Here is a 230,686-nt window from a genome sequence, read left to right on the forward strand (position 1 = left end):
ATGATTATCGGGCGTAACTTCCACGTGAAGGTTAATGCAAATATCGGAAACTCTGCTGTATCGTCTTCTATTGCAGAAGAAGTAGAGAAGATGACGTGGGCTACTCGCTGGGGTGCAGATACGATTATGGATTTATCTACAGGTAAAAACATTCATACGACGCGTGAGTGGATTATTCGTAACGCACCTGTACCGGTTGGAACTGTACCAATCTATCAAGCGCTTGAAAAAGTAAACGGAATTGCAGAAGATTTAACGTGGGAAGTGTATCGTGATACGTTAATTGAGCAAGCGGAGCAAGGCGTAGATTACTTTACGATTCACGCTGGCGTGTTACTTCGTTACATTCCGATTACTGCAAAGCGTACGACAGGTATCGTTTCGCGTGGTGGTTCAATTATGGCACAGTGGTGTTTATTCCATCATAAAGAAAACTTCTTATACACTCATTTTGAAGAGATATGTGAAATTATGAAGCAGTACGACGTTTCGTTCTCTCTTGGAGATGGATTACGTCCAGGTTCGATTGCAGATGCAAATGACGAAGCACAGTTTTCTGAGCTTGAAACACTTGGTGAATTAACGAAGATTGCTTGGAAACATGATGTGCAAGTGATGATTGAAGGACCTGGGCATGTACCGATGCATTTAATTAAAGAGAATATGGAGAAAGAGCTTGATATTTGTCAGGGCGCGCCGTTCTATACACTTGGGCCGTTAACAACAGATATTGCACCAGGTTATGACCATATTACATCGGCAATTGGAGCGGCGATGATTGGCTGGTTTGGAACGGCGATGCTTTGTTATGTAACGCCGAAAGAACATTTAGGTTTACCGAACAAAGATGATGTTCGCACGGGGGTTATTACGTACAAAATTGCTGCACATGCAGCTGATCTTGCGAAAGGGCACAAAACGGCTCATCAGCGTGATGATGCACTTTCAAAAGCTCGCTTTGAATTCCGTTGGCGCGATCAATTTAATTTATCTTTAGATCCTGAACGTGCGATGGAATATCACGATGAAACATTGCCAGCAGAAGGCGCGAAAACGGCTCATTTCTGTTCAATGTGTGGACCGAAGTTTTGTAGTATGAGAATTTCACATGATATTCGTGAATATGCGAAAGACAATGATTTAGAAACGACAGAAGCAATTGAAAAAGGGATGAAAGAGAAAGCGAAAGAATTTAAAGACACTGGTAGTCATTTATACCAATAATACGTTACACCTCTTTACTTGATTGATCACACTGTAGTACCTAACTTAAATATAGAAGGAGCCCCCTTTGCTACCGTCTTAGCAAAGGGGGCTTCTGTCGTTTATAAGGCGAAGAAGAGGTGTACCCAGTAGTATAAGAGGAATAATGTGACGACTGTTGTGAGAGGAATAACGATAAGGGATACACTTAAATAGTCTTTCCATTTTACTTTAATTTTGTTTTGTTTCAGGATATACATCCAAATGAGGGAAGCTAACGTACCGATTGGTAATAATAGTGAACCGATGTCACTACCAATAATGTTTGCGAGATAGATAGTTTTTAATGTGACTGGGTCTAATCCCATTTCTGTTAATGTAATTGTACCAATCATAAGTGCAGGATGGTTATTGAAGACGTTAGAGAGGAGGGAGACGAGTCCACCCATTGCAAAGCTGGCATAGAGTAGATGTTGACTTACAACTGGTTCAAGCCAATTTACAAGCGCAGCTGTTAACCCTGCGTTGTGAAGCCCGTAAATAATGACATACATAGAGAAAGCGAAAATTAAAATGTGCCACGGTGTCTTTTTCAAAATGTCGACAGGATTCGTTCGTAAGTAGTACCATCTCCAGATGAGAAGAATGAGTGAACCGAGTACGGCAACAATTTCAATTGGGATGGATAAGAAGGATGCAACGAATAGAAGACAGCGCATAAGGAAGACGAAGCCTAATACTTTTAGCATGAATCTTGTCCGTTTTTGTTTCGTATCAACTGAATTTTTTCCTTTTAACGGATGGAAGTTTTTTGTGAAGAATATTTCTTCGATATCATATGAAGAAACAGGTAATTTTTTTGGTAGCTTTTTCTTTAACACTGTATACATAAGCCATGACATAAACAATAGTCCTAATGTTGCAGGTACAAACATCATAGCAGTATGCATATAAAGAGTCATATTCACGATATTTAATGCAATTAAGTTTACGATATTACTTACACCAATTGGTGCACTAGATGCAGTAGCGATTAAAGCACCGCTTAATAAATAGGGGATTTGTTGATGCGGTTTTAATTGAAGGTTTTTTAGAAGAAGAATTAAGATTGGAGTTGTAATTAAAATACTACCGTCATTATTAAATAAAAGAGTCATAAGAAAACATAATAATTGAATATACCAGTATAAACGGCGACCAGAGCCTTTTGCTAAGTTTGCAAGTTTCGCTGCGGACCAGTGGAAGAAGCCGAAGCTTTCTAATATAACCGCCATAACGATGGTCGCTAATATTGTTATAGAGGCACCGCCAATTTTACTAATAATGTCTATGACGTCTGGTCTTGATACAAGTCCAGTAATCAAGATAATGCCAGCGCCAATTGCTGCCGGCCACGCCTCATTTAAACCACGAGGTCGCCAAAAGATAACAATCATCGTTAAGAAGAATACAATAATAGTAATCCATATTTCAATGCTCATATTTTACCTACCTTTCTACTTTTCCTTAAACCAATGTGGCTTGTCTCAAGGTTTGTATTAGTAGTATATTCAGCGAAAAATAGGAAGAACTAGACATATAATGGAATAAAGTGAATATGTGTTTTTCAAGCGAAAGGACAAGTGTCACGAATAGTGAAATAACTATTGTGAGAGGAGCCTATAAATTAGGGGGGCAGTAAGATAGTAAAGGAAATTTATATGGGCGATTATGGAGATATATTGGCGCAACTCAAAATATATCAGCGATTATGGAGATATATCGGCGCAACTTAAAATATATCAGCGATTTTTAAAATATATCGACTTATCGACAAAACATGACAAAAGGAGTCTGTTCCAAAATGCCTTTTGGAACAGACTCCCCCGAATAGATTATTTTTCCTTTAAAAAAGTTCGATCCTTCAAGAATAAATTCCAGAAGAAAATAAATCCTGGTAATAAAATTGCGATCCCAATTGCGTATAAAATAAGCAATGCATAGAATGTTTCGACCGTTGTAAAGCTTGTAAATACAGTTACATCAGGATAAATAATATAAGGTAAATGCGCAACGCCGTAAGCATAACTTGCAAATGCATATTGAGCGACGACTGCTAAAACGGCAATACGAGGGTATCCTAGTGAGTCATACTTCTTGTTTGTCCACCAAAGGGAAGAGTACCCGATAACGAATAAAACGATAGAAACTGTAAACCATGGGAATTGCTTTATTAGTCCTTGCATAAGCCAGTGTGTTTCCGGATCCATTACAACGAGGGCGATAATCGCCGTAACGAGTGTTGCAGGACCAAGGATGATGGCGTTTCTTCTATAAATTCTATACGAATCTTCTGAACCTTGCTCTCTCGCAAAATCAGCAAGAAAGAGAGAGGAGAGAAATAGTTCCGAAGTTAGCCCAAAGAGCATATAGCAGTAGATAACCGGGCTAGAAAGAAGTTTTCCATACAGGAGTACTTCTTTTCCTTCAGAGATTGTAATATAAGCCCCCTCTGTAACGGGTAAAACGGTAATTAATAAGGCTGGAATTAAGAGCCCAGTAATACCTGAAATCACCCGAAGGAGGAATTGATACTTTGGCAGAGAGTAAGCAAATACCATGAATGTACTGCGAATTGCAATGAGTATTAAAATTAACATAACTGGCACGAACATCACTGTCGCAAGGGTGAAAGCGGCTTTTGGAAAGAAACCGAGAAAAGCGACAACGACAAAGACGAGAAATGTATTTGTTACTTCCCAAGTTGGTGATAAGTATCGGTTGGCAAGCTTGGCAGCGAGCGTTGGATGTTTTGCGTATACCATGCCCCAAAAACCTGCTCCAAAATCGATGGACCCTAATATACTGTATACGAAAATAAGAGCCCATAAGATGATGATTGCAATACTTTCCTCATGCACGAGAACCGCCTCCTTCGTGATGTAAATCATTTGTAAGCGGATGTTTTTTAAAGAATGTCCGTAGTACAAAAACTGTTAAAATGCCGAGTCCAATATATAAAATGATGAATAGAATAAATAAAGGACCGACAAAATCAGCGCGTGTAGAAGCGTCGACTGTCCGTTGCATACCATAAATGGTCCACGGTTGACGACCACTACAGCTGAAAATCCACCCGAATTCAATACCGAGCATCATAATTGGTCCACATGCTGCAGCTCCCCAAAGAAGCCACTTCGGTAATTCTGCAACTTTTTTTCGGTAAACAAAGTACCAATATAAGAGGGCGATTGCTGCAACTACAAAAGTAAAGGCAGCGGTGCCGACCATTAAGTTGAATAGTGTATGTGTGTAAAATGGTGGCCATGTTTCTTGTGGGAATTCATTTAGTCCTTTTACGACGGTGCTAGGGTCTAGTCCTACTAGTAGGCTAAGCATGTTCGGAATTTCTAGTGCATAGTTTAGTTCAAGTGTGTTAGGATCCACAACGCCGCCAATTGATAACGGTGCATGTGATGTCGTTTCAAATAAAGCTTCAGCAGATGCAAGTTTTTCAGGAGAATGCTTATGTAAGGCAATTGCCGATTCGTGTCCCGAAAGCCACATCGTAGCACCTGTAATAAATGTCACGACGAGTCCTAACAGCAGTCCTTTTTTATGATACGCCACTTCACGTTCACTTAAATTTTTCTTTAATAATTTAAATCCAGCTATAGAGGCAATGACAGCAGCTCCAGTTGCGTAGGCTGTAATCACAACATGGAATGCGCTTGTGCCAAAACTCGGATTAAAGAAAGCTTTCCACGGATCAACATTAAAAACGGATCCATCTGGTCCCATTGAAAATCCTGCGGGTGTATTCATCCATGTATTTGCTGATGTAATAAGCACGGCAGATGCCGTGGCACCAATCATGACGAAGAATAGCGAGATTAATCTCATGAATGGAGGTAGTTTGTCAGCTGCATATACATAAATGGACATGAACAAAGCCTCTAAAAAGAAGGCGAAAATCTCAATTTGAAAGGGAACAGAAATAACCTGCCCAACAATTTTGGCAAAACCAGGCCAAAGAAGTGAGATTTGCACACCAACGATTGTTCCAGTCGGAATTGCTACACCGAGAAGAATGGCAAAAGCCTTCGTCCATCTTTTCGCCATAATGGCGTAATCGGAATCTTTCTTCCAGTGATAGAGTATTTCACTTATAAAAATCATTAATGAAAGTCCGACACCAAGTGTTGCAAAGATAATGTGGAATGCTAATGAAGAACCGAAAAATGCTCTTGCTAATGTTACCGTATCCATATGTAAACTCCTCTTCTTTTTTGCCATTATTTTCTGATTGAATTGGAAGATTTATTCAAAATAACTACCAAAAATATATATGTATTTAAAAAGTGGATATGGTAATATAATGTTTGAATATTCTAAATAGAAAGAAGTTAATGTTTAATAATATTTTGTTTGTTTTTTAGTAAGGAATATTTTATAATCTTTTATGCGAACGTAAGTTCTATTTTTCCAGGGTGAAGAAGTTTATGTGAAATGGAGAGGATGTTTTATGTATCCTGAAGTCATTAAAAAGATGGCATTTTCAAAAGAGCATAGAGATTTATTATTGAAGCTGTATAATAAAGAGATTACGCGTCGTGAATATGATCGACTTGTGGAATCGCTATATAGACCTTCTAACGAGGCTTGTGAGAGATAGAGGAAGGGAGACAATCTAATAGATTGTCTTTTTTAATTTTACGTATGTTCTGGTAAAATTAAGGCTAGCCTTATTAGGGAGGTGAATAGATTGCGGAAACGTTTATATATAGGGATTGGAGTTATTCTCTTAATCGCTTTAGGTGGCATTGTATTTTGGTCAGCTATACAAGGAAACCGTACAGAACATTTTATTTTGAGACATATGGTGAATGAAAATGGGACAATTGCTACATATCGTTTAGGGGATACAAAGGCAGGTACGGGTGAAGCGAAAGGCCATGAAGCTTTATCGGAATCAGCAGGACTATGGCTACAATATACACTCGATAAAGACGATCAAGCGTTATTCGATGAACAAGTTAAGGTTATTCAAAATAACTTTGTACATAAGGATCAAATCGTTGTATGGAAAATCTCTGAAAAGGGAGAAATACAGTCGGCTACCAATGCACTTATAGATGATCTTCGTATTATAGAGCAATTATATCGTGCTTATGAAATGTATAAGGAAGAGCGTTATAAAAACTTGGCAGATCAATTGAGTGACGCTGTAATTCGTTATAATAAGAAAGATAATTATTACGTTGATTATTATGATGCAGATGCAGGGAAACAAAATAATTTTGCAACGACATCATACTTAAATCCGCACGCATTCTCCTATATGAAGAAGTACGGCAAAGTTTCTGCACAGCAATATCAGGAAGTCGTTCAATTTTTAGCGGATTATCCAAGGCATGGCTGGGCATTCCCGAAAGAGTATAAAGAAGATGGTACATTTACGTACGATAAAGAAGTGAATCTAATCGACCAATCATACGTTGCATATCACCGGAGTTTAGGTGGTCTTTCATCAGATGCTTATTTGGAATTTATAAAGAAGAAATTCCAGGAGGACGGCAAGCTATACGGTCGTTACAATTTAGAAACGGGAAAACAAACTGTGAACTATGAATCGCCAGCCGCTTACGGACTAACGATTTTGTACGTACTACACACAGGTGATACAAAGTTTGCAAAGGAATTATATGATCATATGGCCACATTCCGAAATGACAACGTATTTAGTAGATATTACGGTGGATACGTAACAGGCGAAAATAACAATACGCATATTTTTGATAATGTACTACCACTTTTAGCGGAAATGGAATTAGAGAAGAGTGAACAATAAAAGGTGCCACCCTATGGGGATGGCATCTTTTATTTGTTGATATAATTTTACGTCCTAATATTGGAGAAGTAATCAATCACGAATTCACGGAATTGCTGAGCGGTTTTCGATAAGTAACGTTTTTTTGACCAGCTTAAGCCAATCGTTCGCTTACAAACGGGTTCAATAATACGCAACTTATTTAATGCTAAAGTAGAGTTTTTTAATAAAGTTAAACTTGGAACAAAGGCGATGCCGAGGCCTTGCTTAATAAGGTCGCTAATTACGGTTGGTTCATCTACTTCAAAAGCGATATGTGGAGTGAAGCCAGCTTCCTTACAAAATTCATCCGTTAAGTGCCGAAATCCGTAACCAGTGTTCATACTAATAAATGGTTCGTCTTTTACTTCATGCAGATGGATACTGTCGCGTCCTGATAAACGATGACCTGAAGGGACGACTAAGAAAATTTCTTCTGTAATAAGTGGTTCCCACATAATTCCTTCGCCTTCAATTGGCACAGAAGAAATGCAAAAGTCAATTTCTATATTATCTAGTTGTCGTTTCATAGAAGGAGTAGATGCGAGAAACTGCTGGAATCGAACGTTAGGATATTCTAGTAAAAAAGAACCGATTAGTTCTGGTAATATTCTCGGAATAGAAACTGCCAGTGTAATAGAGCTTTGTTGTAATTCAGCTAAATCTTTAATTTCTCGTTCACCTTCACTTAATTCATGAAAAATGCGCTCTACTCGTTTTAAAAATACTTTCCCAAAAGAGTTTAATGTAATCTGTCGACCTTGGCGATCAAATAGCGAGACGCCTAAGTCCTTTTCTAATCTAGCGATTGTTTTGCTGAGCGAAGGTTGTGCGATATGCAATTCTTCAGCCGCTTTTGTCATATGTTCTAATCGTGCGACTGTCTGAAAGTATTTTAGTTGAAGAAGTTCCATTTTGACTCTCCTTTCTATAGACCAAAAGGAATGAATTGATAATTAAAGATGTATTATACAGTATGAAAATGGGCGTGTATAGTAAATCTGTTAAACCATTGTAATGGTGTTAAATTAGGAGAAGGAGTATGTTTCATGAATGGAATTCAACTTATATTTAAAGATTGGAAAGCGATGTGGCACCATAAACATGGACGTATCGCTTTAATTTTTTTATTAATCGTTCCTTTAATTTATTCAGGATTCTTTTTAGCTGGATATTGGGATCCATATGGAAGATTAGATAAATTACCTGTTGCGATTGTAAATTTAGATAAGGGTGCTGCGATGGATGATAAAACAATTCATGCAGGAGACGATTTTGTAAAAAGTTTAAAAGAGAATAAGGAACTAGCTTTTCATTTCGTATCAGAAAAAAATGCTGATGAAGGGCTAAAAGAAGATAAGTATTATATGGTTGTTACGATTCCAGAGGATTTCTCTAAAAAGGTAAGTACACTTATGGATGAGAAACCAGAGCCAGCGCAGCTTCAGTACAAAGTAAATCCAGGTAAAAACTTTGTAGCAGCGCAAATTGGAACGACAGCTGTTGAAAATATGAAAACAAAAATTTCAAATAGTATTACGAAATCTTATACAGAAGGTGTCTTTTCAAAGTTTCAAGACTTAGCGCAAGGGTTGAGTGATGCAAGTAATGGCGCTGAGAAGTTACATGAAGGAACGATATCTGCAAGAAATGGGGCCAATCAGCTTGCAGATGGTATTCATCGTTTAAGTGACGGGACATCAAAAGTGAAAGAGGGAAGTGAAAAACTTGCTGCTAGCCAATCAACCTTAACTGGTGGAGCAAATGAGCTAAGTCAAGGAGCGATCTCACTTCATAGTGGGATGGAGTTATTGACGCAAGGTGAAAAAACTTTACAATCAGGGATTAGTGAATTAAGTACTGGTACAAACGAATGGGTGAACGGAAGTGAGAAACTTGCTGAAGGACAAGTGAAAGCGGACAATGCAGCAAATAGTGTAAAGCAACAATTAGAAGAGTACGTGGAAAGTCATCCAGAAGTGCAACAAGATCCTGCCTTTCAAAAGATTATTGCTACTTCTAATGGATTAGCTAAAGCAACAAACTCTTTAAATAATAGCCAACAAAAATTGACGCAAGGCGCGAAGAAGCTTGCGAATGGTCAGCATAAGATTGAAGAAGGCATGAATACATTTGGAGTTAAGTTAAATGAGGCTACTACTGGAACGAAAAAGATTGCAGATGGTGCTGCGAATTTAGCTAATGGATTTACGAAATGGGAAAATGGATTTAAATCATTACAAGAAGGTGTAAATCACCTTGCGAGTGGCGGAACAGAGCTGAATCATGGTGCTGGGAAGTTAACGAACGGACTTGTTAAACTTGACGATGGTGCGAAAGAACTTTCTACGAAATTGGGAGATGGAGCAGAGAAGATAGCGGATGTTCGCAATGATGATGCACGCAATACGATGTTCTCAGAGCCAGTTCAATTAGTAAAGTCAACAGTTTCTGACGTACCTAACTACGGTTCAGGTATTGCGCCATATTTCTTATCCCTTGCATTTTATGTTGGCGGAATTATGGCATCGAATATTTTACCGCTTGGTCGTAGACAAAATATGAAAGTAAGCGGAACGGTACACTTTATTAATAAACTAGGATTAGTATATGTAATTGGACTTATTCAAGCATTACTAGTGGATGTGGTTGTGCTAGGAGTTATGAAATTAGAAGTTGCAAGTGTGCCACTCTTTGTTTTATCAAGTATCGTTATTTCCTTTACGTTCATGACATTTATTCTTATGCTAGTAACGGTGTTTGGTCTTGTTGGAAAGTTCTTAGCAGTAACGCTACTTGTCCTGCAATTAGCGACGAGCGGGGGGACTTTCCCAGGAGAATTAAATATAGCTGTTCTTAGCAAAATCGGACAGTTTCTTCCAATGTCCCATTCTCTTAGAGGATTGCAAGATGTGATCTCTTTAGGGGATTGGTCGCAATTACAAATGCAAATTTTAATATTGTTATGCTATCTCGTTGTTGCGGGGGGAATTGCTTGGATTACGAGTCATATACAGCATAGAGAAACGAATGCAGAACAAGTTTCTTAAATTGAAAGAAGCTATCCGTTTTTTTTTCGGATAGCTTCTTTTTTATTTGCGTTCCATTACCGCAAAGTAATTGTTTTCATGATCAGCAAAGTTAAATGCTCTACCAGTAGGTAAATCTACAACTTGTCCAACTGTAACGTTTTTCTCAGAAAGATCTTTATACAGTTGATCCAAGTTATTAGCGAAGAACATAAGTGAAGGAGTACCTAAGTTTAATTCAGGTTGCATCTTCGCAATTAACGCTTTATCGTGAAGGACGATGCTTGTTCCTGCTTCTTTTGCTGGCGCAATTTCAATCCAGCGAAACCCTTGTCCGTTATTTTCTTCCGCAATAATTTGGAATCCTACTGTCTCAGTCCAAAATTGTACTGCTTCATCTTGATTATTTACATATAACATAATTTGTCCAATTTGATTAATCATAGGTGTGTCCTACTTTCTTTTCTTGTATGGAATTCTATTATATCAAAGATATGGTTTGAATACTTTTTCGTGATTTTTCCGAAGTACAATCTTCGCCCATTTCACATTCGTCGTAGGAGAAGGGCCTGTAATCCACGTATGAAGTGGTAGTGTACTGCAAATGACCATTGCTGAAATTGAGATTGTGGCCGTTATTGTAAATAATAATAGGCTATATAATACTGTGTTTTCTTGCAGTGTGAATAAAGAAAGAAATTTTGTACATAGTTGCAGGAAGAAAAAGTGAGCTAAATAAGCACCATATGTGTAATTCCCGATAAATCGTAAAGCTTTATATAAGAAACCGCGTCGCTGTACGATTGTAATAGATAACACGTAAAGTATGATAATTTCGCATACGATATATAAAAACATAGACGGTTTTAAATAAGTCGAAACGGTTAAATGAATAGAGTTTGCTCCGTAAAAACTAAATAACTCATAATTGATGAATAAAAATAAGATGAAAAATAATATTGTGATAAGCGGGATATGTTTCATGACAAATAAACGCCAAGTTTTTAGTGCGACAGCAGCGATTCCTCCCATGACGAAATAGAATGAGTAGAAGAAGAAGGAACGATCTGTATAATGTAAAATGGTTGAGCTAGTCAATTTCTCTCCATTAAAAATGTAGTGAGAAGAATACCACATTAAGAGAAAATATAGACAAGCAGAGATGGTCATATATTTATATATGTCTTTTTTATTTTCTGTTCGTTTTTGAAACCAATAAAATAGTGTGCACAGCAAAGGGAACAATAAGTGAATTTGGAACATCATAATCACGTACCAAAGATGGGGTGCGGCTGTTCCGAGTAATAAACTTTTGATTCCGCTTTGTAGTGTAATCATATCGTTTGTTGTTAATAAGTAAAGAATAGACCAGAAGAAATAAGGAATGAGTAAATGTGCGGCTTTTTCATAAATATATTCTGTGTAGGCTAGTTGCTTTGTATATTGCCGAATTAAATGAAAGCCAACGATAAATATGAATGCAGGTGCTGAAAATTTTGCAAGGTTGAATAGCATCCCCATAATGAGGGATTGCTCAAGTAAAACATTTCCTTGATTCATTGTATATAATAAGGAACTTTGCAAAACAACAGCAAGGAATGCAATGCTTTGCAAAACTTTAAATTCTGGTGCGCTTTGAGTCATTATGTCCATCTCCTTTTCCATACATGATTATAGTACGGAGTAAGGATAATGGATGTGGAATATTTGTGAAGATTTTAACAAATTTGTGGCAAGAGGAGATATCAACGATTTTTCGGATATACCGACGTGTCGACAAAGGATATCGACTTATTAACAAATAACGACAAAAAGAGGATGCTCCAAAATGAGCATCCTCTTTCTATTTATTAAGCAAATTTGTTTTTGATCCAGTTCTTACCTTCTACAAGGCGAGCTGTCATTACGGCACAAGCGTTATCTGCTGTTACGTTTAACATCGTTGCAGGAGGATCAATGATTGTACTAATTGCTGCGATAATTGGCAATGCTTCTGGCGGGAAGCCATATAAAGAAACGATTAACATTTCACCAATCATACCACCACCTGGAATAGCGCCCATTACTGTTCCTACTAATAGAGAAACAACAAGTGCAATTGCTAATGTTTTCGGTCCTTCGAATTCCATGTTGAAAATACCGAATAAGAAAGCAATTTTTAATACGCCACCTAAAACAGATCCGTCTTTATGAAGTGTAGATCCAAGAAGGACAACTGTTTCACGAACGTCAGAAGAGATACCCATTTTCTTCGTTGCTTCCAAGTTCGCTGGAATACTAGCAGCACTACTACAAGTTGCTAGTGATGTAACTGTAGGAGACACCATGTTCTTCCAAAAAATTTGTACACCTTGTTTGCGACCCGCAAGGTATGCATAGAACGTGAAGAATACAAAGAAGTAAATTAGAGACGCTGGATAGTATACCATTGCTGCTCGGAAGTAAGTTCCAAGAAGTTGTGGTCCGAATTCACCAACTAATGCTGCGAAATAAGCAGCAAGTCCGATTGGAGCGTAGTACATAATGAAAGATACAACTTTCATTGAAATTTCTGCACCAGCTTGTAAGAATGTAGCGAATGGCTTTCCTTTTTCACCAACTGCTGAAGTTGCAACCCCCATTAAAATAGAGAAGAAAATAAGAGCTAACATATTTTCACGAGATAGTAACTTCGAGAAATCAGATACTGTTATAATACCAACAATTTGATCCGCAACACTAACAGCTTTTTCAGCTTTATCGGGCTGCGTTAGTTCTAATACAACACCTTGTGCTGGCGGGAATACTTTCACGACAATAATCATAAAAATAGCAGCTAAAATACTTGTAAATAAGAAAGTTCCAGCCATACTAGACATAATTCTACCGAAACGTTTTAATCCATCCATATTAGCAATAGATGACGCGATGCTAAAGAACACTAAAGGTACAACAATCGTAAACATTAAGTTTAAGAAAATGTCACCAAGCGGCTTTAAAGCAACGGCATCGGCACCCATGAAATAACCAATGAAACCACCAATTAGGATAGAAGATAATAAAATAAGCGGAAAGCGATATGCCTTCATAAATATATCCTCCTATCAATTAAAAAAATCATACTGAATTATTATAGCGAGTTAGAGCCCTCTTTACTAGGAAAATACCGATAGATGGAATAGCGTGAAAACCGAGAAATTTTTGTTTTTAAGCTCGGCATACAGCAGGAAATCTAGACATATATATTTGTAACCTAGTGGTGGCAAAGGATGCACCGTAACTTAGGTTTGGAAAAAGGGGGAGGGGAGCGAGATGAATATTTTACTTTGCTGTGCAGCGGGAATGTCTTCCAGTTTGATTGTTACAAAGATGGAGAAAGCAGCAGAGGCAAAAGGGATAGAGGTAAAGATTTGGGCTGTATCAGGTTCTGAAGTAAATAGTCACATAGATGAAGCTGATGTACTTTTGCTTGGACCGCAAGTACGTTATTTATTACCGAAAATGAAAGAATTATGCAAGGAGAAGGGTATACCTGTTGATGTCATTCAATCCGTCCATTACGGACTTTGTAATGGAGAGGCTATCTTACAAGCAGCTTTGTCCATGAAACCATGAGGAGAGTGGGATAGATGATACAGTTTTTAGAGAAATATGTAATGCCAGTAGCGGGGAAGGTTGCAGAACAGAGGCATTTGCAAGCAATTCGTGATGGGATTATTTTGACGATGCCGTTCTTAATTATTGGATCATTTTTCCTTATTATTAGTGCTTTACCAATACCAGGGTATAATGATTTTATGGCAGGTTTGTTTGGAGAGAATTGGCAGAGGGCTTTAGGGTATCCAGTTAGTGCAACTTTTAATATAATGGCTTTAATAGCTGTTTTTGGAATCGCTTACAGACTTGGAGAATATTATAAAGTGGATGCTTTAGCATCTGGGGCATTGTCGCTTGTGACATTTTTACTTGCGACGCCATTTCAAGTTGCATATATTATACCAAGTACAAAAGAGAGTGTACTTGTAGAAGGTGCTATCCCAGCTGCACTAATGGGAAGCCAAGGGTTATTTGTAGCAATGATTATTGCACTTATATCTACTGAACTTTATCGGTTTATTGTACAAAAAAAGATAATTATAAAGATGCCAGAGACAGTTCCGCCAGCTGTGACACGTTCATTTGCCGCACTTGTTCCAGGATTTATTGTTGTAACGGTTATTTGGATTTTACGTTTAATTATAGAAAATACTTCTTTTGGTAGCATCCATAATATTGTGGGGCAAATTTTACAGGAACCACTTAGTGTACTTGGTGCTAGTCTTTGGGGCGCAATAATAGCGGTTATTCTCGTTCATGTCCTGTGGTCTTGTGGAATTCATGGTGCTACTATTGTTGGTGGTGTAATGAGTCCCGTTTGGTTATCGTTAATGGATCAAAACCGAGTTGCTTTCCAAGCAGGGCAAGATGTACCAAATACGATTACTGCACAGTTTTTTGATTTATGGATTTATATGGGCGGCTCTGGTGCAACACTTGCTTTAGTTGTCGGAATGTTATTGTTTGCGAGAAGTCAGCAATTAAAAAGTTTAGGGAGATTGTCAATTGCACCTGGTATATTTAATATTAATGAGATGGTAACTTTTGGTATGCCGATTGTAATGAACCCAATTTTACTAATTCCATTTATATTGGTTCCAGTTGTGTTAACAATTGTTTCTTACTTTGCAATGGAATGGGGATTAGTTGCTCGTCCGAGTGGAGCGGCTGTACCTTGGACGACACCTATTCTATTTAGTGGATATTTAGGATCGGGTGGAAAACTTTCAGGTGTTGTTTTACAACTTGTTAATTTTGCGCTTGCATTCTTCATTTATTTACCGTTCTTAAAAATATGGGATAAACAAAAAGTAGCGGAAGAAAAGGGGGAGTAAAGAACTAAAATGGATACGATAGAGACGAAAGCTTTTCATTTAATCTTGCATGGAGGAAATGCGAGAAGTTGTTCAATGGAAGCAATTGATTGCGCGAAGCGTGGAGAGTTTACAGAAGCAGAAGCTAAATTACAAGAAGCGTTAGAGGAATTAAAAGAGGCGCACCGTGTACAAACGGATCTCATACAGAAAGAAGCTGGTGGTGAAAAGACCGAAGTTACCCTTCTGATGGTACACGCGCAAGATCATTTAATGAATGCGATTACGGTGAAGGAATTAGCAAGTGAATTTGTAGAATTATATAGGAAGATGTCAGTAGCTGAATGAACCTTGCGTATGCAAGGTTTTTTTATGTATGTGTCTGTACCATCAGTGGAATGTTCGTTCCACTGATGGTATTTACACCCCTCCTTTTTACAAATGAGCTAGAGTAATATTTAATTGGTAGTAACAATCTCTCCTATACCACGGATTAGTTTTTTTATATGAATCTCATTTGGTTTTAATATACTTACGATATAATCAATCGCTATTTGCGGTTCAACGGTCGTACCGCACGTATAACAGTCAATGGCTGCAAAGTTTTTTTCTGGATAAGTGTGAATAGAAAGGTGGCTTTCGGATAGTAAAACTAAAACAGTAACGCCATGCGGATCGAATTCTTTTGTACTTACGTTTAAAACATGTGCACCAGAGCGATCAGCAGCGGTAACTAAATGATATTCTAAAAAGTGAACATCATCTAATAGGGAAAAGTCCACTCCCCATAAATCTACTATTATATGCTTACCGAAAGTAGAATATTCCATAAGGTAGCACTCCTCACTATAATATCGTTAAAACTCCATTTCTTTTTTATAACACTGATGTAGGATAAGGTTTGATTCTGAATTTAAAAGGGCAAGATTGCGCTGTTCAAGATGTTCTTCTTTAAATTGAAATAAAGGAAAAAGAAGAGAAGGTAATGTTCGAGGAGTTGGTACTACATATAATTGCTCAATTTGATCGAGTACATAGTTAGAATTAGCCGCAATATGAAATCCCCAGTCAGTTCCGAAAGAAGGAACGATTGTATGATAACTTTTCACAGTTAATCCAGCATGTTCAATTGTGTTACCGATACTCCAATATACAAGGGGTGCATCAGCAGGTGAATTAGATTGACAGACGAACGCGCCATCTTCTGTTAAGAACGTAGCGATACGAGCGAAAAGTTCACTTGTATATAAAGTACTTAACAACTCTGTCGCTGGGTCTGGAAAATCAATAATGATTACATCGTATAAAGAGGAAGGAGAATTCAGAAATTCCTTTGCATCGCATACGTGTGCATTCACACGATTATCAAAAAATGCGCTTTTGTTCAAAGAAACTAATTCAGGAACATTACGAGCCATATCAATCATCGATCCATCTAAGTCAACAAGGTCTACATGTAGCACAGTTTCATATTTCAAAACTTCTCGTAAGGCAAGGCCATCGCCACCACCTAATATGAGAACACGTTTTGGATCAATTACTTTTGACATAATCGGATGCACAAGGGCTTCATGATAAATTTGTTCGTCAACGGAACTGAATTGTAGTTGCTTGTCTAAATATAAACGGACATCGCTTACTTGTAGCAAAGTAATATTTTGATAATTACTTTGTTCTGCAAATAAACTTGTATGCTCGCCATTTTGTATCTGTTGTAGAGAAATTGCATCCCATACATCTAAGTTGTGTGAACTTGTTTCTATTATAGGTTCCAATTGTTCTTGTTTGTCCTGTTTATCTTGTTTATTTTGTTTGTCCTGATTGTCTTGTTTATCTTGCTTGTCCTGTTTGTCCTGTTTGTCCTGTTTGTCTTGTTTGTTTTGCTTGTCTTGTTTATCCTGCTTATTTTCTATTTCCTGTTGTTCTAGTTCAAATTTGTCAGAGTCTAATTCAGAACGCTTGTCTTTTTTATAGCTTGTTATTCTATAAATCTTTATTTTGTTCTGCTTTCTATGTTTTGGCATAGGAATCCCCTTTCGAATTGTGTTATTTTATTCTATTCTATGTAATTTAGTAGAGTTGGCTTGGACAATAGATAGAAGAATGTGTTCAAGAGAGGCTTATTTTTTTACTAGATTTTCACGCTAAAAAAATTTTTTAGTGTTTTTTTATTTTAAATACAACTAGACAACTAAACACTAATCTATTTTCATACAGTTATGTGTTAAAAGCGTGTTGTTTTATAACACACTGTGTGTTTTTTGGATGACACACTAATTGAAAGCGTTAACACACAAAGAAAACAGTCGAAAAAGTGCTGATTTTAGTGGTTTTAAAAAGTTGGCACGCTAATTGCATTAATAAATAGCGTAAAGAAAAATAAATAAACATAAATTTTTTATACTACACAAGGGGGATTTTCAAATGAATATTTTATTATGTTGCTCAGCAGGGATGTCTACAAGTTTACTAGTTACAAAAATGGAAGCGGCTGCAAAAGCTCGCGGTCTAGAAGGAAAGATTTGGGCTGTATCTGGGGATGCAGTAAAAACGAATATCGATCAAGCAGATGTATTATTACTAGGACCACAAGTTCGTTATATGCTTTCTTCAATGAAAACGCTTGCTGATGAGAGAAACGTTGGAATCGACGTTATCAATCCAATGCACTACGGCATGATGAATGGAGAAGCAGTTTTAGATCACGCGTTAACACTTAAAAAATAATTAGGGGGGAAGCGAAATGCAAAAGTTTATTGCATTCATGGAGAAATATATTGTTCCTGTCGCTGGTAAAATCGGATCGCAACGTCACTTAGCTGCGATCCGTGATGGATTTATTGCAGTTATGCCACTTATTTTAGTCGGTGCACTGGCATCACTAATTAATGGTTTTCCGTCTGAAGCTTTCCAAGAGTTCATGAAAGGTTTGTTTGGTGAAACGTGGAAACAAGTTGGCGGTGGAATGTGGACTGGTTCTTTCGCAATTCTAGCACTAATCATAGCATTTACAACAAGTTATAACTTAGCAAAATCTTACGGCGTTGATGGTTTGTCAGCAGGTATTATTTCATTTGGTGCGTTAATTATTCTTACGCCAACAACACCGAAAGAAGGCGGATTGAACTTAGCTTGGACAGGGGCACAAGGGCTATTCGTAGCAATTATCGTGGCACTCCTTGTTACTGAAGTATTCCGTTTCTTTGTACAAAGAAACATTACTTTTAAAATGCCTGATGGAGTACCGCCAGCAGTTTTAAGATCTTTCGCAGCTATAGTTCCAGCATTTGTTATCTTAACAGTAGTTGCAGGTATTCAATTAGCAGTGAAATTAGCTGGTACAAGTGTTCATGAATTTATCTTTAATACGATTCAATCACCACTGCAAAGTTTAGCAGGGACATTACCAAGTGCAATTGTCATTGTACTCCTTGTTCATCTTCTTTGGTTCTTCGGTTTACATGGGCCAAATATCGTTGGTGGTATTATTGAGCCATTATACTTACCGGCATTAGAGAAAAATATGAAGTTATTCCAAGGTGGTACATCTGCATTTGATGTTCCAAACATTATTACAAAACCATTCTTTGATACTTTCGTATATCTTGGTGGTTCTGGTGCAACATTAGCGTTCTTAGTGGTCGTATTAATTGTAGCAAAAAGTGCACAATTACGCGGTGTATCTCGCTTATCAATTGGACCAGGTGCATTCAATATTAACGAACCAGTAATCTTTGGTACACCAATTATTTTAAATCCAATTTTATTCTTACCGTTTATCATAACACCAATTGTATTAGTAATTACTTCTTATACAGCTATATCTATTGGTTGGGTACCAAAAACAGTTGTGATGATTCCATGGGCAACACCACCAATTATTAGTGGTTATCTTGTAACAGGTGGACATCTTTCAGGTGCAATTCTACAGTTATTCAACTTTGTAATTGCGATGGTAATCTACTATCCATTCGTTGTATTATCTGACCGTTCTGTTGTTCGTACTGAAAAAGCAGCAGCACAAGGAAATAACAACTCTGTACCTATGTAACATAGTAATTGTTCTCACAGATAACATTATCTGTGAGAACAATCACCTTTATATCATGTTCAGAAAGATGAGACCCATCTACAAGAACACCAAACTATCATTAATAAAATAATAATTTAATAGAAATGTTCAAACTGAAGGGGTATTCAAATCGGTTGAACCATAATAGAGAGGGCGGTAATTATGATGACTACAGCAGAACAAATTCCATTCCAATTAATTTTAAATAGTGGTAATGCACGAAGCTTTGCGATGGAGGCACTTCAATTTGCCAAACAGGGGAAAATGGCAGAGGCTGATGAAGCGATGGTAAAGGCGAAAGAAGCGATTAATGAAGCGCATCATTTCCAAACAGAGCTCATACAATCAGAAGCAAGAGGAGAAAAAACAGAGATTAGTGTTCTTTTAATTCATGCACAGGATCATTTAATGAATGCGATTACAGTAAAAGAATTAGCAGCAGAATTTATTGATCTTTATAAAAAGTTAGAAGCGAAAGGGGAATAAAGCATGACTGGAATTAAAATTGCTACAATCGGCGGTGGATCTAGTTATACACCAGAGTTAATTGAAGGGTTTATTAAACGTTATGATGAGCTTCCTGTTCGTGAAATTTGGTTAGTAGATATTGAGGCAGGAAAAGAAAAGTTAGAAATTGTTGGTAACTTAGCGAAACGTATGGTGAAAAAATCTGGTTTACCAATCGAGGTACATTTAACACTTGATCGTCGTGAAGCATTAAAAGATGCTGACTTCGTAACAACGCAGCTTCGCGTAGGTTTATTAGAAGCTCGTGCAAAAGATGAAGCAATCCCATTAAAATATGATGTAATTGGTCAGGAAACGAATGGTCCTGGTGGTTTATTCAAAGCGCTGAGAACGATTCCTGTTATTTTGGATATTTGTAAGGATATGGAGGAGCTTTGTCCGAATGCATGGTTAATTAACTTCGCGAACCCAGCTGGTATGGTAACAGAAGCTGTCCTTCGTTATACAAATATTCAAAGAGTAGTTGGTCTATGTAACGTTCCAATCGGAATCCGCATGGGTCTTGCAAGATTACTTGAAGTAGATGCAAGTCGTGTACACGTTGATTTTGCAGGTTTAAATCATATGGTATACGGACTAGACGTATATTTAGATGGCGTAAGTGTAATGGATCGTGTGTTAGAGCTTGTAACAGATCCAGAAAAGCAAATTACGATGGAAAATATTGCAGCACTTAACTGGGAGCCAGACTTTATTCGCGGTCTTCGTGCAATTCCATGTCCATACCATCGTTATTACTACAAAACACGTGAAATGTTAGAAGAAGAGAAAGAAGCTTCGGTTGAAAAAGGTACACGTGCAGAAGTAGTAAAACAATTAGAAGATGATTTATTCGAGTTATATAAAGACCCGAACTTAGATATTAAACCACCACAATTAGAAAAACGTGGCGGCGCTTATTATAGTGACGCAGCATGTAGCTTAATTACGTCTATTTACAATAATAAAGGTGATATCCAGCCTGTTAATACACGAAACAACGGAACAATTGCAAGCTTACCACATGACTCTGCTGTTGAAGTGAACTGTATTATTACGAAAGAAGGTCCAAAACCAATTGCGGTCGGAGATCTTCCCGTACCAGTTCGCGGTTTAGTACAACAAATTAAATCATTTGAGCGCACAACAATTGAAGCTGCTGTTACAGGAGATTATCATAAAGCGCTGCTTGCTATGACAATTAATCCACTTGTACCATCAGATAAAGTTGCAAAACAAATTTTAGATGAAATGTTGGAAGCACATAAAGAATATCTTCCGCAGTTCTTCAAAAAGGTAGAGAAATAAAGCGGCGCTATTTAGCCCGCTTTTTTTATTCTATTAGGAGGTATTACGATGATTAAGTTAATTGTAAACGCAGATGATTTTGGTCTTACAGAAGGTACAAATTACGGCATTATTGATGGACATATAAATGGACTTGTAAATTCAACGACGATGATGATGAATATGCCAGGAACAGAGCATGCGGTACGCTTAGCAAAAGAATATAACCTACTCGGAGTAGGCGTACATCTCGTATTAACGGCAGGGAAACCTCTTCTTGGAGACGTACCATCACTTGTAAATAGCGATGGATTGTTTCATAAACAAAGCGTCGTATGGGAAGGGAAGCTAAATGCAGAAGAAGTTGAGAGAGAATGGACTGCTCAAATTGAGAAATTCCTATCTTACGGATTAAAACCAACTCATTTAGATAGTCATCATCACGTGCATGGATTACCGATCTTGCACGATGTTCTTGAGAGATTAGCGGCTACATATAATGTTCCAATTCGTCGTTGTGAGGAAGAGCGAGCAGTACGCCCGTTTTCTGACGTGTTTTACAGTGACTTTTACGCGGATGGTGTGACGGAAGATTACTTTGTGAAGTTAAAAGAAAGAGTACAAGGTGAACAAACGGTAGAAATTATGGTTCATCCAGCCTATATTGATCCAGAGCTTGTGAAGCGTTCTTCTTACGTAATGGATCGCGTGAAAGAATTGCGTATTTTAACAGAGAGCGAGTTGCCTGAAGGAATAGAACTTGTGAAGTTTTAATAGAAAAACGACGGCTACATAATGCCGTCGTTTTTTTATTTACAAAATGGATAGAATATATCCGCCAAAGGCTCCGAGTATAACGATAACCCAAGGTGGTGTTTTCCAAAAAGCGAGCAAGCAAAATAGAAGAGATGCAAAAACAAAATCTACAGCGTTCATAATTGTGCTCGTCCAAATAGGATCATAAAAAGCTGCTAATAAAATACCGACAACAGCTGCATTGATTCCAAGTAGTGCGCCTTGTATGTAAGATATTTTTTTCACACTGTCCCAAAATGGTAAAACACCAATAACGAGCAAGAAAGCAGGAAGAAAGATCGCAATTGTTGCGAGTATTGCCCCAAGCGTCCCGTTTAACACAGCTCCTATATAAGAAGCGAATGTAAATAGTGGACCTGGTACGGCTTGTGTTAATCCGTATCCAGTTAGGAACTGTTCTTTCGTCATCATTCCGTTTTGTACGAACTCACCTTCAAGAAGGGGTAGCACGACGTGTCCGCCTCCAAATACAAGTGCGCCAGAGCGATAGAAACTATCAAATAAAGCGATGTAATATGAGAACGGTCTTAATATTGGTAGCAACAGTAATAGTCCGAAGAATAAGATGAGACAAGAAACTGCTATCGTTTTTGAAATAGGTACTTTTATATGTTGAGATTGACTAATTGGTTGGTTGCGATATAAAAACCAGCCGATAAAGCCAGATACTATAATGAGAATGACTTGTGTCCAGCTACTTGGCCATAATAAGGCGATTGCGGCAGTTACAATAGCAATCGTCGCACGATTTCGGTCTGGCGTTAATTTTTGCGCCATTCCCCATATGGCATGAGCAACAATGGCGACTGCTACAAGTTTTAGTCCATGAATCCAGCCAGCACTTCCAAGGGCGAATTGATTAAGGAATGAGGCGAAGAAAACTAAAACAAGCACAGATGGTAAAGTGAATCCAATCCATGAAATAATAGCTCCTAATAATCCACCTCTTAATAATCCAACCCCCATACCGACTTGACTGCTAGCAGGACCAGGAAGGAATTGGCATAGTGCTACTAAATCTCCATAGCTTCGTTCATCCATCCATTTTCTTTTTTGTATGTATTCGTGGTGGAAATAGCCAAGATGGGCGACAGGACCACCAAATGAAGTAAGTCCTAATTTAAATGAGACGAGAAAAATCTCTAATAATGTGTGAAAAGTATATTTGTTATTTTTCAAAACTACCTCCTATAATGCTTTCCTACGTGCATTATACAAGAGAGAGTAAAGAAAAAGGAACGATTCTAATGTAAAGATTGTGTGAATCTTTTCTTCGTAATTAAAACTTGAAAAAGTCATAAATGATTATGTATAAACCATAAAGTAGTAGAAGTAGTGCTGGGAAATTTATATAAGGAGAATGCCTGTATGACAACACATTTCTTTGCGAGGTTAACAGGGAAGAGGGAACTACCTCCTGTAAATACAGAAGCTTATGGTGTAACAGAGTTTATATTTAGTGATGATTTAAAGAAATTACAATATCGGATCATATTGAAAAACATCGAAAAAGTTACATCATGCCAAATTCATTTAGGAAAAGCGGATCAAATTGGTCCAGTGGTTTTAAATTTGTTTGGTCCAATAAAGCAAGGTATTAGTGTAAATGAAGGAGTCGTGACCGGTGTAGTCAATGTGGAGGATTTTGAAGGGCCTTTACAGGGGAGAGCGTTTGATAGCTTACTTCAAGAAATCATTCAGGCGAATGTATATGTAAATGTTTATACGAAGTCTAATAAGAAGGGCGAAATCAGGGGGAGAATCAGAAAAGTAAAGAAGTAGAAAAAAGGCTGTCCATATTTTGGAACAGCCTTTTTTCCTATAAGGTACAAATTTTAGCGGTTATTGTCGGTAAATCGATATATTTAAAAAACTGCTTCGATTAATTTTTTACAGGCTGATTTTTAATGAAGAAGTCCATGATATAAAACACTTCATCATCAGGTATTTGTATTTCAAATGTATTTTCAATTGGTTGTAATGCTTTTTTCACTTTCATATACATCCAGTACTCATCTTGTCTTCGTTTCTCTTTATCTGGATGAGGGAGGAGGCTTTCTCCTTTTTGAAGACGGTCAACCATACAGCTCATATGCAGAATCACACCCATTAAGCTGTCAGGAGTTAGCTGTAAGGAAATTAATTCTTGAATTGTATTTAATGCGTAACGAATTGTTTTAATAAGTAATGCTCCGTCGTTCCGCTGCATTTGTTGTTCCAGAATATCAGCCATTTTTGCATATGTTTCTTCATACGTAATTAATTCTTGAATTGGCTGAATCGCTGTGTAGTTTACAATGTCTTGGAAATGGTATGTTAAGCATGGCACTTGCACATCGAAATTTGTGACGATACAAATAATATTCCGCTCTTTTTTTATGTTCTCAATCATTTTCGTTAAATCTTTTTCATGGACGATACTAATCGGAATAATTTCAATTAAGTCTTTGTCAAATCGCAAATAGTTCTCTAACATTTTTTGAATAGCTAAAGCACTGCCTTCCCCAGTTAAACAAGCTGTTAAAATAACAGACTTCATTGGTGATAGTGGCTTTTTCTTTTCTTCTTGTACGTTTAAGTAAAACGGTGTTAAGTTCTTCACTGTCTCATACAATGCATCTAACGAGTAGCCAAGTTGAGCTTTTCGAGCTGCTTCTAGTGCATGTGGAGTGCTTGTCATGGAAAGAACACGTACCGGAATTTTGAACTCAGTTTCTAATATATCACCAATGTAAGCGAGTGAGCCCATATCGACGAGTAAGAGAAGTCCATTTACATTTTGGAGTGTTTTCATATACACTTTCACACGCTCTAAGAAATCTTTCGGCGATTCATGTAACGGCATATCGATACCGGTTACTTCCTCAATGCCGAGCAGTTCGTTTGCGACGTTTGCCATTTCTGTTGCGATGCCGTTGCCGTGCGCTAATATTAATACTTTTACTTCTGTTTGTGAGGCAGGAATTGGATCAACAACGAAGAACATTGTTAAAAAGCCTGCTTCATCAATAGGCATTGTTATTTGTAATTCGTCCTCCAGTAGTTGAATGCATTGCATAGCTACGGAAAAAGCGTCTTTATATTTCGTACGAATTTGATTTAATTGTGGGTGATGAATTTGTTTCCCAGCTTGCAAACGTTGTAGAGTTGTCTGTACATGTAAGCTTAAAGCGAGAAATACTTTTTCATCAAACGTCTTAGATAAATGCTTTTCAGCAAGTTCCGCAATTCTTTCACATACGGAAACGATATTACGATCCACGATTTTAAAAACATTTTCATGACTTGTTTTTTTAGAAATTTGGTTAAAATATTGTACGAAAAAGCTTTGAATATCATTTTCTATTAGTAATTCTAATTCGTCTTCTTCAATACCGCGAGCTTGAAGTTCTTCGTATTTATAATCAATATAATCGTAAATAGAAGAACGTTTTTCATTCTCTATTTTATGATTACTCCATCCTTCATCACCTGTAAATATAAATGTTTCATTTGGTATTTGGTATAGATGACGGCTCTTTCTTTCAATGAATAGCCCTTCTTTCATATACCAAGGTAAATCTGTACTTGAAACATAGACAGAATCACGTTTCTTTGTCACAAGGTCAGAATAGGCTTTCGCACAGGCAATTTGTACATCTGTTTTTAATTGCCCGATGTTATTGGGGCAATTGTAAAAGACGAAAGCGCGCATTGCATTCGGACTAACGTGAATTTCTTTTCGCAGACGGATTGCTTCATTTGTGAAAAATAGTTGCAGTAAAGCAAATCGTTCTTTATGTGTACGCTCACGAAGTGGTGGCAGCGTAACAGTCATTGGTATACGTCTTGTAAATGTTTTTAATAAAAATGAATTTGGTTCTTCTGTTGTTGCAGTAATGATTAATACTTGTGCTTTACGCTCGTTTTCTGTTTCTCCAAGGCGGCGGTATACCCCGCGGTCAATAAAGGTGAAAAGCATTTCTTGTCCCTCTGGAGGAAGGCGATGTACTTCATCTAAGAAAAGGATCCCTTCATGTGCTTTTTCAATTAACCCTTTTTGATCACTTGCCCCTGTATAAGCTCCTTTTTTAATCCCAAATAACTGCCCCAGTAGTAGCTGTGGATTATTTGCGTAATCGGCACAGTTAAAGACGATAAATGGTGCATTTTTAGGAAGCTGTTCAACTTCAATTGCATATTCGTGCATTAAAGAAGCGAACATAGATTTTCCGACCCCTGTTTCTCCTAGCAGTAAAGTATGCATACCGTTTGGAGGATAGAGAATAGAAGCTTTCGCTTTTTCGATTGCGATTTTAAGGCTTGTATTTTCAATTGCAAATGTATCTAATGAAGTCATTTCCTTTGAATGCGTTTCCAACGAAGCGTTCGTTTCTATATAAAAACGAACAGGGCGCGTATTTGTTTTTAATAAACGTTTATCTTTTACAAGTTTGTTTAAGTCGCTACTTACATTGGCACGATCTAGTTGCAACAGGGTAGCGAGTTCTGATGCGGTTACACCTTCTATATAATTGCCTTCTTGTATTGCGTTAAAAATGAGATCTATTCGTTTCATTTCTATTCACCTCGAAACTTCATCACTATTTAAAATTTTACACAAAAATGGGAAGAGTGGGAAGAGAAAAATAAAACAGCTTTAGCAAATAGGCACTAAAGCTGTTACAATCTTGTGTCTTTCCAAAAGTTCACTTCGAGGTGAGAAGATGGATTATAGGGAAGAAGTTTGTATCCTTGTGACTGTAAGTAATCAATTACTTTAGGCAGTATTTGTACGGTTACACTCGAATCATGCATTAAAATCACTTCGACTTGTTCGTCGCTCTGATTACGTACTCTTTCTAGTATGGCAGAAGGATTGTCATAGCTTTTCCAGTCATATGTATCGATTGTCCAATCCCACATTTTATACTGGGCGGATACAAGTGCATCACGGTAATTCTTTTTTAAGTAAGGCATGCTACCATACGGGACACGAACGAGATGTGAATTTAATTTTGTAACTTGCTGAACAATATTTTGTGTTTGTTCCATTTCTGTAATTAAAGCGGATGGATCACCAGTGTAAAGGCGTTTTACATCGTGTGACATACTGTGAAGTCCGATATAATGCCCCTCTTTAATTAATCGTTGCATTGTTTTTTTATAATGTGGTACTTTTCCACCAATAACAAAGAAAGTTGCTTTTCCGTTCTTTTCCTTTAAGATGTTTAAAATTTGCGTAGTATATTTGTTTGGTCCGTCATCAAATGTTAAGTACGCGATTTTTTGGATAGGAGAGGTAGTTTCAGTATTTGGATGATGTTCAGCAGGGGTCATTGTAGTTGCTCCTGCATGAGATGACGCGTACATAGTAATTGTTAAAAATAAAATAACGTATTGAAATACTCGCTTGATCATAACATTCACCCTCAGTTTGACAATCAAGATGTAAAAAAGAAAATATAATCTTTTTCTTATTATGTATATCTTTCTCCAATAGTGGAGCTCTCAAACAATCTATATTTTGGAAATATAAAATGATGAATAAAAAATAGCATCCTCTTATAAGAAAGAGGATGCTATTTGAATATTTCATAATTGTAAAGGCTATACTACAATTAGTCTTCGCGTTTTTTCACTTTTTTATAAAAGGAAATAAGTGGTTTGTAACGTTCATGTACAAGCCCAATTACTTCAGCAATGATTTCTGTAAAGAAGATTAAAACGAAAAGAAGAATAATGGATAACCATAATGTCGCACTAGAGAAAATGATTGCATTTACACTAAAGAAAATACCGAATGCGTATATAATTAGTACCGTTTTACGATGAGAGAAGCCCATTGCAAGTAAACGGTGATGTAAATGCGATTTATCTGGTGCTGAAATAGGTTTTTTATTTACGATACGACGGATAATTGCAAATGTCGTATCAAATACAGGTACGCCTAAAATAATAACTGGAACGATAAAGCTGAATAACGTTACACTTTTGTATAATCCAAGTAACGATATAACAGAAATACAGTATCCTAAAAATAGCGCGCCTGTATCTCCCATGAAAATTTTTGCTGGATGGAAGTTGTAGAATAAAAATCCAATTGTACTTGCTAATGTAATTAATGCTAGTGGTAAGATAATAGCGGCTCCAGTGCCCCATGGGCTAGTGAAGGCCATATATGCTAGCGTTGCAAGTACGATAGATGAAATACCAGCAGATAACCCATCTAAGCCATCAATTAAGTTGATTGCATTTGTAATACCTACAATCCAAAATACTGTAATTGGATAAGCAAGCCATCCAAGTTCAGTATCCCCGAGGATTGGGATATATAATACTTGCACTAATAATCCACTTTTTACAATCATCATGGCAACTAGTAGTTGTCCACCGAATTTTACCTTCGCAGATAACTCGTACATATCATCTAAAATACCGATGATTACAATGATAATCGCACCTAGCGTTATCGATAACATTCTTTGTTCGTATAAGCCGCCGACAACAAATCCTACAGCTACACCAATAAATATCGCTAACCCGCCAAGACGAGGCATAATCTTTTGATGCACTTTACGAGCGTTTGGCTTATCTGTTGCTCCTATTTTAAAAGCTAACTTAATAACTAAAGGAGTAACGACGAGTACAGTGATGAAAGATGCCAAGATGGCATAAATCACTTGTGAGTCCATTAATACCCCACCCTTTTATAGTCTAACGTAATTTTTTTTAATATATTTATCTGAAAATTATGATGTTTATTTACAGGCTCATAACATATGGTATCACAAAAAGATTAGAATTCAATCTTTTTTTCTTTGTGTGGTAAATGGAAGCGGATAGAATATATGACAATTGTATACAGAATGTTGAATCGTTTGAGAAGGTTAATTGTATTGGACTTTAGAATATGACATTTTCTCTTTTCTCGATAATGAATATTTTTATTTCAGTATTATAAGTGTTACACCTAGAAATGAGTAAGTTCCGTGTTAAAATGTGGGAATTTATCCGCATGAACGGGCAGTAAGGTTCGCACCTCAAAATTCAGTTGGAGAAAAGAAGTTAGGTGGGGATCTTAATTCCTGTAAAAGCCTGATTGGTTTAACTAATAATTAGTCGATGATGGATGCCCCTTACTGAATAAAGTTTCATTTTATATTCTTACATGTAATTTTACAAAAACTTAAAAAAGAATGGAAAAAGTAATTCATATAATAAAGAAGTAAAAGAGTTTTCTCATTTTTAATGTGAGAGGGGGAAGCACAGGGAGAATTCTATGTATTCGTATATTTTCTATTGTATATTCCTGTGCGAAAAGGAAATGAAAATTACGATAATAGGTACCGGATACGTTGGATTAATTACAGGAGTAGGATTGGCAATGTTAGGCCATTCAGTCACATGTTTTGATATAAATGATGAGAAAATTGAACGGATAAAGCAAGGAGATCTGCCTATTTATGAAGCGGGTTTATATGAATTAATAAATGATGCATGTGAGAATGATTGTTTAACTTTTACAACAAGTAGAGTAAAAGCATTTTACGATGCAGAATTTATATTTATTGCAGTTGGAACGCCATCTTTATTAGATGGGACAGCGGATTTAACATATATTCGAAGTGCTTGTGACGATATTGGAACATATGCGACGAATGACATTATTGTCGTTACGAAAAGTACGGTTCCTGTAGGTACAAATGATGTTATGAGGGGATGGATTGAGGAGAAATTACAAAATAGATATGAATTACATATCGTATCGAATCCGGAATTTTTACGGGAAGGTTCAGGGATTTACGATTTTTTTCAGGGAGATCGTATTGTAATTGGAGCAGATAATGAGGAAGCGGCACGAAAAGTGGAGAATTTGTATAGTGAATTACGCTTAAAAACGTATGTTACAAATATAAAAAGTGCAGAGATGATTAAATATGCATCGAATGCTTTTTTAGCGACAAAAATTAGTTTTATCAATGAAATTTCAAATATATGTGAGAAGGTAGGAGCCAATGTATTAGACGTTGCACAAGGGATGGGAATGGATAAGAGAATTGGAGCGTCTTTTTTAAATGCGGGCATTGGTTATGGGGGTTCGTGTTTTCCGAAAGATACGAAAGCCCTTGTGCAAATTGCAGGGAATGTGGCGCATGATTTTCGCTTGTTAAAAGCAGTCATTGAAGTGAATAATAAACAACAGTTGTTATTGATTGAGAAAGCGAAGAAAGTATTAAATATGAACAAGAAGCGGATTGCGGTGCTAGGAGCGGCATTTAAACCGAATACTGATGATATAAGAGACGCACCGTCCCTTATTATGATGCAAGAATTAATTCATATAGGTGCGGATGTAGTTCTATATGACCCAAAAGCGATTCCAAATATGAAAAATATCTTTGGAGAGACTATACAATATAGCGAATGTATAGATGAATCGATTAGAGGAGCGAGTGCGGCTTTTATCATGACAGAATGGGAGGCTATCCGAGCTTATCCGTTAGAAAAGTACGCACAACTTATGAGAGAACCTATTTTATTAGATGGAAGAAATTGTTATAATGTTGAGGATGTCAAGAAGCAAGAGATAGATTATTATTCGGTTGGAAGAGAAAGTATTTGTAAGAGGGACTTTTCCGTTATTCGTTAAAAAGGCATGTATTCATGTATATTCTTATATGTCATAATAGAAGTTGTAACTAGTGAAAGAAAAGAGGCAATGAAATGACTGAACGTTTAAAAGTAATGACAATTTTCGGGACACGTCCAGAAGCAATTAAAATGGCACCTCTTGTGTTAGAGTTGCAAAAACATCCAGAAAAAATTGAGTCGATTGTGACTGTAACAGCGCAACATCGTCAAATGTTAGACCAAGTATTAAGTATCTTTGGAATTACGCCAGATTTCGATTTGAATATTATGAAAGACCGCCAAACTTTAATTGATATTACAACGCGTGGTTTAGAAGGTTTGGATAAAGTAATGAAAGAAGCAAAGCCGGATATTGTACTTGTACATGGTGATACAACGACAACATTTATTGCAAGTTTAGCTGCTTTCTACAATCAAATTCCAGTAGGTCATGTTGAAGCAGGACTTCGTACATGGGATAAATATTCTCCATACCCAGAAGAGATGAATCGCCAATTAACAGGTGTCATGGCAGATCTTCATTTCTCACCTACAACAAAATCAGCAACGAACTTACAGAAAGAAAATAAAGATGAGTCACGCATTTTCATAACAGGAAATACAGCGATTGACGCACTAAAAACGACTGTAAAAGAAACATATAGTCATCCTGTACTAGAGAAACTTGGAAACGATCGTCTTGTACTTATGACAGCTCACCGCCGTGAAAACTTAGGAGAGCCAATGCGTAATATGTTCCGTGCAATTAAACGTCTTGTTGATAAGCATGAAGACGTACAAGTTGTGTATCCGGTTCATATGAACCCAGTTGTTCGTGAGACAGCGAATGATATTTTAGGCGATCATAGCCGTATTCATTTAATTGAGCCGCTAGATGTAATTGATTTCCACAATGTTGCAGCTCGTTCATACTTAATGTTAACTGATTCTGGTGGTGTACAAGAGGAAGCGCCGTCACTTGGTGTACCGGTTCTTGTTCTTCGTGATACAACAGAGCGCCCAGAAGGTATTGAAGCAGGTACATTGAAATTAGCAGGAACAGACGAAGAGACAATCTTTGGTCTTGCTGATGAGTTGTTATCAGATAAAGAAGCTCATGATAAGATGTCAAAAGCATCTAATCCTTACGGTGATGGCCGTGCATCAGAGCGCATTGTAGAAGCAATTTTACAACACTTTAATAAGTAAATAAAAAAGAGCCAAATCATATGCGATTTGGCTCTTTTTGTTATTGCTGATTTCTCATAATCCACTCTGCATGAGCATTCGTAGAAGGAGGTGGTTCAGTTGGTGTTTTGTTCTGATTCGTTTCTTTCTTTGCTTTTTCGTCAGAGTTAGAATTTGAAGAAGGATTTGATTCGGTTTTTGTAGTCGGATTTTCTTGAGTGTTTGCTGTTTCTCCTAATTCTTTTTTAATTTCGTTACGTACTGTCTCTACACCGATTGGATCTGGAAGGAAGTAATAAATACCACCTATTTTTTTGTCTTCTCCTTCAAGCTTGAATGTTTGCATTGTAGAAGGATCAAACCCAGAAAGTTTATTGTAAAGAGCAAGGCCATCTGAAATAGGAATGTCAGTTTTTATATATTTTCCAACTACTGCCGTTAAATCTTTAATTTTAAATACGGTAGAGGTGGAATTTAGTTTTTGAGCAACAGCAGCTAGTAGTTGTCTTTGTCTAGTAGCACGACCATAATCGCCATTTGGATCTTGCTTTCGCATACGAACGTAAGCGAGTGCTTCTTCACCATTTAATTCTTGTTGTCCTTGCTTAAATTCGATTTTTTTGTAGTAATCCACGTCTGAACGCTCCCAAAAATCGAAGGGGACATCAACAGTAACACCGCCAACAGCATCAACAATACCTTTAAATCCTTGGAAATCAATTTTAAGATAATGGTCTACAGGCACTTTTAGAAAACCTTCGACAGTTTTGATTGCCATTTCTTCTCCGCCGTAAGCGTGCGCAGCGTTAATTTTGTCCTCTTTGTTCTTACCAACAATTGGAACGCGACTATCACGAGGGATACTCATAAGCGAAATCTTTTTAGTTTTAGGATTGACGGTCGCAAACATTAATGAATCGGTACGACCGTTTTGACCGTCCGTTGCATAATCTTCTATACCCATAATGAGGAGTGTAAAAGGCTCCTTTGTAATTTCTACATCTTCGGTTCTCAAATCCGATTTTTCACGAGTAAAACCACTATACATCCCCATGAGAGAAGAGTAGGAATTTAATATATAAAGTCCTACACCACCAAATAAAAATACGAAAATAAGGAAGTAGAAAAACTTTCTTCTTCGTTTCTTTTTTATTCTGCTATTTTGGAGATGATAATAACGTTCTTCCATATATAATCTCCTTAGTTCATTTGTAGGAAAGTAATTCACTACATTAATCTTTAAAGGTGAGGATGTAGTTATTCTTAGATAACATTTTGTTCTAAGTACAACATATCTCCTTCTGTAATTGTACATTTCCCATTTGTTAACTCAATCATCCAATCTGTGAATGCTTGTTTTCCGTCTTCTTCTACATACGTATCAAATGTGACATTTTCGAGATAATGTATATCTTTAATGGCATATTTCGAATTACGTAATTCATTTTCAATTTTGCCAAGTAATGTGTAATCAATTTCGGTCTGCATAACACGCATCAGTTTTCGCTGAACAACACCGACATGATTAATGCCTTCGCTTGTACATTTTCCATATGCGCGAATTAATCCACCTGCGCCAAGTTTGATGCCACCAAAATAGCGTGTAACGACAACGACGGTATCTTTTAAACCGCGTTTTTTTAGTACCTCTAACATAGGTACGCCAGCTGTGCCGCTAGGTTCTCCATCATCATTTGCTTTTTGGATTTGATCTTGTTCGCCAATCAAATACGCAGAACAATTATGTGTGGCATTCCAATTTTGTTTTTTTATTTTTTGTATAAATTCTTGAGCTTCTGCTTCGGTTGTAGCTCTGCTAACATAACAAATAAATCTTGATTTTTGAATGACAATTTCGTGCTTACCGTAGTCTTTGATTGTTAAATATTGTAATAACACTCGTATACGCCCCTATCTACCAAAATGACTAGTACTTTACATTTTAAAAGCGAGCGTTTTTATATTCAAACATTTTTTATAAATAAGTTGAAATTTTTGGTGAGTATTTCACCTTTTTGTTGTAATTTGTCGAGATGGTAAGTATTATTTCAAATCGGCGTTTTCATGTATGGATGCACCATTTTTAGTTTTCGTGTAAACTTAGGGAATAAAAACTTTTTTATAAGGCAGGTACGCAAATGAAAACAGCTATTGTTACTGATAGTACAGCATATATACCGAAGCATATTCGTGATGAACTCAATATATATATGATTCCATTAAACGTTGTGTTTGGAACGGAATCTTATCAAGAAGAAGCTGAAATTTCAGTAGATGATTTCTATGTAAAAGTACGTGAGCAAGAAGAACTTCCGAAAACTTCTCAGCCAGCAATCGGAAAGTTTGTTGAGTTATTTGAAGAACTATCTAAGGATTATGATGCGGTTATTAGCATTCATCTTTCAAGTGGGATTAGTGGTACATATCAAACGGCAACGACAGCCGGGCAAATGGTAGAGGGTATTGATGTATATACGTACGACTCTGAAATTAGTTGTGAAGTACAAGGATTCTATGTACGTGAAGGTGCAAAGCTAGCAAGCGAAGGAAAAGATCCGAAAGAGATCGTTGCCCGTTTTGATGAAATGAAGAAAACGATGGACGCTTATTTTGTAGTGGATGATTTACATCATTTACAACGTGGAGGACGATTAAATAGTGCACAAGCTTTCATTGGTAGTTTGTTACAAGTGAAGCCCGTTTTATATTTTAGAGATAAAATCATTATTCCATTTGAAAAGATTCGTACACGTAAAAAAGCGTTAAAACGAATTGTTGAAATTTTTGATGAGCAAGCAAGTCAAGGTGTACCTATGGAAGCAGTTATCATTCATGCACAACGTGAAGAGGAAGCGAATGAATGGAAGGCAGAATTAGAAGCAAAATATCCTCATGTTACAATCCGCACAGGTTATTTCGGTGCTGTAATTGGTACGCATTTAGGTGAAGGTGCACTAGGTCTTGGATGGTATACGAAGTAATAAAATATAAAAAGCTCTCTTTTTGAAGAGGGTTTTTTTACGGATATTTTACGTGTAGTTGACAAGTTAATATTTGGAAATTATAAAATGTGCGTAAAATAAAATAATGAGGAAAGTTTTATAACTTACTTTTTACAAGAAACTATATTATAATAGAAGAGAGGTGAAACATATGGAGCATAATTCTTGTTTATGTCCAAAGTTTGAGTCAGCTTTTACTTTGCTTAGTAAAAAATGGACGGGCTTAATTATTAAATCTTTGCTTGAAGAGTCAAAACGTTTTAGAGAAATCGCAGATATTATACCGAATATGAGCGATCGTATGTTATCAGAGCGTTTAAAGGAATTGGAAAGCGAAGGCATTGTAGTTCGTAATGTTTATCCGGAAGTACCAGTTCGAATCGAGTACGGCTTAACTGAAAAAGGGAAAGCATTAGAAAGTGTTATGGATGAAGTCCAAAAGTGGGCTGAGCAGTGGATGAAATAACGTTTTGATTTCATTCGTATTAGTGTATGTAACAAAACGTAAGGGAAACCTTGCGTTTTTTCTTTGCTTATAAAAAGCTTTTAAAATTCTACACATATATACAAAAATATGCATATTTTGCGATAGAGTTACATATAATATTACATTTGTTTTACAATAGCGTAACATTAGCAAAAAAAATCCCGAATTATGGTATAAATTTTATAGGTTATATACGGAAAAAAGACAAAAGAAAGCGGTGTAAAAAATAAAATGAAAAAGCTAAAAATGGCATCTTGCGCATTAGTTGCAGGGTTAATGTTTTCAGGACTAACACCAAATGTATTTGCAGAAGATAAAATTTCTGACGTGAAATCACAAATTAATACACAAAATGACACTTTACATAAACAACAACAAGAACGTGATGTATTACAAAAACAAATGAATGACTTAAACAAAACAATTCAAGGTTTGGATAAATCTGTTCAAGAGAATGCTTCAAAACTTGATGAAACAACGAAAAAAGTTGCGGATACTGAGCAATTAATCGAAAATAAAAATAAAGATATTGCAGAACTACAAACGAAAATTGCAAAACGTGAAGAGTTATTAAGAAAACGTTTAGTTGCACTTCAAGAACAACCAAATACGAACGTTGTAACAGAAGTTCTTGTAAACTCTAAAAACGTTGCAGATTTAGTTGATCGTTTAACTTCTGTTTCTAAAATTCTTGAGTCTGACGAAGATATCATGAAAACACAACAAGAAGATCAAGCGAACGTGAAAAAAGATGTTGAAACGGTAAAAACAAAGCAAAAAGAATTAAAAGAAGCACAAGCTCAAATTGAAACTGCTAAGAAAGAACTTGACGCTGAAAAAGCGAAAAAATCAACAGCAGTAAATGATTTAAGCGGTAAAATGGATACAGTTGTAACTTCAATGACAAGTACGGAAAGTCAATTGAAAGATCTTGAAAAACAAGCACTACAATTACAACGTATTGCTGAACAAGAAGCACAAGAAAAAGCTGCACAAGAAGCTGCTGCTCAAAAACAAGCAGAACAAGCTGCTAAAGATGCGCAAGCGCCTACAGCACAAGCACCAGCAGAGCAAGCTGCACCTGCAGCACCAGCAAACAATGGTGGACAAGCTCAAAAAGAAGAGACTAAAAAGGAAGAACCTAAAAAAGAAGAACCTAAAAAAGAAGAACCTAAAAAAGAAGAGAAAAAAGCAGAACCAACACCAGGCCCAGCTCCAGCTCCTGGCGTAATTGGTAAAGCACAACAATACTTAGGTATGCCATATGTTTGGGGAAGTGCATCTCCATCAAACGGTGGTTTTGACTGTAGTGGATTTATTTCTTACGTCTTCGGTGTAGGACGTCAAGATGTTAATGGTTACTGGAATTCAGTTTCTAAAGTAAGTAGCCCACAACCTGGAGATTTAGTATTCTTCCAAGGTACTTATAAACCAGGTCCATCTCACATCGGTATTTACGTTGGTAATGGCCAAATGATTCATGCTGGTGATAAAGGGATTGCTTACGCTAGCTTAAGCAGTAGCTACAACCAAAAACATTTCTTAGGATACGGTAGATTCTAGGATTTATAAACGAATAAAACATGTGTATAAAGTCGATAGCTTACTATTTTATAAGTAGGTTATCGGCTTTTTTGATTTTTTACGAGATTATGAGAAGGGTTTATAGTAGTGATGGAGGTGGTTGCTGATGTTAGCAGGGAAACAGTTACTATTAGAGGAACTCTCTTCAGATTTACGGGATACATTACAAGATTTGAAAAAGAAGAGAGAGGTCGTATGTGTACAAGGTGTAAAAAAGAAAGCTTCTAAATATATGTGTCAGCGCTGCGGAAATATAGAGCAGCGATTATTTGCGTCATTTTTATGTAAAAGGTGCAGTAAAGTATGTACGTATTGCCGGAAGTGTATAACGATGGGAAGAGTTAGTGAATGTGCTGTACTCATTCGTGGGATCGCTGAAAGAAAAGGAGAAAAAGGTATAAATTCGTTACAGTGGAACGGGACCTTGTCTACTGGTCAGGATTTGGCAGCACAAGGTGTTATAGAAGCTATTAAGAAGAAAGACTCTTTTTTTATTTGGGCTGTGTGCGGGGCTGGAAAAACTGAAATGCTATTTTACGGTATGGAAGAGGCATTGCGAAAAGGAGAAAGGGTTTGTATCGCAACGCCAAGAACAGATGTTGTACTGGAATTAGCACCGAGATTACAAGAAGTGTTTCCACATATAAATGTAGCTGCTTTATACGGAGGGAGTGTAGACCGGGACAAAGATGCAGCGTTAGTCGTTGCAACTACGCATCAACTGTTACGTTACTATAGAGCGTTTCATGTCATGATTGTAGATGAGATAGATGCCTTCCCGTATTATGCGGATCAAATGTTGCAGTATGCAGTGCAACAAGCGATGAAAGAGAAAGCAGCGCGTATTTATTTAACTGCAACTCCAGATGAAAAGTGGAAGCGTAATTTCAGAAGCGGGAAACAAAAAGGTATCATTGTCTCTGGACGATACCATCGTCATCCGTTACCAGTTCCTCTATTTTGCTGGTGCGAAAATTGGAAGAAAAGTCTCCACCATAAAAGAATTCCTCGAGTGTTACTACAATGGTTAAAAATGTACGTAAGCAAAAAGTATCCCATTTTTTTATTTGTTCCTCATGTGCGATATATAGAAGAATTGAGCCTGATATTGAAAACTTTGGATCCTAGAATCGATGGTGTACATGCAGAAGATCCGATGAGAAAAGAAAAAGTAGCAGCTTTCAGAAAGGGAGAAATTCCGTTATTAGTTACAACGACAATTTTAGAGAGAGGAGTAACTGTGAAGAATTTACAAGTTGCGGTGTTAGGGGCGGAAGAAGAAATCTTTTCAGAAAGTGCGCTTGTACAAATTGCAGGCCGAGCAGGTCGTAGTTTTGAAGAACCTTATGGCGAGGTCGTTTATTTTCATTGCGGTAAGACAGAGGCGATGGTACGCGCGAAAAGGCATATTCAAAGTATGAACAAAAGGGCGAAAGAACAAGGATTAATCGATTAATGCATTGTCTACTTTGCGATGAGTATATGTTGGAAACAGTTAGTTGGTACACCTTCTTTGTAAAGTCTCACAAAAAATATATATGTGATAGGTGTGAGCGGAAACTTTCCTATATTATAGGAGAGATTTGCATGGAGTGTGGGCGACCTTTAGAGGACTTGACTTCCGAATATAAAGAAAATGATATTTGTGTGGATTGCGTAAGGTGGATAAATGAGGAGAATTATCGTCCTTTAAAAAATCGTTCTTTGCACGTGTACGATGATGAGATGAAAGAAATATTAGCACAGTTTAAGTTCCGGGGGGATGCGGAGTTGGTTCGTATTTTTCATCGATCCTTTCGGGAACTATTTCAAAAGTATTTTACGGATGTTTCAAGTGTTATTGCTGTTCCGCTTAGTAGGGAACGGGAATATGAACGTGGTTTTAATCAGGCAGAGTTATTAGCAGCTTGTTTGCCTGTCAAAATTTCTTATCCCTCATTAAGAAGAAGGGAAACAGAAAAGCAAAGTAAGAAGACACGTAAAGAAAGGCTTTCGGGAAGTAATCCTTTTTATTTTCAGGGAGAAGATATGTTTCATGATCAACATATCTTACTCGTTGATGATGTATATACGACAGGAATTACAGTTAGACAAATTGGAAGTCTTTTATACGATAGAGGAGCAAGGGAAGTTTCTAGTTTGACGCTTTGTAGAAGTTGATCTGTAACTGTCGAAAGGGATAATAAAAAGACGATAAGTCTTCTTTGACTTCGTAAGTTGTCATTCGTTATAGTCAAAGTATGGGGCGAATGCCCTGATTTTTAGAGTGAAGGGAATGGAATGAACATGCAAGGAAGAGTGAAATGGTTCAATGCAGAAAAGGGATTTGGGTTTATTGAGCGTGAAGATGGTGATGATGTGTTTGTTCATTTTTCTGCTATTCAACAAGATGGATATAAGTCATTAGAAGAAGGGCAACAAGTTGAGTTTGACATTGTAGATGGAGCACGTGGACCACAAGCAGCTAATGTTGTAAAACTGTAGGAATATTGTTTTTGGGAAGAGAGAGCTGCGTTTGTGGCAACGTTATATATATGGTAGAACCTCTTGTTTTTTGCAAGGGGTTTTTGTTATGAATCAAGTTGTCAAAAAGTTGTTTCTTTTCTGTAACGAATTGTCCACAGTTATATTCGTTATTCACGATGTTAATAGGATAAAATAAAGATAGAAACGATGCATCTTTTCATTTCAACAAAAAACGATAAAAAAATCGCAATTCCACTAATTTTTTTAAAAAAGTTAGAAGGAGTTTTTAAGCCAATGTCGAAATTATAGTACATAGGCTTGAAAGGAGGAATTCATCTATGAAATTCAACATTCGTGGTGAAAATATTGAAGTAACTCCAGCATTAAAGGAATATGTAGAGAAAAAACTAAGTAAGTTAGAGCGTTATTTTGATACATTCCCAGAGATTAAAGTTAATTTAAAAGTATACTCTGACAAGCAACGTGTCGAGGTAACAATTCCGTTTACTGATTTATTACTTCGTGCAGAAGAAACTAATAGCGATATGTACGCTGCTATCGATTTAGTAGTTGATAAACTTGAGCGACAAATTCGTAAACATAAAACAAAGGTAAATCGTAAGTTACGTGAGAAAGGTTCTATGAAAACGAACTTTATCCTTCCAGAAGCAGTAGCTGTTCTGGATGCGGTAGAAGAGGATGAATTAGAACTTGTACGTACAAAACGATTTGATTTAAAACCGATGGACGTTGAAGAAGCGATCCTACAAATGGATATGCTAGGACATAATTTCTTCGTCTTCACAAATGCTGATACAAATGAAACTAATGTTGTATACGGCCGTAAAGATGGGAAATATGGTTTAATCGAAACTAAATAATAATTCAAAAGCGCAGCCGAAATGGCTGCGCTTTTTTTGCTGAAAATAGATTTTTTTTAAAAGTTTTCTTAATTTAGAACGAGACATTCGGCCGATTGTTGTCATAGTTATAAGACAAGTGTTACAATTATCATTAGGTATATACAGTTTAGTTTTTTTAATTAGGAGAAAAATTGGCATAACATACATTTGATTTTTATAACGACTGATTGTAATAGAAAAAGAAAAAACAATCGGAAGTTTTATTTTAATAAAAAAGAGGAGCGTATTTCCTATGATCGGTATTTTAAAAAAGGTATTTGATGTAAATCAACGCCAAATTAAACGTATGCAGAAGACAGTTGAGCAAATTGATGCATTAGAATCATCTATTAAGCCACTAACAGATGAACAATTAAAAGGAAAGACGCTTGAATTTAAAGAACGTCTAACAAAAGGTGAGACAGTAGATGATCTACTTCCAGAAGCTTTTGCAGTTGTTCGCGAAGCTGCGACTCGTGTTCTTGGAATGCGTCCGTATGGCGTGCAGTTAATGGGTGGTATTGCCTTACATGAAGGGAATATCTCTGAGATGAAAACGGGTGAAGGTAAAACATTAACATCTACATTACCTGTATATTTAAATGCTTTAACAGGAAAAGGTGTTCACGTTGTTACAGTCAATGAATACTTAGCACAACGTGATGCGAGCGAAATGGGACAACTTCATGAGTTCCTAGGCTTAACAGTAGGAATTAACTTAAACAGCATGTCACGCGAAGAGAAACAAGAGGCTTATGCTGCTGATATTACGTATAGCACAAATAATGAGCTTGGATTCGATTACTTACGTGACAACATGGTTTTATATAGAGAACAGTGCGTTCAGCGTCCACTTCATTTTGCTATTATCGATGAAGTCGATTCTATTTTAGTCGATGAAGCACGTACGCCGCTTATTATTTCGGGACAAGCTCAAAAATCAACAGAGCTATACATGTTTGCAAATGCATTCGTTCGTACATTAGAAAATGAAAAAGAGTATTCATTTGATGTGAAAACGAAAAATGTAATGTTAACTGAAGATGGTATTACGAAAGCAGAGAAAGCTTTCCATATTGAAAACTTATTCGATTTAAAACATGTCGCACTTCTTCACCATATTAATCAGGCGCTTCGTGCACACGTTGTTATGCATCTTGATACAGATTATGTTGTACAAGAAGGCGAAATCGTAATTGTAGACCAATTCACTGGTCGTCTTATGAAAGGTCGTCGTTATAGCGAAGGTTTGCACCAAGCTATTGAAGCAAAAGAAGGCGTAGAAATTCAAAATGAAAGTATGACACTCGCAACAATTACGTTCCAGAACTATTTCCGTATGTATGAAAAGTTATCTGGTATGACTGGTACAGCGAAAACGGAAGAAGAAGAATTCCGTAGTATTTACAATATGAATGTTATCGTAATTCCAACGAATAAAGATATTATTCGTGATGACCGTGCTGATTTAATCTTCAAATCAATGGAAGGCAAATTCAATGCAGTTGTTGAGGATATTGTAAATCGTCATAAACAAGGGCAACCTATTCTTGTCGGTACAGTTGCAATTGAAACGTCAGAGCTTATTTCAAAAATGTTAACACGTAAAGGTGTACGCCATAACATTTTAAACGCGAAAAACCATGCGCGTGAAGCAGATATCATTGCAGAAGCTGGTATGAAAGGTGCTGTAACGATTGCGACGAATATGGCTGGTCGTGGTACGGATATTAAGCTTGGAGACGATATTAAAAACGTTGGTCTAGCAGTTATCGGTACAGAGCGTCACGAAAGCCGTCGTATTGATAATCAGTTACGTGGTCGTGCTGGTCGTCAAGGGGACCCTGGTGTAACGCAGTTCTACTTGTCTATGGAAGATGAACTAATGCGCCGATTCGGTTCTGACAATATGAAAGCGATGATGGATCGTCTTGGTATGGATGATTCACAGCCGATTGAAAGTAAAATGGTTTCTCGTGCGGTAGAATCTGCACAAAAACGTGTAGAAGGAAATAACTATGATGCACGTAAGCAGTTACTGCAGTACGATGATGTACTTCGTCAGCAACGTGAAGTTATTTACAAACAGCGTCAAGAAGTAATGGATTCTGAGAACTTACGCAGTATTATTGAAGGTATGATGAAATCTACAGTAGAACGTGCTGTTGCGCTTCATACACAAGAGGAAATTGAAGAAGATTGGAACATTAAAGGTCTTGTTGACTACTTAAATGCCAACCTTCTGCAAGAAGGCGATATAAAAGAAGAAGAGTTACGTCGTCTTGCTCCAGAGGAAATGAGCGAGCCAATTATCGCGAAATTAATAGAGCGTTACAACGACAAAGAAAAGCTTCTGCCAGAAGAGCAAATGCGTGAGTTCGAAAAAGTTGTTGTATTCCGTGTAGTAGATACGAAATGGACAGAGCATATTGATGCGATGGATCACCTTCGTGAAGGTATTCATTTACGTGCTTACGGTCAAATTGATCCACTTCGTGAGTATCAAATGGAAGGATTCGCAATGTTCGAGTCAATGATTGCTTCTATTGAAGAGGAAATTTCTCGTTATATTATGAAAGCTGAAATTGAACAAAACTTAGAGCGTCAAGAAGTTGTTCAAGGTGAAGCTGTTCATCCATCTAGCGATGGCGAAGAAGCGAAGAAAAAACCAGTTGTAAAAGGTGACCAAGTAGGCCGCAACGATTTATGTAAATGTGGTAGCGGTAAAAAATATAAAAACTGCTGTGGTATCGGGAAGTAATACAGGGCGGTAGCCCAGATTGCTTTGCAAAATTTTACATCAAAAATGTATAATTAAGAAAGTTTAAACTCTCTCCGTCATAAGTGGAGAGAGTTTCCCTTGTTTTCATAAGAAAGTAACAGCAATTACATAGAGGTGAAGGAAATGGAATTAGTAGAAATTAGACAAGAATTAGAGAAAATGGCTAAGCGATTAGCGGCTTTTAGGGGGTCTCTTTGACCTTCCTACTAAGGAGAAACAAATTGCAGATTTAGAAGAGACAATGATGGGTGCAGGATTTTGGGATGACCAACAAGGCGCACAAGCTGTAATTAACGAAGCTAATGCACTGAAAGAGATGGTTGGAAAGTTCCGTCAGTTAGATGAGACATTTGAAAATTTAGAAATCACGCATGAGCTTTTAAAAGAAGAGTATGATGAAGATTTACATGAGGAGCTTGAATCAGAAGTGAAAGGTTTAATTCAAGAAATGAATGAGTATGAGCTTCAGTTACTACTAAGCGATCCTTATGATAAAAATAACGCTATTTTAGAATTACACCCAGGTGCTGGTGGAACAGAGTCACAAGACTGGGGTTCTATGTTATTACGTATGTACACACGTTGGGCTGAAAAACGTGGGTTTAAAGTAGAAACGGTTGACTACTTACCAGGTGATGAAGCTGGTATTAAGAGTGTTACTTTATTAATTAAAGGTCATAACGCTTACGGTTATTTAAAGGCAGAGAAAGGTGTACATCGTCTTGTACGTATTTCGCCATTCGATTCTTCAGGCCGTCGTCATACATCGTTCGTATCTTGTGAAGTTGTACCTGAGTTCAATGATGAAGTTGAAATCGAAATACGTTCAGAAGACTTAAAAGTTGATACGTACCGTGCAAGTGGTGCAGGTGGACAGCATATTAATACGACAGACTCAGCAGTTCGTATTACACATACACCAACAAACACAGTTGTAACATGTCAGTCAGAGCGTTCACAAATTAAAAACCGTGAGCACGCGATGAAAATGTTAAAAGCGAAATTATACCAAAAGAAATTAGAAGAGCAACAAGCGGAGTTAGATGAAATTCGCGGTGAACAAAAAGAAATCGGATGGGGTAGCCAAATTCGTTCTTACGTATTCCACCCGTATTCTCTTGTGAAAGACCACCGTACAAATACAGAGGTTGGTAACGTACAAGCAGTTATGGATGGAGAAATTGATCCATTTATTGATGCTTACTTACGTTCTCGCATCTAATAAGCGAAAAAAAGCCAACAAAGTTGTCGGCGTATGCTGAGGATAATCGAGGATATAAAGAATTTGATTTTATTTCTATAGATGAAATAAAGGGGAAGAGAAGTTGGAAACGACAACTTCTCTTTTTGATGAGATTATATGTAGCATACAATGTTGTATATTGTATTGTAAAAAGTAGAGAATAGTAAAACAGAGCGCCAATAGAGTAAGACTTTAACAGAACTTTTCTGATTTTCTGTTCAACAAGAATTCTTTATAGAAGTTTTTACGTTGTTCACAGAATCGAAACAACTTATGAAAGCTTTATATTATCAGGGTTCTTACTGTATTTTTGAAAAATATGAAATATACCTTAGTTTTTCTATATAAAGATAATGCTTATAATGAAAATGAGTGTGTTAGGAATGAAAAGAATATCAACAATGGGGAGCGATAGAAGTGAAAAAGAAATTGTTGGCTATTGCGTTAGGAACATCAGTCGTTTTTGCTTTAGGAGCATGTGGAAATAAAGAAGAGAGTAAGCCTTCGAAACAATCTGCAAGCACAGATAGCGCAGAGCAAATTTACCAAAAAAGTTGTATAGGTTGTCATGCGAAAGATTTATCGGGAGCAACTGGGCCGGATTTACGAAAAGTGGGACAGAAATATGATGCAGCAGAGATTGAAAAGATTATTGAAAAAGGTCGCGGTTCCATGTCACCAGGAATTATTCAAGGTGCGGATGCGAAAAAAGTAGCTGAGTGGTTAGCTGAACATAAATAAAAAGGGTGAACTGGACGGGTTGGTTATATAATCTTATCCCAAAATGATTTTGGGTAAGAACTATGACGACTCGTTTCTTTTTTTTTGGTGTAACATAACTGTAACAAAAATGTATCCGAACTGGAAACCGTTTGATGTTACAATGAGGTTTGTAGAAATTTGCTGAAATATATTACATAGTAGTATTGCTTATAAAAAGATTGTAAGTAGACTACCTTCAACAAGAGTGGTTAAGCGAGAATAAAAGGTTATCTTTTATTTTCAGATGTACAGAAAAGTATTTCGAAAAAAATCATTAAGTATTGGGTGATAAATAATGATAAAAATGACGAATGTTTATAAGGAGTACCCGAATGGTATGAAAGCCATCGCTGGTCTCACAGTTAACATTAAACAAGGTGAGTTTGTATACGTAGTTGGACCGAGTGGAGCCGGGAAATCTACATTTATTAAAATGATGTATCGTGAAGAGAAGCCATCTACAGGATCAATTAATGTAAATGGGCTTGTTATTGAAACATTAGCAGAAAGAGATGTTCCATATTTCCGTCGTCAATTAGGCGTAATTTTCCAAGATTTTAAATTACTACCTAAGTTAACGGTATATGAGAATGTTGCGTTTGCCTTAGAAGTAATTGAAGAAGAAAAAGAAGCCATTCGTGAGCGTGTAACAGAAGTTTTAGGTCTTGTAGGTCTTGAAGATCGTGCAGACGCACTTCCAAGTGAACTTTCGGGCGGAGAGCAGCAACGTGTTGCGATTGCAAGAGCGATTGTTAATAGACCAAAGGTTGTAATTGCCGATGAGCCAACAGGTAACTTAGATATTGAAACAGCTCTTGATATTATGAAGATTTTTACGCGTATTAACGAGCGTGGTACAACGATTGTTATGGCGACACATAACTCAGATATCGTAAATACAATTCGTCATCGTGTAATCGCGATTGAAGGCGGAAAAATTGTTCGAGATGAGATTGAGGGAGGATACGGATATGAAGGCTAAGACCCTTAGTCGACATTTGCGAGAAGGTGTAAAGAATCTATCACGTAACGGATGGATGACGTTTGCTTCTGTTAGTGCAGTAACAGTTACATTATTACTTGTAGGTGTCTTTTTAACAGCGATTATGAATATGAACCATTTTGCGACGAAAGTAGAGCAAGATGTAGAAATTCGTGTACACATTGATCCAGCAGCAAAAGAAGCTGATCAAAAGAAATTAGAAGATGATATGAGTAAGATTGCAAAAGTAGAATCTATTAAATATTCTTCTAAAGAAGAAGAGCTAAAACGCTTAATTAAAAGCTTAGGTGATAGCGGAAAAACGTTTGAGTTATTTGAACAAGATAACCCACTTAAAAACGTATTCATTGTAAAAGCAAAAGAACCAACAGATACAGCGACAATCGCGAAAAAGATTGAGAAAATGCAGTTTGTAAGTAATGTTCAATACGGTAAAGGTCAAGTTGAGAAATTATTTGATACTGTAAAAACAGGACGTAATATCGGGATTGCGTTAATTGCAGGTCTTTTATTCACAGCGATGTTCTTAATCTCTAATACAATTAAAATTACAATTTATGCTCGTAGTACAGAAATCGAAATTATGAAACTGGTAGGTGCAACAAACTGGTTTATTCGTTGGCCGTTCTTATTAGAGGGATTATTCCTAGGAGTATTAGGATCAATTATTCCAATTGGCTTAATTCTAGTTACGTATAATTCACTACAAAGTGTGTTTAACGAAAAACTTGGCGGAACAATTTTCGAACTTCTACCATACAGTCCTTTCGTATTCCAATTAGCTGGTTTACTAGTGTTAATCGGGGCTTTAATCGGTATGTGGGGAAGTGTAATGTCAATTCGTCGCTTCTTAAAAGTATAAAAAGTTGCAAACATAATTCGTACAAGCTTATCATATAGTAGAAATAGGTAAAGGCATCACACACTGTGTGATGCCTTTTGCTACACCACCTGTGTGTTTTGGAAAGGGGAATTCCGCATTGAAACGTAGAGTTGCAATTATTGGAATGGTTGTTGCATTTTTAATTGGTGCTGGCGGAATGTTTGCAGGTATGTCTTTATTTGGGGTTAACCCAGCAGAAGTAACGCAAACAATTTCGAGTGGAAACGCTAGCACCTCACAAGGGAATTTGGCAAAAATTAATGAGGCGTATGCACTAATTGATTCACGTTATGTGGAAGACGTGAAGGATGACAAGTTAGTCGAAGGTGCAATACAAGGCATGTTGTCTATGCTGAAGGACCCTTATTCCACGTATATGGATAAAGAAACGGCTAAACAGTTTAGTGAATCACTTGATCCTGAGCTAGAGGGGATCGGGGCTGAGGTGAACAAAACGGACGGTAAGCTTATTATCGTATCTCCAATTAAAGGCTCACCGGCAGAAAAGATTGGAATTAAACCGAATGACCAAATTTTATCTGTAGATGGAAATAGTGTGAAAGATTTATCACGTGAAGAAGCAGTATTAAAGATTCGTGGTAAAAAAGGAACGACTGTCGCGATTGAAATTAAGCGTGCAGGAGTAGCTGATCCGATTGTATTTAAAATTAAGCGTGAAAAAATTCCAATCTTCACGGTGTTTAGTTCTGTGAAACAAGAGAGCGGAAAAGATATCGGTTATATGCAAATCACTTCTTTTGCTGAAAATACAGCGAAAGAATTTAAGGATCAGTTAAAAGAGTTAGAGAAGAAAAACATAAAAGGCTTAGTTATTGACGTGCGTGGTAATCCTGGTGGCTACTTAAATAGTGTAGAAGAGATACTAGGGGAAATTATGACGGATAAAAAGCCGATGCTACAAGTAGAGCAACGAAATGGTGAGAAAAAGAAATTCTCTACGGAACTGAAAGAGAAAAAGCCATATCCAATTTCAGTATTAATTGATAACGGAAGTGCTTCTGCTTCAGAGATTTTAGCGGGTGCGCTAAAAGAGGGAGAAGGATACGATTTAATTGGTGAAAAAACGTTTGGTAAAGGTACTGTTCAGCAAGCCGTTCCATTTAAAGATGGCAGCAACATTAAATTAACGATGTTTAAATGGTTAACACCGGATGGAAACTGGATTCATAAAAAAGGAATCGCGCCAACAGTAGAAGTGAAGCAACCAGATTATTATCATGCGACACCAATTCAAATTGAAAAGACACTTTCATACAATTCAAATGATGTGCAAGTAAAACACGCGCAAGAAATGCTTAAGAGTTTAGGATATGTACCGGGGCGTGAAGATGGATACTTTAGTAAAGAGACAGAATCAGCGCTGAAAGCATTCCAAAATGCGAATGAGATGGAAGCGACGGGACAGCTTGATAAAAAGACAGCTGAGGCGATTCAAACTAAAATTATTGAAAAAATCCGTTCTGGAGAAAATGATCTACAATTACAGTCCGCATTAAAATTAATAGTGAAATAAAGTGAAACTTTAATCAGTGGGGGTTTTCTTCATCCCTACTAATTATTAGTTGAACCAATCGGACTTTAATGGGCAGTGGATCCCCCACCTAAATTCTTTGCTTTCGCGGAATTTTGAGGTGGGGGTCTTACTGCCCATTAAAGCGGGATAAAAAGAAATACAGGCAGTTTGCTGCCTGTATTTCTTTGTGTTAAACAAACGTTTGTCCAGTTATGATAATATAAAAAGAAAGAATGATATAAATGGTGGTGAATGAGTTCGTGGAGGCATGGATTTTTGAAATAATGCGGGCAGTTGGACGTTTTTTCTTACACCCTGCTGTCTATGTATTTTTAATAAGTAGTATCTTCGTTGGATACTTACGTATGTTACGAGAACGAAAGGATTTTTCCTTTAAAGTTTATGATATTTGGTTTGAACTGCGAACATCTCTATTTGCAGGAGTTGGATACGGATTAATCGTATCTATTCTTACAATTGGACTTGGCCTTGTCGTTTCCAAAGCGAGCTTATGGGTCATCTTACTTTGGACGTTATTATTTGGATTAACGGCTATGTATCGATATTTATCAGCAGCTTATACGTTTAGTATCGCAATTGTATGCGTTCTAGTATCTTCTAAGCTACCAGTTTCCTTCTTACAGCTTGGAGAAGGGGAAGAGAGTACGATTGTATCTCTTGCTATTTTACTAGGTGTCATGCTCGTTGTAGAGGGCTTGTTGATTTCTAAAAATGCAGTAGGATATTCTACGCCGAAGATTAGGAAGGGTAAGCGTGGGCTAAAGATTGGTTTACACGAATCAAAGCGTTTATGGATCGTTCCTATTTTTATTCTTGTACCAGGTGATGCAGTAACGCAGTTTATTTCATGGTGGCCTGTCGTTTCAATCGGTTCACATACCTATTCTTTATTCCTCGTTCCATTTTTAATTGGATTTATGAGAAAGATTAGAAGTTATGAGCCAACAGAAGCTTTATTATTTACAGGAAGACGTGTCTACGGATTAGCAGGAATTGTACTTGTTTTAGGAATCGCAAGTTATTGGTGGCACGTACTTGCCATTATCGCAGTGGGAGTCGCAATGCTTGGGCGTTTCACAATTTCCATGCAAGAAAAAATTGCCGATGAGACGAGACCGGCGTATTTCGCTGCACGTAATGATGGACTTGTTGTATTAGATACAATCCCGAATACAATTGGGGCAGAGCTGAATTTACTGCCTGGAGAAGTGATTACGAAAGTAAATGGAGTCATTCCAAGAAGCGCTGAGGAATTTTATGATGCGCTTCAAACGAAGACGACAGGAGCATTTTGTAAATTAGAAGTATTAGATACAAATGGAGAGCTTCGCCTTGCTCAAACGGCATTATACGCCGGAGGACATCACGAATTAGGAATTGTGTTTGTTCAGCAGGAGCATGAGTGGGATTCGGAAGCGATGTAATAGAAGTTGGGGTGTCACCTTAAGGTGATGCCCTTTTTTGTTTGGACGGGATTAATAGTAAATGAAATTTATATCGGCGATTATCTAAATATATCAGCGCAACTGAAATTATATCGGCGATTATCCAAATATATGAGCGCAACTTGAAATATATCGGCGATTATTCAAATATATCGACTTTCCGGCAAAAAACGACAACTATCGCAAACATTCTTTTTAGTTTCATAGACGGATAACTTGAATAAATATTTGATAATGGTTATCATTTAGGGAGTCTTTTTAATTTTGGAAAATGGAGGTAAGATATGCTACGTAAATTTTTTTCTTACTATAAACCGTATAAAGGTTTATTTATACTCGACTTTTCTTGCGCAGTTGTCGCAGGGTTACTAGAACTTGGCTTCCCGCTTATCGTAAATCAATTTATTGATAAGTTATTGCCAGGACAAAACTGGACGCTTATTTTATGGGCTTGTTTCGGTTTACTTGCAGTGTATATATTAAATTCAGGCTTACAATATGTCGTTACATATTGGGGACATATGCTTGGTGTTAACATTGAAACGGATATGAGACAGAAATTATTTGATCACATTCAAAAGCTATCATTCAGATTTTTTGACAATAATAAAACAGGTCATTTAATTTCACGTCTTACAAACGACTTAATGGAAATTGGGGAAATTGCTCACCATGGGCCAGAAGATTTATTTATCGCTGTTATGACTTTAGTTGGGGCATTCTCATTTATGATGATGATCAACTGGAAGTTAGCGTTATTAACGTTCTTCGTTATTCCATTCCTATTGTGGTTGGCACTTTACTTCAATAAAAAAATGACAGGTACGTTTAGACGTTTATTCTCAGACGTTGCTGATTTCAATGCATGTATTGAGAACAACGTTGGCGGTATCCGTGTTGTACAAGCATTCGGAAATGAAAAGTTTGAGAAAGAGCAATTTGCTGTAAACAATGCTCGTTTCCGTACAACGAAATTAATGGCGTATAAAATTATGGCGTTAAATTCATCGATTAGTTATATGCTCATGCGTCTCGTAACGCTCTTCGTCTTAATATGCGGTACATGGTTTGTTCTGCAAGGTGAATTAACGTACGGTGGATTTATCGGATTCGTTCTATTAACAAATATTTTCTTCCGCCCAATTGAAAAAATTAATGCGGTAATCGAAAGCTATCCGAAAGGGATCGCTGGTTTTAAGAGATATGTAGAGCTTCTTGAAACAGAGCCAGATATTGTAGACTCTAAAGATGCGATGGAAGTTAAACATGTACATGGTGATATTCAATATAGCAACATTACATTCGGATATGAAAATAAAGAACCGATTTTAAATGATATTAGTTTGAAAATACATGCAGGTGAAACAGTTGCTTTCGTAGGACCATCAGGAGCTGGAAAAACGACGTTATGTAGTCTATTACCACGTTTTTATGAACAATCGTCTGGATCGATTCAAATTGATGGTATTGATACGAAAGATATGACGTTATCTTCACTTCGTAAGCAAATTGGAATTGTGCAGCAAGATGTGTTCTTATTCTCAGGAACAATTCGTGAAAATATCGCTTACGGAAACTTAAAGGCGTCAGAAGCTGAAATTTGGCAGGCAGTAAAACGTGCGCAGTTAGAAGACTTAATTTACTCACAACCAGACGGTTTAGATACCGTTATCGGTGAGCGTGGGGTGAAACTTTCTGGTGGACAGAAGCAGCGTCTAGCGATTGCTCGTATGTTCTTGAAAAACCCGCCAATTTTAATATTAGATGAAGCGACTTCCGCATTAGATACAGAGACGGAACTGGCGATTCAAAAATCACTTGCTGAACTATCTGTGGGCCGTACAACATTAGTTATTGCTCACAGACTTGCAACGATTAAAAATGCAGATCGTATCGTCGTTGTAAATAAAGATGGTATTGCAGAACAAGGTTCACATGATGAATTAATTGAACAAGGCGGAGGATACAGCAGGTTATACGAAGCACAGTTCAGTTCGTAAATATAATTTCTGCTGAATTAGTGCACCATAAGTAAGTGAAAATCTTATATGGGAGGCTATGAAGCATGATTGTAACAACAACGTCTACAATTCAAGGAAAAGAAATTATTGAGTATATCGATATCGTCAATGGAGAAGCGATTATGGGCGCGAATATCGTTCGTGACCTTTTCGCCTCTGTCCGTGACGTTGTCGGCGGTCGTGCGGGCGCTTATGAAAGTAAATTAAAAGAAGCGCGCGACATTGCAATGGAAGAGATGAAAACTTTCGCAAGACAAAAAAATGCGAATGCAATTGTTGGTATCGACGTGGATTACGAAGTAGTTCGCGAAGGAATGCTAATGGTTGCAGTGAGCGGAACTGCTGTCCGTATTTAAAGTCAAAAGCCGTGCTGATGCACGGCTTTTGACTTTTATTCATGCTATTTTATGTCGAAGTTCCAATATTTCTTGGGAAATGCGGAAGGCCCCGTCGATATATAGGGAAGACATTAGAGCGCTTCTTGGCATTTCCGGATTTGAACTAGTAATGTTTCATATTCTTGTTCGAGAGATGAGATATCATCGTGATGATTTGGTATGGAAATTCGGCCAATGATTTCTGTTAGTTTTGTTTGTAATCGTAATAGTTCTTGTTCAGTAACGTTTACAGAATCCCCAGTTGTTCTTTTTGTGTATTGCTCGTAATTACCGTGGAATATTCTTGGTGCACTCTCATCTACTTGTAGAATATGGTCTGCAACAGAGCGAATAAAGGCACGGTCATGGCTAATGAAAAGTATTGTGCCAGGATATTCTTGTAACATGATTTCTAATTCTTCTTGCGTCGCTAAGTCTAAATAGTTTGTCGGTTCATCGAGCAGAAGCATATTATAGTTTCCTAAAAATACTTTTGCGAGTGCGACCTTCATTCGTTCGCCGCCACTTAAGACGTGCACAGGTTTATGAACATCTTCACGGCGGAATAAAAGCCGTGCAAGTATTGTTCGAACGAATGCTTCTGTATAGTTGGTTTCTTCTAGAACGTTTTCTAAAATGGTTTTATTTGTTTTTAAAATTGATAGTGTTTGTTCAAAGTATCCAATTTTACAACTTTTCGAAAGCTGAATGCCACGCTCGTTTGCGAGAAGCATGTTGAACAAAGTTGTTTTGCCGCTTCCGTTTGCACCTAAAATAGCAAGTTTTGCACCAGGGGCAATAGTTCCATTCATATTTTTAAATAGTGTGCGGTCGCCTATTTTCTTTGTTGCTTTATTGAACTGTATTGCCACTTTACTATGAATGGGTGTATGGTATTGCACGTCAAACTGAGTCTGAGAAAGATCCTTTGGCTTTTCTTTCTTTTCTAGTTTTTCGAGACGTGTTTCTAATGCTTTCGCTGCTTTGCTAACCTGTTCTTGGCCATGAGCCCCGCTTAACTTATAAAGTTTAGATTCAGATGAACTGAAGCGAGTTGGGATTTTTGTCATATTAGAAGCACGTTGCTTTTTTTGTGAAATTGATTGCTCTAAACGATTTTTTTCTTGTATATATTGATCATATTCTGCTTGTTTTTGTGTTCGTTCACGTTCTTTTTGCTTTCGATAGTTGGAATAGTTTCCTTTATACTCTTGAATCGTCCCGTCTTCAATTTCAATAATTTTTGTACATATATTATCTAGAAACTCACGATCATGCGATATTAAAACAAGAGCCCCTTTATAAGATAAAAGTGCCTTTTCTAATTGCTCTGTACCAACCATATCTAAGTGGCTTGTTGGTTCATCAGCAAATAAAATTCCTGCATCTTGTTCGAGAGCATGAGCAATCTTTAGCCGCATTCGTTCACCACCGCTCATTGCATCTGTAACGTTTGAAATACTCCATTTTCCTTTTGCGAGAGCAGAAGTGGTTTCCGGTAGTTCCTCGCTAAGTTGAGGAATGATGCTGATAGAACTATGATGAGTTACTATGCCTTTGTCAGCTTCTATTTCTTTACTTAATATTTGTAATAACGTAGATTTACCAGCTCCGTTGACTCCGACAATCCCTATGCGATCCTGTGCTTGAATTTCCAGTGACGGTAACGTAAATAGTGTGCGATCACCAAAGTTCTTTTCAATATTGCGTGCGAATAAAATAGTCATAAAAAAACCTCCCTAGTTTCACTAGAGAGGATAAACGTCGCCCTTGCATGTAAAAAATCGTACATAAATAAACGATTTTTTTACATGATCGTTTCGAAAGAAAGTATCGACAAATGGACAGACTAATCCCCTGCTAGTTTTCATCATTTTTTGTTCACTATTTGTGATGGATGAAATAAATAAGAGAATTAGAACTTCATTGGTCAAAGTACCTTCCTTTCATAATGTTACTTTTATTGTATGCGCATACAAAATGATTTGTCAAACTTATTTCTATTTACTATTTTTGAACTTATTATTATACAATTGAACTTTTGCTAGAGCCTCAGCATCATTTTTGATTTCATCCAATCCATTCGCATCCCCAATAACATACCCTTCAAATGATGAACCAACAAAATCAAAGATATATTGGAACTGAGCAATAAGCGGTAATGCTTTCAGCTTTGGATTGTCTCCGCCAACGATGACAACGTACATTTTTTTACCTTTCATTTTTTCTTTGAAATGAAGAGCTGTATCGCGTAAGCTTTGTGACCAGCGATCGACGAAGTTTTTCATATGACCGCTCATTCCATACCAGTATAGCGGTGTAGCAAAGATAATTGTGTCGTGCTCTAACATACGCTCGATTAACTGCTCGTAGTCATCATTTACAGGTTGGAATCCTTCTGCATCATGGCGCTGATCTATGATTGGGTGGACGATATGATCACGCAAGTAAATTTGTTCTGTTTCAATTCCATCAATCACCATATGTGTTAAAGCTTCTGTATTTCCGTTTTGTCTTGAACTGCCATGTATAACAAACATGTAATCATCCCTTTTCTTTTGTTTGCTTTAGGAGTGAAACGTGTTTTTGCAAATTCGTTTGAATGCTAGAAAGTAATGAGATTTGCTTCGTTACTTCATTAAGTTTATCTTCATAAAGCGTAAGGATACTGCTGCAAGGATTTTCGTACAGGTGCGGCTCCATTTCGAGGCAGCGCAGCATCCTTGCCGTCTCTTCTAAATTTAAGCCAATTTGTAAGTACATTTGAATAAGCTCCACTTTTTCGATGGCACTTTCATCAAAGTCACGGTAGCCATTTGCGAGGCGCTTAGAAGGGAGTAATCCCTTTTCTTCATAATGTCTTAGTGATCTTTCGCTAACCCCGGTTGCTTTTGATAACTCTCCAATTCGCAATGTATTTCACTCCTTGTACATGTATTGTAAACCTTCACACTAATGTGAAGGTCAATGCTGTTTTTTCGCAAAAGAGTCTACATAATTTAAAAACACTTGAATAGCTTTAGACGGGATGAAGTATTTGCCGCGCACGATGGAGAATGGACGGATGAGTTGTTCATTTGGAACTTCGACGTGGAATAGCTCTTTTGCCAGTAACTCTTTCCGTACAGTCCAATCAGAAAGTATAGCGATGCCAAGCCCGGCACTAACTGCTTCTTTCACGCTTTGGATACTACTGAATGTAAAGAAGCGCTTCAATTTTAAATGGTGTTGATGAATAAAGCGGTCACTATAAGCGCGTGTTCCAGAACCACTTTCTCTTAATACCCATACTTGATCTTGGAGTGTGCTTTCATTTATTTCATTTGTGCGGAGCAGTGGATGATTTGGCGGGACGACGAGCTTCATTTCATCTTGCATAAACGTTTCAACGTCCACGTCGGCGTATACGACTTGCCCTTCCACTAAGCCGATATCGATTTGATTAGAGCGAAGGCTTTGCAGAACGTCTTCTGTATTTGAGATAAAGGTATGAACTTCGACGTGTGGATTTTCATTCGCATAGTTAGCCAGTATTTTTGGAAGTAAGTATTCGCCAATTGTGAAACTAGCACCGATGCGAAGAGTTCCTGTTACAACGTTATGTAGTTCGTTAATTTCTTGTTTGGCTTCTTCGTAAAGAGAGAGCATTTGCTTTGCATGTATATATAGTATGTTTCCAGCCTCCGTCACTTGGACGTGCTTTGGGGAGCGCTGAATAAGAGTAGTGCTAAATTCGTTTTCTAAGTTGCGTATATGCATACTTACGCCAGGCTGTGAAAGGTTTAATAATTCTGCTGCACGGGAGAAGTGCTTCTGTTCAACGACAGTAACAAATATTTTTAAAATGTCTACGTTCATGTAATGGGCTCCTTTCTTTTTCTATCATCTTATCATAAGTATTTCTGATGATAGAGATTCAATATTGATATTAAACTTATTATAGAAACTCTCTTATAATATAAGTAGATAGAACATGCATGTTCCAATACGATTATTGGAGTGGTACAAAGTGGAACAAACACTTGTCATACAAAAGAAGAAGGGCTTTGGGTTTTCGCAAGGTATTGGGATTACGTTATTAATCGCAATTGCCGCGAAATATTTAGCAGAGCTTCCATTTTTAAATATTATGGGACAATTAGTAATTGCTATTCTAATTGGGATGGTTTGGCGCGCAGTCATTGGAGTTCCACAAGAAGCGATAGCTGGAACGAACTTTGCGAGTAAGAAGTTGCTGCGCTTTGGGATTATCTTACTTGGAATGCGGTTAAATCTTGTTGATATTGCGAAGGCAGGGCCGAAAGTATTGGTCATCGCTGCCGTTGTTATTACATTTACGATTTTCGTTGTATATGGGCTAACGAAAGTATTTAAGGTAGAAAAGAAACTCGGAATTTTAACAGCGTGCGGAACAGCAATTTGCGGCGCGGCTGCGGTCGTGGCAATTGCACCGCAAGTGAAAGCGAAGGATGAAGAAACGGCAGTTGGGGCAGCAATTATTGCAATTTTAGGTACAATATTTACACTTATTTATACGCTATTATACCCAGTGCTTGGCTTCTCGCCGTACGGTTACGGTGTATTCTCAGGTGCGACGCTGCATGAAATCGCCCATGTCATCGCAGCTGCGGCACCAGGAGGAAGTACGGCTGTAGACATCGCAGTTATCGTGAAATTAACGCGCGTTGCAATGCTTGTGCCAGTAGCGATTTTAATTGGATTATGGTTTGGTAAGAGTGAAAGTAGCGAGGAAAAAAAATCGTGGCGCGACCTTCCAATTCCGTGGTTCATCTTCGGGTTTTTAGCAATGAGTGCAGTGCATTCGCTCGGGATTATACCAGAAGTTGTTGCTGGATATATTGTTGTTCTTGCTTACATGCTTATTGCAATGGCGATGGCGGGGCTTGGTTTAAATGTAGAGTTTAAAACGTTCCGTAAGTTAGGAAGTAAGGCATTCGTGGCGGGGCTGATCGGCTCGGTTTTCCTTTCTATTCTTGGATACGTTCTTGTATATGCATTAGGATTTATGTAGTAGGACGAAGAAGCTGTTCCAAAAGATATTTTTGGACAGCTTTTTTTATGTTTATAGTGCTACGGGTGTCGATATATTAAAAAAATAGCTGATATAAATTTAATTACGCTTGTACTTTGTTAGAGAAGGTGATCAGTGAAACGTTTTTCTAAAAATTGTAAAGATATCTTTACTTATAACTGGAAAATATTTATAATTAAAGTAAAGATATCTTTACTTTCGAAGGTGGAGCCTATGGGTGTGAAAAATAAAATAAAAGAGTTAAGAAAGCAACATCATATAACGCAAGTTGAAATGGCAAAGGCGATGCAGGTGACGCGGCAGACGATTGTGGCGATTGAAAACCATCATTATAACCCGAGTCTAGAGTTATCCCTAAAAATCGCCAAATATTTTGGGATGAAGGTGGAGGAAATATTTACGCTAGAGTAAGGGGAGAAAAAATGAACGATACTAAAAAGTTATTTATCGGTGCGACTTTTGGATTGTTTTTGGGAGACATTGTAGTTCATATTATGAATCCGGCTATACCAATTTTACCGCTCGTAGTGAGTAACGTTTTAGCAATTGTATTTTTGATGGTGTATTCGTATTTCAAAAAGCGTAAGTACAAAAAAGAAGAACTTCCAGATATAGATGAGCGAGTTGTGAATAAGATGAAGTCATATTTTACGATTAGTATTACAAGCTTCGTGTTCTTGTTCATTATGTATCTTTGTTTAAATAAGTATTTAGATAGGCAAGCAGTACATGTAAATGAGTTGTTATATATTGCTATTTTTGGCTTATTAATAAGTATGGCATCGACGAGTGTGTTAGCAACAAGGAATAGATAGAAAAAGGGGAACTGGGATGGGATTACCGGTATTATGTGTCGCTACGGCTATTTTTGCTTTGTTTTGGGGAATGCAGAACTTCTCTCGTTATCCAGTGCCAAGCATTTGTATTATGATTGGCACTGTAGGTTTATCATATTATTTATTAGTTTCAGCTCATTATCATAAAACAGCAACGAGTGTTGTTGTTGGAGCACTTATTTTATTTTGTGGGCGCGCTATACAAAAGGGATTATTTCCGTAAAAGCTGTTTATACAAAGAGTATAAACAGCTTTTTGTATTTTTTTTACAAAAGTCTTGAAAGTTACGTAACGTCATCTTTTATAATGAAGGGGAAGAGGTGATGGTAGTGATTTCAATACAACAATTGACGAGAGAAACAGGGGTAACGGTACGTACATTACGTTATTATGATCAAATAGATTTATTAAAGCCGAGCGGGAAAACAGAAGGTGGGCATCGTTTATATAGTGAAGCTGACGTAATACGGTTGCAGCAAATTTTATTTTTAAAGGAAATGGGCTTTTCATTAAAAGAGGCTGCGAATATGTTAGTAAAAGGTGACCTTAACTTAAAGGGTTCTCTTGAAAAACAACTTCGGTTTGTACAGGAAGAACAAAAGAAATTTAATCGAATGGAGCGTGTTTTACAAGCTGTTGTTTATTCGGTAGATGTGGAAGGGGAACTTGATTGGAAAGTTATGTTTGAACTGATTCAGCTTTCGAAACAGTCGTCTCGTATACGTGAAATATTTCAAAATGAAGTATTTTCAAAGGAAGAACAAAAATTGCTTCATAACTTGCCAAATATGAGTGAAGAAGATCCGAATGTTTTAGAATGGGTAGATTTATTAAAGCAATTACGTACTTTTATGAAAGACGGCAAAGAAGCAGCGAGTGATGAGGTACAAGGGGCAACGAAGAGATTAATGCAGAAATGTTTAGAAATGGCCAATGGTGACGAAGCGTTTTTAGATAAGTTATGGGAAGTTAGAAAATCGAAGGAAGATTCACAGAAAATGAGCATGTATCCAATTGAAGAAGAACTTTTATTATATATGGAAGAAGCTTTTCGTATATATGATGAAAAGGAGATGGATAAATGAGTATACTTGCAGAATATCGTTGGTATTTTTTAATTGGGGCAGAGATTGTATTTTGGTTATCGGCTATCGGCTTCTTTTTACTTCGTTACGGATTCCGTTTGAAGAAGGCGAGCTTTATTATGGGGATTGTACTCCTCGCAAATGAAGTGTTTATTTTAACCTTAGGGGTAGTGGACTATTATCAAACAGGGAAGTTCTCTAACTTTCAAATCATTACGGTAATTATTTTATTGTATGCAGTTTTCTACGGGAAAAAGGATTTGAAGAAGCTTGATATGTTTGCGCAAAAGCTAGTTGCGAAATGGCGGAATGAACCAGCGCCAATTATGGAAGAGCACGTAGAATTAACAGGTATGGCCTATGCGAAACAGGAAATAAAAAATTGGTTATTACATCTTGTTTTATTCGTTGTTGTGCATATTTTCTTTTTCTTTCTGTACGGTTTTGTCCCGTTTGAACAATGGCATAATTGGTTAGAAACGGGGATTGTTTTAAATGAAAAAGCAAGTCGTGTTAGCCAAGTTTGGGCGATTATACTTTTAGTGGATACAGTTATTTCATTTTCATATGTTCTTTTCCCGAAGAAGGAAAAAGAAAAAGAGAAGCTACTTTCATAGAGGAAAGTAGCTTTTTCTAGTATACCAATAGTTTGTATAGGAGAGGATAACAATATGGAAAACAGGTTTTATATGCTTATTTCTCTTTAGTTTAGTAGCATGCTCACAACCTAACATTGACATTGATAAGAAGAATGATGTCATTGTAAAGAGAGCAGGAATTTCCAATCTAGATAAATTTGAAAAGTTCGTTTTGAATGTTGACCAAGGGAAAGTTGATAAAATAAGAATTGTGCAGTATACCCATGAAGGTGATCCGATTTTTCAAACGGTAGAGCATAGTGAGAACGATATACTTTATGTGTTAGATAATAGAAAAGACCAATTTGCTGGTGAGCATAAAGGATTACATAAAGATAGTTGCAAAAGTATTGTTAAAGAGCAGGGAGAATTAGAAATCACTTATAGGTTAATAGATTGTACGAGTAAAAATGGGCGCAATGGATATGATTTATTATATGTACCTAAAAAATAGAGTTAGTAGAGGAAGGAAGTTTTTACTCCTTCCTTTTTCTATGTATATATTGTCGAAAATTTTACCGAATATCTGTTCGTTTTCTTGGTTTTTTTATGAGCATTCGTGGTAAAATGGGAATACAGATTTTTTACGAGGAGGTCGGTTTTGTTTGGAACATCAATTTGAAATTATCTCAGCTTATTCCCCGCAAGGTGATCAGCCGGTAGCTATAGAGAAGCTTGTGGAGGGAATTAATAGTGGGAAGAAAAAGCAAGTGTTGCTTGGAGCAACAGGAACGGGTAAGACATTTACGATTTCAAATGTCATTAAAGAAGTGCAGAAGCCAACACTTGTTATGGCTCATAATAAAACGTTAGCAGGACAGTTATATAGTGAGCTGAAAGATTTTTTTCCGAATAATGCAGTTGAATATTTTGTTAGTTATTACGATTATTATCAGCCAGAAGCGTATGTGCCGCAAACAGATACGTTTATTGAAAAAGATGCGCAGATTAATGATGAAATCGATAAATTGCGTCACTCAGCAACGTCCGCATTATTTGAACGGGACGATGTAATTATCGTTGCGAGTGTTTCGTGTATATATGGTTTAGGTTCTCCAGAAGAATACCGCGAGTTAGTTGTTTCACTTAGAGTTGGTATGGAAAAGGACCGCAATCAATTGCTTCGTGAACTCGTTGATGTGCAGTATGGACGTAATGACATTGATTTCAAGCGTGGTACATTCCGTGTGCGCGGAGATGTAGTTGAAATCTTCCCAGCATCACTTGATGAGCATTGTATTCGAATTGAATTTTTCGGCGATGAAATCGATCGTATTCGCGAAGTAAATGCGTTAACAGGTGAAGTATTAGCAGAACGTGATCATGTAGCAATCTTCCCAGCATCTCACTTCGTTACACGTGAGGAAAAAATGAAGGTCGCTATTGAAAATATAGAAAAAGAATTAGAAGAACGTTTAAAGGAATTAAATGATAATGGCAAGTTATTAGAAGCGCAGCGTATAGAACAGCGTACACGTTATGATTTAGAAATGATGCGCGAGATGGGCTTTTGTTCAGGGATTGAAAACTATTCCCGTCATTTAACACTTCGTCCGGTGGGTGCAACGCCGTATACGTTATTAGACTATTTCCCGAAAGATTTCTTAATTGTTATGGATGAGTCACACGTATCAGTACCACAAGTAAGAGCGATGTATAACGGGGACCAAGCACGTAAGCAAGTGCTTGTGGATCATGGATTCCGTTTGCCATCAGCTTTAGATAATAGACCGCTTACGTTTGATGAGTTTGAAGGGAAAACGAATCAAGTTATTTACGTTTCAGCAACGCCAGGACCGTACGAGTTAGAGCAGGCACCGGAAGTAATAGAACAAATTATTCGTCCAACAGGGCTTTTAGATCCACCAATTGATATACGACCAATTGAAGGGCAAATTGATGATTTATTAGGAGAAATTCAAGATCGCATTGCAAAAAATGAACGTGTATTAATTACGACTTTAACGAAGAAGATGTCAGAGGATTTAACAGACTACTTAAAAGATGTAGGAATTAAAGTGAACTATCTTCACTCTGAAATTAAAACGTTAGAACGTATTGAAATTATCCGTGATCTTCGCCTTGGTAAGTTTGACGTACTTGTCGGTATTAACTTATTACGAGAAGGATTAGATATTCCAGAAGTATCACTTGTAGCTATTTTAGATGCTGATAAGGAAGGATTCTTGCGTTCAGAGCGTTCATTAATTCAAACAATCGGTCGTGCAGCACGTAATGAAAACGGCCGCGTTATTATGTATGCAGATCGTATAACAAGATCAATGGGAATTGCAATTGAAGAAACGCAGCGTCGTCGTACTATACAAGAAGCTTACAATAAAGAGCATGGTATTACGCCGAAAACGATTCAAAAAGGCGTGCGTGATGTTATCCGTGCAACGACAGCTGCTGAAGAGCCGGAAATGTATGAAGCGGCACCAGCTAAGAAGATGACGAAAAAAGAGCGTGAAAAGACAATTGCGAAGATGGAAGCAGAGATGAAAGAAGCAGCAAAAGCGTTAGATTTCGAGCGTGCAGCTGAATTAAGAGATTTACTATTAGAATTAAAAGCGGAAGGGTGAACAGAGTGAGCATAAGCAAGGATTTTATTGTCGTAAAAGGTGCTAGAGCACATAACTTAAAAAATATTGATGTAACCATTCCGAGAAATCAGCTTGTTGTTGTGACGGGATTGTCTGGTTCAGGGAAATCATCATTAGCGTTTGATACGATTTATGCAGAAGGGCAGCGCAGATACGTAGAATCGTTATCTGCGTATGCGCGTCAGTTTTTAGGACAAATGAATAAGCCGGATGTAGATACGATTGAAGGATTGTCACCAGCGATTTCAATCGATCAAAAAACAACGAGTCGTAATCCACGTTCAACAGTTGGAACGGTCACGGAGATTTATGATTATTTACGTTTATTATTTGCGCGAATTGGTACGCCAATTTGTCCGAATCATGGTATTGAAATTACGTCACAAACAGTAGAGCAGATGGTAGACCGTGTACTTGAATATCCTGAACGTACGAAATTACAAGTGTTAGCTCCTATCGTTTCTGGGCGTAAAGGTGCACATGTGAAAGTGCTTGAAGACATTAAGAAGCAAGGATATGTTCGTGTACGTGTTGATGGTGAAATGCTTGATGTATCTGAAGATATTGCATTAGATAAAAATAAGAAGCATTCCATTGAAGTTGTAATTGATCGTATTGTTGTAAAAGAAGGGATTGCAAGCCGTCTTGCAGATTCACTTGAAAGTGCATTAAAGCTTGGCGGGGGCCGAGTGTTAATTGATGTAATGGGAGAAGAGGAACTTCTATTTAGTGAACATCATGCTTGTCCGCATTGTGGTTTTTCAATCGGAGAATTAGAGCCGCGCATGTTCTCATTCAACAGTCCATTCGGGGCATGTCCTTCTTGTGATGGACTTGGTTCAAAGTTAGAGGTAGATTTAGAACTTGTCATTCCGAATTGGGATTTATCATTAAATGAACATGCGATTGCGCCTTGGGAACCGACAAGCTCACAATATTACCCGCAGCTTTTACAATCTGTATGTAATCATTACGGCGTTGATATGGATATGCCTGTGAAAGATATACCGAAAGATTTATTTGATAAAGTGTTGTACGGAAGCGGTGAAGAGAAAGTTTATTTCCGCTATGTAAATGAATTTGGTCAAGTAAAGGAAAATGAGATTTTATTTGAAGGTGTTATTCCAAATATCGAACGTCGTTATCGTGAAACGAGTTCTGATTATGTTCGTGAGCAAATGGAAAAGTATATGGCAGAGCAAGCTTGTCCGAAGTGTAAAGGTGGACGCTTAAAGCCAGAGAGTTTAGCTGTTTTCGTTGGTGATAAAACGATTGCTGATGTAACGAAGTATTCTGTTCAAGAAGTACAGGAATTCTTCTCGAATGTGGAGCTAACGGAGAAGCAACAAAAAATTGCTCATTTAATTTTAAGAGAAATCCAGGAGCGCGTTGGATTCTTAGTGAACGTCGGTTTAGATTATTTAACGTTAAGTCGTGCCGCAGGAACTTTATCAGGTGGTGAGGCGCAGCGTATTCGTTTAGCGACACAAATCGGTTCTCGTCTTACTGGCGTACTTTACATTCTTGATGAGCCTTCAATCGGCTTGCATCAGCGCGATAACGATCGTCTTATTCGTACGTTGCAAGAGATGCGTGATTTAGGGAATACGTTAATTGTCGTTGAACATGATGAAGATACGATGATGGCTGCTGATTATTTACTTGATATCGGACCTGGTGCAGGTATTCACGGTGGCCAAGTTGTATCAGCGGGTACGCCAGCTGAAGTGATGCAAGATGAGAATTCGCTAACAGGGAAGTATTTAAGCGGTAAAGAGTTTATTCCGGTTCCACTTGAAAGACGTAAAGGTGACGGACGTAAAGTGGAAATTGTCGGTGCAAAAGAGAATAACTTAAAGAATGCAAAGATGTCATTCCCGCTTGGTACGTTTGTAGCGATAACGGGTGTATCTGGTTCTGGTAAAAGTACGATGATTAATGAAGTACTATATAAATCATTAGCGCAAAAGTTATATAAAGCGAAAGCGAAGCCAGGTACTCATAAAGAAATTAAAGGTCTTGAGCATTTAGATAAAGTAATCGATATTGATCAATCGCCAATCGGGCGTACACCACGTTCTAATCCAGCGACGTATACAGGTGTATTCGATGATATTCGTGATGTGTTTGCACAAACGAATGAAGCGAAAGTGCGTGGATATCAAAAAGGACGTTTCAGCTTTAATGTAAAAGGTGGACGTTGTGAAGCGTGCCGTGGTGATGGGATTATTAAAATCGAAATGCACTTCTTACCAGACGTATACGTTCCGTGTGAAGTTTGTCATGGTAAACGTTATAACCGCGAAACGTTAGAAGTGAAGTATAAAGATAAGAACATTTCTGAAGTGTTAGGGATGACAATTGAAGATGGAGTAGAGTTCTTCGCTAATATCCCAAAAATTAAGCGTAAACTTCAAACGCTTGTAGATGTAGGTCTTGGTTATATGAAATTAGGACAGCCAGCTACGACGTTATCTGGTGGTGAAGCGCAGCGCGTGAAGCTAGCTTCTGAATTACACCGTCGTTCTACTGGGCGTACGTTATATATTTTAGATGAGCCAACGACTGGTTTGCATGCACATGATATCGCGCGTCTTCTAGAAGTGCTGCAACGCCTTGTTGAAAGTGGCGAGACAGTTCTTGTTATTGAACATAATTTAGATGTAATTAAAACAGCTGACTATATCGTTGACCTTGGACCAGAGGGCGGAGATAAAGGTGGGCAAATCGTTGCTTCAGGAACGCCAGAGCAAGTAGTAAAAGAAGAACGTTCGTATACAGGTAAGTATTTAAAAGAGATTTTAAATCGCGATAAAGCAAGAATGAAAGAGAAAATAAAAGAAGTAGAGTTATCTCAATAAGTGTATTACGAAAAACCGAGTGGAAATGACACTCGGTTTTTATTTTATCCCGCTATTTGTGGGCAACCTGATTGGTTTAACTAATAATCAGTGGGATGAACAAAATCCTCACTGATTAAAAATTCGCTTTATAGGGGGAGAAGATGGAGTTTATCCCGCATTAACGGGCAGTAAGATCCCCACCTCAAAATTCAGCGGAAGCCAAGAAGTTAGGTGGGAGATCAACTGCCCGTAAAAGCCCGATTGGTTCAACTAATAATCAGTGGGGGATGAACAAAACCCCCACTGATTAAAGTTTCACTTTATAGATGTTTTAAGAAAGAAAAACATGAAGGTAAGGGAGTTTCAAAGTTGGGGTGTTTATTTTCGGAAGCGCTGGGAGGATAACTTTGCAAATCATGTAAGTGATGAGGAAAAGGAAGACATCTTTCTGTATGGTGATAAGTATGCATGTGGGTTTCTTTGGCACATATTTAGTTATGAGAAAAAGAAGTGTTTAGAGGGTGAAGAAGCGGAAAATGCGTTTCATAATGAAGCGAAAAAGGAGTACCATATATTCTATCAACATTGTGATGACGTACTACTAATAAAAGATGCGAGTTTATTACATATCGAGGATATATTACGGGAGACGTATGATGCGTATAAAGGCGATATCTATATTGTAGACAAAGATTTTACTTGGACTTTTGTAAAAACTCATGAACATAGATGGTATGGCCCTTATTTTGCGAGGAAATGTTAGTAGGTATACAAGCAGGAAGAGTAGAATAAGTTGATATAAGTGTTTGCATGATACTTGCGTTTATAATCTATTAGCGTATGATGAAATATATATGTCAAAAGGATGTGTAAGAAAATGAGATGGATTGTATCACTTCTTGTAAATAGCGTTGTGTTAATCGCTGTATCGGGACTTTTAAAAGGGATTGCGCCAGACGCGTTTTACGTAGCAAATATACAGACTGCAATTATTGCGAGTATTATCTTAGCTGTTTTAAATGTGTTCGTAAAACCGTTTTTAATTTTAATTACGCTACCAATTACTCTTGTCACTTTCGGGTTCTTCTTAATTGTTATTAATGCGATTACGTTAAAAATAGCAGATTCATTATTAGGAGATGCGTTTAATATATCAGGGTTTGGTGTAGCAATCGTTGCGGCAATTTGTATTTCAATTTTTAATATGATTATTGAAAAGGCAATTGTGGAACCTTTATATGAAAAAAAGAGAAAATGACAAAAAGAAAAACATTTCATGATGTGTATGAAATGTTTTTTTCTATTTATTAGAAACCGTATTTCTTGTTTCCAGAAAAAAATGGTACAATATCCGGTAGAATGGAATTTTACATCAAATGAGACTGAACCCGCAGCGGAGTGGAGGTTTATACATATGCCGAAAGTAAGGACAAAAGATTTAATTGAACAATTTCAATTGGAGTTAATAAGTGGTGAAGAAGGAATTCATCGTCCGATTGATACAAGTGATTTATCACGACCTGGAATTGAAATGGCAGGATTTTTCACATATTATCCAGCTGATCGCGTGCAGCTTCTTGGAAAGACGGAGCTTACGTTCTTTGACACATTAACGTCAGAGCAAAAGCAAGAGAGAATGAAAGCGCTTTGTACTGAGGAGACGCCATGTATTATTATAACTCGTAATCAAGATGTACCAGATGAGTTATTGCAAGCATCACGTGAATCAGGCATGCCTTTATTACGTTCTGCTCAAACGACAACAAGATTATCAAGTCGTTTAACAAATTATTTAGAAGGTAAGTTAGCACCAACAACAGCTGTACATGGTGTGTTAGTAGATATTTACGGTGTTGGTGTTTTAATTACAGGTCAAAGTGGTGTCGGTAAAAGTGAGACAGCTCTTGAGCTTGTAAAACGTGGTCACCGTCTTGTTGCGGATGATAGTGTAGAAATTCGCCAAGAAGATGAAGACACATTAGTAGGAAGCTCGCCAGATTTAATTGAGCATTTATTAGAAATTCGTGGTCTAGGTATCATTAACGTTATGACGTTATTCGGTGCAGGGGCAGTGCGAAATTATAAGCGTATTACACTTGTTATTAATCTTGAAATTTGGGATCAAAAGAAAAATTACGATCGCTTAGGTCTTGATGAAGAGAAGATGAAGATTATTGATACAGAGCTTACGAAGATTACACTTCCAGTTCGTCCTGGTCGAAACTTGGCTGTTATTATTGAAGTAGCAGCGATGAACTTCCGTTTAAAACGTATGGGAGTCAATGCAGCACAACAGTTCTCTGAACGATTAATGAGTGCGATTGAGTTAGGAAATCAGGAGTAAACTTTGGAGAGGGAGGTCATACATATGCTGTTAGGTTCTGTACCACAGCTTGACCGTGTAGCGATCCAACTTGGGCCGTTTCCTGTATATTGGTACGGGATTATTATCGGTACAGGCGTGCTATTAGGTCTTTGGCTTGCAACTCGCGAGGGAGAAAGACTAGGTATTCCAAAAGATACATTTGTTGACCTTGTATTAATTGCAGTACCGATCGCTATTCTATTTGCGAGAATGTACTATGTTATTTTTGAATGGGAATATTACGCGCAAAACCCGAGTCAAATTATTAATATTCGTCAAGGTGGCTTGGCGATTCATGGTGGTTTAATCGGGGCTATTATTACAGGGATTCTTTTTGCGAAACGACGCGGGGTTTCATTTTGGAAGTTGGCTGATATTGCTGCGCCAAGTATTTTACTAGGACAAGCAATTGGTCGATGGGGAAACTTTATGAACCAAGAGGCGCATGGTGATGAAGTAACGAGACAGTTTTTAGAAGGACTTCATTTACCGGATTTCATTATTAATCAAATGTATATTGAGGGTGTGTACTATCACCCAACGTTTTTATATGAATCATTATGGAATTTTGCAGGTGTCATTTTATTACTTGCATTACGAAAAGTGAATTTACGACGCGGGGAATTATTCTTCACATATTTAATTTGGTATTCAATAGGGCGCTTCTTCGTAGAAGGCTTACGTACAGATAGTTTAATGTTAGGACCACTTCGTATCGCACAAGTAATGTCAATTGGACTTGTTGTTATTTCTATTATTTTCATTATCGTGAGACGAAAAATGGGGCAAGCTGATAAAAGATATTCGGAAAATTAGAGAAAAGTAGCATCTTATTATAAGGTGCTGCTTCTTTCATATCTAGGAAAGCGAAAGGACTAAGGAAATGAGAATAAATACAGTGTTATTTGATTTAGATGGAACTTTAATTAATACAAACGAACTTATTATTTCTTCTTTTTTACATACGTTACATACATATTATCCAAGTCAATATAAGCGTGAAGATGTATTGTCATTTATTGGCCCTTCTTTACATGATACTTTCAGCAAGATTGATGAAAACAAGGTTGAAGAGATGATTACATGTTATCGTCAATTTAACCATGATCATCACGATGAATTAGTGGAAGAATATGAAACTGTATATGAAACAGTTCAAGAGTTGAAGAAGCAAGGCTATAAAGTTGGTATTGTTACAACGAAAGCGAGACAAACAGTTGAGATGGGATTAAAGTTGTCAAAGCTTGATGAATTTTTTGATGTGGTCGTGACAATTGATGATGTAGAGCATGTGAAACCACATCCAGAACCACTTCAAAAAGCGCTTGAGTTATTAGATGCGAAACCGGAAGAAGCATTGATGGTTGGGGATAATCACCATGATATTGTTGGCGGACAAAATGCGGGCACGAAAACAGCTGCTGTCTCATGGACGTTGAAAGGTAGAGCATATTTAGAGGCTTACAAGCCGGACTTTATGCTAGATAAAATGAGTGATTTGCTACCGATTTTGTCTGATATGAACCGTTCATAAAGGTCCAAGTAAGTTAGTAGGGGTCTGTTTCCCTACTAACTTACAGTTTCACTTTTTAGTAGAGGAGCGAGTTAAGTGCGACGGACAACGCGCTATCCTGTTTCGGGAGAAAATTCATTATGGAATGTGTATAAAACAGTGTCTTTTTGGAAGGTAATGAAAAACTTTATTATTATCCAAATTGCGCGTTATACACCATTTTTATCCGTCAAGAATTGGTTGTACCGTACATTTTTACGGATGAAAGTCGGAAAGAAAACATCATTTGCACTTATGGTAGTGCCGGATATTATGTTCCCAGAAAAGATAACTGTGGGAGAGAATTCAATTATCGGCTATAATACAACGCTTTTAGCACATGAATATTTAATTCGCGAATATCGACTTGGAGAGATCGTCATAGGAAATGAAGTGATGATTGGAGCAAATACGACTATATTACCAGGTGTGAAAATTGGGGATGGCGCGATTGTTTCAGCTGGCACACTTGTTCATAGAGATGTCCCAAGTGGTGCTTTCGTGGGTGGAAATCCAATGCGTGTTATTTATACGAAAGAAGAAATGGATGCTAGAGAAGGTTGATGCTAAAAATGTAACATTTCTCTTCTTTTTTAATGAATAAAAAGGAAATAATTGAGTATAATATACTGTTTTGTTTTTTACGGAATCGTTTATACTTATAGATAGAAGAATGTGTGAACGAAGAAAACAAAAAACTGGAGGATATATGGGGAAAAATCAAGGAATATATAAGGAGAACGGACAAGTTATCTCTTTTAATCAATTATCGGACTTCTTTTATAAAAAAGGGATGAGGGCTTACAAAGGACAGAAATTGCAAGATGCAATTAAATATTTTCGAAGAGCGGCACAAAGTGAGAAGGAGCCGTTTATTTTATGCCAATTAGCAACAGTATTATCTGAGGCTGGTGAATATCAAGAGTCGAATCAAATCTTCTTTAAGCTTGTTAGAACTAATCCAGAACTTGAACAATGCTATTATTTTATTGCAAATAATTATGCATATATGGGGCTATTTCAGCAGGCGAAAAAGTATGCGGATCGCTATTTAGAAGTTGCAGAAGAGAAGGAATTTGTAGAAGATACATTAGAATTACTTGAAATTATGGAAGAAGAAGCGATGGGTGAGGAAGAGATTGAGGATGAAGACGATCTAATTGTTATGCAAGAAGAAGCGAATCGTTATATTCGTAACGGACAATTGGAAGAAGCAATTGCTACATTGGAAATTGTTACAAAAGATTATCCGGAATTTTGGTCGGGTCATAATAATTTAGCCATTGCACATTTTCAATCTGGTAATGTAGATAAAGCTCTGAAGTTAACGGAAATGATTTTAGAGAAAAATCCTGGTAATATACATGCGCTTTGTAATACGCTTATTTTCCTATATTCAATTGGAGAGCATAAACAAGTAGAAGCGTTAGCGGAGCAGTTAGTTTCAGTATATCCGATTTCGTTCGAGCATCGTTTGAAACTTGGAACGACACTTGCAACAATTGGTCATTTTGAGCCTGCATATAAATGGTTCAAAGTATTAAAGCGTCAAGGGTATGAGGGAGACGTTAGTTTTTATTATTGGTTTGCATATTCTGCTTATATGGTGAAAGATCAGCAAGTAGCTGAAAAAATGTGGCAGCATGTTGTAGAATTGCACCCTGATAAAAAGGGAAAAGAACCGTGGAATGCGCTGAATTTAGCAGATGAAGGACAAAACGTATTATTTGAAGAATTACGAAAATCATTTCAACAAAGTGCGACGCTAGAGGAACAAATGCTAGCTTTATATTTAATGAATGAATTGTCAACGCCAGAGAAGGTGGGATTCTTCTTTGATGTAACGCAGGCGAAGAACGGTGTTCCAATCGTATCGCAACTTGCAAAGTATTTCTTTTTACTTAATAGCCATAAGAGCATTCCAGCTGATTTACAGCAATTTGAACAGTGCGCGCAAATTGCGGATGCTTTATATAATTATACGAAAAAAGATGATGAATTAATCGAAGAGTGTTTACAATTTTGGTTTTGTACGTTCATACGTTTATATACATCTGGGGCAGTTTTTACAAATGTATACGGCTGGTCAGCTGCTGTTGAATATATTGTACGCAGCGAACAAGGAAATAAGATGACACAGTCGGAGCTTGGGGATGTATATAATGTATCTGTAGCGACTGTTCGAAAGTATGTGCAGGCTGTTAAACGTACGCACACATAGGGTAAGCAAATCATTGGGAAAAAAATGATGCTAACAGTATAATGAGGGTAACTTAATTGTGTAGGAATGAATAGGAGTGAATAGTGTGTCAGAAGAAAAAATTTATGATGTCATTATTATTGGTGCAGGACCAGCTGGTATGACAGCTGCAGTATATACATCTCGTGCGAATTTAAGCACATTAATGCTTGAGCGTGGTATCCCAGGTGGCCAAATGGCAAACACAGAGGATGTAGAGAACTACCCAGGTTATGAGTCTATTTTAGGACCAGACTTATCAAATAAAATGTTCGAGCATGCGAAGAAATTTGGTGCTGAATATGCATACGGTGATGTGAAAGCAGTCATCGATGGTAAAGAATACAAAACAATTATTGCTGGTAAAAAAGAATATAAAGCACGTGCAATTATCGTTGCAAGCGGTGCAGAGTATAAAAAAATTGGTGTGCCAGGCGAAACAGAACTTGGCGGCCGTGGTGTATCATATTGTGCAGTATGTGATGGGGCTTTCTTTAAAGGAAAAGAACTTGTAGTTATTGGTGGTGGAGATTCTGCTGTTGAAGAGGGTGTATTCTTAACACGCTTCGCATCAAAGGTAACAATCGTTCACCGTCGTGACACTCTTCGTGCACAGAAAATTTTACAAGATCGTGCTTTCCAAAACGAGAAAGTTGATTTCATTTGGAATCACACTATAAAAGAAATTAACGATGCAAATGGTAAAGTGGGAAGCGTAACACTTGTAGACGTAAACAGTGGAGAAGAGAAAGAAGTCAAAACTGATGGCGTGTTCATATACATCGGTATGTTACCACTATCAAAACCATTTGTTGAACTAGGTATTACAAATGAAAATGGTTACCTTGAAACAAATGAGCGTATGGAAACGAAAGTTCCTGGTATTTTCGCAGCTGGAGATGTTCGTGAAAAAATGCTACGTCAAATTGTAACTGCAACAGGTGATGGTAGTATCGCAGCACAAAGTGCACAACATTACGTAGAAGAATTATTAGAAGAACTAAAAACAGTATCAGAAAAATAAGGGATAATATGCCTTTTGAAAAGAAAGCTACCGATAGGAGCTTTCTTTTTTTTATGAAAATGTCAAAGTTTTGTCAAAAAATATTGGGATTATAAGCTTTCTTATTGATATACTGGACTTTACGGAAAAATCACTATAAGAAATGAGGAATTTATTCAGTATGGAATGGCGTAATATATATCGTGGATTTTGTATGGGCGTTAGTGATTTAATTCCTGGTGTGAGCGGCGGTACAATCGCTGTTGTGTTAGGGATTTATGAACAATTGCTTGCGGCAATTAGTGGATTCTTTAGTCGCGAATGGAAAAAACATTTAGGATTTTTAATTCCCCTTGCAGCTGGTGTGGCAGCAGCGTTTTTAACGTTAAGTCACGTTATTAAATATTTACTTGCAAATCATTATGAACCGACTCAATTTTTCTTCCTCGGTTTAATTATTAGTATATTACCGATGTTAATGAGAGAAGCTGATGCAAAGTCGTCGTTTAAAGCTAAGCACATTGTTTTATTAATAGTTGCAGCAATACTTGTTGCGATCACAGCTTTCTTTAAACCAGATAAGGCAGCAGATCCAATTACGACGTTAACAATTTTAAATGCAATTGGTTTATTTTTCGCGGGCTGGATGGCTAGTATGGCTATGTTGCTTCCTGGAATTAGCGGATCATTTATTTTATTAATTATTGGTGTGTATCCGACAGCAATTAATGCTTTAACTACACTGAACTTACCTTTAATCGTAGTTATCGGTGCTGGTGTTATGGCGGGGTTTGTTGTAAGTAGTAAAGGAATTAGTTTCTTGTTAGATCGTTATAAAAGTATGACATTTGCGGCAATTATTGGACTTGTTATCGGCTCGATTGTAATTGTGTTCCCTGGTATTCCAACTGGAGGATTTTCAATTATAAGTTCAATTATTACCTTTATTTTAGGATTTGCGATTGTTACTTATTTCGGTAAGAAATAAGGACTTTAATCCCCTTGGCGATAAAAATCGTTAAGGGGATTTTTCATGCTATTCATTGAAAGTCTAGGCATTTACATTGCTTGTTCTAGAAAGCTTTTTTAAAATTGTTGAGTAGCATGTGCTTAGCGAAAGAGGACTGGCTCCTTCGTTGTAGCAAACTGTTTTTGATAGTATAATGAAATGAGTATGCAGTGAGAAATTTACTGCAAGTAGCTGAGGTGAAGAAACATGCAAAGAGTGACAAACTGTGTGTTAATTAGAGATAATGAAGTACTCTTACTCCAAAAACCTCGCCGAAATTGGTGGGTTGCACCAGGCGGGAAAATGGAGCGTGGTGAGACAGTAAGAGATTCCGTTGTTCGCGAGTATCGTGAAGAAACAGGTATTTATTTAAAGAACCCAGCGTTAAAAGGGGTCTTCACCTTTGTCATCCAAGAAGGTGATAAAGTTGTTTCTGAATGGATGATGTTCTCCTTTTTAGCGACAGATTTTGCAGGAGAAAACAAACTAGAGAGCGAAGAAGGCATCATTGGTTGGCATACATTTGACAAAATTGATGATTTAGCAATGGCACCAGGAGATTATCACATTATTGATTATTTAATTAAAGGAAATGGCATAATCTACGGTACATTTGTATATACCCCAGATTTTGAGTTGCTTTCATATCGATTAGATCCGAGTTAAACCGTCAAGGAGAGGATAAGATGACAGAGAATAATGATATAAAAATGGTAATTATTACAGGAATGTCTGGAGCTGGAAAGACAGTAGCTTTACAAAGTTTTGAAGATTTAGGATATTTCTGTGTAGATAATTTACCACCGATGTTATTGCCGAAGTTTATTGAGCTTATGGCGGATTCAAAAGGGAAAATGAATAAAGTGGCACTTGGCGTTGATTTACGTGGCCGAGAGTTTTTCGAACATTTATGGGGAGCACTTGATGATTTATCAGAACGTACATGGATTATTCCTCATATTTTATTCTTAGATGCGAAAGATGGCACGCTTGTAACTCGTTATAAAGAAACGAGACGTTCGCATCCACTTGCACCAACTGGTTTGCCGTTAAAGGGAATCGAGATGGAGCGTGGCTTATTAACTGATATGAAGGCGCGAGCAAATATTGTGCTGGATACATCGGATTTAAAACCGAAAGAATTACGTGAAAAAATTGTTCATCTGTTTTCAACTGAAACTGAGCAAGCATTTCGTGTAAATGTTATGTCATTTGGATTTAAGTACGGTATTCCAATTGATGCAGATTTAGTATTTGATGTTCGTTTTTTACCAAATCCATATTACATTCCACATATGAAGCCATTAACAGGACTAGATGAAGAAGTTTCATCGTATGTGCTGAAATTTAATGAGACACATAAGTTTTTAGAAAAATTGACGGATCTTATTACTTTCATGCTGCCTCATTATAAAAGAGAAGGCAAGAGTCAACTTGTAATTGCAATTGGATGTACAGGTGGACAGCATCGTTCTGTTACGCTTACAGAATACCTTGGGAAACATTTGAAACCAGAGTATAGCGTTCATGTATCTCATCGTGATGTGGAGAAGAGAAAGGGCCATTAAGGGATGAAAAAAGAGAGAAAACCTAAAATTGTTATCATGGGAGGCGGTACTGGACTCTCTGTTTTATTACGAGGATTAAAACAATATCCAGTTGATATTACAGCAGTTGTTACAATCGCTGATGATGGTGGCAGTTCAGGTAGATTACGTGATGAGCTCGAAATTCCACCCCCAGGTGACATTCGTAACGTACTTGTTGCGTTATCAGATGTAGAGCCGCTGGTGGAAGCTTTATTTCAGCATCGTTTCACAACGGGAGACGGGCTGAAAGGTCATGCGTTAGGAAATTTATTATTAGCGGGTATGACCTCGATTACAGGAGACTTCTTCCATGCGATTACGGAAACGAGTAAAGTGTTAAATGTCAGAGGACGTGTGTTACCGGCAGCTAACCAAAGTGCGGTACTTCATGCGGAACTAGAAGATGGAGAAATTGTAACAGGTGAATCAAAGATTCCTTATTCCGGGAAGAAGATTAACCGCGTCTTTTTAACTCCAGAAGATGTAGAGCCGTTACATGAAACGTTGGCTGAGATTAAACGAGCTGATTTACTTGTTTTTGGTCCAGGAAGTTTGTATACGAGTATATTACCGAATTTAGTTGTTAACAAAATCGGGGACGCTGTTCTTGCTGCAAAAGCGAAGAAGGTATATGTGTGTAATGTTATGACGCAAGCTGGTGAAACGATGGGATATACTGCGTTTGACCATGTGCAGGCGTTACATGATCATTTAGGTAAACCATTTATTGATACTGCAATTGTAAATAACCGTGATATTCCTTGTGAATTACGTCAGTTATATGAGGAAGAACTGTCGGCACCAGTTGTAGTAGATGAAGAGCGTTTTACAGAGAGCAATATTGATGTCATTCAAGATCAATTAGCGAAGTATGATGATCGTGTTGTAAGGCACGATACATTAAAACTAGCTTCTATTTTATATTCACTGTTGTAGATGTGCGTTGCCTCGTTTGAGGTAACGCTCATCATTTCATATAGGACAAGATTTTTGTTCCAAAGTAATCGTATAAGGAGGTGTTGACTGTGTCATTTGCATCAGAAACAAAGAAAGAGCTAACGAATCTTGAGGTGAAGGAATGCTGTGAGAAAGCAGAATTATCAGCGTTACTTCGAATGAACGGATCGCTTTCTTTTTCAAACCGTCGTCTATCTATCGATATTCAAACGGAGAATGCGGCAATCGCAAGAAGGATTTATACGCTTTTGAAAAAAGGATATGACGTGACGGTAGAATTACTTGTTCGTAAAAAAATGCGATTGAAGAAAAATAATGTATATATTGTGCGGCTTGTTGAGAAGTCTCGCGAAATATTAGCTGATCTTCATATTGTTCGAGACGACTTTTCGTTAATTCGAAATATATCCCAGGAATTAATCGAGAAGAAATGTTGTAAACGATCGTATTTACGAGGTGCATTTTTAGCAGGTGGTTCAGTAAATAACCCAGAAACATCATCTTATCATTTAGAGGTCTTTTCGTTATATAAGGAACATAATGATGCTATATGTGAATTGATGAACGGATTTGATTTAAATAGTAAGACGTTGGAAAGAAGAAAAGGGTACATTACGTATTTGAAAGAAGCAGAAAAGATTACGGAGTTTTTAAATATTATAGGCGCTCATAATGCACTTTTAAGATTTGAAGACATTCGAATCGTTCGCGATATGCGTAATTCAGTAAATCGTTTAGTGAACTGCGAAACAGCCAATTTAAATAAAACAATTGGTGCAGCGCTAAGGCAGATTGAAAATATCCGTTATATTGATGAGACAGTTGGTCTTGATATATTACCAGATAAACTGCGAGAAATTGCACAATTACGAAGAGATTATCAAGATGTAACATTGAAAGAGTTAGGCGAGATGGTATCCGGGGGGAAAATTAGTAAATCGGGTATTAATCATCGTTTGCGTAAAATCGATGAGATTGCAGAGAAATTACGCGCGGGGGAAGCGGTAGCAAAAAAATAAGAGGTTAAAGGGGAAATGGAGCTGTGGTTCAAAAACGAGTTAAGGTTTCATTAAAAAACGGTTTACAAGCACGTCCGGCTGCGTTGTTTGTACAAGAGGCCAATCGCTTTCATGCGGATATCTTCATCGAGAAAGATGGAAAGACAGTGAATGCAAAGAGCATAATGGGGATTATGAGCTTAGCAATTGGAACTGGTAGCATGATAACAATTACAACAGAAGGTTCAGATGCAGAAGAAGCTTTAGAAGCATTAGCTGCATATATACAATAAGAAGCTATCGCGCATGTGCGATAGCTTTTTTGTTTTGTTATTTGGTGTTGGGAGTCGGGTATGTAGGGGGCGCGTGCTTGTCGAGGATTGTCGGTAAGTCGATAAGTTGTGTTGAATCGTCGATATATTAAAATAATCGCCGATATAATTGGAGTTACGGTCGATATATTTGAAAAATCGCCGATATATTTAGGGGTATACTAGGTGGGGTATGTGAGCGGGGAACAATATATAAAAGAAGCGCCCAATTATAGGGCGCTTCCGCTTTTAATCTATCCAGCTCCAGCGGCTAGAATCTCCGGTTGTTTCGCTTTTACATTCGAGGCAAAAAGCGCCTCGAATGTAAAAGCTCCAACACCCTGCGATTCTGAACGAGCCGCTTCCGCTTTTAGTTATTAACGATTTGTAAAGATCTTATCGATTAAGCCGTATTCTAGAGCTCTTTCAGCTGTCATGAAGTTGTCGCGGTCTGTGTCGCGTTGTAGTACTTCAAGTGGTTGACCTGTGCGGTCAGCAAGAATTTGGTTTAGTTTTTCACGTAAGAATAGGATACGTTTTGCAGCGATTTCGATTTCAGTCGCTTGACCTTGTGCTCCGCCAAGTGGTTGGTGAATCATTACTTCACTGTTTGGAAGTGCATAACGTTTTCCTTTTTCACCTGCTGCAAGTAAGAATGCACCCATAGATGCAGCCATACCGATACAGATTGTTGATACTTGTGGTTTAATAAATTGCATTGTATCGTAAATTGCCATACCTGCTGTGATAGAACCACCAGGGCTATTGATGTAGATGTGAATATCTTTTTCTGGATCTTGAGATTCCAAGAATAAAAGCTGGGAAACGATTGAGTTAGCTACATTGTCATCAATTGCACTACCAAGCATAATGATGCGGTCTTTTAATAGTCGAGAGTAAATATCGTAAGCGCGTTCTCCACGATTTGTTTGTTCAATTACTGTAGGAATTAAATTCATCTGTTATTTCCTCCTTCTAAAGCTTTCTTAGTCTTATAATACAATTATGGTCAATAAAGGTCAAACGAAACCACTTTAAATCAAAAAAATATGTAGTTGTACCATGAATTATTCGCTATGTTTTTGAAATTCCCTGCTTATGTATCTTCAACATCATAACCGAATTACATAAATTTAAACGTTATAAAAACTGTAGAAAAAAAGAAAAGAACGCCTTTTTATTGAAGCGTTCTTTTGATAGTTATTCTTTTAAAAGATAGGTTACTTTATTTAAAATCTTTTCGATTTGTTTCGCGTTTTTACTATACATTTCGCTCGCTGATTTCGACTTTGTTTCTAGGGAAAATAGTTCAAGATCAGCATGACATTTTTTTAAAGATGCTAATAATAAAGGCTTATTTTGAGGAGAAGGCATTTGTAGTTTGTCATTATAAATGTCGATAGTAAGTTGTCCGTATGAATCCACTTGACCGAGAAAGACATTTTCAATAACAACACCGAGCTTTTCTAGCTCAGAATGTAACCAAGCACGGTTATGCCCACTTGCTGAAAGGGGGCCGTCTAGTACATTCCCATCCATAATAACAGTTTGTGGTTCTTTTTCATTTGGTACTTTTAAACCGAGATCTTTTGCAGTAAGTGGTTGAGCATCTTTCTTTAATAATACATTTAATTCTCCGCTCGGTTCTAAGACAGCAAATTCAACTTCAGCTATACTGAATGTACCATTTCCTCTAAGAAGTTCAAGTAACTCATCACTTGTGTATTTTTCTTTCTTTAAATTATCCTCAAGTACTTTGCCATCTTTTATTAACACTGTAGATTTTCCTTCAAAAAAATCTCTAGCAGTTTTGTTTTTCAAGGAAAGAATTCCAACGAAAAAAGGTACCGAGGCGAAAATAAGTATTGCAAAGACACCATGGAAAAACTTTTGATCAAGCCCTGTAGCTATTTGAGCAGCGATATCACCGATTGTCATTCCCGCTATGTATTCAAAAAAGGAAAGCTGAGAGATTTGCCTTTTTCCTAAGCACTTTGTAATAGTGAATAAAATAATTAATATGAATACAGAGCGAAGGATGACAAGTGTCCATTCCGGTAGGTGAGACATAGTCATTTCCTCCAGTCTACTTAAAACCCTCTATATTGAGGTTCTTCACGTTCTAATACTGAAACTCTATCCTGTAAATCAGCGATGACACTGTCCATTTCTAACATACATTCATGAAATACACGTTTTGCTTCGTTATCTGTAGAATTTAGTGAAAGGGAGCTTAAACTTGCTTGAGCGCCCCTTACACTAGCAAGGCAAGTTTTAACGCTAGCGATAACTGTCATACGAACACCTTATCCTTTCGGTTTGAATAGCAAAGCTCCAATGAAGCCGAAAATAATAGCTGCGGATACGCCGGCGCTCGTTACTTTAAACATGCCGGTAATGACGCCAACGATGCCGTGTTTTGCAGCTTCTTCCATTGCGCCGTGAACGAGGGCATTACCGAAACTTGTAATAGGTACAGTTGCCCCGGCTCCAGCAAAATCAATTAATGGTTCATACAAATTGAATCCGTCTAATATAGCTCCGGCAACTACGAGTGTTGCCATTGTATGAGCGGGTGTAAGTTTTACAACATCAAACATAAGTTGGCCGATTACACATATGAGTCCGCCGATGACGAAAGCCCAGAAAAAAATCATTGCGTTGCACCTCCAAATTCAATCGAAACGGCGTGAGCGATACACGGAATCGTTTCTTCTTGTTGGAATGTAAGTGGAGATAGTAAAGCGCCTGTCGCAACGACAAGTATTTTTTTGAACTCTCCTCTTTTCATTCGGTTTAATAAATGACCGTACACGACTGTTGCGGAACATCCCGGTCCGCTAGCACCAGCTATGACAGGTTGCCCTTCTCTATAAATGAGTATGCCGCAATCTTGAAACTGTTCGCTCGTTACTTTTGTTCCGTGTTTATGTAGTAGGTCATAAGCAATTTCGCGACCGACATGTCCAAGATCACCTGTTACAATTAAATCGTAATAAGAGGCGTCAATTTGTCGTTCGCGTAAATGGGCTTCAATCGTATCGACAGCTGCTGGGGCCATCGCACCACCCATATTAAAAGGATCTGTTAATCCCATATCAATCACTCGCCCGATTGTGGCAGAAGTTACCCTAGGACCATGTCCAGTGTCGCTTAAAATAGCCGCACCTGCCCCGGTTACTGTCCATTGTGCGGTAGGCGGTTTTTGACCGCCGTATTCAGTTGGATATCGGAACTGCTTCTCTACAGCAGCGTTATGACTAGATGCCCCAGTTAATAAATATTTTGCACCTTTTGCATTTACAATGCTTGCCCCGAGTGCTAATCCTTCCATAGAAGTAGAACAAGCGCCAAATAATCCGAGATATGGTGTGCCGAGTGTGCGGCAGGCAAAGCTTGTTGGAGTGATTTGATTAATTAAATCTCCTGCAAGTACGAATTGAATATCGTCTTTACGAAGTTCTGCTTTTTCAGTAGCGCGGCTACAAGCTTCTTCGAACAAAATTTTATGTGCTTTTTCATAGGAATCCTGGCCGAGCCATAAATCTTCATGAAGGATATCGAAGTCTTCTGGAATGTTTCCTTTTGCTTCAAATGGCCCGCCAACGACTCCTGTCGAAATAATAACTGGTTTGTTTTCAAATACCCATGTTCGGTGTCCTTGTAACATTTATAGCCCTCCCCATTGAACGAGAATCGTTTTAATAAGTGCGATGACGAAAGCTGAAAATACACCAAACAAAATAACGGAGCCGGCTAATTTAAACATATTTCCTCCAACGCCGAGTACGAACCCTTCTGTTCGGTGTTCGATACATGCGGCAATAACAGAGTTACCAAATCCAGTGACGGGTACAGCTGTGCCTGCTCCAGCAAACTGCCCAAAGCGGTCATATATACCGAAACCAGTTAGTAACATGGAAATGAAAATGAGAGTTGCGACTGTTGGATTTCCTGCTGAACGTTCAGTGAAATCAAAATATGTGATATAAAACGTAGAAATGAGTTGTCCGATGAAGCAAATAAAACCACCAACGAAAAAGGCTTTAATACAATTTTTCAAGACAGGGCGCTTCGGTTCGCGTTCTTGCTCGAATTTTTTATACTCTTGTTGCACAGGGGTTAAGTTCTTATCTTTACTAGACATTGCGATCCTTCCTTTTCTATTAAAAAGCGTTAAGTGTTAGACTCCATTTTTTTCCCAATGAGTTTTAATTGCTTATTGATCTCGTTTTTAGATACTTCTTTTTTCTTAATTTTGCTCTCAAGCTTTTCGAGTAACATAAAGATTTTTTTATCAGTACTTACACGAACATCGAAAGTAGGATGCTCATCACTTAGCTGCTTTTGAAGCTTCTTACGCAGAGGTTTTAATCCAAACCTTTCGTGATGCTCCGGTGTCACTGCTATGTAGAGATCTAAATTTGAATTTACTGCTGTGCTTTTTATAATTTCTTCCATAGCGAGAGCCGTTTTCTTGGCTCCTTGTGATATAGATTGATTAAAGGATTCCGTACTCGTCTTTGTTAGCTTGGGACCTTTTTCTTTCTCCGTTCGTTTTGCTTCTTCTTTCACTTTTTTATCTAAGGGACTAGTATCACATCCGGTAAAAGAGCTACATAGAAGGGCAAATAATGCGGTTATGAGACCGAGTTTTCGCATGATTATCATTCCATTTCTATTGCAATATGTAATGTGATAGAAAAAGGATGACTGCATATCATCCTTTTTCTATTTCACAGCATGACTAATCCGTTATTGCTGTGAGTATTGTGGTTCTTCTTGTTGGACTTCTTCAACGCGTGGGTTTAAAGAATCGATAATCGTTTGCGTTTGCTCTGCAGCTGTTTGGAAAAGTTGCTTTGCTTGTTGGTTATCCGTATCAAGAGCGAATCCCTCTAAGCTAGCTTGTGCACTTTTTAATCCAGAAACAGTTTGCTTTAGTTTTGTAATTACAGTCATTGAATGAAGCCTCCTTTGGAATATCAATTCAAAGGTTATAATTTGTGAGTTGGGGTGAATTTATGATTGGAAAATTTAGGGGGTAGTACTTTGTTAATATATTCCTAACTAAGGTGCATAAAGGATTACAGGGATATTTTTATTGATTTAGATGGATTTTATTGCTATTATTATGAAAAGAAAATGAAGTATTTTCTATAATCATGCGCCCATAGCTCAGTCGGATAGAGCGGTGGTTTCCGGTACCACGTCTGCCGGGGGTTCGAATCCCTCTGGGCGCGTCAAAAAGTCCTAACTTACGTTTTGTAGGTTAGGATTTTTTTATTCCCCTCTTGTTATATCTAGTAATAAGATTTACTATTAGTACTTGATAACAATTTAGCAACTTATTATTTTCTTTCAATATTATTCAAATTTCGGTTGTAAGTTGTAAATCTCATTAATACATATAAACTAATAATATTTTGGAATGGGTGTCTGTGATAGCATTCTCCTTTTACCAAACTTATTGTACAATAGAAACAAGGGGGAGATTAGTTTGAAGGCAAGTCTTTTACAAGAACAAAGCTTACGTTTGGCAATGACACAAGAGTTAAGGCAAGCGATTACAATGCTCCAGTATAATGTACAAGAATTATCGGAGTTTTTGTATGAGCAATCGTTAGAGAATCCCCTTATTGAGTTAGGTGGTTTTGAGAGGGAGAAGAAAAAGAGCTCTAACAACAGTAAAAGTACCAGCAAACAAGTCGAGAATCAAATGGAAATCTACAGTGTGGATTCAACAACGATTCAGCAACATTTATTAAATCAAATACAGTATTATAAAATAGATGAAGAAGAGCGAAAAATAGCTTCTTTCATTATTATGAACATGGATGGAAATGGGTATTTACAAGAAACGAACGAAGAGTTAGCGGATCTCCTTTCCGCACCGATTCATGAAGTCGCCCGCTTTGTAGAGCTTGTCCAATCACTCGAGCCAGCAGGGGTAGGAGCGCGTAATATTCAGGAATGTCTAACTTTACAATTGAAGCGCTTACAAAGACGGAATGGATTAGCGGAAGAGGTTATAGAGGATCACTTCGCTTATTTCGTGAAGAAAGATTGGCGAAAGCTCGTTCAAGTGTTGAAGTGTAGTAATGAAGAATTGCAATCGGCGGTGAACTGTATTACGTCATTACAGCCGAAACCAGGTCTTGCGTTTTCTTCTGATAAACCGCTTTATATTGTGCCTGATATGGCGGTGAAAAAAGATGGTGATCGTCTCGTTTTACAAATGAACGAGAGAAATATGCCGAGAATTGAAATTCATTCTGAGTATAGTGCGCTTCTGAATAATAGTGAAAGTGAAGTAGCATCTTATGTATCAGAAAAGTATCAGCATGTGCAGTGGATTATGCGCAGTTTAAAACAGAGAAAACAAACGCTTCTGCAAGTGATGACTATTATTATGGAAAAACAACGTGATTTCTTCTGGGAAGGTCCAGAATATTTAAAACCGCTTGCTTTAAAAGAGGTAGCGGAAGAGTTAAGTGTGCATGAATCTACAATTAGTCGTGCAACGCGAAATAAATATGTGCAAACACCACATGGTTTATTTGAGATGAAATCTTTCTTTAGTAATGCTGTTTCGACTACTGAAGATGAAGCAGTTTCTACAAAGCGTGTGAAACGATTTATCCAAACGCTTGTTGAGGCGGAGAATAAGAAAAAGCCACTTTCAGATCAAAAGATTTCAAAATTATTAGAAGAAGAGCATGAAATCGTTATTTCTCGAAGAACAGTGGCGAAGTATAGAGAACAAATGCACATTCCAGCGTCATCATTACGAAAAACGATCGGATAGGTGAAGAATATGAAAGTTGTACTGTATACAAAAAAAGATTGTGGCCTTTGCGTGCAGGCGAAACAAGTTTTAGAGGAAGTACAATGTGAATATTCTTTTCAAATCGAGGAAATAAATATATATGAAGATAATGACCTTTTAGAAAAATATCACCTAATGATTCCGGTGGTAGAAATAGGCGGAAAACAAGTAGAATATGGTAACATTCACAAAGGTGTCATAATAAACTATATAAAGAATGCAGTTAAGAGTTGAATAAGTTTCTATCTCCTGTTACAATAATACACGTAGCAGGGATTATTTTTTTAACCTATGTGGGACACAAAATGTCACTACGGGACGTAAAGTGACCACGAGGAAAAATGAACCAATGTAGTGAGGAGAAAAGATATGCGCTCATGGATTCAGAACACAAAAAAATTATTACCTGATCTGCTACCTGTTATGCAAACGAGAATGCAAATTCTTCAATACATTAGGCTCATGCAGCCGATTGGAAGAAGAAACTTGTCAGCAAGTCTCGGTATGACAGAACGAGTATTGCGAAGTGAAGTTCAAGTTTTGAAAGAACAAAACTTAGTTCACGTCGCTTCTTCTGGAATGACTTTGACAGAAGAAGGAACAGCTTTAGTTCTTGCTTTGGAAGACTTTATGAAAGAAATTTCCGGGTTAAAGGTTTTAGAAAAGCAACTTAAGGAAACATTAGACTTGGATGAAGTTTTCGTTGTCCCTGGTGATAGTGATGAATCACCTTGGGTCAAACTGGAGATGGGCCGTGCTTGTGTGACTTGTATAAAAGACCGTCTGACAGCGAATAATATCGTTGCTGTGGCTGGAGGAACTACGCTAGCTGCTGCTGCGGACATGATGCAGCTTGATTGCAAAGATTTACATATGCTATTTGTCCCAGCGCGTGGTGGAATTGGAGAGGGTGTCGAATTAGAAGCCAATACCATTTGTGCCAAGATGGCACAAAATACGATGAGTAATTATCGCTTATTGTATGTTCCAGACCATGTTAGTAGCGAAGCATATGCGTCTATTGTGACAGAGCCTTCCGTGAAAGAAGTTCTTGAGTTGATTCGATCTTCCAATATCGTCATTCATGGAATAGGTGATGCGTTAACAATGGCACGTCGCAGAAATACTTCAGAAGCAGATTGGTTAAAGATTCAAGCAAGCGAAGCAGTAGGTGAAGCTTTCGGTTACTACTTTAATGAACAAGGAAATGTTGTTCATAAAGTAAGAACAGTTGGTATGCAACTTGAGGATTTACAACATGTATCTCACGTTGTTGCAGTCGCTGGAGGTTCTTCAAAGGCAAAGGCAATACAGGCTGTAATTAAACAAGGGCACACTTCAATTCTAATTACAGATGAAGGTGCAGCAAAACAGTTAACAAAGGGTATTACCCTTTAATATAATCCCCCAAGGAGGAAATTCAAATGACTAAAATTGGTATTAATGGATTTGGACGTATCGGACGTAACGTATTCCGCGCAGCTCTTAACAACTCTGAGGTAGAAGTAGTAGCAATCAACGACTTAACAGATGCTAAAACATTAGCTCACCTTTTAAAATATGACACAGTTCACGGAACTTTAAATGCAGAAGTATCTGCTAACGAAAACAGCATCGTTGTTAACGGTAAAGAAATTAAAGTTATCGCTGAGCGTGACCCAGCTCAATTACCATGGAGCGACTACGGAGTAGAAGTAGTAGTAGAATCTACTGGCCGTTTCACTAAAAAATCAGACGCTGAAAAACACTTAGGTGGATCAGTTAAGAAAGTTATCATCTCAGCTCCAGCTTCTGACGAAGATATCACTGTAGTTATGGGTGTTAACCACGAACAATACGATGCAGCTAACCACAACGTAGTATCTAACGCTTCTTGTACTACAAACTGTCTAGCTCCATTCGCTAAAGTATTAAACGAAAAATTCGGCGTAAAACGCGGAATGATGACAACAATTCACTCTTACACTAACGACCAACAAATCTTAGACTTACCACACAAAGATTTACGTCGTGCTCGTGCAGCAGCTGAAAACATGATCCCAACATCTACTGGTGCAGCTAAAGCTGTAGCATTAGTATTACCAGAACTTAAAGGTAAATTAAACGGTGGCGCTGTACGTGTTCCAACTGCTAACGTTTCTCTTGTTGACTTAGTTGTTGAACTTGACAAAGAAGTAACAGTTGAAGATGTAAACGCAGCATTCAAAGCAGCAGCTGAAGGCGAATTAAAAGGTATCCTTGGATACAGCGAAGAGCCATTAGTATCTATCGACTATAACGGATGTACAGCTTCTTCTACAATCGATGCATTATCTACAATGGTAATGGAAGGTAACATGGTTAAAGTACTTTCTTGGTACGATAACGAAACTGGTTACTCTAACCGCGTAGTAGACCTAGCAGCATACATGACTTCTAAAGGTCTTTAATTCTTAATTATATAAGTAATCAATGACAAAACGAGGGAGAGGGTTTGTTCCCTCTCTCTCTTCTTTCGTTTTAAAAGCAAATGTGTTAAGCTTTTGAGTGGGTTTTGTCAATCCTAACTAGTAGTCGGAGGGAAATCCAATGAACAAAAAATCAATTCGTGACGTAGATTTAAAAGGTAAGCGTGTATTTTGCCGCGTTGATTTCAACGTACCTATGAAAGAAGGCAAAATTACAGATGAAACTCGTATCCGTGCAGCTCTTCCTACAATTCAATATTTAGTAGAGCAAGGTGCGAAAGTTATTTTAGCAAGTCACTTAGGCCGTCCAAAAGGTCAAGCAGTAGAAGAATTACGTCTTACTCCAGTAGCAGCACGTTTAGGCGAGCTTCTTGGTAAAGATGTTAAAAAAGCAGACGAAGCATTCGGACCAGTTGCACAAGAAATGGTTGCAGCAATGAACGAAGGCGACGTATTAGTTCTTGAAAACGTACGTTTCTATGCGGGCGAAGAAAAGAACGATGCAGAACTTGCGAAAGAATTTGCAGCTCTTGCTGATATCTTCGTAAACGATGCATTCGGTGCAGCTCACCGTGCTCACGCTTCTACAGCAGGTATCGCAGACTACCTACCAGCAGTATCTGGCTTATTAATGGAAAAAGAGTTAGATGTACTTGGAAAAGCACTTTCTAACCCAGAACGTCCATTCACAGCTATCATCGGTGGTGCGAAAGTAAAAGATAAAATCGGTGTAATTCGTCATCTATTAGACAAAGTAGATAACTTAATCATCGGTGGCGGACTTGCTTACACATTCGTTAAAGCTTTAGGTCATGAAATTGGTCTATCTCTATGTGAAGACGACAAGATTGAACTAGCAAAAGAATTTATGCAACTTGCAAAAGAAAAAGGCGTAAACTTCTACATGCCAGTTGATGTTGTAATCACAGAGGAATTCTCTGAAACTGCAACAACTCAAATCGTAGGTATCGACTCTATCCCTTCTAATTGGGAAGGCGTGGACATCGGTCCTAAAACACGTGAAATTTATGCAGATGTAATTAAAAATTCTAAGCTTGTTGTATGGAATGGACCAATGGGTGTATTCGAAATGACTCCATTCGCAGAAGGTACAAAAGCAGTAGGACAAGCATTAGCAGATGCAGAAGATACATACTCTGTTATCGGCGGTGGTGACTCTGCAGCAGCTGTTGAAAAATTCGGTATGGCTGATAAAATGAGCCACATTTCTACTGGCGGCGGTGCGTCATTAGAATTCATGGAAGGCAAAGAGCTTCCAGGTGTAGTTTGTCTTAACGACAAATAAGTAGCAGCCAAAGAAAAAGGACGGTGCAAAGCATGCGTAAACCAATTATCGCAGGTAACTGGAAAATGAATAAAACTCTATCTGAAGCAGTTAGCTTCGTAGAGGAAGTTAAAGGCCAAATCCCAGCAGCTTCAGCTGTTGATGCAGTAGTTTGCTCTCCAGCTCTATTTTTAGAGCGTTTAGTAGCAGCAACTGAAGGAACTGATTTACAAGTAGGTGCACAAAACATGCACTTCGAAAAAAATGGTGCATTCACTGGCGAAATTAGCCCAGTAGCACTTAGCGACTTAAAAGTAGGCTACGTAGTACTTGGCCACTCTGAGCGTCGTGAAATGTTTGCTGAAACAGACGAGTCAGTAAACAAAAAGACTCTTGCAGCATTTGAACATGGTTTAACACCAATCGTATGTTGTGGTGAGACTTTAGAAGAGCGCGAAAGCGGAAAAACATTTGATCTAGTAGCAGGTCAAGTGACAAAAGCACTTGCAGGTTTAACAGAAGAGCAAGTTAAAGCAACTGTTATCGCTTATGAGCCAATCTGGGCTATCGGTACAGGTAAATCTTCTTCTTCTGCAGATGCAAACGAAGTATGTGCGCACATCCGTAAAGTTGTTGCAGAAGCTGTTTCTACAGAAGCTGCAGAAGCTGTTCGTATTCAATACGGCGGTAGCGTAAAACCAGAAAACATTAAAGAGTATATGGCACAATCTGACATCGACGGCGCTTTAGTTGGCGGTGCTAGCTTAGAGCCTGCTTCGTTCTTAGGTCTTCTGGGGGCGGTAAAATGAGAAAGCCAACAGCTTTAATCATTCTTGATGGTTTCGGACTACGTGAAGAAACTCATGGGAATGCTGTAGCACAAGCTAAGAAACCTAATTTTGATGGTTACTGGAACAAATTCCCTCACACAACGCTTACAGCTTGTGGTGAGGAAGTAGGTCTTCCAGAAGGTCAAATGGGTAACTCTGAGGTTGGTCACTTAAATATCGGTGCTGGCCGCATCGTATATCAAAGCTTAACACGCGTAAACGTTGCAATTCGTGAAGGTGAGTTCGATCAGAACGAAACTTTCCAAAATGCAATTAAAAGCGTAAAAGAAAAAGGTACTGCTCTTCATTTATTCGGTTTACTTTCTGATGGTGGTGTGCACAGTCACATGAACCATATGTTTGCTCTTCTTCGCTTAGCAGCAAAAGAAGGCGTGGAGAAAGTTTATATCCATGCATTCTTAGACGGCCGCGATGTTGGACCACAAACAGCAAAAGGTTATATCGATGCAACAAATGAAGTAATTAAAGAAACAGGAGTAGGACAATTCGCGACTATCTCTGGTCGTTATTACTCCATGGACCGTGACAAGCGTTGGGATCGCGTGGAAAAATGTTACAGTGCTATGGTGAATGGTGAAGGCCCTACTTATAAATCAGCAGAAGAGTGTGTAGAAGACTCTTATGCGAACGGTATCTATGATGAATTCGTATTGCCGTCTGTAATTGTTAACGAAGATAACACGCCAGTTGCAACAATCAATGATGATGATGCAGTTATCTTCTATAACTTCCGTCCAGACCGTGCAATTCAAATTGCTCGTGTATTTACAAACGAAGACTTCCGTGAGTTCGATCGTGGTGAAAAAGTACCTCACATTCCTGAATTCGTTTGTATGACACATTTCAGTGAAACTGTAGATGGTTACGTGGCATTCAAGCCAATGAACCTTGATAACACATTAGGTGAAGTTGTTGCGCAAGCGGGATTAAAGCAACTTCGCATCGCGGAAACTGAAAAGTATCCGCACGTTACATTCTTCTTTAGCGGTGGTCGTGAGGCTGAATTCCCAGGAGAAGAGCGTATTTTAATTAACTCACCGAAGGTTGCAACGTATGACTTGAAACCTGAAATGAGCATTTACGAAGTAACGGACGCTTTAGTAAATGAAATCGAAAATGATAAACATGATGTTATCATTCTTAACTTTGCAAACTGTGATATGGTTGGCCATTCTGGGATGATGGAACCAACAATTAAAGCAGTAGAAGCAACTGACGAATGTTTAGGAAAAGTTGTAGAAGCGATTCTTGCAAAAGATGGTGTAGCACTTATTACTGCTGACCATGGTAATGCTGATCAGGAGTTAACTGCTGATGGTGGACCAATGACAGCTCATACAACTAACCCGGTTCCTTTCATCGTTACAAAAAATGATGTAGAGCTTCGTGAAGGTGGTATTTTAGGAGATATCGCTCCAACAATGCTTACGCTTTTAAATGTGGAACAACCGAAAGAAATGACAGGTAAAACAATTATTAAATAATTTGCTTATATAAAAAGGAGAGAATTTATTATGTCAACAATTATTGATGTTTATGCTCGCGAAGTCCTTGACTCTCGTGGTAACCCAACTGTAGAAGTAGAAGTTTACACAGAAAGCGGCGCTTTCGGACGCGCTATCGTACCAAGTGGTGCATCTACTGGTGAGCACGAAGCAGTAGAATTACGTGACGGTGACAAATCTCGTTACCTTGGTAAAGGTGTTCTAAATGCAGTAAACAACGTTAACGAAGCAATCGCTCCAGAAATCGTTGGTTTCGACGTAACTGACCAAGCTGGTATCGACCGTGCTATGATCGAATTAGATGGCACTCCAAACAAAGGTAAACTAGGCGCTAACGCTATCCTTGGTGTATCTATGGCAGTAGCTCACGCAGCAGCTGACTTCGTAGGTCTTCCATTATACCGTTACCTTGGTGGATTCAATGCAAAACAATTACCAACTCCAATGATGAACATCATCAACGGTGGTTCTCACGCTGATAACAACGTAGACTTCCAAGAGTTCATGATCTTACCAGTTGGTGCTCCAACATTCAAAGAATCAATCCGTATGGGTGCTGAAGTATTCCATGCACTTAAAGCTGTATTACATGACAAAGGTCTTAACACTGCAGTAGGTGACGAAGGTGGATTCGCTCCAAACCTTGGTTCTAACCGTGAAGCATTAGAAGTAATCATCGAAGCTATCGAAAAAGCTGGTTACAAAGCTGGCGAGAACGTATTCTTAGGAATGGACGTTGCTTCTTCTGAGTTCTACAACAAAGAAACTGGTAAATATGACCTTGCAGGCGAAGGCCGTACTGGCTTAACTTCTGCAGAAATGGTTGATTTCTACGAAGAGCTTTGCAAAGACTTCCCAATCATCTCTATCGAAGATGGTTTAGACGAAAACGACTGGGATGGTCACAAATTATTAACTGAGCGTATCGGTGATAAAGTACAATTAGTTGGTGACGACTTATTCGTAACTAACACTCAAAAACTTGCTGAAGGTATCGAAAAAGGTATCTCTAACTCAATCTTAATTAAAGTTAACCAAATCGGTACTTTAACTGAGACTTTCGAAGCTATCGAAATGGCTAAACGTGCTGGTTACACAGCAGTTGTATCTCACCGTTCTGGTGAAACTGAAGATGCTACAATCGCTGACATCGCAGTTGCAACTAACGCTGGCCAAATCAAAACTGGTTCTATGAGCCGTACTGACCGTATTGCTAAGTACAACCAATTATTACGCATCGAAGACGAACTAGGCGAAATCGCTGTTTACGATGGTATCAAATCTTTCTATAACATCAAACGATAATTGTAGAAAATAACGACAGACCGTGAGAAATCACGGTCTGTTTTTTTATGCTAAAATTGCTCACCTGTCATAAGTGACATGAAATGTTTAAAGAAGCGGTTATAATCAAAATCAATTGCGATTTGATGACTCGGCCAATCAATAAATGGCTTAAATTCTTCTAAAGAGCGAAATTCCCCTATGCTTGCTCCTTGTGCATAAGATTCTGTCATAACAACAATAGGTGACTTGTGATACGTAAACATAGAGTTATCAAGTAAAGCGAGTATTGGTATTGTGTCATGGAAGGGGCTCCCCTTTAAATGCGGTAAGGCGTCTTTATAATATCCGTAGTAATAATGATCGAATAACGGTTTGACGAGTGGGGCTTTTCCTTTTGCTTCAATGTATTCAGCCATTTCTGGTGTAATGATGGAATACTGAGTGACGTTTAATGGATAGATGTACATGTTAGGTGAGGATTGAAGGATTATATTAGCGGCAGTAGGATCGCCATAAAAGTTTGCTTCGGAAATAGGGGTAACATTACCAGGATGTAAAAAGGCACCACCCATTACGTAGTAAGATTTAACTTGCTTCATGAGCTGTTTACATAAGATGAATAAAATTGCTAGGGAGGTAAGTCTGCCTAAACTCACAATGATTAATTCATCTTTATACTGTTCAATAAGAGGAATAACTTCGAAAAAATTCTCCATTTCTCCGTTAGTCACATGTCCCTTTGGAATAATTGGCCCGAGCCCCTGTTTCCTGTGTACTTCCGTAAAGAAAGCAGGAGGGGCACCAGTAAGCGGTTGTTCTGAACCACCAAATACCTTAATATTTCTATTTTTTGTTTCGTGCTTAAGAAAATGAGCATTTTGTACGGCCATTTCTTTTGGAACATTGCCGTAATCAGCAACAATGCCGATGATTTCTATTTCATCGATAAAGAATGCTAAGAGGAGGGCCATCGCATCATCAATCCCAGGATCACAAAAAATAAGAACTTTTTTTGGCATATGTTCACCACCTATCTTATTTATGTATATGTAAGCTTAAGGATAAAAAGATTATTTTATTGAAATAACAACCTTATAAATTCAGAAAATAAAAACTTTTTATATTAGGTCAAGGTTTTTGACTTAATTTCTATGCGGAAATCCAGTCATATCAAGGTTGTAAGCGTCTAACATAAGCTGTTTTTGCTGTCAAGTTGATAAATTGCAGCTTTTTACAATTTATACTATGATAAAGATATTAAGAGAAGATCGTATAAACATGAGGGATGATGAACATGAAATTTACAAAGATTCTTGTCCAAATTGCTGCTCTTTACGTCTTTTATATGGTTGGAACTTGGGTACAAGAAGTGTTAAATATTCCGATTCCAGGAAGTTTGATTGGAATGTTTCTCTTACTTGTTTTACTTAGCCTAAAAGTCCTTCCAGTGAAATGGTTCGATTTAGGAGCAGAAACACTCGTTGCTATTATGCCGTTTTTATTAATTCCGCCAACGCTTGGCCTAATGAATTACGGTGCTTTTTTTATGAGTAAAGGAATTTCTCTTTTCATTACAATTGTAGCGAGTACATTTTTAATTATTATTGTCGCAGGACATACAGGACAATATCTTGCGAATAGAAAGGAAAGAGAGTCGCGATGAGCCAAATATTAATCGGAATCGGTTGGGTTCTTTTTACGGTGCTATTATACCAATTATCTAAAAAAATCTATAAATTATTTCCAACACCATTCACCATTCCAATGCTTGTAGCAACAGGATTAATGGCTTTCTTATTTATCATGCTTGATATACCATATCAACATTATATGGAAAGCGGTGGTGGCTGGATTGCAAAACTGCTCGGACCCGGTGTTGTAGCATTTGCAATTCCTCTTTATAAGCAACGTCACGTTCTGCAAAAATATGTTGTACCGATTGCTGGTGGCGTATTAGTAGGGACAACAGTTGCAATCGCAAGTGATTTTGCCATTGCATCACTTATGGGAACAGATAAAAGCTTAATTTTATCTTCTTTACCAAAATCGGTGACAATGCCAGTTGCGATGAGTGTTTCAGAGCAAGTTGGTGGTGTACCGTCATTAACAGCAGCTTTCGTTGTTATCGCAGGTATTACTGGAACGATTACCGGCCCACTTTTATTAAAATGGAGCCGCGTTACAAACTCAGTTGGTAAAGGTATCGGATTTGGATGTGCTTCTCATATTATGGGTGTAATGAGAGCGATGAAAAATAATGAACATGAAGGTGTTATTGGATCGGTAACAATGACATTAACAGCAATTTTGACATGTTTGCTCGGGCCGTTATTTGCAATGATGTTTATGTAATAGAAGAAAAGCGAGAGCGACTCTATAGCTCTCGCTTTTCTATAGAATTTATGCTACAGTTAAAATAACTGAATCTTTGTAGGAGGTACGCCAAGTGCATACGTTATTATCCGTTTTACTTATTATTGTATCGATTTTAATGATTGTTATGGTACTTATGCAGTCTAGTAATAGCTCAGGCCTTTCAGGTGCAATTTCAGGCGGTGCAGAGCAATTATTTGGTAAGCAAAAAGCACGTGGAATTGAAGCGGTATTAAACCGTATTACAATTGTTTTAGCTGTTCTATTCTTCGTATTAACAATTGCTGTTACGTACTTAAATTTATAGAATTGAAAGAAGAAGCGTTAGTAAGATGTACTAATGGTTCTTCTTTTTTTATTTTGCCATTTGAAAGATGTTTCTAATTAGATTATAGAAATATAAATATGGTACACTAGATATAGAAAGAATACGACTAGATTACAGAAGAGAAAGAGGAGAAGTACATGATGAAATTAGCATCTCCGAAACCATTTACATTTGAGGGTGGAGACCGCGCTGTTTTATTACTACATGGTTTCACAGGAAACTCAGCTGATGTACGTATGTTAGGGCGTTTCTTAGAGAAGAAAGGCTACACTTGTCATGCGCCAATTTATAAAGGGCACGGTGTACCACCAGAAGAGCTTGTTCATACAGGTCCTGAAGATTGGTGGCAAGACGTAATGGAGGCATATCAGCTTTTAAAAGATAAAGGCTTTGAGAAAATTGCTGTTGTTGGATTATCACTTGGCGGCGTATTTTCTTTAAAATTAGGTTATACAGTACCTGTTTTAGGTGTAGTACCAATGTGTGCACCAATGTATATTAAGAGTGAAGAAACGATGTACCAAGGTATATTGGCATACGCCCGCGAATATAAAAACCGTGAGCAAAAATCACCAGAGCAAATCGAACAAGAAATGTTGGAATTCCAAAAGACACCGATGAATACATTAAAAGCATTACAACAATTAATTGCTGACGTACGTAACAATGTGGATATGATTTATGCACCTACATTTGTTGTACAAGCACGTCATGATGAAATGATTAATACAGATAGTGCTAACATTATTTATAACGGTGTAGAATCTACGTTAAAAGACATTAAATGGTATGAAGACTCTACGCATGTCATTACACTTGATAAGCAACGTGACGAGCTACATGAGGATGTATATAACTTCTTGGAGCAACTAGATTGGTAAGATCTAGTTGCCTCTTTTTTTCATAAGGAATTTTTTGTGAAAACTGTAAAAATCATTAGGGGAGTATTAAATTTTCGCTTTATACATCCCCAGTCTTTCGGATACACTAAATAATATAAGGGTTTAAAGGAGGTATTTCTGCTTGGAAGAAATCATACAAGAAAATATTGATAAGTTGTTGTTATTTATGAGAGAAGAAGCGTATAAACCGTTAACAATACAAGAGTTAGAAGAGGCATTTGGAATTGAAGGGTCTGAGGGCTTTAAAGATTTTGTAAAGGCGCTTGTAATGATGGAAGAGAAGGGACTTGTTATTCGCACACGTAGTAACCGTTACGGTCTTCCTGAAAAGATGAATTTAGTACGCGGTAAATTAATTGGACATGCACGTGGCTTTGCATTCGTTGTACCAGAAGAGAAGAAAACCGGAGACGATGATCTTTTCATCCCACCTACAGAGTTAAACGGTGCACTTCATGGCGATACAGTATTAGCGCGTGTTAGCGCACAATCAAGTGGATCACGCCAAGAAGGTTCAATTGTACGTATTTTAGAGCGCGGCACGAAAGAACTAGTTGGTACATATACAGAATCGAAAAACTTTGGATTTGTTGTACCTGACAATAAGCGCTGGACGAGTGATATCTTTATCTTGAAAAGTGCATCAATGGGTGCTGTCGAAGGCCATAAAGTAGTTGTGAAAATTACGAGTTACCCAGAAAATCGTTTAAGTGCAGAAGGTGAAGTTATTCAAATTCTAGGTCATAAAAATGATCCAGGAGTAGATATTTTATCAGTTATTCATAAACATCATCTACCTTTAGCATTCCCTGAAGAAGTGATGGAGCATGCAAACAGTGTACCAGAAACGATTTCAGAAGAAGATTTAAAAGATCGCCGTGATCTGCGTGACCAAATGATCGTAACGATTGACGGTGCAGATGCGAAAGATTTAGATGACGCTGTTACAGTAACGAAGCTCGAGAACGGTAACTACAAGCTTGGCGTTCATATTGCGGATGTAAGTCATTACGTTCAAGAAGGTTCTCCAATTGATGTAGAAGCAGCGGAAAGAGCAACGAGTGTATATCTTGTTGACCGTGTAATTCCGATGATTCCGCATCGTCTATCTAACGGTATTTGTTCGTTAAACCCGAAAGTAGACCGTCTGACGTTATCTTGTGAAATGGAAATTAACAACTTAGGTGATGTTGTAAAGCATGAGATTTTCCAAAGTGTGATTAAAACGACAGAGCGTATGACGTATGCTGACGTAAGAAGCATTTTAGAAGATGAGGACGAAGAGTTAATCAAACGCTATGAGCCGCTCGTACCGATGTTTAAAGAGATGGGTCAATTGGCGCAGATTTTACGTGAAAAACGTATGCGCCGCGGTGCAATCGACTTTGACTTTAAAGAAGCGAAAGTATTAGTAGATGAAGAAGGTAAACCGACAGATGTTGTCATGCGTGATCGTTCTGTATCAGAGAAGTTAATTGAAGAATTTATGCTTGTTGCGAACGAAACAGTAGCAGAGCATTTTCACTGGATGAACGTACCATTCATGTACCGTGTCCATGAAGATCCGAAAGAAGATAAGCTGGAACGTTTCTTCGAGTTTGTAACAAACTTCGGATATGCAGTAAAAGGACGTGCGAATGAAATACATCCTCGTGCGCTGCAACAAATTCTTGAAATGGTTCAAGGACAGCCTGAAGAAGTAGTTATTTCAACAGTAATGCTTCGTTCAATGAAGCAAGCGCGTTACGATGCGGATAGCTTAGGACATTTCGGTTTATCAACTGAGTTCTACACACATTTCACATCACCAATTCGTCGTTACCCAGATACAATCGTTCATAGATTAATTCGTGAATACATCATTAACGGTAAAGTCGACAATGAAACACAAGCAAAATGGCGTGAAAACTTACCTGAAATTGCAGAGCATTCTTCTAATATGGAACGCCGTGCAGTTGAAGCAGAACGTGAAACAGACGAAATGAAAAAAGCAGAGTATATGGTTGATAAAATCGGCGAAGAGTATGATGGTATGATTAGCTCTGTAACAAACTTCGGTTTATTCGTAGAGCTTCCAAATACAATTGAAGGTCTTGTACATGTTAGCTACTTAACAGATGATTACTACCGTTATGACGAGAAACATTTTGCAATGATCGGAGAACGTACAGGTAACGTATTCCGCATCGGAGACGAAATTACAATTCGCGTTATTAACGTAAACAAAGACGAGCGTGCAATCGACTTTGAAATCGTTGGCATGAAAGGTACGCCTCGTCGTAAGTTCAAAGATCGTCCAGTCGTTATCGAACAGCCAAGAACAGGCAGAAAGAAACGCGGTGGACGTAGCGAGCGTAGTGATGAGCGCGGCGGAGAACGTGGTACAGGTAGGAAATTCGACCGTGGTGGCAAAGGAAAAGGAAGAGGATCAGCTTCTGCTTCCACTTCCACGTCCGCTAGTCAGCCAGGGAAAAAAGATGGTAACGGTAAGAAGAAAAAAGCATTCTTCGAAAATGTACCAGGATTCAAGAAGAAAAAGAAAAAGCGTAAGTAAGAAAAGGAGGGCTTCGCTTTGATAAAAAGCGGGGCTTTTCTTTTTTATTGGTGGCTTGAGAGCGAGCCACTTTTGCTTTTTAATGGAATCCAGCTACAGTGGCTAGAATGTTCGGCGGCTTCGCTTCCTCCCAAGAGGCAAAGAGCGCCTCAAGGTCAGAAGCTCCATCCACCTTACATTCTGAGCGAGCCACTTTCGCTTTTTAATGGAATCCAGCTACAGTGGCTAGAATGTTCGGCGGCTTCGCTTCCTCCCGAGAGGCAAAGAACGCCTCAAGGTCAGAAGCTCCATCCACCTCACATTCTGAGCGAGCCACTTTCGCTTTTTAATGGAATCCAGCTACGGTGGCTAGAATCTATTGGCCATTTCACTCCCTCGGACGAAGCAAAAAGCGCTTCTCTGTCGGGAGTTCCAATGTTCAACGATTCTGAGCGAGCCACTTTCGCTTTTTATTAACATTTGTTACAATAGTAAAAATAGAGGAGGGACGTTATATGCCAAAGGGTTCAGGTAAGGTTATTGCACAAAATAAAAAAGCATTTCATGATTATTTCATTGAAGAAACATACGAGGCAGGGCTTGTCCTTCAAGGAACGGAAATTAAGTCGATTCGCGCTGGACGCGTGAACTTGAAAGATGCGTTTGCACGTGTACATAATGGTGAAGTATGGGTACATAATATGCATATTAGTACGTACGAGCAAGGGAATCGTTTCAACCATGATCCGCTTCGCACGAGAAAGTTACTTCTTCATAAAAAAGAGATTGAAAAGTTAACGGGTGCTTCAAAAGAAACAGGCTATGCATTAGTTCCAGTTAGAATTTATTTAAAAAATGGATTCGCGAAAATGGCACTTGGTTTAGCAAAAGGTAAAAAGCAATATGATAAGCGTAACGATTTAAAAGAAAAAGAAGCAAAACGTGAAATTGCACGCGCGTTCCGTGATCGTCAAAAGATGTAATACAGATATTTACATTTGTAAAACGACGCGCGTATGTTATAATAACTTATGTAAGATTGTTGCACATTGAAAAACAGCTCTTAGTAGCTATCACGATATTTCTTCGTATGCTCCATTTTTATCATGGGGACGTTACGGATTCGACAGGGATAGTTCGAGCTTAGGTTGCGAGTCGAGGGGATCGGCCTCGTTAAAACGTCAAAGCCTATAATTGGCAAACAAAACAATCTTTCTTTAGCTGCTTAATTGCACTAAAGGTTCCTCCCTCCATCGTCCATGTGGTAGGGTAAGGGACTCAAACTAAGTGGACTACGCCGGAGTTCGCCGTCTGAGGGCGAAGGAAGAGAACAATCAGACTAGCAACTTGGAAGCCTGTCGATAGGCCGAAGAGTTCGCGAAATGCTAATATATCGACTACACTCGTAGAAGCTTAAGTGCCGATATTTTTGGACGTGGGTTCGACTCCCACCGTCTCCACCAATACATATTTGGTGGTTTTTTTATTTTGTATGATATGAACCATAACTTTGCCAGGCTGGCGGAGTTATGGTTCTTTTTGTTTGTGGTAAAGATATGCTTCAATATTAGTTTCTATTTAATAAGTTAAATAAATCGACATCTGTTATAAGAAGTGCCCACTTCACTTCTTTAAGATTTGTAGAAAGTATCGGGTATTTTTATTAATTTTACATATACATCATAGGAAGATTTTATAAAGTGATAATGAAGTTATTTAATTTAGGCATAAATCAATACAAGAGCATTGCTACATTGTATTCATGTGAATCTTCATAAACGGTCAGCTATATAATCTAAAAAAGTGTAAAATTATTTCAAGAAATCTTGTTGAATTGCTTCATAAAAACGACGAACCAATTCTTTATTCGCTTCAATTGACACGATAATCATTCTTCTTCTTTAAAATAATTACTACAATAACCATTCGTTTTTCACTTAGAATGTGTAAGATTTACCGTCGTCTGGTATTAACACATTAGACGTGATTCCTTTTTCATTAATAAAGTTCTTTAATTCTTCTCTGGACAATGCCCAGTGGTTTACAGCTTCCATGTGGACAGCAATAATTTTTGCGTTAGGAGCAACCTTATATACTTCATAGACGTCATCTTTCCCCATGATAAGAGAACCCCCTTCAAAGAATTGATTATCTCCCGCATTTACCACAATGATTTCCGGTTTATGTGTATCAATCACTTCTTGAATAGCTTCATACCACACCGTATCTCCAGCAACATATAATGTTTTCTCTGTTGAGTGTTTGAAGACAATGCCACATACTAGACCAGCAAGTTCAAGTATTTGGTCTCTTCCATGTTCACCTTTTGTTTTAATTAATTGGATACCTTCAAAGACAGTATCCTCTTGTAAAACTTCTACACTTTGAAAACCATCATTTCGAATTTCTGTCGCATCTTCCTCGTTTTGGGCGAATATTTTAACCTCCTTTGGTAATGCTTCTTTAGCGGCATCATCCCAATGATCATAATGCAAATGAGTGACAATGACTGCATCAATATTTTGAATAATATTGTCAATAGATGTAGGTAAGCTTACCAAAGGATTATTTTGATCTTGTCTTGGTGCATTTGGAAAAGGTGGGTAAGTCCCTTTTTCTGCTAACATTGGATCGATTAAAAACTTTTTTCCTGCATATTCAACGACTATAGTCGCATTTCGAATTTGTTGTATATTCATATTCATTAACTCCTTTGCCTCTTGTTTATTAACTTACTTGTTGTTAGTGTATACTACGAGCATTATTCATTTACATAGATAAAATCAAGTGTTTTTGTAGTTTGCCTTGAATTTTGAAAGAATTAATATATTTTTGTGTTCGTAATTATTAAATAAACTAAACTGCATTCTAATTGGAGAAAATGTAGAGATTCATTTACATAAAAGTTTGTAAAACTTCTTTGAAAGGATTTGATTTCATGCTGGATCACACAGATGTACAAATATTAGAAGAGTTATCTAAAAATAGTCGTATCACAATGAAGGAATTAGGGGAGAAAGTTCATTTAACAGGACAAGCTACCGCATCTAGAATTACTAAATTAGAGGATAATGGAGTGATTGAAGGTTATAGCATTAAAGTAAATCAAGGTAAATTAGGTTGCTTTATGCATGCTTTTATTAATATCTATATAAAAGATACACATCATCAGCCGTATCTCTCATTTATTAAAACACAAGAGAGACACGTCATAAATAACTATAAAATTAGTGGGGATGGTTGTTATCTTCTTGAATGCAGGTTTCCCTCTAATGAATCATTAGATCAATTTTTAATGGGTTTAAATAAGCATGCAAACTATAAACTATCCATTGTGATTAAGAAATAATGCGGTATTAAAAATGAACTAGCGGAAACTTGAAGAAACACAGAGGTGACAAACCTCTGTGTTTTTAAATATATTTAGTGTAAGTTAATTTGTACTTTCCGGCATGGTTGCTCCTTCTCTGCCAAAATGAGAGAATTAACTAGCAGCAAATTTATGGGTTAATAAAAGACTTTTGGCCATTTTACGATTCTTGTTACATTTTAAAGAACACATCACACTCAAGCTAGGAAAAGCAAATATCCCAAAACTAATAAATAATCTTTTTGGTACAAATTTGTGGGAAATTCATTCCGGTGAGACTACAAATTTTTGGTTCGGTGGGCATGTGGAGTATCCCTACTAGGCGAATTTTAACCTGGAAAGTTCGAATTTCTGTACATTAAGTAAAGTGAATTTTTATTCGCGTGATTCTTATTATCTGAAATTAATAAAGTATGTTATACCCTCTTCTTTAAGAACGTTTCCATAATATCCTTTTTGAATCTTTCATAATCAAACTGAAAAGCTACATTATGTATTTTATAGCCTGGATTAGAAACAAAGCGAAAGTCTGCAATGCTTTGACCAAATCCTTCTCCTTGATCAGGAATTACTTTAATGGGTACTCTTGAAAGGCTAACAGCCTCTTGATTCAGCAAATACCACACTGTTACAAAATCATGCATAGGACTTCCGTTTATACCAGGATTAGACTTGGAGTAGAAATTATAATAATAGTCTAGCATAGGCTTGATGATGAGTCCTGCAAGATCCTGTGTATTCCGATGAAATGTATCAATTTGCTGGACCATTTCGGGTGTAACAATCGCATGTTGAGTCACATTTAAAGGAATAATTGTCAAATTCTTTGCATGCTGCAGAATTAGGTTTGCTGCATAAGGATCTGAGTAAAAGTTAGCTTCAGCCACGGCAGTTACGTTACCTGGATGGAAAAAAGCCCCTCCCATGCAAATGCATTCTCTAACGTTTCGCATTGTTTCTAAATTCAGTACAAAAGTCGTAGCTAGCGAAGAAAGTCTTCCTAAATTGATAATTGTAAGATCTTCTAAATTTGATTGTATAATTTGATAAATATCATTTAATTAAAAGATGAATGCAAAAAAGGGAAATGAAAATATAAAAACCACTATAACTATTGCAGAGGTTTCTGTTAATGTACAAGAGAATAGTTAGTTTGTTTCCGAATTTTTCCTAAACATATAATTTGACAATCGGGTGGTACCCCCGAAATAGAAAATAAAGAAATGGTTATTGATGATAAGCAGTTAGATACTATAGCTACTCGTAAACACCCGATTGGTGAGTTCATATTGGAAATTCACTTTATTCAAATCTTAATATGTTTTGTGTTTTTATCTATATCTATTGTAAGATTATATAGAGTTCTCCTAATAAGCTTTTATAATGGATTTTTTAGGAATTTAATATTTATAAATCTTAAATTATTTTTTTGAGATAACTAAGTTATATTGAAGTAGAGGTGAACCATCGGTGAGGCAGGTGTTAGTAATTAAGAATGAACGGTCTTTAGCGAAGAAAATCGTAAGCGGTTTAACGCAAGAAGGCCATTTCATTTTAAAACTTCACAATGAAAACGAAGGTTTAAATATAATATATGAACAAGATTGGGATATTATCATATTAGATTGGGATTTATTAAGTATATCCGGACCAGAAATTTGCAGACAAATACGACTTGTTAAAATGACACCGATCATTATTGTGACCGACAATATTTCTAGTAAGGATTGCATAGCAGGGTTACAAGCAGGAGCAGATGATTATATTAGAAAACCATTTGTGAAGGAAGAATTAGTAGCAAGAGTTCAAGCTATTTTAAGAAGAAGTGACTATAACCAGCAAAATGAGACAAACTTTTTTCAGTTTAAAGATCTCTTTGTTGATGCATCTAGCAATATTGTGAAAAAAGGTAGCAAAAATCTCTCGCTTACGAAGCGCGAGTACGATTTACTTGTATTTTTAATTAAGAATAAAAATACAATATTAAGCCGTGAAATGCTTTTGAACCAGGTATGGGGATATGACGTAGTAGTAAATCCGAATGTAGTAGACTTATATATTGGGTATGTAAGAAAAAAGCTAAAGTGCGAGAAGAAAGACAGATATATTCAAACGATACATGGTAGAGGTTATTCAATGATTGAATGATAAAAAATAAGATAATAGGTAACGCACAGTTCTAGCATAATAGCAAAACGAGTAAAACTATTTCATTTAGTTTTACTCGTTTTGCTATTAAATTTAATAATCAAATAGTTTCTGGGAAGTATTAAAAGATGTAATAAGCAATGGATTATGAAAATACTAGCTTATTAATGGCTGTGTTTTGTAGAAGAAATCATGGTTAGTCAACATGCCTGACTTCAAATATTACTTCTGACATCCAATTTATGCTTGGTTTCATGAATTCGCACCATTCACAAGATTTTCACAGAATTAATGATTATACTAATTAACAGGATGTTCAAATGAAAATGATTATCAATATTGGTTTAGGTGAATAGCAGTTACTATCTAATTCAATCTATGGACGTCATCATTTTCGAACTAAATTACATAATAAGGAGTATACGTATGAAAAAAACTATGCTTTTAAAATTAGTAAGTATTCTAGCAATTTTTACTTTAATGTTAGTAGCTTGCTCAGATTCAAGTAAGGAAACTTCGAAAGCTAATAAAGGTGATAGTAGTGATAAGCCAAAAACGGTTGAAATTACTGATGCACATGGAACTGTTAAAGTCCCTGTAAATCCAAAGAATGTAGTTGCTTTAGATAATAGAACGTTTGAAACTTTAGCTGATTGGGGAATTAAATTAGCGGCTGCTCCAAAGGATATCATGCCTGCGGATTCAGCATATAAAAAAGATGATTCAGTTAAAAATATCGGGAATCACCGCGAACCAAATCTTGAAATTATTGCAGCGGCAAACCCTGACCTTGTAATCGTTGGTCAAAGATTTGCTGATCATTACGAAGAAATCAAAAAATTAGTGCCAAATGCAGCTGTTATTGATCTTAATTTTGATGTTTCTGAGAGATCTACTAAGCCTGGAGAAAACTTAGTAAAAGGACTTAAAAATTCTACAACTACTTTAGGAAAAATCTTTGCTAAAGATAAAGAAGCTAAACAATTAGTAGCTGATTTCGATAAATCTATTGAAAAAGCAAAATCTGCTTATAACGGAAAAGATAAAGTTATGAGTGTTATCGTTACTGGTGGAAATATTGGCTTTGCTGCGCCGCACTCTGGTCGCGTTTGGGGACCTATGTATGAAATTTTCGGTTGGACTCCAGCATTAGAAGTTTCGAATTCTACTGCAGGTCATAAAGGTGATGACGTTTCTGTTGAAGCTATCGCACAAACAAATCCTGATTGGCTTTTCGTATTAGATCGTGATGCTGCAACATCTGATGCAGCTAAGTCAGCTCCTGCTCAGGATGTTATTTCTAAATCACCAGCTCTTCAAAATACAACTGCTGTTTCTAAAAAACAAGTTATTTATGCACCAGCAGATACTTACACAAATGAATCAATTCAGACTTATATAGAGTTATTTGGAAATCTTGCAAAAACTTTAGCTAAGTAGTGTAAAGGGGTACGAAACAGTGTCAAAAAATATGATTTCTAGGGTTGAGAATATTTCTCAACCCCAGTTTTATAATCACAATAAAATATGGACAAAACCTTTTATAATAGCGGTTATAGTTGTTATAATTTTAGGGATTATATCACTGTTTACTGGAGTTTATGATATACGTGGACAAGAGGACGGAATGGAGATGTTTTTCATCACTCGTGTTCCGAGAACAGTTGCATTAATGCTTACTGGAGCTGCAATGGCAATGGCAGGGCTCGTAATGCAATTAATTACACAGAATCGTTTTGTTGAACCTACTACAACGGGGACGATTGAATGGTCAGGCTTAGGCCTGCTTTTTGTATATTTATTATTTCCTGCCCCGACTTTAGTTCAAAGAATGACTGGTGCAATCATTTTTTCTTTTATAGGAACTATGATTTTCTTTTTATTTTTAAGAAGAGTTAAACTTCGTTCTTCTTTAATTGTCCCAATTATTGGATTGATGCTTGGAGCAGTTATTTCTGCAGTGTCTACTTTTTTGGGACTCCTTTTTCAAATGACGCAAAGTATTGAAACTTGGTTCGTAGGTTCATTTGCTACTGTTCAGGTGGGAAGATATGAATATTTATGGCTGATTGTTATCGTTACTTTGTTTATTTTTATGTATGCTAATAGATTGACTTTAGCTGGACTAGGAGAAGATGTCGCAACAAGCCTTGGAGTTAATTACAATAGAATTGTTCTTTTTGGGACTGGTCTTATCTCTGTTGCTGTTGGAATTGTTGCGGCTGTTATTGGAAACTTACCTTTCTTGGGATTAATTGTTCCAAACATTGTTTCCATGTTTAGAGGGGATGATCTTAGGAGTAATTTACCTTGGGTATGTGTGATCGGAATGGGGACAATCACTGCCTGTGACATCATTTCTCGAACAATTATAAAGCCGTTTGAATTACCTGTTTCTTTAATACTTGCAACAGTGGGAGCGGTCGTGTTTATTACTATTCTATTGAGACGAAGAAAACCAAGGAGGCTGCGATGATCACATTAGATTATAGAAATAAAGAAAATGTCGAAGTCGATTCTAGCCTTCATAATGAAAGTAGATCAGCTAGTGCTTTTCGTTCTAAGAAGGAGGCAAGACGTTATTGGATTGTACTGACAACATTGATTGCTTTAGGTCTCCTTTCTTCATATGGACTTTTAGTTTATAACAATCCAGTTCCGATAGATTCACCTTCTTTTATCCCGGTTGTTAAGAGAAGGATAGTAGCTATTGTTGCAATGATTATTGCTGCAGTTTGCCATAGTTTATCGACAGTCGCTTTCCAATCTATTACGAATAATAAGATTATTACTCCTTCACTTTTAGGTTTCGAATCACTTTATTCAGCAATTCAAACGAGTACAATATTCTTCTTTGGTGCTAGTGCATTAATCAATTTTAATGGAATTGGATCATTTTTATTTCAAGTTGTTGTGATGGTCTTCATGAGTTTGATACTTTATGGGTGGTTACTTTCCGGTAAATACGGGAATTTACAACTTATGCTTTTAGTTGGAATTATTATTGGTACCGGGCTAAATTCTGTGTCAACTTTTATGAGAAAACTACTTGCGCCTTCAGAATTTGATATTTTACAAGCGAGATTATTTGGTTCTGTTAATCATGCAGACCCTGCATATTTTCCTATTGTAATTCCTATGATCATAATTGTAGCAGTATTAATTTTTGCTCATTCTAAGAAGTTGAATGTTTTGTCATTAGGAAAGGATGTTGCTACTTCTTTTGGGGTTAAATATCAACCTAGTGTAATTTATACGCTTGTGTTAGTTGCTATTTTGATGTCTATCTCAACAGCTCTAATTGGGCCACTTACTTTCTACGGCTTTTTAGTAGCAACTTTGAGTTATCAGGCGGCGTCAACTTATGATCATAGATATATTTTCCCAATGGCTTTTGCTATAGGATTTTTAATAATGACGAGTGCATACTTTTTAATGTATCATGTATTCCATGCTCAAGGTGTAGTTTCAGTTATTATTGAATTATTTGGTGGAATCATATTCTTAACTATAGTTTTAAGGAAGAGGGCTTTATGATAAAAATAGATAATGTTAAAAAGTTCTATACTGATAAGGTGAGAATAGGACCTTTGGATATTGAAATACCAAAAGCGGGCTTTACTTCTTTAATTGGACCAAATGGCGCTGGAAAGTCTACGACACTTTTGATGATTGGAAGACTTTTAGATATGGATGAAGGTCAAATTCAGGTAGCGAATATGGATGTTTCTGAATCCAAATCAAAAGACTTAGCAAAAATTTTGACTATATTGCGACAAGAAAATCATTTTGTAACGAGGCTTACTGTTAGACAATTAGTTGGATTTGGGCGCTTTCCTTATTCAAAGGGAAGATTAACTAAAGAAGATGAGGTTATTATTTCTAAATATATCGATTTCTTAGATTTAACTAGTTTAGAGAATAGATATTTAGATGAGCTTTCTGGTGGTCAAAGACAAAGGGCATATGTAGCGATGGTATTGTGCCAAGAGACTGAATATGTGCTATTGGACGAGCCTCTGAACAACCTTGATGTTGCGCGCTCTGTTCAAATGATGGAGCATTTGAGACGTGCAGCTAATGAATTCGGAAGAACAATTTTGACTGTTATGCATGACATAAATTTTGCAGCTAAATACTCTGATAAAATTTGTGCTATGAAAGATGGACAAATTGCTGCTTTTGGAACAGTAGAAGAGGTTATGGACCCAACACTTTTGACAGATATTTTTGAAACAAAAATTGAAATTATCAATGGTCCTTATGGGCCGATCGCTGTTTATTAGTTACAAAATGAGTATGCAAAAAAAGCTGCTGTCTATATTTTATAGGCAGCAGCTTTTTTTGCGATTAACCATTCCGCGGATATTTCATTTGCGACGCTTTGAGCGCTCAGAATATGAGGTTGTATTTATAAAAAAGTTCTTTTGCATAAGGTGAATGTTATTCTCTCATTTCGAAAATGTCGTAATCAAAAGAGGTGATTAACATTATGCTTACAGTGCGATTTTACATGTGGTGATATACTGGGGATAGGTTTTATGAGTGTTTGTTGTGTCGGTTTTTGTCGATAAGTCGATATATTTTGATAATCGCTGATATATTTGGAGTTGCGCCGATATATTTCGAAAATCGCCGATATAATTTGAGTTGCGCTGATATATTTGAAAAATCGCTGATATATTTTGGAGGGGGATAAAGATGATTGTGAAAGAACGGAAAATGCCCATACATTTGCTCCAATTAGAAGCTTTACTTAGAAGATTGCCTGCTCATCATCCAAAAAGGAATGTGGTGGTTGAGAATCTATCGAAATTTAAGGCTGGCTATAAAGGAGAGCAGGCGATTGAATATCCACTTAGTTTCTTATCCGAAACAGAATATAGTATTTTACATGATATTAGGTTGTTTGATCAGAAACATTATTTTCAAATTGATACCCTCATAGTTTCATCCTACTTTCTTCTTTTTCTTGAGATAAAAAATATCATTGGTACATTAATTTTTGATGCAAAGTTTAATCAGCTCATTCGAATAGCAGATGGTACTGCGGAAGAAGGGTTCCCAGACCCGATTGTACAACTGAAACGGCAAGAGACGCAGCTGAGAAGATGGTTGCATCTACATGGTATATATAATATTCCGATTGAATCCCTCGTTGTAATTAGTTCACCTCGTACAATTATTAAAACTTCAGATGAAATACTTTCCGGTAAAATTATTCACGGCGCAAATTTACCTAATAGAATAAAGCAGATTAAACATCAATATAAAGAAAAAGTTATTAGCAATATAAATGGACTTATAGATCAAATTATGAATGGGCATTCTCCGCAGCGACAAAATATTCTGGAGCAATACAAAATTAAAAAAGAGGAATTGCTCAGGGGAGTACAGTGTGGGGAATGTTTTACCATGGCGATGTTAAAAGAAAAACAGGGATGGCGTTGCTTAAACTGTAATAGTATATCTAAACAGGCCCATTTACGTGCTTTACAAGATTACACATTTTTGTTTGGTATGATAACCACTAACAGCAAATTGAGGGACTTTCTTAATATGCAATCTAGTTCTGCGGTTAAAAGACTTCTTCAAACAATGAACATTCCCCACACCGGCACCAACAAAGGCCGAAAATATGATTTAACTCACCTTCAATCATAATTTTGCTATAATAAATAAGTATTTACGTGAAGGAGAGTGTGAAATGAAGTTTAATATCGATCATTACATAGCTAGCGTTTTACAATGGATATTGAATATAGCGTTAATTATATTGTCCATTGTTTTATCGATCTTTTTAATTAACGAGACGATTACATTTATTCAATACATATTTTCAACAAAGGAATATACATCGTATAAATTGGTTGAGAGCATCATCGTTTATTTCTTATACTTCGAGTTCATCGCATTGATTATTAAGTATTTTAAGTCGAATTATCATTTCCCGTTACGTTATTTTATTTATATCGGAATTACGGCGTTAATTCGTTTAATTATCGTATCTCATGAGGAACCGATGGAGACGTTGTTATATGCGGGATCGATACTTGTTTTAGTTATCGCTTTATACATATCAAATATGAGAGATTTGAGAAAAGAGTAGTAGTGCAGACATAAGTTTGCACTACTTTTTTATGTCTTGACCTTAAAGTTACTTGAAAGTTTACAATGTAAATAGGACGTTTGAAATCGAAAAAAATTGAGAAATTAAGTGAAGAGGTTTCTTTTACTTGGAGGTTATAGGAATGAATCAGGAATTGAAGTTACGTCCATTAGAACGAGAAGATTTAAAGTTTGTACACGAACTGAATAATAATGCACATATTATGTCGTATTGGTTTGAAGAGCCGTATGAAGCTTTTGTAGAACTACAGGATTTATATGATAAACATATACACGATCAAAGTGAACGCCGTTTTATTCTGGAGAAAGATAATGAGATGGTTGGGTTAGTGGAGTTAGTAGAAATCGATTATATTCATCGAAGAACGGAATTTCAAATTATTATTGATCCGAATTACCAAGGGCATGGTTACGCAGCGGAAGCGACGCGTTTAGCGATGGATTACGCTTTTTCTGTATTAAATATGCATAAACTCTATTTAGTTGTTGATAAAGAGAATGAAAAAGCAGTACATGTTTATAAAAAAGTTGGATTTATGGTGGAAGGTGAACTTCTCGACGAGTTTTTCGTGGATGGCAACTATCATAATGCGATAAGAATGTGTATGTTTCAGAAGGAATATTTTGAAAGCAAGTAGTTGAATGATTTGGAAGTAATGTTGACGCTTCATAAAACCGTGTGCTAAAATCCCTTTTAAGTATTAAGGAAGGTGCAGAACATGCTTTATATAAAATTTGTAAAACTCATTAGAAAACTTTGCTCCGCACAAATGTATACGGTGAAGCGTTGTACGGAGCTTAATCAGGGGGTATAAATACCCTATATTCATCGGCTGAATAACTTTTTGAAAAAAGTATAGTTTACCTATGCTTATTTCGTTATGGTTTTTCAGCTGATGTATAAAATAGATTAAGGGGCCATAGACAATGCTTTGTCTATGGCCCTTTGTGTATATTATTCCAATGAGCTTTTACTGTAAATTGGAGTAGTATAGGAAAAACCACGAAGCAGAGGGCTAGTGTCGAATGACGCTATCTCTCTGCTTTTTTAATTTCAGGAAAAGAGGAATAAAAATGAGTTTACTTAAAGTTGAAAGTTTATCACATAGTTTTATAGATAAAGTATTATACGAAAATGCTTCTTTTGATTTGCATAAAGGGGAACATATGGGGATTGTAGGACAGAATGGTGCAGGAAAAAGCACATTAATGAAAATATTGGTGGGGGAAATTATTTCTGATAAGGGGAGCATTAAGTGGCAACCAAATATTCAAATTGGACATCTTGATCAATATGCAGAAATTGATGGGAGCTATACCATTTCACAATATTTAAAGAGAGCATTTTATGATTTATTTGAAATGGAAAAGAGAATGAATAAGCTATACGAAGAAAGTGCGATGATTGGAGATGGGAATCAACTATTGAAGGCAGCTGAAATACAAGGGCAGCTTGAGGCTCGTGATTTTTATTCCGTAGACAGCGTAATAAATAAGGTGGCAGCCGGTTTAGGTATTGATGCGATTGGGATGAATCGTGTTATTGGTGAATTAAGCGGAGGACAACGGGCAAAGGTAATTTTAGCAAAGCTTTTATTAGAAGAGCCTAATATTTTATTACTAGATGAACCGACAAACTTTCTTGATAAAGAGCATGTTGAATGGCTTGCTAATTATTTAATGAATTTTGAAGGGGCGTTTATTGTCGTGTCACATGATTTTGATTTCCTAGAAAAAGTGACTTCTTGCATATGTGATGTAGAGTTTGGAACGGTGAAGAAGTATTACGGCAAATACTCAGATTTTGTAAGACAAAAGGAGCATTTGCGAAAAGATTATATTCGACAATATTATGCACAGCAAAAGAAAATTGAAAAAACGGAAGAGTATATTCGTAGAAATATTGCTGGAGTGAATTCAAAAATAGCGCAAGGACGTAGGAAGCAGTTGCAACGTATGGAAAGAATCGCACCACCAAGTTTTACTCATAAACCGTCTATTCATTTTCAGGAACTTCCTATTTCAGTTCAGACAGTTCTTGAAGTAAATAATCTTGAAGTTGGTTACGATTTTGCTCTCTTACCAAAATTGAATTTTTTAGTGATGGGTGGGCAAAAACTTGTTATTACAGGGTTCAACGGAATAGGGAAATCTACTTTATTAAAAACAATCGTTGGAACTATTTCTAGTATTGCCGGAGAATTTCACTTCTCAGAGCAAATAAAGATTGGATATTATGAGCAAAATCTGAATTGGAGCAACGATTCTTTAACGCCGCTGCAAATTATTTCAGAACAGTTTCCTAAACTGAATATGAAGGAGATACGTCATCATTTAGCTGCATGTGGTGTGAAGGATACTCATGTTTCACAAGAAATTCGTACGTTGAGTGGTGGTGAACAATCAAAGGTTAAATTATGCGGATTATTATTATCACCTTGTAATTTCTTAATTTTAGATGAGCCGACAAATCATTTAGATGCAGAAGCGAAGGGAGCTTTGCAAAAGGCACTCATTCAGTTTAAAGGTAGCATTATACTCGTATCTCACGAAGCAAATTTTTATCTTGATTGGGCAGATAGTATTTTTAATATAGAGACAGGGTTAGTTAAGGGGGTGTGAAACATATGAGTGAAAATAATTGGCAAACGAAAATTATATTATTTTTGACCGCTCAAACTATTTCTTTGTTCGGTTCTTCTCTCGTACAGTACGCGATTATATGGTATATCACCCTTACAACATCGTCAGGATTAATGTTGACTATTTCAACCGTTTGTGGTTTCCTACCACAAATCGCGATCTCTTTATTTGCAGGTGTTTGGATTGATCGTTACGATCGTAAAAAAATGATTATGTTATCGGACGGGGTTATAGCAATTGCTACGTTGGTTTTAGCAATTTTATTTTTAACGGGATATAAAAGTATTTGGTTACTTTTTATAGTACTACTCATTCGTTCAGCTGGGACAGGGGTACAAACGCCAGCTGTGAATGCGTTAATCCCACAAATCGTGCCAAAGGATTATCTTATGAAAGTAAATGGGATGAATAGCAGTATTACATCTTTAATTATGTTTCTTTCTCCAGCAGCAAGTGCTGCAATTCTTTCTATTGCTAGCATTGAAACGACATTTTTTATTGATGTTATTACGGCTATGATTGGAATTAGTATTATGTTAATCATTCAAGTGGAGAGACATGTGAATACAGAGAGTAAGCAAAAATCTAATCTACAAGGTATAAAAGAAGGCTTTGCTTACTTAAAAGAAAATGTATTTATTAAAAGGCTACTCTTTTTATTAGTCATTGTCATGATTTTAATAAGTCCAGCCGCCTTTTTAACACCTTTAATGGTAACTCGTTCTTTCGGTGCAGAAATGTGGAGACTTACTGCTAGTGAGATGACGTTTAGTGCCGGTGCAGCAGCTGGTGGCGTATTGATTGCGGCATGGAGTGGTTTCCGTAATCGTATGCATACAACAGCGCTAGCTTGTGCGTTGTATGGACTGCTTATGATTGGACTAGGGATTGCTCCGTTATTTATTGTGTATTTAGTATTTAACTTTTTAATTGGTATAACAATGCCGTACTTCAATACACCGGTTACCGTGTTATTGCAGGAAAAAGTAGAACCTTCTATGCACGGCCGAATGTTTAGTTTTGTACAAATCGCTAATTCATGCGCGCTTCCTTTAGGAATGATAATATTTGGCCCATTGGCTGATATGTTTAGTGTAGAAATTTTGTTAATTTATGCCGGGATATTCGTGCTATTGTGTGCGATTTATGTTGTAGTAAGCAAGAGGTTTGAAGTGTAAATATTTATGTTTGAAAAGGTTTATGAGGCAATGTAGGGTGCTTCATAAACCTTTTTCTATTTATACCAATCAATAATTATTTATTGTAAAACGATAAATAATTATTGACGATTGATTTTGTTTTAAGTAATATGATGTTAATAATCTAAGGGTAATTATATGAATAGAGGAGAATGTGAAATGATAAATAAATACGTAGTAGCTATTTCTTTCATGATTTTAGCGATCATTTCTTTAGCTATACATGCTTCGAACAGTAAAGTGGGAGCGAATGGATTCCTTGAAGAACCTTTCTTTTTCCTAGTACCAATAAGTTATGTATTGTTCTTGAGTGGTATTGGTGTATTACTATTTGGATTTATTACTTCAAAGCTGAAAAAAAGTAATAGATAAAATGAAGTTTAAGTAGTAAGGGATCCATTAATCAGGACAAAATACTCACTATAAGATAGGAACATATTATATGGAAGAAAAATAATAAGTGAGCTGAATCATGATGAATCATTATTTTTATAGTGGTAGACAAGTGGGAGCAGCTATTACTTTGGCAGGAGCACAGGGGACAATTCATGCTGTGAATCAAGCGATTCAAATGCAGCAGCAAGCATATTTTGCACAAATGATGCAAGGGCAGTATATGTCGTACTCACAGCCTCCGATGCAAATTGTACATTACAATGTGCATCCAGCGGGTTTATTTTCCATTCCATATGGCGGGACATACTTCTTATGAAAGAAAGCGACTGATAAGAGTCGCTTTCTTTTTTTATATTCCGCCTAGTTTCATTCCAAGGAATGCAAAAAGGATGCCGATTATATAAGTTGCGCTTACATATAAAAATAGTACACCAAGGTTTTTACGATTGAAGAGCTGAATGGACTCTAGTTTAAATGTTGAAAATGTCGTAAAGGCACCCATAAATCCAGTACCTATTAATAATTGCCAGCTTGTAGTGACTCCGTTTCCGATTATATATCCGAGTAAAAACGCGCCTGTTATATTAATGAGAAATGTAGCAATTGGAAAGGAAGTTTTATTTCTTTTTTTAAACCAATTACTAATTGCAAATCGTGTAATAGCACCGAAAAATCCACCTGTTGCCACTAATAAAGCTTCTATCATAAGTGATCACCTTCCGTAAGATGTTTCTTAATTAAGAAATCACCTAGTGTATAGCCAAGACCAGACATAATGAGACCACCAAGTATGCTGCATGATACATATAAGAAAGCCGTACCCCATTCAGAAAGATGGATTAGTTGCACAGTTTCTACACTAAATGTTGAAAACGTCGTAAAGGAACCGATGAATCCAGTCCCAATGCCTGTGATAATTTCTGAAGGCAAGATGTTTCTCCGAGCGATATAGGTAGTCAGCCACGCTAATAAGAAGCAGCCGAGTAAGTTGATGAGCAATGTAGCTAGCGGAAATGAATGATTCCATGAAGTATGAATAGTAAGACCTAAATAATAGCGAGAAAGGGCTCCTAATATACCGGCTATGCCAACGATAATATAAATCAATTTCTTCACCTCTTTAAATAGCTTGCTCAAAAAAATAGACTCCTACCAGTAGTTATACTGGTAGGAGTCATTAGCTAAGCAGCAGTTATGGCGAACTCCATCGCCTATGATTATTACATATAGTGTACTAAAAATTGCGTAGAATTTCCAGTGAAAAAGTGGAGCTGTTTTGTATGTATGTGATGGTTTAAGATAGAGAATTTATACTTATAAACTAAATATAGTGATATAAGGTTTTTGATATGATAAAATGTTTCGTATGTCTGTCATTCGCTTCAGTTAACTGAAAATAAAGAAAAGTAAAATTGGTAGTTTTAGAAAAGGAGTCGTTCGTTTGAAAAAATTATTAAAAATAGTACTTATATGTATTTTAGTAGGAGTGGGAGTTGTAGGTGGTTTTTTAGCGTATATGACACTTACAAAAGAACAGCCGGCTAATGTTATAAGTTTGAAGGTGGAAAATAATAAGGAACGCGTGTTAGCGCTTGGAAATGAATTTAAAGTTACAACATTTAATATTGGATATGCTGGATTAGATAAGGATCAAGACTTCTTTATGGATGGTGGAAAAGGTTCTGGTTCAAGTAGTAAAGAGCAAACGGAAACGAATTTAAAGAAAATGCTTTCGTTTTTACAAAATGAGAATAGTGATTTTACGTTGTTACAAGAAGTTGATATAAAATCAATGCGATCTTTTGATGTAAATGGGCATGAATTTTTGAAAAAAGGATTACCTGATTATGCTTCGTCGTTCGGAAAGAACTATGATACAAAATGGGTCCCTGTACCAATTACAAGTCCAATGGGATATGCGGAGGCTGGATTAAGTACGTTTTCTAAATATACAGTTCAAACAGCGCAGAGGTTCCAGCTTCCTGGAATGGAGCCTTGGCCAAAGCGTTTGTTTGATTTAGATCGAGCGATTGTTGAGCATAAAATACCTGTTAATAATGGGAAGTTTGTGAGACTCGTAAATTTACATTTGTCTGCGTATGATGAAGGCGGGAAAATTAGAAAACAGCAAGTAGAGTTTTTAAAAGAATATATGAACAAGCATTATGAAAATGGTGATTACGTAATAATGGGCGGAGATTGGAATCAATTACTTTCTAACGTTCAATTAAGTGATCCGAAGTTTGTGAAAGAGCGTCCTGAGTGGTTAGTAGAGTTACCAAAGGACTTTACTGATGGTGGCTTTAAGTGGGCTGTAGATCCATCTGTTATGACGGTGAGAGATGATGTGAAGAAGTATGTGGAAGGTGAAAACTTTGTCACGATTATTGATGGTTTTATCGTTTCACCGAATGTGGAAATTGTAAATGTACAAGGGAAAGATTTAAAGTTTGAAAATAGCGATCATAACCCAGTAAGTGCGGTATTTAAGCTGAAGTAATCGATATGTATAAGTAGAAGGTGGGGCTTCATATATGGAGTGGTTAAAGAGAACTTGTTTTTCTAACCTGGAGAAAGAATCACAGAAAAATCATTTATTGCTGTTCATTACGATTTGTAGTTTCTTTCTTGGAATAATCGCGATTGGGTATTACGGATATATTTTTACAGAGAGAGCAATAGCGTTTTGGGTTTGTGGTATTTCAGTTGTTGTATTTGGAACGCTGTTTACTTTTATAGAAAGCATGGAAGCGATGTATAAATATATCATGACATTTATGCTGCTTATTATGTCTTTCGTTATGGTACAAGCTTTTAATGAAAGTCCGGCTGTATTTCAAATGGTCTACTTTACATTAGCAGTTTCACTTATTTATTTAAGTGAACGTCTCGTTATCATTCTCGGCGGAGTGGCGGTTTTTATCACATTTATTCTTTGTAGTTATTGGCCGGAGCAATTTTTTGCTTATACAGCGGCATCTGAAGCTGCAAACTTCGCAAGCTTGTTAGCGATCGTAACGATCGCAATGTGGGGCGTAACGAAGATTGGCTCTAATTTGTTAGCTCGTTTAAGCGATGAGAAGCAAGAAGTAATGAGGAAAGCTCAGGAGCTAGAAGAGACTCAAAGACTGATTGAGGAAACGGTTGTGAAACTACATAGTAATTTCAATCATTTAAGACAAAATATAAATACATCGATGGAGTCGATGAGTGAAATTAATTTCGCTTTTGAAGAGGTGGCAGTTGGCACCCAATCACAATCAGAGATGATGCATCGTTCAGTAGAAGTATTGAATGATATGGAGGGGAATATTGAACAAATCATTTCGCAAGTAAGAAATGCATCGACTCGTGTTGATGAAAGTTTAGAGATTTCAAAGGGTAGTGTACATACTTTACGAAATTTTGAAGCGAATATGAGAAGTTTAAATGATGTTGTTTCACAATCAGGAATTATATTTAGAGATTTAATGATGCAGTCGAAGCAAATTAATGAAATTGTAGATGTAATAACGAATATCTCAAGTCAGACGAGTTTGCTAGCTTTAAATGCAAATATTGAAGCGGCAAGAGCAGGCGAGCATGGAAAAGGATTTGCTATTGTAGCGAATGAAGTATTAAAGCTTGCCGAAGAATCGAATCGCTCTGCGGGGAGAATTCAAGGTATTTTGAAGGAGTTTAGTAATCAGGCAAGTAAAGTGGAAGTACAGGTAGAAAAATCAGAAAAAGTACAAGAAGAATGTAATGAAATGCTAGCAAGTGTTTTAACAAATGTAACGGATTTAGGGAAGTTTATTGATGCAATTAATGATGTAATGAGAGAGATTGTTGGTCATCAAGAAAACTTGCAGGTTAAAACGACAAATATCGTAAAGGATGTTACACATGCTTCTAATGTAATTCAGCAAACTTCTGCGGCTACGGAAGAAGTGTTAGCAAGTGTGGAAGAAGAAAAACATCGAAATGATATATCGGTGAAGACGTTGCATACTGTTAGCGAGCAAGTGAAGTTGCTAGAAAATATTTTAGAAAAGTAATATTGATTGAAAAGGGCACACTATGTGTGCTCTTTTTTCATTTAAATGAATACTTGATAGTAATTTAATTGCTTTTCTTTGAGTTTTCTGCCAAGCTTAAGGAGATAAAGTGAGACTTTAATTAGTGTGGCTATACGCTACTGATTATTAGTTGAACCCCGCAAATAGCGGAATAAAATACTTCAAAGAAAGAATTATATAGGTGACGCATATGATCGAAGTTAAGACTTCTGAACTTAGTGATGGAGAATTTAATAGAGGTGTATTTGCAACTCGTGATATTAAAAAGGGTGAGTTGATTCACTCAGCACCAGTTATCTCTTATCCGAATGAACAGCATGAACACATTGAGAAAACGTTACTTGCTGACTACGCATTTGAGTATGGGGTAAATCATACAGCATTCCTTTTAGGATACGGCATGTTATTTAATCATGCATATAATCCGAATGCAACGTATGATATTGTCTTTGAAAATCACACGTTTAACTTCTTTGCTTACAAAGATATAAAAGCGGGAGAAGAGATTCTAATCAATTATAATGGTGAAGTTGATGACGATGAGCTATTATGGTTTGATAAGGAAAAAGAAGAGAACGAAAAGTAAATTATAATAAGTAATAAAAAAGATGCTTTTACATAGGTAAAAGCATCTTTTTTATTGATGAAAATAAAGTAAAGATTACAAAAAAATACCACTTTATTTTCGTATGGTATAGTAAGATACTGAAGGATAGTGTTTTGAAAAAGTAATATATTTTACAAATTGTTGTCTTTCTGATGACATGTCAAGTTTAGTAGCCCATTTGGGTTGCTTTATTATGCAATATATATTTTAATATGAGTGGCACCTCTTATAAATTAAGAGGTTTATAGGTGTCTCGAATTGATTTTGGGTACACTGTATCCACCACTTTAGGTTCGTTCATGTATGTGGGGATATTATGGGCCCGTATAACGGGATAAAAAGAATATAGAAATAGAGGAATCGTAAAATGAATATGCAAGAGGTTTATAAATATTTAAGTACGGTATTGCCTGAAGGTCATGTGAAACAAGATGAAATGTTAAAGAATCATACGCATATTAAAGTTGGTGGAAAAGCAGATGTGTTCGTTGCACCGACAAATTATGATGAAATTCAAGAAGTTATCAAATATGCTAACGAATATAATATTCCAGTTACGTTTTTAGGAAATGGATCGAATGTCATTATTAAAGATGGTGGAATTCGTGGGATTACCGTAAGTTTAATTCACATTACAGATGTGACTGTAACAGGAACGACGATTGTGGCACAGTGTGGTGCAGCAATTATTGATGTATCACGTATTGCATTAGATCATAATTTAACGGGTCTTGAGTTTGCTTGTGGTATTCCAGGTTCAGTTGGCGGAGCTTTATATATGAATGCTGGCGCATACGGCGGTGAAGTATCGTTTGTATTAACAGAAGCTGTCGTAATGACAGGTGATGGAGAGTTACGTACTTTAACGAAAGAAGCATTTGAATTTGGATATCGTAAGAGTGTATTTGCAAACAACCATTACATTATTCTTGAAGCGAGATTTGAGCTTGAAGAAGGTGTGCGTGAAGAAATTAAAGAAAAAATGGATGATTTAACGTTTAAACGTGAATCAAAACAGCCTCTAGAATACCCTTCATGTGGTAGTGTATTTAAGCGTCCACCAAATAACTTTGCTGGTAAATTGATTCAAGAATCAGGACTACAAGGTAAGCGAATTGGCGGAGTGGAAGTTTCTTTAAAACACGCTGGATTTATGGTGAATGTTGATAACGGAACAGCACAAGATTACATCGATTTAATTCACTTTGTACAAAAGACTGTTGAAGAGAAATTTGGCGTGAAGTTAGAGCGAGAAGTAAGGATTATTGGAGAAGATCTATAATAATCTTTGAATTAAAAGCGTATAAAAGTATGAATTATTTTAAAATAACATTTGGGTATTGTTGACAATTTGTTTTCAATTCAATATAATGGCTAATAATTTAACAAATAACATACGTTGAAAGAGCCCAGTAGCAGTTTGTCACTGTTAACGAGAGAGCTAGGGGTTGCTGGAACCTAGCACAAACAAACTTGCGAATTACACTCTGGAGTATCTTAGGTAATGCTAAGCGGATTGGCAATCGATATTATTGCTAAGAGTGGTATGAGTAGCTATGCTATTTATACAAACTGGGTGGTAACACGGTGAATAATCGTCCCTATGTCATAGACATAGGGACTTTTTGTTTTAAAAAATAAAGGGGATGACAAAAGATGAATATTATTGATGAATTAGAATGGCGCGGCGCTGTGAATCAACAGACTGATGAAGAAGGTTTACGTAAGCTAGTAGAAGAGAAAAAGATTTCACTATACTGCGGAGTTGATCCGACTGGTGATAGTATGCATATTGGACATTTAATTCCGTTTATGATGATGAAGAGATTCCAGTTAGCTGGCCATCATCCAGTTATTTTAATTGGTGGGGCAACAGGAACGATTGGTGATCCGAGCGGACGTCAATCAGAACGTCAACTTCAAACGTTAGAAGTAGTTCAGCATAATGTGGATGCGTTAACAGCGCAAATGAAAAAGCTATTTGATTTTGGCGGAAATAGCGAAGTGAAGATGGTAAATAACTACGACTGGACACATGAAATAAACATTATTGAGTTTTTACGTGATTACGGGAAGAACTTTAGCATTAATAGCATGTTAGCGAAGGATATTGTAGCAAGTCGTTTAGATACAGGAATTTCTTTCACAGAATTTACGTACCAAATTTTGCAAGCGATGGATTTCCATCATTTATACACGAAAGAAGATGTTCAACTGCAAATTGGTGGTAGTGACCAATGGGGAAATATTACGAGTGGTTTAGATTTAATTCGTAAGTTAGAAGGGCACGAAGCGAAAGTATTCGGATTAACGATTCCGTTATTATTGAAATCAGATGGAACGAAGTTCGGTAAATCAGCAGGTGGTGCAGTTTGGCTTGATCCTGAAAAAACAACACCATTTGAATTTTACCAGTTCTGGGTGAATACAGATGACCGTGATGTAGTGAAATACTTGAAATACTTTACGTTCTTAACGAAAGAGCGCATTGATGAATTGGCAGTGAAGGTAGAAACAGAGCCTCATAGACGTGAAGCGCAAAAAGTATTAGCGGAAGAAATGACGAAATTCGTTCATGGAGCAGAGGCACTCCTGCAAGCTGAGAAGATTACAGCAGCGTTATTTAGCGGAGATATTAAATCGTTAACAGCTGATGAAATTGAGCAAGGTTTTAAAGAGATGCCAACATTCCAGTCTTCAAAAGAGACAAAAAACATCGTAGAATGGCTAGTCGATTTAGGGATTGAACCATCTAGACGACAAGCACGTGAAGATATTAATAATGGAGCTATTTCTATGAATGGTGAAAAAGTAACGGATGTGGGTACAAATGTTACTGTAGAAAATTCATTTGATGGACGATTTATTATTATTCGTAAAGGGAAGAAGAACTACAGCCTTGTGAAGTTAGGAGAATAGTTTGTGTGAAAGGATGGGAGTAGGAAGAATACTTCCATTCTTTCATATACACAATTTAGACATAAAATAATCAGTAAATTTAGATAATTTAAAAGGGTTATATTATTCTTCTGCCGAATATATAAGTTAGAGAAAATTACGGATAAAAATAGCCCGAACCATGCAGGGCATGATTCGGGCTTATATTCAGATTAGTAAGCTAAGCTGAATAGACCTTTAATGTGTGATAAGTAACGAACGTTACTAGCTTCTTTCATTAATGATGCTGGTAAGCCTTTAAGTGGAGTATTGCTTGCTCCGATTGTAGCAACAGCATCTTTACGCCCTAGACTAGCAAGTGTTCCAGAGTTTACAGGTGCGAACTCTTCGAATGCTTTGCCTTCTAGTGCTGCGTATAAGTTGTATCCAATTAACTCACCCATTTGCCAAGCGATTTGTGCAGTTGGTGGGTATGGACGTCCGTCTGGAGCGAAGACAACAGCGCTGTCTCCAGCAACGAATACGTCTTTGTGAGAAGTAGATTGTAGGTATGCATCAACTGTTGCACGGCCACGGTTTACTTCAAGACCTGATTCACCGATTAATGGGTTACCTTGTACGCCGCCTGTCCAAACGAATGTGTTAGCAACAAGTTTTTGACCGTCTTTTAAGTCGATTTCATTGCCAGCAACGTTTGTTACAGGAAGACCTGTTAAGAATGTAACACCGCGTGCTTCTAGGCTAGTAGTTGCACGTTCGATTAAGTGGTCTGGTAATACTGGAAGGATTTTTGGACCTGCTTCAACAAGAAGAAGTTTAACTTCTTTTGGATTTACGCCGTGGCTTTTTGCAAGTTTAGGCATAATGTCAGCAAGCTCACCAACTAGCTCAACGCCAGTTAATCCGCCACCACCGATTACGATTGTAGCATCAGCTTCGTTTTTCGTTTTCGCGTATTCACGAATACGGTCTTCAACGTGTTTGTAGATTTTGTTTGCATCAGCAGCAGATTTTAATACCATGCTGTTTTCTTCTAGTCCTGGAATACCGAAGTAAGCAGTTTTACTTCCTAAAGCAACTACAAGTGCGTCGTAAGATAAAGTAGTGCCACCAGCTAGTTTAATTTCTTTGCTATCAACTGAGAATGACTCAACTGTTGCGATTTTAAGATCGATGTCTTTACCTTTGAAAAGCTTTGTAAGTGGCATTGCAATTGCTTGCTCAGCAACGTTACCAGCTGCAAGGCGGTGTAGTTCAGTGATGATTTGGTGTGTTGGGTATTGGTTAATCACTGTAACTTGTGCTTCTGATTTGCTGTAATATTTACGTACGTTTAAAGCGGCAAGAAGACCGCCATAACCAGCGCCTAAGATGACAATTTGTTTTGACATAGTATGATATCCCCCGTCTTTACTAATTGTTGTTATAAGTTAACTTATTTATTGTTACGTTCTGCACTAATTTGAAGATATGCGTTCACAAAGCGGAACATTTTTTGTGCTTGTGGGTCTTTTAGTAATTTTAATAGACCGAACAGGCCGATAACTTCGTTGCTTTCGTCAGCACGATCTTTCGCTTCGATAGCAGTTGCAGCCATGCCTTTCACTGTATCTTTTACAGGTTCTACAAGCTCTGTGATTGCACTAACAGTGTCGCTTTTTAATACTTCATCAGTAGCAACAGTTTGAGCGAAGTCATAAGACTTAGTTAAAATATTAACAAGCTCAGTTAATTTTGGAAGCTGTTCTACTAGTGTAGTTAATGATTCTTGTACCTCAGGTTTTAACAACTGATCAAGTACATCAAGTTGTCCTTGGCTAGCAGAAATTTGTACAGTTTCTTGTTCTGGCTTTGTTTGAGTCATAGTTTCTGGCATCTCCAATTCTCCTTTACGATAGCAATACTCTTATTTTTGATAGGTAAGATAGTAAACGTTTGCGAAACTTTATACAAAGTTTCACAAAGCACAATAAAATGCCTTTAAATTTATGCCAGCAAGTAAGCTGAAATCATAAATCCAAAACCATAATGTCCTACCTATTATTTATGAACTGTCCGATACATGGCTTGTCCGCATAATGGAAAGTTCCTTTATCGGAAAGTGTATATAATATATATCCTATATTATATACTATATACACCTATGTTAACATAAAAATGATTCCTAATTATTTGATATTAAGCGTATAATGTAGTACTGACAAGGCGTGAAAGCGCATAAATTATTTTGTTAAGGTTAGAAATGTACGTATATATAAATAAAAAAAGGAAAAAATGGACAAATTTATGTTCATTTTTTCCTTTTTTTATTGTTCACCTTCTGTAATTAGCATCGATGTGTTACCGCTTTTTTCAAGGTGGCATTCGCCCCAAGTACAAAGGGAATCAAGAATGGATTCTAAAGACCAACCGTAGTCTGTAAGAGAATATTCTACTTTCGGTGGTACTTGATTGTATACCTTTCTTTGAATAACTCCGTCTTCTTCTAATTCGCGTAATTGCTGTGTTAACATCTTTTGTGTAATACCAGGCATGAGACGTTTTAATTCACTCGTTCTCTTTGTACCTTTCGTTAAATGGCAAAGAATAACGACTTTCCATTTTCCGCCGATAACCTCTAAAGTCGCTTCAACGGGAATATTATATTTCTTCATATAAAAAATCTCCTTTGATGAATGTAGATTTCAGTTCTCCAACAAAAGAAGCTAAATCATTTAAATGTTACTAAAAAGTACCTATAGCACTTTAAAGTACGTACTTTTTATCATGTTGAATATGTTCCATAATAGCATACGTAAGAGGTAAATGAGTAGTACGGTACTAAAAAGTGCCTATGTTACTTTTGGGTACCTATCGTACTTTAAAGTGCGTTCTTCAAAAAAAGAGTGAAGCCATTCATAATAGCATATATCAGCAGTAACATTATTTTTGTAGAAGAAAAAAGGCCTTTTTTCATACTATTATGATTGGATTTCTCGTATTAAGGAGGAGTTCAATTGAATTCATATACAGTATCTTCTTCGGTAGTACAGACGAATCGGAGAAGCATGTTTGCTTTATTAGCACTAGCAATTAGTGCGTTTGGAATTGGTACAACCGAATTTATTAGTGTCGGTTTATTACCATCTATTTCAGAGGATTTACATGTTTCTGTTACAACAGCGGGTTTAACCGTTTCTTTATATGCATTAGGAGTAGCGTTTGGTGCCCCAGTATTAACGTCATTAACAGCTAGTATGTCGCGAAAGACGTTATTAATGTGGATTATGATTATTTTCATTATTGGTAATGGAATTGCGGCAGTGGCAACAAGTTTTACTGTGTTGCTTATCGCAAGGGTTGTATCTGCGTTTGCACACGGCGTTTTTATGTCGATAGGATCTACAATTGCGGCTGCGCTTGTACCAGAGAATAAACGTGCGAGTGCAATTGCATTTATGTTTACTGGTTTAACTGTTGCGACCATTACAGGCGTACCGATTGGAACATTTATCGGTCAACAATTTGGTTGGAGAACATCGTTTATGGTAATTGTGGCAATTGGAATCGTTGCCTTAATCGCCAATAGTATGCTAATTCCTTCTAACTTAAAAAAAGGTACGTCTGTATCATTTCGCGATCAATTCAAACTGATTACGAATGGAAGGCTATTACTTGTATTTATTATTACTGCATTAGGATACGGGGGAACATTCGTAACGTTTACGTATTTATCTCCGCTATTACAAGAAGTAACAGGATTTAAATCAAGTACCGTTACAATTATTTTGTTAGTGTATGGAATTGCAATTGCGATTGGGAATATGGTTGGCGGGAAATTATCAAATCATAATCCGATTCGAGCATTATTTTACATGTTCTTTATTCAAGCAATTGTATTATTTGTTTTAACATTTACAGCGCCATTTAAAGTCGCTGGACTCATCACAATTATTTTTATGGGACTATTTGCGTTTATGAATGTTCCTGGGCTACAAGTGTATGTCGTTATCTTGGCTGAGAGATTTGTTCCAAGTGCTGTTGATGTGGCATCAGCGATTAACATTGCAGCATTTAACGCAGGAATTGCTCTTGGTGCTTACTTGGGCGGTATTGTAACGAACTCGTTAGGGTTAATTCATACGGCCTGGATAGGCGGCATCATGGTAGCGGGGGCTGTTATTTTAACAGCGTGGAGTATGACATTAGAAAAAAGAGATCCAGTGAAATAAGGGAGAGAAAATATAATGAAAAATTTACAAAGTACAACAACATTGCATAACGGTGTAGAAATGCCTTGGTTCGGTTTAGGTGTATTTAAAGTAGAAGATGGACCAGAACTTGTAGAAGCTGTAAAATCGGCGATTAAAGCAGGATACCGCAGTATCGATACAGCTGCAATTTATGGAAACGAGAAAGCTGTAGGAAAAGGAATTCGTGCTGGTATAAAAGAAGCAGGGATTTCTCGAGAAGATTTATTTATTACTTCAAAAGTGTGGAATGCAGATCAAGGATATGAAACGACACTTGCTGCATATGAAGAGAGCTTAAAAAAATTAGAGCTAGATTATTTAGACTTATATCTTGTTCATTGGCCTGTAGAAGGGAAATACAAAGATACGTGGAGAGCGTTAGAAACACTGTATAAAGAAGATCGTGTGCGTGCAATTGGCGTAAGTAACTTCCAAATCCATCACCTAAAAGACGTATTAGCAGGTGCAGAAATGAAACCGATGATTAACCAAGTAGAATATCACCCTCGTTTAACACAAAAAGAATTACAATCGTTCTGTAAAGAGCAAGGTATTCAAATGGAAGCATGGTCACCACTTATGCAAGGTCAATTATTAGATAACGAAACGTTACAAGAAATTGCTCATAAGTATGATAAAACGACAGCTCAAATCATTTTACGTTGGGATCTTCAAAATGAAGTTGTAACAATTCCGAAGTCAACGAAAGAACACCGCATTATTGCAAATGCTGATATATTTAATTTTGAATTAACGAAAGAAGATATGGAGAAAATTGATGCGTTAAATGAAAATCATCGCGTTGGTCCAGACCCTGATAATTTTGATTTCTAAACTTATAGTGAAAGAAAGAGTGCAAAAATTTTGCACTCTTTTTTGTTTTGTTTATGCATAAAAAATTTTTCTAACTAAATAATAAACAGTAGTAAATTTGTTATTTTATAAGGGGTTGTAAACATGAATATAAAACGATCGTTCAAGCTAATGGCTATTCTTTTAAGTGTTTTATTTGTGTTATTTCCGCTGCAAAAAGCATTCGCGGAAGTTATGGATCATACAAAGTATCAGATGGATTGGAGTTATAGTAAGTCAAAGAAGAAACCAATTCGAACAGAGCTTATTAAAACAGCAGATGGAAAAATTGCCTTTTGCTTAAATGTAGATTTGAAATCTCCAAGCGGTCAAGATTTACCGGAAATGGGCAAAGTGGATATTAATGTATACCGTGTGCTGTTAAATGGGTATCCGCAAAAGAGTCCACAAGAATTAGGTGTTTCTGATTGGAGAGAGGCACATTATGCAACGCAGCTTGCAGTATGGAATGCGTTAAAACAAATTGATATTAATGATTTAGATTTCCGTAATAAAAATGTAGAAAAGGTAACGAAAGATATCGTTGCAAAGGCAAGTGCTAGTGAAGAATTACAAGAAATTACGATGAGCGTAATACCGTCAGAAGAACAACAAGCAGTGTTGAAAAATGATTTCTTTGAAACAGGTTTATATACAGTAGAAACAAATGCGAAAAGCGGAACATATAAAGTGCAAGCAACAGGTGCACCAGAAGGCGCGAAATTTGTAAATGAAAAGGGCGAAGCAAAAATGGAATTTAATGTAGGAGAAAAGTTCCGCATCTTAATTCCGAAACAAACACCAGCTGGTGGGTTTAGCTTTAAAGTATTAGGAAATTTAACAAAGTTACAAGGGATTGCACATAAAGGGACACCGACTATTCAAAATGCAGTTGTATTACTTGAGCGTAGTGAAGAAAAAACAAGTCCGGAGTTATCGGTAAGTTGGAAAACAACAAATGGTCATGATAATAAACCACATACTCCAAATGAACCACATAAACCGAATCAAAAGAGATAATGAAAAAGCATTGGCACACGGCCAATGCTTTTTTGCAGTTCATTTATTTACAGAGCCATTATCTTTAGTAAAGCAGTTTGCATATGCACTGAATGGATCTTCGATATTTTTCATTATATGGTTGACGCTTTTACAATGTATCGTTTGGTGGTTATTCGTAGATAGAAAAAGGAGTGGATTATAATCGATAAAGATATTTTAATGTTACCGCTAGTACTTATAGCGATTGCTCTATTTCTTTTCACTTCACAAATCTACATAGCGACCCTTTTGTATAAGTATGAAAAGTCTTGGTGGTGGGGAGGACTTAGTTTTCTTTTACCGTTCGGACTCAATGTGTATATATATCAAATTATTATATTAGAAAATCGAGTGGGGATATTGTTTGAAGGACTAAATTTAAGTGAAAGAAAATTATGGAGAAAAATATATGTTCTTGTTTGCATGCTTCGGATTTCTTGCATCGCCAGCATGAATATTTTGATCAGTACGGTATAATGAAAACAAGAAATGAGAGAGAGATAAAAAATGAAACTTCGTATTTGTAAAATAACGACAGAAAATCGGCATGAAATTGCTAAGTTAAAAGTAACAGAGGAACAGCATAAATTTATTGAAAGTACAGTTGAAAATTGTTTAGTTGATGCTGAAACAAAATATAAAGAAGATGCAATTTCGGTAGGGCTATATGATGGTGATACACCTATTGGATATGCAATGTATGGCTGGTTTGAGGAAGAAGAAAAGGCTGTATATTTAAATCAATTTGTCATCGACAGTGCATGCCAAGGAAAAGGGTATGCAAAACTATTATTACGTTTGTTGATGGACCATTTTAACACAGAATATAATTGCAAAGTTATGTATTTAAGCATACATCCAGAAAATAAACTTGCACAAAAGTTATATGAATCAATAGGCTTCCATTTAACTGGTGAAATTGAAGATGAATGGTTACATGGAAAAGGATTTATAATGAAACGTATGCTGGATTAATAAAAACCTGTCCGGAAGATTAGTATCTTTCAGGCGGTTTTTTTTATTTTAAAATAGCATTATAATTTAAAATTTTAACATTACGATTTTTATATTAAATTCATAAAATTGTAATATTAATCTAATTGAAATGTCTATCTAAGGAGAAAAATATCGTGTACAATTCACTTTGGAAAAACTGTCCATAGATGGATGCCTATGAATGAATTGTAAAAAACGATATTTTTATACACATTTTTCATGTATAGACAACAATACATATTAAATGTATTTCTTATCATTATCCCGTGATGTAAAAAAGGAGAACTCATCATAAAACATAGAGAAAGATGAGGAGGAATTTTAGACTTAAAATTTTTTGCTATATAAGAAAGCGAATACATATAGGGAATAAAGGTAAGCGATATTGGGGCGCGAAGTTTTGTTGTGTATTTAAAATGGTTGTATAAAGATAAATTGATTTTGCAGTAAATGAATATATCTATGATGGTTTGCATTACAAAAAAGAATAGGGGACACAGATTATGTCGAAGAAAAAGACGAGTAGGGTATTAGTAGCTGGAATATGTATATCTACATTATTATCGCCAGTAGCTTTCGAAGCATCAAAAGGATATGCGGCACCTTTGGAAGAGAATAAAGGTGGGAATTTAGAAGAGGTTAAAGAGAATAAGTTTGAGCAGAGAGTGTTTCAATTGCCAGGGAAAGGTAGTGTAGAAGAAGAGCAAGAGCGTTTAAAGATGCAATTAGCTTTTTCGCCTAATGAACCGACTGGAATTTATACAAAACCGAATGAAAAAATTAGTATTGAGATAAAAGGAAATCAGCCAATTAAGGCATTTATAGGGACCCATTCTTATGAAGAAGCAGCCCCGAAAGAATTTGATTTGAAACCGGGAAAAAATGTGATTTCCTCACCTAATGGAGGTATTTTATATTTTTATAATTTAAATAGATCAGGCGAGGTAACAGCAACTGTTACAAATGGAGGTACTCATTTTCCTTTATTTGTATTAGGGAAACATACGAAAAAAGATTGGGATGAAATGCTAGAAAAATATAAAGATCCTTATGCAATAGAACTAAAAGGTAATAGAAGCTTAATTACTGCAAGTTATGAAAAAGTAGAAAAGAATATGAAAAATACGGATCCAATAGAATTAATGAAGAAACACGATGAAGCACTTCGTATTGAAAGTAAGATGTCAGGGTTATTAGATGAAGGGACTGGAGTTGCAGGACCTATAAAACATTATACCCACTTTGTTGAGACGAACTATACTGACAGTACAGGTGACATGTTTGCGACAGACTATTATACAGGATATCCAACAGACACGATAAAGTATGTCTTAAATATAGATTTGTTCCAGCGTGATGGCTGGGGACCTTGGCATGAGGTCGGACATATACATCAAATGCTACCTTGGATGTGGGAGGGTACAGAGGAGACTACGGTGAATATTTATTCTCTTGCGGTTCAATTAGCTTTTGGAAATGAATCACGTATGGAGAAAGATGGGCGTTATGAAAAGGCATTCGAATATATGAATCAACCAGATGATGAAAAGGATTTTGATACATCAGATCCACTTATTATGTTCTGGCAGTTGCATTTAATTTATGGAGATAAATTCTATACAAACCTTCATCAAATGTATAGAGTGATGTCTGATACGGAATTTCCTATGCTAGATACGGACAAGGTTCTTTCAAATAGAGAGCAACAACAAATATTTATTTATATGGCTTCAAAAGCATCGGGACAAAATTTAATTTCTTACTTTGCAAAGTGGGGATTACATGCAGAGGCGGATACTGTAGAAAAAGTAAATAAACTACAATTACCTGAACCGAAAAATGAAATATGGTTATCGAGAGATAGTAATCCGATTCGTGAAAAACAAGTTGAAGCATACAAAATTCCTTATGGTGAAGCGGTTAATACAGTACCAGATATTTTAATAGGTACAGAATTTGATGAGAAAAAGGCGAGTGAACTTGTACAAAATTTAGGTAGAAATGTAAAAGTAACAGGGAAAATAGCATGGCCTAAACAAGAAAATGGAAAACAAATTGTAAATGTAGAAATTGTGGATACAGAAGGTAATGTGAATGCGATTCCTGTACCAGTTAACGTTGTGTATGGTGATAGTATGGCATTTAAAACATATTGGAATACAAACTCTGTGTTGACTTTAAATCATAAAGATAAAAAATTTAAAACGACATTAGTAAGAAATATATTGGAACATAGTTATCGAAATCAAAAATATGTGGGTATCACAATATATGATGCAAACGGAAATGAAAAGAAGAGTATTTCAGCGGAAGGACATGAAGGATTAAAGAGTTTTGTAAAAGAGTTAGATGAAATGTCTTTTGAATATGGGGACATTTTAAAGGTGTATCATATCCAACCTCAATATTTAGCTTGGTATCATGATAATAAACTTGTAGATCAAGGCGCCGCAAAAAATAAAAACGAAAAGTTCTTTAAAATTACAGAACAAGGATATGAGTTAATAGATGGTTTACAAGAAATAACAGCGAAACCTCAACAAGTAGTAGTCGGAACAGACGTTGAAAAGTTAGATGCCAAAAACTTTGTTCAAGTAAAAGATGGAGAAGTAGTTGGATTTGTAGAAAAACCAAATACAACAAAAATCGGTGAGCAAAAAGTAAAAGTAGAAACGAAAGATCGTTTCGGAAATAAGAAAGTAACGGAAGTATCGTTAGAAATCATTTACGGTGATAGCATTATGTTCTTTGGTACAAGTTATGGCGGAACAAACATTAAATCGGTTGTAACGTTGAACCATGAAGAGAAAAAATTGAGTACAACAGCTTCAGAAGGTAAAATGCATACTTCATTTGCAGATGAAAAGTATATGGAAATGGCTGTATACGATAAAGCTGGAAAAGAGAAGAAAGCAGTATCTGTAAAAGCATCTGAAAATACGAAAGCATTCGCAGAACAATTCAATGGAATGGCTTTTGAATATGGCGACATAGTAAAAGTATATCAAAGAGAATTTGATCGATTTAAAGTGTACAAAAAGAATGAATTCGTGGATGCACAGTATGGCGTTCATGAAATATTCTTTAAAGTTACGGAGCAAGGTTTCGAAAGAATGGCAGCTCAGCAGGAAGTAACACCAGTGCCGCAAAAAGTAGAAATTGGGACAGAAGTTGAAAAGTTAGACGCGAAAAATTTTGTTCAAGTAAAAGATGGAGAAGTAGTAGGCTTTGTTGAAAAGCTAAATACAACAAAAATCGGTGAGCAAAAAGTAAAAGTAGAAACGAAAGATCGCTTCGGGAATAAAAAAGTGACGGAAGTACCAGTGGAAGTAATTTATGGTGATAGTATTATGTTCTTTGGTACATGGTATGGTGGAACGAATATTAAATCGATTGTGACATTAAACCATGAAGAAAAGAAATTGAGTACAACGAATTCAGAAGGTCCAATGCATACTTCATTTGCAGATGAGAAGTATATGGAAATGACTGTATACGATAAAGCTGGAAAAGAGAAGAAAGTAGTATCTGTAAAAGCATCTGAAAATACAAAAGCATTTGCAGAACAATTCAACGGAATGACTTTTGAGTATGGTGATGTAGTAAAAGTATATCAAAGAGAGTTTGATCGATTTAAAGTGTACAAAAAGAATGAATTCGTGGATACGGCATATGGAGTTCATGAAGTATTCTTTAAAATTACGGAAAAAGGTTTTGAAAGAACAGAAGGTATAAAAGAGATAAAGGCTTAACAGAAAAAACGCCTGTAAACATTATGTTAAAGTGACTCTAAATAGTGATATATGAAAAAACATCTCCTGAATTCGCACACTAATTGTGCAAGTTCAATGGAGGTGTTTTTTGTTGAAGACAGTAGTTTATTATCTAGAAGAAATAAAGAGAAAGGTGAAGGTAGTATCATCAGTAGGTCATGGCGAGGAAAAGGATATGTAACACATATATTATTTTAAGATAATATAATATATGAAAATCTTAACGTCCAGATTAAATGATTATATTCACAAAATTGTAACATTATTCTGATTGAAAAGGCTATCAAACGGTGTAGAAAGCGTGTAAAATTCAGTTGGAAAAACTACCTATAGATGGTCATATATGAAGAAAATGTAAGTTCATATTATTATTCACAATTTTAGATGTATAGATGACAATACTGAAATATATCTTTTACTATTCTCTTTTTATGTAGAGAGAACTCGTCACAAGTAGAGGGAAGTGAGGAGAATACAGTACATAAAAATTTTTATAATGTAAGAAAGCGAATACATGGAGAGAAATGCGGTAGTAAATGACACAGGTGCGCGAGGTGTTAGTCTATTCATTAAATGTTTTTATGAAAATAATAGGATGTCTTATTAAATGGATATATATAGGATGGTTTCTCTAAATAAAGGAACAGGGGACACAGATTATGTCGAAGAAAAAGACGAGTAGGGTATTAGTGGCTGGAATATGTATATCTACATTGTTATCGCCAGTAGCTTTCGAAGCATCAAAAGGATATGCAGCACCTTTGGAAGAAAATAAAGGTGGGAAATTAGAAGAGGTTAAAGCGAATAAATTTGAGCAAAGAGTGTTTCAGTTACCGGGTAAAGGTAGCGTGGATGAAGAAAATAAACGTTTAAGAGTTAGTTGGAAACTTTCTGCGAATGAACCGACTGGAATTTATGCAGAGCCAAATGAAGAGATTACAATTGACATAAAAGGAAAGCAGTCTATTCAAGCTTTTATTGGAACGAGATCTTATGATGAAAAGGACCCGGAAGAGTTTGATTTAAAACCAGGGAAAAATGTTATTTCATCTCCAAGAGGCGGTATTTTATATTTTTATAATATGAATAACGAAGGAGAAGTAACAGCTTCAGTTACGAATGGTGGTAGTCACTTCCCTTTATTTATTTTAGGTAAGCATACGAAAAAAGATTTTGATGAAATGTTGAAGAAATATAAGGATCCTTATGCAGTTGAATTAAAAGGTGAGAGAAGTTTAATTACTGCGAGTTATAATGCTGTTCAAGATCATATGAACGATACAGATCCAACAAAGTTAATGAAATTACACGATAAGATTATTCGTTTGGAAAATGCAGTAGCAGGATTATCTGAAGACGGTGTTGGGGTTGCAAAATCTCCAAATCATTACGTTCAGTTTGTTGAAAAACGGAATCCTGATGAAGATGACTTTATGTTTGCGACAAATTATCATACAGGATATATTCCAAGCGCAATGAATAGAGTTTTAGATATAGAAGTGCTTGAAAAGGATGGATGGGGACCATGGCATGAAGTTGGACACTTACATCAGCAAGCACCTTGGAAGTGGTCTAAAGTAAGCGAAGTCACAGTAAATATTTACTCATTAGCCGTTCAAAAGGCGTTAGGGAACCGATTAGAAATGGATGAGCACTATAAAAACTCATTTGAATATTTAGAGAAGCCTAAAGCAGAAAGGATCATTGATGACATTAATCCTCTTACAATGTTTTGGCAATTAAATGTAGTGTATGGAGAATATTTCTATCCTAGGTTACATCAAGCTTATCGTTTGTTACCACAGAGTGAAATGCCCGCGTCTGATGAAGAGAAAAAGCAAATATTTGTTTATATGACATCAAAAGTGGCAGGGCAAAATTTAATTCCTTTCTTTGAGGAATGGGGATTAACGCCAAATAATGATATTAGAGAGAAAATAGAAAAATTAAAGTTACCTAAATTAGATAAGGAAATCTGGAAAGCTACAGATAGTAATGATATTCGTGAAAAGCAAGTTGAACCATATAAGGTTCCGTATGGTGAACCTGCTAATGAGGTGCGAAATCTTGTAGTTGGTACAGAGTCTGATGAGAATGAAGCAAGTAAGCTCGTTCAAAATTTAGGTGAGAATGTAAAAGTAACAGGTAAGATTGTATGGCCTAAATTAGAGAGTGGAAAACAGGAAGTGTTAGTAGAAATTGAGGATGAAAAAGGAAATAAAAATTCAATTCCTGTTCAAGTCAATGGAGTTTATGATGACAGTATAGTTTTTCAAGGACTTTCAGATGTTGTAGTGTCGACAGTAACGCTTCGTCACAATGAGAAGAAGTTAAATGTAAACTTTACTAATAATGAAATACATTACCGTTTTGGAAAAGAAGAATATATGGGTTTAACAGTATATGATCGAAATGGAATTGAAAAGAAACGTGTATCAGCAGAAGGGCAAGAAAATGGAAAACGATTTGCGCTTGAACTAAATGGATTGGATTTTGAATATGGTGATGTAGTAAAAGTATTTCACGCAGAACCAGGTCGTTTGAAGTGGTACAAAAATAATGCACTTGTAGATCAAACGAAAGCTAAAAACAAAAAAGATAAATTATTCCAAATTACTCCGCAAGGGTTCGAATTAAAAGATAGTTTACAAGAAGTGACGGCGAAACCGCAAAAAGTAGTAGTTGGAATGGATGTAGACAAACTAGATCCGAAAGAATTCGTACAAGTACAAGATGGAGAAGTGGTTGGGTTTGTAGAGAAACCAAATACAACAAAAATCGGTGAACAAAAAGTAAAAGTAGAAACGAAAGATCGTTTTGGGAATAAGCAAGTGACAGAAGTATCATTAAAAGTGACGTATGGAGATAGTATTGAGTATGTAGGATATAACAATGAAATTGCTTCAGTTATAACGTTAAAGCATGATGAGAAGAAATTACATGCGACTGATATGGATGAACAAATTCATGAATACTTTGATAAAGAACAATACATGGGAATCACGTTATATGATCAAAACGGAACGGAGAAAAAGCGTGTAACAGCGGAAGGGCAAGAAACTTCAAAGAACTTTGCAGAGCAAGTAAATGGAATGAAGTTTGAGTATGGAGATGTAGTGAAAGTATTCCATGCAGAACCAGACCGCTTAAAATGGTATCAAAATAATAACTTTGCTGGTCAAGGTGAGAAAAAAGGGACAAAAGAACTATTCTTTAAAGTGACAGAAAAAGGTTTCGAGAGAATGGATATGTTGCAAGAAGTAAAAGCCGTGCCACAAAAAGTAGTAATCGGAACAAATAGCGAAACGCTATACGCGAAGAAATTTGTTGAAGTACAGGGTGGAGAAGTAGTAGGTTTTGTAGGGAACCTTGATACGACAAAAATTGGTAAGCAAACAGTAAAAGTAGAAACGAAAGATCGATTTGGAAATAAGAAAGTGACGGAAGTTCCTGTGGAAGTTACATATGGAGATAGCATAGTATATCAAGGTGTGTCCGATGTAACACGTTCGATTGTTACGTTAAATCATGATGAAAAGAAATTACATGCAACATTTACAAATGATGAGATTCATTATCGTTTTGTAAATGAACCGTATATAGGCCTTACGATTTATGATGGAAAGGGAAATGAGAAAAAACGTGTAACAGCAGAAGGGCAAGAGACTTCAAAGAATTTTGCTGAGCAAGTAAATGGCACTCCATTTGAGTATGGAGATGTTATTAAAGTGTATCATGCAGAACCGAGTCGTCTAAAATGGTATAAAAAGAGTAAATTAGAAGAGCAATTAGCTTCAACAAAAGTTTCATTTAAAGTTACTCAAAGTGGGTTAGAACAAGTAAAGGGAATATAGAAAAACGCGCATAGATATTGTACCTATGCGCGTTTTTTTATTACTCAGCTTCAGAAACTACTGTGAAGCGTTCGTTTACGTGTTTTGGATTTTCGATTTCATCAAGTGCTGCAACTGCGAAGTCTTCGTAACTTACGTAGCTATCACCTTTTGCGTTAACAAGAAGATTGTCTTGTCCAGCTGTATAAGAACCAGTACGTTTTCCTAATGCGAATAGTGCAGAAGGGCTGATGAATGTCCAGGTAATATCGTTTGTTTGTTGCAGAATTTCTAAGTTTTTACCTTGGTTTTGAGCTGTTGCAAGGTATTCATTTGGGAAACCTGGCGTATCAAATACACGCGTTGTTTTCTCTTCGTCTACAAATAAGCTTCCAGCGCCGCCAACTACAAGTAATTTTGTGTTAGGTGCACCTTTCATAGCTTCAATTAGTACGTTTCCTGCATCTACGTGAAGATGTTCTTCTCCTGCTGGAGCGCCGAATGCATTTACAACTACATCAAATGCTTGTAGGTCATTAGATGTAAGAGCGAATACATCTTTCTCTAAAACTTTTATATTTTCTTCTGTAATTTTTGCAGCGTTTCTTACGATTGCAGTTACTTCATGTCCGCGATCTAATGCTTCTTTTAAAATACGACTTCCTGCTTTACCAGTTGCTCCGATGATTCCGATTTTCATAATAAATCCCTCCAAAGTGTTTTGTTAAAGTGTATATCTGAAAGTAAATGAATTTGTTGTAATAAGGTCTGTTACAACCTGATGTAATCATTATAGTTACAGGTTGGTATTTTTGTCAATGGGGTAGTTTGTAGATTTACTTTTTATTTTAGTATGCACAGTTAGAGGGAGGAGAGTCATAAAAATATTGTTACTTCGTGTCTGGCTAATATTTGGAAATTGCAAATTGTCGAAAAATGTTGATTTTTAAATGTTTTTTAAATATAATTCGTTTTATGGAGAAAAGGAGGGGGTTAATTGTATGAATATTTTAGAGCAATTTGTTTCATCAACGAATACAATTCTTTGGTCATATATTCTTATTGCAATGTTAATTGGTTTAGGTCTTTATTTTTCTATTAAATTGAAATTCGTACAAATTACTCATTTAGGGGAAATGGTTCGACTAATGAGTGATGGATTAACTGGAAAGACGCGTAAAAAAGGTAGTGTATCTTCTTTCCAAGCGTTCTGTATGAGTTCAGCAGCTCGTATTGGAATCGGGAACTTAGCCGGTGTAGCGTTAGCTATTTCTATGGGAGGACCTGGAGCGGTATTTTGGATGTGGGTTATTGCGATTGTCGGAGCGTCTTCAAGTTTCGTGGAAAGTACGCTTGCACAAATTTATAAAATAAAAGATGGCAGTGGCTTCCGTGGTGGTCCTGCTTATTATATGGAAAAAGGTTTAAATAAACGTTGGATGGGAATTTGGTTCTCTATCCTTATTACAATTAGTTACGGATTAATTTTCAACTCCGTACAAGCAAATACAGTTACATTAGCATTTAAAAACGCTTTTGGTATTGAGCGTTACGTTGTTGGGATTGTATTAGCAGTATTAGTTGCGGTTATTATTTTTGGTGGCGTGAAAAGTATCGCGCGTATGTCTGAAATGATCGTTCCGCCAATGGCACTTATTTATATTGCAGTAGCAGTTTTCGTTGTTATTAAAAATTATTATTTAATACCGGACATGTTTACAGAAATCTTTAAAGGTGCATTCGGTTTAGATTCAGCTGTAGGTGGCGGTATTGGTGCTGCGATGAAATATGGTATTCAGCGTGGATTGTTTGCGAATGAAGCAGGTATGGGTAGTGCACCGAATGCGGCAGCAACAGCGGATGTAACACATCCAGCGAAACAAGGATTTATTCAAACAATTGGAGTATTAGTAGATACATTTTTAGTATGTACATCAACAGCATTTATCGTACTATGTTCTGGTGCATATAAAGCAACAAATTTAGAGGGTATTGAATTAACGCAAGTTGCGTTAAGTTCACAAATTGGTTCGTGGGCAAGTAGCTTCTTGGCGATTATTATTTTCTTATTCGCTTTCAGTTCACTTCTAGGAAACTACTATTATGGTGAAACGAACATTGAATTCATTAAACAAAGTAAAACTTGGTTAACGATTTACCGTATTGCGGTAGTGGGAATGGTATTATTCGGTTCTGTTGCTACACTTCAAGTTGTATGGAATATGGCGGATTTATTTATGGGACTAATGGTAATCACAAACTTAATCGCGATTACACTTCTTGGCCGATTTGCATATGCTGCTTTGGCAGACTATGTAAGGCAAAAGAAACAAGGGAAAGATCCAGTCTTCAGTGCAGATTCTATTCCTGGTTTAACGAATACAGAGTGTTGGGGTAAGTCAACGGTAACGGATAAAGAAAAAGCAGTGTAATGAAAAGGCGAGCGTCGAGATAAATTCGATGCTCGTCTTTTTTGTTGTAGTAAATGATGAAAAGGGTGAGAGGGAATTATTAATATAATTTTGTTTGTTCATTATTCTCGTTATTTGTAGAGAACGCACTGTCTTAAAAGTATGACCGGTCGAATGGGATGAGTGATTGAGTAGTGGATAAATGCATGTACTGGTTATATTTTTACGTAAAAAAACATATATGTTAAGAAGCTTAACGTGTTCATGTTATAAAACCTAACATAAAGTTCTTGATTACTAAAAGTTTTTAGAATATAATTTTCTTATTGTTAGGAAGAGGGGGCAATGCAATTATGGATTTTTTAGCTAAGGTAATTGGGGATGTAAATAATGTCCTTTGGTCATATGTCATTATTGCGATGTTAATTGGGTTAGGGCTTTACTTTTCATTTCGTGTGAAATTTGTCCAAGTTCGTTACTTCGGTGAAATGATTCGATTGCTTGGGGATGGGGCAAGTTCGAAAACGAGGAAAGCTCAAAAAGAGAAGAGCGGTGTATCATCGTTCCAAGCTTTTTGTATGAGTACAGCCTCTCGTGTAGGTACTGGTAACTTAGCTGGTGTAGCTATCGCAATCTCAGCAGGTGGACCAGGAGCGGTATTTTGGATGTGGTTAATTGCGGTAATTGGGGGTGCTTCTGCATTTGTAGAGAGCACATTAGCGCAAATTTATAAAGTAAAAGATGGGAATGCATTCCGTGGTGGTCCAGCGTATTATATGGAAAAGGGTTTAAAGAAACGCTGGCTAGGAGTTGTCTTCTCTGTTCTAATAACAGTTAGTTTCGGATTAATTTTCAACGCCGTGCAGTCAAACACAGTAGCGGCGGCTTTTGATGGAGCATTTAACACAGATGGTAAGTTTGTAGGTCTGTTTATGGCTGGTTTACTTGCAATCATTATCTTCGGCGGAGTAAAACGTATTGCACGTGCGGTTGAAATGATTGTTCCAGTAATGGCAATTATATATGTAGCAGTAGCATTATTCGTTGTTGTAACAAACATTACGGCAATTCCGTATGTATTTAAAGAGATTTTCTTACATGCTTTCGGAATTAAAGAAGTAGTAGGTGGGGGATTAGGAGCTGCGATTTTACTAGGGGTAAAGCGCGGATTATTCTCAAATGAAGCAGGTATGGGTAGTGCGCCGAACGCAGCTGCGACTGCAAACGTAACGCACCCAGTTAAACAAGGTTTCATTCAAACTTTAGGGGTATTTACAGATACATTATTAATTTGTAGTTGTACAGCATTTATCATTTTATTATCAGATGTGCCTGGAGCGGCTGATTTAAACGGAATTCAATTAACGCAACAAGCATTAAGTCAACATATCGGACCGTGGGCTTCTATATTTGTAGCAGTTGCAATCTTCTTGTTTGCATTTAGTTCATTAGTAGGTAACTACTACTATGGTGAAACGAATATTGAATTCTTAAATGGAAGTAAAGTGTTATTAAATGCATACCGTATTGCTGTACTTGGTATGGTTGTTTTAGGATCTGTAGCAACAATTCAAATCGTTTGGGATTTAGCAGATTTATTTATGGGGATTATGGCTGTTATTAACTTAGTTGCGATCGTATTCCTTTCTAAGTATGCTTTCGCGGCATTATCAGATTACGTTAAGCAAAAGAAACAAGGAAAAGATCCAGTATTCTATGCGGAGTCTATTCCAGGTTTGAACAATACAGAGTGCTGGGATAAGCCAGCAGTAGCTGATAAAGAAAAAGCAGTATAATGAGGTGAGCATCAAGTGAAACTTGATGCTCATTTTTTTGTTTTATCCTGCTATTTGTGAACAGTAAAACTCTCGATTGATACGGGCTAATAATCAGTGGGGATGATACTGATTAAAGTTTCGCTATATAATGTAAAAGACGAACATTCATGGACATTTTATAATAAAATGTAATTTTTTAAAGAAAAGTGCGGATATGAGTTGTGATTTATGTTAGAATGGAAAATGCCTTTGAAACAAGAGGTTTTATGATCTTTCCTATCCGATTGAAGGTTTTAGAGGAGAAATGGAAAGTTCGGATTATTTCTTATTTCAAGTGGTCAGACGTTCAACGTTAATGAAGAGTTAAATGGAGGATTTTATTAATGAAGTTTGTTATGTTTCTTGTAGGATTGCTCGTTGTATTTGTACTCGGTTTTCTTATAAGTGCCGATCGAAAGAAGATTAAGTATAAACCAATCGCAATTATGCTTGTTATTCAGCTAGCGTTAAGTTATTTCTTATTAAACACGCAAGTTGGTTATATTTTAGTAAAAGGAATTTCAGATGGATTTGGCGCGCTTCTTGGATATGCGGAAGCTGGAATCGTTTTCGTATTTGGCGGTCTTGTTAATAAAGGAGAGGTTTCATTCTTCTTAACAGCGTTATTACCAATCGTATTCTTTGCCGTTTTAATCGGAATTCTGCAACACTTTAAAATTTTACCGATATTTATTCGTGCTATTGGTACTGCGCTAAGTAAAGTAAATGGTCTAGGAAAACTAGAATCATATAACGCAGTAGCAGCTGCCATTGTTGGGCAAGCGGAAGTATTTATTACAGTAAAAGATCAATTAAGTAAAATCCCAAAACATCGTTTATATACATTATGTGCATCTTCCATGTCGACAGTATCAATGTCAATCGTAGGTTCTTATATGAAAATGATTGAACCGAAATATGTAGTAACAGCACTTGTATTAAATTTATTTAGTGGTTTCATTATTATCCATATTATCAACCCGTACGATATTACAGAAGAAGAAGATACACTGAAATTAGAAAATAAGAAAAAACAGTCATTCTTTGAAATGCTAAGTGAATACATTATGCTTGGCTTTACAATCGCGATTACAGTAGCGGCAATGTTACTTGGTTTCGTAGCATTAATTACAGCAATTAATAGCTTGTTTGATTCAATGTTCGGTATTACATTCCAAGCTATTTTAGGATACGTTTTCTCACCATTAGCATTCGTAATGGGTATCCCGCAAGCAGAGATGGTAACAGCGGGACAAATTATGGCAACAAAATTAGTATCAAACGAATTTGTTGCGATGCTGGATCTTGGAAAAGTAGCTGGTGATTTATCAGCTCGTACAGTTGGTATTCTTTCTGTATTCCTTGTATCATTTGCGAACTTCTCATCAATCGGAATTATCGCAGGTGCAACGAAAGGTATCGATGAAAACCAATCAAATGTTGTATCATCATTCGGTCTACGTCTTGTGTACGGTGCGACATTAGTAAGTATTCTATCAGCGATTATCGTTGGTGTTATGTTATAAATAAAAATGGCCCTAGCTTATAGCTAGGGCTATTTTTTATGGTAAATTTGCATGAAAAAACCAATTAGTTAGGAATATATTAACATATAAAAATCTTTTTAAATTTATATTGCATTTCGATTAGATAACGCTTACAATTTGATTTGTAGGTGGTATCAATTTCAGACTTTCAAGTATGGTAGGAGAGAAGAAGCTACCTTTTATAAATTGCAATTTATGTAAACGCTTACTGATTTTAGAAAACAGTTGAATAATATTTAGGGGTTTTAAATTTTTTTAACATCAATGGTCAGACGTCATTCGTTATACGACCAATAACTCGTGGGAGAAGTGGAGGATTCACATATGAAGATCGTAATGTTTCTAGTCGGTTTACTTGTAGTATTTGTACTAGGGTTCCTTATCAGTTCAGATCGTAAGAAAATTAAATATAAACCAATTGCACTTATGCTTGTCATTCAATTGGTACTTGCGTATTTCTTACTAAATACAAAGGTCGGATTTGTATTAGTAAAAGGGATTGCAGATGGGTTTGGAGCTATTTTAAAATTTGCGGAAGCAGGGGTTAATTTCGTATTTGGTGGTCTAGCAAATGATGGACAAGCACCATTCTTCTTAACAGTATTATTACCAATTATTTTCTTAGCAGTATTAATCGGGATCTTACAACACATTAAAGTATTACCGATTATCATTCGTGCAGTCGGTTTCCTATTAAGTAAAATTAACGGCTTAGGAAAACTAGAATCATATAATGCAGTAGCAGCTGCAATTGTTGGTCAAGGTGAAGTATTCATTACAGTAAAAGATCAACTAAGCAAATTACCGAAAAATCGTTTATACACACTTTGTGCATCTTCCATGTCAACAGTATCGATGTCAATCGTCGGTTCTTACATGAAAATGATTGATCCAAAATATGTAGTAACAGCACTTGTATTAAACTTATTCAGTGGATTCATTATCGTTCATATTATTAATCCATATGAAGTGAAAGAAGAAGACGATATTTTAGAATTACAAGAAGATAAAAAACAAACATTCTTTGAAATGTTAGGCGAATATATTATGCTTGGTTTCTCTATCGCTGTAACAGTAGCGGCGATGTTAATCGGTTTCGTAGCATTAATTACAGCAATTAACGGTGTATTCGATTCAATTTTCGGAATCACATTCCAAAGCATTTTAGGATATGTCTTCTCACCATTAGCATTCGTAATGGGTATTCCAACATCAGAGATGCTAACAGCAGGACAAATTATGGCTACGAAATTAGTAACGAACGAATTCGTTGCAATGCTTGATCTTGGAAAAGTAGCTGGTGATTTATCAGCTCGTACAGTAGGTATTTTATCTATCTTCCTTGTATCATTTGCAAATTTCTCATCAATCGGAATTATCGCAGGTGCAACGAAGAGTATCGATGGCAAACAAGCAAACGTTGTATCTTCATTCGGATTAAAACTTGTATACGGTGCAACGTTAGTAAGTATATTATCAGCGATTATCGTTGGGGTTATGCTTTAATAAATTAAGAAAAGCAATGAGCGTAGGCTCATTGCTTTTTTATTTAACTTGCTCTATCTAAGTGTCTTTTAAATTGTGGTTTCTCCAAATAAGTTCCAAGCCTCCATATATACTCAACAGGACCCATTCGATATTTTCGCAGCCAATATGTGCTAACAAATAATTGAATTGTATAGATTCCAATCGTTAAAAGAATACCGAAGAAATATCCTATTTTACCGAATAAGCCAAAGCCGTATGCGTAAAAAATTGTTGTTGTGATAATAGACTGGGCTAAGTAATTACTAACCGACATTTTTCCCATATTGGCCATATATGTTAGTAGACGGGTTGCTTTTTTGTAATGGAATAATAAAATAATTGTGCTTCCGTAAAAGAAGGTCATGGTTACTGGTGTAAGGCCGTCTTGTAACATAAGTAAAATAGGATGTTTAACGAACATAGCTGAAGTTTTGATTGTAAAAGAGAAAATACCAGTAAGAATCCAGACCTTTTTGACAGCAGAGATATGCTTATCAATCTCAAATAACCATCCTTTTTTTCCTACGTACATACCGATTAAGAAGAGTGGAGATAGGAAAATGAGTGTGAAAAGTGTTATAAAGGTTAATCCGAAGAAACCGTCAATGCCTATATATTCGAAAGGATTTTCAGTTAACCTAAAGTTGACATGATCCATATAGCTTCCAGTCTCATGAACTTTATGTTCTTTTTCAATATAAGGAGCAAAATCAGTAACATTTGTATTTGGGTCAGTTGAATAAGTCATAAGTGTAAGGAGTGCGAGTAGAATAGTTGCCCAAATTAATAATGTTTTTGGCTTTCTGTTTATAAACATCAGTAAGAAAATCCCGATGAGGCCATATGAGAATAAAATATCCCCGGACCAAATGAGCACGCCGTGAATAAAACCTAGTAGTAAAAGAATAAGAATACGACGTAAATATGTAGGGGAAAACTTTTTTCCTTTTGCGACAATGCTTTTTTGTAACAAAATAATGCTAAGACCAAATAAAAAAGAGAATAAAGAAATGAAATTTTGTGTGCCAAAAAATTGAATAAACCAATTAGCCCCTTTATCGAGTCCGCCAAATATATAGGATGGTTTTTCATTAGCGAAGAACCCGAATTGAATTAATGTTATATTCACAAGTAAAATACCAAATAAAGCAAAACCACGCATTGCATCAACAACTTCTACACGTTGATTCATTTTTTCTCTCCTTTTATATTATTTTATATTGAAAATAATACCATTTTATAGTTGGCACTATGTCAAATACGAGGAAATTTAAGGTGATTTTAAGCTAAAGAGAAAATAAAAAATCACCTTAATACATTCATTAAGGTGATTGAAATACTATTCAGCTGGAGGCGTAAATGTACGTTTCTCTAATTCAGCGTCTAGCATAAATAATGCGTTTGAATCGCTTGTAATACGTTTTAATTTTTGGATGATGCTATCGAATGAAGATTCTTCTTCTACTTGCTCATCGACGAACCATTTTAAGAATGTAATTGTTGCATGCTCACGCTCATCCCAAGCGATATCAGATAAGTTGTAAATACGCTTCGTTACTTCACGCTCGTGCTCAAGTGCCACTTCAAAAGCGTTCAGTACAGATTCGTATTTGTTATTTGGATTATCAAATCCAGTAATAATAGCGCGCTCACCGCGGTCATTAATGTAGTTGTAAAGCTTCATTGCGTGGAAACGTTCTTCTTCAGCTTGTACAAGGAAAAAGTTAGCGAATCCATCATAGCTCTCAGCTGTACAGTAAGCAGCCATTGCCATATAAGCATGGGCAGAGTAAAATTCAAAGTTCATTTGATTGTTTAATGCGTCGTGCAATTTTTTAGATAACATAAAATCCCCCTTAGTATTGTGACAAGAATATTATACCATAATTGATAATATTCTCATTTGGATACTTCGAACCTTTTCGAAAGCTTTGTGACGTGTGCCTCCATAATGTCTTGTAAATCTAAATCATATTTTTGTGAAAGAATAATAAGATTAGATAGTACATCACCAAGTTCTTCTTTTAACTCTTGTTTTAGTTCTTCTTCTGTTTTCACTTTTTCGTCAGGACGATCACGGCCAATTTCGATTGCGCGAACAACGCGTGAAACTTCTCCAACTTCCTCTGTTAAGAAATTTAAGCGAATAAAGGAATTATACTGTGACCAGCTTCGTTTTTCGTAAAATTCCTCAACCCATCTTTGAAATGCGACGATATCCATTTCTTCCTCATCCCTTCAATATGTTGTACAATGTTTATTGTATCATAACAATATATAGTTTCGGGGTGTAGGAATGAGAAAGATTTGTGTGTTTGCAGGTTCCAACTTAGGGGAGAGACCAGAATTTAAAGAGCAGGCAATAGCGTTAGGAAAAATGTTTGTTGAGAACGATTATGAGCTTGTATACGGTGGTTCATGCGTTGGATTAATGGGAGAAGTAGCGAATGAAGTTCTTCGTTTAGGCGGGCGTGTAACAGGTGTTATGCCGCGTGGTCTATTCCGAGGAGAAATTGTTCATACAGGGCTAACAGAATTAATTGAAGTAGAAACGATGCACGAGCGCAAAGCGAAAATGGCAGAGCTTGCGGATGCCTTTATTGCATTACCAGGCGGATACGGAACGTTTGAAGAGCTATTTGAAGTAGTATGTTGGTCACAAATTGGTATACATAATAAGCCGGTTGGTTTATTGAACATAAAAGGCTTTTATGGACCAATTTTGCAAATGGTTGAACGTGCAGCAGAAGAAGGATTTATGAATCCATCAAATAAAGAATTGATCGTTTCAGCTGAGACGGCAGATAAACTAATTCATGCAATCCAAAATTATGAGCGTCCTGTTTTAGGAACGAAGTGGAAGCAGCTATCATAATACAATTTTATAGATATTTTTGGAAACACATGTCATTTTACTTTGAAAAGGCATGTGTTTTTAATTTGGTTAAATATATTAATGTTAAGATATAATGTTTTTGGAAAAGGAGAAATAGATGGAGGAGTTTGTGTATTTACGTCCTGTTTTTAAAAGTATATTAGCAGCATCTATTCTTGTTATGCTAATTGTTTCAACACAGAAGAAAGAGCTAATTAATGAATTTTCGCTTTGGTTTATTTCGATATTGTGTATCGGTGTTGCCGCGATAACGTTGTTTATGTCTGGGTTTATCGTTGATGAGTATAATCTAGCTGGGGATGCACAGAGTTTTGGCATGTTTATTGCAATTGGCTGTATTAGCGGTTTAAATTTTATTATTTATTATAGACGGCAATAAAAGAAGACATTCCGTATTACTTTGGAATGCCTTTATCACTTTGATTACTTTGTTTTTTATACAGGTACCAGCCACCCCAGCCGCCACCAATTGCTACAACAACGAGGAAAGCATAGTCTTTAACCTCGACACGTATATTGAAAATATTAGCTATAAGTAAGAGAATCCCAACTGTTATTAACGCAAAAAATGCTCTAATTAAGTAGTCTTTCAACTGAACCACTCCCGCCATTTAAGTAGTAAATGATGAATATGGAAAAGCTTTTTTGGATCTATTTTACTAAAGGGTGTTACCTATATTTTAACATAAAAGGGATTGTAATATATTGATAAAAGTAGAGGAGAGGGTGCTAATATTGTCGTGTTTTGTCGGTAAGTCGATATATTGGAAAAATCGCTGATATATTTGATGGAATCGCCGATATATCGGGAAAATCGCTGATATATTTAATAGAATCGCCGATATAATGCAAAAATCGCTGATATAAATTTCATGTACTGATATGCGCGATTAAACCCATAGAAAAAAGCGACTCTGAACGAGCCGCTTTTGCTTTTACATAATATCCAGCTCCGGTAGCTAGAATGTTCGGTGGCTTCGCTTTTTCCTGCGAGGCAAAGAGCGCCTCTACGTCAAAAGCTCCATCCCCCTCACATTCTGAGCAAGCTACCTTCGCTTTTAAATGATATCCAGCTCCAGCGGCTAGAACAGTCGGTTGTTTCACTCCTTCATTCGAGGCAAAAAGCGCCTCGTAATCAGGAGTTCCAACACCCTCCTGTTCTGAACGAGCCGCTTTTGCTTTAAATGATATCCAGCTCCGGTGACTAGAACAGTCGGTCATTTCGCGCCTTCCTGTGAGGCAAAAAGCGCCTCTTCGTCAGGAGCTCCAATGCCCTCTTGTTCTGAGCAAGTCACCTTCGCTTTTAAATATATTATTGATTCAAGAACGCGCGTAGCATCCAAGCGTGTTTTTCTAGTTCTGTGTAGATGCCTAGTAGTAGGTCAGATGTCATTTCGTCATCAGAGTTTTGAGCGATTTCCATGCCTTTTTTCAGTTCGACTAGCATCATTTCGTAGTCTTTCATGATTGCTTCAACCATTCCTTCTGCAGTTTCGCCATATGCTGCTTCTTGAATAGAAGATAGTTCTAAGTATTCTTTCATTGTTGCTACTGGTTTGCCGCCAATTGCTAAAATGCGTTCTGCAATTTCGTCGATGTGAGTAGCTGATTCTGTGTAAAGTTCTTCGAATTTCTCGTGTAATGTGAAGAATTGAGGGCCTTTTACGTACCAATGGAAGTTGTGTAGTTTTGTGAATAAAATGCTCCAGTCTGCTACTTGTTTGTTTAATACTTCGATTACTTGTTTGTTCATTATGATCAATCTCCTTTTGAGTTATTATGTTATATCAATTACTAATTTATAATTATTATAATCTAGTAATTTGTATAAATCAACCCTTTTGCTGGAATTAATTTGAACAAATTATGAATTGTTATAAATAAAAATCCCTATTACTGTGGAGTAATAGGGATTTTGTTTGATATATAGCTCTTGTTCTAAACGAGCCGCTTTCGCTTTAAATGATATCCAGCTCCAGCGGCTAGAATCGCAGGTCATTTCGCTCTCTCGCTCGAAGCAAAAAGCGCTTCAAGGTCGAGAGCTTGAAGTACCCTGCGATTCTAAACGAGCCGCTTTTGCTTTAAATGATATCCAGCTCCGGTGACTAGAGCAGTCGGTCATTTCGCGCCTTCCTGTGAGGCAAAAAGCGCCTCTTCGTCAGGAGCTCCAATGCTCTCCTGTTCTGAGCAAGTCACCTCCGCTTTTAATTATTATACAGCCTTTTGTTTCTCTTCTATATCCTGTCCATCCCAACACTCTGTATTCTGTAAGCCAGGGATAGAACTTGCAACGAAGACAGGATCTTTTCCTTGTTTCTTTTGCTTTATATAGTCTACTAAAGCTGCGTATGCAAACTTGCTAAGGAATGAGATGGCAATTAAGTTTGTGAATACCATTAGTCCCATAAAGAAATCAGCTAAACTCCAAACTGTTTGAAGGGCAGCGATAGATCCGAAGAACACCATTCCGACAACTGCAACACGATAAATCAGTAACCATGTTTTGCTTTCTTTAATGAATGCGATGTTTGTTTCACCATAATAGTAGTTTCCTAGTAAAGAACTGAAAGCGAATAGGAAAATGATAATCGCTAAGAAGGTACTTGCCCACGGTCCAATTTGTGAACTTAGTGCTTGTTGTGTTAATTCAATACCTTCTAAATTCGATCCTTTGTAAAGTCCAGAACATAATACGATAAACGCTGTTGATGTACATACTAAGAATGTATCTACGAAAACACCTAATGCTTGAACAAGTCCTTGTTTTACAGGGTGAGATACATCTGATGTTGCTGCTGCGTTAGGGGAGCTACCCATACCTGCTTCTGTCGCGAATAAACCGCGCTGAATTCCGAATTTGATTGCTGCTCCAATACCACCAGCGATAGCTTGGTCTAAACCGAATGCGCTGTTAAATATTTCTGTAAAAATGCTTGGTAACATATTGAAGTTGTTAATTACGACAAAAATAGCCACACCAATATAAATGATCGCCATTGGCGGAACGATCATTTCTGTAATACGTGAAATGCTCTTGATACCACCAAAAATAATAACTGCAACTAATAAAGCTAATAGAGCTCCTACGATCGTTCGCTCTAGTCCAAAAGCATTTTCAAACGCTATTGTTACTGTATTTGCTTGTACAGAATTGAAAATTAATCCGTACGCAACTGTAATAAGAAGTGAAAACCAAACACCCATCCAACGTTTGTTTAATCCTTTTTCCATGTAATATGCTGGTCCACCACGGAACCTGCTTCCATCTTTTACTTTATAAATTTGCGCGAGCGTACATTCTACGAAACTAGTAGCTGCTCCGATAATTGCGATAAACCACATCCAAAATATTGCACCGGGTCCACCCATTGAAATGGCCAATGCTACACCAGCTAAGTTTCCGATACCGATACGTGCCGCTGCACTTAAGCAAAATGCTTGGAATGGAGAGATGCTATCTTTCTTTTTTTCTTTTCGATTAAACCCTTTACTAATTAAACTGACCATCTCACCGAAATGAGTAATTTGGACGAATTTTAATTTGAAAGAGAAATAAAGACCGAAGCCGATTAGCATTGCAATAAGAATATATGACCATAAAATATTATTCGTTACCTCAAGGAATCTGCTAAAGATATCAACCATATAATACACTTCCTTTTTTCCGTAATAAGAAAATTATATGCAAAAAATATACGAGAATCAATTTTTCTAAAAAATTATGTTACATAAACGTATTTTGTGTTATGATTATGTTACATCGTAATATTTTTAGAATTATTTACATTTTAAAAAACTAAATGTAAAACGAGAAAGAGGGGATAATTTGAAAGAAGAATCTTTATTGAATATAAGCCTTAAGAGTTTGAAAATGAGAAGTAATATATTTTTTATCATTACATCTTTAAGTATCTTTTTAGGAACCACTTATTATTATAATAAAAGATTTCCAAGTCATAGGTATCCTGAATGGTTAGAATTTCTAAAATTGATTGGATGAACAAAAGACAGAAAAACAGAAAATTAAAATAAAGAAGTTATGGAGGAGCTAAATATGAATATTAGAGAAAGTGAACTTCCGGGTATTGGTTATAAGTTTCAAATCGTTACGAAAGGTAACGAAAAGATGGTGATTGTCATTCATGATGATGGGCGTAGAGAAATGTATCATTTTGATTCAGATCATGAAGAAAGTATCTCAAGTATTTCATTACGTGACTCAGAGGCGAGACAAATTGCAGCAATATTAGGTGGAATGGTATACAAACCTAGAGCATTAGAAAATGTTGAGATGGTCTTTGAAGGTTTAGCAATTGAGTGGTTTAAAGTGGAGAATGCAGCTCCGGCAATCGGAAAAACAATTGGCGACCTTGAAATAAGAAAAACATATAGCGTAACGATTATTGCAGTTATGAAAAAGAATATGAAAAAGCTATTCAATCCAGGACCAGAAACGGTAATTGAAGAAGGCGATATGCTTGTAGTTTCAGGTGAGAGAGAAGAAATTAAAAAAATTATTAATGAGTTACTTTCGAATAGGGGGACTGACTAGATGGATACGTTAATTTTTGAAGTTGGTACAGCTTTAGTTTTAGTAGCAATTGCGGCGGTAATTGCTGGAAAGTTTAAATTCTCAGTAATTCCTTTTCTAATTGTTCTTGGAATGTTAGTAGGACCGCATGCACCGACAATAGGTGTTATCGATCTCAAATTTATTGAAAGTGCGAGTGTCATTTCCTTCCTTGGACGGATTGGCGTTCTGTTCCTTCTGTTCTACCTAGGACTAGAGTTTTCGATGAAAAAACTAATTAAATCTGGACGTTCCATTGCGATTGGCGGAACAATCTATATTTTAATTAACTTTTCACTTGGATTATTATACGGGTTTATAATGGGATTCCCTTTACTAGAAATCTTAATTATTGCGGGTATTATTACGATTTCTTCTAGTGCTATCGTTGCTAAAGTGTTAGTGGATTTAAGAAGAACTGGTAATAATGAAACCGAATTAATTTTAGGAATTATTATGTTTGAAGATATATTCCTTGCTGTATATTTATCAGTTGTCTCTGGTTTAGTTCTAGGGGATCATGCTTCCTTCCTAGGTGCTCTTACTTCAATTGGGATTGCTTTAGGATACATGCTTCTATTCTTTATTGTAGCTAGAAAAGCGACGCCCTTATTAAATAAATTGCTCAATATTAGTTCGGATGAAATTTTCATTATTGTAGTATTTGCTTCGTTATTCTTTATTGCAGGTTTCTCAGAAACAATTCACGTTGCTGAAGCAATTGGAGCACTTCTTTTAGGATTAGTTTTCTCTGAGACAGAGCATAGTGACAGAATTGAGCATCTCGTTGTTCCATTTAGAGACTTTTTCGGAGCTATTTTCTTCTTCAGTTTCGGATTAAGCATTGATCCGTTTTCATTAGGCGGAGCGATATGGTTAACGTTAGGTGCTGTCCTTCTTACAATCATCGGTAACTTTGTTGCAGGAATGATTGCAGGGCGACAAGCTGGATTATCTCATAAAGCGTCAACAAATATTGGATTAACAATCGTTTCAAGAGGAGAATTCTCCATCATTATGGCCAATATCGGAATCGCCGGTGGTTTAATGTCAGTCTTGAAACCATTCTCGGCACTATACGTGCTTATACTATCCATCTTAGGTCCACTTCTGACGAAAGAGTCAAAGAATGTATATAAATTTTTAAATAAAATCTTTAAATGGGATACGAAGACTAGCTAATTTTAAAAAATAAAAGTACAAGATATTTCCTGCTTGTACTTTTATTTTTTGCAATGAAAACAGTAAAGAGAGGTACATAATGTTAGGAGAGTTGATTCATTCCGTTTTAGTTTTTCTAGAAGGACTTGGTTATTGGGGAATTATGCTTGGATTAATGCTAGAGGTTATCCCAAGTGAGATCGTATTATCTTATGCAGGTTATTTAGTATCAACAGGAAGCATTACATTTTGGGGCGCTGTCGCGTTCGGTACAATTGGTGGTGTAATCGCGCAACTATTCATTTATTGGATCGGTCGATACGGAGGAAGACCTGTTCTTGAGCGATATGGAAAGTATATTTTAATTCAGAAGAAACATATTGATTATGCTGAAGCGTGGTTTAATCGTTACGGAACTGGTGTTATTTTTACAGCGCGTTTTATTCCTGTTGTGCGTCATGCTATTTCGATACCAGCAGGGATTGCAAAAATGTCACATGCTAAGTTTATTACGCTAACTACATTAGCTGTTATTCCGTGGTCAATTGTATTTGTATATTTAGGTTTTAAATTAGGAACAGAGTGGGAAAGTATTAATAAAGTAGCTGGGCCATATGTGAAATACTTTGCACTTGCAGCTATTGTTTGTGCAATTGGTTACTTTGCATTAAAAAAAGTGATGAAAAAAAAGTGATTACGTAAGAAGAATCTATGCTGACATAGATTCTTTTTTTATTGTCATTTTTCGAAATGGGAAAGAGTAGGTTTAATATTTACCATATTGTGGCATACATATAGGGAAAGGGAGTTTGGAAAGGGGATTATAGAAAAATGGAACTCCAGTTTCAAAATGTATATCAACAGGTGGAGAATTGGTATGTGTTGGATTCGGAGCTTCCTTGGGATGTCAAAAGGCTTAGAGATGATTTGTTTTCACTGATTGAAGTATGTAAAACGCCAGTTATTTTTTGTGATACGTGTGATGCGAATCATGTGCTTCTATCATTAGGAGAAGAAGAAGAGGAATTCTTATTCCCAGTAGGTGGTTTTTATCATAAAGAAAAACAATTAATTTTTGTTTGTATGTGGGAAGAGTATGAGCAAGTGCTCAAAACACTACTGCATGAATTTCGCCATGCGATGCAGCATAAGAGGGAAGTATTGTATGTTGGAAGTGAATTGTACGAAGATAGATGGATTGAGAAAGATGCGAGAAAGTTCGCGGAGAGGAAGTTAGATGAATATAAAAATAGAAAGTTAATGTAAAGCATAGTGGAGAAATGGCACTGTGCTTTCTTTATTGATTACTAAAAGTAAGCGATTGACTTTTATAAAGTTTAGTTCTAAACTAATGGTATGAAATGAGCGAGGTGATAGAATGAAAACAGAAGATAGACTCGGGTTACTATTATGGTTTCGTTTATCACGTTTTTATAACAAAAGTATTCGTGAGACGAATCAGCATTTGAAAGAATGGAATGTATCTGCCGCTCAGTTTGATGTGCTAGCTCAAGTTGGAGGACATAATCGTCTAACGCAGCAAGAGCTCGGAAATAAACTATTTGTTACGAAGGGAAATATCACGCAGCTATTAAATAAAATGGAGCAGCTGGAGTGGATTCATCGTGAACAAGAAGGTACTACAAAATATATTTCTTTAACAGAAAAGGGAAAAGCTTTATATGAAGAAATCGTCCCGCCTCAAGAAACGTTCCAAGCGGAGCAGTTTCAAAATTTAAATGTAGAAGAACAACATCAATTATTAAAATTACTAAAAAAATTACAGTGAGAAAAATTTTTGAAATAAATCTTGAATTCGAGATAATATGAGGTGAAGGATATGTTTAGAAAAGTTGATCATAAAAATATGGGAAGAGCAAATCACGGTTGGTTAAATACACATTTTCATTTTTCCTTTGCGAATTACTATAACCCGAATAACATGAACTTTGGAGCATTGCGTGTAATTAATGATGACCTAGTAGCGGCACAAACTGGTTTTGATATGCATCCGCACCGCGATATGGAAATCATTTCGTACGTTGTAGATGGTGCTTTAACACATGAGGATAGCATGGGGAACCGCGGAACAATTGAGCGAGGACATGTTCAATATATGAGTGCTGGCACAGGTGTATTTCATAGCGAGCATAATTTAGGAAATGAAACACTACGGTTATTACAAATTTGGATTTTACCAGATCGTGCGGATCATAAACCAAACTATGGTGAGTTTACATTTGATTGGAGTAAGCGTGAAAATGAATGGTTCCATATGGTATCTCCAGTAGAAGGAGAGGCACCAATTCGTATTCACCAAGATGCGAATTTATATTCTTTATCGTTAGATACTGGAAAAGAAATTCATTTTCCTGTGAAAGAAGGTCGTCAATTGTACCTTGTACAAGTTGAAGGAAGTAGTGTAATAAATGGTGAAAAGCTTGTTATGCGTGATGCAGTAGAAGCGATAGAAGAGGATATACATATTGAAGCGAAAGAGAAATCACACTATTTAGCAATCGAATTGAAAAGACAATAGAACGTTTATGGAAAAGAGGACATCGAATGGATGTCCTCTTTTTTTGAGTGAAATTGTCAGAAAAAACTTTCTCAATATTTAGATAAAGGTATTAGTCCGGAAAATAAGAATTGTATAAAAGTGTCAAAAATCTTTATGGGAATGGGGAATGTTATAGTGAAAAAGCAAGTCATTTCATCAGCATTAGCGTTAACTGTTATAGCCGGGGGATTTGGAACATTTGGAGCAACGACAACGAAAGCGGAAGAACAAAAAATTCAATATCATCAAGAGTTTAAAACACCTGCATACATAGGTGAAGAATGGAAAGCACCGGAAGGACTAGATAAAAAAGAGACGGTCTTTCAATATTTAGAGAGTAAGAAAGATATGTTTAAATTAGCAGGAAATATTGATAAACATTTCAATGTCGTTGGGGAAGAAAAAGATGCTGAATCTGGCACAACACACGTGAAGCTAGTTGAAAAACATAATAACATTCCTGTGTATGGTTCAGATCAAACTGTTACGCTTGATAAAGAGAATAATGTGAAAGCATTCTTCGGACAAGTTATTCCGAATTTAGATGATAAAAATATTCCTGCATCTGCAAGCATTAGTGCGGAACAAGCAGAAACGATTGCAAAGGCAGATATTGAGAAAGAAGTTGGCCAAGTAAAGAATTATGATGGTGTGAAAAAAGATTTATTTGTGTATGAAAAAGATGGAAACTACTATCTTGCCTATTTAGTTAAGGCATCGATTTCAAAACCAGCTCCAGGATATTGGCATTATTTTGTTGATGCAACGAATGGGAATGTGATTGAGAAATATAATGCTGTAGATCACATTACAGGATTTGGTTACGGAGTATTAGGCGATAGACAATCATTTGAAATTGCTCAAGATGAGAAAACAGGAGCGTTCAACTTGTTTGATGGTAAACGAGGACAAGGTGTTCATACATTTGATGCAGAGAATATGGATGAAAACTTATTTAATATATTCTCACAATGGTTCGGACATACAGGTATTGAGGTAGAAAGTAAAAATAAATTCTTTGATGACAAAGCAGCGGTTGATGCACATGTAAATGCAGGGAAAGTATATGATTACTACAAAAAGACATTTAATCGTAACTCTTTCGATGATAAAGGTGCGAAGCTTATTTCTTCTGTTCACGTAGGTGAAAACTGGAATAACGCAGCTTGGAACGGTATTCAAATGATGTACGGTGATGGAGATGGTACAACATTCATTCCATTATCTGCTGGATTAGATGTTATCGGTCACGAATTAACGCATGCTGTAACTGAACATACAGCAAATCTTGTTTATAAAAATGAGTCAGGTGCGTTAAATGAATCGTTATCTGATATTATGGGTGTTATGGTTGAGAAGAAGAGCTGGGATTTAGGTGCTGACATTTATACACCTGGAAAACCTGGTGATGCACTTCGTTCTCTGAAAGATCCAGCATCTATTCCAAATCCATTAAAACCAGGTGAAGGTTACCCAGATCATTACAATAAACGCTACACTGGAACAGCTGATAATGGCGGCGTTCATATTAACAGTAGTATTAACAATAAAGCTGCATATTTAGTATCTGATGGCGGAGAGCATTACGGTGTGAAAGTAACTGGAGTAGGCCGTGAAGCGACAGAAAAAATTTATTACCGTGCTCTTACGAAATATTTAACTGCAAACTCTGACTTTAAGATGATGCGTCAAGCTGCTCTGCAGTCAGCTGAAGATTTATATGGTAAAAACTCTAAAGCTGTACAAGCTGTAACGAAAGCTTATGATGCAGTAGGCGTAAAATAATAAGAGAATAGACCTGACTAGGATGTCAGGTCTTTCTTTATCCCGAATTAACGGGCAGTAAGACCCCCACCTCAAAATTCAGCGGAAGCAAAGAAGTTAGGTGGGGGTCGGGCTGCCCGTAAAAGCCCGATTGGTGAGGGCTAATAATCAGTGGGGGATGAACAAAACCCCCACTGATTAAAGTTTCACTTTATTTAGTCACGAATACCTAATGCGATTTTCGCCATACGTGACATGCGTTCTTTAGACCAGGGCGGATTCCAAACGACATTTACTTCTATTTCATTGACTTCAGGTACGTTCGTTGATAATACTTTTTTTACGTCTGATACAATTTGCCCAGCCATTGGACAACCGATAGAAGTCATCGTCATCGTAATGACAGCATTATTATTTTCATCTGCTGTAACGTCATAAACTAATCCAAGATTAACAATATCAACACCTAGTTCAGGGTCAATAACAGCTTCTAAGTTTGCATATAACTTTTCTTCAAATGCTTGTTGTGACATGTGTAGCACCCCCTACATATTAATGATATCGATTCTCATTATAACGGATATATATATAATATGCAGGGAATGAGCTCAAAAAAAATATTCCTCTTAAAAGAGGAATGTTTTTTGAAAGCTATTCAGTTTTGAAATGAGATACGAGTTGATCTAATTCTTCAACTGTTTGTTTCATTTGTCTAGCAGTTACAGTCATCTCATTCATAGTAATGACCTTTTGCTCAGCAGATTGTGCTGTTGCTGCTGTTTCACTAGATACTTCAGTTGAAATAGAAGCGATGTTATTCAGTGAAGCGTTCATTTCTTCAGCGCTTGCAGCCATTTCTTCAGCAGTTGCTGAGATGTCTTGCATTTGAGTAGATACTTTATTTACTTGTTCCACAATCGTTGTGAAAGAATTGCCAGCTTCACGAATGACATGAATGCCTTCAAATGCTTCCGAACGGCCTTGGGACATCATAGAGCTCGCAGTTTCAGTGTCTTGTTGAATTTGATGTAGTAGTTGGTTAATATCTGTTGCCGCTGTTTTAGATTGTTCAGCAAGTTTTCGAACTTCGTCAGCTACGACAGCGAAACCTTTTCCTTGTTCGCCAGCACGAGCTGCTTCGATAGATGCATTTAAAGCAAGTAAGTTTGTTTGTTCTGCGATATTAGAAATAGATTGAACAGCTGTATCAATATATTTCGTGTGGGTGATTAGACGTTCGACCACTTCTGACGTAGCATTTACCGCGTCGTGTATCGTTGTCATTTGTGAAACAGATTTTTGAATAACTGAACTTCCATCGTTAGCCTGTTCAGATGTAGTTACAGCAAGTTCAGTTACAGATGAAGCAGATTCAGCAATACGCTGAACGCTTACTGTCATATCGTCCATTGCAGTTGAGCTTTCTTCCATACTAGAGGCTTGCGATTGAATATTTGCATTTAAGCTAGACATCGAGCTTTGAACTCTTATTGTTGCCTCGCGTGATATATTCGTCTTTTCTAGCATATTTTCAGAAGCGTTTTGTACTTCTACGGATGTTTTTTGAACACGATTGATAATATGTTGTAGGTTTTCTAACATTTTATTAAATGATGTTGCGATCGTACCAATTTCATCATTACTATTTACTTGTAGGCGAGCTGTTAAGTCACCTTCTTGAGATGATAATTCTTTTAGCTTACTATCAATTTGTTGAATTGGTTTTACAAGTTTACCAGAGAACCACCATGCAAGAATGATAGCTACGATAATACAAATAACAAGTGATAAGAAGATAACATATTCAATTTGTAGTGAAGATTGATCAATTTTTTTGATAGATTGATCACGTAACTTGGCTTGTTCATTACTATAATTTGTGAAGTCACCAATTACTTTATAAACGGTACCATTTTCTGCATAAGCTACTTGTAGAGCTTCTTCCCATTTTTGTTCTTTTGCAAGAGTGAAAACTTTTTCTTCAATAAATTTTCTCCAAGTGGATCCTGATTCCATTGTATCTTTCACGGATTGAGAAATATTTGGATTAGAAAGAAGTTTATCCTTTGAATCCTCCAGACGTTTACTCATCTCATTAAACTTGTCTAATTCGACTTGATCATGTTGTAATAAATAACCTCTTAAAGCAGAAAGTTGTACTTGATAAGCGTCTCCACGTTCTTTCAATTCTGTTGCAAGGGGAGAAATTTCTTTTTGTAAAGCTTCAGCTTTACGAGATTGGTCAATAGCAAAAAATAAAATAAAAGCTAAGGCGATGCCAAATAAAGCACAAATCGTTCCCATCATGAACATAAGTTTTTTTCGAATGCTAATAAAATTCATATGATAAAAAGCCTCCTTTGTGAAATCTTAGTATTAGAATTAATAAATTTAAAAAATTGAAAGAAAGCTTTACTCCATCTGGAACAAAGCTTTCTTCTTTCCTTTAGGAATTATAGCAGACGGAATGGGAGATAGAAAGAGATATTTTAAGGTGAAAAAAGAGAGACTGTAAATCTCTCTTTTTAATAATTTGGATATCATAGAAGTATAAATGAAAATTTCGCTTTAAACGTTTGTTTTGAAATGAGAAACGAGAACTTCAAGTTCTTGTACGGTCGTTTTCATTTCAGAAGCTTTTTTAGCAACGACACTCATTTTATTTACTTGGTCACCAGCTGAAGTTGCTGTTTGTGATGTTTCGGCGGCAACTTCATTTGAAATAGAAGCGATATTATTAAGTGAAGCGTTCATTTCTTCAGAACTTGCGGCCATTTCTTCAGCAGTTGCAGACATTTCTTGCATTTGTGTAGAGACTTTGTTAATGTGGTTAACAATTTCCGAGAATGAAGATCCAGCGGTACGAATGACTGTAATTCCTTCTGAGGCCTCTGACTGACCTTGTGTCATCATTTCATTTGCTATTTTTGTATCTGCTTGAATTTGATGAAGTAAATGGTTAATGTCAGTTGCTGCTAGCTGAGATTGTTCAGCAAGTTTTCGTACTTCATCGGCAACAACGGCGAATCCTTTTCCATGTTCGCCAGCACGAGCTGCTTCAATGGAAGCATTTAAAGCGAGTAAATTCGTTTGTTCCGCGATATTAGAAATGGATTGAAGTGCAGTATCAATATGATTTGTATGTGTAATGAGTCGCTCTACTACTTGTGATGTAGCGTTAACAGCTTCGTTAATGGTATGCATTTGTGTAATAGATTTCTCAATGACTTTATTCCCACTATCTGCTTTTTCTGAAGTTGTAACAGCTAGGCTAGCAACAGAAGAGGCAGATTCAGCAATACGCTGAACACTCGTTGTCATATCGTCCATTGCAGTTGAACTTTCTTCGATACTTGAAACTTGTGAACGAATATTATACTCAAGAGCATTCATAGTTTCTTCGGTTTTTGCTGTATTTTCCATAGAAGCAGTGGTTTCGATAAACACATTTTCAGATGCTTCTTTTACACTTGTTGATGTTTGTTGCACTTGTTTTATGATACGTTGTAAGTTAGCGAGCATTTGATTAAAGGAATTGGCGATATCACCAATTTCATCTTTACTCGTTACGTGTAATCTAGCAGTTAAATCGCCATCTTGAGAGGCTAATTCTTTTAATTTCTCATCAATTTGTCGTATCGGTTTAACGAGTTTACCAGAGAACCACCATGCTAATAAAATAGATGTTAACGTACATGTAATGAGAGAGAAGAAAATAATATATTGAATAAGAGATGAAGAAGACTCTACGTCAGCAATTAATGCGTCACGTTTATCATTTTCTTCATTTGCATATTTAGTAAAACGGCTTAAAAGATCGTTTACATAATCGGTTTGAGCTAAAGCGATTTTGGATGCTTCGTCCCATTTTCCTTCGCGAGCGAGAGGGAGGGCTTCATTATCTATGACGCTTCGCCATTTTGCTCCCATTAAAATCGCTTCTTTCATTCCTTCTGGGAGTTTTTTATCACTTGTTACTTTCTCTCTAGTATCAGCAAGTTTTTTTCCTTCTCGGTTGAATTTATCCAATCCTTTTTGATCATGTGACAGTAAATATTCTTGTAAACCGGCAACTTGTGCTTGGAACCAATCACCACGTTCTTTTAAAATTGTTGCTCGTTTTGATACATCATTTTTTAACGTTTCAATTTCGCTTGCTTGGTTCATAGCGAATGAAAGAATAACAATAAGAGCAATACTAAATAAAGAAGAAATGCTTAAGAGTGTGAACAGTAGTTTTTTGCGAATACTAACATATTTCATCGTTACCCCTGCCTTTAAAAACTATTTATTATGATTTATAAATATTAAGAACGACATTAATAAAAACATCATTATGAAGTTATTAATCTGTTCAATGAAAATTATAGCAGATAATGGAAGATGGCAGATTAATATGAGTAAATGTTCTTAAAATGTATACATTTGTATATCAAAAAGTTCATAAATAAAAATTAGAAATGCTATTGTAATTTGAAATAACATCATGTATACTTCTAATTGGTTGATAACGATTATCAGTATCAACTGTAACATTACTCTTCGTTATGTTGGTCATACCCCTTTTTGACGACGTAAGTCAGAGACGAAATGTTGAAATATCTTGTGTCCTATTCTACAGAATTATGGTAATCTCCAACCTCAACTTATATGCGTGAGCATGCAAAAAGGATCCTATCCGTGAAGGGATCCTTTTTTGCATGCTGTCGCAATTAATGTATATAAACCAGGCACACGATCTTCAATTTCTTCCGGTGCAGTAGGAGGGAAGACCCACCTTTGATGAGACCCCTGTTCTTCAACTAGTTTTTCAATTTTAAAATGTTCTTCCGCAAGTGTTGTAATAATTTCTCCTAGCGTCCAGCGACGGATGGTTGTTTTAGGTAATGATTCTTTCTGCGCTTCTGTAAGAAGGATGCTATAAGCAACATCATCTTCAATCAATTCTTCATCGAAATAATTTCCATTGGCCCGAAATGATGGGTGGTCTACTCCTAATAATTTCGTGTAAACAGGATGATAGTCACGAAGGATAAGCGTTCCATCTCCTTTAAGCAAGGTAGCAATTTTTTGAAAGAGCGGTTTTAAATCTAGAAAGTAATGGAGTACACCAAGTTCCAGTAATACGATATCAAATGATTCGGAGAGCTGCACATTTAGTACATCAGAAACGACATACTGGATAGAGACACCTGCTGCTTCCGCAAGTTCATTTGCATATTTTGCATTACTTGCCGAAATATCAACAACTGTTACGTCAGCTCCTAAAAGAGCGAGAGCAACGGCTTTATTGCCTTTTGAACCGAGTAAATTAATAATATGTTTTCCTTTTGGAGATTGTATGTAAGGTAAATAGTGATCTACCTCGCGCACGGGATCTTTCATAAGCTTTTTCGCATAATCGGCCGGTGCCCCGTGGCGATCCGTCCAAGCTTCATAAGCAGCTGCATTCCAGCTTTTTTCATTACGTGCGCTTAGTTGTTTTTGATTCAATCGTATCACTCCTTTTGTGAACGTATAGTTATTCTATGAGAGGATAGGATTTCCTCTTCTTTCTGAATAAAAGTTTGATTTTTCTGTGATTAAGTCGTAAAATACGTGTTATCCCGCATTAACGGGCAGTAAGACCCCAACCTCAAAATTCAGCGAAAGCACAGAAGTTAGGTGGGGGACAACTGCCCGTAAAAGCCCGATTGGTGAGGGCTGATAATCAGTGGGGGATGAACAAAACCCCCACTGATTAAAGTTTCACTTTATATAAAAAGCGTTGAAAAGGAAAAGTAGAATGAAATCATTCTGTCCAGAGAGCTTCGGTAGCTGAGAAGAAGCAAGAATATTCATTTGAACAATGGCCTTTGAGCTTCGTCCTGAACTTATCAAATGATAATAGTAGGCGGCGACGAGAGTTGGTACTCGTTATCAAAACCACAGTATAAGAGCATATAGCTCCGTACTTGTTAAGGCTAATTATGTGAGTAATTGGCGAAATAAGGTGGTACCGCGACTGTTTATACAGCCCCGCCCTTATCTTTTTTAAGATAAGGGTGGGGCTTTTTTATATTTAAAAGGAGGAATGTAAGATGAGTATTTTTATTGGAGGCGCTTGGCCGTATGCAAATGGTTCTTTACATCTTGGGCATATTGCGAGTTTGTTACCTGGAGATATTTTAGCGCGTTATTACCGGGCAAAAGGTGAGAATGTGTTGTATGTTTCAGGAAGTGATTGTAATGGAACACCGATTGCAATTAGGGCAAAACAAGAAGGGGTGACGGCGAAGGAAATTGCTGATAAGTATCATGAAGAATTCCAGCGATGTTTTCATAAACTTGGTTTTACGTATGATTGCTATACACGTACAGATAGTGAGCACCATCATGAAACGGTTCAAAATGTCTTTTTACGTTTATTAGAAGAAGGCTATATTTATAAAAAAACAGTGGAACAAGCGTATTGTGAAACGTGTACGCAGTTTTTACCTGATCGTTATGTAGAAGGCATTTGCCCACATTGCCATGAAGCAGCAAGAGGAGATCAATGCGATGCGTGTTCAGCTATTTTAGATCCACTCGATTTGTTAGAAAAGAAATGTAAGTTATGTGGTAGTACGCCATCCGTGCAGGAAACAGAGCATTTCTATTTTGCATTGCATACATTTCAGGAACAAATTAAAAGGGCTGTAGAAACTGCAAAACAAGAAGGAACATGGCGTGACAATGCGATTCAACTAACAGAGAGATATGTAAAGGAAGGATTACTAGATAGGGCTGTGTCACGTGATTTACCAATTGGGGTACCAATTCCAGTAGAAGGGTATGAAGATAAAAAAATTTACGTATGGATTGAAGCAGTGACAGGATATTATTCAGCGAGTAAACATTGGGCTGAAGAAACAGGGAAAGATGATCAAGAGTTTTGGGGTAGAGAAGCGAAAACATATTATGTGCACGGAAAGGATAATATTCCGTTTCATTCCATCATTTGGCCAGCGGTATTACTTGGAATAGGAGAAGGAGCAATTCCTCGTCATATCGTTTCAAATGAATATTTAACAGTTGAAAAAAGAAAGTTATCTACAAGTAAAAACTGGGCAGTATGGGTGCCGAACATATTAGAACGCTACAATCCAGATTCTATTCGTTACTTTTTAACAGTCAATGCACCAGAAAATCGTGATACTGATTTTTCATGGCGTGAATTCATTTACAGTCATAATAGTGAATTGTTAGGTGCATACGGAAACTTTGTGAACCGGACATTAAAGTTTATTGAAAAGTATTATGATGGCATTGTGCCGAATGGAATTATTAATGAAGAGCTGAAAGAGAAGGTAGAAGGATTATATATAAATGTAGGAGAATCAATTGAGCAAACTAAATTTAAAGTGGCGTTAGAAACAATATTTGATGCAGTACGTTTTGCAAATAAATACTTTGATGAGAGGCAGCCTTGGAAACAAAGGGAAGATGATCCAGTTTCATGCGAAAAAACGATTTATAACTGTGTGTATCTTATCGCTAATTTTGCAAATCTCCTTGAACCGTTTTTACCATTCTCAAGTGAAAGAGTTAGAAATACATTATCGATTGTGAACCGAAATTGGGAGCCTCAAAATACGTTGCCGAATAGAATTGATAGTGTGCAGCCACTATTTGAACGAATTGATGTAAAACAAATTGAGCATGAAATAGAAAAGCTATATGGAGCGGTAAAGTGAGATAGAGAAAAAGAAAAAGACCTTTCAAATCAATGAAAGGTCTTTTGTTACGCAGTAGGATTCTCTTTCTTATCCTTTAAGAAGAAAAGCACAGCAAGGATCACGAGAATAATAGCTGCAATATCATATGTTATTTTGAAAGTAGTATTAAAGTTTAAGTACTCTACTAAAGGGGTTTTGACTGCTCCAGCATATATGCAAATGGGAATGATGAGCACATCGTAAAATTTCTTTTCTTTCATATATCTTATTAGGAAGAAGATACACATAATGGCAAAAAAAGCTACGCTTAAAATAGTCATTTATACATCCAAATAGATTTCAAATTATACCATATTGTAACTGTGTTTACATTTATATGCAATTTTCTATTTTCATGCACTATGCACGCTTCTATGCTTCTTTGCTTTCCTAGCGGTAAGCAGCTGAGGAGTAAAAATTCCAAGTAGTATAAAGAGTATCCCAATCCACTGCATGAAGGTTACGACTTCATGTACAAGTGTAATAGAAGCGATAATGGCCGTTGGTAATTCAGCTGCTCCTAGTATTGTACTAAGTCCTGTTCCTACTTTCGGTACACCAATTGAAAAACAAATGACAGGTACGACAACGCCGAACAATCCGAGGAAGAAAGCGTATTTCCAAAGACCAGCTTGCAGGGCACCATCCGTTAAAAAGGTTGGCGGGAAGAATAGGCATACGATAAGAGTAGCGCTTGTTGTCATAAGAAAGCTTTTCGTATAAGGCGGAACTTCTGTAGCAACACGCCCACTTGCAAAAACATAGAATGAAAAAGAGACAGCGGCTAATAAACCAAAGATAATACCTTTCGTGGAAAAGTTTTGTCCGAGACCTTCAAAGACACCGCCTGCAAACAATGTTCCAGTAAATAAAATAATGATAGATATAACTTTCTCACGGCTTGGTAATGTTCGATTAGCAATTGCTTCTATAACTACACCAATCCATGTGAACTGGAAGAGTAGGACAACAGCGATAGATGCTGGTAGTTCTTCCACAGAAATAGCGTAGAAGATACCAGTCATACTCATTGTTGTGCCAACTGTTAGTAAGGAAAAGAATTGCTTTTTTGTTACTTTATGACGTGAAACGAAAAGAACGAGCAGAAGAAGCCCAATCCATCCGAAGACATATTGTCCTCCTAATAGTTGATGTGCTGAAAATCCATCAATGAATCCGAGTTTGAAAATCGTTGAAAGTACGCCGTAGCTACAAGCTCCGAATAAAACAAGTAATGAATACTTAAATTTCTCCATGAAAATCCTCCTTTTAAATAATAAAAAACGCCCGCTATCCAAATAAGGACAACGGGCGAACGAAACAGAGTAAGACACTCTACAAAATTCCGCCACTCATACGAAGTATGAATTTGGGGTATGAAATTGTAGTAGGTTTTTACATTGCTTTTGGAAATACAATGGAGCATTTTACACCTTGAGGTGTGTTTTGTATCCCATAAGGAAACTGATGTTTATCTAATATTTGTTTTACAATATATAGCCCAAGACCACTACCTTGTACTAAGCCATGTTTGTCAGGGTTAGCGCGATAGAATGGTTCAAATAAATGGGCAAGTTTGTCTTCATCTATTTGTGAACCTGTATTTAATACTTCTAATGCGTAACCGTTTGGCTTTTCATAAAGCTTTATATATACGTGCTGATGGTCAATTGTATAATGAATTGCATTTGAAATAATGTTAAAAATAGCAGTTTGAATAAATTTAGGATCAGCTAAAACCTGTACATCTTGTTTAATGTTAGATTGAACATTTAACTGCTTTACAGATACGAAATAATCTACTTTCTTCATAACGTCCTCAATAATATTAGTTAATGAGATAACTTTTAAATCAGGTTTAAATTGAGGGTTTTGTATTTTGGATAATTCCGACATTTTTTCCGTTAATATGTTAATGTCTTGCATCATTTCATAGGAACGTTTTAAATATTTATCTCTATCTTTATAAGCTCCAATTCCGTGAATCATGCCATCGAGTTGTCCCATAACGGCTGCGATTGGTGTTTTTAATTCATGGGAAACCATAGACATAAATTCTTTACGAGATTGTTCTAATTGTTGTTCCTTTTTGAGTTCATTTCTTAAATCTTGATTGCTTGCATGTAAATTCTTCACTATGTTTGGGACCTGTGAAGCAGCTACTTGTAAATTAAAATCTGTTTGATCTGTATTTTTGTTAAGTAGCTTTTTATCTGAGAAATCAAGATTCATAATATCTTTTAAAGCATCACTCATATATTGAAAAGGTTTAACAATTAGTTTTGCATAAATTAAAGATCCGAGCAGAGATAATGCAAGCATTGTCGCGCCTATATGTGGAGCTAATTGCTGCAGTGCATCTGTTAATTTTGGATTATCTTGTGCATCATTTGTTTTACTTGCTGCATTTTGTTTATGTAAGGCATCATTAGTAGCAACTTGTTTTTCCATTTCTGTAAGTGGAGTAGAAGTGCTATTTTTTTTCGCAATATTTTGAGTATGTTCTTTTGCTTTTGCAGTTTGGCTAGGCTGCAAAAGGTGATTTATGGCTGTAGAGAGTGCTTTATAATCTATAATAGAAGATTGAAAATTAGAAATCATCCCCTCTGAAACAGCCTTACTTTGATTCATTTTACTTTGGTCGTTTTGTTTGTCTGAATCCGCTTGTTCTGTTGTCAGCGCTCCATTTTCTTTCGCAAAACGTTCTTTATCGTAGTTTGAAGCTAGGAAGTAAATAATTTGATAAAGACAAAGTGATAAAAGAATACAAAATAATAAGGTTTTGATGAAAATATTTTTGGTGATGTTGTCTGTACTACGATTCGATTTTGTAGCCAATGCCTTTCACCGTTTTAATATAAGGAATTCCTAATTTTTTTCTTAAGTTCTTAATATGTGTATCTATAACTCTTACATCACCATAATGTTCATAGCCCCATACCTTATTCAACAAATCACTTCTTGATAATACTTTTCCCCGATTTTGCAGTAAAGTATATAAAATTTCAAATTCTTTTGTTGTCAATTCAATTTGATTACCATGAACATAAGCGGCATAGGCTGTAGAATTTAACATCAATTCATGGAATTGTAGTATAGTTGCAGCTTCTGCTTCCTTCGTTGCTGCCCTTCTTAATACAGCCTCTACACGTTTAATAAATACGGTGTAATGGAACGGTTTCGTAATATAGTCATCAATACCTAACTCAAATCCTTTAATTTCACTTTCTTCATTATGTAAGCCTGTTAACATAATGATCGGTACATCAGATTGTCCTCGCATAATTTTACAAATACTATAGCCATCTATATCTGGTAACATCACATCAAGGAGGACAAGATCGTATGAATTTTTTTGGAAAAGAAGAATACCTTCTGTTCCAGCACCAACGACATCAACAGTAAAGTTTTGTGCCATTAGAAATTCACGAATCAGTTCTTGTATATCTGGGTTGTCTTCAATCACCAGTATATGCGTCATAGTAACACCTCCTAAATAACGCTTTTTACTGCAATATTCGAATTCATCATTTTTTGGATAACTCAAATTGTTTATACATATAATAAGCCCCCGCTATAAAGTCATCATGAAAGTAGCAAGGGGAATGGTTTAGAGAAACTGAATATTTCAGAATTACATTAGTTCTATTATAGTATGTATTGTAAAATTTATAAAATATTATAACTGTATAATTTTAATATCCATGTTTATCAATGTTTTGATATTGCTTAACGAAACCTATTCTTATTATATATGTAAATACAGTTGTTTTGCTACTGTAAATGAATAAATAAAATAAGCCAAGATATAAAATTCTTGGCTACACATAAATCTTGTTTTTAGGTTATTTTACAGTGACGGTAGCTTGCTGCTGAATACGCTCAAATAACCAGTGTATATCATTGTTATACATACGAATACAACCAAGTGTTGTCCATTTGCCGATTGCTTGATTATTGTTAGTACCATGAATCGCATAAGTTGTTCCGTAAGTTCCTGCCATGTTTAGTCCGAGCCAACGGTCACCAAGTGGATTACGTGGATCGCCGCCTTTAATTTTTCCTGTATAGTAAGGACGGTTTTTAATTTTATTAACGATTTGAAAAGTACCTTTAGGCGTAGGTGTGGCTGCTTTTCCAGTAGCGACAGTAAAACTCTTTATAAATTGTCCGTTTTGATAATAATCCATTTTATTTAACTGCGTATTCACGATAAGCTGATCGTTTGTTGTAGCTGCCTCAGCATTTGTGAATGGAATAGTTAAAAATCCTAATGATAATAGTGCGCTTAATAATAGTTTTTTCATTATATTCTCCTTTTTACTATTTTAATAGTCTTACATACAATGAATTTGCAATCCTCGTAATACTTTATTTACATTTTCATCTAATGTTTCAAAGAACGTAGTAATCTTTGGATTTTGTTTGTTGTTTTTATCAATAAGTAATCTTTCATTTAGTAAAAGTTCACCATGTAGTCCAAAACTTTGAACTTGAATATTTAGCTCATCTTCAGTTTCAGAAATAATTGGTAAGAAGTAGTGGAAAGCTTTCGTTGGAATGATGTAACTTTTACCAATCATGCTTTCTTGATTTGAATTAATCCATTTTTTCGTAACAATCTTAATGTTCTTTTTTGAAACGATAAAAGACAGTGTTGTAGATTTTGTTAAACTTACGTCAAATTCACTTGTTTCACATATGTGTAAATTAAAAACGGTTTCATTTTGATGAGATTCAACATTTGTATTAATAAAATCATGCATTTTATAAGCTTCCATTTCTTATTCACCCTTTTTTCAATTTCGAAAAACTACTTATATTTATTCAATTTAATGCTTAGTCATATATTAGTTAAATTTTTCAACAAATTCCGATATAATCTTACAATACGTATATGAAGCTAATATGAAGTTAGTATGAGTTTGTGGTGGTTTTTTATTGAGAACAAAATAAGGTGACTTTAAGTGTTAAAAACTGGATAAAAAATGCATATTAATGCCCTTGTGTCGTCTGATATATAGTTGTTAGCTTATTTTAAAACGATAATGGATAGCAGCAAATAATGAACAGAAAACTTTAGTGTGAGCCTTACAAAAATGTAATAAAAATGTAAGCTATTGTGATAGTTATTTCGACAATTTTTTTATACAATAATAGTAAGAAGTTGTACGTGATTGAAAGGAGAGATGACATGGAATGGGTTCATGAATTATTTCAGCAGTACGGGTACTATGTTGTACTTGTTGGTTTGCTGTTAGAATATATTGCACTTCCGTTTCCGGGAGAGCCAACGTTAGCATATGCGGGATTTTTAGCACAGAAGGGCGATTTAAGTTTACCGATTTTAATTATCCTATCCTTTATTGGGACAAGTGTAGGAATGACAATTCAATACTTTTTAGGAAATAAATTAGGTATGCCCTTTATTCAAAAGTATGGGAAATACGTATTTTTAACACAAAGAAAAATCGACTTAACAAGAATGTGGTTTGATAAGTATGGATACTTCCTAATTTTTATCGGCTTCTTTATTCCTGGTGTACGTCATTTTACAGGATATTTTGCAGGAATTATTAACTTACCATTCCGTCGTTTTGCAATTACAATTTACTCAGGTGCTCTATTTTGGGTATCATTCTTCTTAATCGGTGGTTACTGGTTAGGTGGCAACTTACATGATATTTTTGGAGTGCTAGAAGATCATATCGGTAAAATCATTGTTGGAGTTATCGTTATCATAGCAATTACGTTAGGTGTTCGTTTCCGCAAACAGTTAAAACGAGTATTGTTACAAAACGCAAGTTAATATGGAATCCATTCTATGTCAGAATTTAGGAAGGCAGTGCAGACGCACTGCCTTTTTTATTTTAATAAGTTTTTGTTTGTTTATCAGTTTAAAGTTCCATAGATTATCATTGTCAATTATTAACGTCAAAATGACAATTATAATTGACAAAAATAAGGATATTATTTACAATTTTATTTAAATAAATGAAAAAGAGGGAAGACATGAAGCTTCAAAATCGAGTGAGGGAATTGCGGGCAAAGCATCGTTTATCACAAGGGGATTTAGGGAAAGCGATTGGATCATCGCGGCAAACGATTAGTTTAATTGAGCGCGGGGATTATGCACCATCTATTGTATTGTCATTAAAAATCGCACAAATTTTCAATGTACCGGTGGAGGAAGTATTTACGTTAGTAGAGGGGGAAGAGGACGATGAAGAGTAAGCAAAAAAAACAATTTGATTTTGTGGGGAAAATGGCATTAAGTATGATGGGTGGTTTTTTAACATCTTATATAGCTTTAGATTTACTCTCGGATGAACCGAGAAAATTATCATCTAATCTATTTATAGGTATATGCACCATTTTTGGAATCTTAATGATGTACTACACTTGGAAGAATACACGTATGTTAGCGGAGGCACGCGATGAAGAAGAGAGTGTACAAGGTAGAAAATTAGGGATTATAAGTATATATTTACGTGTAGGTGATATAGTTACGCAAGCATGGTTTGTATATGCAGTTATTGCATGTAGACGTGCATTGTTGCAGGATACAAATGCTTCATTTGCAGTGTGGAATTTAGTAGCTTCTATTGTCTGTTTGACTATTGTAGTGGTTATCGGGCTCATAACAAAAAATCGTTATAACAAGCTATATCCTGAACAAGGTGTAACATATATGGAATCTATGAAAATGTGGACGAAAAACGCAGATGAAGGATTAAAGTACATTGTGCATGAGGCTGGATATAAAGCATATGAATTTACGAATACAATATTGGCATATGTATGGTGGGCTGCCGTTATTTATACAGCGGCTAGTGATATCGATTTTGTATTGATTGGTTTAATCTCATTTATTTGGATATTGCATCTCGGAAAATTCATGTACGAAATGCAGAGAAAAATGATTTATTAAGGGGAGAAAAAGGTGGATATTTTAAGAAGGCCAGCTGGTTCTATGACAGCGGCGTTAGTTCTGTCCATTTTATACGTAGTAATTCGAACTGAGAAATTAGAAGTAATGTTGGATATCTGGATATTAGTTGGGATTTTTTTATTAGTGCTAGCTATTCATGAGCTAGGACATGTAGTACTTGGTTTAATAGGTGGTTTGAATTTTAAATTTATGACAGTAGGGCCGATTACTTTTCAAAAAGAGAAGGGGAAAGTACGCATTCGAGAAAATAAATTGTGGATGTACTTTGGAGGCGTCGTAATGTTAGTGCCACCTACTATAGAGACGCCGAACCTTTCAAAAAAATGGGCATGGATGACTTTAGGTGGACCAATGATAAGTTTATTATTTGGTATTACTTTTGGTTACATATACATGGTGAGTTATTATCAATATCTTTTATATTTTGCTGTGTTACACTTTACAATTTTTGCAGCTACAATCGTACCGATAAAAGGAACGTTTTTGAGTGATGGTATGCAATTTCTCATTTTAATTAAAGATGATAAAAAGGCGAAGCAGCATTTATATAATATTCAAGTATCAAGTGAGTTATTTAGTTATAAGAGGCCGAAAGATTGGGATAAGAGATTAATAGAACTTAGTGAGGAAAAATTAAAAGAGGATAAAAGCATAAGAGATATAATGAGCGGACTTATGCTCGTTTTTCTTGCTCGTTCGGATCAAAAGGGAATGGAAAAAGCGATACCGTATGTAGAACAAGTTGCCCAACTTTCTGTCACGAAAGAAAATAAATATTTCGTTAGTAGTTTTCATAGTTGGTATCTTTTATATAAAGCTCTATATCAGATGGATAGTCTTTCTCTGCAAGAAGCGAAGGAACATGGGAAGGCCATTACAAAAGTGGACTTACATGGGTATTATCGCACACAAGGAATTGTTAAATATTTAGAGGGCGATATGGAAGCGTCCCACACTTATATGAGGAAAGCAGACAAAGAATTAAAGAGTGCCGAGAAGAGTGAAATAGGATATTTACAATTAGAGAGAGAATGGTTTGAGCAGTTGAAAGAGAGGGTATCTTACGATGGGTGAGGTATCCTCTTTTTTCTATGTCGTCTTATGCCGTTCCATAAAAAGTCTGAGGCGAGTAAAATAAGGTAAGCAGAGCAAAGCTTGGAGGAATTCTAGATGGAAATTTTAACGATTATTTTAATAGTCTTGCTCATTTATGCGGTTTTTAAAGTAGCATATGTAGCATTAAAGATACTCGCAATCCTATTAGTTATCTTTTTAATCGTAGAGTTCGGCAGTAAGTTGCTTGGGGGATAGGGTATGTTGTGCGTTTTGAGTGTCGAAGGGTGTCGGTAAGTCGATAACCTGTGTCGAAACGTCGATATAATGAAAAAATCGTTGATATAAGTGGAGAAATCGATATATTTGAAAAATCGTTGATATATTCCGGTAAGTACCGGATGGGGTATGTAGAAAAGAAGTTGCCGTGAGGGTAGCTTCTTTTTATTTTGGTGAGGGGGTATAGAGTCTGAATAGGTTGCTGAAAATTGTCGGTAAGTCGATATCCCGTGTCGAATCGTCGATATAATGAAAAAATCGCTGATATAGGTGGGGAAATCGCCGATATATTTGGAGAATCGCTGATATATTTCAGTAAATACCAATAGGGGTATGAAAACCAATAGGGGTATGAAAACCAATCTAAAAAAGCTGGAAGAATATCTTCCAGCTTACGAGTTACTTTCAATTTGGCGACCGTTCTCTTCTTCATTGTCTTGTAAAAGGTTGAATACGTCTGCTAGGCAGAATGCAATGAACCAAGTCCATAGACCGTGGAAGAAAGCTGAGCTTAATTGAAGTGGTAATGTATAGTTAGTCATTGAGTAGGAAATACATCCGCCAACGATTCCGATCATTGTTAATAACATTGTTTTTTGCGCATTTTCTTCTGGATTGAAGAGGAAGAAAATGTATCCACCTAAAATTGAAGCGCTTACAAGCGTTTCGATTCCATTAAAAATGATATTCTCTCCAAGCTGAGTGTTTGTCCAGAAGCAGATTGTTCCGCCGATAATAGCAAACAGGACAGCTATTGTATATCTTATATATTGATTCATATGTTCATCTCCTTATGTAATAAGATGATTTGGAAGTCAAAAAGGTAGGTATAGTATATTGAAGTGAATTTTAGTTGTACGTATCTTTTTATAAAAAGATCATGGAAGAATAACTAAGATGATCGGTTTTTTAAACCGTTACGTGTATGGTGTCTGAAATATACCTGACTGCTCGTTTCTTTTTGCTTGTAAAAATAAGAGAAACTTCCAAGTCTATATACTCTTTTTTTGTGAGTCTGCTTTCATTATAACACATTTAGGGCCACAATAATAGAATTATCTGATTTTGTAATAAGTGTAAAAAATAAAAATCGCAAGGAAATACCACTAACAATGCAGTTTAGTGGAAGAAGGATTTTAATTTATTATGATGAAATATGTAATCAAGGTGAGGTCTAAGAAGGAGGATTAAATACTATAAAAAATGTTTTGTAGCATGAATGTAAGGGAGGAGAGCTAACTTGGAGATCACAACAGAAAGATTAATAATTAGACCTTTTAAGAGTACGGATTTACAGGATGTATTTGCTATTTATAATAATGATGATACATGTAAGTTCCTATTACATAATAAGTGGACTTATGAAGACATGCAGAAAAAATTTAATAAGAAGCTAGCAAATAATGTACTTACTAAAGAATCAAGATTAAGTTTGGCAGTTATATACAAGACTAAAGTAATTGGTGATTTATCCGTATGGTACACAAATATGAAAGACACTGTTGAGATTGGTTATAGTTTTTCAAATGAAGTAGCTGGGAGAGGTTTGGCAACAGAAGCAGTAAATAGTTTGGTATTTAAATTATTTAATGAATTTAATGTACATCGTATACAAGCTAATCTTGATGCACGTAATACAGCTTCAAAAAAATTGTGTGAACGAATAGGCATGAGAAAGGAAGCCCATTTCATACAAGATTTTTGGAATAAAAATGAATGGACAGATAGTATCGTATATGGAATGCTATCCTCCGATTTGTAGTAATAAACTTCGTGATTTTATTATGCTAAAGGGTGCGTTAGTTGAATAACAAAGGGCATAACATATTATATATGACTAATATGTTATGCCCTTTAATGTAGTAACCCTTTTTATATGCGTTTGAAACGGCCGACAATTTCAACTGTTTCAGTAATGTTCATGAATGCTTTGTTATCCACTTGACGGATAATACGTTTCATTTCGCCTAACTCATAGCGAGTCACGACAGTGTAAATCATTTTTTTCTTATGGTTTGTATAGCCGCCGACAGCATCTACCATTGTCACCCCGCGTATGCCGTGATGCAATAGTGCGCTTTTTATTTCCTCGCCTTTTTCTGTAACTGTCATTATCGTTAATTTAATATGTTTCGTATGCACAGCATCGATAACTTTGCTGACTACAAACCGGCTAATTAACGTATAAAGCGTAATATCCCATCCGAAAATAAATCCTGCTGCAACAAGTAAGATTAAGTTGAATCCAAAGATGATTGCTCCAATTGAAATATCTCGATGTTTCGCTACAATCAATCCAACAACATCAAAGCCACCTGTTGAAGAAGCAAATCGGAATATGATTCCGGAAGCTGCTCCGCAGATTACACCACCGAATACAGAAGACAGTAAAATATCGTCTGAAACTTGGTGTACAGGGATAATATTCATCGCTAACGATGATATAGCTACAAAGTACGCTGTTAAAAAGGTTGTCTTCTTGCCTAAGTAAAAGTGACTTAAAATAAGAAGAGGAATGTTTAGTAAAAAGATAAGTGCACCGATATTGTAGTGCATTAAATAACCGATAATCATCCCTACACCAGCGAAGCCACCGCTAATCATGTTATGCGGGATAAAGAACATATTCATAGAAATTGCATACAAAATAGAGGCTACGAAAATAACAACCAACTGTATGATAAATTCTAAGTGAAATGTTTTAGCTGCTGGGAAGGATAAAAAGGCGGTGTCGGGAACGTAATCGGCGTCTCCTAGTTGACCCATAGTATGTTTCATCTCCATATTCATTTTTGATTACAAGAAGAGAATAAAGGTTTTTTCAAAAACTGGCAATAGTTTTATTATAATGCGAAAATTTTATAAATTTCTAACAAATTAAACCTATACAAGGATACGTGTGAATATACTAAAGAAAGCGAATACATTAGTTTTTTAGCATAGTTTTCTTGAGAAAATATGCAAAATACTTTTTTGACGATAAAAGGAAATAGAGAATGTTTGTTGAATGTGCTAAAATGACCTTATTAAGGATGTGAAGCGATGGAATTTTTATTGCAGGATGCAATTCTATATATATCGTTTGTAACGACAGCGCTTTGTTTATTAGAAGTTTTCTTCCTTGCTAATGTTTCTCGCTTTGTGCGTCAGCAAGCATCAAGTGGTAGACAAAGAGCCTTTAAACTAGTTAATACGTGTGAAGAGGGTACTGGTAATGTAACGCTTTTCTCTATTTTTTATAAATATGGAATGATTCGTTCTGTGCGCAGACAAGAATCCAGTGAAGAGAATGACGAGGTCGGTCCGTATACACCAATGTTTCGCTAAATAATTACGAAACATTGGAGGAATGAACATGTTAAAATCATACCGAGCTGTGCTCGTTAGTTTATCATTATTACTTGTTTTTGTTTTATCTGGTTGCAGTAATGCAGCCCCAATTGATGCACATAGTACGGGAATTTGGGATCATTATTTCGTATATCCAATCTCGTTTATGATTCAATTTGTTGCTCATCACATACCAGGAGCTAGCTTCGGGATTGCTATCATTATTATGACGCTCGTTATTCGTTCAGCCATGATTCCATTAGCTGTTTCACAATATCGTAGTCAAGCGAAAATGAAGAAAATGCAACCTGAACTGCAGAAGCTGAAACAAAAATACGGTGATGTGGGTAAAGATCTTGAAAAACAAAAGCAGTATCAAAAGGAAATGTCGGAACTAATGAAATCAGGCGGTTGGAATCCACTAGCTGGTTGCTGGCCACTATTAATACAAATGCCGATTTTCTCTGCTTTGTATTATGCGATTAGCCGAACAGAAGAGATCCGTACATCGTCATTTTTATGGGTGAACTTAGGACATGCAGATCCTTATCATATATTACCGATTATCGCAGCGTTAACGACATTTATTCAGATGAAAGTTTTCCAATCTAATATTACACCTGGAGAACAAGTACAGATGCTGAAAGTGCAGCAAATTATGATGCCAGCAATGATTCTATTTATGGGATTTGCGGCGCCATCAGGACTTGTGTTGTACTGGATAACGGGTAATTTATTTACAATGACACAAACAATTGTATTAAGAAGAATAATGGAACGTGAAGAATTACTTTTACAAAAAGCTTAGAAAAACGCCGCTCGGGATGAGCGGCGTTTTTTTGTTAAGTCGTTAAGGAAATGTTAAGAAACCAACATTACTATAGGAATTGTATACGAAAGTGTACATGCTTTAGAACTATGAAGGAGGAAATTTCCTATGAAGAAGAAAACAGTTGGGTATTTAGCGATTGCAGGTGCTTTATCGTTCGGAATCATTGGAGGAGTCGGTATTCCGGCATTCGCGGCAACGAATACTCCAGCAGCTGAGCAAGCGACAAAAACGGCGAAAAAAGATTTAGATGATGCTACAAAACAAAAAGTAAAAACGATTATGGACGATACAAAGAAACAGTTAGAGGAGCTAGGTGTAAAGCTTCCAGAGAAAGAAAAACGCAAAGATATGTTTGCGGGATTAGATGATCAAACGAAAGAAAAAGCGAAATCAATTTTAGAGCAAGAAAAGTCTGGTAAATTAACACGTGAACAAGCAAAAGAAGAATTAACAAAACTAGGCGTGAAGTTCCCAGAGAAGGGTAAGCATGGAGACATGTTTGCTAACTTAGACGAAGCAACAAAAGAAAAAGCAAAATCAATTTTAGAGCAAGAGAAATCCGGCAAATTAACACGTGAACAAGCAAAAGAGGAATTAACAAAACTAGGCGTGAAGTTCCCAGAGAAGGGTAAGCATGGAGACATGTTTGCTAACTTAGACGAAGCAACAAAAGAAAAAGCAAAATCAATTTTAGAGCAAGAGAAATCCGGCAAATTAACACGTAAACAAGCAAAAGAGGAATTAACGAAGTTAGGCGTGAAAATGCCAGAGAAGGGTAAGCATAAAGACATACTTGCTAACTTAGACGAAGCAACAAAAGAAAAAGCAAAGTCTATTTTTGAACAGGAAAAGTCCGGGAAATTAACACATAAGCAAGCAAAAGAAGAATTAACAAAACTAGGTGTGGAACTTCCAGAGAAAGAGAAGCATGAAGACATCTTTGCGGGATTAGATGAGGCAACGAAAGAAAAAGCGAAATCGATTTTAGAAAATGAGAAGAAACAATTAGAGGCGTTGAATGTGGATCTTCCACATCACAAACTTTTTATGAAAAAAGATGAGAAATAGTTGAGTGAAGTCGTATCTTTCGTGTGGGCAACCGAAAGGTACGTGAGAGGACCGATTTCTGTAAGCAGAAATCGGTCCTTTTTAATGATTCAATAAAATTCTTTTCATTGTTAGTATGTATCCAAAGAAGCAGTAGAAGATTGCAAAACCGATAAACACTTCCGTGTATTGATATTTACCTAATACGTAGAAGGAAACAGCTGGTATAATAGCTACCGCTAAAATGCTATAACCAGGATACTTGTGCCTATACATGATAGCGAATAGAACAGAAAGAAACGTAGCGATGATACAAAAAACAGCAATCATTATTCGTGCACCTCCTATATAGATTATACCATTTTTAGGGAATTAGAGAAGTGTCGTAACTTCTGTTATAATATAAGAAGAGAAACATTTCTTATGTTATATAAAAAAATATATTGATTTTTTCTAACAATTCAATATAATGAACAATAACTACAAAATTCGACATCAAGAAGTGATGATGAGGACATGATCAATTTTTTACGATTCTCAGAGAGGGAAGCCTTTGGCTGTGAGCTTCCTAATACGGAAAAATGGATTACCACCTCTGAACTGCAGCAGTGAACGGATACCTAGTAATTGCTTGCCGGCAAAAACCGTTATTTAGACTTGAGAAATTGGTGAAGTATGTTACTTTACGAATTGAAACAAGGGTGGAACCACGAATATAACACTCGTCCCTTTTTTAGGGAGGAGTGTTTTTTTATTTCATTTTTGCATCACAATAGAATTGGAAGGAGGATACACAGCATGCATCATGATGAGAAGAACAAAATTGGTTTAACAGTAGCACTTTCTATCGTAGTAGGAACGATTATTGGATCTGGTGTGTTTATGAAACCAGGGAGCGTATTAGATTACTCAGGGAGTTCTAATATGGCGATTCTTGCTTGGGTAATTGGTGGACTATTGACGCTAGCCAGTGGTTTAACAGTAGCCGAAATTGGAGCGCAAATCCCGAAAAATGGTGGGTTGTATACGTATTTAGAGGAGATTTACGGAAGTTTTTGGGGATATTTATCAGGCTGGATGCAAACAATTGTTTATGGACCAGCTATTATTGGAACATTAGGCTTGTATTTTAGTTCTTTAATGATTAATTTTTTCTATTTAGATAAAGTATGGAATTTACCAATTGCTATTGGAACAGTTGTGTTCCTTGGCGTTGTAAATAGTATGGGAACAAAATATGGAGGTATCGTCCAAACGGTTACGACAATTGGGAAGATGATTCCGATCGTATTAATTGTTGTGCTAGGTTTTTGGAAAGGGAATAGCGATATCTTTAATGTAGTTGTGCCGATATCAGAAAATCAAAGTATCGGTATGGCAATTTTAGCAACATTATTTGCTTATGACGGCTGGATTCTACTTGCTTCGATTGGCGGAGAAATGAAGAATCCAACAAAGTTATTACCGAAAGCGATGACAGTTGGGATTTTAATTGTAACGGCTGCTTACGTACTAATTAACTTGGCATTATTAAATGTGTTACCAGCAGCTAAAATCGTAGGTCTTGGAGAAAATGCAACAGCAACAGCTGCGGGCATGTTACTTGGAGAATATGGCGGAAAAATTATTAGTATTGGTATTATCGTTTCTATTTTCGGTTGTTTAAATGGAAAGATTTTAACGTTCCCACGTATTCCGATGTCGATGGCAGAGCGTGGACACCTTCCGTTTGCTAAGTTTATCGCGAAGGAAAGTCCAAGATTTAAAACACCAGCAAATGCGATTACTGTTGAAATCATTTTAGGAATTATTTTAATGGTTATTAGTGATCCGAATAAGCTATCTGAGATTTCCGTATTCATTATTTATATTTTCTATGTAATGACGTTTATTGGTGTCTTCATTTTAAGAAAACGTAACAAGAATAAAGAGCGTGCATACAGTGTACCGTTATTCCCGATTGTACCAATCGTTGCGATTTTAGGATCATTGTTTGTACTTGGAAGTGCGATTATTAATGATCCGGTAAGTTGTTTCTTATCAATTGGAATTGTCTTTACTGGACTACCGGTATATTGGTATTTAAATAAGAAGAACAAAACTAGTGTTTAATAATTAGAAGGCAGGCGTATGATACGCCTGTTTTTTTATTGTAAAAAAATTGTACTTGTGTTCAATTTCTTTTTTGGTTACTATAGTCGTAGTAACCAAAAAAAGAAAGCGTGGGGAAAGACTTGAATTTTCGTGTGTATATTTTAGCTATCGCGGCTTTCGTAGTCGGAACGGTTGAGCTAATTATAGGAGGAACGCTCGATCTAGTTGCCAATGATTTAGGAGTATCTATTAGTGCAGCTGGTCAGCTTATAACAATATTTTCAGTAGTATTTGCTTTATCAGGTCCGGTTTTATTAGCGGTAACTGGAAAATTTGAAAGAAAAAGATTATACATTGGGGCATTATCAATTTTCTTAATCGGAAATATTATTTCAGCATTTAGTGTGAATTACGGGATGTTAATGTTCTCAAGGGTTGTTTGTGCAGCGAGTGGTTCGCTTATTATTGCACTATCAGTAACACTTGCTTCTAGCGTTGTAGAACCGCATTTTCGTGCGCGTGCAATTGGAATCATTTTCATGGGGATTAGTGGGTCGCTCGTACTTGGAGTACCACTTGGACTTGTACTCGGAAATGCATATGGATGGCGTGCACCATTTGTATTAATTTCGGTATTAACAGTTATAGCAATCGCTTGTATTTCATTATTCTTAACGAAAGTACCACCGACATCAGTACTATCGATAAGAGAACAAATTGCTACGTTAAAAGATAAGAAAATCGTAAGTGCACAGTTAACATCATTTTTATTTTTAACGGGTCATTTAACATTATATGCATATTTAACACCTTTCTTAAAAGATGTGATGCATGTTGAAGCGGATTGGATTAGTGTATTTTACTTTATTTTCGGAATTGCAGCGGTACTTGGAGGCGGCCTTGGGGGCTTGCTTGCTGATAAATGGGGATCGAAGAAAAGTATTATCTCAATTATTATCGTATTTGCATGTGCAATCTTCATATTACCAATGATGACCTTCTCATTCCCACTGTTCATTATTATGATGGGACTTTGGAGTATGCTGAGCTGGGCTATTTCGCCAGCGCAACAAAATTACTTAATTGAAATTGCACCAGAATCGGCTGGTATTCAGCAAAGTTTAAATAACTCTGCGCTTCACTTAGGAATTGCGCTCGGTTCAACAGTAGGCGGAGTTGTTATTGAGAAATCATCTGTTATATATAACGCTTGGGTAGGCGGTGTTTTCATTATATTGGCACTGCTTTGTGCAATTTTCTCTATTACGAGAGGACGTTCGAATCAGCTTACGAAAGAAGAATCTATCATTTGATAGGTTCTTTTTTATTTGTAAAATTTTGCAGGTTTTAGTAGATGTATGGAGAAAGTTGTATGTAGCGAGGTGATGGGAAAATGATGTTTAATTTCTCGATATTCGGTATAATACTTGCACTATTACCGATAGTTGTAGTTATTTTTGTATTAGGATGGATTCGTGTCATCTATCAAAATTCAGAGAAACAAGTGGAGCAAAATGAGAAAATTATTGAGCTGTTGACGGAGATAAAGGAACAGAACGAAAAGGAGTCTAGGTGAAGAACTAGACTCCTTTTTTATCATGCAATTAATAACGCAACTTCCTCAACAAACTTTTAATTTCCTCATCTTGCATGAAGAGATCCAGATGCTTTTCTGTAATTTTTGCAAGTGCAACGTCGTGATAGAAAAATTCTGTAAAGAACTTTACGAAAGGTTGTGACATTGTTTTCATCGCTTGCCATGACTCTTGCTCTACACCAGCAAATAAAATTTCGCGGTCGTCAACGATGAGTAGCAAGTAGCGCTCTAATGCGTTAGGTTCTTCTGTTGGGATTAAAAAATGCATGTTTTCTAAGTCTGTTTCTACCTTTCCAACTATAAGGGACTCGAGTTTGACTCCTTGTTTTTCTTTTTCTTCTAGTAAAGGAAGGTATTCTAAAAGAGTATCATTCCAAGCTGAAATACGAATCGATTCTTTTGCACTTTCGATGAGTTCTTTACTTTGAACTCGAATAGAAGATTGCATTTTTAAGCTCCACACACGGTCATCTGTAAATGATTTTTTTGATATATTCGTTTCCAATTCTTTAATATTTGATTGGAATTCTGTCGTTAATTTTTCAATTGCTAGCTTGAGTGGTAATGCTGTATACAGCTTTTTCTTTTCTGACACAGAATCCATTACCATCCCTTTATCGATCAGGCGTGCTAGCACTTCATATATTTTTGCTTTTGGAACACCAGAGTGCTTCACAATCGTTGTAGCATCTAATGGTTCGTTGCTCGATACGACAACTTCATAAGCTTGGCTTTCATATTGTGAGAAACCGAATTTTTGTAACATAGTTCCCTCCGAACGAATGAGATTATATAGTTTAAGGATAATGAACTATTTGTTTTTGCACAAGTGGTAGTAGGTTGTCTACTCAAATTGAGATGAGAATTAATTTCAATTTTTTAATTTTATCCATTATACTTAATATAGTGATTAATATGATTACAATACAACGAGAAGGGGATGCTTGGGGGAAGATGTTGAGAAGTTTACGTTTAAAAATTGCGGTAGTATTTTCGGTGCTTATTTCTATGATGTTTGTAATATTAGGTACAGCAATGTATCAATTACAGAAAGAGAAGGAAGTGCGCTCCTTAGACCAGTATTCTCAAAATACGATGGATCTTGTGACAGAGCAACTTACGACATTTGTTCAAAGAACGGATGAAGATATGGGATATTATGCGAACAGTGAGATGGTTCGTAATATACTTCAAGACGGAGTTACTCCAGAAGAAGAAGCATTTTTGACGAAAGAGTTTTCGGAGTACAAAAAGAATCATCCTGGTATTTTAGACTTATATATTGGTACGAAAGATAAAAAAACATTAAGTGCCAATCTTGCTGAAGGTGGACAAGTGCCAGAAGGATATGATCCAACGACAAGACAATGGTATAAAGACTCAGAAGCTGATGTGAAAAAGGTTCACCGGGGACAACCTATGTATGAAATTGCAACAGGTAAGTTAAGCGTGGGAGTTTCTAAAGCAATTACAGCTCAAGATGGATCTGTGTTAGGTGTTGTTGCGATGGATGTATCGCTCGGAACAATTCAGAAGTTACTTCATAATATTCAATACAATAACGGCGGAGAAATGTTTATTATAAATGATAAAAATATGGCTCTTGTTTACCCAGAGAAAGTAGGGAAAGATGTTTCGAAAGAGCCACTTGTGAAGAGTTTAAATAAAGAGGTAACAAAATATGCTGTCACTACATTAAAAGGTGAAGATGTAGTTGTTTATAGCCAGTCATTTGATTTGATGAAATGGAAAATAGGAATTTTTTATCCGAAAGAAACGATTGATGGGCTATTAAATAGTACGAGGAATACAGTCCTTATAATGGCTTGTATTAGCTTATTAGTTGGAATCGCAGCTTCATACTTGTTCTCAAGAAGATTAGCAAGACCGCTGCAACTATTAACGAATCACGTTCAAAAAGTAGCAGAAGGTGATTTAACGTTGCAAATGAAAGTGACAAGTAAGGATGAAGTTGGAGAGCTGACGAATCACTTTAATCATATGGTTGAGCAAATGAATGAAATGGTAAGTAAAATTAAAAATAGTGTATCAACAGTGCAACAATCAACGAATAATCTACATTATTTAACGAATGAAACTGTAGCAGCTAGTAGAGAAGTATCAGGTGCAATGGATGATGTGAGCGGAGGAGCGTCCACTCTTGCTAATAGTGTAGATGAAGTTTCAGAGCAACTCGAGAATATGGCGCAGTCAGTGGAACAAATGAATAATTCGGTTGGTGAAATAAAAGGTGTGGCTGGCAAAGCTGAAGAGGCATCTAAGCAAGGATTAAATACGATGCGTAATTTAGTTCGTACAAGGGGCCAATCATCTTCGATTGTTGTTCATACAGAGGAAGCATCCGGAAAGTTAGAGCAAAGAGTTGGATCGATTCAAAATGTTGTAGAGCTTATAAAAGGTATTTCGGATCAAACGAATTTACTTGCTTTAAATGCTTCGATTGAGGCGGCGCGTGCAGGGGAACAAGGTAAAGGCTTTGCTGTTGTTGCCGAAGAAGTTCGAAAGTTAGCGGAACAATCGAAAGAGGCGACAGGAGAAATCGCAACGATGATTGGCGATGTACAAGTAGAGGTAAAACGAGTTGTAGAGGTTGTAAGTAAATTAAAAGATATTGCAGATATACAAAATAAAGTTACGACAGAGGCAGAAACGGAATTCCGCACAATTATGTCAGTTGTAAATACAATTAGTACTTCAGTCGAACAAATTGTAGAAGAGGTACATAACATCGGTTACGAGCAAGGAGAAATTACAACGGTAATGCATACAATTGCTAGTACAAGTCAAGAAAGCGCAGCTGTTTCGGAAGAAGTAAATGCTGCAACTGAATCTCAAGTGAGTCATCTAGAAAAGGTAGCTCATACGATGGAAAGTTTGACGGAGCATATGAGAGACTTAGAAAGATTGGTTGAGCAGTTTAAAATAGAGGAATAACAAATTAGTAAAATGATGAGTATTTCGGTAAAATAGACAATGGATATATAAGAAGCAATTATAGGAGGAAGACTACTATGGCAATTGTTGACGTATCGATTATTCCAGTAGGAACTGGTAATCCAAGTGTTAGTGAATATGTAGCAGAAGTACAAAAGGTGCTAGAGAAAAATGCAGATCGCGTGAAGTATCAATTAACACCAATGAATACAGTAATTGAAGGAGATCTTCCTGTCATTCTAGAAGTAATTCAACAAATGCATGAAGTTCCATATACGAAAGGTGCACAGCGCGTTGCAACAACAATTCGTATCGATGATCGTCGTGATAAAGTAAGCACGATGGAAAAGAAATTAAACTCTGTTCGATCAAAATTATAAGGAAAAGCAGCGATTTTCGCTGCTTTTTTCATATAGGAGGTAGATAAGATGAGTGAAAAGTTTAATGAACAATTTGACGGGTTACTAGAAAAATACACGGAACTATTACTTGGAGAGAGCAATGAAGAGAGAAAAGAACAGGTGCAGAAGTGGGCACTGTATTCTTACATAGCGAAGACGATGCCGGCTTTAGTGAAGCATTGGAATGAGACGTATCCCGATGCGAAAGAAGAGATGGTACAGTTAATTACAGATATTAAAAAGTTGAATGAAGAGAAGAGAAATGAGCAATAAAAAACTTGAGGTAAATATAATCTCAAGTTTTCTGTATTAATATCCTTATATAATTTACATGGAATATAAAGGGTTTTATAAGCATGTCGAATATTTTCGACATGCTTATTTTGTGCCTAGTAAAGTCGTTTTTTCTAAATGTCGAAAAATATTCCCTGCATATTTATAAGCGAGAATATAGGTTTTTAAATGTTTTTATAGTATTTTATAAATTATCTAAATAATTATTTGTATCCAATAATTTTAAACAATGATATAATTTTGAAGAGGGGTAAAAAACAGATAAATTACAGTCATAGGGGTGAATTACATGGAACAATTAATGCGAAATTCGTTTCTTTTCTTGTCAAAAAATAAAGCGCTAACAAAACTGGCTAAAAAGTACGGTTTACGCTTTGGTGCAGGTCGCTTTGTCGCAGGGGAGACAATTGAATTAGCGACAGCAGCTATTAAACAATTGAACAAGCAAGGACTTTGTGTAACAATCGATTATTTAGGGGAATTCGTTGATAATGAAGCGGAAGCAAATGAAATGGCTAACCAATCGATTGAAGCAATCCGTGCAATTGGAAGAGAAGGTCTTGATTCGCAGCTTTCTTTAAAAATGACTTCTATGGGATTAGATATCTCTGATGAAATCGTAATGAACAACATGCGCCGTATTTTAGAGGCTGCAAAAGAAAATGGTGTGTTTGTTACCATTGATATGGAAGACTATACACGCTGCGGAAAGACAATTGATATCTTTAAACAGTTAAAATCTGAGTACGATAATATTGGTACAGTTATTCAAGCTTACTTATATCGTACAGAAAAAGATATGGAAGAATTAAATGCTTATAGTCCTAATTTACGTCTTGTAAAAGGAGCTTATAAAGAACCTGAAGAGGTAGCGTTCCCGGAGAAGAAAGATGTAGATGATAACTATAAAAAAATTATTAAAATGCACTTATTAAATGGAAATTATACTGCGATTGCTTCACATGACGAAGCGATTATTGAATATACGAAAAAACTTGCCGAAGAACACAACATTCCAAGAGACCAATTTGAATTCCAGATGTTATATGGTATTCGTAATGAGCGTCAACTTGAGCTAGTAAAAGAAGGTTACAAAATGCGTGTTTATGTGCCTTATGGAAACGACTGGTATGGCTACTTCATGCGTCGTCTAGCAGAGCGTCCAGCAAACGTTGCGTTCGTGTTAAAAGGTATGGTTAAAAAATAACCAAGGAGAAAATACTCCTTGGTTATTTTAATTGCTGAAATGCGTAATGTGCCATTTTCTTCGTATCAGGATATAGCTGCGTGCGAGTAGAAGATAAAACAACATTAATGACGCGTTTACCGTCTTTTTCATCCACTGTTACGACCGTATATTTTCCGAGTGCTGATAGACCGCTTTTACTTCCAATTGCATATGGATCGTCATATAGTTCTTCTCGTCCATAGTTTGCGATGTTTGGAGAGCGTTCTGAAGTATGTAGAGTTGTACGTGTTGAATTCATATATTCTAAAACAACTGGGTACTTTAATGCTTCTTTCGTAATCATAGCAATGTCATATGGCGATACTTTATTTCCAAGTGCATCAGCGCCACTTGCATTTTTGAAAGTCGCATGCTTTGTACCAAGTTCCTTCGCTCTTGCATTCATCATTTTTACAAATTCATTTTTTGATCCTGCGATATGTTCTGCGATGGATTCAGCTATCGGGTCTGCACTAATGATAAGCATAAGCTTTAATGCCTCATCCCGCTTTAACTTTTCCCCGGCACGAAGTTTAATTTTCTTACTTTGACTTTCAGTTTTAATTGCGTTCTCTGTAACTGTAATTTCTTCATTTTCTTTTACATTCTCTAGTAAGAGTAAGGTAGTCATCATTTTCCCTATACTAGCCGGATAAGAGCGTTCGTCTTCCCGTTTCCCATACAAAATTTCACCTGTGTCTGCATCGATTGTAATGCCATATTGCCCAGTAATGTTAGGTTGATCCGCTCTTACAGCTTGTTGCCTTTGTGCATAAGAGAAGAAAATCATCCCTGTAAATAGTGTAGCAATCATTACAATCATAACTATTGTTCGTTTCATCATCGTTCCCTCTTTTGTTTTCCATATGTACAAATAAATTGGGCAGAAAAAGCAGCCATTACCCATTATGCCACGTTTTCTGCCCAAAAATATACCGTTATTTTTCGCCCATATTATGCTTCTTATATTGTTGGTTATTACCTTGACGGCCCTTTTCCACACCGTGATTATGAGGACCTGCATTTCCAGTTACGCTTGCTGCGCTAATTCCAGCCTTTGAAGGGTTCTTCTTAAGTTTTGCCATATATATTCCTCCAGTTTCGTCAGATTATAAAAAGGAAAAGTGCATTTTAATGAAGAAAATACACATGTATAGCATAGCCAAATGAAAGAAATATATTTATTTCAGAAAATTTTATCAATAAATATATTGCGAAAATTCAAACTGTATCATATATTTATTAGTAGAGGCTCACTCATTGATTGCGACTTATGTCGAAAAATTGAATGAGCATTCATTCAAGAATAGGGGGAGAAATGGATGTTCCAAATTAAAAAGGCTGCTGTTCTAGGTTCAGGCGTAATGGGTTCAGGGATTGCGGCACACTTAGCTAATATTGGTATTCCGACATTATTGCTTGATATTGTACCACCTGCGCTAACAAAAGAAGAGGAAGCGAAGGGACTTACATTAGAACATAAAAGTGTGAGAAATCGTTTTAGTAATACGGCTGTGCAAAAACTATTAAAGCAAAAACCAGCTCCTCTGACAGTGAAAGGAAATCTAGCACTGATTGAAGCAGGTAACTTAGAAGATGATCTTGAGCGTCTAGCTGATGTAGATTGGATTATTGAAGTAGTAGTTGAAAACTTAGATATTAAAAAGAAACTATTTGAAAAAGTAGATGCTGTTCGTAAACCGGGTTCTATTGTAAGCTCGAATACGTCAGGCATTTCAGTAGGAAAAATGGCAGAAGGTCGTTCAGACGACTTCCAGAAGCACTTCTTAGGCACACACTTTTTTAACCCACCACGATATTTAAAACTTCTAGAGGTAATACCGACGAAAGAAACAGATCCACAAGTATTAAGCTTCATGAAACTATTTGGCGAAGATGTTCTTGGAAAAGGCGTTGTTATCGCAAAAGACACACCAAACTTTATTGGAAACCGCATCGGTACGTATGGTTTATTAGTAACTCTTCAAGAGATGATAAAACGCGGCTATAGCATTGGGGAAGTTGATTCTGTAACAGGCCCACTTATTGGTCGTCCAAAGAGCGCAACGTTCCGTACATTAGATGTTGTCGGTTTAGATACATTCGTACACGTTGCAAATAACGTATATGAAAACGTACAAGAAGAAGAGCGTGATGTATTTAAAGTACCAGCTTTCATGCATGACATGCTTGATAAAAAATGGCTTGGAAGCAAAACAGGTCAAGGCTTCTTCTTAAAACAAGGAAAAGAAATTTTAGAACTAAATCCTGAAACGATGGAATACGAAGCTCGCAAAAAATTAAAAGCTGCATCTATCGAGTTAAGTAAACAAGAAAAAGGTTTATCGAATAAATTGAAAGCGCTTGTATACGCGAAAGACCGCGCAGGAGAGTTGTTATGGAACATCATCACACCAACTCTTTTATACTCTGCAAAACTTCATAAAGAAATTGCTGACGATATCGTTGCAATTGACCAAGCGATGAAGTGGGGCTTCGGCTGGGAGCAAGGACCGTTTGAAGTTTGGGATGCAATTGGCGTTGAAAAGTCCGTTCAAAAGATGGAAGAAAACGGTGCAGTTGTTCCGACTTGGGTGAAAGAAATGTTAGAGAAAGGTTTCACTACTTTCTACAAACATGATAACGGAGATAGCTACTATTACGATAATGGCGAATATAAGCTAATCGAACGTAATAAAAAGGCAATTTCTCTTAAGCAATTAAAAGCGAAAAATGGTGTATTAAAGAAAAATAGCGGAGCGAGCTTAATTGATTTAGGTGATGGCATCCTTTGCTTAGAATTCCATTCGAAGAGCAATGCAATCGGTATGGATATTACGCAAATGATTAACTACGCTGTTGATGAAGTAGAAAAGAATTATAAAGGTCTTGTTATCGGTAACCAATCGAAGAACTTCTGCGTTGGTGCGAACCTAGCAATGATCTTAATGGAAGCGCAAGATGACAACTACTTTGAAATTGAGTTGGTTGTGAAGAACTTCCAAGATGCAATGACGAAAATTAAATACTCTTCTAAGCCAGTTGTAGCAGCACCATATGGTATGACGCTTGGTGGAGGTACAGAAGTTTGCTTACCAGCAGCGAGCATTCAAGCTTCTAGTGAAACGTATATGGGCTTAGTAGAAGTTGGTGTTGGCTTAATCCCTGGCGGAGGCGGTAATAAAGAGCTATACATTAAACACTTAAATAAAATGCCAAACGGTGTAGAGTTTGATCTGCAAAAAGTTGCGAATAAAGTATTCGAATCTGTAGCGATGGCGAAAGTTTCTACATCAGCACAAGAAGCTGTATCGAACAACTTCTTAGGCGATAAAGACGGTATTAGTGTGAATGGTGATCACTTACTATATGATGCGAAACAAAAAGCACTTTCTTTATATGAAGCTGGCTATAAAGCGCCGATTCGTAAAAAGATACCAGTTGTTGGTGAAACAGGATATGCAACTCTTGTACTTGGTGCAGAAGCAATGCACTTATCAGGTTACATTTCTGAACATGATCTTCACATTGCGAAGAAACTTGCATATGTCATCGCGGGCGGAAAAGTGCCGTACGGAACAGAAGTTGATGAGCAGTATTTATTAGATGTAGAACGTGAAGCATTTATTAGCTTAGTAAGTGAGATGAAATCACAAGCAAGAATGCAGCACATGCTTGTAAAAGGAAAGCCATTACGTAACTAATAACGAGGGGAGATATCGTTCATGAGAGAAGCTGTCATTGTTGCGGGAGCAAGAACACCAATTGGAAAAGCAAAGAGGGGTTCATTAAAAACAGTTCGTCCTGACGATCTAGGGGCGTTAGTAGTAAAGGAAACATTAAAGCGTGCGAATTATGAAGGACCAATCGATGATTTAATTTTCGGTTGTGCGATGCCAGAAGCAGAGCAAGGGTTAAATATGGCTCGTAATATCGGCGGACTAGCAGGACTTTCTTACGATGTTCCAGCTATTACAATTAACCGTTACTGTTCTTCAGGGTTACAAAGTATTGCTTACGGAGCGGAGCGTATTATGCTTGGTCACTCGGAAGCTGTATTATCAGGCGGAGCGGAATCAATGAGTTTAGTTCCGATGATGGGACACGTTGTTCGTCCAAATAGTCGCCTTGTTGAAGCAGCTCCAGAATATTATATGGGTATGGGACATACAGCAGAGCAAGTTGCTGTGAAATATGGAATTTCTCGTGAAGAACAAGATGCATTTGCAGTAAGAAGTCATCAACGTGCTGCGAAAGCATTAGCTGCAGGGAACTTTGCTGATGAAACAGTATCTGTAGATGTAACGTTACGTACTGTTGGATCAAACAATAAACTGCAAGAAGAAACAATCATTTTCGCACAAGACGAAGGTGTAAGAGCAGAAACGTCGCTAGACATTTTAGGTAAATTACGTCCAGCATTTAACGTTCGCGGTTCTGTAACAGCTGGTAACTCTTCACAAATGAGTGACGGTGCAGCATCTGTACTATTAATGGATCGTGAAAAAGCAGTGAGTGATGGCATGAAACCACTTGCGAAATTCCGTTCATTTGCAGTAGCTGGCGTACCACCAGAAGTAATGGGAATTGGCCCAATCGCTGCAATTCCAAAGGCGTTAAAATTAGCTGGTTTAGAGCTATCTGATATCGGCCTATTCGAACTAAATGAAGCATTCGCTTCTCAATCGATCCAAGTTATTCGTGAACTTGGTTTAGATGAAGAAAAAGTAAACGTAAACGGCGGTGCAATAGCACTTGGACATCCACTTGGCTGTACAGGAGCAAAACTAACACTATCTCTTATTCACGAAATGAAACGCCGCAACCAACAATTCGGTATCGTAACAATGTGTATCGGCGGCGGAATGGGAGCAGCAGGAGTGTTTGAATTACTATAAAAAAAGTGGAAGTGGCTTGCTCAGAACAGGAGGGCGTTGGAAGCCCTGACGTAGAGGCGCTTTTTGCCTCACAGGAAGGGATGAAACGACCGACTGTTCTAGCCACTGGAACTGGATTATGAAAAAAAGTGGAAGCGGCTCGCTCAGAATGTGAGGGGGATGGAGCTTCAGACGTAGAGGCGCTCTTTGCCTCGCAGGAAGAAGCGAAGCCACCGAACATTCTAGCCGCTGGAACTAGATTAAAAAAAGTGGAAGTGGCTTGCTCAGAACGAGACGCCGCCAATACAAAGAATGGAAGCAACAAAGGTTTATAAAAAATAAAATTGAGAGCCAGCTTCTTTCAAAAAGAAAGAAGCGGCTTATGAAAATATGAAGGAGGAAATTTTCATGGAAAAAACAGTAGGAAATGCGGTTAAAGGCGGTAGCTTTTTAGTTGATGAGATTACGATTGATCAAGTGTTTACGCCAGAGGATTTTTCATCTGAGCATAAAATGATTGCAAAAACGACAGAGGACTTTATCGTAAATGAAGTTCTTCCAGAGCTTGAATATTTAGAGCAACACGAGTTTGATCGTTCTGTTCGTCTTTTAAAAGAAGCTGGGGAACTTGGTTTATTAGGCGCTGACGTACCAGAAGAGTACGGCGGAATTGGCCTTGATAAAGTAAGCTCAGCGTTAATCGCAGAGAAATTCTCGCGCGCTGGTGGTTTTGCAATTACTCACGGTGCTCACGTAGGTATCGGATCATTACCAATCGTGTTATTCGGTAATGAAGAGCAAAAGAAAAAGTATTTACCATTACTTGCAACTGGTGAAAAATTAGCGGCATACGCATTAACAGAGCCAGGTTCAGGGTCTGATGCATTAGGTGCGAAAACAACTGCACGTTTAAATGCAGAAGGTACACATTACGTATTAAATGGTGAAAAACAATGGATTACAAACTCTGCATTCGCTGACGTATTTATCGTATACGCAAAAATTGATGGAGAGCACTTCTCAGCATTTATCGTAGAGAAAGAATATGCTGGCGTATCTACAAGCCCAGAAGAAAAGAAAATGGGTATTAAATGTTCTTCAACTCGTACGTTAATTTTAGAAGATGCATTAGTACCGAAAGAAAACTTACTTGGTGAAATCGGTAAAGGTCATATTATCGCGTTCAACATTTTAAATATCGGCCGTTATAAATTAGGTGTTGGTACAGTTGGATCTGCGAAACGTGCAGTAGAAATTTCAGCACAATATGCAAACCAACGTCAACAGTTCAAACAACCAATCGCTCGCTTCCCATTAATTCAAGAGAAACTTGCGAATATGGCAGCGAAAACATATGCAGCTGAAAGCTCTGTATACCGTACAGTAGGTTTATTCGAAAGCCGCATGAGCACATTATCTGAAGAGGAAGTAAAGGACGGTAAAGCAGTAGCAGCTTCTATCGCTGAATATGCAATCGAGTGTTCTTTAAATAAAGTATTCGGTTCTGAAGTACTAGATTATACAGTTGATGAAGGTGTTCAAATTCACGGTGGTTACGGATTTATGGCAGAGTATGAGATTGAAAGAATGTACCGCGATTCTCGTATTAACCGTATTTTCGAAGGAACGAACGAAATTAACCGCCTAATCGTACCAGGTACGTTCTTACGTAAAGCGATGAAAGGTGAATTACCACTTCTTCAAAAAGCACAAAAATTACAAGAAGAGTTAATGATGATGATGCCAGAAGAAGTAGGCGATGAGCCATTAGCACTTCAAAAATATTTAGTAACTAACGCGAAGAAAATCGGCTTAATGGTAGCTGGATTAGCTGCTCAAAAATACGGTAAAGCATTAGATAAAGAGCAAGAAATTCTTGTGAATATCGCTGACATCGTAAGCAACCTATATGCAATGGAGTCAGCTGTTCTTCGTACAGAAAAAGCAATTAAAACAACTGGTCTTGAAAAGAATAAACAAAAAGTGTTATACACTGAAGTATTCTGCCAAGAAGCATTCAACGAAATCGAAGCAGATGCGAAAGAAACACTTATCGCAGTTGAAAACGGCGACATGCTGCGCATGATGTTATCATCATTACGTAAATTAACTCGCCACACACCACTTAACGTAATTCCGAAGAAACGTGAAATCGCTGCGAAAATTTTAGAAGATGAGCGTTACACAGTTTAATAGCTGTAAAGAAAAGTAGTCGTATAAACGGCTACTTTTCTTTTTTTTTTGTAAAAATGAAATTTTTAGTGACGCAAAACTAATAGCATTAGTATAATAAAACTAATGCTATTAGTTTTCGTGAAAAGGGAGATGGAAATATGAGAATGATACATGAAAAAACGGTATATCAATTGTCATTTTTGCCAAGGGTGTTTCCTGTGAATTGTTACTTTGTGGAGGAAGAAGATGGTTTAACTTTAATTGATGCGGCTTTGCCATATAGCGCAAAAGGTATTTTACAGGCGGCTGAAAAAATAGGGAAACCAATTACGAATATTGTATTAACACATGCGCATGATGATCACATCGGTTCACTAGACGCATTAAAGGAAGTGCTTCCTAATGTTCCAGTCTATATTTCTAAACGGGACGCAAAGCTTTTAGAAGGAGATACGACGTTACAAAAGGATGAACCGAATATACCGATAAAAGGCGGTGTACCTAAAAAGGTAAAAACGGTACCTGATGTGTTATTGGAAGGTGGCGACCGAGTTGGATCGCTTCTTGCGATTATGACGCCGGGACATACGCCAGGCTCCATGTCGCTTCTTGATGTACGAAATAAAGCTCTTATTGTCGGGGATGCCTTCCAAACAAGAGGAGGTATGGCTGTTTCGGGACAAATGAAATTTTGGTTTCCGTTTCCTGCGATGGCAACGTGGAGCAAAGAAATATCATTACAAAGTGCAGAGAAGCTAAGCGAATATGAGCCTTCCTTACTTGCGGCAGGACATGGGAAAATGATAAAGAATCCAGGTACTGTCATAAAACGTGCTATTAAGGAAGCTAAGCGGAATATAGAAAGTAGAAAAGAGGGGTAATTTATGTCACCGAGAATCGGACTTACATTACAGAAAATTGTAGAAACAGCAGCAGAAATTGCAGATGCAAATGGAATACAAGAAGTAACGTTAGCTTCATTGGCACAAACATTAGGGGTACGTTCCCCCTCGCTATACAATCATGTGAAAGGCTTACAAGATGTACGGAAAAATCTTGGCATTTACGGAATCAAACAGCTGTATAACAGACTGGAAGAAGCGGCCGAGGGTAAACGGATGGATGAAGCAATTCATGCTTTGGGAGAAGCGTATGTAGCATTCGTACGCAAACATCCTGGACTGTATGAAGCAACTTTTTTACGAGATGAAGAAGTAAGAAAAGCAGGTGACGGAATTGTAAAGCTTTGTCTCCAGGTGTTACAACAGTACGGCTTAGAAGGAGAGAATGCACTTCATGCGACGCGTGGATTCAGAAGTATTTGTCACGGGTTTGCGTCGATTGAACAGCAGGGTGGATTTGGTTTGCCACTAGATTTAGATACAAGTTTACATGTATTATTGGAAACGTTTATTAAAGGATTACATGAATAAGAAGCAAGGCAAACAAAAACCTTAGAAGCGATTCTAAGGTTTTTTAGTGCATATGATTCGAAAAGAACAGTAGGTAGATTAAAGTTTCACTTTATTGTTGTTAAAAATAGTTTACATAATGTTAAAAATAATTTACAATTAAAATATAGAAAATAATGTAAAATGAGGAGAGGTTATGAAACAGAGTGGAAATTTAAAAAATAATCTCGTTGTACTTAGAGCAGAAAAACGCTGGTCACAAACTGATTTAGCGAACAAAGCAGGGGCAAGTAGACAAACGATCGCCTCAATTGAAGCGAATCGTTACAATCCATCTTTAATTTTAGCTTTTGAAATTGCACATATTTTAGGTAAGGAGTTTCATGAAGTTTTTCAATATAAAATAGAGGGGGAAACGGAATGAGCATTGTAATAGGGATCATAATCTCAGTAGCGGGACTAATAGGTGTTTTATATTCAACACGTTTTCAGAAGAATGAGGGGGAAGATGAAAGAGGCGAGCATATTACAGGGAATGCAGCTAAAATTTCATTATTTGTATTTTTATTTCTATATTTAGTTATCTTTTTAATTGGGAATGTATATTCATTGACAGGTGAACAGTATAAATTAGCAAATGCATGTTTATTAGCTGGAGTACTTTGTTCTTATGCTTTAACTATTGTAGTTTTGAAAAGAAGATATTAGATGAGAAAGAGCCTCTAGTGGTTTAGAGGCTCTTTTTTGTTAAATGATATTATTTAGCTGGTTTGAAAAATGTATATATCGCTAAGAAAAAGCAAACGAAACTGAATACGATAGGATCTTGATATGGACTAGGTTCAGAGCCCTTCTGGATTTCTGTAAGGAATTCATGGGTTTTCATGTTTATTGCTCCTTTATATAAGAATACTTGTAATGAAACTAATACTTACTAATAGAGTTGCACTAATAAATACTAAGAAAAACGTAGTATTACGGTTTTTATAGTTGGTAAGCGCAATGAATAAAAAACAAATGAGAAATAACATATGTAAAGGTATAGAAGTGAATAGTGGTTTTGAAGTTAATATATCAATCAACAATTTTACATACAGGATTGCATAAACCATTAAGAAGATAACTTTAAAATATTTTGGCATAAGCACACCTACTTACTATGGTTTGTTTGGGGATTATATTGTTGTTACAGGTTACCTATTGAAAAATTGTATTTTTCTGTAATTATAACATTTTTTTGTATTTATAAATAGATGTGAAATGTAAGAAAGCTTTTTCATGAATATGATTTAAAAAGAACAGAATACTAAAGGAGAATGTATGAAGAAAGGTAGGAGTATTCCATGCAAAATTTAACAGAGCTTGAAGTAGAAAACTTACGCCATTTAATTGGTGGACATGCAACAATTATTAATAAGTTAGACCAGTACGCACAGGCTTGTACAGATCCACAATTGAAACAAATGTTACAAAAGGATGCGCAAGATGCACGAAATACGAAGCAACAATTGATGACTTTTCTAGGATAGGAGGAAGCGACAGATGAATGAAAAAGATATGGTAAATGATTATTTAGCAGGATTGAATGCAAGTTTAACAAGTTATGCAAATTATATTTCTCAGTCTGATAATGAACAGTTACATCAAACGTTAATCCAAATTCGTAATCAAGATGAGATGCGTCAACGTAATATGTATGAGTACGCAAAGCAAAAGAGTTATTACAAACCAGCAGCACCTGCTAACCCAATGATTGTACAGCAATTAAAAGGTCAATTAAGTGCGGAATAATGGGATGAAGAAACGAGCGAATGAAGTCGCTCGTTTTTTTGTTTTGGGCATGTCAATAAATATATAATAAATATTTTTTAAGTTGTAACAAATATGACGAAAATGGAATATAACAATTCATAAAAAGGACAAAAATTTGCTCAACATTTCACAAAGTATCCATGGTTTATATCGTGGGAATCTATATAATGAGGAGTGTAAAGAACAAAAGAAATAGATTATATGATCAATTAGGAGAGATTGCTATGAAAAGAAATACAAGAAAAATTGCAATTATCGGTACTGGATTAGTTGGATCAAGTTGTGCGTATTCCATTGTAAATCAAGGAATTTGCGAAGAGCTATTATTAATTGATATAAATCATGAACGTGCAGTTGGGGAAGCAATGGATTTATCACATTGCATTAACTTTACAAATACAAGAACAAAAGTATATGCAGGAAGCTATGAAGACTGCAAAGATATGGACATTGTTATTATTACAGCAGGGCCAGCACCAAAACCAGGGCAAAGTCGCTTAGATACTTTAGGAGCGAGTGCGAAGATTATGGAAAGTGTTGTTGGCGGCGTAATGGAAAGTGGATTTGATGGTATTTTCTTACTTGCATCGAACCCAGTTGATATTATTACATATGAAGTGTGGAAATTATCTGGATTACCTAGAAATCGCGTAATCGGTACTGGTACATCACTAGATTCTTCTCGCTTAAGAACAATTTTATCTGAAATGTTACATGTAGATCCTCGTAGTATTCATGGGTATTCTCTAGGAGAACATGGTGATTCTCAAATGGTTGCTTGGTCTCATGTAACTGTTGGTGGAAAGCCAATTCTACAAATTTTAGAAGAACAAAAAGAACGATTTGGTGAAATAGATTTAGATGAAATTGTTGAGAAGACTGCAAAAGCTGGCTGGGAAATTTATAAACGTAAAGGAACTACTTATTACGGAATCGGAAATTCTCTAGCATATATTGCAAGCTCAATCTTTAATGATGATCACCGTGTCATTGCTGTATCAGCCATTTTAGATGGGGAGTACGGTGAATATGATATTTGTACAGGAGTACCAGCTATTATTACTAGAGACGGTATAAGAGAAATTGTAGAACTCAATTTAACAGAGGATGAAGAATCTCGATTCGCAAAATCAAACGATATTTTACGTGATTATATGAAAACAATTGGTTACTAACTTATAGGAGAAGGTGAAACAAATGAAGGAATATATAATGTCTCGTGTATTTAAAGCATCTGCTGGTATCGCACAAGGTATTTTCGTATCCCTCGGAATTGGTTTACTAATCGAAAATATAGGGAGAATTGTTGATATTCCGTTGCTTATTACAATCGGAGTTGTTGCAAAATCACTTATGGCACCAGCCATTGGTGCCGGAATTGCTTTTATGCTCGGTGCAAATGGTCTTGTAATCTTCTCGGCTATGGTAGCTGGAGCAATTGGTGCTGGATCCATTTCAATTACTGAAGCAGGTCTAATTATTAAAACAGGTGAGCCAATCGGTGCATTATTAACAGCGACTTTAGCTGTCTATATTGGTAAACGTTTAAGTGGAAAAACTGCGTTAGATATGATGCTCGTTCCATTTGCGGCAATATTAGGTTCTGGTTTAGTTGGTATTTGGTTGTCTCATAATATTACTCCTGTTTTAAATACAATTGGAGCATTCATTAAAGATAGCTCAGCTGGTAGCCCGTTCATCGCTTCTATTGTTATTGCAGTCGTTTGGGGACTATTACTTATCTCTCCAGCTTCATCAGCTGCGTTAGCGATCGCACTTAGCTTAGACGGTGTTGCAGGTGGTGCTGCTCTTGCAGGCTGCGTTGCTCAGTTTATCGGATTCTCTGTAATCTCAGCGAAAGAAAATAATTTAGGCGGCATATTAGCTCAAGCGCTTTGTACTCCGAAAGTACAGTTGCCAAATATTACTAAAAATCCAATGATTCTCGTCCCAACTGTCGTCGCCAGTGCTATAGTTGGTCCAGTATCCGCATTAATTTTTCAACTAGAAGCAGGAAAAGAAATTGCAGGTCTTGGATTAAGTTCTCTTATCGCACCAATTAATTTAATTTCTAGCGAAGGATGGGAAGTTGTCCCAGCGATGGTAATCACTTATATCATCATTCCAGTAGCTGTTTCTTATATACTTTACATTGCTCTTAAAAAAGCAGGTCGTATTCACTCTGGTGATATGACTGTACCGCAATCTTAAATTGAAAATCTCCTTTTATATAGAGAAAAGCAGACTGGAAGCCACAGTCTGCTTTTTACATTTTGTAATTTTGTTTTACTGGAACACGTACAGTTTCTTTTGCTAATAAAAGCTGAACGCCGAAGTAAAGTATGCTTGCAAGCGTCATTCCAGAAATGGCGTCTACAAATGCGTGTTGCTTCGTAAATAGCGTTGATAAAATAATAAGCGTACCGAAGAAGGTAAGAATATAATATTCAAAAGCATGTTGTTCTCTACGTTTAAAGGCAGCTAGCATAATCACAAAGGTAGTAAGAACGTGAATGCTAGGGAAACAGTTTACCGGTTGGTCGATACTATAAATATAGCGGACTAGTTCGGAAAATACGTCGGATCCAACGACTGTTGGACGTGGTACAGTTGTCTGCCAAAAATAATAAATAGAAAAACAAGCAAGTTTTCCAAGAATTATACTACTTAAAGTGACATAATATTGTTTTCGATTCGCAAAGCAATAATAAATAAGTGCGCCGTATAAGTAAGGAAACCAAAGTAAATAAGGAATAATAAATGCTTTCACAAATGGAATCCAATCATCTACTACAGTTGTGACATCTACTGCGTGTACAGTAGATTTATTTAATACATCGTAAAGGGGACTTACGAGTACGAGTAGAAGTATATAACTTAACGGAAGAAAAGATGAAAGTTTAAATTTCTTCATGATAATCTCCTATGTTTAGTAATGTAAATAAATTCAATTGATTATAATATAGAAACGTCATTTGAGCTATCGATTTTACTTACATTTTCTTGAATTCACCTTACGTTTTTGTCACTTGACTTAAAAGAAGGGGAGGGTGCTAAATGAAGCGTTTATCGTATTTCTTATTTTTTATATTGATATGCCTAGTCAGTGCGGGGTGTGCAAAGGATAAAGAAGGAGAGAAATTAGAATATAACGGAAGAGCACTCGTAATTGGAGTTATTGGAGAAAAGCCGAAAGATACGTTTAGGAATATAAAGTTTGAGGAAATGAAGTTAGAGGAACTGGAAAAGAAATCTAAGGAAGTAGATGGTTTTTTAATAATGAAAGATCACTTTCAAGAAGCCTCAACAGAGCAGTATAAAAATGTATTTTCATCGCTAAAGAAACCAGTATTTTTTATCGGTTTGCAAGATAAATCATATTCAACGTTTATTACAAAGGGGATAGAGTATAACAGTGCACGAAAAGATGTAAATGCTATGTATACGCAAGGCTTTGCAAATATCGGAAGTGGTGAAGGACAACAATGGGCAGTCGGTTTGTCCAATGGTGGCAATACTGAAGAAAGTATTCATAATATGTATATCGTCGTATTTCAAACAATTTCCGATTATTTGAATAGATGATGAAGAAGCCTGTATAAGAGGCTTCTTATTTTTTATGCAGAAGCACAGATAAAAATATGATTGAGAAGTTCACGCAAGCTTTACAACGTATGCGAGATGTAATGATACCGATTTATAATTTTATATCAGCTATTGCGGATTTAATTATAAAGTTTTAATGAAGCGCATCCAGGAATCGGTTATATAGTGGTTCAAATGATTTCGTTATTTATGCGATTACTTGTTGGGATTGCTAAAGCTATTTTGTCCTACACTAGTAGGGTTTTTTATTAACAGTAATTCCTCAGTATTTATGAAACATGCAAATATGCATATTGTATTTATTTGGATATTTTAGTATGTTAAAATTAAATATAAGGATTTTTGTATGTAACGAACTAAAATCAGAAATATCCAATGAATTTTGAGAGGTGTTACATGTTTAAAAACAAGAAATTAATTCGATTTGGTCTAACATTACTAGTATGTTTATATGTAATTGATTTTACAATCAGTTATTTTCAAACATATCTTGAATCAGCGGCAGGGATTAGATGGGTAGTATCAGAAACTTGGAGAACTATTTTGTTAGATGCCCCTGAAAGTATATTGGTTATTTTAGGCGCAATTGCTTTATATGATTTCACAAAAGAAACATCACCAAAAGACGCATCCATTTAAATGCGTCTTTTTTCTTTGCAGTAATTTCTTCAACATCATGGCATGCTCTCACTATTACGCCTAAAATTGTTAGTTCTTTTTATCTGTACGCCTTTGTCATTTAAATTGTTTCCAGGTTTTGTGACTATAGGCTGAAATGGTTAAATAAATGTTTGTTTGAGATGTATGTTCGGTAGGAAGAAACCGATGCAGCCCAACGGTTAGAAAAGAAAAATAGGGAGCTAATCAAACGTTTGTTTAAGATGTATGTTCGGTAGGAAGAAACCGATGCAATTCAAGGGTTAACAAAGAAAAATGTGGAATTAATCAAACGTTTGTTTAAGATGTATGTTCGGTAGGAAGAAACCGATGTAGCCCAAGAGTTAGAAAAGAAAAATAGGGAGTTAATCAAACGTTTGTTTAACATATATGTTCGGCGAGTGATGAGAGAAGAATCTAAAAAAATATATATTTATTTTTTCTTAACAAATGGCGGGAAAATAAGGAAAATTCGCAGGATTATTAAAATTTATCACGAAATAAGTAAAAGTTTAGCGAATAATCGTTTGAAATAATAAAACGTTTTCTATATGATAAAGGTAAAGGTTAGTAAAAAAGTAGGTGAATTTATGACAGTAACATTTTATTCATATCCAAAGTGTGGCACATGTCAAAAAGCAAAGAAATGGTTTGAGGCAAACGATGTAGCATATGAGATGATTCATATTGTTGAAAATCCACCATCAAAAGAAGATTTACGTAATTTACATGAAAAAAGTGAATTACCATTAAAAAAATTCTTTAATACAAGTGGAATGCGTTACCGCGAACTTGGTCTGAAAGATAAGTTAAAGGATGCAAGTGAAGACGAAATGTACGAACTTTTAGCATCTGATGGCATGTTGATTAAACGTCCAATCGTAACAAATGGAACGAATGTAACACTTGGTTTTAACGAAGAGCAGTTTGAAAGTGTGTGGAAAAAGTACCAATAAGGTATTTTTACATAATTAATACATTCACTGGAGGTACAGTCATGAGCATTCCAAATAATTTACGTTACTCTGAAGAACACGAATGGGTAAAAACTGAAGGTAATGAAGTTGTTATCGGTATTACTCACTTTGCACAAGGTGAGCTAGGCGATATCGTATTCGTTGAACTTCCTGAAGTAGGTGCAACAATCGAAGCTGACGAGCCATTCGGAAGCGTAGAATCTGTTAAAACAGTTTCTGAGTTATACGCACCTGTAAGTGGTAAAGTTGTAGCAGTAAACGAAGAATTAAGTGACCAACCAGAACTTGTTAACGAATCTCCATACGAGGGTGCATGGATGGTTAAAGTTGAACTTTCTGATGCAAGCCAAGTTGAGAAGTTATTAACTGCAGAAAAATATGCAGAAATGACAAACCAAGACTAATTATAGTCGACTAAAGGACAGCCTTTGTGCTGTCCTTTTTTATTTTGTGTAAAATAATGAACGTAGAATCATATACTAATTATCGTGTAGGAGAGTGTTTTTTGAAAAAAATATTTCGTTTAATTTTTTATTGTCCAGCTCCAGCGGCTAGAACAGTCGGTCATTTCACTCCTTCACTTGAGGCAAAAAGCACCTCTAGTTCAGGAGTTCCAATGCCCTCCTGTTCTGAACGAGCCGCTTGCGCTTTTCTTTTGCAAAAATAAACAGGAAACAACATGAAAATAACGAATATACTATATACTAAGTTAAAGGTTGTATAGTATATGGTGATCGGGTGATGACATATGATTTATGTAGAAAAAGTCATTATTGTAGAAGGTAAATCAGATAGAAGAAAGATTGAATCTATTATTCGTGAACCGGTGGAAATTGTTTGTACAAATGGTACAATTGGTTTATCGAAAATGGATGAGCTCATTGATCAGTTTTTTGATAAGGAAGTGTATGTACTAGTGGATGCTGATGATGCTGGAGAAAAGTTAAGGAAGCAATTTCGAAAAGAATTTCCGCAAGCAGAGCATATTTACATTGATCGCTCGTACCGAGAAGTGGCAACTGCGCCATCTTCACACTTAGCAAATGTATTATGGGGAGCTGACATTGACGTTTATACAGAATATTTACGGTAAGGAATGATAGAAGTGATTGATTGGACAGGTGCCGAAGCTACAGCCCTAATAGAGAACGAAGAAAAAACAGTGTTATATGTATATACTCCAATGTGTGGAACATGCCAATTAGCAAAAAAGATGTTAACAGTTGTTGAGATGACAATTGAAGACTTGAAAATTGGAATGTTAGATTTAAATTATGCTCCGCATTTAGCGAAAGAGTATGGAATCGAAAGTGTACCGTGTTTACTTGTTTTTGAAAATGGGACACTGATGAAGAAGATATACGCATTTCATTCGGTTGAATATTTATATACGGAATTAAAGTAGGCGGCAAAATTTTTGCCGCCTCGACATATTTCTTGGGAAATATGTCGAGATGCAGGATGGATACAGTATTTGTCGAGCGAAAATAACAGGATTGCTCTTTAGTGAGAGGGAATGGTATGTAATAGAAAGTGATATGAAGGATGTGATTTAAGGTGAAATTATATTCTTTGCTTCAATCATTTGTAAATTACGCTAATGGTCAATATCATTTAGAGCCGCTTTTACGACAAGAAGAAAAAACTGTTAACTTCCGCTTTGGAGATGAAAGTTGTTCGTTACAAATTTCAAGAGATTATATAGAACTGCTACATGAGGAAATAGGGACGGAGCAAATCGTTTGTGTAGATGAAGAAGATGTAAAACAATTGGTAAACGGCAATGTACGATTGCAAATGTTAATGAACGATGGACGTGTACAATATTCGGGAACGTATCGAACGATGTTGTTAGTCGAATCGATGTTTCATATATGTAAACCGATGTCAGTAGGTGCTTAAAATTCTGAAGGTTCATTTTTCGCGAAAATTTCTGTTGACATGGTGTTTGGATATTGATACAATTCAATTCATAAAATATAGATAATTTCATAAATTACAAATCAGACGAAAATTGAATCTGATTTCTCTTATCAAGAGAGGTGGAGGGACTGTGCCCTGTGAAGCCCGGCAACCGTCAACTTATGTTGAAATGGTGCCAATTCCTGCAAAGCAAATGCTTTGAGAGATGAGAGAGAGGGATAATGTTGTTATATACGCACATAAACCTTTCTGCTTCTCTAAAGCAGAAAGGTTTTTTTATTGTTTAAATGTGGAGGACATTCAAACAATAAAAGTAGTGATAACGGTGTGGACTACACGCATTAAACATAAAAAATTGCGGAGTCGACCAAAAATCTAGCTTCAGCGGCTAGAACAGTCGGTCGTTTCATCCCTTCCTATGAGGAAAAAAGCACCTCTACGTCAGGGATTCGGGCGTCCTCTGGTTCTAAACGAGCCGCTTACGCTTTTTAAACAAAAAAAGGGGTGAACATCATGATCTTGTTAGAAAATGTAAAGAAAATATATAAAGCAAAAAGCGGTGATGTCACTGCTGTAGATAATGCCAATTTAAAAATAGACAAAGGTGAAATATTTGGTGTGATCGGATATAGTGGCGCTGGGAAAAGTTCTTTAATCAGATTATTCAATCAGTTAGAGAAACCAACTTCTGGCCAAATTACAATTGCAAATCGTGTGATTTCAGCAATTACAGGGAGTGAACTCCGTAAGGCAAGGCAAGAAATCGGAATGATTTTTCAGCACTTCAACTTACTTTGGTCACGAACTGTACGCGAAAATATCGAGTTCCCACTTGAAATTGCAGGTGTTGATAAGGCGAAGAGAAGAAAACGAGTGGATGAGTTAATTCATCTTGTTGGATTAGAAGGAAGAGGGGACGCGTATCCATCTCAGCTGAGCGGAGGACAAAAGCAACGCGTTGGTATTGCAAGAGCATTAGCTAACAATCCACAAGTGCTTTTATGTGATGAAGCGACATCAGCTCTTGATCCAGAAACGACAGATCAAATTTTAGATTTATTATTAGATATTAATAAGCGTCTTGGTTTAACAATTGTACTCATTACACACGAGATGCACGTGATTCGAAAGATTTGTAATCGAGTGGCGGTAATGGAGAAAGGGAAGATTGTAGAAACGGGTCCAGTACTTGATGTATTCCGCAATCCGCAGAAAGACATCACAAAGCGATTTGTACAGCAGTTAACGGATTCTGAAGATACAAATGAAACGATTGAAAGTTTAATTGAAAAGTATCCAGATGGTAAAGTAGTTCGTTTGCAGTTTATCGGTGAAGCTGTAGAAAGACCAGTACTTCAAAGATTAATGCAACGCAGTGATATAGAAGTTAGCATTTTGCAAGGAAACATCGCCCAAACAAATAACGGCTCTTACGGTAGTTTAGTTGTTCATTTAAATGGTGAGGAAACAGCGATTCAGCAAGCAATAGAGGGAATACATCAAGATCAAGTAGAGCTGGAGGTGATTGCACATGGATAAGTTACTCACAAATATTGATTGGAATCAAATGTTAGAAGCAACTGGTGAAACGTTATATATGACGGCAATCGCAGCTCTTGCTACATTTGTTTTAGGACTAATTTTAGGATTGTTACTCTTTATGACAGCGAAAGATAATTTATGGGAAAACAAATCGGTTAACACGGCGATTGGAGCGTTCGTAAACATTTTCCGCTCGATACCGTTCATCATTTTAATCATTTTATTAATCCCATTCACAAAGATTCTGCTTGGAACAATTCTTGGAGCGAGTGCAGCACTGCCAGCTTTAATTATTGGAGCGGCACCGTTTTACGCGAGAATGGTTGAAATTGCACTTCGCGAAATTGATAAAGGTGTAATTGAAGCTTCAAAAGCAATGGGAGCAAAAACAAGCACTATTATTTTGAAAGTATTAATTCCAGAATCGTTACCAGCATTAGTATCTGGTATTACGGTTACAACAATCGCTTTAGTAGGCTATACAGCAATGGCGGGGGTTGTTGGTGCTGGTGGCCTTGGAACACTTGCTTATTTAGAAGGATTCCAGCGAGGAAATAACGATGTAACAATCGTTGCGACAATTTGTGTATTACTAGTGGTATTTTTCATTCAGTGGATTGGTGATAGTGTAACGACTCGAATAGATAAACGATAATAAAAACAGGAGGATGTTTCAAATGAAAAAATTATTACTTACAGCACTTATTTCAACTTCTATTTTTGGGTTAGCTGCTTGTGGCGGGAAAGATAAAGATGAAAAGAAACTAGTTGTGGGAGCTTCTAACGTGCCGCACGCTGAAATTTTAGAAAAGGCAAAACCGTTACTTGAGAAAAAAGGAATTGAATTAGAAGTGAAAAAGTTCCAAGATTACGTGTTACCAAATAAATCGTTAGCGGATAAGGATTTAGATGCAAACTACTTCCAGCACATTCCGTATTTAGAAAAAGAAATGAAAGATAAAAAATATGATTTTGAAATAGCAGGGAAAATTCATTTGGAACCAATTGGTGTATATTCTCAAAAATATAAGAGCTTAAAAGAACTTCCAGACGGGGCGACAATTATTATGAGTAATTCCGTTACTGACCATGGACGTGGTTTAGCAATTTTACAAAAAGAAGGAATTTTAAAAATTAAAGACGGAGTAGATCCAGTTAGTGCAACTCCAAAAGATATTGCAGATAATCCGAAAAACTTAAAGTTCAAAACGGATATCGAGCCTGGCTTGTTACCACAAGTGTATAACAATAAAGAAGGCGACGCTGTTTTAATTAACTCGAACTATGCAATTGATGCGAAATTAAATCCAGAAAAAGATGCAATTGCAATTGAAGGTGATGATTCTCCATACGCAAACGTATTAGTGGTTCGTAAAGGTGATAAAGATAAAAAAGGGATTAAAGAGCTTGTAGAAGTATTGCATTCTAAAGAAATCGAAGACTTTATTAATAAAGAATATAAAGGAGCGGTTGTTCCTGTAAAAGAATAATTGCTGAAAAGAGCTGGTGTATGCCAGCCTTTTTTATAACTACATAACTATAGGGGAGAAGGGGACATCAGATGAAAAAGATTCTATTGTCAGTTGTTACAGCGCTGTCTGTATTTACATTAGCTGCTTGCGGAGGGAAAGAAGAGAATAAGCTTGTTGTGGGAGCTTCTAACGTGCCGCATGCTGTTATTTTAGAAAAGGCACAGCCGATACTAGAGAAAAAGGGCATTAAATTAGAGATTAAAAAGTTCCAGGATTATGTTTTGCCGAATAAAGCGTTAGCGGATAAGGAAATTGATGCGAACTACTTCCAACACATTCCTTACTTAGATAAAGAAATTCAAGAAAAGGGATATAAAATTGTAAACGCAGGAAAAATCCATTTAGAGCCAATGGGCATTTATTCTAAGAAGTATAAAAGTTTAAAAGAATTGCCAGATGGCGGAACAGTTATTATGAGTAATAACGTAGCGGAGCGTGGCCGTATGCTCGCATTGTTACAAAAAGGTGGCGTTATTAAATTAAAAGACGGTGTAGATGTTGTTAAAGCAACAGTAAAAGATGTTGTAGAAAACCCGAAAAACTTAAAGTTTAAAACAGATGTAGAACCTGGACTTTCACCGAAGTTATATGAAAATAATGAAGGTGATGCTTTATTTATTAATTCAAACTATGCAATTGATGCGAAGTTAAATCCAACAAAGGATGCAATTGCGATTGAAGGATCAGACTCTCCGTATGCAAATATTATTGCAGTTCGTAAAGGTGACGAGAAGAAAAAAGAAATTAAAGAATTAGTAGAAGTATTGCATTCAAAAGAAATTCAAGACTTTATTAATAAAGAATATAAAGGTGCTGTACTTCCGGTAAGTGAATAAACACAAGGAAAGGACTGGAAAATTACCAGTCCTTTTTTCTTTATATAAATAAGAAGAAAGGTGTATCATATAAAGATGCAAGGGAAATACTTATATACATTTGTGAAAAAATTGTTACTTTTTTTCGTCGTTTGCGATATCATTTTATTTGATATAAAATTAGAATGAGAATAAAATGAGAATATGAACGTTTTAGGAATTTTTAAAATGTATATATAGGATTAATGGAGGTATTGAGATGGCTGGTTCTACATTAACGGTTAAAGACTTACACGTATCAATTGACGGCAAAGAAATTTTAAAAGGTGTAAACCTTGAAGTAAAAGGTGGAGAAATCCACGCAATTATGGGACCTAACGGAACAGGTAAATCAACTTTATCTTCTGCAATTATGGGTCACCCAAAATATGAAGTAACAGAAGGTAGCATCATCATCGACGGTGAAGATGTATTAGAAATGGAAGTAGATGAGCGCGCACAAGCAGGTCTATTTCTAGCAATGCAATATCCAAGTGAAATTAGCGGAGTAACAAACGCTGACTTCTTACGTTCTGCAATTAACGCACGTCGTGAAGAAGGCGATGAAATTTCTCTTATGAAATTTATCCGTACTTTAGATAAAAACATGGAATTCCTAGAAATGGATCCAGAAATGGCACAACGTTACTTAAACGAAGGTTTCTCTGGTGGAGAGAAAAAACGTAACGAAATTCTTCAATTAATGATGATTGAGCCAAAAATCGCAATCTTAGATGAAATCGACTCAGGTCTTGATATCGATGCATTAAAAGTTGTATCTAAAGGTATTAACCAAATGCGCGGCGAAGAGTTCGGTTGCCTAATGATTACGCATTACCAACGTTTATTAAACTACATCACTCCAGACTTCGTTCACGTTATGATGAACGGTCGTATCGTTAAATCTGGTGGCCCTGAGCTTGCACAACGTCTAGAAGCTGAAGGTTACGACTGGATTAAAAAAGAATTAGGTATTGAAGACGAAACAGCAGAGCAAGAAGCGTAAGAGAGGAGCATAAACATGACAATCGGTACATTACCTTTCGATCAAGAAACAATCCGTCAGCGCGCAAGCGAAGTAAACGAAGCTGCTTGGTTGACTGAGTTCCGCTTACAAGCTCTTGCACAAGCAACTGAACTTCCAATGCCAACGCCTGATAAAACGAAAATTGAAAAATGGGACTTTATCGGAAAAGGCGACGCTGCTAAGCAAGAGCCTGTAAGTTCTTTAACAGAGCTTCCAGAAGCAGTGAAAAACTTAATCGATGAAAATAACAGCGTATTAGTACAACGTACTGGTACAACTGCATTCGTTTCTTTAGCAGACGAAGCAAAAGAAAAAGGTGTTATTTTTACAGACATCGTAACAGCTGCAACAGAGCATGCTGAACTATTACAAAAGTATTTAATGAAAGACGGCGTGAAGGTAGACGAGCATCGTTTAACTGCACTTCATGCTGCATTAATCAACGGCGGTGCATTTGTATATGTTCCGAAAAACGTTGTTCTTGAAACTCCACTTCAAGCTGTATTCTTAGTAGACGGCGAAGAAGCTAACGTATATAACCACGTATTATTCGTAGCTGATGCGAACAGTACTGCAACTTATGTAGAAAACTACGTTGCAAATGAAAATGCTAAAGGTATTGCAAATATCGTAGCAGAAGTAATCGTGGAACAAGGCGCACAAGTGAAATTTGGTGCGGTTGATCTATTAGCAAAAGACGTAACAACTTACGTTAACCGCCGCGGTGTTGTTGGACGCGACGGCCGCATTGATTGGGCTCTAGGCCTTATGAATGACGGAAACACAATTTCAGAGAACGTTACGAATTTAATGGGCGACGGATCATATGCTGATACAAAAACAGTAACAATTGGTCGTGGTAACCAAACACAAAACTTTACAACTAAAGTTGTTCACTTCGGTAAACACTCTGAAGGTTGGATTTTAAAACACGGTGTACAAAAAGATAGTGCAACATCTATCTTTAACGGAATTGGTAAGATTGAACACGGTGCATCTAAATCAAATGCACAACAATCTTCTCGCGTTCTTATGTTAGATGAAAAGGCTCGCGGTGATGCAAACCCAATTCTTTTAATCGACGAAGATGATGTAATGGCAGGTCACGCAGCTTCAGTAGGCCGCGTAGATCCGTACCAATTATACTACTTGATGAGCCGTGGTATTCCAAAACGCGAAGCAGAACGTTTAGTCATCCATGGATTCTTAGCACCTGTAGTAAATGAGCTTCCAATTGAAGGAGTAAAAGCACAGCTTGTTGAGGTAATTGAAAGGAAAGTTCGCTAATGAATATTCATGAAATACGCAAACAGTTTCCAATTCTTGATCAAAAAGTGAACGGCAAACAACTTGTATATTTCGATAGTGCAGCAACTTCTCAAAAACCAATTCAAGTCATTGAAACGTTAGAACGTTACTATAAAGAATATAATTCTAACGTGCATCGCGGTGTTCATACGCTCGGTACGAAAGCTACCGACGCGTATGAAGGTGCACGCGAGAAAGTTCGCAAGTTTATTAACGCGAAATCAATGGAAGAGATTATTTTCACGCGCGGAACGACAACTGCATTAAATACAGTAGCGGCTAGCTATGGTCTTGAAAATGTAAAAGAAGGCGATGAAATCGTTATTTCTTACATGGAACACCATAGTAACATCATTCCGTGGCAACAAGTTGCGAAGAAAACTGGTGCAACTTTAAAATACCTTCCGCTTCAACCAGACGGTACAATTTCTTTAGAAGATGTTCGTCAAACAGTTACACCGAATACAAAAATCGTTTCTATTATGCAAGTATCAAACGTACTTGGAACGATTAACCCTGTAAAAGAAATCGGAGCAATCGCACATGAAAACGGTGCAATCATGATCGTTGATGGAGCACAAAGTGCACCTCATATGAAAGTGGATGTACAAGATTTAAACTGTGATTTCTACGCATTATCTGCTCATAAGATGTGCGGACCTACAGGTATCGGCGTATTATATGGTAAAAAAGAATTGCTGAACAATATGGAGCCAATTGAATTTGGCGGTGAAATGATTGATTTCGTAGATTTACAAGAATCTACTTGGAAAGAGCTTCCGTGGAAGTTTGAAGCAGGTACACCGATTATCGGTAATGCAATCGGACTTGGTGCGGCAATTGATTTCCTAGAAGAAATCGGTCTTCATAATATTGAAAAGCATGAACATGAATTAGCGCAATATGCTTTAGAAAGACTATCAGAAGTAGATGGCGTTACAATTTATGGTCCAAAGCATCGCGCTGGTCTTGTTACATTTAATATTGAAGACGTACATCCTCATGATGTAGCAACTGTATTAGATGTAGAAGGCATTGCGGTTCGCGCAGGACACCACTGTGCACAACCGCTTATGAAGTGGCTGAAAGCTTCTTCTACAGCACGTGCGAGCTTCTATTTATATAATACAAAAGAAGAAATTGATACATTTGTTGAATCACTAATCAAGACAAAGGAGTATTTCACAAATGTCATTTAATAATTTAGATACGTTATACCGTCAAGTTATTATGGATCATTATAAGAATCCTCGTAACAATGGCGTGTTAGAAGATAGTGTTACTGTTAACTTGAACAATCCAACTTGCGGCGATCGTATTCAACTTACGATGAAAGTAGAAGAAGGTATTGTACAAGAGGCGAAGTTTGAAGGAGAAGGGTGTTCTATCTCAATGTCTTCAGCTTCGATGATGACACAAGCAGTAAAAGGTAAGAAAATTGAAGAGGCACTTCAGCTTTCTAAAATTTTCTCTGACATGATGCTAGGAAAAGAGTACGATGACAGCATTGATTTAGGAGATATTGAAGCATTACAAGGCGTATGCAAGTTCCCTGCACGTATTAAATGTGCAACATTAGCGTGGAAAGCGTTAGAAAAGGGCTTAAACGAAGATAAGTAATGTTAAAGGTTCCTAAAAACGAGGTTATCTAAGGAGGGACACACCAACATGGCGAAGCAACTGCCAGATATCGGCGATTATAAATATGGTTTCAAAGACAAAGACGTTTCGATTTTCCGTGCTGGACGCGGTTTAACAAAAGAAATCGTTGAAGAGATTTCACGTATGAAAGAAGAACCACAGTGGATGTTAGACTTCCGTTTAAAATCACTGGATAAGTTCTATGAAATGCCAATGCCACAATGGGGCGGCGACTTAAACGACTTAGATTTCGATGAAATTACGTACTACGTAAAACCATCTGAGAAATCTGAGAAGTCTTGGGATGAAGTACCTGAGGAAATTAAAGCGACATTTGATAAATTAGGTATTCCTGAAGCTGAGCAAAAATATTTAGCTGGTGTATCTGCACAGTACGAATCTGAAGTTGTATACCACAACATGAAAGAAGACCTAGAAGCTCTAGGAATCGTCTTCAAAGATACAGATAGCGCATTAAAAGAGAACGAAGATATTTTCCGTGAGCATTTCGGAAAAGTAATCCCACCAACAGACAACAAATTCTCTGCATTAAACTCTGCAGTTTGGTCTGGTGGATCATTCATCTACGTTCCAAAAGGTATTAAAGTGGATACACCACTTCAAGCGTACTTCCGTATTAACTCTGAAAATATGGGACAATTCGAGCGTACGCTTATCATCGTAGACGAAGGCGCACACGTACACTACGTAGAAGGTTGTACAGCACCTGTTTACACGACTAACTCACTTCACAGTGCGGTAGTAGAAATCATCATTAAGAAAGATGCATATTGCCGTTATACAACAATCCAAAACTGGGCGAACAACGTATACAACCTAGTTACAAAACGTGCGGTTTGTGAAGAAAATGCAACGATGGAATGGATTGACGGTAACATCGGATCTAAATTAACGATGAAATACCCAGCAGTTATCTTAAAAGGCGAAGGCGCTCGTGGTTTAACATTATCTATCGCGATTGCTGGTAAAGGCCAACACCAAGATGCTGGTGCGAAAATGATTCACTTAGCACCAAACACGTCTTCAACAATCGTTTCTAAATCGATTGCGAAGCATGGTGGTAAAGTAACTTACCGTGGTATCGTACAATTCGGACCAAAAGCGAAAAACTCTCGCTCTAACATCGAGTGTGACACGTTAATCATGGATAACCAATCTACATCTGATACAATTCCTTACAACGAAATCAAAAACGATTATGTTTCACTTGAACACGAAGCGAAAGTATCGAAAGTATCAGAAGAACAATTATTCTACCTAATGAGCCGCGGTATTTCTGAGCAAGAAGCTACAGAAATGATCGTAATGGGCTTCATCGAGCCATTCACTCGCGAACTTCCAATGGAATACGCAGTTGAAATGAACCGCCTGATCAAGTTTGAGATGGAAGGTTCTATTGGATAATATATGTATGAAGAAAGCGCCCTGCTATGCAGGGCGCTTTTTTATGTTGTGCTTGATTGGGTTCAGTTTAGGTCAGTTCAGTTCAGGGCAGGCTGGGCTATCCAGTCGGTGTTTAACTAAATATATCGACTTATCAACAAATTACGACAGGAAGAACAGGCTGTATACCCCGAACCTATATCGTATCCACCTTATCCACAGATTTAATACGCTCCCAAATATGTTTCATCCCAATGAAAGAACCATACCCAATTAAAGCACCTAACATATTCAATATAATGTCATCAATATCGAAAACACCAGTAAAAGTAAGGAGTTGTAATGATTCAATTAATAAAATAAACTTAATGAAAATTTTTGATGTCATTTTTACATTGTTTATTTGTTTAAATAATAACGGCAGAAGGAATCCGAATGGGATAAATATGATGACGTTCCCTAATGTATTCATAAGTATGATTTCTATATTATAAGGATCTAGTAAATGAGTAGGATCGAATCCACTTAGATAGCTGATTGTACTTTTAAAAGGAATTAAGTTTATTAATCCACCATGTATAAAGCACCAGTCTCCCGTTTCAAATAAATACTTCAAATCATAAAAGTAAACGGATGACCTCCCTAGCAATAGTTTAAATAATAAAACAAATGAATACGGTAAAAATAATCCCCAGCCAATCCACTGTACATATTTTTGCGTAGAAGATTGCATCGCTTTTTCAATTTCAGTTCCTAAAGTAGAGGCTTCTCCAAAATTTTGAATGGCTAATGTAGTAGCTTCTTCTTCAGATTTTCCTTGATGGAGAAATTCTTGTTTTAAACTTGTAAGATGATCATAAATTTCGAAGTATAGTTCGTCTTTATCAGATTGGGATAAGTTTGTTTTTTGAACGATACTCTTTATGTATTTTTCAATCGTCATTAATTTAAAGCTCCTTTCTGACAAGTTTTAATAAGAGCTGTAACTGAATCCCACGCTGTTAATTTTTCTTCTAAAATTTTCTTGCCGCTCGTAGTAATGTGATAAAATTTTCGTTTCATACCAGTTTCAGATTCACCCCAGTAGGAATTGATTAAATCCTTTTGTTCCAAGCGCTTAAGTGCTGGATAGAGTGTACCTTGGCTCATCGTGTATAGATCATTGCTGTTTTCTTTTAGCTTTTGAATAATTTCATATCCGTACGTATCGTGCTGTTTAATGATGGAGAGCAGTAAAATATCAATACTTCCTTTTAATATCTCTTTATCCATTTTATGGTTCACCACCTTATGATGAGATTGTAACACGACATATGTCGTATTACAAGGTATATATGTAGGGTAATACCCCGTCTAGTATCTATTAAAATATATCAGCGATTATTCAAATATATCGACCACAACTCGTAATATATCGGCGATTATTGCAATATATCGACGATTCGACAAGGGATATCGACTTATCGACAAAGTAAGACAAAAGAAATTCCGTATATACCCCACAACATGTTGTAGGAAAAGAGACCGACTGGAAGTAAGGCAAAGATACTGACAAATCCACTGACAATCTATTGAAAAATCCAATTGAATCCCACCTACCGAACTCTCTGTTAAACTTTTTGACAAATCCCCGGAACCCCAACAAATCCCCGTTCAATCATCTAAAACTCTTCCACACACTAGAAAAAGTTTTCTTATCAAAAAGGACAATCTTTTGCTTTTTCTTATAATGCGAGTACAATGTAAAATAGCAAGAAAAGACGAAAAGTATTTACAGGATTATTGCGTGCGCATAGCGTAAATGGCAGTAAGGAACTGAGAGGAGGTTTTTTCTCTGAATATAAATAAAGAAACAATCATCCATCTTTATCATACAAACGATATACATAGTCATTTTGAAAATTGGCCGCAAATTTCTCGGTTTGTACAAGGGGAGAAAAAGCGAAGACAGGAAGCGGGAGAGACCGTCTTGACGGTTGATATCGGCGATCATGTGGATCGTTTTCATAGTATTTCGGAAGCGACGAATGGACTTGGCAATACGAAGCTTTTGAATGAGGCGTTATATGATTATGTAACGATCGGAAATAATGAAGGAATTACGTTAGCGAAGGAGCATTTGAATCGTCTATATGATGATGCTGGATTTGAGGTGCTCGTTGCGAATTTATTTGAAAAAGAAGGGGTACGTCCAGCGTGGGCAAAGCCTTATAAATTACATACAACGACAGATGGGATTACGATTGCCTTTATCGGGTTAACGGTAGCTTATCCAGAGTTTTATCATATGCTCGATTGGCATATTGAAGATCCACTTATCCATTTAGAGTCTATTTTAGAAGAAGTGCGAGATGAGGCTCATATTACGGTTGTCCTTTCTCATCTTGGAAAAAGCATGGATGAGTATATGGCAGAGCATTATGATATAGATGTTATTTTAGGTGCACATACGCACCATTTATTTGAGCGTGGCATTCTTATGAATAATACTTTACTTTGTTGTTGTGAAAAGTGGGGACGTTACGTTGGGCACGTTCAGCTTACTGTGGATAAAGAGACGAAGAAGCTGTTGAAAAAGGACGGTAGAGCGATTAAGACAGAACGTTTAGGTGCTTATAGCAAACCGTTATCCACAATTGAAGTGCTACAGGAAGAAAGTAAACAGATTATGGCCGAGCCTGTCGTTCATTTAAAGGAAGCATTACCGGTCAATTGGTTTCAGGAGACATCATTTTCGCACATGTTAGCAAGTGCGCTGAAAACGTGGTGCGGTGCAGAAATTGGAATGGTGAACGCTGGTGTGCTATTAGAGGGATTAAATGAAGGTGTTGTGACGCGCGGAGATATTCACAGAATTTGTCCACATCCAATTAATCCATGTTTATTAAAAGTGCCGGGGAAAACGTTAAGAGAAGTTATTTTGAAAGCACGTCGCCCGAATATGGAGAACCTTGAGGTAAAAGGATTCGGATTTCGTGGAAAAGTGATGGGGAAAATGATTTACGCTGGTGTCGAAGTCATTCCAGATATGATTCCTGGGAATAAAATTTTACTGGAAGATGTATTGATTAATGGGGAATCGCTGGAATTAGATCGTATATATACGGTAGGAACGATTGATATGTTTACATTCGGATACTTATACCCAGAGCTATCCACACTTTCTGACAAACAATATTATATGCCAGAGTTACTCAGAGATGTGTTAACAGACGTGTTGATAACTCATACATCTTCCGTCAAACTATAGGCTAGTTAACTTGTAACACTCATTTTTCTCTTGTCATACAGATAAGAAAGAGAGGAGTGTGGACTATGGTTAATGTGGAGCCAATTATAATCGATAATTATACGTTTATTGCGGTTAGCGTCAAACTTCCAAAGACAAATTTGCTAGCTGTAATGAGCGATAAAGGATATATTATGTGCGGTGCATTAGATGTAGGTCTTTTAAATGAGAAGTTAGGTGATCGAGGAATTATTGCTGGCCGTGCGGTTGGTGTAAGAACGATTGAACAACTTCTTGAAGCGCCGCTAGAATCAGTAACGATTGAGGCCGAAGCATTAGGTATTACGGCAGGCACAATCGGAAAAGAAGCATTATTAAAAATGAGATAAGCATATATCGTCCCTCCTTCTTGCATAGAAATGATATAAGAAGGAGGTTTTTTTTATGAGTATATTTCGTTCGAAAAATTCGCGGTTTCGAAGGGGACCAATTTCCTTTCGGCACATACTGCTTATGTCGTTTATTCTTTTTGTCATATTACTCGTGCAAGGATTATGGATTGTGAATAAAAGCATTCAGCCGACATTACTTAAATATGGGGAAGTAGAGACGCATAAAATGGCGACAGCGGTTATGACGAAGGCGGTAAAAGATAGAATTAATGAAGGGTTTGATGTCGATTCATTAATGAAAGTACAAAATGATAAAAACGGGAAAGTATCCACAATTAATTTAAATACAAAGCAAGTAAATGAAATCGTAACGTCAACGACCACATACATAGAAAAATATTTACAGCAAGTAGAACAAGGTGATTTGAAGGGGCTAGGTATTTCTGAAAAAAATGGAGCAACGATGGCAGTTCCTTTTGGTCGTGTAACGGATAATGCGCTTCTTGGAAATATAGGACCCGATATTCCAATTGATTTTACGACGATTGGTCATGTGAATACGGATATTAAACAAAAAATTGAACCGCACGGGATCAATACGACAGCGATTCAAATTATTATGGAGATGGAAGTCACGTTGCAAGTGATTATTCCATTTCATACGAAAGAAATAAAGGTAAAACAAGATGTTCCGATTGCAACGCGTATTGTTCAAGGGGAAGTGCCTACTTATTATGGAAGTGGGAGTGTTGTTGTACCTGATAAAAAGAAAACGGATAGTTAGCCGAATTAAAAAAATAACCGTAGCAATATGCTACGGTTATCGTTTTGTATTCGTGCGTTCTTTTCGCTCCCAAAGACTTAAATGCATGTATGGATCGAAAGCCCATTCTGTATAACCATTGTCTTTATACATACCGAAATGTAGGTGGGGCGGGAATTTTCCAGCTGTGCCGGGAGGGCCGTAACCGGTGCTACCGACAAATCCGATTACTTTTCCTGGTTCGACAATTTGTCCAAGCTGTATTTCTTTTGAGAATCCGCCTAAATGAGCGTAATAATGGTAATTATTATGAAGGTCGCGAATACCGATGCGCCATCCGCCAAGACGGTTCCAGCCTTTTGTTTCAATAATGCCATAGCAAGTAGATCTTACTGGTACACCATAGCCTGCAAAAATATCGGTTCCTTCATGAACTCTCCTTCCCCCAAAACTTCTTCCAGCACCGAAAGTACTACGGTAGCTATGATCACTACGAATCGGAAGAGGAAAAGCATTTCCTTCTAAATTAATACGTCCGTAATGTTTATAAATTTGGGCGTATTCGGTAATTAATTCAACTGTTTTCGCACGTCTATAATATTCCCAAAGCATAATGTGAACACGGTCTTCGGACGTTCCTTGTTTCTTTAAAATTGTCGCTGCTGTATGCAGAAGATCACGGTCGTTATTTGCGTTTGCAAATCCATCTTTGTCACCATCTAAACCCAATCCGCCAAATAGAGAAATTGTATGGGGGAGAGTGTCGTTACCATTAACGGGTCCAGCCCATATTTCTGATTTGAAATAAAGGGAAATGATGGCATCTGGTTTTTTCGGAATATCTTTTCTTACGCTCCGTATATTTCTTTCGTATTGATCCATTGCAGCTAAGTAATACCACGGAATGCGTGAAGATTGCTCGGTTTCTTTATATAGTGCCATGCGCTTTTCGTATATGCTTTGCTGATTATCTTCACCGTAAGCGATGTTTTGGTGGAGAAGAAAGCAAATCGAAAGCAAAAGAGAAATTTTTCGAAGCATGAAATAGACTCCTTTCACAACATCACTCTTTTTAGTGTGGGATATACGGAGTATTTCATTATAGGGAACGATTGGAAAAAATCTTAGAATCTTCATTTGAGCAAATCGCTTTCATACGTTAGAATAGATATGTTACATTGAAAGAAGCGAACACGGTAAACTATTTCATATTGTGCGGAGTTGATAACCATGACAAAACAAACAGAATATAAGCGCAAGCCCGAATGGTTGAAAATTAAGTTAAACACGAATGAAAACTATACAGGCTTAAAGAAAATGATGCGTTCTAAGAATCTTCATACAGTTTGTGAAGAAGCGAAATGTCCGAATATTCATGAATGCTGGGCTGTAAGGAAAACAGCAACATTTATGATCTTAGGTGCGGTTTGTACACGTGCTTGTCGTTTTTGTGCGGTTAAAACAGGATTACCAACTGAGCTTGATTTACAAGAGCCAGAACGCGTAGCAGATTCTGTAGTACAAATGGGCTTAAAGCACGTTGTTATAACAGCGGTTGCACGTGATGATTTAAAGGACGGGGGAGCAGCTGTTTTTGCTGAAACAGTACGCGCTGTTCGTCGCAAAAATCCATTTACGTCAATTGAAGTATTACCATCTGATATGGGTGGGGTAGAAGAAAACTTAAAAATGTTAATGGATGCAAAACCAGATATTTTAAACCATAACATTGAAACAGTACGTCGATTATCTAACCGAGTTCGCGCTAGAGCAAAATATGACCGTTCATTAGAGTTTTTACGTCGAGCGAAAGAAATGCAGCCTGATATTCCAACTAAATCGAGCATTATGGTGGGCTTAGGTGAAACGAGAGAAGACTTAATTGAAGCAATGGATGACTTACGTGCAAACAATGTGGATATTTTAACTCTTGGACAATACCTACAACCATCTAAGAAGCATTTACCAGTTCTTAAATATTATCCACCAGCAGAATTTGCAGAGCTTAAAGAAATTGCACTTAGCAAAGGCTTTAGCCACTGTGAAGCTGGCCCACTTGTGCGTTCTTCTTACCATGCGGACGAGCAGGTTCGTTCTGCAAAAGAAAAAACAGCAGAAGCAAAATAATGAAAAAAGAGAGCTAATCATTAGCTCTCTTTTTGTTTATATTCTAAAACAGTATTTGGGCATGTTAATAAGATTTTCTTTAATTCCTCTGTGGATAATTCAATTGTAAATTCAGGTACACCAGGTGTAATTAAAATTTTATCGTAAGCATAAATAGCACTATCCACAATAATCGTTACATTTTGTGAATAACCGAAAGGAGCTACACATCCTGGAGTACAGCCTGTTTCTTCTCTTAGCTCATCAGGAGAACAGAGAGATAAGCTTTCTCCTGTTATTTCTTTCATCTCTCCTCGGTTGAGCCTTGTACCCTCTAACGTAAAAAATACGTAATAATCTCCAGACTTTGATTTTAAAAATAAGCTTTTACTTGGAGTGCCGTGTAAGCCAAGCCTTTCACGTACGATACGATCTGTTTCATAATCGAGTACTGGTTCGTGTTCAAACTTTTCGTAAGAAGCATTTGTTTTATGTAGTAAAGCAAGTACATCTTCGTACATATGGAGTGATACCCCTTTCTATTGTTAGTACAGTTTCTTCTCGTGGCGTCAACTGAATGTGTTGGAAAGAGATATTACTTGGACGGTGCTTCCCATAATCGTTTTAGGATACATTGTTTATCGAGTGTAATTTCGTAAATATCAGGATTCGTTAAAGCTCTCCATTCAATAAAGCCGATCGTATGATCAAAGTGCTTTAAAATGAGCGTCAGTAAGTTGCCGTGTGTAACAAGTAGTGTTGTAGTATGGTTTAACTTTAAAACGTCTTGGATAAGTGATATAGCACGATCCGTCGCTTGTTTTGTTGACTCTCCGCCTGAAAAGGCAATATCTATATTTGTAAAAGTAGATTCTAGTTTTTGCAACCAATCATCCATTGGAACGTCGCTTAATATGCGTTCAGCTAATCGTTCATCTTCTTGGATAGACAAGTTAGCTTGAAGCGCATAGGGCCGAATTGAATCGATAGCTCGCACAAATGGGCTTGAAATAATATGATCTATTTGTGATTGGTTTTCTAAGAGGAATGTAGCAAGAGTGTTTGCTTGATTTTTTCCTGCAATCGTTAATTCGGCATCACGTTCTTGTCCAGTTGCTGAACAATGTCGTATTACAATCAATTTCTTCATAATTCATCCCCATCTTTCAAGTTGACGCTATATACTTCGACAAATGTGGGAAAAATTCCTTTTTATTGGAAACGGCATATTGATTTAAATATGTGGAAAAGTAATGTGGATAAATGAACATTTGAGGTGTAATGATGAAAAAAATGATATGTATTATATTCGGTCTTTGTTTTTTTATACACTTGTCCACAACATATGCAGAAGCCAATCAAAAATTAAATTATCCAAGCGATCGAAATAAATCGTTTGTGAGTGAGGATGTGTTTTACGAACAGTTAGATAAGAAAATCTATAAAGAATACAACAATGCAGCATATAGCGTTCGAAAAAAGATTTTATTTAAAGAAGTGCCTGATGAAGAATTTTCTTTCCTACAAAAAACAGCCGCGGGTTGTCGGAGTAGTGTGGTGTTTCAAGATTCTTTTATTCACCCTGATCGCCAAGTTTATTTTTTCGCTTCCTTTTCTCAAAATGAAGTAGACGAATTTCGTAAGTACATTGTTATAGATGCAGAAACAAAGAGGGAGTTGCAAGCGGGAAAAAGCTATCGTCATTATGATAATCCATATAAAAAACAACCCACCAACTGGTGGGTTGTTTTTACGCCGGTAAACTCATTAATTTCTCTTTCATTTTACGAATAAGAATGACAGCACCAATTGTGAAGAGAAGGGTAATTCCTTCTGCAACAAAGATGTTAATTGTTTTTGTTTGATAAAGTGCCGCGAAAAAGTCTACAAATGCGTGGAATAATATAGCGTAAACAAGGAAGATATATTTCTTCTGTTTTACTGCGTATAAGACAAGCATTGTAAAGGCAATTTGCAATACAAGAGCCATAATTCTTTCCAAGCTGCCAAGGAAGTATAAATAAGCAGGTTGTTCTATTAACATATCCTTTACAAGATTTAATTGTGGTAGTTTTTCTGCCATTTGAGCGAAGCTACCATTGTTAATAGCATTAGCGAATATAAGTGTCTGCAATGCGGAGAATCCGCCAACTAAAATGGATTCAATCCCGCCATGACCAATTCCATAAGCGAAGCCATCTTTATATTCTAGATATTTTTTTAGTAGGAAGAAGAAGGCAACGAAGCGTCCTAATTCTTCAAAAATACCAGCAGTTAGTCCGCCATAAATTGCAAAGACAAACGGATTTTCTAAAAATGGAGCGATTGCTGGATTACCACGCATAAATAGGTGGAACGGTGTTTCGAGAATTTGGGTAAATCCAATAAAGATAAGAACACCAACGCCGACCACTTTCCAATTAATATTATATTTTTTACGGAAATAAACGAGTACAATAATTGGGACCAGAACCGAAACAACGAGTTGAAATATGATGCTGGCAATTACAGTATTTGAAACCATACTTTCACCGCTTTCTAATATATGTACATATCTATTATGCATGAAATATGGGAGAGATGAAACTTTTAACAAAAAATGAATTTACTTATTGACTCTAACGTTGCGTCATACTTTATCGTATGTATTAAGGGGGAGATACACATGACAATGAAGGTAAAAGAAGTAGCTAATTTAGTTGGAATTAGTGTGCGCACACTTCATCATTACGATGAAATTGGGTTATTAACCCCAGACGAGACGACAGAGTCTGGATATCGTCTGTATTCCAATGAAAATTTAGAGACATTGCAGCAAATTTTATTTTTTAAAGAACTAGGCTTCCCTTTAAAGAAAATTAAAGAAATTATCATGAGTCCATCATTTGACCATGAAGAAGCACTGCAGCTTCATAAGAAAATGCTTCTTGAAAAACGTGCCAGATTAGATAAGGTGATTGCGACAATTGATAAAACAATTCAGCATACAAAAGGAGAGATTGAAATGACGCATAAAGAGAAATTTGAAGGCTTCGATTTCAGCCATAATCCGTACGAAGAAGAAGCGCGTGAACGATGGGGAGACGCAGCTGTAGATAAAGCGAATGAATACGCGAAAGGTATGTCAAAAGACAATCAAGAAGAGTTTAATACTATTTATAGAAATTTGGCGGCGCTTAGACACGGCGCACCAGATTCTAAAGAGGCACAAGAAGCAATTGGAGTATGGTACGATTACTTGCAAAACTTTGGAGAATATTCATTAGATGCTTTTAAAGGACTCGGTCAAATGTACGTCGCTGATGAGCGCTTCACGAAAAATATCGATAAGTTTGGTGAAGGTTTAGCACAGTTTATGTGTGATGCGATGGAGGTTTATGCGGATCGTAAGAAATAGTAAAGAAGGTGGAGGTTTTCTCCACCTTCTTTATTTTTTAATCATATCATTCGAAGTCTGATCCCCCGTATTGTTCAAATGAGGATTTTTGCTCATTTCTCGCTTTAGCATGTCGAGGCTCTGTGTATATTCTGTATCATTTAAGCTACCTGATTGAAGGCCTTGAATTTGAGAAATCAACTTTTGGTCTGTTGATACATATGCTTTATAATAGCGAGGGACGATGGACAAAGCAGCTTTATATACTTGATCTGCTACGAGTTTTGGATCCGTTGTGTTTGCACGGTATACAACAAATACTTCATCATCGGTAACGAGCGTAGCAGCGTTTGTAACGTCAGGAAGTTTGACTGTCATGCTTGTAATCATTTCAGCGACTTTCTCACGGTTAATGGCTCCTACTTGTTTGTTAGATACTTCATGTTTTTGTTTAGATGAATAACCGACTCTCGTTAATCTTGTATTTGTATTTTCCGTATGATACATGTCGTTTTTATTGGAAACAAGAACACGACTTCCTTCTTCACGTTCCATTTCGGCTTTATTAGATGATTGACAGCCTGCGAATAAGGAAAGAGTGAGGAGAGAGAGTATAATTTGTTTTTTCACGATGTATCACCTCCTTCTCCATAGCATGCACTAATTTTCAATTTTTTGTATTTGAAATTGTTGGTTGGTATGCTTTGTGATACGATAAAAAGAAGAATGCTTAGAGAGGAAGTTAATGATGGAGCAAAAGCAAGAGCAAGAGATGCATGCTACGGTGAGCATTAATAATGTGCAGTACGAAGTAATTAAAAACTTTCGTGACGGTTTTAGTGAAGAAGCATTTAAAGAGCGTTATGCAGAAATTTTAAATAAATATGATTATATCGTTGGGGACTGGGGTTATGAGCAACTTAGATTGCGCGGTTTCTTTGATGATAGTAATCAACGTTCGACATATGATACGAAAATTAGTACGTTAACGGAGTATTTATACGAGTACTGTAACTTCGGTTGTGCACACTTCGTATTACGAAAAGTGAAGAAATAAAAAAATCCTCTTACGATTGTAAGAGGATTTTTTTATACTTGCTCACAAACAAATTGAAATAGAATCGCCTTCAGAAAGTATTGCATTTGGTTTCATTTGTTGTCCGTTCAATTGAATATCCCCATTTTTAATTTTATCCACAATGAGTGTACGGCTCCAGTCGGAAATATATGTGGATAAAGCTTTATCGATTCGGTGGGAACCGAAAACGATATCTAATACGATTGTAATTTCAGCTACGCCACTTTCTTTATGATGTGTAATGGAAATGGTAGTAGTTGTTTCTGTTTGACCTTGCTTATTCATGTCGACTGTTTCCACATGATCAGTAAATGATTTATAAATACGAAGTTTTTGGTTCCACGTATGATCTTTCGGACATTTATAAATAGCAAAACGATATATATTTTTTCCGTTGGCATTATGTCTACGAATATTCGTGTCAGTAAATAGGGTAGTGCGTCTGCAATTTTTACAATACTTTTCAATTGTACCTTGTTCATTTTCATATAAACTCCAAGAAAGTTGTACTTTCTGCATTTTCCTTCACCTCTTATAGTAGTGGTAAAGGAACGTAATACAGCTATTTGGATATCTTGTAGTATGAAGACATGAGAAATAGACAAAAATAAAAGGAGGTTCCCCAAAGAGGAACCTCCGTAAACATCATACTACAGATGCGTTACGTTCCTTGTAATGGGAATGGGCAGACTACTCCCTTGAAAAAGCACGGTGCTTTTTTGGGAGTAATGCTATCCAATTGCTGGTCCATTACAAAGCAAATGTCGGCATACGTAGATAACGTCCTTTCTATCCAAATAGATTTATTCTTAATTATAACATAAGGGTTTGAAAATTCAAAATACTTACAGTGAAAAAACACCAGCTAAAACAGCTGGTGTCTACGATAAATTATATAAGTTCAAATAAAAATGAGCGTAATTCTTCTGCAATTTCTTCAGTCATAGAAAATGCATGCTCTAAGTAGCCTGGTTCGTTTAAATCGTCAGGACCGATGATTGCAAATCTATTGCGCTGCATATCAAGGACAATTGTTTTACCGTAATGACGATCGGAGTATAAAAGCGCTAAATCATGACGCTCATTTTCTCCCATAAAGCTAACGAAACGAGTTCTTGTAGCGACTGTATCGTCGTACAGAAAGAAACGTTCTTCCATACACATGGCTCCTTTATTAAATATCTAAGTTTAAGTGTGGTTTATGATCTAAATGGTGATGCGTTTTAATGAATCGTACCGTTCTTGTTTTGTAACGCATAACGATAGAATATGTTTCAGCTAAATCTCCGCCAAGGAATTTAACACCGTCTAATAACTCACCAGTAGATACACCAGTTGCTGAGAAGATTGCATCATCCCCAGATACTAAGTCATCTAACATAAGAAGTTGACGAGGATCTTCTAATCCCATTTCACGACAACGAGCTTCTTCTTCTTCGTTCATTGGAACTAAGCGAGCTTGCATTTCACCTTCAAGGCATTTTAATGCTGCTGCAGAAATAACACCTTCTGGAGCACCGCCAATACCTACGAATAAATCAATACCCGTTCCAGGTAGTGCTGTTGCGATTGACGCACCAACATCACCATCACCAAATAATTTTACGCGTGCACCTTTTGCACGAACACGGTCAATAATATCTTGATGACGTTCACGTTCTTGCACGATAACTGTTAGATCGCGAATCTTTTTATTGTTAGCTTCTGCTACAATTTCAATTGTTTTTTCAATTGGATCATCTAAGCTAATTTTACCAGCTGCTTTTGGACCAACCGCGATTTTTTCCATGTACATATCAGGAGCATGAAGAAGGTTTCCTTTATCTGCGATTGCGATAACTGCCATTGCATTTGCAAGACCTTTTGCAACGATGTTTGTACCTTCTAATGGATCAACGGCGATGTCTACTTCTGGACCGTTACCTGTTCCTAGTTCTTCACCAATATACAACATCGGTGCTTCATCAAGTTCTCCTTCACCAATTACAACTGTACCTGCCATGTTTACTGAATCAAACATATCACGCATTGCTGTAGTTGCTGCATCATCTGCTTCGTTTTTCTTTCCGCGGCCCATCCACTGTGCGGATGCTAATGCTGCTGCTTCTGTTACACGGACAATTTCTAGTGCGAGTTCACGTTCCAAGATTCCATTCCTCCAATTTCAAAAATCATACAAATATAACTATAACAAATAACGGAGAAAAGGTGAATTCGAAAAATTGTCGATTTTTTCAGAAGAAAGCGTTACAATTAAAATGTAAATGCTTTAATTTCCAGGTAGGTGACATTCATGTATTTTGTAGACAGAAAGAAAATAGAACAAATGCTAGTATGTTTAGAACGAGCAACAAGTACATTTCAAGAGAAAAAGATATATGAAACCGAGTTTGAATTTTACGCATTAGAACGTATAGCCCATCTAATTATTGATTGTGTATTAGATGTAGGGAATGCGATGATTGATGGATTTATTATGCGCGATCCAGGAAGTTATGAAGATATTATCGATATTTTGATGGACGAGCGAGTGATAAGTGCAGAAGAGGGACAAGGAATGAAAGAAATTATCCTTCTTCGAAAAATGCTTACGCAAGATTATATTCAAATGAATCATGATGAATTATATAAGACGATTCAAAAACATATTGCAGTGGTAGAGAAATACCCAGCAAATATTCGCAGTTATTTAGAGAAGGAATTAGGACCTGTATCTGCATTTGTACCAGAATAATTATGCTTATAAGATCCCCGGGACTGCCTTTTGGGGATCTTATATTGTATGTGAGAAAGTAAAGGGAAAAGGGAGAAGGGTTAAGCATGGGGGAAGCACGTACGACGAAAGATGAAATTGTACAATTGTTGAAAGTTAAGGGAGAGCACACAGTAGCGGAACTAGCTGACGTTTTAGAGATTACAGAAATGGCGATCCGAAGACATTTAAGTAATCTTGAGAAAGATGGTTTCATTTATTCTAAGATGGTAAGACAACATGTCGGAAGACCAACTTATTTATATGGATTAAGTGAAAAGGGAGAAGATACATTCCCGAAGGAGTATAAGCAATTTGCTATTGATATGCTAGAAGATTTAGCTCGAATGGGTGATGAAAAAATACTTCGTTACGTTTTAACAGAGAGAACGAAGCGAATGGAAGAACAGTTGCAAAAGCGAGTGAGTAATCAAAAGAATTTAGCATATAAAGTGCAAGAGATAGCAGCTATGCAAGAGAAAAATGGTTATATGGTTCAAATAAAGAGAGATGGAGAGAACTCTTTCGTAATTGAAAAACAAAACTGTCCGTTAAAAGAAATTGCAGAGAGATTCCCGCAAGTATGCGAAGATGAAAAAGAGATGTATAATCGTTTATTTGCAGGAGCAGATGTAAAGACGTTAGCAAACATGTGTGAGGGCGATTGTAGTTGTTCTTACCAAGTAAAAGAGAAAAAATGAACGTTATGGGGCGCTTTAAGGTAAAGCGTTTTTTTCTTTTTGAAAAGCGGGTAATATAAAAGTGGTATGATAGGTGAGAACGTTAGCATAGAAGGAGAGACATAATGATGTATAAAGGTTACTTAATTGACTTAGACGGTACGATGTATCGCGGAGAAGAACAAATTGAAGAAGCGAGCGACTTCGTAAAAGCATTAGGAGAGCGCGGCATTCCTTATTTATTCGTTACGAATAATTCAACGCGTAAACCAGAACAAGTGGCAGAAAAACTTGTTCGTTTCGATATTCCAGCGGAAGCAGAGCAAGTATTCACAACGAGTATGGCGACAGCGAACTTCATTTATGAACGTAAACAAGACGCAACTGTATATATGATTGGTGAAGAAGGCTTACATGATGCACTTGTAGAAAAAGGATTTGAACTTGTGGATGAAAATCCTGATTTCGTTGTTGTTGGTTTAGATCGTGACATCACATATGAAAAATTAGCAAAAGCTTGTCTTGCTGTACGTAACGGCGCAACGTTTATTTCTACAAATGGAGACATTGCCATTCCGACTGAGCGCGGATTATTACCAGGTAACGGTTCATTAACATCAGTTGTAGCCGTATCAACAGGCGTAGATCCAATCTTTATTGGAAAACCAGAATCAATCATTATGGAACAAGCTCTAAAAGTGCTGGGCATAGAAAAAAATGAAGCATTAATGGTTGGGGATAACTACGATACAGACATTTTAGCGGGAATAAATGCTGGCATGCATACGCTTCTTGTCCACACTGGAGTCACAACTGTGGAGAAGTTAACAGAATATGAAGTACAACCAACGCAAGTTGTGCATAACTTGACGGAGTGGATTGAGAAGATGTAATGAAGAAAGGCTGTTCCAAATTTGGGAACAGCCTTTTTTTCTGGTTATTTGCGAGCAACCCGATTTGTGTGGGCTAATAATCAGTTGTGAATCGCGTCGATTTTTGTCGGTAAGTCGATATATCTAGAAAATCGCTGATATAATCTGATTTGCGCTGATATATTTAAAAAATCGCTGATATAATTTTATTTAAAACGCACGATTTACTACTTCTTTTACCTCTTCAAGATATTGCTTACGCACACTGTCATCCACAGAAGGAACACTCGTATAGAATGTATGCCCAATTGTTTCAATGCCTGTAAATTCAAAAATACCAACATCTGCTGTTTTCTTCATTGCGTCAAACATACCGCCTGCTGTGTATGCTTCTTTCGAATTTCCCATTGTAGATAATAATAAGCCCTTTTTACCGCTTAATAACTTTTCAATACCGTTTTCACCGTAAGCATAAGCGAAGCCGTGACTAAATACACGGTCAACGTATCCTTTTAAAATAGCAGGAAGACCCGCCCACCAAACTGGGTAAATAAATGTAATGCTATCAGCCCAAGAGATATGCTCTTGTTCTTCTTTAATATCTTCTGGTGTGTTTCCTTGAGAAAATGAGATGAAATCGGAAGCGCCTAATACTGGATTGAAGTTTAATTCGTATAGATCGCGAACGCGTACTTCATGACCTTTTCCTTCTAACTCACGTTTTACAGTTTCTAAAATCGCATGGTTGAAGCTTTCTGTATTTGGGTGTGCATAAACGATTACATGTTTCATTGTTCTTCCTCCTATTTGTGGATATGTGAATAGTTTTTTATTTATGTAACAATTATGGTTACTTCTTTTGCGGAAGTCAAATGATACATATGTATGTATAAAAAGACGGCAAAAATCGTCTTTCTATACCCCACTCATACAAAGAACAAAGAAGACAAATAAAATGATGACAATACCAATGCCAAAGTTAAATACGAGGGTACTATCCATATATGTAACCTCCTTATTTGAAAGTAAAAAGCACTCTAGCCAAGAGTGCTTTTGTATTTTGAGTCTACTTCACAACTTTTAGAAAAAGATTCATGTGTGTAAAGAGTTACACTATTTTATGTATTTATACTTTGAAATGAGTAAGTCCTCGTGAGATATAAAAAAAAGACACTCTTTCGAGTGTCTTTCATGATGACAAAATGTGCCAATTGCTTGAGTTTGATAAGGCGCTAATATCCGTTTTAACGCCTTCTCTTTGATCAAGAAGTGTAGCAACAGCGATTCAAATAAATTGTACCATTTGTTTCATAGGTGTGCGTATGTAATTATGCATATTCCAATTAGAGGGAAATGAGGCGCGAAAAATGAATGAGTATATATAGAATATTTGATTAGGAGAGAGAAGGATGGATATACATAAGTTAACGGTAGCAGAAGCAAATGAGATAAATACGTGGACGTATGAAGAACCTTATGATTTGTATAATTTTTCAGGAGAGGAAGAAGCAATAGAAGAATTATTAGATGGGACGTATTATGGCTGTTGTGACGATAAGGGAGAGTTTATCGGCTATTTTTGTTTTGGGGAAAATGCACAAGTACCAGGGGGAAGAGATGCTCATTTATATGGTGGAGAAGATGTAATTGATATCGGACTTGGCATGAAGCCAGCGTTAACAGGGAAAGGGCTGGGGAACATATTTTTTCAAGCTGGGATAGCCTTTGCAGCGAAAGAATATAAGCCGAAGATGTTTCGACTTAGTGTAGCGACATTTAATACAAGGGCGATTATACTATATAAAAAAATAGGTTTTCAGCAAGGTCCTACTTTTTTGAGTCGGGGAAGAGAATTTATGCTCATGGAATATGAAAGACCGTCAGTATGAAACTGACGGTCTTTCATGTTTTATTCCGAATGCTCAGCTCTATGCGCTAAGCGGCTTGAAGCAGCGGCAGCAATTCCGCCAACGATATCATCAAGGAATGTATGCACCTTTCCAGATGATTTATCATTTAAGAATTCTAAAATACCAGGTTTTAATTTATCGATATATCCAAAGTTCGTGAAACCGATAGAGCCGTACACATTAACGATAGAAAGTGCAATCACTTCATCAATTCCGTATAAGCCTTCATCACGTTTTACGATATCTTGTAACGGCTCACTTAACATTCCTTTTTCAGCAAGGACATCGAGTTCGATACCAGTAATCAGTGCGTTTTGTACTTCACGTTTTGATAATACACGCTCAACGTTATAACGGCATTCTGACATCTCTAAATTTGGATGATATTTTTTTTGAAGAAAATGAACAAGCTCAGCAATATCGTCAATTGTTACACCACGTTCTTGTAATAGTTGTAATGCTCTTTCTTGTAGTTGATTTGATTCTTTCATGTTTATCACCTTTTTTTCTTTTTAGTATTTGTATACGTTTCGTTGCTTTATCATGTGCATAGGAATGAAAGGCGAGCACAAGCTCATATATATAAAGAAAAACCATAGGTGGCGACTGCGATGATTCATCATATTTATGAGCATTATCATATGCATGTTAAAGAATTAATCCCCCTTGGCCCCTATAAAAGCTTTTGGATTCGCAACAAAATTTATGTACTTGTTCCAATTGGAGAAATGGAGGAAGAAGTACTTGTAGAGATGAAAAAGCTCAGTGATTATATGAACCAGCAAGGGGATATAACTGTAGCGACTTTCGTTCCGACTATACACGGGTACTATGTAAGTGAGATAGAAGAACAAAATTACTGCTTATTAAAAGGTATGCGTGCGTTAGAACGACATGCTACATCATTAGGAAGTGAGCTTTCTATATTCCATAAACGAGGTGCATTCTTTCCAGAAGAAATCGAGCAATTAAGCCGCATAGGCGAATGGAAAGCGTTATGGGAAAAAAGGCTCGATCAATTAGAAAAGTTTTGGCAATCACAAGTGATGAACCACCCTACAGACGTATTCGATCAATTGTTTATTGAATCCTTCCCGTATTACTTAGGAGTTGCAGAAAATGCAATTCAGTATGTTGTCGATACAGAGATGGATGATACGCCGCAACTGA

230 protein-coding genes, 1 tRNA gene, 1 other RNA gene, 4 pseudogenes, 2 riboswitches and 3 other annotated features (2 of these 241 running past the window's edge) are annotated in these 230,686 nt (G+C 36.7%); of the genes and pseudogenes, 164 read left to right on the forward strand and 72 right to left on the reverse strand.

The features are described 5' to 3' along the window. Positions 1–1,224 carry the 3' portion of a phosphomethylpyrimidine synthase ThiC gene (gene thiC, locus QCI46_RS01350; protein WP_353839439.1) on the forward strand. It extends 537 nt beyond the left edge of the window, so only the last 1,224 of its 1,761 coding nucleotides appear in the window; its start codon lies off the left edge, out of view; its stop codon occupies positions 1,222–1,224. 101 nt (positions 1,225–1,325) lie between these two features. On the opposite strand, the gene QCI46_RS01355 is transcribed toward thiC, so the two are convergent. From QCI46_RS01355 to cydA, 3 genes are all read right to left on the reverse strand, one after another. Further along, the gene (locus tag QCI46_RS01355; protein WP_327959607.1) at positions 1,326–2,684 is read right to left on the reverse strand and encodes an arsenic transporter; all 1,359 of its coding nucleotides are present in this window, start codon (positions 2,682–2,684) and stop codon (positions 1,326–1,328) included. 393 nt (positions 2,685–3,077) lie between these two features. Continuing rightward, positions 3,078–4,103 (reverse strand): cytochrome d ubiquinol oxidase subunit II, encoded by a 1,026-nt coding sequence (locus QCI46_RS01360; RefSeq protein ID WP_353839440.1) that lies wholly within the window; start codon positions 4,101–4,103, stop codon positions 3,078–3,080. Continuing rightward, positions 4,096–5,451, reverse strand: coding sequence for a cytochrome ubiquinol oxidase subunit I (gene cydA, locus QCI46_RS01365; protein ID WP_353839441.1), 1,356 nt, complete (start codon positions 5,449–5,451; stop codon positions 4,096–4,098). The genes QCI46_RS01360 and cydA overlap by 8 nt, the downstream gene beginning before the upstream one ends. Before the next feature lie 256 nt (positions 5,452–5,707). Between cydA and QCI46_RS01370 the strand changes: the two genes are divergently transcribed. Then, positions 5,708–5,857 (forward strand): hypothetical protein, encoded by a 150-nt coding sequence (locus QCI46_RS01370; RefSeq protein WP_327959604.1) that lies wholly within the window; start codon positions 5,708–5,710, stop codon positions 5,855–5,857. Between the two features lie 90 nt (positions 5,858–5,947). Beyond that, positions 5,948–7,033, forward strand: coding sequence for a transcriptional regulator (locus QCI46_RS01375; RefSeq protein ID WP_353839442.1), 1,086 nt, complete (start codon positions 5,948–5,950; stop codon positions 7,031–7,033). 47 nt (positions 7,034–7,080) lie between these two features. On the opposite strand, the gene QCI46_RS01380 is transcribed toward QCI46_RS01375, so the two are convergent. Then, complete coding sequence (locus tag QCI46_RS01380; RefSeq protein ID WP_353839443.1) at positions 7,081–7,965, reverse strand: LysR family transcriptional regulator; 885 nt, start codon at positions 7,963–7,965, stop codon at positions 7,081–7,083. Positions 7,966–8,100: 135 nt separating this feature from the next. Between QCI46_RS01380 and QCI46_RS01385 the strand changes: the two genes are divergently transcribed. Beyond that, positions 8,101–10,101 (forward strand): YhgE/Pip family protein, encoded by a 2,001-nt coding sequence (locus QCI46_RS01385; RefSeq protein ID WP_353839444.1) that lies wholly within the window; start codon positions 8,101–8,103, stop codon positions 10,099–10,101. Positions 10,102–10,143: 42 nt separating this feature from the next. Here the strand turns inward: QCI46_RS01385 and QCI46_RS01390 are convergent, their stop codons facing one another. The 3 genes from QCI46_RS01390 to QCI46_RS01400 all read right to left on the reverse strand — a co-directional run bounded on the left by QCI46_RS01390 (position 10,144) and on the right by QCI46_RS01400 (position 13,148). Continuing rightward, entirely contained in the window at positions 10,144–10,524 is a 381-nt protein-coding gene (locus QCI46_RS01390; RefSeq protein WP_098557029.1) for a VOC family protein, read from the reverse strand. 42 nt (positions 10,525–10,566) lie between these two features. Continuing rightward, positions 10,567–11,724 carry an acyltransferase gene (locus QCI46_RS01395; protein ID WP_353839445.1) on the reverse strand — a complete coding sequence of 386 codons (1,158 nt, stop codon included), beginning with the start codon at positions 11,722–11,724 and terminating at the stop codon, positions 10,567–10,569. Positions 11,725–11,930: 206 nt separating this feature from the next. Beyond that, on the reverse strand, positions 11,931–13,148 hold the full coding sequence (locus QCI46_RS01400; RefSeq protein ID WP_087983963.1) for a dicarboxylate/amino acid:cation symporter: 1,218 nt from the start codon (positions 13,146–13,148) through the stop codon (positions 11,931–11,933). Between the two features lie 223 nt (positions 13,149–13,371). Here QCI46_RS01400 and QCI46_RS01405 point away from each other — a divergent pair, with 223 nt between their 5' ends. Genes QCI46_RS01405 through QCI46_RS01415 form a run of 3 tightly spaced genes read left to right on the forward strand, consistent with a single transcriptional unit; the run spans position 13,372 to position 15,317 of the window. Further along, positions 13,372–13,674: a PTS sugar transporter subunit IIB gene (locus QCI46_RS01405; RefSeq protein ID WP_087983962.1), complete on the forward strand. Its 303-nt coding sequence runs from the start codon at positions 13,372–13,374 to the stop codon at positions 13,672–13,674. A gap of 14 nt (positions 13,675–13,688) precedes the next feature. After that, on the forward strand, positions 13,689–14,990 hold the full coding sequence (celB, locus tag QCI46_RS01410) for a PTS cellobiose transporter subunit IIC (RefSeq protein ID WP_087983961.1): 1,302 nt from the start codon (positions 13,689–13,691) through the stop codon (positions 14,988–14,990). A 9-nt stretch (positions 14,991–14,999) separates the two neighbouring features. Further along, on the forward strand, positions 15,000–15,317 hold the full coding sequence (locus QCI46_RS01415; protein ID WP_016085555.1) for a PTS sugar transporter subunit IIA: 318 nt from the start codon (positions 15,000–15,002) through the stop codon (positions 15,315–15,317). A 110-nt stretch (positions 15,318–15,427) separates the two neighbouring features. Here QCI46_RS01415 and speD read toward each other — a convergent pair whose 3' ends face one another. Together speD and QCI46_RS01425 are read right to left on the reverse strand one after the other, a co-directional pair. Further along, positions 15,428–15,799 carry an adenosylmethionine decarboxylase gene (gene speD / locus QCI46_RS01420; RefSeq protein WP_087983960.1) on the reverse strand — a complete coding sequence of 124 codons (372 nt, stop codon included), beginning with the start codon at positions 15,797–15,799 and terminating at the stop codon, positions 15,428–15,430. 27 nt (positions 15,800–15,826) lie between these two features. Then, positions 15,827–16,993: a polyamine aminopropyltransferase gene (locus QCI46_RS01425; protein WP_353839446.1), complete on the reverse strand. Its 1,167-nt coding sequence runs from the start codon at positions 16,991–16,993 to the stop codon at positions 15,827–15,829. A gap of 400 nt (positions 16,994–17,393) precedes the next feature. Here QCI46_RS01425 and QCI46_RS01430 point away from each other — a divergent pair, with 400 nt between their 5' ends. From QCI46_RS01430 to chbG, 5 genes are all read left to right on the forward strand, one after another. Next, complete coding sequence (locus QCI46_RS01430) at positions 17,394–17,696, forward strand: PTS sugar transporter subunit IIB (protein WP_001023569.1); 303 nt, start codon at positions 17,394–17,396, stop codon at positions 17,694–17,696. A 16-nt stretch (positions 17,697–17,712) separates the two neighbouring features. Then, the gene (celB, locus tag QCI46_RS01435) at positions 17,713–19,020 is read left to right on the forward strand and encodes a PTS cellobiose transporter subunit IIC (protein WP_353839447.1); all 1,308 of its coding nucleotides are present in this window, start codon (positions 17,713–17,715) and stop codon (positions 19,018–19,020) included. A gap of 183 nt (positions 19,021–19,203) precedes the next feature. Further along, entirely contained in the window at positions 19,204–19,527 is a 324-nt protein-coding gene (locus tag QCI46_RS01440; protein WP_000989050.1) for a PTS lactose/cellobiose transporter subunit IIA, read from the forward strand. A gap of 3 nt (positions 19,528–19,530) precedes the next feature. Continuing rightward, the gene (gene celF / locus QCI46_RS01445; RefSeq protein WP_000145757.1) at positions 19,531–20,856 is read left to right on the forward strand and encodes a 6-phospho-beta-glucosidase; all 1,326 of its coding nucleotides are present in this window, start codon (positions 19,531–19,533) and stop codon (positions 20,854–20,856) included. A 48-nt stretch (positions 20,857–20,904) separates the two neighbouring features. Next, positions 20,905–21,609: a chitin disaccharide deacetylase gene (gene chbG, locus QCI46_RS01450; RefSeq protein WP_088064809.1), complete on the forward strand. Its 705-nt coding sequence runs from the start codon at positions 20,905–20,907 to the stop codon at positions 21,607–21,609. Positions 21,610–21,648: 39 nt separating this feature from the next. Here chbG and QCI46_RS01455 read toward each other — a convergent pair whose 3' ends face one another. Continuing rightward, positions 21,649–22,830, reverse strand: a complete 1,182-nt coding sequence (locus tag QCI46_RS01455) for a chromate transporter (RefSeq protein ID WP_353839448.1) — start codon at positions 22,828–22,830, stop codon at positions 21,649–21,651. Between the two features lie 189 nt (positions 22,831–23,019). On the opposite strand from QCI46_RS01455, the gene exsM reads away from it, so the two are divergent. Then, the gene (gene exsM / locus QCI46_RS01460; protein WP_048542536.1) at positions 23,020–23,433 is read left to right on the forward strand and encodes an exosporium regulatory protein ExsM; all 414 of its coding nucleotides are present in this window, start codon (positions 23,020–23,022) and stop codon (positions 23,431–23,433) included. A gap of 100 nt (positions 23,434–23,533) precedes the next feature. Here the strand turns inward: exsM and QCI46_RS01465 are convergent, their stop codons facing one another. The 3 genes from QCI46_RS01465 to QCI46_RS01475 form a co-directional block, all read right to left on the reverse strand. Continuing rightward, complete coding sequence (locus QCI46_RS01465; protein ID WP_046960087.1) at positions 23,534–26,209, reverse strand: sigma-54-dependent transcriptional regulator; 2,676 nt, start codon at positions 26,207–26,209, stop codon at positions 23,534–23,536. A gap of 104 nt (positions 26,210–26,313) precedes the next feature. Further along, positions 26,314–27,051, reverse strand: a complete 738-nt coding sequence (locus QCI46_RS01470; protein WP_098149527.1) for a polysaccharide deacetylase family protein — start codon at positions 27,049–27,051, stop codon at positions 26,314–26,316. A 200-nt stretch (positions 27,052–27,251) separates the two neighbouring features. Further along, a complete protein-coding gene (locus QCI46_RS01475; RefSeq protein ID WP_000378314.1) occupies positions 27,252–28,325 on the reverse strand; it encodes a glycosyltransferase family 4 protein in 1,074 nt (357 codons plus the stop codon). Positions 28,326–28,912: 587 nt separating this feature from the next. Between QCI46_RS01475 and QCI46_RS01480 the strand changes: the two genes are divergently transcribed. Both QCI46_RS01480 and wecB read left to right on the forward strand, forming a co-directional pair. Next, positions 28,913–30,283, forward strand: coding sequence for a UDP-glucose dehydrogenase family protein (locus QCI46_RS01480; RefSeq protein WP_353839449.1), 1,371 nt, complete (start codon positions 28,913–28,915; stop codon positions 30,281–30,283). Between the two features lie 74 nt (positions 30,284–30,357). Further along, positions 30,358–31,473, forward strand: coding sequence for a non-hydrolyzing UDP-N-acetylglucosamine 2-epimerase (gene wecB, locus QCI46_RS01485; protein WP_000140139.1), 1,116 nt, complete (start codon positions 30,358–30,360; stop codon positions 31,471–31,473). A 40-nt stretch (positions 31,474–31,513) separates the two neighbouring features. Here the strand turns inward: wecB and QCI46_RS01490 are convergent, their stop codons facing one another. Beyond that, positions 31,514–32,641 carry an LCP family protein gene (locus QCI46_RS01490; RefSeq protein WP_353839450.1) on the reverse strand — a complete coding sequence of 376 codons (1,128 nt, stop codon included), beginning with the start codon at positions 32,639–32,641 and terminating at the stop codon, positions 31,514–31,516. 74 nt (positions 32,642–32,715) lie between these two features. Beyond that, entirely contained in the window at positions 32,716–33,351 is a 636-nt protein-coding gene (locus QCI46_RS01495; RefSeq protein ID WP_353839451.1) for a YigZ family protein, read from the reverse strand. Between the two features lie 239 nt (positions 33,352–33,590). On the opposite strand from QCI46_RS01495, the gene QCI46_RS01500 reads away from it, so the two are divergent. The 16 genes from QCI46_RS01500 (at position 33,591) to QCI46_RS01575 (ending at position 51,943) form a co-directional block, all read left to right on the forward strand. Next, positions 33,591–34,433 carry a DegV family protein gene (locus QCI46_RS01500; RefSeq protein ID WP_000844775.1) on the forward strand — a complete coding sequence of 281 codons (843 nt, stop codon included), beginning with the start codon at positions 33,591–33,593 and terminating at the stop codon, positions 34,431–34,433. 172 nt (positions 34,434–34,605) lie between these two features. Beyond that, positions 34,606–34,920 carry a winged helix-turn-helix transcriptional regulator gene (locus QCI46_RS01505; protein WP_088608300.1) on the forward strand — a complete coding sequence of 105 codons (315 nt, stop codon included), beginning with the start codon at positions 34,606–34,608 and terminating at the stop codon, positions 34,918–34,920. Positions 34,921–35,172: 252 nt separating this feature from the next. Next, positions 35,173–36,504 carry a C40 family peptidase gene (locus tag QCI46_RS01510; protein ID WP_353839452.1) on the forward strand — a complete coding sequence of 444 codons (1,332 nt, stop codon included), beginning with the start codon at positions 35,173–35,175 and terminating at the stop codon, positions 36,502–36,504. 127 nt (positions 36,505–36,631) lie between these two features. Beyond that, entirely contained in the window at positions 36,632–37,981 is a 1,350-nt protein-coding gene (comFA, locus tag QCI46_RS01515) for an ATP-dependent helicase ComFA (RefSeq protein WP_353839453.1), read from the forward strand. Further along, on the forward strand, positions 37,981–38,685 hold the full coding sequence (locus QCI46_RS01520; protein WP_353839454.1) for a ComFC family protein: 705 nt from the start codon (positions 37,981–37,983) through the stop codon (positions 38,683–38,685). The genes comFA and QCI46_RS01520 overlap by 1 nt, the downstream gene beginning before the upstream one ends. A 126-nt stretch (positions 38,686–38,811) precedes the next feature. After that, positions 38,812–39,009, forward strand: coding sequence for a cold shock protein CspC (gene cspC / locus QCI46_RS01525; RefSeq protein WP_001990088.1), 198 nt, complete (start codon positions 38,812–38,814; stop codon positions 39,007–39,009). 320 nt (positions 39,010–39,329) lie between these two features. Then, positions 39,330–39,872 carry a ribosome hibernation-promoting factor, HPF/YfiA family gene (gene hpf / locus QCI46_RS01530; RefSeq protein ID WP_000671189.1) on the forward strand — a complete coding sequence of 181 codons (543 nt, stop codon included), beginning with the start codon at positions 39,330–39,332 and terminating at the stop codon, positions 39,870–39,872. A 274-nt stretch (positions 39,873–40,146) separates the two neighbouring features. Further along, on the forward strand, positions 40,147–42,654 hold the full coding sequence (gene secA / locus QCI46_RS01535; RefSeq protein ID WP_048542521.1) for a preprotein translocase subunit SecA: 2,508 nt from the start codon (positions 40,147–40,149) through the stop codon (positions 42,652–42,654). A 144-nt stretch (positions 42,655–42,798) separates the two neighbouring features. Continuing rightward, positions 42,799–43,897, forward strand: a protein-coding gene (gene prfB / locus QCI46_RS01540; protein WP_097908205.1) for a peptide chain release factor 2 whose coding sequence is annotated in 2 segments (ribosomal slippage) — positions 42,799–42,870 and positions 42,872–43,897 — 1,098 coding nt in all. Because the reading frame shifts where the segments join, the coding sequence is not laid out codon by codon here. A 438-nt stretch (positions 43,898–44,335) separates the two neighbouring features. Continuing rightward, a complete protein-coding gene (gene cccB / locus QCI46_RS01545) occupies positions 44,336–44,659 on the forward strand; it encodes a cytochrome c551 (RefSeq protein ID WP_131931508.1) in 324 nt (107 codons plus the stop codon). A gap of 316 nt (positions 44,660–44,975) precedes the next feature. Next, positions 44,976–45,662 carry a cell division ATP-binding protein FtsE gene (gene ftsE / locus QCI46_RS01550; protein WP_000594325.1) on the forward strand — a complete coding sequence of 229 codons (687 nt, stop codon included), beginning with the start codon at positions 44,976–44,978 and terminating at the stop codon, positions 45,660–45,662. Next, a complete protein-coding gene (gene ftsX / locus QCI46_RS01555; RefSeq protein ID WP_000645020.1) occupies positions 45,652–46,545 on the forward strand; it encodes a permease-like cell division protein FtsX in 894 nt (297 codons plus the stop codon). Before ftsE ends, ftsX begins: the two co-directional genes overlap by 11 nt. Before the next feature lie 118 nt (positions 46,546–46,663). After that, positions 46,664–48,100 carry a S41 family peptidase gene (locus tag QCI46_RS01560; protein ID WP_483299005.1) on the forward strand — a complete coding sequence of 479 codons (1,437 nt, stop codon included), beginning with the start codon at positions 46,664–46,666 and terminating at the stop codon, positions 48,098–48,100. Between the two features lie 260 nt (positions 48,101–48,360). Continuing rightward, positions 48,361–49,545, forward strand: coding sequence for a PDZ domain-containing protein (locus QCI46_RS01565; protein ID WP_353839455.1), 1,185 nt, complete (start codon positions 48,361–48,363; stop codon positions 49,543–49,545). Between the two features lie 305 nt (positions 49,546–49,850). Beyond that, complete coding sequence (locus tag QCI46_RS01570) at positions 49,851–51,566, forward strand: ABC transporter ATP-binding protein (RefSeq protein ID WP_353839456.1); 1,716 nt, start codon at positions 49,851–49,853, stop codon at positions 51,564–51,566. 65 nt (positions 51,567–51,631) lie between these two features. Next, a complete protein-coding gene (locus QCI46_RS01575) occupies positions 51,632–51,943 on the forward strand; it encodes a heavy metal-binding domain-containing protein (protein ID WP_000637523.1) in 312 nt (103 codons plus the stop codon). A gap of 113 nt (positions 51,944–52,056) precedes the next feature. On the opposite strand, the gene abc-f is transcribed toward QCI46_RS01575, so the two are convergent. From abc-f to QCI46_RS01595, 4 genes are all read right to left on the reverse strand, one after another. Then, positions 52,057–53,691 carry a ribosomal protection-like ABC-F family protein gene (gene abc-f, locus QCI46_RS01580; RefSeq protein WP_353839457.1) on the reverse strand — a complete coding sequence of 545 codons (1,635 nt, stop codon included), beginning with the start codon at positions 53,689–53,691 and terminating at the stop codon, positions 52,057–52,059. A 273-nt stretch (positions 53,692–53,964) separates the two neighbouring features. After that, positions 53,965–54,504 carry a flavodoxin family protein gene (locus QCI46_RS01585; RefSeq protein ID WP_353839458.1) on the reverse strand — a complete coding sequence of 180 codons (540 nt, stop codon included), beginning with the start codon at positions 54,502–54,504 and terminating at the stop codon, positions 53,965–53,967. Between the two features lie 4 nt (positions 54,505–54,508). Next, a complete protein-coding gene (locus QCI46_RS01590) occupies positions 54,509–54,877 on the reverse strand; it encodes a MerR family transcriptional regulator (RefSeq protein ID WP_353839459.1) in 369 nt (122 codons plus the stop codon). A 51-nt stretch (positions 54,878–54,928) separates the two neighbouring features. Beyond that, the gene (locus QCI46_RS01595; RefSeq protein WP_353839460.1) at positions 54,929–55,822 is read right to left on the reverse strand and encodes a LysR family transcriptional regulator; all 894 of its coding nucleotides are present in this window, start codon (positions 55,820–55,822) and stop codon (positions 54,929–54,931) included. Between the two features lie 151 nt (positions 55,823–55,973). Between QCI46_RS01595 and QCI46_RS01600 the strand changes: the two genes are divergently transcribed. The 23 genes from QCI46_RS01600 (at position 55,974) to QCI46_RS01710 (ending at position 77,027) form a co-directional block, all read left to right on the forward strand. Continuing rightward, on the forward strand, positions 55,974–56,996 hold the full coding sequence (locus QCI46_RS01600; protein ID WP_353839461.1) for a YeiH family protein: 1,023 nt from the start codon (positions 55,974–55,976) through the stop codon (positions 56,994–56,996). Positions 56,997–57,230: 234 nt separating this feature from the next. Beyond that, the gene (locus QCI46_RS01605; protein WP_000538358.1) at positions 57,231–57,428 is read left to right on the forward strand and encodes a helix-turn-helix transcriptional regulator; all 198 of its coding nucleotides are present in this window, start codon (positions 57,231–57,233) and stop codon (positions 57,426–57,428) included. Between the two features lie 11 nt (positions 57,429–57,439). Beyond that, positions 57,440–57,832, forward strand: coding sequence for an ATPase (locus tag QCI46_RS01610; protein ID WP_353839462.1), 393 nt, complete (start codon positions 57,440–57,442; stop codon positions 57,830–57,832). Between the two features lie 16 nt (positions 57,833–57,848). Then, positions 57,849–58,076 (forward strand): hypothetical protein, encoded by a 228-nt coding sequence (locus tag QCI46_RS01615; RefSeq protein WP_000524128.1) that lies wholly within the window; start codon positions 57,849–57,851, stop codon positions 58,074–58,076. 100 nt (positions 58,077–58,176) lie between these two features. Further along, complete coding sequence (locus QCI46_RS01620) at positions 58,177–58,938, forward strand: MerR family transcriptional regulator (RefSeq protein ID WP_141542771.1); 762 nt, start codon at positions 58,177–58,179, stop codon at positions 58,936–58,938. Further along, the gene (locus QCI46_RS01625) at positions 58,935–59,555 is read left to right on the forward strand and encodes a hypothetical protein (RefSeq protein WP_327959579.1); all 621 of its coding nucleotides are present in this window, start codon (positions 58,935–58,937) and stop codon (positions 59,553–59,555) included. Before QCI46_RS01620 ends, QCI46_RS01625 begins: the two co-directional genes overlap by 4 nt. 46 nt (positions 59,556–59,601) lie before the next feature. Next, positions 59,602–60,030, forward strand: a complete 429-nt coding sequence (locus QCI46_RS01630) for a DUF4362 domain-containing protein (protein WP_353841818.1) — start codon at positions 59,602–59,604, stop codon at positions 60,028–60,030. Between the two features lie 151 nt (positions 60,031–60,181). Continuing rightward, a complete protein-coding gene (uvrB, locus tag QCI46_RS01635; protein WP_353839463.1) occupies positions 60,182–62,158 on the forward strand; it encodes an excinuclease ABC subunit B in 1,977 nt (658 codons plus the stop codon). An 11-nt stretch (positions 62,159–62,169) separates the two neighbouring features. Further along, positions 62,170–65,040, forward strand: coding sequence for an excinuclease ABC subunit UvrA (gene uvrA / locus QCI46_RS01640; RefSeq protein WP_353841819.1), 2,871 nt, complete (start codon positions 62,170–62,172; stop codon positions 65,038–65,040). 328 nt (positions 65,041–65,368) lie between these two features. Beyond that, positions 65,369–65,785, forward strand: coding sequence for a DUF4275 family protein (locus QCI46_RS01645; RefSeq protein WP_353839464.1), 417 nt, complete (start codon positions 65,369–65,371; stop codon positions 65,783–65,785). A gap of 114 nt (positions 65,786–65,899) precedes the next feature. Further along, on the forward strand, positions 65,900–66,280 hold the full coding sequence (locus QCI46_RS01650) for a phage holin family protein (protein ID WP_001267307.1): 381 nt from the start codon (positions 65,900–65,902) through the stop codon (positions 66,278–66,280). A 156-nt stretch (positions 66,281–66,436) separates the two neighbouring features. Next, positions 66,437–67,366 (forward strand): HPr(Ser) kinase/phosphatase, encoded by a 930-nt coding sequence (gene hprK / locus QCI46_RS01655; protein WP_001127247.1) that lies wholly within the window; start codon positions 66,437–66,439, stop codon positions 67,364–67,366. Positions 67,367–67,390: 24 nt separating this feature from the next. Further along, the gene (gene lgt, locus QCI46_RS01660) at positions 67,391–68,203 is read left to right on the forward strand and encodes a prolipoprotein diacylglyceryl transferase (RefSeq protein WP_353839465.1); all 813 of its coding nucleotides are present in this window, start codon (positions 67,391–67,393) and stop codon (positions 68,201–68,203) included. Positions 68,204–68,270: 67 nt separating this feature from the next. Next, positions 68,271–68,921 (forward strand): pyrophosphatase PpaX, encoded by a 651-nt coding sequence (gene ppaX / locus QCI46_RS01665; RefSeq protein WP_048542493.1) that lies wholly within the window; start codon positions 68,271–68,273, stop codon positions 68,919–68,921. 75 nt (positions 68,922–68,996) lie between these two features. Beyond that, positions 68,997–69,503, forward strand: coding sequence for an acyltransferase (locus QCI46_RS01670; protein ID WP_088608596.1), 507 nt, complete (start codon positions 68,997–68,999; stop codon positions 69,501–69,503). Between the two features lie 145 nt (positions 69,504–69,648). Beyond that, on the forward strand, positions 69,649–71,160 hold the full coding sequence (locus tag QCI46_RS01675) for a tetratricopeptide repeat protein (protein ID WP_353839466.1): 1,512 nt from the start codon (positions 69,649–69,651) through the stop codon (positions 71,158–71,160). Positions 71,161–71,245: 85 nt separating this feature from the next. Beyond that, positions 71,246–72,202, forward strand: a complete 957-nt coding sequence (gene trxB / locus QCI46_RS01680; protein ID WP_001288065.1) for a thioredoxin-disulfide reductase — start codon at positions 71,246–71,248, stop codon at positions 72,200–72,202. A 160-nt stretch (positions 72,203–72,362) separates the two neighbouring features. Continuing rightward, complete coding sequence (locus QCI46_RS01685; RefSeq protein ID WP_353839467.1) at positions 72,363–73,169, forward strand: DUF368 domain-containing protein; 807 nt, start codon at positions 72,363–72,365, stop codon at positions 73,167–73,169. A 228-nt stretch (positions 73,170–73,397) separates the two neighbouring features. Beyond that, on the forward strand, positions 73,398–73,856 hold the full coding sequence (locus QCI46_RS01690) for an NUDIX hydrolase (protein WP_001190080.1): 459 nt from the start codon (positions 73,398–73,400) through the stop codon (positions 73,854–73,856). A 20-nt stretch (positions 73,857–73,876) separates the two neighbouring features. After that, a complete protein-coding gene (gene rapZ / locus QCI46_RS01695; protein ID WP_000138461.1) occupies positions 73,877–74,758 on the forward strand; it encodes an RNase adapter RapZ in 882 nt (293 codons plus the stop codon). 3 nt (positions 74,759–74,761) lie between these two features. Beyond that, on the forward strand, positions 74,762–75,715 hold the full coding sequence (locus QCI46_RS01700) for a gluconeogenesis factor YvcK family protein (protein WP_000712181.1): 954 nt from the start codon (positions 74,762–74,764) through the stop codon (positions 75,713–75,715). An 89-nt stretch (positions 75,716–75,804) separates the two neighbouring features. Further along, complete coding sequence (whiA, locus tag QCI46_RS01705; protein WP_000006569.1) at positions 75,805–76,755, forward strand: DNA-binding protein WhiA; 951 nt, start codon at positions 75,805–75,807, stop codon at positions 76,753–76,755. 23 nt (positions 76,756–76,778) lie between these two features. Then, on the forward strand, positions 76,779–77,027 hold the full coding sequence (locus tag QCI46_RS01710) for an HPr family phosphocarrier protein (RefSeq protein WP_000250305.1): 249 nt from the start codon (positions 76,779–76,781) through the stop codon (positions 77,025–77,027). A 395-nt stretch (positions 77,028–77,422) separates the two neighbouring features. On the opposite strand, the gene clpP is transcribed toward QCI46_RS01710, so the two are convergent. From clpP to QCI46_RS01750, 8 genes are all read right to left on the reverse strand, one after another. Continuing rightward, the gene (gene clpP, locus QCI46_RS01715; RefSeq protein ID WP_001049163.1) at positions 77,423–78,004 is read right to left on the reverse strand and encodes an ATP-dependent Clp endopeptidase proteolytic subunit ClpP; all 582 of its coding nucleotides are present in this window, start codon (positions 78,002–78,004) and stop codon (positions 77,423–77,425) included. Between the two features lie 241 nt (positions 78,005–78,245). Further along, a complete protein-coding gene (locus QCI46_RS01720; RefSeq protein ID WP_327959575.1) occupies positions 78,246–79,115 on the reverse strand; it encodes a DUF421 domain-containing protein in 870 nt (289 codons plus the stop codon). Between the two features lie 20 nt (positions 79,116–79,135). Next, entirely contained in the window at positions 79,136–79,342 is a 207-nt protein-coding gene (locus QCI46_RS01725) for a DUF1657 domain-containing protein (RefSeq protein WP_087983999.1), read from the reverse strand. A 9-nt stretch (positions 79,343–79,351) separates the two neighbouring features. Beyond that, positions 79,352–79,702 (reverse strand): stage V sporulation protein AE, encoded by a 351-nt coding sequence (gene spoVAE / locus QCI46_RS01730; protein ID WP_000575924.1) that lies wholly within the window; start codon positions 79,700–79,702, stop codon positions 79,352–79,354. Further along, positions 79,699–80,715 (reverse strand): stage V sporulation protein AD, encoded by a 1,017-nt coding sequence (gene spoVAD / locus QCI46_RS01735; RefSeq protein ID WP_087983063.1) that lies wholly within the window; start codon positions 80,713–80,715, stop codon positions 79,699–79,701. Before spoVAD ends, spoVAE begins: the two co-directional genes overlap by 4 nt. Further along, positions 80,716–81,192, reverse strand: a complete 477-nt coding sequence (spoVAC, locus tag QCI46_RS01740; RefSeq protein ID WP_000095399.1) for a stage V sporulation protein AC — start codon at positions 81,190–81,192, stop codon at positions 80,716–80,718. A 29-nt stretch (positions 81,193–81,221) separates the two neighbouring features. Next, positions 81,222–81,707, reverse strand: a complete 486-nt coding sequence (locus QCI46_RS01745; RefSeq protein WP_353839468.1) for a hypothetical protein — start codon at positions 81,705–81,707, stop codon at positions 81,222–81,224. 93 nt (positions 81,708–81,800) lie between these two features. Then, a complete protein-coding gene (locus tag QCI46_RS01750; RefSeq protein WP_000216160.1) occupies positions 81,801–82,007 on the reverse strand; it encodes a DUF1657 domain-containing protein in 207 nt (68 codons plus the stop codon). Between the two features lie 205 nt (positions 82,008–82,212). Here QCI46_RS01750 and QCI46_RS01755 point away from each other — a divergent pair. From QCI46_RS01755 to eno, 9 genes are all read left to right on the forward strand, one after another. Further along, positions 82,213–82,288: transfer RNA gene (locus QCI46_RS01755), tRNA-Arg, on the forward strand. A gap of 257 nt (positions 82,289–82,545) precedes the next feature. Beyond that, complete coding sequence (gene rpoN / locus QCI46_RS01760) at positions 82,546–83,853, forward strand: RNA polymerase factor sigma-54 (protein ID WP_327959573.1); 1,308 nt, start codon at positions 82,546–82,548, stop codon at positions 83,851–83,853. A gap of 9 nt (positions 83,854–83,862) precedes the next feature. Further along, positions 83,863–84,108, forward strand: coding sequence for a glutaredoxin family protein (locus QCI46_RS01765; RefSeq protein WP_000869731.1), 246 nt, complete (start codon positions 83,863–83,865; stop codon positions 84,106–84,108). A 135-nt stretch (positions 84,109–84,243) separates the two neighbouring features. After that, positions 84,244–85,272 carry a gapA transcriptional regulator CggR gene (cggR, locus tag QCI46_RS01770; protein ID WP_001258183.1) on the forward strand — a complete coding sequence of 343 codons (1,029 nt, stop codon included), beginning with the start codon at positions 84,244–84,246 and terminating at the stop codon, positions 85,270–85,272. 26 nt (positions 85,273–85,298) lie between these two features. Then, positions 85,299–86,303, forward strand: coding sequence for a type I glyceraldehyde-3-phosphate dehydrogenase (gap, locus tag QCI46_RS01775; protein WP_000161234.1), 1,005 nt, complete (start codon positions 85,299–85,301; stop codon positions 86,301–86,303). 139 nt (positions 86,304–86,442) lie between these two features. Next, a complete protein-coding gene (locus QCI46_RS01780; protein WP_001036332.1) occupies positions 86,443–87,627 on the forward strand; it encodes a phosphoglycerate kinase in 1,185 nt (394 codons plus the stop codon). Positions 87,628–87,659: 32 nt separating this feature from the next. Further along, positions 87,660–88,415: a triose-phosphate isomerase gene (tpiA, locus tag QCI46_RS01785; RefSeq protein WP_001231043.1), complete on the forward strand. Its 756-nt coding sequence runs from the start codon at positions 87,660–87,662 to the stop codon at positions 88,413–88,415. After that, positions 88,412–89,941, forward strand: coding sequence for a 2,3-bisphosphoglycerate-independent phosphoglycerate mutase (gpmI, locus tag QCI46_RS01790; RefSeq protein WP_001231145.1), 1,530 nt, complete (start codon positions 88,412–88,414; stop codon positions 89,939–89,941). Before tpiA ends, gpmI begins: the two co-directional genes overlap by 4 nt. Before the next feature lie 30 nt (positions 89,942–89,971). Beyond that, positions 89,972–91,267, forward strand: a complete 1,296-nt coding sequence (gene eno / locus QCI46_RS01795; RefSeq protein WP_000103948.1) for a phosphopyruvate hydratase — start codon at positions 89,972–89,974, stop codon at positions 91,265–91,267. A gap of 50 nt (positions 91,268–91,317) precedes the next feature. Here eno and QCI46_RS01800 read toward each other — a convergent pair whose 3' ends face one another. Next, on the reverse strand, positions 91,318–92,268 hold the full coding sequence (locus QCI46_RS01800) for a nucleoside hydrolase (RefSeq protein WP_353839470.1): 951 nt from the start codon (positions 92,266–92,268) through the stop codon (positions 91,318–91,320). Between the two features lie 275 nt (positions 92,269–92,543). Here QCI46_RS01800 and QCI46_RS01805 point away from each other — a divergent pair, with 275 nt between their 5' ends. From QCI46_RS01805 to ssrA, 7 genes are all read left to right on the forward strand, one after another. Then, on the forward strand, positions 92,544–92,912 hold the full coding sequence (locus QCI46_RS01805) for a CidA/LrgA family holin-like protein (protein ID WP_000673225.1): 369 nt from the start codon (positions 92,544–92,546) through the stop codon (positions 92,910–92,912). Further along, positions 92,909–93,601: an LrgB family protein gene (locus QCI46_RS01810; protein WP_000078299.1), complete on the forward strand. Its 693-nt coding sequence runs from the start codon at positions 92,909–92,911 to the stop codon at positions 93,599–93,601. Before QCI46_RS01805 ends, QCI46_RS01810 begins: the two co-directional genes overlap by 4 nt. A gap of 94 nt (positions 93,602–93,695) precedes the next feature. Beyond that, positions 93,696–93,929 carry a preprotein translocase subunit SecG gene (secG, locus tag QCI46_RS01815; RefSeq protein WP_000557263.1) on the forward strand — a complete coding sequence of 78 codons (234 nt, stop codon included), beginning with the start codon at positions 93,696–93,698 and terminating at the stop codon, positions 93,927–93,929. Positions 93,930–94,090: 161 nt separating this feature from the next. Next, positions 94,091–94,831, forward strand: coding sequence for a carboxylesterase (estA, locus tag QCI46_RS01820; protein WP_000761972.1), 741 nt, complete (start codon positions 94,091–94,093; stop codon positions 94,829–94,831). Between the two features lie 142 nt (positions 94,832–94,973). Continuing rightward, positions 94,974–97,406: a ribonuclease R gene (gene rnr, locus QCI46_RS01825; protein WP_088064782.1), complete on the forward strand. Its 2,433-nt coding sequence runs from the start codon at positions 94,974–94,976 to the stop codon at positions 97,404–97,406. A 494-nt stretch (positions 97,407–97,900) separates the two neighbouring features. Further along, positions 97,901–98,368 carry an SsrA-binding protein gene (gene smpB / locus QCI46_RS01830; protein ID WP_001123908.1) on the forward strand — a complete coding sequence of 156 codons (468 nt, stop codon included), beginning with the start codon at positions 97,901–97,903 and terminating at the stop codon, positions 98,366–98,368. A gap of 125 nt (positions 98,369–98,493) precedes the next feature. Continuing rightward, positions 98,494–98,848: a transfer-messenger RNA gene (ssrA, locus tag QCI46_RS01835) on the forward strand. Between the two features lie 474 nt (positions 98,849–99,322). Here ssrA and QCI46_RS01840 read toward each other — a convergent pair. After that, positions 99,323–100,084, reverse strand: coding sequence for an MBL fold metallo-hydrolase (locus QCI46_RS01840; protein ID WP_353839471.1), 762 nt, complete (start codon positions 100,082–100,084; stop codon positions 99,323–99,325). A 239-nt stretch (positions 100,085–100,323) separates the two neighbouring features. Between QCI46_RS01840 and QCI46_RS01845 the strand changes: the two genes are divergently transcribed. Next, on the forward strand, positions 100,324–100,734 hold the full coding sequence (locus QCI46_RS01845) for an Lrp/AsnC family transcriptional regulator (RefSeq protein WP_137052369.1): 411 nt from the start codon (positions 100,324–100,326) through the stop codon (positions 100,732–100,734). Between the two features lie 437 nt (positions 100,735–101,171). Here QCI46_RS01845 and QCI46_RS01850 read toward each other — a convergent pair. Beyond that, positions 101,172–101,816, reverse strand: a pseudogene (locus QCI46_RS01850) (nucleoside hydrolase); the annotation flags it as partial. A 409-nt stretch (positions 101,817–102,225) separates the two neighbouring features. Here QCI46_RS01850 and QCI46_RS01855 point away from each other — a divergent pair. The 12 genes from QCI46_RS01855 to QCI46_RS01910 all read left to right on the forward strand — a co-directional run bounded on the left by QCI46_RS01855 (position 102,226) and on the right by QCI46_RS01910 (position 113,586). Continuing rightward, the gene (locus tag QCI46_RS01855) at positions 102,226–102,903 is read left to right on the forward strand and encodes a response regulator transcription factor (RefSeq protein ID WP_137052373.1); all 678 of its coding nucleotides are present in this window, start codon (positions 102,226–102,228) and stop codon (positions 102,901–102,903) included. A gap of 426 nt (positions 102,904–103,329) precedes the next feature. Beyond that, positions 103,330–104,343, forward strand: coding sequence for a siderophore ABC transporter substrate-binding protein (locus QCI46_RS01860; protein ID WP_353839472.1), 1,014 nt, complete (start codon positions 103,330–103,332; stop codon positions 104,341–104,343). Between the two features lie 19 nt (positions 104,344–104,362). Continuing rightward, a complete protein-coding gene (locus QCI46_RS01865; RefSeq protein WP_046955599.1) occupies positions 104,363–105,379 on the forward strand; it encodes an ABC transporter permease in 1,017 nt (338 codons plus the stop codon). Then, positions 105,376–106,440 (forward strand): iron chelate uptake ABC transporter family permease subunit, encoded by a 1,065-nt coding sequence (locus tag QCI46_RS01870; protein ID WP_327959566.1) that lies wholly within the window; start codon positions 105,376–105,378, stop codon positions 106,438–106,440. Before QCI46_RS01865 ends, QCI46_RS01870 begins: the two co-directional genes overlap by 4 nt. Further along, a complete protein-coding gene (locus QCI46_RS01875) occupies positions 106,437–107,189 on the forward strand; it encodes an iron ABC transporter ATP-binding protein (protein WP_327959565.1) in 753 nt (250 codons plus the stop codon). The genes QCI46_RS01870 and QCI46_RS01875 overlap by 4 nt, the downstream gene beginning before the upstream one ends. Before the next feature lie 415 nt (positions 107,190–107,604). Then, positions 107,605–108,567: a nuclease-related domain-containing protein gene (locus QCI46_RS01880; protein WP_353839473.1), complete on the forward strand. Its 963-nt coding sequence runs from the start codon at positions 107,605–107,607 to the stop codon at positions 108,565–108,567. Positions 108,568–108,610: 43 nt separating this feature from the next. Then, positions 108,611–109,012, forward strand: coding sequence for a phosphate-starvation-inducible protein PsiE (psiE, locus tag QCI46_RS01885; protein ID WP_000671178.1), 402 nt, complete (start codon positions 108,611–108,613; stop codon positions 109,010–109,012). A gap of 142 nt (positions 109,013–109,154) precedes the next feature. Continuing rightward, positions 109,155–109,670 (forward strand): spermidine N1-acetyltransferase, encoded by a 516-nt coding sequence (gene speG / locus QCI46_RS01890; protein ID WP_098088784.1) that lies wholly within the window; start codon positions 109,155–109,157, stop codon positions 109,668–109,670. Positions 109,671–110,106: 436 nt separating this feature from the next. Continuing rightward, positions 110,107–111,654, forward strand: coding sequence for an ABC-F family ATP-binding cassette domain-containing protein (locus tag QCI46_RS01895; RefSeq protein ID WP_353839474.1), 1,548 nt, complete (start codon positions 110,107–110,109; stop codon positions 111,652–111,654). Between the two features lie 5 nt (positions 111,655–111,659). Next, the gene (locus QCI46_RS01900; RefSeq protein WP_353839475.1) at positions 111,660–112,853 is read left to right on the forward strand and encodes an MFS transporter; all 1,194 of its coding nucleotides are present in this window, start codon (positions 111,660–111,662) and stop codon (positions 112,851–112,853) included. Positions 112,854–113,012: 159 nt separating this feature from the next. Next, on the forward strand, positions 113,013–113,246 hold the full coding sequence (locus QCI46_RS01905) for a DUF3955 domain-containing protein (protein WP_080349982.1): 234 nt from the start codon (positions 113,013–113,015) through the stop codon (positions 113,244–113,246). A 100-nt stretch (positions 113,247–113,346) separates the two neighbouring features. After that, a complete protein-coding gene (locus tag QCI46_RS01910) occupies positions 113,347–113,586 on the forward strand; it encodes a DUF3947 family protein (protein WP_353839476.1) in 240 nt (79 codons plus the stop codon). A gap of 33 nt (positions 113,587–113,619) precedes the next feature. Here the strand turns inward: QCI46_RS01910 and crcB (QCI46_RS01915) are convergent, their stop codons facing one another. Then, a complete protein-coding gene (gene crcB, locus QCI46_RS01915; protein ID WP_353839477.1) occupies positions 113,620–113,976 on the reverse strand; it encodes a fluoride efflux transporter CrcB in 357 nt (118 codons plus the stop codon). Next, positions 113,973–114,377, reverse strand: coding sequence for a fluoride efflux transporter CrcB (crcB, locus tag QCI46_RS01920; RefSeq protein WP_179211913.1), 405 nt, complete (start codon positions 114,375–114,377; stop codon positions 113,973–113,975). The genes crcB (QCI46_RS01915) and crcB (QCI46_RS01920) overlap by 4 nt, the downstream gene beginning before the upstream one ends. A 54-nt stretch (positions 114,378–114,431) precedes the next feature. Next, a riboswitch (Fluoride riboswitch) is annotated at positions 114,432–114,491 on the reverse strand. A 220-nt stretch (positions 114,492–114,711) separates the two neighbouring features. Here crcB (QCI46_RS01920) and QCI46_RS01925 point away from each other — a divergent pair. The 5 genes from QCI46_RS01925 to tyrS all read left to right on the forward strand — a co-directional run bounded on the left by QCI46_RS01925 (position 114,712) and on the right by tyrS (position 120,854). Then, positions 114,712–115,770, forward strand: a complete 1,059-nt coding sequence (locus tag QCI46_RS01925; protein WP_353839478.1) for an endonuclease/exonuclease/phosphatase family protein — start codon at positions 114,712–114,714, stop codon at positions 115,768–115,770. 34 nt (positions 115,771–115,804) lie between these two features. Continuing rightward, complete coding sequence (locus QCI46_RS01930; protein WP_353839479.1) at positions 115,805–117,307, forward strand: DUF4077 domain-containing protein; 1,503 nt, start codon at positions 115,805–115,807, stop codon at positions 117,305–117,307. A 211-nt stretch (positions 117,308–117,518) separates the two neighbouring features. Continuing rightward, positions 117,519–117,914, forward strand: coding sequence for an SET domain-containing protein (locus tag QCI46_RS01935; protein ID WP_000573650.1), 396 nt, complete (start codon positions 117,519–117,521; stop codon positions 117,912–117,914). Positions 117,915–118,302: 388 nt separating this feature from the next. Beyond that, positions 118,303–119,217, forward strand: coding sequence for a UDP-N-acetylmuramate dehydrogenase (gene murB / locus QCI46_RS01940; protein ID WP_001057099.1), 915 nt, complete (start codon positions 118,303–118,305; stop codon positions 119,215–119,217). Between the two features lie 108 nt (positions 119,218–119,325). Beyond that, positions 119,326–119,541: a binding site (T-box leader), on the forward strand. 50 nt (positions 119,542–119,591) lie between these two features. Beyond that, a complete protein-coding gene (tyrS, locus tag QCI46_RS01945) occupies positions 119,592–120,854 on the forward strand; it encodes a tyrosine--tRNA ligase (RefSeq protein WP_327959560.1) in 1,263 nt (420 codons plus the stop codon). A gap of 191 nt (positions 120,855–121,045) precedes the next feature. On the opposite strand, the gene QCI46_RS01950 is transcribed toward tyrS, so the two are convergent. The 3 genes from QCI46_RS01950 to QCI46_RS01960 all read right to left on the reverse strand — a co-directional run bounded on the left by QCI46_RS01950 (position 121,046) and on the right by QCI46_RS01960 (position 123,487). Continuing rightward, positions 121,046–122,224, reverse strand: coding sequence for an NAD(P)/FAD-dependent oxidoreductase (locus QCI46_RS01950; RefSeq protein WP_000043194.1), 1,179 nt, complete (start codon positions 122,222–122,224; stop codon positions 121,046–121,048). A gap of 44 nt (positions 122,225–122,268) precedes the next feature. Then, entirely contained in the window at positions 122,269–122,709 is a 441-nt protein-coding gene (locus QCI46_RS01955) for a DUF1641 domain-containing protein (RefSeq protein WP_001115312.1), read from the reverse strand. Positions 122,710–123,139: 430 nt separating this feature from the next. Next, a complete protein-coding gene (locus QCI46_RS01960; protein WP_000760478.1) occupies positions 123,140–123,487 on the reverse strand; it encodes a winged helix-turn-helix transcriptional regulator in 348 nt (115 codons plus the stop codon). A gap of 393 nt (positions 123,488–123,880) precedes the next feature. On the opposite strand from QCI46_RS01960, the gene QCI46_RS01965 reads away from it, so the two are divergent. The 6 genes from QCI46_RS01965 (at position 123,881) to QCI46_RS01990 (ending at position 135,581) form a co-directional block, all read left to right on the forward strand. Next, the gene (locus QCI46_RS01965) at positions 123,881–125,044 is read left to right on the forward strand and encodes an MFS transporter (protein WP_353841820.1); all 1,164 of its coding nucleotides are present in this window, start codon (positions 123,881–123,883) and stop codon (positions 125,042–125,044) included. 15 nt (positions 125,045–125,059) lie between these two features. Further along, on the forward strand, positions 125,060–125,899 hold the full coding sequence (locus QCI46_RS01970) for an aldo/keto reductase (protein ID WP_483299007.1): 840 nt from the start codon (positions 125,060–125,062) through the stop codon (positions 125,897–125,899). Between the two features lie 123 nt (positions 125,900–126,022). After that, complete coding sequence (locus tag QCI46_RS01975; protein WP_353839480.1) at positions 126,023–126,937, forward strand: thioester domain-containing protein; 915 nt, start codon at positions 126,023–126,025, stop codon at positions 126,935–126,937. A 528-nt stretch (positions 126,938–127,465) separates the two neighbouring features. After that, positions 127,466–127,933 (forward strand): GNAT family N-acetyltransferase, encoded by a 468-nt coding sequence (locus QCI46_RS01980; protein WP_353839481.1) that lies wholly within the window; start codon positions 127,466–127,468, stop codon positions 127,931–127,933. 524 nt (positions 127,934–128,457) lie between these two features. Continuing rightward, positions 128,458–131,706, forward strand: a complete 3,249-nt coding sequence (locus QCI46_RS01985; RefSeq protein WP_353839482.1) for a M60 family metallopeptidase — start codon at positions 128,458–128,460, stop codon at positions 131,704–131,706. 680 nt (positions 131,707–132,386) lie between these two features. Further along, positions 132,387–135,581 (forward strand): putative mucin/carbohydrate-binding domain-containing protein, encoded by a 3,195-nt coding sequence (locus QCI46_RS01990; protein ID WP_353839483.1) that lies wholly within the window; start codon positions 132,387–132,389, stop codon positions 135,579–135,581. Between the two features lie 40 nt (positions 135,582–135,621). Here the strand turns inward: QCI46_RS01990 and QCI46_RS01995 are convergent, their stop codons facing one another. Next, entirely contained in the window at positions 135,622–136,260 is a 639-nt protein-coding gene (locus QCI46_RS01995) for an NAD(P)-dependent oxidoreductase (protein ID WP_048542416.1), read from the reverse strand. A gap of 301 nt (positions 136,261–136,561) precedes the next feature. On the opposite strand from QCI46_RS01995, the gene QCI46_RS02000 reads away from it, so the two are divergent. From QCI46_RS02000 to QCI46_RS02015, 4 genes are all read left to right on the forward strand, one after another. After that, a complete protein-coding gene (locus QCI46_RS02000; RefSeq protein ID WP_353839484.1) occupies positions 136,562–137,992 on the forward strand; it encodes an alanine/glycine:cation symporter family protein in 1,431 nt (476 codons plus the stop codon). Between the two features lie 332 nt (positions 137,993–138,324). Continuing rightward, complete coding sequence (locus QCI46_RS02005; RefSeq protein WP_000346403.1) at positions 138,325–139,767, forward strand: alanine/glycine:cation symporter family protein; 1,443 nt, start codon at positions 138,325–138,327, stop codon at positions 139,765–139,767. A gap of 365 nt (positions 139,768–140,132) precedes the next feature. Next, positions 140,133–141,314, forward strand: a complete 1,182-nt coding sequence (locus tag QCI46_RS02010; RefSeq protein ID WP_353839485.1) for a NupC/NupG family nucleoside CNT transporter — start codon at positions 140,133–140,135, stop codon at positions 141,312–141,314. Positions 141,315–141,659: 345 nt separating this feature from the next. Continuing rightward, complete coding sequence (locus QCI46_RS02015; protein ID WP_000706847.1) at positions 141,660–142,841, forward strand: NupC/NupG family nucleoside CNT transporter; 1,182 nt, start codon at positions 141,660–141,662, stop codon at positions 142,839–142,841. 43 nt (positions 142,842–142,884) lie between these two features. Here QCI46_RS02015 and QCI46_RS02020 read toward each other — a convergent pair whose 3' ends face one another. The 3 genes from QCI46_RS02020 to QCI46_RS02030 all read right to left on the reverse strand — a co-directional run bounded on the left by QCI46_RS02020 (position 142,885) and on the right by QCI46_RS02030 (position 145,085). Further along, positions 142,885–144,054, reverse strand: coding sequence for a DUF418 domain-containing protein (locus QCI46_RS02020; protein ID WP_327959556.1), 1,170 nt, complete (start codon positions 144,052–144,054; stop codon positions 142,885–142,887). A gap of 147 nt (positions 144,055–144,201) precedes the next feature. Beyond that, positions 144,202–144,708 (reverse strand): ferritin, encoded by a 507-nt coding sequence (locus QCI46_RS02025; protein ID WP_353839487.1) that lies wholly within the window; start codon positions 144,706–144,708, stop codon positions 144,202–144,204. A 53-nt stretch (positions 144,709–144,761) separates the two neighbouring features. After that, positions 144,762–145,085, reverse strand: a complete 324-nt coding sequence (locus QCI46_RS02030; protein ID WP_000355764.1) for a MazG nucleotide pyrophosphohydrolase domain-containing protein — start codon at positions 145,083–145,085, stop codon at positions 144,762–144,764. A 73-nt stretch (positions 145,086–145,158) separates the two neighbouring features. Here QCI46_RS02030 and QCI46_RS02035 point away from each other — a divergent pair, with 73 nt between their 5' ends. Beyond that, positions 145,159–145,737: an LOG family protein gene (locus QCI46_RS02035; RefSeq protein ID WP_046955625.1), complete on the forward strand. Its 579-nt coding sequence runs from the start codon at positions 145,159–145,161 to the stop codon at positions 145,735–145,737. Positions 145,738–145,855: 118 nt separating this feature from the next. Then, entirely contained in the window at positions 145,856–146,137 is a 282-nt protein-coding gene (locus QCI46_RS02040) for a hypothetical protein (RefSeq protein ID WP_098088797.1), read from the forward strand. Between the two features lie 16 nt (positions 146,138–146,153). On the opposite strand, the gene QCI46_RS02045 is transcribed toward QCI46_RS02040, so the two are convergent. The 4 genes from QCI46_RS02045 to QCI46_RS02060 form a co-directional block, all read right to left on the reverse strand. Further along, positions 146,154–146,351 carry a hypothetical protein gene (locus QCI46_RS02045; RefSeq protein ID WP_000656314.1) on the reverse strand — a complete coding sequence of 66 codons (198 nt, stop codon included), beginning with the start codon at positions 146,349–146,351 and terminating at the stop codon, positions 146,154–146,156. A gap of 277 nt (positions 146,352–146,628) precedes the next feature. Further along, positions 146,629–146,979 carry a hypothetical protein gene (locus tag QCI46_RS02050; RefSeq protein ID WP_353839488.1) on the reverse strand — a complete coding sequence of 117 codons (351 nt, stop codon included), beginning with the start codon at positions 146,977–146,979 and terminating at the stop codon, positions 146,629–146,631. 91 nt (positions 146,980–147,070) lie between these two features. Further along, the gene (locus tag QCI46_RS02055) at positions 147,071–147,511 is read right to left on the reverse strand and encodes a Dps family protein (protein ID WP_088080818.1); all 441 of its coding nucleotides are present in this window, start codon (positions 147,509–147,511) and stop codon (positions 147,071–147,073) included. Between the two features lie 458 nt (positions 147,512–147,969). Next, complete coding sequence (locus tag QCI46_RS02060) at positions 147,970–149,403, reverse strand: alanine/glycine:cation symporter family protein (protein ID WP_098076498.1); 1,434 nt, start codon at positions 149,401–149,403, stop codon at positions 147,970–147,972. Positions 149,404–149,812: 409 nt separating this feature from the next. Between QCI46_RS02060 and QCI46_RS02065 the strand changes: the two genes are divergently transcribed. The 7 genes from QCI46_RS02065 to nprB all read left to right on the forward strand — a co-directional run bounded on the left by QCI46_RS02065 (position 149,813) and on the right by nprB (position 155,834). After that, a complete protein-coding gene (locus tag QCI46_RS02065; protein ID WP_001026069.1) occupies positions 149,813–150,310 on the forward strand; it encodes a cation:proton antiporter regulatory subunit in 498 nt (165 codons plus the stop codon). Continuing rightward, a complete protein-coding gene (locus tag QCI46_RS02070) occupies positions 150,311–151,510 on the forward strand; it encodes a cation:proton antiporter (RefSeq protein ID WP_000380224.1) in 1,200 nt (399 codons plus the stop codon). Positions 151,511–151,589: 79 nt separating this feature from the next. Next, positions 151,590–152,183, forward strand: coding sequence for an undecaprenyl phosphate transporter UptA (gene uptA, locus QCI46_RS02075; RefSeq protein WP_353839489.1), 594 nt, complete (start codon positions 151,590–151,592; stop codon positions 152,181–152,183). 137 nt (positions 152,184–152,320) lie between these two features. Continuing rightward, a complete protein-coding gene (locus tag QCI46_RS02080; RefSeq protein ID WP_046960033.1) occupies positions 152,321–152,755 on the forward strand; it encodes a DUF3920 family protein in 435 nt (144 codons plus the stop codon). Positions 152,756–152,867: 112 nt separating this feature from the next. Continuing rightward, positions 152,868–153,278 (forward strand): MarR family winged helix-turn-helix transcriptional regulator, encoded by a 411-nt coding sequence (locus tag QCI46_RS02085; protein WP_064469276.1) that lies wholly within the window; start codon positions 152,868–152,870, stop codon positions 153,276–153,278. A gap of 51 nt (positions 153,279–153,329) precedes the next feature. Continuing rightward, complete coding sequence (locus QCI46_RS02090) at positions 153,330–154,028, forward strand: pirin family protein (RefSeq protein WP_353839490.1); 699 nt, start codon at positions 153,330–153,332, stop codon at positions 154,026–154,028. Positions 154,029–154,184: 156 nt separating this feature from the next. After that, the gene (gene nprB / locus QCI46_RS02095) at positions 154,185–155,834 is read left to right on the forward strand and encodes a neutral protease NprB (RefSeq protein ID WP_353839491.1); all 1,650 of its coding nucleotides are present in this window, start codon (positions 154,185–154,187) and stop codon (positions 155,832–155,834) included. A 194-nt stretch (positions 155,835–156,028) separates the two neighbouring features. Here nprB and QCI46_RS02100 read toward each other — a convergent pair whose 3' ends face one another. From QCI46_RS02100 to QCI46_RS02115, 4 genes are all read right to left on the reverse strand, one after another. Next, positions 156,029–156,346: a metal-sulfur cluster assembly factor gene (locus QCI46_RS02100; RefSeq protein WP_000082523.1), complete on the reverse strand. Its 318-nt coding sequence runs from the start codon at positions 156,344–156,346 to the stop codon at positions 156,029–156,031. Positions 156,347–156,464: 118 nt separating this feature from the next. After that, positions 156,465–158,156, reverse strand: a complete 1,692-nt coding sequence (locus tag QCI46_RS02105) for a methyl-accepting chemotaxis protein (RefSeq protein ID WP_353839492.1) — start codon at positions 158,154–158,156, stop codon at positions 156,465–156,467. A 225-nt stretch (positions 158,157–158,381) separates the two neighbouring features. Further along, positions 158,382–160,076 carry a methyl-accepting chemotaxis protein gene (locus tag QCI46_RS02110; RefSeq protein WP_353839493.1) on the reverse strand — a complete coding sequence of 565 codons (1,695 nt, stop codon included), beginning with the start codon at positions 160,074–160,076 and terminating at the stop codon, positions 158,382–158,384. A 411-nt stretch (positions 160,077–160,487) separates the two neighbouring features. Then, a complete protein-coding gene (locus QCI46_RS02115; protein ID WP_353839494.1) occupies positions 160,488–161,306 on the reverse strand; it encodes a class I SAM-dependent methyltransferase in 819 nt (272 codons plus the stop codon). Positions 161,307–161,571: 265 nt separating this feature from the next. Beyond that, positions 161,572–161,842: a binding site (T-box leader), on the forward strand. Between the two features lie 51 nt (positions 161,843–161,893). On the opposite strand from QCI46_RS02115, the gene metG reads away from it, so the two are divergent. Then, entirely contained in the window at positions 161,894–163,528 is a 1,635-nt protein-coding gene (gene metG / locus QCI46_RS02120) for a methionine--tRNA ligase (RefSeq protein WP_353839495.1), read from the forward strand. Between the two features lie 47 nt (positions 163,529–163,575). Here metG and QCI46_RS02125 read toward each other — a convergent pair whose 3' ends face one another. From QCI46_RS02125 to QCI46_RS02150, 6 genes are all read right to left on the reverse strand, one after another. Then, a complete protein-coding gene (locus QCI46_RS02125; RefSeq protein WP_000154152.1) occupies positions 163,576–163,830 on the reverse strand; it encodes a hypothetical protein in 255 nt (84 codons plus the stop codon). Between the two features lie 72 nt (positions 163,831–163,902). Then, complete coding sequence (locus QCI46_RS02130; RefSeq protein ID WP_353839496.1) at positions 163,903–164,805, reverse strand: EamA family transporter; 903 nt, start codon at positions 164,803–164,805, stop codon at positions 163,903–163,905. A 139-nt stretch (positions 164,806–164,944) separates the two neighbouring features. Then, a complete protein-coding gene (locus QCI46_RS02135; RefSeq protein ID WP_353839497.1) occupies positions 164,945–166,387 on the reverse strand; it encodes a sensor histidine kinase in 1,443 nt (480 codons plus the stop codon). Beyond that, entirely contained in the window at positions 166,365–167,030 is a 666-nt protein-coding gene (locus tag QCI46_RS02140) for a response regulator transcription factor (protein WP_000148835.1), read from the reverse strand. The genes QCI46_RS02135 and QCI46_RS02140 overlap by 23 nt, the downstream gene beginning before the upstream one ends. 364 nt (positions 167,031–167,394) lie before the next feature. Beyond that, positions 167,395–167,856, reverse strand: coding sequence for a L,D-transpeptidase (locus QCI46_RS02145; RefSeq protein WP_000735054.1), 462 nt, complete (start codon positions 167,854–167,856; stop codon positions 167,395–167,397). A gap of 30 nt (positions 167,857–167,886) precedes the next feature. Next, positions 167,887–168,330, reverse strand: a complete 444-nt coding sequence (locus QCI46_RS02150) for a DUF3978 family protein (protein ID WP_000388758.1) — start codon at positions 168,328–168,330, stop codon at positions 167,887–167,889. 413 nt (positions 168,331–168,743) lie between these two features. Between QCI46_RS02150 and QCI46_RS02155 the strand changes: the two genes are divergently transcribed. The 5 genes from QCI46_RS02155 to QCI46_RS02175 all read left to right on the forward strand — a co-directional run bounded on the left by QCI46_RS02155 (position 168,744) and on the right by QCI46_RS02175 (position 171,812). Beyond that, a complete protein-coding gene (locus QCI46_RS02155; protein WP_353839498.1) occupies positions 168,744–169,358 on the forward strand; it encodes a DedA family protein in 615 nt (204 codons plus the stop codon). A gap of 203 nt (positions 169,359–169,561) precedes the next feature. Then, complete coding sequence (locus tag QCI46_RS02160; protein WP_353839499.1) at positions 169,562–169,783, forward strand: helix-turn-helix transcriptional regulator; 222 nt, start codon at positions 169,562–169,564, stop codon at positions 169,781–169,783. After that, entirely contained in the window at positions 169,773–170,480 is a 708-nt protein-coding gene (locus QCI46_RS02165) for a DUF3169 family protein (RefSeq protein ID WP_353839500.1), read from the forward strand. Before QCI46_RS02160 ends, QCI46_RS02165 begins: the two co-directional genes overlap by 11 nt. A 42-nt stretch (positions 170,481–170,522) precedes the next feature. After that, positions 170,523–171,575 (forward strand): M50 family metallopeptidase, encoded by a 1,053-nt coding sequence (locus QCI46_RS02170; protein WP_353841822.1) that lies wholly within the window; start codon positions 170,523–170,525, stop codon positions 171,573–171,575. A 96-nt stretch (positions 171,576–171,671) separates the two neighbouring features. Continuing rightward, on the forward strand, positions 171,672–171,812 hold the full coding sequence (locus QCI46_RS02175; protein WP_000404783.1) for a DUF3985 family protein: 141 nt from the start codon (positions 171,672–171,674) through the stop codon (positions 171,810–171,812). 413 nt (positions 171,813–172,225) lie between these two features. Here QCI46_RS02175 and QCI46_RS02180 read toward each other — a convergent pair whose 3' ends face one another. Further along, a complete protein-coding gene (locus tag QCI46_RS02180) occupies positions 172,226–172,612 on the reverse strand; it encodes a DUF3938 domain-containing protein (protein ID WP_001077770.1) in 387 nt (128 codons plus the stop codon). A gap of 461 nt (positions 172,613–173,073) precedes the next feature. On the opposite strand from QCI46_RS02180, the gene QCI46_RS02185 reads away from it, so the two are divergent. Next, positions 173,074–173,595, forward strand: coding sequence for a GNAT family N-acetyltransferase (locus QCI46_RS02185; RefSeq protein WP_353839501.1), 522 nt, complete (start codon positions 173,074–173,076; stop codon positions 173,593–173,595). 110 nt (positions 173,596–173,705) lie between these two features. Here the strand turns inward: QCI46_RS02185 and QCI46_RS02190 are convergent, their stop codons facing one another. Further along, positions 173,706–174,599 carry a YitT family protein gene (locus tag QCI46_RS02190; RefSeq protein WP_000530033.1) on the reverse strand — a complete coding sequence of 298 codons (894 nt, stop codon included), beginning with the start codon at positions 174,597–174,599 and terminating at the stop codon, positions 173,706–173,708. Positions 174,600–174,875: 276 nt separating this feature from the next. Here QCI46_RS02190 and QCI46_RS02195 point away from each other — a divergent pair, with 276 nt between their 5' ends. From QCI46_RS02195 to QCI46_RS02205, 3 genes are all read left to right on the forward strand, one after another. Next, positions 174,876–175,160: a hypothetical protein gene (locus tag QCI46_RS02195; protein WP_000394932.1), complete on the forward strand. Its 285-nt coding sequence runs from the start codon at positions 174,876–174,878 to the stop codon at positions 175,158–175,160. 28 nt (positions 175,161–175,188) lie between these two features. Then, positions 175,189–175,971 carry a membrane protein insertase YidC gene (gene yidC, locus QCI46_RS02200; protein ID WP_353839502.1) on the forward strand — a complete coding sequence of 261 codons (783 nt, stop codon included), beginning with the start codon at positions 175,189–175,191 and terminating at the stop codon, positions 175,969–175,971. Between the two features lie 129 nt (positions 175,972–176,100). Then, a complete protein-coding gene (locus tag QCI46_RS02205; RefSeq protein WP_353839503.1) occupies positions 176,101–177,063 on the forward strand; it encodes a hypothetical protein in 963 nt (320 codons plus the stop codon). Positions 177,064–177,144: 81 nt separating this feature from the next. Here QCI46_RS02205 and QCI46_RS02210 read toward each other — a convergent pair whose 3' ends face one another. Further along, complete coding sequence (locus tag QCI46_RS02210; RefSeq protein ID WP_048563513.1) at positions 177,145–177,372, reverse strand: hypothetical protein; 228 nt, start codon at positions 177,370–177,372, stop codon at positions 177,145–177,147. Between the two features lie 166 nt (positions 177,373–177,538). Beyond that, positions 177,539–177,775: a binding site (T-box leader), on the forward strand. 65 nt (positions 177,776–177,840) lie between these two features. Here QCI46_RS02210 and QCI46_RS02215 point away from each other — a divergent pair. The 3 genes and pseudogenes from QCI46_RS02215 to QCI46_RS02225 all read left to right on the forward strand — a co-directional run bounded on the left by QCI46_RS02215 (position 177,841) and on the right by QCI46_RS02225 (position 180,712). Beyond that, entirely contained in the window at positions 177,841–179,154 is a 1,314-nt protein-coding gene (locus QCI46_RS02215; protein ID WP_353839504.1) for an APC family permease, read from the forward strand. Further along, positions 179,154–180,449 (forward strand): annotated as a pseudogene (locus tag QCI46_RS02220) (MFS transporter). Before QCI46_RS02215 ends, QCI46_RS02220 begins: the two are co-directional and overlap by 1 nt. Positions 180,450–180,529: 80 nt before the next feature. Then, positions 180,530–180,712, forward strand: a complete 183-nt coding sequence (locus tag QCI46_RS02225; RefSeq protein ID WP_353839505.1) for a hypothetical protein — start codon at positions 180,530–180,532, stop codon at positions 180,710–180,712. Positions 180,713–180,740: 28 nt separating this feature from the next. Here the strand turns inward: QCI46_RS02225 and QCI46_RS02230 are convergent, their stop codons facing one another. Continuing rightward, the gene (locus QCI46_RS02230) at positions 180,741–181,499 is read right to left on the reverse strand and encodes a TrmB family transcriptional regulator (protein ID WP_353839506.1); all 759 of its coding nucleotides are present in this window, start codon (positions 181,497–181,499) and stop codon (positions 180,741–180,743) included. A 188-nt stretch (positions 181,500–181,687) separates the two neighbouring features. Between QCI46_RS02230 and QCI46_RS02235 the strand changes: the two genes are divergently transcribed. From QCI46_RS02235 to QCI46_RS02250, 4 genes are all read left to right on the forward strand, one after another. After that, a complete protein-coding gene (locus QCI46_RS02235; RefSeq protein WP_353839507.1) occupies positions 181,688–183,688 on the forward strand; it encodes a methyl-accepting chemotaxis protein in 2,001 nt (666 codons plus the stop codon). 77 nt (positions 183,689–183,765) lie between these two features. Further along, entirely contained in the window at positions 183,766–184,068 is a 303-nt protein-coding gene (locus tag QCI46_RS02240; protein ID WP_001018862.1) for an MTH1187 family thiamine-binding protein, read from the forward strand. 48 nt (positions 184,069–184,116) lie between these two features. Then, the gene (locus QCI46_RS02245; RefSeq protein WP_001290592.1) at positions 184,117–184,362 is read left to right on the forward strand and encodes a YusU family protein; all 246 of its coding nucleotides are present in this window, start codon (positions 184,117–184,119) and stop codon (positions 184,360–184,362) included. A gap of 310 nt (positions 184,363–184,672) precedes the next feature. Then, positions 184,673–185,590 carry a proline dehydrogenase family protein gene (locus QCI46_RS02250; RefSeq protein ID WP_046955846.1) on the forward strand — a complete coding sequence of 306 codons (918 nt, stop codon included), beginning with the start codon at positions 184,673–184,675 and terminating at the stop codon, positions 185,588–185,590. A gap of 22 nt (positions 185,591–185,612) precedes the next feature. Here QCI46_RS02250 and QCI46_RS02255 read toward each other — a convergent pair whose 3' ends face one another. Both QCI46_RS02255 and QCI46_RS02260 read right to left on the reverse strand, forming a co-directional pair. Then, positions 185,613–186,452, reverse strand: coding sequence for a D-alanyl-D-alanine carboxypeptidase family protein (locus QCI46_RS02255; RefSeq protein WP_000831460.1), 840 nt, complete (start codon positions 186,450–186,452; stop codon positions 185,613–185,615). 97 nt (positions 186,453–186,549) lie between these two features. Beyond that, positions 186,550–186,696, reverse strand: a complete 147-nt coding sequence (locus QCI46_RS02260; RefSeq protein WP_001096344.1) for a YuzL family protein — start codon at positions 186,694–186,696, stop codon at positions 186,550–186,552. Positions 186,697–186,933: 237 nt separating this feature from the next. Between QCI46_RS02260 and QCI46_RS02265 the strand changes: the two genes are divergently transcribed. The 11 genes from QCI46_RS02265 to QCI46_RS02315 all read left to right on the forward strand — a co-directional run bounded on the left by QCI46_RS02265 (position 186,934) and on the right by QCI46_RS02315 (position 198,098). Next, entirely contained in the window at positions 186,934–189,315 is a 2,382-nt protein-coding gene (locus QCI46_RS02265) for a 3-hydroxyacyl-CoA dehydrogenase/enoyl-CoA hydratase family protein (RefSeq protein WP_353839508.1), read from the forward strand. 21 nt (positions 189,316–189,336) lie between these two features. Further along, positions 189,337–190,509: an acetyl-CoA C-acetyltransferase gene (locus QCI46_RS02270; protein WP_001206340.1), complete on the forward strand. Its 1,173-nt coding sequence runs from the start codon at positions 189,337–189,339 to the stop codon at positions 190,507–190,509. A gap of 387 nt (positions 190,510–190,896) precedes the next feature. Next, positions 190,897–192,681 carry an acyl-CoA dehydrogenase family protein gene (locus QCI46_RS02275; protein ID WP_000416287.1) on the forward strand — a complete coding sequence of 595 codons (1,785 nt, stop codon included), beginning with the start codon at positions 190,897–190,899 and terminating at the stop codon, positions 192,679–192,681. A gap of 140 nt (positions 192,682–192,821) precedes the next feature. Continuing rightward, complete coding sequence (locus tag QCI46_RS02280; RefSeq protein ID WP_353839509.1) at positions 192,822–193,544, forward strand: MBL fold metallo-hydrolase; 723 nt, start codon at positions 192,822–192,824, stop codon at positions 193,542–193,544. A gap of 3 nt (positions 193,545–193,547) precedes the next feature. Next, entirely contained in the window at positions 193,548–194,096 is a 549-nt protein-coding gene (locus QCI46_RS02285; protein ID WP_353839510.1) for a TetR/AcrR family transcriptional regulator, read from the forward strand. Between the two features lie 175 nt (positions 194,097–194,271). Continuing rightward, entirely contained in the window at positions 194,272–194,499 is a 228-nt protein-coding gene (locus QCI46_RS02290; protein ID WP_353839511.1) for a helix-turn-helix transcriptional regulator, read from the forward strand. After that, complete coding sequence (locus QCI46_RS02295) at positions 194,496–194,783, forward strand: DUF2178 domain-containing protein (protein WP_098624864.1); 288 nt, start codon at positions 194,496–194,498, stop codon at positions 194,781–194,783. The genes QCI46_RS02290 and QCI46_RS02295 overlap by 4 nt, the downstream gene beginning before the upstream one ends. A gap of 635 nt (positions 194,784–195,418) precedes the next feature. After that, positions 195,419–195,604 (forward strand): hypothetical protein, encoded by a 186-nt coding sequence (locus QCI46_RS02300; protein ID WP_001180550.1) that lies wholly within the window; start codon positions 195,419–195,421, stop codon positions 195,602–195,604. A 13-nt stretch (positions 195,605–195,617) separates the two neighbouring features. After that, positions 195,618–195,866, forward strand: a complete 249-nt coding sequence (locus tag QCI46_RS02305) for a spore coat protein (RefSeq protein ID WP_001002991.1) — start codon at positions 195,618–195,620, stop codon at positions 195,864–195,866. Positions 195,867–196,111: 245 nt separating this feature from the next. After that, the gene (locus tag QCI46_RS02310; protein ID WP_483299008.1) at positions 196,112–197,062 is read left to right on the forward strand and encodes an L-lactate dehydrogenase; all 951 of its coding nucleotides are present in this window, start codon (positions 196,112–196,114) and stop codon (positions 197,060–197,062) included. Between the two features lie 22 nt (positions 197,063–197,084). Further along, the gene (locus QCI46_RS02315) at positions 197,085–198,098 is read left to right on the forward strand and encodes a PTS sugar transporter subunit IIC (RefSeq protein ID WP_000666174.1); all 1,014 of its coding nucleotides are present in this window, start codon (positions 197,085–197,087) and stop codon (positions 198,096–198,098) included. A 55-nt stretch (positions 198,099–198,153) separates the two neighbouring features. Here QCI46_RS02315 and QCI46_RS02320 read toward each other — a convergent pair whose 3' ends face one another. Then, entirely contained in the window at positions 198,154–198,801 is a 648-nt protein-coding gene (locus QCI46_RS02320) for a phosphatase PAP2 family protein (RefSeq protein ID WP_098079717.1), read from the reverse strand. A 143-nt stretch (positions 198,802–198,944) separates the two neighbouring features. Between QCI46_RS02320 and QCI46_RS02325 the strand changes: the two genes are divergently transcribed. From QCI46_RS02325 to sufB, 17 genes and pseudogenes are all read left to right on the forward strand, one after another. After that, positions 198,945–199,472, forward strand: coding sequence for a hypothetical protein (locus QCI46_RS02325; RefSeq protein ID WP_353839512.1), 528 nt, complete (start codon positions 198,945–198,947; stop codon positions 199,470–199,472). 171 nt (positions 199,473–199,643) lie between these two features. Further along, a pseudogene (locus QCI46_RS02330) lies at positions 199,644–199,745 on the forward strand (quinol oxidase); the annotation flags it as partial. A gap of 144 nt (positions 199,746–199,889) precedes the next feature. Then, the gene (locus tag QCI46_RS02335; RefSeq protein WP_141499166.1) at positions 199,890–200,132 is read left to right on the forward strand and encodes a DUF3937 family protein; all 243 of its coding nucleotides are present in this window, start codon (positions 199,890–199,892) and stop codon (positions 200,130–200,132) included. 608 nt (positions 200,133–200,740) lie between these two features. Next, complete coding sequence (locus QCI46_RS02340) at positions 200,741–201,106, forward strand: arsenate reductase family protein (protein ID WP_000218969.1); 366 nt, start codon at positions 200,741–200,743, stop codon at positions 201,104–201,106. A gap of 41 nt (positions 201,107–201,147) precedes the next feature. Beyond that, positions 201,148–201,531, forward strand: coding sequence for a glycine cleavage system protein GcvH (gene gcvH, locus QCI46_RS02345; RefSeq protein ID WP_000026896.1), 384 nt, complete (start codon positions 201,148–201,150; stop codon positions 201,529–201,531). Between the two features lie 344 nt (positions 201,532–201,875). Next, positions 201,876–202,220: a toprim domain-containing protein gene (locus QCI46_RS02350; RefSeq protein ID WP_000640866.1), complete on the forward strand. Its 345-nt coding sequence runs from the start codon at positions 201,876–201,878 to the stop codon at positions 202,218–202,220. A gap of 3 nt (positions 202,221–202,223) precedes the next feature. Beyond that, on the forward strand, positions 202,224–202,532 hold the full coding sequence (locus tag QCI46_RS02355) for a thioredoxin family protein (protein WP_002008881.1): 309 nt from the start codon (positions 202,224–202,226) through the stop codon (positions 202,530–202,532). A 152-nt stretch (positions 202,533–202,684) separates the two neighbouring features. Beyond that, positions 202,685–203,029: a hypothetical protein gene (locus tag QCI46_RS02360; RefSeq protein ID WP_353839513.1), complete on the forward strand. Its 345-nt coding sequence runs from the start codon at positions 202,685–202,687 to the stop codon at positions 203,027–203,029. Between the two features lie 125 nt (positions 203,030–203,154). After that, positions 203,155–203,262, forward strand: a riboswitch (SAM riboswitch). A 301-nt stretch (positions 203,263–203,563) separates the two neighbouring features. Further along, a complete protein-coding gene (locus QCI46_RS02365) occupies positions 203,564–204,589 on the forward strand; it encodes a methionine ABC transporter ATP-binding protein (RefSeq protein WP_000601756.1) in 1,026 nt (341 codons plus the stop codon). Continuing rightward, the gene (locus QCI46_RS02370; protein WP_000359548.1) at positions 204,582–205,247 is read left to right on the forward strand and encodes a methionine ABC transporter permease; all 666 of its coding nucleotides are present in this window, start codon (positions 204,582–204,584) and stop codon (positions 205,245–205,247) included. The genes QCI46_RS02365 and QCI46_RS02370 overlap by 8 nt, the downstream gene beginning before the upstream one ends. 22 nt (positions 205,248–205,269) lie before the next feature. Further along, a complete protein-coding gene (gene metQ / locus QCI46_RS02375) occupies positions 205,270–206,082 on the forward strand; it encodes a methionine ABC transporter substrate-binding lipoprotein MetQ (RefSeq protein ID WP_000735093.1) in 813 nt (270 codons plus the stop codon). Between the two features lie 71 nt (positions 206,083–206,153). Further along, positions 206,154–206,960 (forward strand): methionine ABC transporter substrate-binding lipoprotein MetQ, encoded by an 807-nt coding sequence (metQ, locus tag QCI46_RS02380; RefSeq protein ID WP_000722406.1) that lies wholly within the window; start codon positions 206,154–206,156, stop codon positions 206,958–206,960. A gap of 238 nt (positions 206,961–207,198) precedes the next feature. Continuing rightward, positions 207,199–207,984: a Fe-S cluster assembly ATPase SufC gene (gene sufC, locus QCI46_RS02385; protein ID WP_000929162.1), complete on the forward strand. Its 786-nt coding sequence runs from the start codon at positions 207,199–207,201 to the stop codon at positions 207,982–207,984. A 15-nt stretch (positions 207,985–207,999) separates the two neighbouring features. Then, entirely contained in the window at positions 208,000–209,292 is a 1,293-nt protein-coding gene (gene sufD / locus QCI46_RS02390) for a Fe-S cluster assembly protein SufD (RefSeq protein WP_000152177.1), read from the forward strand. After that, positions 209,292–210,512 carry a cysteine desulfurase SufS gene (sufS, locus tag QCI46_RS02395; protein ID WP_001020765.1) on the forward strand — a complete coding sequence of 407 codons (1,221 nt, stop codon included), beginning with the start codon at positions 209,292–209,294 and terminating at the stop codon, positions 210,510–210,512. The genes sufD and sufS overlap by 1 nt, the downstream gene beginning before the upstream one ends. Then, positions 210,502–210,933 (forward strand): Fe-S cluster assembly sulfur transfer protein SufU, encoded by a 432-nt coding sequence (gene sufU, locus QCI46_RS02400; RefSeq protein ID WP_000009525.1) that lies wholly within the window; start codon positions 210,502–210,504, stop codon positions 210,931–210,933. Before sufS ends, sufU begins: the two co-directional genes overlap by 11 nt. 48 nt (positions 210,934–210,981) lie before the next feature. After that, entirely contained in the window at positions 210,982–212,379 is a 1,398-nt protein-coding gene (gene sufB, locus QCI46_RS02405; RefSeq protein WP_001118829.1) for a Fe-S cluster assembly protein SufB, read from the forward strand. A gap of 175 nt (positions 212,380–212,554) precedes the next feature. Here sufB and QCI46_RS02410 read toward each other — a convergent pair whose 3' ends face one another. Further along, positions 212,555–213,301 carry a VanZ family protein gene (locus QCI46_RS02410; RefSeq protein WP_353839514.1) on the reverse strand — a complete coding sequence of 249 codons (747 nt, stop codon included), beginning with the start codon at positions 213,299–213,301 and terminating at the stop codon, positions 212,555–212,557. Beyond that, complete coding sequence (locus tag QCI46_RS02415) at positions 213,301–213,630, reverse strand: PadR family transcriptional regulator (protein WP_060488128.1); 330 nt, start codon at positions 213,628–213,630, stop codon at positions 213,301–213,303. The genes QCI46_RS02410 and QCI46_RS02415 overlap by 1 nt, the downstream gene beginning before the upstream one ends. A gap of 586 nt (positions 213,631–214,216) precedes the next feature. Between QCI46_RS02415 and QCI46_RS02420 the strand changes: the two genes are divergently transcribed. The 3 genes from QCI46_RS02420 to yunB all read left to right on the forward strand — a co-directional run bounded on the left by QCI46_RS02420 (position 214,217) and on the right by yunB (position 216,763). After that, positions 214,217–215,608, forward strand: coding sequence for a bifunctional metallophosphatase/5'-nucleotidase (locus tag QCI46_RS02420; RefSeq protein ID WP_353841823.1), 1,392 nt, complete (start codon positions 214,217–214,219; stop codon positions 215,606–215,608). A gap of 65 nt (positions 215,609–215,673) precedes the next feature. Continuing rightward, a complete protein-coding gene (locus QCI46_RS02425; RefSeq protein WP_000248463.1) occupies positions 215,674–215,976 on the forward strand; it encodes a YunC family protein in 303 nt (100 codons plus the stop codon). A 55-nt stretch (positions 215,977–216,031) separates the two neighbouring features. Then, complete coding sequence (gene yunB, locus QCI46_RS02430; RefSeq protein WP_046954393.1) at positions 216,032–216,763, forward strand: sporulation protein YunB; 732 nt, start codon at positions 216,032–216,034, stop codon at positions 216,761–216,763. 36 nt (positions 216,764–216,799) lie between these two features. Here yunB and QCI46_RS02435 read toward each other — a convergent pair whose 3' ends face one another. Next, complete coding sequence (locus QCI46_RS02435) at positions 216,800–217,783, reverse strand: M23 family metallopeptidase (RefSeq protein ID WP_353839515.1); 984 nt, start codon at positions 217,781–217,783, stop codon at positions 216,800–216,802. Between the two features lie 189 nt (positions 217,784–217,972). Between QCI46_RS02435 and lipA the strand changes: the two genes are divergently transcribed. Next, positions 217,973–218,869, forward strand: coding sequence for a lipoyl synthase (gene lipA, locus QCI46_RS02440; RefSeq protein ID WP_000166375.1), 897 nt, complete (start codon positions 217,973–217,975; stop codon positions 218,867–218,869). A 20-nt stretch (positions 218,870–218,889) separates the two neighbouring features. Here the strand turns inward: lipA and QCI46_RS02445 are convergent, their stop codons facing one another. Together QCI46_RS02445 and QCI46_RS02450 are read right to left on the reverse strand one after the other, a co-directional pair. Further along, positions 218,890–219,369, reverse strand: a complete 480-nt coding sequence (locus tag QCI46_RS02445) for a YbaK/EbsC family protein (RefSeq protein WP_048542306.1) — start codon at positions 219,367–219,369, stop codon at positions 218,890–218,892. Positions 219,370–219,443: 74 nt separating this feature from the next. Beyond that, on the reverse strand, positions 219,444–219,998 hold the full coding sequence (locus QCI46_RS02450; RefSeq protein WP_088080791.1) for a histidine phosphatase family protein: 555 nt from the start codon (positions 219,996–219,998) through the stop codon (positions 219,444–219,446). A gap of 134 nt (positions 219,999–220,132) precedes the next feature. Between QCI46_RS02450 and QCI46_RS02455 the strand changes: the two are divergent. After that, a pseudogene (locus QCI46_RS02455) lies at positions 220,133–220,573 on the forward strand (hypothetical protein); the annotation flags it as partial. Between the two features lie 25 nt (positions 220,574–220,598). Here the strand turns inward: QCI46_RS02455 and QCI46_RS02460 are convergent. Beyond that, positions 220,599–221,414 carry a YhfC family intramembrane metalloprotease gene (locus QCI46_RS02460; protein WP_353841824.1) on the reverse strand — a complete coding sequence of 272 codons (816 nt, stop codon included), beginning with the start codon at positions 221,412–221,414 and terminating at the stop codon, positions 220,599–220,601. 99 nt (positions 221,415–221,513) lie between these two features. On the opposite strand from QCI46_RS02460, the gene QCI46_RS02465 reads away from it, so the two are divergent. Next, entirely contained in the window at positions 221,514–222,245 is a 732-nt protein-coding gene (locus QCI46_RS02465; protein ID WP_353839516.1) for a MerR family transcriptional regulator, read from the forward strand. A 30-nt stretch (positions 222,246–222,275) separates the two neighbouring features. Here QCI46_RS02465 and QCI46_RS02470 read toward each other — a convergent pair whose 3' ends face one another. Next, the gene (locus tag QCI46_RS02470; protein ID WP_327959241.1) at positions 222,276–222,854 is read right to left on the reverse strand and encodes a YhcN/YlaJ family sporulation lipoprotein; all 579 of its coding nucleotides are present in this window, start codon (positions 222,852–222,854) and stop codon (positions 222,276–222,278) included. Between the two features lie 115 nt (positions 222,855–222,969). Between QCI46_RS02470 and QCI46_RS02475 the strand changes: the two genes are divergently transcribed. After that, the gene (locus QCI46_RS02475) at positions 222,970–223,281 is read left to right on the forward strand and encodes a YutD family protein (protein WP_002008894.1); all 312 of its coding nucleotides are present in this window, start codon (positions 222,970–222,972) and stop codon (positions 223,279–223,281) included. A 42-nt stretch (positions 223,282–223,323) separates the two neighbouring features. Here the strand turns inward: QCI46_RS02475 and QCI46_RS02480 are convergent, their stop codons facing one another. From QCI46_RS02480 to glpX, 3 genes are all read right to left on the reverse strand, one after another. Continuing rightward, a complete protein-coding gene (locus QCI46_RS02480) occupies positions 223,324–223,821 on the reverse strand; it encodes a cytoplasmic protein (protein WP_353839517.1) in 498 nt (165 codons plus the stop codon). Between the two features lie 372 nt (positions 223,822–224,193). After that, positions 224,194–224,460 carry a DUF3055 domain-containing protein gene (locus QCI46_RS02485; RefSeq protein ID WP_000392616.1) on the reverse strand — a complete coding sequence of 89 codons (267 nt, stop codon included), beginning with the start codon at positions 224,458–224,460 and terminating at the stop codon, positions 224,194–224,196. A 16-nt stretch (positions 224,461–224,476) separates the two neighbouring features. After that, on the reverse strand, positions 224,477–225,448 hold the full coding sequence (gene glpX / locus QCI46_RS02490) for a class II fructose-bisphosphatase (RefSeq protein ID WP_353839518.1): 972 nt from the start codon (positions 225,446–225,448) through the stop codon (positions 224,477–224,479). A gap of 147 nt (positions 225,449–225,595) precedes the next feature. Between glpX and QCI46_RS02495 the strand changes: the two genes are divergently transcribed. From QCI46_RS02495 to QCI46_RS02505, 3 genes are all read left to right on the forward strand, one after another. Next, positions 225,596–226,036 carry a DUF86 domain-containing protein gene (locus tag QCI46_RS02495; RefSeq protein WP_000274003.1) on the forward strand — a complete coding sequence of 147 codons (441 nt, stop codon included), beginning with the start codon at positions 225,596–225,598 and terminating at the stop codon, positions 226,034–226,036. Positions 226,037–226,122: 86 nt separating this feature from the next. Beyond that, positions 226,123–226,755 (forward strand): helix-turn-helix transcriptional regulator, encoded by a 633-nt coding sequence (locus QCI46_RS02500; protein ID WP_000503338.1) that lies wholly within the window; start codon positions 226,123–226,125, stop codon positions 226,753–226,755. A 107-nt stretch (positions 226,756–226,862) separates the two neighbouring features. After that, a complete protein-coding gene (locus tag QCI46_RS02505) occupies positions 226,863–227,627 on the forward strand; it encodes a TIGR01457 family HAD-type hydrolase (RefSeq protein WP_033662784.1) in 765 nt (254 codons plus the stop codon). A gap of 189 nt (positions 227,628–227,816) precedes the next feature. On the opposite strand, the gene QCI46_RS02510 is transcribed toward QCI46_RS02505, so the two are convergent. After that, positions 227,817–228,398 carry an NAD(P)H-dependent oxidoreductase gene (locus QCI46_RS02510; RefSeq protein ID WP_353839519.1) on the reverse strand — a complete coding sequence of 194 codons (582 nt, stop codon included), beginning with the start codon at positions 228,396–228,398 and terminating at the stop codon, positions 227,817–227,819. 617 nt (positions 228,399–229,015) lie between these two features. On the opposite strand from QCI46_RS02510, the gene QCI46_RS02515 reads away from it, so the two are divergent. Beyond that, positions 229,016–229,495 (forward strand): GNAT family N-acetyltransferase, encoded by a 480-nt coding sequence (locus QCI46_RS02515; protein WP_353839520.1) that lies wholly within the window; start codon positions 229,016–229,018, stop codon positions 229,493–229,495. 20 nt (positions 229,496–229,515) lie between these two features. On the opposite strand, the gene QCI46_RS02520 is transcribed toward QCI46_RS02515, so the two are convergent. Next, entirely contained in the window at positions 229,516–230,007 is a 492-nt protein-coding gene (locus QCI46_RS02520) for a phosphatidylglycerophosphatase A family protein (RefSeq protein WP_000665100.1), read from the reverse strand. Between the two features lie 120 nt (positions 230,008–230,127). Here QCI46_RS02520 and yutH point away from each other — a divergent pair, with 120 nt between their 5' ends. Then, positions 230,128–230,686, forward strand: the 5' portion of a protein-coding gene (gene yutH / locus QCI46_RS02525) for a spore coat putative kinase YutH (RefSeq protein WP_048528362.1). It continues 443 nt past the right edge of the window; only the first 559 of its 1,002 coding nucleotides appear in the window; it begins with the start codon at positions 230,128–230,130; its stop codon lies off the right edge, out of view.

Source organism: Bacillus cereus group sp. RP32, from assembly GCF_040459735.1.
GTDB classification, from domain to species: Bacteria; Bacillota; Bacilli; order Bacillales; family Bacillaceae_G; genus Bacillus_A; species Bacillus_A wiedmannii.

Bases quoted from the DNA above. Each gene is read 5' to 3' on its own strand.
- QCI46_RS02210 (WP_048563513.1), bottom strand. From the start codon at position 177,372: ATGATTGCTGTTTTTTGTATCATCGCTACGTTTCTTTCTGTTCTATTC.
- cspC (WP_001990088.1), top strand. From the start codon at position 38,812: ATGCAAGGAAGAGTGAAATGGTTCAATGCAGAAAAGGGATTTGGGTTT.
- QCI46_RS01690 (WP_001190080.1), top strand. From the start codon at position 73,398: ATGCAAAGAGTGACAAACTGTGTGTTAATTAGAGATAATGAAGTACTC.
- QCI46_RS01570 (WP_353839456.1), top strand. From the start codon at position 49,851: ATGCTACGTAAATTTTTTTCTTACTATAAACCGTATAAAGGTTTATTT.
- QCI46_RS02130 (WP_353839496.1), bottom strand. From the start codon at position 164,805: ATGGAGAAATTTAAGTATTCATTACTTGTTTTATTCGGAGCTTGTAGC.
- QCI46_RS01465 (WP_046960087.1), bottom strand. From the start codon at position 26,209: ATGAAACGAATAGATCTCATTTTTAACGCAATACAAGAAGGCAATTAT.
- QCI46_RS02465 (WP_353839516.1), top strand. From the start codon at position 221,514: ATGACAATGAAGGTAAAAGAAGTAGCTAATTTAGTTGGAATTAGTGTG.
- QCI46_RS01700 (WP_000712181.1), top strand. From the start codon at position 74,762: ATGAAAAAAGAGAGAAAACCTAAAATTGTTATCATGGGAGGCGGTACT.
- yidC (WP_353839502.1), top strand. From the start codon at position 175,189: ATGTTAAAATCATACCGAGCTGTGCTCGTTAGTTTATCATTATTACTT.
- QCI46_RS02035 (WP_046955625.1), top strand. From the start codon at position 145,159: ATGAGAAAGATTTGTGTGTTTGCAGGTTCCAACTTAGGGGAGAGACCA.
- QCI46_RS01470 (WP_098149527.1), bottom strand. From the start codon at position 27,051: ATGATCAAGCGAGTATTTCAATACGTTATTTTATTTTTAACAATTACT.
- QCI46_RS01575 (WP_000637523.1), top strand. From the start codon at position 51,632: ATGATTGTAACAACAACGTCTACAATTCAAGGAAAAGAAATTATTGAG.
- clpP (WP_001049163.1), bottom strand. From the start codon at position 78,004: ATGAATTTAATTCCTACAGTAATTGAACAAACAAATCGTGGAGAACGC.
- yunB (WP_046954393.1), top strand. From the start codon at position 216,032: ATGAGTATATTTCGTTCGAAAAATTCGCGGTTTCGAAGGGGACCAATT.
- QCI46_RS02255 (WP_000831460.1), bottom strand. From the start codon at position 186,452: ATGAAACGAACAATAGTTATGATTGTAATGATTGCTACACTATTTACA.
- sufD (WP_000152177.1), top strand. From the start codon at position 208,000: ATGACAATCGGTACATTACCTTTCGATCAAGAAACAATCCGTCAGCGC.
- lgt (WP_353839465.1), top strand. From the start codon at position 67,391: ATGCTGTTAGGTTCTGTACCACAGCTTGACCGTGTAGCGATCCAACTT.
- QCI46_RS01625 (WP_327959579.1), top strand. From the start codon at position 58,935: ATGAGTATACTTGCAGAATATCGTTGGTATTTTTTAATTGGGGCAGAG.
- QCI46_RS01685 (WP_353839467.1), top strand. From the start codon at position 72,363: ATGGAATGGCGTAATATATATCGTGGATTTTGTATGGGCGTTAGTGAT.
- cydA (WP_353839441.1), bottom strand. From the start codon at position 5,451: ATGGATACGGTAACATTAGCAAGAGCATTTTTCGGTTCTTCATTAGCA.
- QCI46_RS02165 (WP_353839500.1), top strand. From the start codon at position 169,773: ATGAAGAGTAAGCAAAAAAAACAATTTGATTTTGTGGGGAAAATGGCA.
- QCI46_RS01930 (WP_353839479.1), top strand. From the start codon at position 115,805: ATGGAGTGGTTAAAGAGAACTTGTTTTTCTAACCTGGAGAAAGAATCA.
- QCI46_RS02205 (WP_353839503.1), top strand. From the start codon at position 176,101: ATGAAGAAGAAAACAGTTGGGTATTTAGCGATTGCAGGTGCTTTATCG.
- QCI46_RS01875 (WP_327959565.1), top strand. From the start codon at position 106,437: ATGATAAAAATAGATAATGTTAAAAAGTTCTATACTGATAAGGTGAGA.
- QCI46_RS02445 (WP_048542306.1), bottom strand. From the start codon at position 219,369: ATGTACGAAGATGTACTTGCTTTACTACATAAAACAAATGCTTCTTAC.
- QCI46_RS02505 (WP_033662784.1), top strand. From the start codon at position 226,863: ATGTATAAAGGTTACTTAATTGACTTAGACGGTACGATGTATCGCGGA.
- QCI46_RS02435 (WP_353839515.1), bottom strand. From the start codon at position 217,783: ATGCTTCGAAAAATTTCTCTTTTGCTTTCGATTTGCTTTCTTCTCCAC.
- QCI46_RS02110 (WP_353839493.1), bottom strand. From the start codon at position 160,076: ATGAAATATGTTAGTATTCGCAAAAAACTACTGTTCACACTCTTAAGC.
- QCI46_RS02060 (WP_098076498.1), bottom strand. From the start codon at position 149,403: ATGGTTGATATCTTTAGCAGATTCCTTGAGGTAACGAATAATATTTTA.
- QCI46_RS02030 (WP_000355764.1), bottom strand. From the start codon at position 145,085: ATGGATATCGTCGCATTTCAAAGATGGGTTGAGGAATTTTACGAAAAA.
- QCI46_RS02280 (WP_353839509.1), top strand. From the start codon at position 192,822: ATGAGAATGATACATGAAAAAACGGTATATCAATTGTCATTTTTGCCA.
- QCI46_RS01810 (WP_000078299.1), top strand. From the start codon at position 92,909: ATGAGCCAAATATTAATCGGAATCGGTTGGGTTCTTTTTACGGTGCTA.
- QCI46_RS01400 (WP_087983963.1), bottom strand. From the start codon at position 13,148: ATGAAGGCATATCGCTTTCCGCTTATTTTATTATCTTCTATCCTAATT.
- QCI46_RS02065 (WP_001026069.1), top strand. From the start codon at position 149,813: ATGAATATTAGAGAAAGTGAACTTCCGGGTATTGGTTATAAGTTTCAA.
- QCI46_RS02410 (WP_353839514.1), bottom strand. From the start codon at position 213,301: ATGACGATTGAAAAATACATAAAGAGTATCGTTCAAAAAACAAACTTA.
- QCI46_RS02190 (WP_000530033.1), bottom strand. From the start codon at position 174,599: ATGGGTCAACTAGGAGACGCCGATTACGTTCCCGACACCGCCTTTTTA.
- QCI46_RS02510 (WP_353839519.1), bottom strand. From the start codon at position 228,398: ATGAAACATGTAATCGTTTATGCACACCCAAATACAGAAAGCTTCAAC.
- QCI46_RS01380 (WP_353839443.1), bottom strand. From the start codon at position 7,965: ATGGAACTTCTTCAACTAAAATACTTTCAGACAGTCGCACGATTAGAA.
- QCI46_RS01595 (WP_353839460.1), bottom strand. From the start codon at position 55,822: ATGAACGTAGACATTTTAAAAATATTTGTTACTGTCGTTGAACAGAAG.
- QCI46_RS02150 (WP_000388758.1), bottom strand. From the start codon at position 168,330: ATGGAAGCTTATAAAATGCATGATTTTATTAATACAAATGTTGAATCT.
- comFA (WP_353839453.1), top strand. From the start codon at position 36,632: ATGTTAGCAGGGAAACAGTTACTATTAGAGGAACTCTCTTCAGATTTA.
- ftsE (WP_000594325.1), top strand. From the start codon at position 44,976: ATGATAAAAATGACGAATGTTTATAAGGAGTACCCGAATGGTATGAAA.
- QCI46_RS02355 (WP_002008881.1), top strand. From the start codon at position 202,224: ATGATAGAAGTGATTGATTGGACAGGTGCCGAAGCTACAGCCCTAATA.
- QCI46_RS02015 (WP_000706847.1), top strand. From the start codon at position 141,660: ATGAAGATCGTAATGTTTCTAGTCGGTTTACTTGTAGTATTTGTACTA.
- ftsX (WP_000645020.1), top strand. From the start codon at position 45,652: ATGAAGGCTAAGACCCTTAGTCGACATTTGCGAGAAGGTGTAAAGAAT.
- QCI46_RS02265 (WP_353839508.1), top strand. From the start codon at position 186,934: ATGTTCCAAATTAAAAAGGCTGCTGTTCTAGGTTCAGGCGTAATGGGT.
- QCI46_RS01395 (WP_353839445.1), bottom strand. From the start codon at position 11,724: ATGACTCAAAGCGCACCAGAATTTAAAGTTTTGCAAAGCATTGCATTC.
- QCI46_RS02195 (WP_000394932.1), top strand. From the start codon at position 174,876: ATGGAATTTTTATTGCAGGATGCAATTCTATATATATCGTTTGTAACG.
- QCI46_RS01355 (WP_327959607.1), bottom strand. From the start codon at position 2,684: ATGAGCATTGAAATATGGATTACTATTATTGTATTCTTCTTAACGATG.
- QCI46_RS02160 (WP_353839499.1), top strand. From the start codon at position 169,562: ATGAAGCTTCAAAATCGAGTGAGGGAATTGCGGGCAAAGCATCGTTTA.
- spoVAD (WP_087983063.1), bottom strand. From the start codon at position 80,715: ATGTTACAAGGACACCGAACATGGGTATTTGAAAACAAACCAGTTATT.
- QCI46_RS02300 (WP_001180550.1), top strand. From the start codon at position 195,419: ATGCAAAATTTAACAGAGCTTGAAGTAGAAAACTTACGCCATTTAATT.
- QCI46_RS01965 (WP_353841820.1), top strand. From the start codon at position 123,881: ATGTTTGCTTTATTAGCACTAGCAATTAGTGCGTTTGGAATTGGTACA.
- QCI46_RS02140 (WP_000148835.1), bottom strand. From the start codon at position 167,030: ATGACGCATATACTGGTGATTGAAGACAACCCAGATATACAAGAACTG.
- QCI46_RS02100 (WP_000082523.1), bottom strand. From the start codon at position 156,346: ATGTCACAACAAGCATTTGAAGAAAAGTTATATGCAAACTTAGAAGCT.
- QCI46_RS01620 (WP_141542771.1), top strand. From the start codon at position 58,177: ATGGTAGTGATTTCAATACAACAATTGACGAGAGAAACAGGGGTAACG.
- gpmI (WP_001231145.1), top strand. From the start codon at position 88,412: ATGAGAAAGCCAACAGCTTTAATCATTCTTGATGGTTTCGGACTACGT.
- uptA (WP_353839489.1), top strand. From the start codon at position 151,590: ATGTTAGGAGAGTTGATTCATTCCGTTTTAGTTTTTCTAGAAGGACTT.
- QCI46_RS02050 (WP_353839488.1), bottom strand. From the start codon at position 146,979: ATGACCGACTGTTCTAGTCACCGGAGCTGGATATCATTTAAAGCAAAA.
- QCI46_RS02175 (WP_000404783.1), top strand. From the start codon at position 171,672: ATGGAAATTTTAACGATTATTTTAATAGTCTTGCTCATTTATGCGGTT.
- QCI46_RS01800 (WP_353839470.1), bottom strand. From the start codon at position 92,268: ATGCCAAAAAAAGTTCTTATTTTTTGTGATCCTGGGATTGATGATGCG.
- QCI46_RS01765 (WP_000869731.1), top strand. From the start codon at position 83,863: ATGAAAGTTGTACTGTATACAAAAAAAGATTGTGGCCTTTGCGTGCAG.
- QCI46_RS01390 (WP_098557029.1), bottom strand. From the start codon at position 10,524: ATGATTAATCAAATTGGACAAATTATGTTATATGTAAATAATCAAGAT.
- QCI46_RS02025 (WP_353839487.1), bottom strand. From the start codon at position 144,708: ATGTTATCTAAAAAATTGCACGACGCATTAAACAATCAAATGAACTTT.
- QCI46_RS01605 (WP_000538358.1), top strand. From the start codon at position 57,231: ATGGGTGTGAAAAATAAAATAAAAGAGTTAAGAAAGCAACATCATATA.
- QCI46_RS02170 (WP_353841822.1), top strand. From the start codon at position 170,523: ATGACAGCGGCGTTAGTTCTGTCCATTTTATACGTAGTAATTCGAACT.
- QCI46_RS02125 (WP_000154152.1), bottom strand. From the start codon at position 163,830: ATGACTATTTTAAGCGTAGCTTTTTTTGCCATTATGTGTATCTTCTTC.
- QCI46_RS02450 (WP_088080791.1), bottom strand. From the start codon at position 219,998: ATGAAGAAATTGATTGTAATACGACATTGTTCAGCAACTGGACAAGAA.
- celF (WP_000145757.1), top strand. From the start codon at position 19,531: ATGACTGGAATTAAAATTGCTACAATCGGCGGTGGATCTAGTTATACA.
- QCI46_RS02370 (WP_000359548.1), top strand. From the start codon at position 204,582: ATGGATAAGTTACTCACAAATATTGATTGGAATCAAATGTTAGAAGCA.
- QCI46_RS01895 (WP_353839474.1), top strand. From the start codon at position 110,107: ATGAGTTTACTTAAAGTTGAAAGTTTATCACATAGTTTTATAGATAAA.
- QCI46_RS02230 (WP_353839506.1), bottom strand. From the start codon at position 181,499: ATGTTACAAAAATTCGGTTTCTCACAATATGAAAGCCAAGCTTATGAA.
- QCI46_RS02245 (WP_001290592.1), top strand. From the start codon at position 184,117: ATGAGTGAAAAGTTTAATGAACAATTTGACGGGTTACTAGAAAAATAC.
- QCI46_RS02320 (WP_098079717.1), bottom strand. From the start codon at position 198,801: ATGAAGAAATTTAAACTTTCATCTTTTCTTCCGTTAAGTTATATACTT.
- QCI46_RS02020 (WP_327959556.1), bottom strand. From the start codon at position 144,054: ATGAATCAACGTGTAGAAGTTGTTGATGCAATGCGTGGTTTTGCTTTA.
- QCI46_RS01900 (WP_353839475.1), top strand. From the start codon at position 111,660: ATGAGTGAAAATAATTGGCAAACGAAAATTATATTATTTTTGACCGCT.
- QCI46_RS01650 (WP_001267307.1), top strand. From the start codon at position 65,900: ATGAGATGGATTGTATCACTTCTTGTAAATAGCGTTGTGTTAATCGCT.
- QCI46_RS02085 (WP_064469276.1), top strand. From the start codon at position 152,868: ATGAAAACAGAAGATAGACTCGGGTTACTATTATGGTTTCGTTTATCA.
- exsM (WP_048542536.1), top strand. From the start codon at position 23,020: ATGACAACACATTTCTTTGCGAGGTTAACAGGGAAGAGGGAACTACCT.
- QCI46_RS02240 (WP_001018862.1), top strand. From the start codon at position 183,766: ATGGCAATTGTTGACGTATCGATTATTCCAGTAGGAACTGGTAATCCA.
- smpB (WP_001123908.1), top strand. From the start codon at position 97,901: ATGCCAAAGGGTTCAGGTAAGGTTATTGCACAAAATAAAAAAGCATTT.
- abc-f (WP_353839457.1), bottom strand. From the start codon at position 53,691: ATGACTATTTTATTCGCACGCAATATTGAAAAGAACTTTGGTGATCGC.
- QCI46_RS02335 (WP_141499166.1), top strand. From the start codon at position 199,890: ATGTTTAAAAACAAGAAATTAATTCGATTTGGTCTAACATTACTAGTA.
- QCI46_RS02310 (WP_483299008.1), top strand. From the start codon at position 196,112: ATGAAAAGAAATACAAGAAAAATTGCAATTATCGGTACTGGATTAGTT.
- QCI46_RS02055 (WP_088080818.1), bottom strand. From the start codon at position 147,511: ATGAACAAACAAGTAATCGAAGTATTAAACAAACAAGTAGCAGACTGG.
- QCI46_RS02315 (WP_000666174.1), top strand. From the start codon at position 197,085: ATGAAGGAATATATAATGTCTCGTGTATTTAAAGCATCTGCTGGTATC.
- QCI46_RS02010 (WP_353839485.1), top strand. From the start codon at position 140,133: ATGAAGTTTGTTATGTTTCTTGTAGGATTGCTCGTTGTATTTGTACTC.
- QCI46_RS02495 (WP_000274003.1), top strand. From the start codon at position 225,596: ATGTATTTTGTAGACAGAAAGAAAATAGAACAAATGCTAGTATGTTTA.
- QCI46_RS02250 (WP_046955846.1), top strand. From the start codon at position 184,673: ATGGAACAATTAATGCGAAATTCGTTTCTTTTCTTGTCAAAAAATAAA.
- QCI46_RS01745 (WP_353839468.1), bottom strand. From the start codon at position 81,707: ATGCGAAAACTCGGTCTCATAACCGCATTATTTGCCCTTCTATGTAGC.
- QCI46_RS01845 (WP_137052369.1), top strand. From the start codon at position 100,324: ATGCTGGATCACACAGATGTACAAATATTAGAAGAGTTATCTAAAAAT.
- wecB (WP_000140139.1), top strand. From the start codon at position 30,358: ATGACTGAACGTTTAAAAGTAATGACAATTTTCGGGACACGTCCAGAA.
- rapZ (WP_000138461.1), top strand. From the start codon at position 73,877: ATGACAGAGAATAATGATATAAAAATGGTAATTATTACAGGAATGTCT.
- QCI46_RS01990 (WP_353839483.1), top strand. From the start codon at position 132,387: ATGTCGAAGAAAAAGACGAGTAGGGTATTAGTGGCTGGAATATGTATA.
- estA (WP_000761972.1), top strand. From the start codon at position 94,091: ATGAAATTAGCATCTCCGAAACCATTTACATTTGAGGGTGGAGACCGC.
- QCI46_RS02270 (WP_001206340.1), top strand. From the start codon at position 189,337: ATGAGAGAAGCTGTCATTGTTGCGGGAGCAAGAACACCAATTGGAAAA.
- QCI46_RS01610 (WP_353839462.1), top strand. From the start codon at position 57,440: ATGAACGATACTAAAAAGTTATTTATCGGTGCGACTTTTGGATTGTTT.
- QCI46_RS01475 (WP_000378314.1), bottom strand. From the start codon at position 28,325: ATGGACTCACAAGTGATTTATGCCATCTTGGCATCTTTCATCACTGTA.
- QCI46_RS01385 (WP_353839444.1), top strand. From the start codon at position 8,101: ATGAATGGAATTCAACTTATATTTAAAGATTGGAAAGCGATGTGGCAC.
- QCI46_RS01510 (WP_353839452.1), top strand. From the start codon at position 35,173: ATGAAAAAGCTAAAAATGGCATCTTGCGCATTAGTTGCAGGGTTAATG.
- QCI46_RS02070 (WP_000380224.1), top strand. From the start codon at position 150,311: ATGGATACGTTAATTTTTGAAGTTGGTACAGCTTTAGTTTTAGTAGCA.
- QCI46_RS02005 (WP_000346403.1), top strand. From the start codon at position 138,325: ATGGATTTTTTAGCTAAGGTAATTGGGGATGTAAATAATGTCCTTTGG.
- QCI46_RS02480 (WP_353839517.1), bottom strand. From the start codon at position 223,821: ATGCAGAAAGTACAACTTTCTTGGAGTTTATATGAAAATGAACAAGGT.
- QCI46_RS02260 (WP_001096344.1), bottom strand. From the start codon at position 186,696: ATGGCAAAACTTAAGAAGAACCCTTCAAAGGCTGGAATTAGCGCAGCA.
- QCI46_RS01905 (WP_080349982.1), top strand. From the start codon at position 113,013: ATGAATAGAGGAGAATGTGAAATGATAAATAAATACGTAGTAGCTATT.
- QCI46_RS02285 (WP_353839510.1), top strand. From the start codon at position 193,548: ATGTCACCGAGAATCGGACTTACATTACAGAAAATTGTAGAAACAGCA.
- QCI46_RS01985 (WP_353839482.1), top strand. From the start codon at position 128,458: ATGTCGAAGAAAAAGACGAGTAGGGTATTAGTAGCTGGAATATGTATA.
- QCI46_RS01500 (WP_000844775.1), top strand. From the start codon at position 33,591: ATGAAAACAGCTATTGTTACTGATAGTACAGCATATATACCGAAGCAT.
- QCI46_RS01645 (WP_353839464.1), top strand. From the start codon at position 65,369: ATGAAGGTAAGGGAGTTTCAAAGTTGGGGTGTTTATTTTCGGAAGCGC.
- QCI46_RS01415 (WP_016085555.1), top strand. From the start codon at position 15,000: ATGGATACGATAGAGACGAAAGCTTTTCATTTAATCTTGCATGGAGGA.
- metG (WP_353839495.1), top strand. From the start codon at position 161,894: ATGAGTATTTTTATTGGAGGCGCTTGGCCGTATGCAAATGGTTCTTTA.
- hprK (WP_001127247.1), top strand. From the start codon at position 66,437: ATGCCGAAAGTAAGGACAAAAGATTTAATTGAACAATTTCAATTGGAG.
- QCI46_RS01970 (WP_483299007.1), top strand. From the start codon at position 125,060: ATGAAAAATTTACAAAGTACAACAACATTGCATAACGGTGTAGAAATG.
- QCI46_RS01490 (WP_353839450.1), bottom strand. From the start codon at position 32,641: ATGGAAGAACGTTATTATCATCTCCAAAATAGCAGAATAAAAAAGAAA.
- spoVAC (WP_000095399.1), bottom strand. From the start codon at position 81,192: ATGTCTAGTAAAGATAAGAACTTAACCCCTGTGCAACAAGAGTATAAA.
- QCI46_RS02475 (WP_002008894.1), top strand. From the start codon at position 222,970: ATGATGGAGCAAAAGCAAGAGCAAGAGATGCATGCTACGGTGAGCATT.
- QCI46_RS02040 (WP_098088797.1), top strand. From the start codon at position 145,856: ATGGAGGAGTTTGTGTATTTACGTCCTGTTTTTAAAAGTATATTAGCA.
- QCI46_RS02350 (WP_000640866.1), top strand. From the start codon at position 201,876: ATGATTTATGTAGAAAAAGTCATTATTGTAGAAGGTAAATCAGATAGA.
- speG (WP_098088784.1), top strand. From the start codon at position 109,155: ATGAATCAGGAATTGAAGTTACGTCCATTAGAACGAGAAGATTTAAAG.
- ppaX (WP_048542493.1), top strand. From the start codon at position 68,271: ATGAGAATAAATACAGTGTTATTTGATTTAGATGGAACTTTAATTAAT.
- cggR (WP_001258183.1), top strand. From the start codon at position 84,244: ATGCGCTCATGGATTCAGAACACAAAAAAATTATTACCTGATCTGCTA.
- QCI46_RS02080 (WP_046960033.1), top strand. From the start codon at position 152,321: ATGGAACTCCAGTTTCAAAATGTATATCAACAGGTGGAGAATTGGTAT.
- QCI46_RS01585 (WP_353839458.1), bottom strand. From the start codon at position 54,504: ATGTTTGTTATACATGGCAGTTCAAGACAAAACGGAAATACAGAAGCT.
- sufC (WP_000929162.1), top strand. From the start codon at position 207,199: ATGGCTGGTTCTACATTAACGGTTAAAGACTTACACGTATCAATTGAC.
- QCI46_RS01480 (WP_353839449.1), top strand. From the start codon at position 28,913: ATGTATTCGTATATTTTCTATTGTATATTCCTGTGCGAAAAGGAAATG.
- spoVAE (WP_000575924.1), bottom strand. From the start codon at position 79,702: ATGATTTTTTTCTGGGCTTTCGTCATCGGCGGACTCATATGTGTAATC.
- QCI46_RS02290 (WP_353839511.1), top strand. From the start codon at position 194,272: ATGAAACAGAGTGGAAATTTAAAAAATAATCTCGTTGTACTTAGAGCA.
- QCI46_RS01955 (WP_001115312.1), bottom strand. From the start codon at position 122,709: ATGCCAGAAACTATGACTCAAACAAAGCCAGAACAAGAAACTGTACAA.
- QCI46_RS01995 (WP_048542416.1), bottom strand. From the start codon at position 136,260: ATGAAAATCGGAATCATCGGAGCAACTGGTAAAGCAGGAAGTCGTATT.
- tyrS (WP_327959560.1), top strand. From the start codon at position 119,592: ATGAATATTATTGATGAATTAGAATGGCGCGGCGCTGTGAATCAACAG.
- QCI46_RS02340 (WP_000218969.1), top strand. From the start codon at position 200,741: ATGACAGTAACATTTTATTCATATCCAAAGTGTGGCACATGTCAAAAA.
- QCI46_RS02215 (WP_353839504.1), top strand. From the start codon at position 177,841: ATGCATCATGATGAGAAGAACAAAATTGGTTTAACAGTAGCACTTTCT.
- QCI46_RS01950 (WP_000043194.1), bottom strand. From the start codon at position 122,224: ATGTCAAAACAAATTGTCATCTTAGGCGCTGGTTATGGCGGTCTTCTT.
- QCI46_RS01750 (WP_000216160.1), bottom strand. From the start codon at position 82,007: ATGACTGTAATTACAAAACTAAAGCAAACTGTTTCTGGATTAAAAAGT.
- QCI46_RS01960 (WP_000760478.1), bottom strand. From the start codon at position 123,487: ATGAAGAAATATAATATTCCCGTTGAAGCGACTTTAGAGGTTATCGGC.
- psiE (WP_000671178.1), top strand. From the start codon at position 108,611: ATGAAGTTTAATATCGATCATTACATAGCTAGCGTTTTACAATGGATA.
- celB (WP_353839447.1), top strand. From the start codon at position 17,713: ATGCAAAAGTTTATTGCATTCATGGAGAAATATATTGTTCCTGTCGCT.
- QCI46_RS01720 (WP_327959575.1), bottom strand. From the start codon at position 79,115: ATGTCTCACCTACCGGAATGGACACTTGTCATCCTTCGCTCTGTATTC.
- crcB (WP_353839477.1), bottom strand. From the start codon at position 113,976: ATGATAGAAGCTTTATTAGTGGCAACAGGTGGATTTTTCGGTGCTATT.
- QCI46_RS01370 (WP_327959604.1), top strand. From the start codon at position 5,708: ATGTATCCTGAAGTCATTAAAAAGATGGCATTTTCAAAAGAGCATAGA.
- QCI46_RS02275 (WP_000416287.1), top strand. From the start codon at position 190,897: ATGGAAAAAACAGTAGGAAATGCGGTTAAAGGCGGTAGCTTTTTAGTT.
- QCI46_RS01935 (WP_000573650.1), top strand. From the start codon at position 117,519: ATGATCGAAGTTAAGACTTCTGAACTTAGTGATGGAGAATTTAATAGA.
- QCI46_RS02155 (WP_353839498.1), top strand. From the start codon at position 168,744: ATGGAATGGGTTCATGAATTATTTCAGCAGTACGGGTACTATGTTGTA.
- celB (WP_087983961.1), top strand. From the start codon at position 13,689: ATGATACAGTTTTTAGAGAAATATGTAATGCCAGTAGCGGGGAAGGTT.
- metQ (WP_000722406.1), top strand. From the start codon at position 206,154: ATGAAAAAGATTCTATTGTCAGTTGTTACAGCGCTGTCTGTATTTACA.
- QCI46_RS02415 (WP_060488128.1), bottom strand. From the start codon at position 213,630: ATGGATAAAGAGATATTAAAAGGAAGTATTGATATTTTACTGCTCTCC.
- sufS (WP_001020765.1), top strand. From the start codon at position 209,292: ATGAATATTCATGAAATACGCAAACAGTTTCCAATTCTTGATCAAAAA.
- QCI46_RS01910 (WP_353839476.1), top strand. From the start codon at position 113,347: ATGATGAATCATTATTTTTATAGTGGTAGACAAGTGGGAGCAGCTATT.
- QCI46_RS02090 (WP_353839490.1), top strand. From the start codon at position 153,330: ATGTTTAGAAAAGTTGATCATAAAAATATGGGAAGAGCAAATCACGGT.
- QCI46_RS01675 (WP_353839466.1), top strand. From the start codon at position 69,649: ATGGGGAAAAATCAAGGAATATATAAGGAGAACGGACAAGTTATCTCT.
- QCI46_RS01520 (WP_353839454.1), top strand. From the start codon at position 37,981: ATGCATTGTCTACTTTGCGATGAGTATATGTTGGAAACAGTTAGTTGG.
- QCI46_RS01505 (WP_088608300.1), top strand. From the start codon at position 34,606: ATGGAGCATAATTCTTGTTTATGTCCAAAGTTTGAGTCAGCTTTTACT.
- QCI46_RS02520 (WP_000665100.1), bottom strand. From the start codon at position 230,007: ATGAAAGAATCAAATCAACTACAAGAAAGAGCATTACAACTATTACAA.
- QCI46_RS01405 (WP_087983962.1), top strand. From the start codon at position 13,372: ATGAATATTTTACTTTGCTGTGCAGCGGGAATGTCTTCCAGTTTGATT.
- QCI46_RS02500 (WP_000503338.1), top strand. From the start codon at position 226,123: ATGGGGGAAGCACGTACGACGAAAGATGAAATTGTACAATTGTTGAAA.
- QCI46_RS02235 (WP_353839507.1), top strand. From the start codon at position 181,688: ATGTTGAGAAGTTTACGTTTAAAAATTGCGGTAGTATTTTCGGTGCTT.
- QCI46_RS02105 (WP_353839492.1), bottom strand. From the start codon at position 158,156: ATGAATTTTATTAGCATTCGAAAAAAACTTATGTTCATGATGGGAACG.
- speD (WP_087983960.1), bottom strand. From the start codon at position 15,799: ATGGAATATTCTACTTTCGGTAAGCATATAATAGTAGATTTATGGGGA.
- secA (WP_048542521.1), top strand. From the start codon at position 40,147: ATGATCGGTATTTTAAAAAAGGTATTTGATGTAAATCAACGCCAAATT.
- QCI46_RS02305 (WP_001002991.1), top strand. From the start codon at position 195,618: ATGAATGAAAAAGATATGGTAAATGATTATTTAGCAGGATTGAATGCA.
- QCI46_RS02460 (WP_353841824.1), bottom strand. From the start codon at position 221,414: ATGCATAATAGATATGTACATATATTAGAAAGCGGTGAAAGTATGGTT.
- QCI46_RS02485 (WP_000392616.1), bottom strand. From the start codon at position 224,460: ATGGAAGAACGTTTCTTTCTGTACGACGATACAGTCGCTACAAGAACT.
- QCI46_RS02225 (WP_353839505.1), top strand. From the start codon at position 180,530: ATGATGTTTAATTTCTCGATATTCGGTATAATACTTGCACTATTACCG.
- QCI46_RS02515 (WP_353839520.1), top strand. From the start codon at position 229,016: ATGGATATACATAAGTTAACGGTAGCAGAAGCAAATGAGATAAATACG.
- murB (WP_001057099.1), top strand. From the start codon at position 118,303: ATGAATATGCAAGAGGTTTATAAATATTTAAGTACGGTATTGCCTGAA.
- lipA (WP_000166375.1), top strand. From the start codon at position 217,973: ATGACAAAACAAACAGAATATAAGCGCAAGCCCGAATGGTTGAAAATT.
- QCI46_RS02180 (WP_001077770.1), bottom strand. From the start codon at position 172,612: ATGAATCAATATATAAGATATACAATAGCTGTCCTGTTTGCTATTATC.
- QCI46_RS02325 (WP_353839512.1), top strand. From the start codon at position 198,945: ATGAAGCGTTTATCGTATTTCTTATTTTTTATATTGATATGCCTAGTC.
- QCI46_RS01425 (WP_353839446.1), bottom strand. From the start codon at position 16,993: ATGCCAAAACATAGAAAGCAGAACAAAATAAAGATTTATAGAATAACA.
- QCI46_RS01975 (WP_353839480.1), top strand. From the start codon at position 126,023: ATGAATATAAAACGATCGTTCAAGCTAATGGCTATTCTTTTAAGTGTT.
- tpiA (WP_001231043.1), top strand. From the start codon at position 87,660: ATGCGTAAACCAATTATCGCAGGTAACTGGAAAATGAATAAAACTCTA.
- QCI46_RS02145 (WP_000735054.1), bottom strand. From the start codon at position 167,856: ATGAAAAAACTATTATTAAGCGCACTATTATCATTAGGATTTTTAACT.
- sufU (WP_000009525.1), top strand. From the start codon at position 210,502: ATGTCATTTAATAATTTAGATACGTTATACCGTCAAGTTATTATGGAT.
- QCI46_RS01980 (WP_353839481.1), top strand. From the start codon at position 127,466: ATGAAACTTCGTATTTGTAAAATAACGACAGAAAATCGGCATGAAATT.
- QCI46_RS01860 (WP_353839472.1), top strand. From the start codon at position 103,330: ATGAAAAAAACTATGCTTTTAAAATTAGTAAGTATTCTAGCAATTTTT.
- QCI46_RS01615 (WP_000524128.1), top strand. From the start codon at position 57,849: ATGGGATTACCGGTATTATGTGTCGCTACGGCTATTTTTGCTTTGTTT.
- metQ (WP_000735093.1), top strand. From the start codon at position 205,270: ATGAAAAAATTATTACTTACAGCACTTATTTCAACTTCTATTTTTGGG.
- gcvH (WP_000026896.1), top strand. From the start codon at position 201,148: ATGAGCATTCCAAATAATTTACGTTACTCTGAAGAACACGAATGGGTA.
- QCI46_RS01870 (WP_327959566.1), top strand. From the start codon at position 105,376: ATGATCACATTAGATTATAGAAATAAAGAAAATGTCGAAGTCGATTCT.
- QCI46_RS01805 (WP_000673225.1), top strand. From the start codon at position 92,544: ATGAAATTTACAAAGATTCTTGTCCAAATTGCTGCTCTTTACGTCTTT.
- QCI46_RS01725 (WP_087983999.1), bottom strand. From the start codon at position 79,342: ATGACAGTTATCGCTAGCGTTAAAACTTGCCTTGCTAGTGTAAGGGGC.
- QCI46_RS01440 (WP_000989050.1), top strand. From the start codon at position 19,204: ATGATGACTACAGCAGAACAAATTCCATTCCAATTAATTTTAAATAGT.
- hpf (WP_000671189.1), top strand. From the start codon at position 39,330: ATGAAATTCAACATTCGTGGTGAAAATATTGAAGTAACTCCAGCATTA.
- QCI46_RS01840 (WP_353839471.1), bottom strand. From the start codon at position 100,084: ATGAATATACAACAAATTCGAAATGCGACTATAGTCGTTGAATATGCA.
- sufB (WP_001118829.1), top strand. From the start codon at position 210,982: ATGGCGAAGCAACTGCCAGATATCGGCGATTATAAATATGGTTTCAAA.
- QCI46_RS01880 (WP_353839473.1), top strand. From the start codon at position 107,605: ATGATTGTGAAAGAACGGAAAATGCCCATACATTTGCTCCAATTAGAA.
- QCI46_RS02425 (WP_000248463.1), top strand. From the start codon at position 215,674: ATGGTTAATGTGGAGCCAATTATAATCGATAATTATACGTTTATTGCG.
- QCI46_RS02295 (WP_098624864.1), top strand. From the start codon at position 194,496: ATGAGCATTGTAATAGGGATCATAATCTCAGTAGCGGGACTAATAGGT.
- QCI46_RS02000 (WP_353839484.1), top strand. From the start codon at position 136,562: ATGAATATTTTAGAGCAATTTGTTTCATCAACGAATACAATTCTTTGG.
- QCI46_RS01780 (WP_001036332.1), top strand. From the start codon at position 86,443: ATGAACAAAAAATCAATTCGTGACGTAGATTTAAAAGGTAAGCGTGTA.
- QCI46_RS01430 (WP_001023569.1), top strand. From the start codon at position 17,394: ATGAATATTTTATTATGTTGCTCAGCAGGGATGTCTACAAGTTTACTA.
- gap (WP_000161234.1), top strand. From the start codon at position 85,299: ATGACTAAAATTGGTATTAATGGATTTGGACGTATCGGACGTAACGTA.
- chbG (WP_088064809.1), top strand. From the start codon at position 20,905: ATGATTAAGTTAATTGTAAACGCAGATGATTTTGGTCTTACAGAAGGT.
- QCI46_RS02365 (WP_000601756.1), top strand. From the start codon at position 203,564: ATGATCTTGTTAGAAAATGTAAAGAAAATATATAAAGCAAAAAGCGGT.
- eno (WP_000103948.1), top strand. From the start codon at position 89,972: ATGTCAACAATTATTGATGTTTATGCTCGCGAAGTCCTTGACTCTCGT.